Source organism: Rummeliibacillus sp. NPDC094406, from assembly GCF_044763875.1.
Classification (GTDB): domain Bacteria; phylum Bacillota; class Bacilli; order Bacillales_A; family Planococcaceae; genus Rummeliibacillus.
In genome coordinates, this window is record NZ_JBIWGZ010000002.1 from 1 (window position 1) to 230,686 (window position 230,686).

Sequence of the window (230,686 nt, forward strand, 5' to 3'; positions counted from 1 at the left end):
TATGGAGGAGGAAGAGGGATTCGAACCCCCGCGCGGTTTGACCCGCCTGTCGGTTTTCAAGACCGATCCCTTCAGCCAGACTTGGGTATTCCTCCAGGTAATATGGCGGCCGAGGGGATCGAACCCCCGACCTTACGGGTATGAACCGTACGCTCTAGCCAGCTGAGCTAGGCCGCCATGATAATATTAAATTTAAAATTGGTGGAGCCTAGCGGGATCGAACCGCTGACCTCCTGCGTGCAAGGCAGGCGCTCTCCCAGCTGAGCTAAGGCCCCTTATGTAATCTGAAATGGTCGGGAAGACAGGATTCGAACCTGCGACCCCTTGGTCCCAAACCAAGTGCTCTACCAAGCTGAGCTACTTCCCGATTTGGTGCGCCCAGCAGAAGTCGAATCCACAACCTTCTGATCCGTAGTCAGACGCTCTATCCAGTTGAGCTATGGGCGCATATATTAATCAAATCATTTCATTATATTTAAAAATAAAAGATGGTGCCGAGGACCGGAATCGAACCGGTACGGTAGTCACCTACCGCAGGATTTTAAGTCCTGTGCGTCTGCCAGTTCCGCCACCCCGGCATCTCTTAATGGAGCGGAAGACGGGGTTCGAACCCGCGACCCCCACCTTGGCAAGGTGATGTTCTACCACTGAACTACTTCCGCGTTAAGGACAAGATTTATTATATAGTATCTATTTTATAAATGCAATATTTTTTTATATAAAAATAATAATTGTTATACTTTCCGTTTAAATCTTTCTTAAGAAGTTTAACTAAACTCTTGTCTAAAAGCAAGAATATACTGTCCTAAAAAATTTATAACCAATATGATTGTCGGCCACTTCCTAAATAGGATACTCAAGAATTCTCTTAGTAAAAGTTTTATCCCATGAGTTAGATACCTTTTAAATAAACAAATATATTAATTTTCTGGCCATGGAAAATCATTTTCATAATACTCCTCTTTTAAACGATTTAAATCATAACTCCATTTTCCAATCGCATTAGCATACCTTTTTCTATCTTCTTCTCTTCCCATTTTTAGACGAATTCTTTTATGTAGCTCATTAGCAGTTGCTTGTAAACCATAACTTTCTATGAATTCCTGTAAAGCTAACCACCGCTGTTCATCCGTGCGACCTGTTATTTGGTATCCAAAATTCCGAAGTTCGCTATAACTGGGATGGCGATATCTATAAGTTTTAGGTGTAGTCTTTTTGATATTTTTTTCAACGTTATAATAGTTTTCAATTTCCACTTCTTTAAAAATACGTTTCAAAATATATTGAATCATTTCTACTTTTAATAAGTCTATACAATCGCCTTTTTCTTCTAGAACTTCAACAAATTCTATAAAATGTGCGCGATTCCTTTTGACGGAATAAAGAGAATAAAAGTTATAAACTTTATTGGAGAAATCATTTCCATTATCTTTATAAAACAATTGAAATCGGCTATCATTTTGATACGTTTTTATTTTTCTATAATAAATTATGTATAATAAGATGTTTAGAGCATCTTCATCTTTATATGAATATAATCTTCCTGACTGCACAAGTCCGTGTAATAAATGTTTTATCATATCAATCATTTTACTCGAATGATAAGCATATAGTACTAATCGTAATTTCTTTGCTGGCACTTTCAAAAATAATTGATGGTAGAATACATAGTTCTTTTTTAATTCCCTTTTAATAGATCTGCTTTGATAGTAATCAAAATTCATAATTGCTTCACTAATAATCTGCATAAATTCCTCTATGTATTCTTCAACATTTTCTTCTTTTATAGCGATTTTAAGCAAATATACTATTATTTTGACTTTCTCTTCATTTGTGAGATCGTCACAAAGTAAAGTTGTAATTCCCTCAGTAAAATCCATTTTTTTGTTTCTTTTACTGATTTCTTTTAATAAAACTTTTCTTTCATTCTTCAAGTTATAATTTACTTTGTTCAGAGTTTTAATTTTGCTTTGTAATTCTTCAATTTTATCTTTTAATTGTCGAATTTGCTGATCTCGATTTTCAATTTCTGTTTTTAGAGACTTTATTTGTTTTTTGTTTATACTTTCTATTTCTCCTAAGCCTTGGCCTAATTGCATTGTAATCGTTTCTAATAAAGTTTCTTTAGAAAACATCATTTCACCTCTTTATAAATTTTCTTATTAAGATAATAATTGTTCCCTTATTATTACATATTACCCTTTTATTATTTCCTATTATTCGACAACAAATATATGGTTCCTTTTATTACGTAAAATTATTTAATAGGAATTTTAAGTTAAAATAAAAAAATTCATAAAAAAGACATCTCCTTCAATGTTCAATAGAACAATGAAGAAGATGTCTTCTTATATTTAACGGACTACTACTGCATATTTTAATGCATTATATGCACGTTCAAATTCATATTCATTAACCCAATATACGCCTTTGTTGTTAGGATCAACCACTTTATAGCGTTTTGTTTTACTGCTATAGCCAGCTAGTGTCATAACGTGCAAATTATCCACCATTTTAACGCTTTTCCCCGCTGAGCCCATATTCCAATTTGTCCATTTTGGTTTTGAGAAGTCCAAGGTAACATAGACAACTATTGGATGGCCAGCTGCTAACTCAGTTCGCAATTCTTTTGTAGAAGCTCCTGTTATATCTTTAACAGTACTACTATATTTCTTTCCATAATTCGCTAATGGCTTTGGAAAGATTGATTGAAACACACCATCAATTGCATAAAAAGGTGATCCAGCAAACCCTTTATAAGGATTCTGTTTTGTTTTCGGCATATTGTCTAAGAATTTCTTATAGCTAGTTTTTTTAGCATATCCTTTAAACTGTAATGCTTGCTGTAAACTAGCCCCTTCACAACCAAATGGAGCAAATAATGGCTTCATCTGATTGATATAAGGAACATCTAGTGAAATTGCATCTTTATCTCCACTCGATTTATAAATATATTTTTTCGTCAAAAGCGTACCTGATATCCAACCATATTTAGAACCTACTTTAATTTTGTACCAATACGTTTTTTGGGTATCCTTTTTCCGAACAGTTGGTTTAATGGTTGTCCCTTTCTTTAGTGTTGTTACAACTTTATATTTCGTTCCAACGCCAGAGCGGACATTTCCCGCTGTTTTTAAAACATATTCATTTGACACTTTTTCTTCGGATGATGCAGCTTGCGCAGTTAATGGTTTTGTTATGAAGCCAGTAAAGCTAGCTGCTACTAATGCTGAACTTAATGCAGTAATGCTAAGTAATTTTGTATATTTTCTTGTTGTAGTTAAAAACACTGTAAGCCTACTTTCTATGAACTATTATGTAAGATACAGGGGAAATTCCCCTATTCTACTAAATAGTATCATAAATATACACTTTACTATATCTGCATTATTACCCCTTTTCTACTTCATATTTAGTAATCCAGTCACTATAGCTTCCTGTGTATAATTGTACGTTTTCATACTCCATTTCTTTAAGGACTGCATAAAGTGGTGATGCTGTTACACCACTTCCACAATAAACCGTAATTGGTTCATCCTTACTCACTACATCTAGTAAAGAATCATTTGGAGCTAAATATCCATTTTCTATTAATTGTTCCCAATCATAATTTAATGCACCAGGAATGTGCCCTGCTATTTTGTCTATTGCTTCTTCTTCACCTCTATAGCGAATGTTTGCTCTAGCATCTAGCAATGTGCGTTTTTCTTTACCATCAACAATAGCTTTTACTCCATCTCGATCTGTATAAAGTTGATCCTGCCAGTTCATCTCTAATTGAGTTGATGCAACAATCGTTTTTTCACTGGTAGTTTTAAAGCCTGCTTTCCGGAGAGCTTGATAACCTTCTTGAATAACTTTTACATTTTTGAAGCCACCATATTGCAACATCCACCATGCTCTCGTTGCGAATGGTGAACCTCCCTGGTCATAAATTAAAATGAATTGATCTTGCTGTAAACCACTTTGTTCAAACAATGTTTTTAGTTGTTCTTTATCTGGCATAGGATGTCTACCTGCATTCTTTTGCATATCCGATAAATGTTTTTCTAAATTCCAGTACACGGCATTTTTAATATGATCTTCTTCATATAAAGTGAGGCCTTCATTAGGATTTTGTAAGTTGAAACGAGCATCAATCCACTTATAATCATGTTGCTTTGCTAATTCTAAGTCTTTTACTGAAACAAAAACATTTCCCATTAATTTTTCACTCCATCCATTAATGATTCATAAATCACTTTCCATCCGTCTAGTTTACTGTTTTCGTGAAGCAATGATTTTTCAATATCAATTTGTTGAGTTGCCTGTCTACTAATATACAATCTTAGGTCTTCAGCTTCTTCAGCTATTACATTTTCTAGCCATTTTTTCATACGTTCAGATTGTGTATCAAGATAGACTTTTGCGTCCAGCTTTGTTAATTCTTCGAGAGCCTCCCGAAGTTTAATATTATCTCCTTTTTCAAAGAAGGACTTACTATTTTTAAAATAAGATTTTACGGATTCATAAGGTTTTTTATTTGTAAAAGGACCTGTAAATTCTAATATCCCTGGTTCTTCCACTTCAAAAGGCATAAATGAAAAGCTTGCATTGATGTCTTTTAATTGTTTTGTATCATAAGAATAGCGCTCTTGTACTTTTTTCAAAATGAATTTTACTAAGCGGAAGTTTGTAACACGCATTTCTTGTTCAAAGTCAAAACTCAAGCTAGATAGTACTTCTTTTAATGCAATATCTAATGCAACTGCTGAAGACTTCATTGCAAAAGTTGTAGGATTATAGCCTTCCTTGAAGAAATCTGGATAACGATAATACACACGTTGCAATACGAAATACAGAAGTTCATCTAGTTCTTGTAATGTGTCTTTTTCAATGGTTTGTGCAGCAGAATTCATATAATGTGTATGAATATATTGTTCTAATTTTGCAAGTTCCACTAATCGTTCATCTTTGCGTTTTATATTGTCTTCTGTTTGTTGGATTAACATTCTTAATCGCTCTTGGGCTTTTTCTGTTTCTTCTACTAATGCTTGTACGGCAAGTGCTGTTAACTCTTCAGATAAAAAGTGGTGGAAGTTTTCTTCGAATAAACCCATACCAGAATCAAGTGTTTTACTTTCAATTTTTTCTTGTAAAGCTAGCAGACTAGAAACGCCAAATAGTCGCGGTTTACGAATACCAAAACGTTGTAATTCTTGTCTAACATAGGTTTTGACATCATCAGCTTCCTCATCATTTGAAGCAAGATCAATTGCGTTTACAACAAAGAACATTTTATCTAATTCAAAGGCATCTTTTACACGACCTAATTGAATTAAAAATTCACGATCCGCTTTTGCAAATGCATGGTTGTAGTAAGTGATAAATAAAATAGCATCTGCGTTTCGAATGTATTCAAAAGCCACTCCTGTATGTCTCGCATTGATTGAGTCTGCTCCTGGAGTATCCACTAGCGTCACACCCATACGTGTTAATTCACAATCGTAATAGAAATCGATTGTATCAACAAAACAACTTCGGCTTTCTTGGGCAACAAACTTCTCAAATTCTTGGCGGTTAGTACGTACTGTGCTACCAAGTTTCTCCTTAAATTCGGGATAACCTTCCTTGAAAGCGCGAATAAATGATTTATGAACATGTAATCGTTCATCTTCTAGTTCTTTTGATAATGCTTCATCAATTTTACTGAATGCTTCCTCTAATGAGGTTACTCGAACACCTATTGCTCCAAAGCTTGCAATAATGTCCTCTTGCAATTGCACCGTAGTTTTTAAATGTACATCTGCTGTTTCATGTGGATGATCTGGTGTAACAGGACGTATCTTATTGATTGCAGCAGTGGTTGGGTTTGGTGATACCGGTAATACTTTTTGCCCCATTAGTGCATTTGAAAAAGAAGATTTACCTGCGCTAAACGCACCAAACAAAGCAATCGTGAAATCTTTTTGTTCTAAACGTTGTACTTTATTTTTCAAATAATTTGCGACTTCCGTGAAACCTTGAATTGGTGAAACAGCATTTGCCGTCTTCATCGCATTTTGAAGAGCTGTTGCTGAATGAATGGACACCCCATCATGGTTTTGTTCTTGATCTATTTCATCAATATCCAATTGTTCTTCTTTTACTAGCATGGAAGGATCAAATTGGCGTATTTTTTCGAATGCTGCCTCATGTTCTTTCGACCAATTGGATACATATTGATCTGCTTCTTTATTTACTGTTTCGATTGAAACTGATTTTTGCACTTCAAAATACTTTTCTTGCTGTTCGATGAATTCCACAGCTTCAATAATTTCAACTTTTCTTTGTAATGCTGCACCTTTTTTCTTTAATGGTGCAACTGTTGTGAATGAAAGTTCTTCAATATACGATGCTTTTTCAAATTTCCAATTATCTGTGCTTTGCTTATACCATCTCATTGTGGCATTTGCTACTCGAGTTGCGAAGTTTAATAGAGCATCTCCAGCAATACCAGAGTCTAATTTTACTTGCTCTTCAATCACTTCCATTGGTGGCTTCAAGGTGAAACCATCAATTTCATGAGACATCTCGTCCGTTAATGCATTCACTTCTTTAAGGGACTGCTTCATTAATACTCTTAAATGACCTGAAATTTGATTTGCCGTAATTGAACTATACAATTCATAAAGGGCCTCTTTACGAGATTGTTGTTCAGCTTGAGTTTTCTTCGCAGCAAAGAACATTCCCATCTTAAAATTAGGCTGAATACTTTCGAGATAAAGCATTAATTTCTCACGTAATTCAAATGGCATAATAGCAGCGTTTTCCAATAGCTCATCACGATTATTATCAAAACTTTTTTGCCAATTTGAAGCTGAATACAATTCTAATTGATGTATGACTGTTTGATAATCTGATGTAATTTCAACGCGATTTCCCCAGTCTTCTTTTGATAATATTTCTTCATTATTGGCTAATAGTTCTTGTTTATTTGATTTTAAATATTCGTCATGCTCTTTGTGAAGCTGTTGTAATGTCTTCTCAGCTACAGCAAGCAAATTATCCTGCCAGCCAATCATACTATTCATAACGATTTCTTTTACTTTTTTGAAATCATTATGTGGATTAGAAGCATCACGTAATGACGTAAAGAAAATGCCCTTTGGCTGTACACCCCAGTTTGCAAAAGATGTATAAACTGAATTTGAGAAATCTTCGAATGAAAGTTCATTTTCTTTATGCTTGTCAATTTGATTGACAATTAGATAGAGATTTGGATTATATTTCATCAAATTTTTGGTGAATTGGAAATTTAATTCAGATTGTACGTGGTTGTAATCCATCACATAAAAAACAATATCCGCTAAATGTAGAGCAGATTCAGTCGACATTCTATGTGCATCATCTGTTGAATCAACGCCTGGTGTGTCCATCACAGTGATTCCTTCTGGTAAAACCGAATATTGATGACCAATTTCTATTTGTGAAACAAGTGCACCATTTTTGGCAAATTCCTTCACCGTACGGATATCATAATTCCCATCAAAAATCACAGGATCTTGATCCGTTAAATATGCAATAGCATAATTCTGATCTGCTTTATGAACTTTAACTACATTTGCACTTGTTGGAATAGGGCTTGATGGTAAAAGTTCTTCTCCTGTTAAAGCATTAATCATACTAGATTTACCTGCAGAGAAATGTCCTGCAAATGCAATCATATATTCTTTATTTAAAAGCTTTTCAGCAAATAATTTTGTTTTTTGTAATCGTTCTTGGTCTTCATTTTGTTGATATATTAAATATTGAACTGCAGTTTGCTTTAAGAGTTTTTTTAATTGCTGCTCGAATTCTGTCATGACAATCTTGTACCCCTTTTGATAAGTAATAAGTTCATTCTACCATGACAAAGCAAAAAAAATCCTCCTATTTAATAGAAGGATTTAAAAAATTATTTTAAATGTGCGGTTGTCTGATTGAAAACATATTTTCCTATTGCTCCATAAATAATTAGTGTGGCACCTATAAATGCATATATCAATTTAACCGCTCCCTTTTAATTATTATTCTTATATAAGTTTCATCGTTGAACATGAAAATCATTCTCATTTGTTATCTCAATAATAATAAAAAATCTATAATTCGTCAAGGTTTGCTATTCAATTCTTTATCAGCGTGATAATATAATAAAAAGGTCACATTCAAAGGAGATAACAATGAGCACTTCGACGCAAGTTCAGACTATTTTAAATGGTACAATTCTTTCACTTAAAGCTGTTTTACCCAAAGAGGTTCATGTTTCATCTCCATCCATTACATCAGACCCTTATGAACAATCTGAAATCAGTGTGTTAATAGGTATGGTTGGAGATATGAAGGGACGTATTATCATAGATTCTACTCCAAGAACTTTTAGTGCCATTGGTGAAGCTATGTATGGAATGCAACTTGATGGTGCGATGTTAGAATCTTTTACAGGTGAATTCGGGAATATGGTTGCAGGGAATCTTTGCACGTATGTTGCTGAACAAAATTTAGAACTTGATATTACTCCACCAACTGTAATGGTTGGGCATACAAAACTCTTTGGCTTTAGACATGCATTTAAGTTACCTGTGAATGCTGAAGGAATTGGGGACTTAACTATTTTGTTGGCAATTGACCCTACCTAAATAGCATATGTATTTAAAAAAATGCCCATGACAAAAATGGACATTTTTTTTATTTAAATGTGGAAACGGCTCGGTATATGGGAAATCACAAAACTTTTTAAAACAAGAACATTAAATTTTGAGTCAGACCAGAAAAACTTTTGACTTTGGGTTTAACCATTTTACTAGTTATATATGAAAAAAGTAGTATTGATTTATTCCTCTAATCATCTAAATCTATTAGCTGTTTCATTCTCAAACGATAGATATAAACATTTGGAATAAGAAAACAAATTAATAGAATGACACCAATTAGAGTGCCTTGTGACAATCCTGAATTAGGTGTAATCGTAACAAGATAAGCAACTAATACTGAAATGCTTAAGATAATTAAAGTCGAAAAAATAAATGACTTTTTGGGATTACGAATTTTATTCTCGTGCTCAACACTAATACTCATTGATAAATAAGCAGCTACAATACCTGAAATCATAAATACAAGCCAAACAGGATTGTCATGCATTGCTTCAATACCATTTGTAAATAGTTCATATCCTAAAATGCATAGAATCCCAAATGTCTGCACAATATAAACAATTCTTGTATTTTGCAGATTTCTAAGTACTAATCGCTCGTCCGTAATCTTCTTCATTCAAAGTCCTCCTCCTCAATCCAAAATATTTCATCTAAGGTGCCATGTACTGCATAACAAATCTGTAGACACAACTTTAAAGATGGATTATATTTACCTTTTTCAATTAAACTAATTGTTTGCCGAGTGATTCCAACAGCATCAGCTAATTGTTGTTGTGTTAAATCCGCCTTCACTCTTGCAACTTTTACCGAATTTTCCATATAACCACCTCTGATAAATAAAATGTAACATATAAATTACATAATGTAAAATATATATTCCATATTGTAATTTATACTAGCTCCTTCTCATTTCTGTATTATCGAGAAAAATTCTCCTTTAGTTAAGATTCCAAACTATTCCTTTAGAGTTGGCTCTCAATTTTATACAACTATATTATCTTTTTATATGACATGATCAACGAGATCTTATAAATTGCATTGAATAAATTCCAACTCTTTGTAAACAAAAAGAAACCACCGATTTGCTGTTTTATACAGAAAATCAGTGGCTTCTTTTATTTTTGATTGTACCAATTGGAGTTCAATTCCTTAATGCTCTCTCTTTTTTACGCATGGAAGTTTGTACCATCTGTTGTGACTTTAATAATGCCCTTACGTACAACAAAGTTTCCAAAATGCTCGCCTTCTTCTCTTTCTTTTGCATATTGGAATAATAATGACTTAAGCTCGGCTAAAATTTCAGCTTCATCAATATTTTCACGGTACATTTTACTTAAGCGATCACCTGTAAAGGATGCACCTAAATACATATTGTATTTACCTGGCCCTTTACCGATAAAGCCGATTTCAGCAAGTGCTGCACGAGAGCAACCATTTGGGCAGCCTGACATACGAATGACGATTTCCTCATCATGTAATCCAGTCTCATCAATGATTTCATCAATTTTTGTAATTAGTGAAGGTAAGTAGCGCTCTGCCTCTGCCATCGCAAGTCCACATGTTGGAAGTGCTGTACATGCAATGGCATTTCGGCGAAGTGCTGAATAATGCTTACCATCCGTTAAATGATATTGATCGATTAGCGATTGAATTTTACTCTTTCTTTGTGACGACACTTTCGCAATGATAACATTTTGGTTTGGCGTCATTCGTAATTCGCCTGTATGCACCTTTGCAATTTCACGAAGACCCGTCATCAACGGATAGTCCTTTGTATCCTTAATTCGACCATTTTGAACGAACAACGTAAAATGCCATTCCCCATTGTTACCCTTAATCCAGCCATATTCATCGCCAGTTCGAGTAAAGTTAAACGCTCTTGTTTCCTCTAGTTCAAAGCCCGTGCGACGTACGAGCTCCTCTTTAAACCAATTAAGGCCAACACGATCAATTGTATATTTGAAGCGAGCATTCTTACGATTTGAGCGATTTCCGTAATCTCGTTGAATCGTTACAATTTTTTCAGCTGTTACTAATAACTTTTCCTTAGGCACAAAGCCGATTAAACGACCGAGCTGCGGATACGTAGATTCCTCGCCGTGCGTCATGCCCATACCGCCACCAACAGCAATGTTAAACCCTGTTAGTTGACCATTTTCCTCAATAGCAATAATTCCTATATCTTGAGAATACACATCCACATCATTACTTGGTGGAATAGCTAAACCAATTTTAAATTTACGCGGTAAGTAGTGCTCTCCGTAAATTGGCTCTACCTCCTCTGTTTGCGTTTCATCAAGCACTTTTTCACCGTCTAGCCAAATTTCGTGATAAGCCTTTGTATGTGGAAGTAGATGCTCACTTAGCTTGACTGACCATTCATACACTTCTTGATGAAAGGCTGATTGATGCGGATTCACATTACTCATTACATTTCTGTTCACGTCGCCACATGCAGCAAGAGAATCGAGTAAAACCGAATTCATCTTTTGCATATACGATTTGACATTCCACTTTAAGATGCCATGAATTTGGAATGTCTGGCGCGTTGTCACCTTTAATGTATTGTTTCCATACGTATTCGCCATTTCATCCATCATTAGCCATTGCTCAGGTGTTGCGACGCCCCCTGGCACACGAACACGAATCATAAATTGATAGGAAGGCTCAAGCTTTTTTCGCTGACGAGTTAAACGCTCGTCGCGGTCGTCCTGCATATAGCTACCATGGAATTTAATGAGTTGCTGGTCAGATTCTGGTATCTTCCCCGATAAAGGCTCTTTAAATGATTCAGCAATCGTGCCTCGTAAATAATTACTTTCCTCTTTGAATTTTTCATTCGCACTCGGTGTCCCCTTTGGTGCTTCAACTTTTCCGGTCATCGAATTGCCTCCTCTAGTAAACATCTCTTTGATATCGTTTTTCTCTTTGTAGTGCGACTAGTTTCTCTTCAGCTTCTTTACGTGACACCTTTCCTTGTTGTTCAATAATTTGAATAAGTGCTTCGTGTACATCCTTAGCCATCGTTTTTTCATCGCCACAAATATAAATGACAGCTCCGTTTTCAATCCATTCGTAAACCTCTTTTGCTTTTTCAAGAAGACGATGCTGTACGTAAATTTTTTCCTCTTGATCTCGTGAGAAGGCAACGTCCATTTTCGTTAATGTGCCCTCCTCTAAGTAGCGGAGCCATTCAACTTGATATAGGAAGTCTGTGACAAAATGCTGTTCTCCAAAGACTAACCAGGAATTCCCTGCCTCCTGTTCAGTTCGCTCCTCGATAAATGAACGGAATGGTGCAACGCCTGTACCTGCACCAATCATTAGTATCGGTGTTTTGGCATCCGGAAGCTTAAAATTCGGATTTTCTTGAACAAAGATTGAAACCGTATCCCCTATCTCTAGTTGTTCAGCAATTTCACCAGAAGCTACTCCAATTCGTTTTTGATCGTGTGCAGTATAGGAAACCTTCCCGATTAATAAAGACACCTCATCTGGATTTGCTGTATAACTTGATGCAATACTGTAAAGTCGTGCCGGTATTGGACGTAGCACATCTACTAGTTCCTGTGGTGAGCAAGTAAAATCATAGTCTTTAAATAGATCTGCTAGATATCGCCCTTCCTTATATTCCTTCCATTTTCCATCTAACAGTTCATTTGTTCCATTTATATAGGAAGCAAGTTTTTCAATAAGTGGTTTTGTAAGCACGGTAATTTCCACATAATTTTTTAACACATCTACTATTGGCAATGTCTCATTTTTGTATTGAACATGCTCATCACCTATAAAACCTGCTACCTCAATTAGTTCTTCAACGACTGACTGATGATTATGTGGATAAATTCCAATACTATCACCTGCTTGCCACTTAATGCCGGAATCTTCTAATGAAAGCTCTAGATGGTACGTTTCTTTGTTGGAGCCGTCCATATTCAAATTGATTTTTTCTACTAAATCCGCCTGATATGGATACTTCTTAGAATAAATAGAGGCTTTAGTATTCTCAATTTTTGGTTGTGAAGTATTAACGCTTGATGGTACAAGTGTTTTTGCCAATGCTTCAAACCACTGCTCTGCTGATTCCTCATAATCTACATCACAATCTACGCGCTCTATTAGTTGCTGTGCACCAAGTTCCTTTAGTCTCTTATCGAAGTCAGCACCTGTTTTACAGAACCATTCATAGGAGCTATCACCAAGAGCTAGAACGGCGTAATGTAAATGTGGAAGCTTAGGCGCACGATTACTATGTAAAAATTCATAAAAAGGCATTGCATTATCAGGTGCCTCGCCCTCACCATGAGTACTTGTAATAATTAATAAATTATCAAGCTTTTTTAATTTCTTTACTTTAAAATCAAGCATCGAAGAGATGTCAACGTCAACAAACTGTCCTTCTAGGAGGGTGCCAAGCTTCTCGGCAAGCTTTTGACTATTACCAGTTTGTGAGCCATAAATAATCGTTGCTGTAACTGTTTGTTGAGGAACCAAAATTTCTTGCACCTCTGTTGCTTTTGCAATAACCTGTAGTGGTGCACTTAAATAACCATTCAGCCAAAATTTCTGTTGCTCTGTTAAATTAGGTAAGAGCTCATTTAAAAGTTGAACTTGCTTTTCTGTAAATGGACTATTGCTAACTTGTAGCGTCATTTCTTCACCTCATCTATATTAGCTTGCATAGGATGTTCGTAATGCCTTTATTGCCTCTCTTGTGCGCTCTAGTAAAACATCAAGCACTCGATCACCATAGCCAAGGCTGTTACAAACTGTCACAAGCTGAAATCCTTCTAATTCTTTTTCTATATGCTTTCTAAGCCGTCCCTGAAATAACAAATAGGGAACAATATACCGTGGTCTATTTGGAGATTGCACTAATCTTTCAACAAAATTACTAAATTTCGGTCCATTTCCATATAGAAAAGCAATTTCTACATGACGAATACCGTATCTGAGCTTAAAGTGTGTCGCAATTTCCGCGAAATCTCGAACTACTGCTGGATCACTACTTCCCCGACCAATGAGCAATATTTCTGCATCAGGAGCTAGCTTAGGGGTCTTCTCTTCAATACGCTCATTTATTTGCTCAATTAGGTTAGGATGAATGCCGAAAGGTTTTCCATATGAAAAGACAATATGAGGATATTTTCTTTCTATTGGCTTAACAATTGCTGGAATATCCTTTTTCGCATGATTTGCTGTAAACAACAATATCGGAACGAGTGCAATTTCTGATGCACCTTTCTGAATGCAACGCTCAATTGTTTCCTGAATCGTTGGCTCCACTAATTCTAAAAAACAAATCTCCTGTAGTGCGATTGGAATGTATTTTTTAGCACGCTCTACAAATGCTCTTGCTTCATCAATCCCCTCCTGAACACGAGTGCCATGTGCAATATATATAACTGCCTGCATATAGTTACCTCCTAATAGCCTACTAGTCCAGTAGCTTTTTGTTTAAGATTTGATTGCTCTTGAAACCATTGGATTTTTTCACGTAGTTTGACAACCTCCCCTACGATAATCATCGAAGGGTTTGAAATATTCGATTCTGCTACAATAGATTCAATGTTTTCAAGTGTTCCGGTAACTGTTTCCTGCTTATCATAAGTACCCCAATGTACAAGGGCCACAGGCGATTCCTTTATCCGTCCAAACTTAAGAAGCTGTGACACGATATATGGTAGGTTTTTTACACCCATATAAATAGCGAGTGTTTCGATATGGACTAGTGATTCCCATTTTAGATCGTCATCTTTTCCAAACTGACGATGACCTGTCACAATTGCAAAGCTAGCGCTTAAGTCACGGTGCGTTACAGGAATGCCTGCATAGGCTGGAGCGGCAATACCTGACGTAATACCCGGTACTATCTCGAATGGAATTTTCTTATTGGCAAGTACCTCTGCCTCTTCTGCACCTCTACCGAAGACGAATGGATCGCCCCCCTTTAAACGAGTGACTATCTTCCCCTGCATGGCATAACGCACGAGTGATTCGTTTATACTTTCCTGAATCATCGCATGACGATTTGGTAGCTTACCACAGAAAATGAGCTCGGCGTCTGGTTTCGCATAGCTTAATAATTCCTTATTCAATAATCGATCGTATAAAATAACGTCTGCCTCTTTTATGCAGCGGAGTCCCTTTACCGTAATAAGCTCGATATCTCCTGGACCTGCACCTACAATATATACTTTACTCATTCAATCACCTCTAAGCAGTAGAATTTAGGTTTAAAAAAAGGCACCCAGCTATATAAATCTTCACAAAACATCTAGTGAAAGATTCATATAGCTGGATACCTCTAGTTGTCTAGTCGGCTAACCTTATCATTATTTACCTTTTGTATTTTTTTGAAATCGTTGCTTTTCAACCCGATTAATTTGAACGATAACACCATCCTGAATCGTAATTTGTACTTCTCCGAATTGGATACCCTCGATGGCTTTTTCAATAGCTTTTAATTTTTCTTGCTTAGTAATTGGCATTTGCATTCCCCTTACTTAAATACTTAGTAAACTAATAGGTTTTATATGCTTGACATTATTTTAGACTTGTTAGTATTTTTTGTCAATTGTTTTTTTATTAATTTTTCAATATGAAAGCCGCCTAGCCAAAAGCTAGGTGGCCCTTACCGAATTACTATATATTTAATTCATTTATTAGCTGCTGTACACATTCCTCTATAGAGTATTGCTCCGTATCTAATATGATTTCCGGATTAATCGGAGCCTCGTAAGGTGCTGAAACTCCTGTAAAGTTTGGTATTTCTCCAGCCTTAGCTTTTTTATATAACCCCTTAGGATCTCGCTTTTCACAAATCTCCAAAGATGCCTTTACATATACTTCAAGAAATTCTTCATCTTCTACTAATTGACGAACGACTTCCCGATCCTGACGATACGGCGAAATAAATGACGTGCAGACGATTTGACCAGCATCTACAAATAGTTTTGCGACCTCACCTATTCTACGTATATTTTCCTTTCGGCTTTCTTCATCAAAACCTAAATCCTTATTTAGACCGTGACGAATATTATCGCCATCAAGCACATATACACCCTTTCCACGGTTAAAAACCTCACGGGCAAAGGCATTTGCAATCGTTGACTTTCCAGAAGCTGATAATCCAGTAAACCAAAGAATTACACTTTTTTGCCCACTTTTCTCCTCACGCTCTTCCTTGGTAACAGACGCGTCATGCCATACAATATTTTCTGCCATAATTATTGACCCCCTATACTTTTGCCTTTTCTCTCATACCCTTGATAAGCACTTCGACAACTTCTTTACGGCTAAAAGTTGTTGGTGGTATCTCACCATTACGAAGCATTTCGCGAACCTTTGTACCAGATAAAATAATATGATGTTCATGGTCATGAGGGCATGTTTTAGTTGTAGCCATTCCCTCACACGCTGTGCAATAGAAGCTATGCTCAAATTTAAGAGGTTGAATTCCTAGTTCTTCAGCTGTAAATTGATCAAAGATTTTTTGTGCGTCATATGTTCCATAGTAATCACCCACACCTGCATGGTCACGACCAACGATAAAATGCGTGCATCCATAGTTTTTACGTACAAGCGCATGGAAGATTGCCTCTCTTGGACCTGCGTAACGCATCGCAGCTGGGAAAATACCTAGATGAACACGATTTTTGGGATAATAATTTTTAAGCAATACTTGATAACTTTCCATTCGTACTTCAGCAGATATATCATCGGATTTCGTTTCACCGACTAACGGATTTAAAAATAGACCATCAATTGTTTCTAAAGCTGCCTTTTGAATATATTCATGCGCACGATGAACCGGATTTCGAGTTTGGAAGCCTACAATTGTATCCCAGCCTTTTTCATCAAAAATGGCACGTGTTTCAGCTGGTGTAAACGTATATTCTTCAAATGCAGGTTCTTGTCTATGAATTAATGTAATGTTCCCGCCCACATATGTATTTGGTCGAGAGAAAAGCTTTGATACACCAGGATGTGCCTTGTCCTTCGTACCGTAAATATTTTCAGCTTCTTTTTGTTTATCTGGCGTATAAATAGAGGCAATCTCAATCACACCATATGTAACACCATCTTTTTCAAGCTTTACTGTATCCCCAATTTCAATAGTTGCTATTTCATCGTCTGAAATCGGTAAAGTAATAGGAATACTCCAAACAGTTCCATCGGCTAGTCGTAAACGTTCGACAACTGAAAGATAATCCTCTTCATTAAAAAAGCCTGTAATTGGACTATAACCACCAATACCGATTAGTTCTAAATCACTTAAAGCGATTGCGTCAAGTGTAATTGTTTTATTAATTAAAGAAATATTTAGTGATGGATTGTATCGAGATACTAACTTTCCACCATGAACAACGTTTGTCATATTCAATTCCTCCTCTAATTAGCCATGTAGGCCACATTCTGTTTTTCCTGAATTTCGCCAGCGACCTGAGCGTAAATCATCAACTGTCCAAGCAGGCTTCGTACATTTTTCACAGCCTATGCTTGGATAACCCTGATCGTGTAAAATGTTATACGGTAGATTATGATTTGAAACATAACGCCAAACATCTTTCCACGTCCAATAAATAAGTGGGCAGATTTTAATAGCCTCGAATTTTGAATCTTTGTTAAAATACTCTGTATTTGCTCGCGTTGGACTTTGCTCTCTTCGGAGTCCCGAAATCCAAGCAGTTGCACCGGACAACTCCTCATGTAGTGGCTCAATCTTTCGAATTCTGCAGCATTCATTTGGATTTGTTTCCCACAGCTTTTCACCATATTGGGACGCTTGCTCCACGAGTAAAAGCTTTGGCTGCTTCATTTCAATTTGAAGACTTGGATATTTTCCTTTTACCTTTTGAATAGTATCGTATGTTTCCTGAAAATGAAGATTTGTGTCTAAAAAAACAATCCTTGCATCCGGTTTTATTTTTGCGATTAGATCAATAAGTACGATCCCCTCAATACCAAAGCTACAGCCATAAACAAGCTGTTCTTTATACGTATCATAGCTCCACTTTAAGACTTCGAGCGCTCCCTTATAAAGAGGATCTTGTTCGATTGTAGGAATTTTCGCTTCTTCAAATGTTTCAAAAGTAAGCATTTTTTACCCTCCTCCCATTAAAAAAAGGCGCTCTAATGGCAAGAACCATTAAAAGCGCCTCCAGTTGTCTGGTTAGCTAATATAATATTGATTCACGAATAAGTGAATTGTTTCGAAGTATAAATCATATATAACCAACCTGTCAACTAGTATTCTAAAAAAACAGAAAACAATAAATATTTTTTAATTCTTAGTTGACTAATAGGAAATATGTGTTTTAATATTACATAAAGCAAAACGAGCTGATCAGACAAACTGAAGGCTACAGTTAATGACACTGAGAATGTGTGATTGACTGTAGTCTTTTTCGTTTTTTACTCTTTCAGCAGTACATTAATATTCTTTCGATGCTTTTTTGAAAACAACAACTAATAAGTTAAAGGAGTGTGAAAAGTATATGAAAACTACAAAAAAATTCGCTGCATTTTTCGCTGCAAGCTCACTGGCAATGGTGATTGGTGGGTGTTCTAGCTCTGATCAAAAGGGCTCAGCAAGCACTGATAAAACAATTAATTTACTAAATGTATCCTATGATCCAACACGAGAATTGTATGAAGAGATCAACAAATCCTTCACAAAAGAATGGAAAGAAAAAACAGGACAGACCGTTAAAATTCAACAATCTCATGGTGGCTCTGGAAAGCAAGGACGTGCTGTAATCGATGGCTTACAGGCGGATGTTGTAACGCTAGCGCTTGCTTATGATATCGATGAAATCGCTGCAAATCGTAATCTAATTAATAAGGACTGGCAAGAGGAATTACCCGATCATTCCTCTCCATACACTTCAACAATTGTGTTCCTCGTACGCAAAGGAAATCCAAAGCATATTCAAGACTGGGACGATCTTGTGAAGAAAAATGTCTCCGTCATTACACCAAACCCAAAAACTTCTGGGGGAGCACGTTGGAACTATTTAGCTGCATGGGGTTATGCAGATCGACAATTTCACGGTGATGAGACAAAAATTAAGGACTTTATGCAAAAGCTTTATAACAATGTAGAGGTCCTTGACTCAGGTGCTCGTGGTTCAACAACAACATTTACAGAACGACAAATTGGCGATGTTTTAATTGCATGGGAAAATGAAGCTTATCTATCATTAAAAGAACTTGGTAAGGACAAATTTGAAATAATTACACCATCATTAAGTATTTTAGCAGAGCCACCTGTAGCAGTTGTTGATAAAAATGCTAAAGCAAAGGGCTCTGAAAAAGTAGCAAATGCATACTTAAACTTTTTATATACAGATGAAGGTCAAGAAATTGCTGCTGACAATTATTATCGTCCACGTAACGAGAAAATTTTAAAGGAGCATAAAAAACAATTTCCAAACCTTAAATTAATTACAATTGATGATTTTGGAGGCTGGCAAAAGGCTCAGAAGGAGCACTTCAGCGATGGTGGTACGTTTGATTCCATTTATACTCCTAATAATCAGTAAGGAGGAGTTTGATGACAACCGCTTTATTTCGTAAGAAAAAATTAACCGTTCTTCCGGGATTTAAACTTTCACTCGGTTTTACATTACTTTACTTAAGTATTTTAGTACTGTTGCCTCTTTCCATGCTCTTCTGGAATACCATGCAGTTAAGTTGGCATGATTTTATTAAAACTATTACAGATGCTCGTGTTGTAGCATCGTATAAGCTAACATTTGGGACTTCGTTTGTTGCAGCGATTATTAATGTCGTTTTTGGCACCATCATTGCTTGGGTACTTATTCGCTATGATTTTGTTGGCAAAAAGCTTATGGATGGTCTTGTCGATCTTCCATTTGCTCTGCCTACTGCTGTTGCAGGGATTGCGCTAACTAACCTATATGCACCGAACGGATGGATTGGTAACCTTTTTCCTTTTAAAATAGCATTCACTCCAATTGGAATCATTATTGCTTTAACATTTATCGGATTACCATTTGTAGTTCGAACAGTACAACCGGTGCTACAAAACTTTTCATCGGAATCTGAGGAAGCATCTGCTAGTCTTGGAGCCAGTCGCTGGCAGACATTTACGAGAGTTATTTTCCCTGAGCTAATCCCTGCCATCTTAACTGGCTTTACACTTGCCTTTTCTCGTGCCCTTGGTGAATATGGATCTGTCGTTTTTATCGCTGGCAATATGCCGATGAAAACAGAAATAGCTCCTCTGCTTATAATGACGAAACTTGAGCAATATGATTATGCAGGTGCAACTGCGATAGCTATTGTCTTACTCATATCTTCATTCGTGATTTTACTAGTAATGAATATAATTCAATGGCTCTTTAATCGAAAATATAGTGCATAGGAGGAGTAAGCATGGAAAAACAACTGATAATCGCCCATACTGAGGTCACCTCTAAGCAGAAGGCTGGAAATGCAACCTTAAAAGAGCCATGGATTATTCGTTTTACACTTACGACCATTTCTCTATTATTCCTTCTAATTTTTTTAGTTCTTCCACTTCTAACGATTTTTATTACCGCCTTTAAAAAAGGAATGGAAGTTTATATTGCATCGGTTACCGAACCCGATGCACTTTCTGCTATTAAGTTAACATTGCTACTGGCCACTATTGTTGTCCCAATTAATACAATTTTTGGAGTAGCTGCTGCATGGACCATTACAAAGTTTGATTTTCGAGGAAAAAATTTATTAACGACATTAATCGATCTCCCATTTGCTGTATCCCCTGTAATCGCAGGTTTAGTATTTATTCTGCTGTTTGGTGCGCAAGGGCTATTAGGCGAGTGGCTATTAAATCAAAATGTTCAAATTGTATTTGCATTACCAGGCATTATTTTAGCTTCACTCTTTGTTACTGTTCCATTCGTTGCAAGAGAACTTATTCCATTAATGCAAACACAAGGAACGCAAGAGGAAGAGGCATCCATAAGTTTAGGAGCAGGTGCCTTTACGACTTTTATCAAGGTTACACTCCCTAATATCAAATGGGGTCTATTTTATGGGGTCATTTTATGTAATGCCCGTGTGATGGGTGAATTTGGTGCCGTTTCAGTCGTATCAGGACATGTTCGTGGTCTAACAAATACCATGCCTCTACATATCGAGGTTTTATACAATGAATATCAATTTTCGGCAGCTTTTGCGGTTGCATCATTGATGTCGATATTAGCACTAATTACAATCATTATTAAAAACATAATTGAATGGAAAACGAAGCAGCATTAGGAGGAATGTATATGAGTATTACGATTCAAAATGTAAAAAAGCAGTTTGGCAGTTTTCAAGCTTTAGACAATATTTCTTTGAACATTAAAACAGGCGAACTCATTGCACTTCTTGGTCCATCCGGATCCGGTAAAACGTCGTTACTTCGTATTATTGCGGGTCTTGAAGACCTTGATGAGGGTGTTATTTTATTTGATGGAGAAAATATTACCGAAATTAACGCAAAGGAACGTAACATTGGATTTGTTTTCCAACATTATGCCCTCTTTAAGCATATGACGGTATTTGACAATGTTGCTTATGGACTAAAGGTTCGTTCACGTAAGTCTCGTCCATCTAAAAAAGAAATTGCTAACAAGGTACATACACTTTTATCACTCGTGAAACTTGAACACTTTGCTGATCGCTTTCCTAACCAATTGTCTGGTGGTCAAAGGCAGCGTGTCGCACTTGCCCGAGCACTTGCTGTCGATCCAAAGGTGCTTCTGTTAGATGAACCATTTGGAGCACTTGATGCAAAGGTACGAAAAGATTTACGACGCTGGCTACGAAAAATGCATAATGAGTTTCACGTAACAAGTATTTTCGTAACACATGATCAGGAGGAAGCTCTAGACGTTGCTGACCGAATCGTTGTTATGAATAAAGGAAGGATTGAACAAGTTGGTACTCCAGAAGATGTATATGACCATCCAAATAGTCCTTTTGTTTATGACTTTCTTGGCAATGTCAACCTATTTAAAGGACGATTAAAAAACGGTCAGCTTGTTCATGGAAGCTATACAGGTCCAGTCGATGAAGAATTTACTCAGAACGATATTGAAGCTATCGGCTACGTTCGGCCACATGATATTCAAATTGAACGAACAGCCATTTCAGAAGATATGGTACCTGCTAAAATTATTTTTATTCATGCTATCGGTCCAATTGTGCAAATTGAGCTACATCGTCAGGATGTTGATGAATATTTGGAAGCTGAGTTATCAAAGGAACAGTTCCGTTCATTGAAATTACAACGTGGTGAGCAAGTTTATATTCGTCCAAAACAATTAAAGGTATTTATTCCAGAGGATTTTTCAATTTAATTTAATCGTAATAAAAAAAAGTTAGTGCTGTACAAAAATCTATTTTCAAAAATAAGAAAAGAGACACCGAAACAATTCGATTTCGTTGTCTCTTTTCTTTTTAAGGACTTATTAGCCACCAATGTAAATTGACCATCAAATTCCTTTAACTTTAAGCAGTTACATCACGTTTTACAAATGAGATAAAGCTTGCTAATAAGAAAAGTACTGCATAAATTGCTAAAATTGTTAGAGAAAACGGCATTGTTAAGCCTTCTACAATAGAATATCCAGTCTCAAATTGAGTTAAATCCGTGTTTGGAATCCACAAATATTTAACAAATTCATATTTACTTAAAAATACAACAATGCTAGATCCCATAAAGCTAATAAATAAAGTAAGCCCAATCGCTAATGAACTAGAACGGAAAATACTTCCAATCATGAAAGCAAAAACAATGGACATAAGAATGTCCCCAAATGTTAACAAATACATATACATTGAATGAGCAAGTAATGAAGATTCAACTACTTTATTCCCTTCAACAATTAAGTTTGTCCCTGAGGAGAAACCATATAAAACTGTGCCTACAATTAAGTTTAATATCCATGTTAGTATTGCCATTGATATTGCAAAAATAATGACTGTTAATAGTTTTGAAGTTAATATTTTGGCACGATTAACTGGACGTGTAAGAAGCATCTTAATTGTCCCTGTTGCAAATTCACTTGAAACAATGCCCGCAGCGATAATAGTCGCAAATAGACTGATTAGCGATAAAAGCATAGAGCTATCTTCAACATAAGATTGAGCACTTCCTGTATCAATAGGCTGTACATTGTTTTTTAAACGATATTCGGAAATTTGAATTGAATCTTCCGCATTTTGTAATTGTTTTTTCGATAGATCTCCACCTTTAATCATCGATTGTTGTTGTTTAATAGATTGTTGTTCAACCGTTTTCCAGTCGCCTTTATTTTCCATTTCATTGTTATTTGCCCATTTATGAATACCAGCCATTGTTAATATTGATAAGACTAATATAATGAGCATTACCCAGGTTCCTTTTTTATGCCATAATTTCATCCACTCATTTTGCAATAGTTTTAGCAATTTGGCCACCTCCTGTCATTTCTAAGAATTGATCTTCAAGTGATTCATGATGCTGTTGTACAGAATAAATATCAATTCCTTTGTTTGTTAAACTTGCAATTAGCTTTGGTACTTCTTTTCTTTCGATTACTACCAAATACCCTTTTGAATGTTTTTCATATTTATAATCTTGTTCCTTAAGAATTTCATCAAGAGGCTGTTCAACTTCAATATAATATGTAGATTGTTGTTCAACATCCATTTCGCGAATATCAATTAGTTCTCCACTTTTTATAACGGCAATACGATCACAGACTAACTCGATTTCCGCAAGTAAGTGACTCGATACAAAAATTGAAACGTTCTCTTGTTTAGCAATTGTTCGAAGATGTTCCCTAAATTCTCGAATTCCTGCAGGGTCTAGTCCATTCGTTGGTTCATCTAAAATTAAAAATTTCGGATGATGTAATAATGCTTGGGCTAAGCCTAGTCTTTGTCGCATACCTAATGAATAAGTCGATACTTTTTCATTTATACGATTTTCAAGTCCAACTAATCGTACAACTTCAGCAATTCTTTCTTTTGTAACATTGTCGTGCATTCTAGCAAAATGAAGTAAGTTTTTATATCCTGACATAAATTTATACATCTCAGGGTTTTCTACAATAACACCTACTTTGCTAATTGCCTTTTCAAAGTTTTGTGAAAGTGATATTCCATCGATAATAACTTCACCTTCTGTAGGATTCATTAATCCAGTCATCATTCGTATGGTAGTTGTTTTACCAGCGCCATTTGGACCTAGAAATCCTGTAATTTGTCCAGGATAAAGTTCAATATTCAAATCTTTGATAATTTCTTTTCCCTTAATTGTTTTTGATAAATGCTTCAATTCAACGATTGGTTTCATCAAATCATCCTTTTCTATATTGTTTTTTCATCCACTGTACAGCATCTTGCTGCCACTCTTCTCTAACATTCTCCAACGTTTCAAATGAATGAATCCTGCCATCTTTTAATAGTAGTAACGCATCTAATATTGGCTCAACATCATGGAGTTCGTGTGTTGATAATAAGATTGTTTGATCCCTCCCCTCTATAAATTTTATAAGTCCTTTTAACAAAGATTCTCTAACCATGGGATCCAATCCTGAAAAAGGTTCATCCATTAAATAATAGGATACGTTTCGACCAAGTGTCGCAGCCATTTTAATCCGTCCCCGCTGGCCTTTTGACATTTTCTTCATTTTTTTATCAGTCTCTACTTCCAAAAATGCTGCAATTTCTTCAGCCTTGGCAGTTGAAAAGTCTCCAAATTGTGATGCATAAAAAGTAAATATCTCTTCACCTGTTAAATGTGGATAAAACTCATCGATATCAGGTAAATACGCAATATTTTCAGCGCTTTGATGTGTAATAATCGCACCATCTATTTGAACACTCCCTTTTGTAGGAGTCTTAACACCAGCTAATAGTCGAAGTAAAGTTGATTTGCCACTACCATTTTCCCCTACTAAACCGATGATTTTACCAGGTGGCAGTTGAAAAGTAATATCTTCTAGAACAGTCTTTTTCCCATAGCCATAGGCTACGTGTTGTGCACAAATCACTACTAGTCACCCCCATGTTTTTGAAGTTGTTCTATGATTTCTTGTTTGGTAAAGCCAAATGCAGTTACGTTATGAAAGAACTGCTCTACAATTTTTTCTTTCGTCTGTTCTCGTAAAGTTGAAATCTCACTTTCATCACTTGTTATATACGTACCTTGTCCTCTTTTAGTTTCAGTTAATCTCATCTGCTCCAACTCCTTATATACACGTTGAACCGTATTAACGTTTACTCCCACTTCGACTGCATATTCTCGTACAGATGGCATTTTATCACCTAATTGACGATTCCCCCGTATAATATCTCCACAAATTTTTTCAACAAGCTGTGTGTAAATAGGTTTATCTCTTGAAAAATCAACTGTCATTCCTTAACCACCTTTTCACACCATTTAATACTAAAGATTATTATGAATAAAGTGACTAGCAAGCTTAATATATCTTCACGTAAATAGATATCATCCATAATAAAAACTGTGTTAAAAATTTTACTAATAGGTTGAATAGAATTAACTATCCATTCACTTGTCGTAGGGCCTTGTAAGAAAAATTTATCATAAAGATCAGAAGTTGATATTTTTACAAAAAGATATGAAATGAATGTTAGTAAAATAAATACCACAATTATCGCTAATCTTCCGAGTCTTTTTTTCAATTTTAAATAACATGTATATAACACTAATGCAAGGGGTAACACAAATACAATTGATATAAATGATATGTAATTTATGGCCAACATAAATTTAATATCTTGTAGAAATGTCAACTGACTTTTACTCATTACTGTTATTACCATGACTATTGTCATTACAAATACTAATATCAAATTCGAAAATATACTAAATAATAATTTAGCACCTATTAATTGATAGAAAGGTGCTGTGCTATGTAACCAGATATCTGTACGTCTCAACTCCTGATTTAGATTTTTTACAAATTGAATACAAACTATTAGAAATGTTAAAAACGATATTACGGATGCCATTGCGAAAATTGAATTTGCTTGATTTATAGTTGAATCTACATATTTATCGATTAAAAACGGAATGGCTACTGTTAGCAAAATACTTAAAATACATGTGGTAAAAAGCCATTTATATTGTACTTGCCATTCTTTTTTTAATAATCCTAAAAACCTTTTCATACTTCCACCCCTGTTGCTGTTATAGTGTACTAGTTGTATATTACACTATAACTCCCTCCATTACAACTTTAATTTTTTCAATATAGTGGAATTTTATTTATTAAACATTTCAATTAATTCCTATTTTTACAACTTCACCAGTTCATCATTTCTTTTTCACACTTCATTCACATTTCTCACCTAGAGGTGTGACTTTTATCACATCGTAAGTGTTTTATTTTTTATATCATGAGTTCGAGAAGTAAATGTAATACTGAAATTACAAAGGAGGGGTCAATATGGCTAATAAAAATGAACCCGAAGAAAACCTAAAAGGGACTTTCTATCTAGTATTAACTATAGGGGTAATTATCGTGGCTGTTTGGGCTGCATGCTTTGGTCTATTTCTTGATCGCTTTTAATTAGAAGGAAAGAAGGGAAAACGATGCATCTTCATAAATATGAAAAATATTGGCTTACATTTGGTGTTGGGTCCCTAATCGTATTTTTATTGATTACCGGTATTATGGCATTTCACAACGGGAGTCACCCACCAAGTGCAAAGAACACAATCAACCATGAAAAAGTTGATGAAATCGCACCATTTAACAACCCTGGGGTACATAAAGTATCTGGTAAGGACTGGGATTATGAAGTAGTTATAGTAGCTTCTGCTTTCTACTACAATCCACCTGAACTAAAAGTGCCAGTCGGTTCTAAAGTTAAATTTATCGCTACTTCAAAAGATGTTGTACACGGTTTTGAAATTTCAGGAACGAACGTCAACATGATGTTAGAACCAGGTTATATTTCTGAGTATACAACGACCGTGGATAAAGCTGGTGATTACTTAATCGTATGTAATGAATATTGTGGAGTAGGTCACGCTCAAATGCATTCTATGCTTAAGGTGGTGGATAAAAAATGAGTCAAACAGTAATCGATCAAGCTAAAGTAAACGAAAAAGAAACAACTATTTCAAGAAGAGTAGCTTATAAAACTACGGAACTATTAAAAGTAGATTCTAGAGATGCCAAACTCTCAATGGCTCATATTTATGTTGCATTTATCGCCCTATTCTTAGGTGGTGCTGCAGGTCTATTACAAGTTTTAGTACGTTCAGGTCATTTTGAATTACCATGGGGAATTGGCTATTATCAAGTATTAACGGTCCACGGTGTATTGCTTGGATTAATCTTAACAACATTCTTTATCTATGGTTTCCAAATTGCAGCAGTTAGTCGTACTTCAGGAACATTATCTCCTAAACAAAGATTGATTTGCTGGATTGGTTTCTGGACAATGACAATCGGTACTGCAATGGCAGCAACAATGGTGCTTTTAAATCAAGCTTCTGTACTTTATACATTCTACGCTCCACTACAAGCACACTGGATTTTCTATTTAGGTTTAACACTTGTTGTTGTTGGATCTTGGATTGGTGGCCTTGGTCAAGCACTTCGTTGGATGCAATGGCGTAAAGAAAATCCTAATCAAACATCGCCTTTGCTTTCTTTCATGGTAGTATGTAATAACTTAATGTGGTTTGTTGCAACCATTGGTGTTGCTATTGAAGTGTTATTCCAATTATTACCTTGGTCTCTTGGCCTTGTAGAACGTGTCGACATCTTATTATCTCGCACCTTATTCTGGTCATTTGGTCACGCACTCGTTTACTTCTGGTTATTACCAGCATACATGGTTTGGTATGTTGTTGTTCCAAAAGTAATTGGTGGTAAAATTTTCTCTGACGCTCTAGCTCGTTTATCATTTATTTTGTTCGTATTATTCTCAGTTCCAGTTGGTCTTCATCACCAATTAACTGAACCTGGTGTTGATGGATCTTGGAAATTCTTACAAGTTGTATTAACAATGATGGTTGTTATTCCATCACTATTAACTGCTTTCTCACTGTTTGCGACATTTGAAACTCGCGGCCGCGAGCTTGGCGGTAAAGGCATTTTTGGTTGGCTAAAAAAATTGCCTTGGGGTGATGTTCGTTTCTTCGCTCCATTCATGGGTATGTTAATCTTCATCCCTGGTGGTGCTGGCGGTATCGTTAATGCATCCCACCAAATGAACCAATTGATTCACAACACGATTTGGGTAACAGGTCACTTCCACTTAACAGTTGCTACTGCCGTTGTTTTAACATTCTTCGGTGCAGCTTATTGGTTAGTACCTCATCTTACAGGTCGTACATTAACAAAAGAATTAAATCGTCTTGGTATTATTCAAACAATAATTTGGGCTGTTGGTATGGCAATCATGTCTAGCTCAATGCATATTGAAGGTTTACTTGGTGCTCCTCGTCGTTCAGCATTCTCTGATTACGGTGGTGCTGAAATTGCAAAAACTTGGGCTTCTTATCAAATCGCTCAAGCCGTTGGTGGTACGCTATTATTCATTGGGATTATCATATTCCTAATTATCTTCGTAAAACTTTGCTGGTTTGCTCCAAAAGGTGAACAAGAATTCCCTATTGGAACAGTTGCACCAAATGCAGAAAAAACTCCAGCTATTTTTGAAAACTTTAAAGTTTGGATTGTTATTTTAGTAGCATTAATTTTAATCGCTTATACATTCCCAATCTATGATATTATTCAAAATGCTCCTCTTGGTTCTAAAGGTTACAAGATTTGGTAATTATTCTCATAAAAAATCCGCTTTCTCTATTGTGAGAGAGCGGATTTTTTGTTCACCTTACTATTCAATCATCTTTCAGTTGCAGGTACTGCAAAAATTGGTTCTATTTGTTTCTTGTACTGCGCTTCATCTTCATTTAATAGGATATGGATATCACCATGATCATTTGAAGTTCGGATAAGTCGCCCCATTCCTTGTTGTAACCGTAATAGCATGAATGGAAGTTCAACATCATGGAAAGGATCATCAGTAAAAGCACGTTTCGCATCAAATAACGGATCATATGGTGGGAATGGTAAGTCAAAAATAATAACACGAGTTAGCGCTTCTTCTGGTAGATCTAAACCTTCCCATAAGTGATAAGAACATAATACTTGTAATTTACCTTCTTGGAAATCTCGGACAATAGAAGAAAGTTCACGATCCCCTTCAAAACCAACCTTAGCTGCAATTCTTTCGTCAATTTGTGCTTTGAAACTTGCCATCGCTTGTTTAGATTTAAATAGTATTAATGTCTGATTACCTTCTTCTAATAATTCCTCGACTCTACGTATTTTTTCTGCTTGATTTAAATGATGCAATACAATTTGCATAACTTCTTCATAATCAAATGGTGAGGCTACTGAGAAGGATTGATAATCTTTAATACCTAAACTTCCTGCAATATAACTGAAATCTTTATTTATAGACAAAGTTGCTGATGAGAAGATGTAAGGTATTTTTTTAGAGAATACTTTTTCTTCTAATACCTCTGTAATTAGACGTGGCATAATAACGAGTGTTTCTTCCCCATCTGTTTCTTCTAACCAGTCAACAGCGTCCCCTTGTGCAATGAAGATTCTCATAGCTGCTTCATATTGTTCCAAAAACTCTTCTGCCATTCGTAATTCATATTCAGGAATAACATAAAGCTCTGATTCAAAAACAAATTCCTCTAACAATGTTTCAACAGTATCAATTACTTTTTTACCTAATTTCATAAGCAACGGAGATTTCTTTATTCTTTTACGATCCTCATCTGAACTAATGACATCATCACGTAATTGATCAAAGAATAATTCGTGACCATCTTGCAATTGTTCCATTGTATACAATGTTTTTTCACGTAATCCATCTACCATCAATCGGTCGATAAGTTGCACAATTGTATAATCTTGTACTTTATAAGTCATTGCTTTTTGAGCTGCATACTCCAATAAGTGCCCTTCATCTAATACAATCATTGATACTTCAGGTAATAACGCTAATTGACCTTCACGTTCACGAGATTCCTTAGTCGCAATATTTTCCATTAAAAAGTCTTGAGAACAAATAATAAGATCTGTTGATTCACGATAATGTGCACGATGCAAGGTTTGACCGCAACGATTTCGCAAATCACATACTGAGCATTGTTGAATTGAGTTGTAATTGACTAGATTCCATTCTTCATCGCTAATATTGGGATAATCACTATGTTGACCATACAAGCCTAGTTTTCCTTGTCCAAATACCCCGTCTGGAATTGTTTCTGCAATATCATCTAAATATTCGCCATCAGAAAATTTTTCTGCTTCCTCATAACGCTTTAAGCATAAATATTGGTCACGTGATTTCGCTAAACGAACATCGATTGTTAAATCTAAATATTGTTGCAATTTATAAATATCGCCGCCCTCTTTCACGAGCTGGTCGATTAATGTTTCATCTGCACACGCTATTAATGCTGGTTTTCCAGTATATCGAGCATATGCAATCGCAGGCAAAAGATATGCGATTGTTTTTCCTGTGCCTACTCCAGCTTCTGCGAAAAGAATAGACTTTTCGCGTAATACTTTCTCGATTTGATAGGCCATGAAAATTTGCTCATCACGACATTCTAGCCCTTTTTCAGGTAGTTCGTCGTATAAAATATCGCCAATCCAGTCTCCTAGTGAATCAAAGAAAGACTTTTCTTTGGATAAGGCAAATGGTATAGATTGTCTCATTCAAATTCCCCTCTCGTACAGACAACGAAACGGAAGGGGTCTCCCCCTCCCGTCAAATACATATTCATAAAATAAGTCTACAATATTATAGAAGCGTTCATGTAATAATAAAATATGATTTTGCAACATTAAATAGTAATTTATTTTTCATCTTTTATCATTAATCTTGTTTTGGTGTACGTTGACCCCAAAATTGATAGTAATCTGTTTTGATAAATCCATTAAATAGTTTACGTTTCTTTGTTGCTTTTTTTCCATATAACACTTCAAAGTTTTCCATTGATGATAACATATAAACTGACCATGATGGATAATTATTCATCATGATACCCATATCATGTATCATTTTCTCAACTAATTCTATATCACCGATACGTTCGCCATATGGTGGATTTCCAATCATAACCCCATCTGTAAGATGCGTTGTAAAATCTGTTACTTGCATTTGTTTCCAAGTAATTAAATCAGCAAACCCAGCTTCACGGGCATTTGTTTTAGCGATTTCCACCATTCGATGATCGATATCTGATCCGAAAATTTGAAGAGGTTGTTCATAATTTGCAACATCTTCAACTTCCATTCGAACTTCATCCCAAATTTTCTGCTTCATCCATGGCCATGCTTCACTAATAAATTCACGATTATAACCTGGAGCCATATTTTGTCCAATCATTGCAGCCTCTAAGGCAATTGTACCCGAACCACAGAAAGGATCTACGAATGGACGACTAGGATTCCATTTGGAAATATAAACAAGTGCAGCCGCCAATGTTTCTTTTAATGGCGCTTCCCCCTGATCTAATCGATAACCACGCTTATGCAAGCCTGCACCACTCGTATCAATCGTCAAAATTGCTTCATCTTTTAAAATAGAGACTTCAATCTTATATTTAGGACCAGTCTCTTCTAAGAAACCAAGTCGTTTATAATAATATTTCATACGCTCAACAATTGCTTTTTTCGTAATGGCTTGGCAATCAGGAACACTAAATAATTTGGATTTCACTGATTTACCTGAAACAGGAAATTCAGCATCTACAGGCAAATACTTTTCCCATTCGATTGCTTTAACACCTTCAAATAATTGTTCAAACGTTTTGGCAGGAAATTTCCCTGCTACGATTTTCACACGGTCTGCTACACGTAACCATAAATTTGTTTTTGCGATATCCTTTTCATCGCCTTCAAAATATACTTTGCCGTTCTCTGTAGTTGTTGTATATCCTAAAGTTTTTAGTTCATCAGCTACAATAGATTCTAAACCCATTGCCGCTGTGGCTACTAATTGAAATTTCGTCATACCTATTTCCCTTCTAACTCCAATTCCCAAAATTCTAGGAATTCCATCAGTTCATTTAATGGAAGCGGTTTTGAATAGTAATATCCTTGAATCATATCACAATCCATACTATCGAGCAATTTAACTTGTTCACTCTGTTCAACACCCTCTGCAATCACTTTCATATGCAAACGGTGTGCCATTTGAATAATTGCATCGACAACAGCTTGATTATCATTTAACGAGCAAATTTGTTGAATGAAACTCCGGTCAATTTTCAAAAAGTTTAATGGGAATTGTACCAAATAACTAAGTGACGAATATCCTGTACCAAAATCATCGATTGAAAGCTTAAATCCCATTTGTTTTAGTTTTACTAATTTCCGAATGGTTTCTCTTTCATTATTCATTATGGTACGTTCCGTTAGTTCTAATTCAAACTGGCGTGCTGGTAAATTATTTTTTATAAATATTTGTTCGATTGAATTTACAAAACCTTTTTGATGGAAATGAATACTTGATATATTGATTGCAATCGGTACATTCTTAAAACCTGATCTCGCTAGTATATGTGCGTCTTGGCATGCACGATCAATAATGCATTCACTAATAGGAATAATTAAACCAGTTTCTTCAGCATATGGAATAAATTCAGCTGGTGAAACATTGCCAAGTTTCTCGTTGTTCCATCTCACGAGTGCTTCAACACCAATGATTTGATGTTTTTTAATATCTACTTTCGGCTGGTAGTATAGTTCAAAACTTTTTTGCTCAATTGCTCTTCGTAACTCATTATCTAAAAGTAATGCTCGTTTGGCATCTGTTTGTAAATCATCAAAATAAAACGCAAATTGGTTTTTGCCATTTTCCTTTGCATAATACATCGCTTTATCAGCTTTATTTAATAACGTCTCAGTTTCTGCTCCATCATGCGGATATATGCTTATACCAATACTTGATGAGATATATAATTTTTGATCTTCGATGATGAAAGGTTCTTCTAATAGATGAATAATCTTCTCACTTAAATGGACAGCATCACGCGGATGATGGATATCTGTAAATGTAATAACAAACTCATCACCTCCGTAACGGGCCAATATATCTTTGTTTTTTAGCAATGTTTGTATTCGCTTTGTAACTTCAACAAGCAATTGATCTCCAACTGAATGGCCAAGTGTATCATTCACTTGTTTAAATCGATCTAAGTCCAAAAATAAAATTGCATGTTGATAATTATGGCCTTTTGATGAATCCAATAAAACATTCATACGTTCGTTATAGGCAAAACGATTTGAAACACCTGTAAGGGAATCAGTCATTGCACGTTTTTTTAGTTCACTCTCAATGTTTTTTTCGTCTGACAAATCAGAAAATACTCCGCAATACCCTAAAACGCTACCATCACTACTATCTACTTTCATAATTTTAAGCCATTCTGGGTATACGTCCCCTGTTTTTCGACGGTTCCATATTTCTCCTTGCCATTCACCTTTTTGACAGAGCTCATTCCACATTAGTTTATAGAACTCTTTTCCATGAATGCCAGACTGTAATACATCAGGCTTTTCTCCTATTACTTCTTCTTTTTTATATCCAGTAACAAATTCAAAAGCAGGATTCACATCCACAATCTTACTATTTACGTCAGTAATCATTACTCCTTCTGAAATTGCATCAATGATCTTAGGTGTTATGTATTTACAATTGTCGGAAACATTGGATTGGCTAATGGATAATTGAAAATCTTGTTTCATCATAGTTATTATCACCATATCCCTAAAAGAAAGGCTCTCCAGTTTCTGGAGAGCCTGACTATTCATGTTTAGCATCATTAAAAGACCATAAGCCATGTTTTGTGCCCAAGTACTATAACGGCTTACGCCTTGTACGACTGGGTAGTAATCATCTATCTACGAAAGTATAAATACTTCCGTCTCTCCATCCATTCATTTCCTTCAGGAGAACGCCCCTACCATAATTTGGGTTGCTCACTCGTGGGGTTTACCTCGTTCCACCTGTTACGTTTCCGCAACAGCTTCGTCACTGTGGCACTTTCAGAGAGTTTCAACCATATCCCAAAAGGACTTAGGTTTTCCTCCCGCCGTCAGCCTTTAGACTGCCTTAGCTTATTTATTCACTAAGCACGAACACTACGATCATCTCAGAGCCGTGCGAGCATGGACTTTCCTCAACAACGTCAAGCGTTGCAGCGATTACTTGTTCTTTTATGATGACTTGACTATTATATCTCTAATGTTTTTCTATTTCAAGCGTTTTATCATTGAATTATAATGTGAAAATATTGTGAAAAATATTTTAGTCATAAAGCTTGTCGCCGAATACATGCTTTTCTAAATTAGCAATACGTTTTAAAATATCAAAATTTGTATTGTTAGCATAAGCTGGAGATGGGACTTGACGTCTTACTTCAGATGATGATGTTGTTGTTTGTGATTGTGCTGTTTTTAACTCATTTTTCAATAATTCTATTTCTTCTTGTTTTTTTGCTAATACTTTTTCAAAAGATTCATAGTCTTGTATGATGATATCTAAAAATTGATCTACTTCATCTTGACTATATCCTCTAATACCTGTTTTAAAATCTTTATCTAAAATCGTTTTAGCTGATAATTTAATGTCCATATCCATCTTCCTTCCATATAAACGTAGGTCTTATAATTATAGCACATTTCCCCAAAGTTTATCGTAGTTGCTTCCAGTGTTCAGTAAAATTATTTACTATTTCCCAAGCAATAATTTTTTCTTTTCATTTCGTAGACATCTTTTTTCTATTTCTTTTAACTTTCTTTGTTTCTGATCTTTTTCCCATAATAAGCTGTCTTTTACCAGTTGATATGCTTGTTTCGAATAAAAAAGCGCCTGATCATAATTTTGATGACGATGTTCATCAATTTTAGCTAGTTCTATATAAGCAATAATTCGCTGACGTTCTTCGATATAAGGAATTGCTTGATTAAAAGAATAATATGCCTGCTCAAAATCGTGCTGCTTTTTTTGTTGAAACGCTAAATGAAAATATGCATAGCCTGTCTCATTGCTATCATATTGACGTGTTACTTTTTCTAATATTTCCCCACTTTTTGCAGTATCAGATAAATCCCCAAACCATTTTCCAATGTTCGTATACGTAGTTGCAGACTCTTCTTGTATACCTTCACATAATAATTTTGTTGCTTGAATGTATAAGGTGATTAAAGATAATAAATCATATTCATTGTGCTCAAGAACTTTCATCAATGTTCTAGGGTCGCCACTTTTTACTGCATCTAAATAGATAATAGGCGCAAGGTAACCTGGTATATCTCCCTTACGATGGAATCCAAGTTTTTCCTCTTCTACTTGTGACAGTTTCATTCGGGATAAGTCATTTTTCCATATTCGTTTTGAACCATGCAACAGGTCGATTTGCTTCTGCTCAGGTAACTTAGGTAAATCCTTTTTATGCAAAGTAAAGCGCGTTTGTAACTGAGGCCAATCGAAACTTTTACCATTATACGTAACGATAGTTTTATTTTCCTTCCAAAGTTTTGATTCCCATAAAAACGCGACTTCATGGCTAGGATCTGCTAATACATATTGCTTTAATACAAATCCATCTTGTTCGGCTTCTAATATACCGTTCAAAAAGATCTGCGTACCAACACCTTTTAAACCAGTAGTCTCTGTATCATAAAACATTAAATTGACATCATCCGTTAAGGCAATCGGATGATCATGATTCGTACTTTCCCATAGTTGAAATGCATCATACAGTTCACCTAAGTGAAAATCTCCATGCTGATATTCAGCTGAATAATGCTTTTCAAGTAAAAAAACTGTACCATAATCGTTGTCAATTCTCTTCAACCCTACTTCTTCCCATTGTTTTGCATATGCTGGCACTACGGGCTTTTTAAACACTTCTTTTTGCTCTTGTTCAGTTTTTGATACCTTTTTTAGCATCTTCTTCATTTGAAGAATTTTATTTTCATATGACATTTAATCATCCAACTCTGCTAATAAAATTGATTTCAAAAAAGTTAATACTTGTTTTTTTTCGTCACTATTTAAGTCTTGTGCACCTATACATGAGGGGCATCCTTTTTGACACGGGCAATTAACAATATGCTCATATACATGATGCAATAAATCTTCCCATAAATCATATACACGTTCGCTCAATCCAATACCCCCTGGATAGCGATCATATACAAAAAACGTGGGCTTTTCTGAATGTGTTGCTTTCACTTGTGGCACAACATGAACATCGCTGCGATCGCTTTGGATGAATAATGGTATAAAACTATTCATAGCATATGCAACGCCTGTCATTGCTCCTGTTAAATCGTCTTCCTTCCAATGTTCAGGTTGGTCGAATGATAGCCATGTTCCACTTGTATGAAGTTCTTCTGGTGGCAAATGGATTGGTCCACTCCCGATATTGTCATGTGTCCCAAATCGTATTTTCTTGAAAATGGTAGCTGTAGCGAGTGTCATGATATCTCCAAACGTCACCTCTCCATGTCCAATTGTTCTACTTTTATCTTCACTAATGACTTTTAATTCTACTGCTAAATTGGCATCAGTAAAATAATCAACGTCTACTTCTCGAACATATGCCTTTTTTTCTTCCCAATCTAATTTTTCCACTTGGAACTGAGTCCCTTGATGTAAATAAATAGCCTCTTCATGTAGTAATGTTAATGCACTATAGCGATCCATTTCACCAATGACTTTACTATGTGCTGGAATGGATTGATCAATGATTACAACATTTTCCTGAGAAGCTGATCTTAGACTAATGTCATGCGCTGGAAAACTATCACTCATCCAATGCCATTTATCTGAAGTCTTTAAAAGTACGCCTTCTTCTTGTAAATATTCTAAGAAATCTTGTACTTCAAATTCTGCATAACTATCATCTACCCGAAATGGTAATTCAAACGAGGCGCATTTTAAATGGTCCATAAGAATTAACATATTCTCTGGGTATACTCTTGCCTCTTCAGGTGAACTTTCAAATAGATACTGTGGATGTTTGATAATATATTGATCTAATGCAGTGGACTGTGCAACGTAAATAATCAACGCATCATCTTGTCTTCTACCTGCGCGCCCTGCTTGTTGCCATGCACTTGCTATATTACCTGGGTAACCCGTCATGATACATGCTTGCAATTGGCCAATATCAACTCCCAATTCTAACGCATTTGTTGAAATAACACATTGTATCGTGCCATCTCGTAAACCTTTCTCAATAACGCGACGCTCAGAAGGTAAATAGCCACCTCGATACCCACGGATTGTCTCATCCTGAATTTTCTTCGCAGTAAGTGATTTCATATAGGTGACGAGCATTTCAACACGTACTCTACTTTTTGCAAAAATAATTGATTGGATTTTAGAATGATATAGCTCTCTTGCTAAGTCACGTACTTCTAAAATAGCACTTCTTCTAATGCCAAAAGTTGGGTGGATTATTGGCGGATTATAAAATAGAAATGTTTTCTTTCCGGTTGGTGCACCGTTATTAGTGATTAATTGTTGTTTTGTATTTGTTAGGTTTTCTGCTAATTCTTTTGGATTTTTTATCGTAGCTGATGTACAGATAAAGACTGGGTGGCTACCATAAAAATGACAAATTCTCAGAAGGCGTCTAAGTACATGTGCCACATGTGAACCAAAGACTCCTTTATACGTATGCAGTTCATCTACGACAATATACTGTAAATTTTCAAATAATGAAACCCATTTTGTATGATGTGGCAGTATTCCTGAATGTAGCATATCTGGATTAGTCATCACTATATGACCTGCTTTACGAACTTTTTGCCGAATCCCAGGTGCAGTATCTCCATCATATGTATAGCTTAAAATTTCTTCTCCGCTATCCTCAATTAGCTTATTTAAATCGCTTTTTTGATCTTGTGCTAATGCCTTTGTAGGAAATAAATATATTGCTCTAGACGCACTATTTTCCATTATTGCTTGCAGAACGGGCAAATGATAACAAAGTGATTTACCAGAAGCAGTTGGTGTAACTGCCGTAAATGATTGACCATTTGTAGCATACTCAAACGCTTCTCTTTGGTGAGAGTACAGTTGATCAATGTCTCTTTTATGTAAAGCTTTAATTAGAGAAGGATGTAAATTAGTTGGAAAATCGACTAATTTAGGTGGCTGAGCCGGAATCGTATGTACGTATTCAACACGGTCTTGCATTTCAGGATTAGATTGCCAATCTTGCAGTAATTCATCAATAGATTTTCTTTTACTCATTAGTTGACTCATCCTTTTGTATAATACGTTGCAATGTTTCTAATGTATATGTAACCGATTGAATCGATTGAAATAATCGTTTTTTACTCGTTTTTTGATAAAATGATTGGACTATAAACTGATCCATTGCTTCTACAGCATTTTGGACTTGAATTTTATGCATATGCTTTGGCTTATTCGCATCTATCCAGGCTTCAACTTCGGTTTGCCAAGTTAAAAGCTTTGTGTGGTACAAATCAGCATGAGGCTTTACAGCATTAAAAAAATCAGGAGATGTGTCAGTTTCTCTCATTTCCAAAAATCGGTGCCAACATTCCTTACATTCTTCTAGTAATTCACCTGTTAAAATTTGTAGCATAACACACACCTCCATTTTCAAATTACTTCTTACGTATTAGTGTATCAAAAAAGATATCATTTCACTACTTTAAAGCGAACAAATATTCTTTTTGTTGTTCAATTAAATCAAGGCGGTTTGCTACATGTGTAATATTCTTTTCAAGTGTTTTGTTATACATTTCTTCTTCATGGTTTACTCTGTTTTGTAAAAGTTCGTCCACCATTTCAATTAAAGTAATTAGCTTGTTTATATTTCGCATAATGTATCGCCTCCTGCTATAACTTTTCAAGGTAGAAATAGTATTTCCTTTGTAGAGGACAAAACAAGTGCATATTCGACGATAATAGTTTTATTTTTCAGCTTATTTCTCATCAAATAACTCTATTGATTTATGGTATTATAGAATGCAGATGAGGTGTTATTATGACTATTCGATATCCCAATGGAAAAAAATACACGCCCACATCAAAACAAGAAACAAATCTTTTGAAAAAGAAAGATTTATCTTATAGTAATCGTGGGAAAACTCTAGAGGAAGAGATAGATGAAACGAATGAATTTTACCTACAGCGGAACATTGCAGTAATTCATAAGAAACCTGTTCCAATACAAATCGTCAAAGTGGAGTACCCATCAAGAAGTGCTGCCGTTATTCGTGAGGCATATTTCCGAACGCCATCTACAACCGACTACAATGGTGTATATAAAGGTTACTATATTGATTTCGATGCTAAAGAAACAGAAAATAAAACATCATTTCCTTTGAAAAATGTTCACCCTCACCAGGTCTCTCATATGGAGTCTTCGGCTAAACAGAAGGGAATCTGTTTTTTGTTAGTGCGATTTTCTTCCCTTGAACGCTATTTTGTAGTACCTTTAGAAATGCTGTTATCAGCATGGGATAGAATGTTAAATGGTGGAAGGAAGTCTATTCCGCTAAGTGAGTTTGAGGGACAGGCAATTGAGATTAAGCCTGCATATGTCCCAAGACTAGATTATTTAAAAGCAATCACACAATTGCTACCATAACTTGATCGTAGTTATGAGAAAGTGAGGAGAATGTTGTGGATCAACAAGTTAATTCTCGGCAACAACGAAAGCAACTAGAAGAACAACAAAGAAAACGACATACAAAGAAAAAAGGACCAAGAGAACCCAAAGGACCAAAACGTTCTTGGCTTAAAAAGATAATAATAGCCATTTTGGCTTTAGGTATTGCAATTTTTGCAATAGGTGCTACTGTTTTTGCAATTTATGCTGCACAAGCACCAAAATTAGATGAAGAATTATTAAAAGACCCAGTATCATCAAAATTCTATGATGCGAATGGGAAGGTATTCTATACAATGGGTGATCAACAACGGGAGCACGTGAATTATGAAGATATACCAAAAGGAATGGTAGATGCTATTATCGCAACAGAAGATTCTCGTTTCTTCGAACACCACGGGATAGACTTTATTCGCTTAGGCGGCTCAGTTTTAGCCAACTTCCGATATGGATTTGGAGCACAGGGTGGTAGTACATTAACCCAACAAGTAATTAAGAACTCATTTTTAAGTGGTGAGAAGACATTAAAACGTAAGGCACAAGAAGCTTATTTATCAGTTCAGCTTGAACGTGAATATTCAAAAGAAGAAATTTTTGAAATGTACTTTAACAAAGTCTTAATGTCTGGTCGTATTTATGGTTTCGGTACTGCAGCAAAATACTTCTATGGTAAAGATTTAAAAGACTTAACCTTAGATGAAGAAGCACTTTTAGCTGGTATGCCACAAGCACCAAACGCATACAATCCTTTTAAAAATCCTGAACGTGCAGAAAAACGCCGTAATATTGTTTTAGGTTTAATGTACCAACATAAAAAAATTACAAAAGAACAAATGGAAGCTGCACAAAAAGTGGATGTTAAAAAAGGACTTCTTCCTGAAAGCAAACGAAAAACCGCTTCTACATCCAAATATGATGCATATATCGATGTCGTATTAAAAGAATTAGCGGAGAATGGTGATGAGAAAGCATTAGAAGAAGGTGTTAATGTTTATACAACATTAGATCCTACTGCTCAAAAAATCGTCGAAAATACGATGAATAATGCTGCCAACTTCCCTACAAAAGATATACAAGCAGGTCTTTCTGTTATTGATACGCAAACTGGTGCAATTGCTGCAGTTGGTGGTGGACGTAATTACGGTCCAGAACGTGGATTTAACTATGCTGAAGCATTAACTAATCGACAACCTGGTTCTACCATGAAACCATTAATCGATTATGGCCCAGCAATTGAAAATCTAAAATGGTCTACAGGTAAAACAATTGTGGATGAACCAATGACCTATACAGGTACTGATCAACAAATTAATAACTTTGACCATCAATACAAAGGGACAATTACAATTCGACAAGCGTTATATAATTCTCGTAATATCCCTGCTATTAAAACGCTCAAAGAAGTCGGTCCGGATAAAGCGAAAGCATTTGTAAAAAATCTTGGTATTGATGCGAATAACATTACGGAATCTGATGCAATCGGTGGTGGTAAAATTACCCTATCTCCAATTGAAATGGCAGGTGCTTATGCTGCATTTGGTAATAATGGTATTTATACAAAACCACATGCTATTAAGAAAATTGTCTATCGTGATGGAAAAACAGCTAAATCCTACACACCAGACCCTGTACCTGCAATGAGCGATTATACAGCTTATATGGTGACAGATATGTTGCGCGATGTAGTAAGTTCTAAATACGGCGCTTCAGGTACGGCTGCAGGTATTCCTGGATTAGATGTAGCAGGTAAAACTGGTACTACTAACTATAGTACACAACAATTTAATGATTATGGACTGCCTGCATCAGCTGTTCCAGATTCATGGTTTGCTGGTTACACATCCAAATACTCGATTGCTGTTTGGAGTGGATATGCAGATTACAAAAATCCAATTACAACAAGTGCAGAACGTGTTCTTCCTCAACAATTATTTAGAACCGTTATGTCACAAATTTCAGCATATACGCAAACACCTAATTTCCAACAACCAAGTTCAGTTGTTCGCGTAGGAAATGAATTATATGTTAAAGGTCAACAACCAGTGTCATATACACCTAAAGTTGAGAAAAAGGATACACAAAAATTGAGTGCACCAACTGGTTTAAAAGCATCTTATGATGATCAATCTAAAGCTATTAATTTATCTTGGTCTCATGATGCTAGTGGAGATGTGTCGCCAAAATTCAAAGTTTCAGTTTCTGTTGATGGCGGAGGTTCTCAAGCTTTAACTGAAACATCTAATAATTCATTTACCTATAATGGGGCAGAAGATGGGAAGACTTATGTATTCTCAGTAGTAGCAGTTGCTGATGGCCAAACAAGTAGTGCTGCAACAACAACTATACAAATTCAAGCATCAACACCTAAACCTGATGTAACAAAACCGGATCCAGAGACTCCAACGTCTCCGGATCAAACACAAGATCCAAATACACCAACAGATGGCAACAATCAGGGGAATACTGACAATACTAACGGCGATACAAATACAGACCAAAATAACCCGAATGACCAACCAAATCAAGGTAACTCAAATGATAATGGTAATTCTAACAATAATAACGGGAACGGGAACGGAAATGGGAACGGAAATGGAAATGGAAATGGAAACGGAAACGGAAACGGAAACGGAAATAATAAAGCAGATTTGAATAGTGTGAACAGGAAAACTACACCTGATCAGCAGTTCCAAAATCAAACACAAACTCAATAAAAAAAACGCGGGAGAAAATTCTCTCGCGTTTTTTTATAGTATAAAGGATGCCATTTATTTATTGTAAAAAAATAGAAGTATATTTAAAGGTCCAGGTCGACTTTTACATACTTTCATTTTCTATCAAAAAATATCCGGCATCCTTTTAGTGTTTTAGTCGCAATCTTGCACATTTTTTTTTCGTTTCAATATACAATTCATCCAATTGGCGATAACATGCATATTGCCCTGGACGTGCTTTAATAAAAGATAATCTTTCCATTGCATTTATTGGCAATATCTCATATTGTTCATTTTCAACTAATGCATCTTGCTGGTTAGATGCTTTCAATACAAAAGATACATATAATTGAATAGCATTTAACATGATTTCTTTCGCTTTACCATCTCGAATAGTATGAGATTTGTGAATAGATTGTCGTAACAATTCCCATTCTTCCATCCACTCTTCTACTCTTTCCTTTGTAATAGTCTCTTTCTTGCATTCAATCATCTGTTTACAAGACCTTTCTTTGCTCTCTTTTGCCCTTCTCGACAGATATCAAATAATGGACATGCATTACAGTTTGGATTTTGTGCTTTACAGTGATAACGACCAAAGAAAATTAATTGATGATGCGTTTTAGACCAATTTTCCTTTGGTGTTTTGTTCATAACTGTTTGTTCTACTTCTAATACGCTATCCTTCCACTTGCATAAACCTAAACGCTTGGTAACACGTTCTACATGTGTATCAACTGCTAAAGCAGGCTGACCAAAAGCAACAGAAAGTACAACATTGGCTGTTTTTCGGCCTACTCCAGGCAATGTAACCAATTCTTCACGTGAATTAGGGATTACGCAATTATATTCATCTAGTAATCGTCGGCAAAGTTTTTGGATGTTTTTAGCCTTACTTCTATATAGACCAATTGACCGGATATCTTGTTCTAATTCCTCTAATGGAACTGCTAAATAGTCTTCAGGCTTTTTATATTTTTTAAATAATGTACCCGTTACTTTATTGACTAATACATCAGTGCATTGTGCTGATAGTAACGTAGCAATTGTCAATTCAAATGGATTGTCATGTATTAGTTCACAATGTGCATCCGGAAACATGTTTTCCATTTCCTCTAAACAGAATTCCCATTGTTTTTTCGTTAACATTTACAATCCTCCTTTTACTTATTACGATCTAACCAGTTGTAAAAAGGGACATTGCTCGCTGGTGGTATTTGTTCTGTTCCTTTTTTTTCAGGTTGAATTACATTTTTTTGTATTGTATTTTTACGAAAATTCTTTGATAGTTTATTTGCATCCTCAGGTGTTTTAACGTTATTTTTTTTCCATTCAAATAGAATTCGGTCTATATAACGTAAACTAAGCTTTTGTGATAATACCGCTTCCATCAATGCTTTACGAATGACTTCTGGAGAATGTCTATCTTGATCTAGCCACATCGAAATCATTTCACTTTCCATTGGTGATAAAAAACGACCGAATTCTTGTTCAAAAAGTTGAAATAATTGTCCTTCCTTTAATTTTGAAGTTTCTTTTTCATTATTTTCACTTTTCGCAAAAACACAATCGATAAGCCTACTCCATATTGGCATTAAGTTTATGACTTCATAAAGTACACCTTGGTCATCTAACTTTTGATGAATTTCCATAAAACCTTTCTGCATAAGACGTTGCATACTAGATGAAATCATATCTTCAGTCAAATTCATGCGCTGTGCAATATTAGCAGGCGTTGGGAATTCATTTCCTTCTTCATGAAAGGCATTCAAATGCATAATTAGCATGGCTTCAGTATCTGAAATTTGTAACTCCTTATAAAACTGAAAAAAAAGCTGAGAAATATTGACACTTCCCCGCTCAATCCAAGTTTGGAGCCGATCTGCATCATTCATCATCGTCGAACTCCCCTTTATTTTAAATTGAACAAGAAGAATCGCCTAAGCAATCCTTCTTGCGTTTTGTTGATGTTTTAAATATACTGTGTCTCGAATTTATACTTATGGATAAATTCTATTCAATAGACGTGGGAATGGAATTGTTTCGCGTACATGTTCTGCGCCTGTAATCCAAGCAACAGTACGTTCTAAACCTAAACCGAAGCCTGAGTGAGGTACTGAACCGTATTTACGTAGGTCAAGATACCATGCATATGCTTCTTCATCTAGTCCATATTGAGCAATACGTTGTTTCATTAACTCATAATCCCAAATACGTTCAGAACCACCAATAATTTCACCATATCCTTCTGGAGCGATTAAATCTGCGCATAGGACCACATCGTCGCGATCAGGATGTAGTTGCATGTAGAATGGTTTGATACCTACTGGATAACAAGTAATGAATACTGGTTTGTCGAAATGTTCAGCGATTGCTGTTTCATGTGGCGCTCCGAAGTCATCGCCCCATTTGATATCGTCAAATCCTTTTTCATGTAATAAATCAATCGCATCATCATAAGAAATTCGTGGGAATGGTGCTTGTACTTTTTCAAGTTTTGAAGTATCACGACCAAGTAATTCTAATTCTAGTTTGCAGTTTTTAAGAACAGATTGCACGATATATGAAACATATTGTTCTTGAATCTCAAGAGATTCATCATGTTCAACAAACGCCATTTCTGGTTCAATCATCCAGAACTCAATTAAATGACGACGAGTTTTTGATTTTTCAGCACGGAACGTTGGACCGAATGAGAATACTTTTCCCATTGCCATCGCTGCCGCTTCCATATAAAGTTGACCAGATTGAGAAAGATATGCATCTTGATCAAAATATTTTGTATGGAATAATTCAGAAGTTCCTTCAGGAGCTGAACCTGTAAGTATTGGTGGGTCCACCTTTTTAAATCCATTATCGTTAAAGAATTCATATGTTGCACGAATGATTTCGTTACGAACAGCCATATTAGCATGTTGTTTTTTAGAACGTAACCATAAATGACGATTATCCATTAAGAATTCTACACCATGTTCTTTAGGTGTAATTGGATAATCATGTGCTTCAGAAATAACTTCAATTTCTTTTACTTGCAGTTCATAACCAAATGATGAACGAGTATCTTCTGTCACTTCACCAATGATGTATAAAGAAGTTTCTTGATGAATTGATTTTGCAGTAGCAAAAGTTTCTTCCGATACATTTGCTTTTACTACTACGCCTTGTACAAAGCCTGATCCATCACGTAATTGTAAGAATGCAATTTTACCACTTGAGCGTTTATTTGCTAACCAAGCGCCAATTTTTACAGTTTCGCCGACATGTTTTGACATATCTTGAATTGTAATTTTTTTCATGTTACCCTCCAGCATTTTAAACATTTATTAGAAAGACTAATAATGTATATTCAAGTTATTTTTTACAATGAGATTTCAAAATTATTTTGTTGAATATAGAAATAGTAATTTCAATAGTTAATTTCTCATTGTCACAACGGTTCTTGGATACCGCAAAATTCTACAACTGCTGCGTACTTATGTAAAAAGTATCTGCAATTGAGAAGTATATAACACCATTATATACAAGTTTTCCATAAATTTCGTGTGAAATGATTTGAATTTCAGTTTCGTAGAAATTTTTATCAATTGCAGGTATTTATAATCCAGTTGTGATGCTTGTAAATATTATAAATTCGAAATACGTTTCCACCAGCGTCCATTATCGAACATGATGTATACATAATTGAGTTTATCTTGTTTGTTAAGGTAAGTAATTTCCCATACTACACCTGGCTTTTCTAGACCTAATTTTGTATGAAGTACTTTTTTTACATCACCATTTTTAGTTGCTTCGGAAAGAGCTTCTTTTTTAGAAATACCATCTTTCATCAAAACTTCCGTTGGCTTTTCTTTATGATCTTGTGGAACAAAAACAGCTTTATTTTTTCCATTACTATCTGTACCGATAACCGTTACATACGAATCTTTACCATGATACACATAAGTATCTGTAACTGTTTTTAATTGATGATCTTGTAAAACAGCTTCTTTTGCAGTCTTTTCCGCACTGTAAAATGGTGAATAAGATTTCCAACCTACTATAACGATCAGTGATAACGACAGGATGAGTAAAAAAATTGAAAAGAACTTTATCCAGTTTTTCATTATATCACCTTATGTTTCATTTATCACGTAGCTAAATATGCTAACGAGCCACTCCCGCTTTACTCTTGTCCAGCTTTACTTGCCCGAAGCCTCTCGAGGTCGGCTTTGGGTCATCCAGCGCATGTCGGAGCTTAACGGGCGCGTTCCGCTTTTAATCTTTATTATACCAATCTTCTAATTCGAAGACCATATGTTCAAGTGACACTTTTTTTACTGGAATGTCAGGTAAAGCCTCAATAAATTCTGATCCATATGATTTCGTTTCAATCCGTCGATCAAGGACAATAAATACACCTTTATCATGTGAAGAACGTATTAATCTACCGAAACCTTGCTTGAAACGTAAAATGGCTTCTGGTAAAGATAATTTATAAAACGAATTCAACCCTTGGCTTGTCATTCGCTCTGCCTTCGCCTTAAAAAATGACTCTTCTGGTGATGAAAATGGCAATCGCACAACAATGACTGCAGATAATGCATCTCCTGGTACATCTACACCTTCCCAGAAGCTATTTGTCCCAAATAGCACAGAGTGTTCAAAACGTTGGAACATTTTCAACAAGCGCATGCGACTGCCTGAAGACATTCCTTGAGCGAAAAGCATATAATCATCAAGTGTACCGGTTTCTTGAATAAGTTCAACCGTCTTTCGTAACATATCTTGAGCCGTAAATAATACAAAACAGCGGCCTTCAGTTGCTAGAACAGTTTGTACAATGGCCTCTGCTACTGATTCAATATAAGCTGTCTGTGTTACCTTCTTTATATCAGGCATATCATCCACTATATATACACTTGCACCGTCATAATACGATTTTGGAGCTTGAAATTGATACAAAGGTACATTTTCTGAAAGCCCTAGTTGATTAGCGATAAAACGCCTGTCATTAGGAACTGTCAATGTACCAGATGTCCAGACAATCCCAGTCTTTTGACGGAATGATTGCAAGACATTCGTAATTGAATCTTCTACTCGAACAGGTCTTTTAAATATATGAAGACTTCCCGGCATACTTCTCGTATCTATTTCTAACCAAGCTGTATCATTTTCTTGATGTCTTAAGAAAATAGCATCCCACTCTGCTAAACGTATTTTTAGTTCTCGAAGCTGATATTGCCAATCCGCTAGATTTGCTTGTTGCTTCATTGACAATTCATCAGGATATCTCAAATAGGTTGTTGTTATAGATTCTGCGAGATTTAGCCAGTGTGTTAATTTACGACTAAATTCCACACCAAAAGGTTGCGTCAATTCGATGTTTGTTAGTAAAAAACTTTGCTTATTTTGTCGATGCTTTCCCTTTTGCAATGGAAGTTGATGTAATAACTCATGAACTGCATGGTCAAATAGTTTTGTTATGTCTTGGAATTGTATTTCAAGAGCCAACAATTGGCGCAATGGAATTTTATCTTCTTCTTGCATACAAAGATAAAAAGCATGCTCAATTTTATGTGTTTCAGTTGAACCTATTTGCCCAATTAGATACTTCCATTGAGTATAAGAGAAAATTTTCTCATCTCTTAATGTTGCAGCTTGCAAGAATTGATGCCCTTCATCTAATATCCAGCCATTCAAATGCTCTAATATTGGCTCTTCCCTACCTAAATCCGCTAATACCATCGCATGATTTGTAACAACTAAATCTGCATCCTTGCAATTAGAAAGTGCTTGCAGATAAAAATCATATGCACTCTTATGATGCGTTTCAGAAGTTGTTTGAGTTCGGCGGATTTTATCGACAAAATATTGTCCACCTCCAGATAAGGTAATTTCCCCAAGATCACCTGTTTCTGTGCCTTGTAGCCAGACAACCATTTGCATCTTCGTAAAGTTTTCATCGTAAGAATCATCCTTTACTTGCAAAAGATCACACATTCGATCGATATCTACATAATGTTCCATTCCTTTAACAATAGCTGTAGAAACTTTGGTTTTTAAAACAGCTTCTGCCTTTGGTAACTCTTCTTGTAATAATTGATCAAGTAAATGAGATGTATACGTACTTATTCCCACTGTACAATGATTCTTTTTAGCAAAAATGATAGACGGGATTAGGTAAGCAAGTGTCTTTCCAATCCCTGTAGAAGCTTCTGTCATTATTTCTTGCTTTGTAACAAGAGCTTGCCATACTGCATCCATCATTTTAAATTGATCCGGGCGCACTTCAAATGTATTAAATGCTTCTTCAAATAATTTTTCTTTCTCTTGAAAAGATGAGGGATAGTATAGCTTCTCACTATCTGTTTTTTCAATTTTCATAGGTTGTTTTAATGCAATATCACGATAATATAAATGACTTCCACTATCATTTGGTTGTTTTCTTTTTATATGAATCGCATCTAAAAATAGCTGAGATAAATCTGATTTTAAGCGAAATGATCTCTGATGAAGTTGCTCTATTGTTACTAGCGGAAGAGACAGAAGCTCTTCCCAACAAGCTTTTAATAAGTAGGCTGTCGCAAGTGCATCATCATCAGCCCGATGAGCATGTGCTAACCTTATTCCTAATTCCATTGTAATATCTTGTAATTTAAAACTATATGCAGTTGGAAAAAGAATTTTCGATAATTCAACAGTATCCATATGTTTTCCGAACCATTTCGGTAAACCCGCTCGTTTAAACTCTGCTTGTAAGAATGGCAAGTCAAAATCCGTATTATGAGCAACAAAAACAGTATCTTGCAAAAGCTCATAGATTTGTTGTGCTTGCTTCTCAAAAGGAGGGGCATCATGTACTTCTTTATCTGTAATATGCGTTAAATCTTGAATGAAATAGGGTATTTTCTTACCAGGATTCACAAAGGAAGTGTATGTGGAAATTACTTTCCAATCTTTCATCAAGACGATGGCGATTTGAATAATTCGGTCTCCTTGTTGTGAGGAATGACCCGTTGTTTCTAAATCGACAATGGCGTAAGTTTGATTTTCCATTTATTCTTCACAACTTTCCGTTCTTGTTATATTCAAGATTTTATCATATTTCGAAAGGAATAGCTGATTTTGGCGATAGATCATTTAGGTTTTATTAAAAATAATTTTGTTTTAAGAAACAATTAGTTTGATTCATAGATTTGTTCGTATGTTTTATAAAAACGAACATTTTAATGTAAATATATATAGTATTCATATTTCACAATTCCGCTACAGACGTGGCGTTCTTAGGCTTTGTCCCTTAAAAGATGTGCTCCTGCATCGCTTCGCTAGCTTCGTCGCAAGAAATTCTTTTTAACAAAAGAATTTCTTCCTGCGGGGCTGTCAGCTCAAGCTTTTCCCGTAGTACTCTGAATGAACCTCACTGAATTAGCCTCCCACGAAGGAAATGCGAATGCATTTTCGAGGACTCATCGTCTTCCGCTCCACTAAAAGTAGGCAATATTAAATATTCGGGATTTTAATGTGAATTTTGCATTATGAAATCGACTCTATCGAAAAAAATAAATAAAACAAAAAAAGCTTAGTATCGAAGCGACACTAAGCTATATTTATACAATCAACTACATCATCACAGTTGCTTCAGGTTCATAATTAATCAATTGTTTTACTTTATTTTGTTCATCTAAAACTGCAACAGTTGGCTTATGCTTTGTAGCCTCTTCTAAAGTCATGTAACCATATCCAATAATAATTACAATATCTCCTGGCTGAACTAATCTTGCAGCAGCCCCATTTAGACAAATCACACCTGAGCCTCGTTCTCCTGCAATGGTATATGTTTCAAAACGTGCACCGTTGTTATTGTTAACAATTTGAACTTTTTCATTTGGTAAGATTCCAACTGTATCTAATAAATCGGCATCAACTGTAATACTACCAACGTAATTCAGGTCTGCTTGTGTTACCGTGGCACGATGGAGTTTAGAAGTCATCATCATTTTTAGCATTTTTTATATCTCCTCAATAGTAAAAAGAATATTATCAATTAATCTTACGTTTGAAAAATAAACAGCTGTTGCAAGCAAAAATTGATTTGTTTCAGGATGAATTTCTTGTAAATCTGGATAGCTCCGTAATTCTAAATAGTCAATATGACCAGGTGTTTTCGTTTCAATCATATCTATCGCATTTTGAATGGCAAGCTCTTTATCATGATGTTTTAGAAAATTATCTTTTGCTTGTTGTAATGCCTGTTGAATTATTGGTGCTTGCGTTCTCTCTTCAGCAGTTAAAAAGACATTCCGAGAACTTTTTGCCAGCCCATCATCTTCTCGAACAATTGGAACTCCACATATAGTTACTGGAAAATTGTAATCTCTAACTAACAGTTTAATTAATGCTAATTGTTGTGCATCCTTTTGACCAAAATAAGCATTAGTTGGTTGAACAATATGAAACAGCTTTGCAACGACTTGCAAAACTCCGTTAAAATGTCCTGGTCTCGATGCGCCACAAAGAATTTTAGATGCAGGACCTGCTTCAATTCGAATACCACCATCTGGTGGATACATTTCATCTACAGTTGGGACAAATAAGTAATCTACACCTGCTTCTGTAGCTATTTTTTCATCTCTAGCTAAATCTCTAGGATAGTTTTCATAATCTTCGTTTGGACCAAATTGAGTTGGATTGACAAAATCACTCATTACGACAAGATCATTATCTTGTCTTGCGGCTTTCGCTAGTGTCGAATGTCCTTCATGTAAGTAGCCCATTGTTGGAACTAAAGCTATCTTTTTATTCTCCAAATGATGCATTTCTAGCTCTTGTTGAAGCTCAACGATGGTTGTGATGATTTTCATCTCTTAATTCCTCCATATAATTGACCCAGCACTTCATCTGACATCGTAAATTGATGCTGTGGTGCTGGAAATGTACCTTTTTTTACCTCATCTCGATAAGATTCAATACCTTGTTCTATTTCCTTACCCACTTCTGCAAAAGTTTTTACGAATTTTGGTACATGATGGTTTCCATATGCTAGTGAATCATGGAATACTAATACTTGCCCATCAACTTCTTGACCTGCACCAATTCCGATTATTGGAACCTTCAGTTTCGCAGATACTACCCCTGCTAATTGATGAGGCACGCATTCTAATACAATAGCGCAAACACCTGCTTCTTCAAGTGCTATTGCATCCTCTATTAGCTGTTTCGCTGCTTCAACTGTTTTCCCTTGTACTTTATAGCCACCAAGTACTTCTGCAGACTGTGGCTGTAATCCCAGATGACCGATAATAGGAATACCCGCAGAAATCAGTGTTTTAATGGATTTTATTAGCGGACCTGCACCTTCTACTTTTAATGCATTTGCACCAGTTTGCTGAAATAATTGGACGGCATTTTTTAGTGTATCTGTAACATCACCATGGTAACTTCCAAATGGCATATCCACCACGATAAACGTATCTTTTGCTCCTCTTCTTGTAGCTTTCCCATGATGAATCATATCATCCAATGTTACTTTAACCGTTGAATCATAGCCTAAAACGACCATTCCAAGCGAATCGCCAACAAGAATCATATCTACGCCAGCATTTTCTGCTAGCATTGCTGATGGATAATCATAAGCTGTTAACATAACAATTTTTTCTTTACGTTCTTTCATCTTTAGAAATTCAGTTGTACTTTTCACTCAAGTTCCTCCTTTTTATGAGGAAGAAAACAAAAAAACCTTCTGTCAAAAATGGACAGAAGGGTAGTGTAATCATCACATTGAATCGTTTTCTTCCGTCCCTGTCTAAAAAGATCAAGGCAGATATTTTTGTTGTAGTAAAAAAGAATACAATTTGAGGTACGGTTCCCAAAGGATACTGTCCTGTGATAACACTATAACAATATTTAAAACGATAAACAATATTTAATTTTGAAGTTCAATATCAGCAGAATAGATGTTTTCAATCGTTCCATCGTCAAGTTGTAATTGTAAAATACCATCTTTTGTAATACCTAGCGCTTTTCCTACAAAAACATCACGAAGCGTTGTCGCTTTAATACGACTACCAATTGTACAGGAATACTTTTCCCATAAAGTTTTAATTTTCTCAAAGCCTTCTTCTACATATTGCTTACTATATTTTTCTAGATAATAAAGAAGCTTAGCTACAAGTTTAGCGCGGTCAACTTGTTTACCTGAAGCTATTTTTAATGATGTGGCAATATTTACAATGTCCTCATCAAAATCTTCAAGTTCATGATTCACATTAATACCAATTCCCATAATAATCGCATTTACTCGATCTGGATCGGCTTGCATTTCTGTTAATATTCCCGTACATTTCAAACCATTTATTAATAGATCATTAGGCCATTTAATATCTGGCCGTACTCCAGTCACATCTTCTATGGCACTTGTAATGGCAACAGCAGCTACTAAAGTAAACTGCGGTGCGTTATAAGGAGGAACATCGGGACGCATGATGACACTCATCCAAATTCCTTTTCCCATTTGAGATTTCCATTCTCTCATTAAGCGCCCTCTACCTTCAGTTTGTTCCTCACATATTATGACTGTTCCATCAGGCGCTCCATCTTGAGCAAGCTGATGTGCTACTGTTTGAGTTGATGTTAATAATTCTTCATAAATTATTTGATTTCCAAAGTGCTCCGTTTCAAGTGCAGCAGTGATCTTTGCAGGGTCTAGTGTATCTGGTGTTGAAAGCATGATGTAGCCCTTTTTTCGAATAGATCGAAATGTATAACCTTCTTCTTCTAATTGTTTCATATGTTTCCAAATAGCTGTTCTTGAAATATTTAAGTCATCTGCCAATTGTTGTCCTGAGATTGGTTGACCATTTGCGGCAGATAAACGTTTTAATAGTTCGTATTTAATGGGTACGTTCACTCAAAAACCATTCCTTTATATGTTGTTGGTCATTAGACAGACGATTCTCAAGAATTTCTGTTAATATTTTTTCAAGAGTTTCTTTTAACCACGATCCGCCTTTTTTACCACTCCATTTAATTAAATCATGCCCTGATATAACTAAATCCGTTTTCTTTTGAATAGCTAAATTCGCTTTATTCTGTTCAATTTCTTCTACAGATTTAGGTTGTGTTGGGACTTTTTCGAGATAGTCAGCAAATTCATAAGCTGTTTTCAAAACTTCCAAGTCAAATTCAAAATAATTTCTCATCGTCCATCCTTGAGAAATTAATGATTGGTATGCCTCAATTATATCTTTTACAATTTTTTTCTCGTTATTTGAGCATTTAAATATATGCATGATTTTTTCATCTTGTTGAGGTTGTAATAAACAGAAAAAAGCCCATCCTTTCCAAGATTCCAATCCTGCTTCAAAACTTCCCCAACGACCAATTTCGATATATTCACCTGGTAAAAATTGATTTAAACCAGATTGTTGAATATTTCGCATCGCTTTTTCAGGATGTTCACTTACAAAAATCTTGTCGAATTCAGCTTTTATACGTTCTTTTGCGATAAAATGTAGATCTTGAGCTTGTTTTGAAATACCCTCAAATGTAGAGTCTTCTATTTGAAAACCTAGTTGTGCACTAAAGCGAATAGCACGTAGCATTCGTAAGGCGTCCTCTTTAAATCGCTCTATTGGTTCTCCAACAGCTCTTATAACACCATTTTGTAAATCTTCTTTACCACCAAACAAATCAATAATTTCCTGATTTCCTGACATGGCCATTGCATTAATCGTAAAATCTCGTCGTTTTAAATCCTCTGCTAATGATGATACGAAATATACTTCATCTGGGCGGCGATGGTCTTGATAGGTTCCTTCTGTACGATATGTCGTTACCTCTACAGGACTTAATGGATGTATTACAAGAACTGTACCATGCGAAATACCGACATCTGCAGTTCTAGAAAAAACAGACTTCACTTCTACTGGTACTGCATTTGTCGCTACATCAACATCATTCGCTGTGTGACCTCGTAATGAATCACGAACAGCACCACCTACTATGAATGCCTCATAGCCATTTTCCTCAAGTGACGCAATTACGTCAAAAGCAGCCTTCCATGCCTTTTGCTCAATCATGTTTTCGTGCCACCTTTTCATAAAGCACCTCATATTGTTCCACAATATTCGATGAATGGAATCTATGATTTGCAGTATAAATAGCTGATTCTCTAAATTGCTGTAACTTTTTGTCATCCTGTAGCAATTCAATTGCATATTGCGCAGCCTTCTCATAATCGCCGAGTTCCACAATATAACCATTTTCACCATGCTCGATTACTTCAGGAATTCCACCAATATTCGTCCCAATCCCGGGTACTCCACAAGACATTGCTTCTAACAAAACTAGCCCGAATGCTTCTTTTTCAGACATTAATAGCTTTAAGTCACTCATTGCATAAAGTTCCGATAGATTTTCTTGCTTGCCTAGAAACAAAATATCTGAAGTAAATTCACACTTTTTCACTTCATGCATGATTTGATTTTTCTCAGGACCATCGCCAACTAATAATAATTTGGCAGGCATTATTTCACGTACTTTTATAAATGTTCGAATGATATCCGGTACGTGTTTTACTTTTCTAAAGTTTGAAACATGTATTAACACTTTTTCGTTTTCTAGTATGTCAAAATCCTTTTTTAGCTGAGTTCCATCTTTTGGTGTATATTCACGTTCATCTACAAAATTATAAATGGTTTCAATTGGTCTTGATGTTTCGATAAGATCATATGTCTGTTGTTTCAATGAGTCGGATACCGCTGTTACTATATCTGACTTTTCAATACCATATCGAATTGCACTTGTTAAGGCAGAGTCATATCCTAAAACTGTTATATCTGTTCCATGTAATGTAGTGACAATTCCAATATCTTGTCCAGACATATCACGTGCTAGTGCTGCACATACCGCGTGAGGTATCGCATAATGTACATGCAATACATCTAGCTCTTCACTTTGAATCACGTCTGCCATTTTACTCGCTAGTGCAATATCGTATGGTGGATATTGAAAAACGGAATAATTATTTACTTGAACTTCATGATAAAAAATATTTGGATAAATTTTATTTAAACGAAAAGGCATACTAGAAGTAATGAAATGAATTTCGTGACCTCTTTCCGCCAACATCTTACCTAGCTCTGTTGCCATAACCCCAGAGCCTCCGACGGTCGGATAACATGTGATACCGACTTTTAATTTTTTCATCCGACCACTCCCTTTCTATTTTCTGCGTTCTTGTATTAAACGCCAATCGATAAATCCTTCTTGTAATCCCTTTAATAACACTTCTGCAGTACCCATATTGGTAGCCAACGGAATTTGATAAACATCACTTAAACGTATCAAAGCAGAGACATCTGGTTCATGAGGTTGTGCAGTTAATGGATCACGGAAGAATATGACCATATCCATATCATTATTGGCAATCATACTCCCAATTTGTTGGTCCCCGCCTAATGGGCCTGAACGGAATCGTGTCACATCTAAGCCTGTTGCATCAATTACTCTTTGCCCAGTTGTACCTGTAGCAAATAACTCATGTTGTGATAGAATGTCACGATATGCTGTCACAAATTGCACTAAATCATCCTTTTTCTTGTCATGCGCAATTAATGCGATTTTCATATTACCTTCCCTACCTTTTATAATATGTTTTCTAAACCATAAACTAATTCTTTTAAATCCATTACCTTTTCAATGGATAATTTTACACCTGTCATGAAGGATTTACGATCAAATGAATCATGACGCACTGTTAATAGCTCTCCCGTCCCACCAAATAACACTTGTTGATGTGCAACCAATCCTGGTAAACGTACACTATGGATGCGCATTCCATCAATATCCGCGCCTCTTGCCCCAGGAATATTTTCATGTTCTTCTGGATGACCTTGTTTATGGGATAATCGATTTTCAACCATCAATTGAGCTGTTTTTACCGCTGTACCAGACGGCGCATCTAATTTTCTATCATGATGCATTTCAATGATTTCAATGTCAGGAAAATAGTTTGCAGCCATTTGGGCAAACTTCATCATTAAAACAGCACCAATCGCAAAGTTAGGTGCAATAATACAGCCTATTTCTGATGATTTCGCAAGATTGGTAAGTTCTTCTAACTGCCCTTCAGTAAAACCAGTTGTTCCAATTACAGGACGTACACCTGCAAAAAGTGCAGTCTTCGTATGTTCATATCCTGCTAAAGGTGTTGTTAAATCTAGAAAAACATCTGCTTCTACGGCATCAAATAATGTATGTAATTCTGTATAAACAGGTACGTCATATTGTTCAGGAAATTGTTCATATTGAGCTAAGTTTGCTGCTAAATCTTTATGATCTAACACTGCCACTAACTCCATATTGTCATCGTTCATTACTGTGTGAACTGCTTCTTGTCCCATTTTACCTCTTGGTCCAGCGATTACAACTCGAATTATCATTACTTCTCTTCCTTTCTATTCCAACGATCTTGATCTTGTGTTTTCCCTTATCCTAATCAACTAAAATGGTAGTTGTCAAAATCCATAAAATACATGATAATATATTCTTGTGTTTAGTTATTGAAATTGGAAAACCATGTAAAAATGAAGGGAACATTTGTAACTATTACTGTATCATCTATCCTAGATGATTTCGATAAATGCAAATATTTTTCTACACATTTATCGTTATTATACTCTACAACTTAAAAATGAGGTGAAAATGTATGTCAAATATTAAAATTAAAAATACTTTATTCATCATATTAGGTGCTGCTATTTTTAGTTTTGGTTTTGTAAACTTTAATATACAAAACCATTTAGGTGAAGGCGGATTCAATGGTATTACATTAATCTTATACAACGTATTCCATTTTGATCCTGCTATCATGAACTTAGTATTAAATATACCTATGTTTATCATTGGTTGGCGCGTGCTTGGTCGAAAAACCTTTATCTATACAGTTATTGGTACTGTATCTGTTTCTGTATTTATAAAGTTATTCCAAATTTATCAGTTCCCAATCGATTTGCACAATGATATGTTCCTTGTCTCTTTATTTGCCGGTGTATTTCTTGGGATTGGATTAGGTATAATCTTCCGTGTAGGAGGTACAACTGGTGGTGTCGATATTATTGCCCGTCTAGTCAATAAATTCTTCGGATGGTCAATGGGAAAAACGATGTTCATTTTCGATGCAGTTGTTATTATTTTATCATGGATAACTTTCTTAGATGCTCGTTCTGTTATGTATACATTAGTCTGTGTGTTTGTAACAGCACAAGTAATCGACTTTGTTCAAGAAGGTGCTTATTCAGCAAGAGGTGCCATCATTATCTCAAACAATAATAATGAGATTGCAGAACGTATTGCCAAACAAATGGATCGTGGCGTCACTTTTTTAAAAGGGTATGGTTATTACACTAAAGATGATCGTGAAGTAATCTATTGTGTAGTTGGGAAGAATGAAATGTTTAAATTAAAAAGTATTGTTCTATCAGTTGATCCACATGCTTTCATGTCTGTATCCGAAGTCCACGATGTTAGTGGAGAAGGTTTTACACTAGATGATCAAAAAAGACCCATCGAATAAATTTACATCTATGAATATTTTAATTGCAAAATGATAATAAGGGCACCTTCTTAAGTCCTCAATAAGACTTTGAAGAGTGCCCTTTAACATCAATTATGGTATTTCACATGCACATGTTGTTCATATTGTTTAAATAAATCTTTTAAAGATGATACCAATGCATTACCTGCTTTTCCCAAGTAATGTTCCTTAACAACCTTTATAGGGGTTTCAATACCGTCTTGTAAACTATAACCTCTTAATAAACTTTCAACAAATACTTGACTATGATGTGTTGCAAGTGTACAACTTGCTGCAACGATAACCCCATATTTCTTATCAATTTCTGCAGTAATTGTTAAAGTTTCATATATATTTTTTGCGGCCATCCCTGAAGGAAGTCTTGCATGACCTGCAATAAATATAGTATTCATAATCCCATCCCCCTCGGCAATCTTATGAAAATTCACCTACGTAAATATCATACTATACCGAGATAGAAATAGACAATACTTCAAAAAACCAACAATTATTCTAAGCTAATCGATACAAACTGCGATTCAATATATGGTTCTATTCCCTCGTGTCCACCTTCACGTCCAACACCACTTTCCTTCATTCCACCAAAAGGTGCTTGTGTTGTAGAAGGTACACCATCATTCCACCCAATAATCCCATACTCTAATTTTTCAATCAGTTTCATGCCTTTAGATACATTGTTAGTAAATACATATGCAGCTAAGCCATAAGGCGTGTCATTTGCTAAAGTAGCTGCTTCTTCAATGGAAGTAATTTTTTGAATTGGTGCTAAGGGCCCGAACGTTTCTTCATGCATAACAATCATAGAAGGATCTACATCGCAAAGTACAGTTGGCTTATAGAAATTCTCTCCCAGCTCTTGTAATCTTTCACCACCGTAAGCTACCTTGGCACCTTTTTGGATAGCATCTTCAACTTGTTCAATCACTTTATTTAAACTGCCCTTATTGATGAGCGGACCAATATCTGCCGTTTCTTCAATACTATTTGCTACATTTAGACCTTTTACAGCCTCAACAAATCTCTCGACAAATTGATCATGAATTCCTTCTTGTACATAAATACGATTCGCGCAGACACAGGTTTGACCAGTGTTCCGGAATGCTGAAGCAACTGCCTCTCGTACTGCTAGATCAATATTGGCATCATCTAGTACAATTACTGGAGCATGACCTCCAAGTTCTAATGATAAACGCTTTACTTGTGCTGCACTTTGTTCAATTAATTGCTTACCGACTTCTGTTGATCCTGTAAATGTAATTTTCCGGACTTTTTGATTTGCCATTAGTTCGTCGCCAATTTCTTGTGACGAGCCAGTTACCAAGTTGACAACACCTTTCGGGAATCCTGCTTGTTCACATAATTCTACAATTTTTATCGCAGTTAATGGACTTTCACTCGATGGCTTAATAACGATTGTACAACCTGCTGCAAGAGCTGGACCCATTTTTCGAGCTAGCATACCCGCTGGGAAATTCCATGGTGTGATAGCTCCTACGACTCCAACCGGTTTCTTCCAAACTTGCAAACGCTTATTGGAATTATGCGTTGGAATTGTTTCGCCATAAATCCGTTTCCCCTCTTCTGCATACCAATCTAAAAACGAAGCAACAGAATCAACTTCTCCACGAGATTCACGAATAGGTTTGCCCATTTCTAGAGTCATCGTTTTCGCTATCTCTTCCTTATTTTCAAGCACTAGTTCATGCAGCTTGCGAAGTAACTTGCCTCTATCATATGCTGTTGTTTGTGACCAAGTTGTAAATGCAATATGTGCTGCTTCGATCGCTTCTTTTGTTTCCTTTGTACCGCCATTTGGCACATGCCCAATGACTTCGTTTGTAACTGGATTGATTACATCACGCGTAGGTAAATCCTTTCCTACCCATTTCCCATTAATATAATTCCCATATGATTTTACGATTGTTTGCTGACTCATATTATCCCTCCAATGTCTCTATTTCCAATTTGGCACCATTCTTTGCTGTAACATATCACGATATTGCTCTGTCGATATAGGTAGTGCTTTTTTTGTAGCATGATCAAAAATAACTCCATGTTTACGTATTAAATCGTATTCATCTATATCACCTTTCAAATACTGTTCTTCTACTACAGCAATATCCTGTTGCAACCATACTTTGCGATTTTCGCGAATATAAGCACGTTCCTTTTCAGTCGCAATTCCATTAATTTCAAATAAATCAAGATCGCGATCAATTTCCACGATGATAACCCCATAATCCTTTTTCGCACGCTCGATTGATACGTACTCATCAATAACATCTTCTAATACAGCTTTTGGATCTCTTAAAAGTGGATCGCCTAATCCACCTCCACCCGCTGATGGACGTGTAAATGAATCGCCTTTTTTCACTTCAACATTAGAAAAAATAGCCCCTAAAAACTGTTCATTTTCTTTATTTGGATTCAACCAAGCACCATGTGGAGATGATGGAAGGCCGCCTGAAATTCCCCATGTAATAGAACGTGAACGGTCACAACAATAAGACATCACAGTGTCCTCAATTTCCGTTAGAATACCGCCTTTTTCTACACCACACCCACCTCTGTATTGGCCTGGACCACCTGAATCGATAACAATTTCATGCTTTGTTGTTACAACCGGAGATAACCTTTCTTGTCCTTCACACGGTTGTACACTTAGACCTACTCCAAATACTGGAGACATCGCATTTGCCCCATCTCTTTTATGGCGGCCACCATGTCCACCAGCCATCCAGTCATACCACATAAAGTAATTACGATCGTGTCTAGTATCCCAACCACCAATTAACAAATATTCAAGATTGAATGAACATGCTAGAGCACGCTCTGGCATAATACGCGACCATAAGTCAAAACAAGCATTTAGGATTTTCTCGTATGCGCCCGAGCAAAATCCTGTTACTGCAATAGGATACGGTGCATTAACGACTGAATTTTCAGGTAATTCAATATGAACTGCTCTATAAAAGCCTGAGTTTAACGGGATATCAGGGAAAAATGTCTTCGTTCCCGCATAAGCCGCTGACATGGATGCACCAAACCCTGCATTTAAGAAGCAGCCTATATATCGATGTGAACCGCTTAAATCATAGAAAACCTCATCATCTTGAATCGTCATTTTAATTTGAATTGGGATTAGACCATCCCCAAGCTGTGGATCCATATCAAGATAATCTGTCGTTTCCCATGTACCATTTGGTAATGCTCGAATATGCGATCGTGCAAGTCTCTCTACATAATCTTGTACTTCTGCAAATGCTGTCTCAATCGTATCAATACCGTATTTATCAATAAGAGCAAGCAACTGTGTTTCTCCTACTTTTGTTGCTTCTACTTGTGAACGCAAATCACCAAGCCGTTCTTCAGGAATACGCATATTTGATACGATTAAATTTGCCACATCCTTTAAAAACATACCTTTACTAATAATACGAGTCGGCGGAATACGCATCCCTTCGCCAAAGTGTTCTTTTGATTTAATATCAAATGATCCTGGCACAGAACCACCCATATCCGCCCAGTGACCATTAACTTGCATAAAGGATATTAAACGACCATCATAAAATACAGGGCGAATCAATCGAGTATCATTAAAGTGTGTCCCCCCACGGTATGGATCATTTATAATAAATACATCCCCAGGGTGAATGTCATCTTTGAAATCTTCTATTACTGCTTTTGCTGTTAAATGTAGGGTACCAACATGAACAGAAATATCTTGTGTTCCTTGCATAACTGTATTCCCATTTGCATCACAAATAGCTGAACTGAAATCACGGTTATAAATAACAAATGAATAGCAGGTTCTTAAAATTTGTTCTGACATTTGGTCAACTAAATTGACATATGCATTTTTTAAGACCTCAAATGTGACAGGATCTAATTTACTTTGGAATAATTCCGTTTTTGTTGTCATGGCCAGTCTCCTTTACAATTTAATATTGAACAAGTATATTGCGGTATTCATCAACCTTCGCAATAAATGTTGGTGGAATTAAAATTGTAGAATCTAGTTGGTTAATAATTGCCGGTCCTTGAATTTGAATATCTGTTGGCAATTTGTCACGATAAAAAACCGGAGTATTGACGAAACCATTTGATTCTTCAAAGTATACTGGTCTTTCTTCAACAAAAGCATCTTCTAATGTACCTTCTACAAGCACTTTTGGTAATTCAGGTTTCTCAACAATACCGATTGCAGCTACACGTAAGCCATAAACCTCTACTTCTTGAGAAGGATTAAAGAAAGCAAATTCACGCTCATGTTCTCTATGGAATTGTTCTAATACCTCCTCCATAGAGGTAAGTTTGCTGACTGTAATCGATAAAGATCGCCATTGGCCCGCGTATCGCATATCGACATAACGGATAAAGTTCATATCTTCCTCTGCAATACCTTCTTCTTTTAATAAAGCAAAAGCATCAGTTTCCATAGATGCAAATTCATGATCTAACTCATCTACTGTAATTTTCTTGACATTTGCCATAAATGTTTTCGTAATATCGTGCTGAACATCTACCATTAAGCAACCCATAGCTGCAGCAACACCAGCATACGGCGGGATAATCAACATTGGAATATCCATTTCCTTTGCTAAATAAGCACCATGCATACCACCAGCACCACCAAAAGTAACTAATGCAAAATCTCGTGGGTCATATCCACGTCGAACAGATATTAATCGTAATGCATCACACATATTTGCATTTGCGACTTTTAGAATAGAATCTGCAGCTTCTGCAACACCTAAATCAAATGTTTTTGCAATACTATCACGAATCACTTTTTCTGCCGCTTTTTTATCTAACGACATTTTGCCATCTAATAAGTTCATACCTAAACGGCCTAATACTACATTAGCATCAGTATTTGTTGGCTCTGTACCACCTCGACCATAACTAGCTGGGCCAGGCTCTGCTCCAGCACTCTGCGGACCATTACGAAGTGAACCACCTTCATCTGTCCAAGAAATACTACCACCGCCTGCGCCTATTGTTAGAATTTCTATACTTGGAAAGCCTATTGGATAACCATATTCAATATACCAATCCTTTGTAATACGCAATTCACCTTCATACATAAGTGAGATATCTGTGCTTGTCCCACCCATATCAAAACCTATTGCATTTTTATAACCACAAAGGTTAGCAATATATTTACTCGCAATTGCTCCAGCAGCAATACCTGAGCTAGCTAAACGTGCTGCGTAACGTGGGACTGTTTCAGATGTCATTACTCCACCACCAGAGTGTAAAACTAGAATATCTCCCTCATATTCAAGCTTCTTCATCTCATCTTCTAAACGATGAATATAGTTGCTAACTGTAGGACCAAGTACTGCATTAACAATCGTTGTACTCATCCGATCTGTTTCGAAAATTTCAGGTAAAATATCATTTGAATTACAAATGTAGACATCTTCACCTAATTCATCACGTAAAATCGCTTTTACTTTTGTCTCGTTTTCTCCGTTTACATAAGCATTTATAAAACAAATAGCAACTGATTCAACACCACGTTTTTTTAACTTTTTACCTAATTGACGAACTTCATCTTCATCAATATGCTCTAAAATATTTCCAGCATAGTCAGTGCGTTCTGACACTTCAAAGCGATCTCTACGTTTAATATATGGTGGTGCCACGTCATTATAAGCATCCCATAAATCAAGTCTTGTACCATCTCTTATCTCAATAACATCACGGAATCCCTTTGATGTTACAAGTGCGGTTTTCGGTAATTTTCTTTCTATTAATGCATTTGTCCCAACTGTTGTACCATGTGAAAATTGGATAATGTCTTTTCCAGATAACCCAGTTTGTCTCACCCCTTCAACAATGCCTATCTCTGGACTTTTTGGTGTAGAGGATACTTTCGTTACTGAAATTTTCTTTTCCGCTTCATCAAAAACAAAAACATCTGTGAAAGTGCCTCCGACATCAACTGCAAAACGATAATTCGACATACATTCATCCCCCTTGGCAACATGTTTTTGTGATACAACATTTATCAAATAACATCCTCAGTAAAAACCTTGACTTGCTTATTTTTCTTATCACCATTAACAATATCTTCTTCAGCTAAAATACGATTAATTTCTTTATCCATTATTTTATTTGCATTTTCTGCTCCATATTTTTTCATTGAATATTTATAAAGGATGGCTCCAAATGCAGCCCAAGCAATAATTATGACCCATTCGTATGGCCAAACGAGTGCTGATGGCATCCCTGGCATATAAAGTGCTAAAACCCCTACTGATAAAATAATTGCAATCCAGCCAACTAAAGTACCACCTGGTACTTTAAATGGACGTTTTAAATTTGGTTCCCTTTTACGTAAAGTAATAAACGCGCATGCCACAAGCACCCAAGCTACTACTAATGCCATACCACCAGCATCCACAAGCCAAACTAGCGCTGGTCTACCAAATAATGGCGCTAAAGTTGTTAATACCGCAATTAATAAAATCGCTTTATGCGGTGTCTTATATTTTGGATGAAGTTCTCCTAATGATTTCGGCAACATTCCAGCTTTTGCTAAAGCAAAAATTGCACGACTTCCTCCTACATAGAAACCAAGCCAACTCGTTAGTATGCCTCCTATACCACCTAGTACAAGAATATTCCCCATCATTTTACTGTTTCCAAAAGCTTTCGCCATAGCATCAGCTGTTACTAGATTTGATTTTGCGATTTCTGCTGGCGTCAGCATATATGAGACTCCAAAAATAATACCAACATACCAAATAATTGCTAATAATACGGAAATTATTAATAATTGCCCAATTCGTTTACGTGGTAAATTGATCTCTTCAGCCGTCTGTGGAATTACATCAAAACCAACAAACATAAATGGAGTCATAATAAGCACGACCATAATACCGCCCCAGCCATCTACAAATAATGGCTTCATATTTGAAACATCGCCTGCTATTGAGCTCCCTGTCACAAGTAGCACTCCTGAAATTAAAATAACAAGTGTTAAAATACTCATAACTACACTTGTTACTTTCATTCCTCGATAATTAATAAATGCCATAATAATGGAGCCAATTACTCCTACAGCTACCCAAGTGAAATTTACATCCCAACCTGAAATTGTATACATATAACCTTTACTATAACCTGGTACGACATATTCAAAAACTGTTGGTAACGCCACTGCCTCGAACGCTACAACTGATACATAGCCTAGCACCATTGCCCATGTTGCAATAAATGATAATTGCCTTCCAAGTGCTTTATAACTAAAGTACAGTTCGCCGCCCGAGAGAGGCATCGCCGAGGCAAGCTCGGCGTATGCAAGACCAATAAAAATAACTAAAATTCCTCCGAATAAAAAAGAAATAATCGCACCTAGCGAACCTGCTCCAGTGATCCACAATCCAGCTGTAACTACCCATCCCCAACCAATCATTGCGCCAAATGCTAATGCCATTACATCGCGATTACCAAGAATCTTCAAGAGTTTTTGATCTTCCACATAAATCCCCCCCTTTGTTGAAAGAACCTATTTCTTATTTTGTTGCTACTTCTTGAGTTAATTGTTGTTGAATTTCTAGTACAACTTCTTTAACAATAGCAATCATTTTATCTACTTCTTCACCAGTAATAATTAGCGGTGGAGAGAAGCATAAAATGTCTGTTTGTTCATAGGTTACTGCACGACAGATAACACCTTTTTCATGCAATGCTGCAACAATACGTGGAGCTACCCCTAACTCCTTTGCAAAACGTTCATTTGTTACTGGATCTTTGACAAATTCAATAGCTCCTAACAAGCCTTTTGCACGTACATCTCCAACAATTGAAGATGAAGCTTTAATTTCTTGGAATCCCTTTAGTAAACGTTCTCCCATTAATGCTGAATTTTCAACAAGTTCTTCTTGCTCCATAATTTCTATATTCTTAAGTGCTACTGCGGCGCCTGTAGGATGACCACTATAAGTAAACCCATGGAATAATGTGCCAACAGATTTTTCTTTTAATACTTCATGAACATTATCTTTTACAAGCACACCACCTAATGGGAAATATCCACTTGTTACGCCTTTTGCGAATGCAAGTAAATCAGGTTCAACCCCATAATGCTCTACTGCAAACATCGTACCTGTTCGGCCAAAACCTGTAATTACTTCATCGACATGCATTAAAATGCCATATTCATCACATAACTTACGTACTTCGATTAAGAAATCGTCTGGTGGAATTAAAACACCACCTGCCCCTTGAATTGGCTCGGTCATAAATGCTGCAATTGTTTCTGGACCTTCGTTTTCAATTGTTTCACGAATAGACTGGATAGATGCAGCTGTTCCAATTTCATACGGTGATTTGGCATGTACAAAACCATTCATTGTAACACCAGCCATATCCCAAAATTCAGGAATACCTGTTGCACTTGTTGCTCCAGCAGATACTCCATGATAGCCTCGATTCATCGCTACAATTTTATTTCTTTCCGGTTGTCCTAAAATTCTCCAATAATGACGAATTAGCTTAATCGCAGTATCATTTGATTCAGAGCCACCAGATGTTAGGAAAACTGCATTTAAGCTAGGTGGTGCAAGTTCTGCAATTTTCTTCGTTAATAATATTGCTGGTTCATTACTAAATGTAGAAAAACATGAACTGTATGCTAATTGTTCCATTTGTTCTTTTGCTGCTTCTCCAAGTTCTTTACGCCCATGACCAATATTGACATTCCATAATGATGACATAGCATCAATATATTCTTTACCTTCTGTAGAAGTTAAATAGATTCCTTGACCTTTTTCAAAAATAACTTTTGCACCTTTTGCTTGCTGTTCTTGAATTGATGTAGTTGGATGAATAAAATGTTGTTGATCCCATTTCACTAATTCTTTCGTATTCAAAATAATTCCCCCTTATGATTTGCTAATGACCAGATACTAAAATGATTTTCTGCATAATAAAAGCCAGCTCAAAAAAGCAGCATAAAGCTACACTTTTTGGAACTGGCTGATACCTGCGATTTAGATAGCCTGTAATGCATTCTAACAGGTTAGGCAGTATTATCATTTTTTATAGCATATCATATCCCAATCGAATTGTTAATAATTTTCTGAAATTTTTAATTATTTTCTACACTATGTACACTTTTCTTTTCTCGAAAAAAAACTAAAAAAACATTTATGATTAGAACAAACTAACCATAAATGCCTATAGATATTTCTATTCGTCTCTGTTATTCATACCTGTATAAATTAACAATAAACGTACCAATTCCATAATAGCTGTTGCTGCTGCTGCTACATATGTTAAAGCTGCTGCGCTTAATACTTTTCTAGCATGTGGTTCTTCTTCATTGCGAATGATACCTAAACTAACGACTTGGTTAAGAGCTCGTTTTGATGCATCAAATTCTACTGGTAACGTTACTATTTGGAAAAGCACACCTATTGCCAGTAGTATTATACCAATAAGCATTAATGATCGCATTGATGAACTAAGCATACCAATCATTATGAAAATCCAAGAAACATTCGAAGAAATGTTCGCTGCAGGTACTAGTTTTGAACGAAATGTTAAGAAAGCATAGGCTTCCTTATGTTGAATTGCGTGTCCACATTCATGTGCTGCAACCGCCGTACCAGCCACTGAAGCGTTGTGATAATTAGCTGAAGATAGTGCTACTGTTTTGCTGGTTGGATCATAATGATCGGATAAAACTCCTGAAGTTTCTACAACACGAACATTACTTAATCCATTATTGTCCAAAATGGTTCTAGCTACTTCTGCACCTGTCATACCAGACGTGGAACGAACTTCTGCATAACGTTGATACGTTTTCATCACTTTACGCTGAGCATATAGTGGTAACAACATTAATACAAGAAAATATACGATATACATTGCTATTGACAACTATATCATCCTCCTATTACTAGATAACTTTATTTTAAAGGTAATTATTTTTACTCGCAAACGAAAACCGTTTCTGTGAAACAAAATATGCTAGTGTTATACAAGCAATGGATAACCAAAATGTGAAATAACCAATTTCCGCCATATACTGTGCGAGCATACTATAAATAGGCATTTGACCAAAAACATAGTCAATCACATCATTATGCAACGTCCAAATTGCTGCAATACCTACATGAGTAATTTTAATATCATACATTGGAATATATAGTATTGCTTGTACAGCCATTGCGAAATGAGAAATGACAAGCATCCAGCCGAGATAACCAATTGAACCCATTTCTAATAATGCCAATATATTCATCACCACTGCCCAAAGACCATATTTAACCAATGTAATCAGTGCTAACGCTTCTATTAACCGCCAGTTTTTATCGAATATCCATCCTAACAGCGCAATAGAGAAAAACAAAGTTGCTGTTGGACTATCTGGTACAAAAATATAAAAGATTGGTTCTGTTATAGATAATTGCCCACCATACCAAATATATCCTCCAATTGTACCTAAAATGTTAACAATCAACAATATCCAAAGAAAAGCCTTATGTGATAATATGCTCCAAATAAACAAGAATAATTTATTCATCATTGACCCCTTCAAAAAAATTTATTAAATATGTTATAACCTTTTTTAGTATTGTACGTCTATGTATATGCATAGAAAAAAGAGTCAGTCTCCTGACTCTTCTTACTAACAATTATTCTGCTTTTAAACTTGAAATGAATTTTGCTAATTTTTGAAGATCTTCGTCTGATCCTTTGTATTGACCAGCAGGCATACCGCCTTTACCTTCATGAGCAATTTTAACGATTTCTTCTGGAGCCAAACCTGTATTCGTTAAATTAGGGCCTGCTCCACCTTGAAGTTTATCACCATGACAATTGATACAAGACTGCTTAGCATATACTTTGTATCCTGGATCTTCTTGGTTAATTTCAACTGCTTTAACAATTTGACCTTGTTTTTTAGCAGCAGCCCAGTCGTGATTTACTACTGATTCCCAAGTTAAGTAAACCATAGAAGCAAGTGCTAATAACATAAATGCTACTGGCAGCGGGCGTTTAAGTGGTTTACGTTCTGGGCCTCTATCTAAGAATGGCGCTAACATTAATGCACCAACTGCAATAGCTGGAACAACAATTGCACCAATCGTATTGTAAGGGCCTGAAGCATATTCATATTTAAGTAATTGATATAAGAATAAGAAATACCAGTCCGGCATTGGAATATAACCTGTGTTTGTTGGATCTGCTTGTCCCTCTAATGGAGATGGATGAGCAACTGTTAAAATTAAATAACCAACTAAGAAAACCGCACCAACCATCCATTCTTTTAATAAGAAGTCTGGCCAGAATGGTTCTGTTTTGCCAGGATATTCGGAATAATCTGGTGGATATACGTTTTTGTTGTCCTTTTTTGGAACACGCGTATCTCCTACGAATTTCATTCCTTTTCCTTTATGCATTTTGTCCCCTCCTTAAGGAAATATTAGTGGCGAAATTGTATGTTCTACAATGGGCCAGATATCCCTTGTCTACGAATCATGACAAAGTGTGCAGCAAGCAACGCAAGTAAGCAAGCTGGTAAGAAGAATACATGAATCGCAAAGAATCTCGTTAATGTTTCTGCACCAATGATATTAGCATCACCAGCTAATAATATTTTAATTGCCTCACCAATAAATGGAACTGATGCTGCGATTTGAATACCTACTTTTGTAGCAAATAATGCTTTCATATCCCAAGGAAGTAGGTAACCTGTAAAGCCAAGGCCTAACATCACACAGAAGATTAGAACCCCAACAATCCAGTTTAATTCACGAGGTTTTTTATAAGATCCTGTAAAGAATACACGTAATGTATGAAGGAACATCATAACAATTACGAGGGAAGCGCCCCAGTGGTGCATACCACGCACGATTTCACCGAATGCTACCTCATTTTGAAGGTAGTAAACAGATTTCCATGCATTTTGAATATCGGGCACATAGTACATTGTTAAGAACATACCAGATAAGATTTGAATAACAGTAACAAAGAACGTTAAACCCCCGAAACAATATACGAATGCAGAGAAATGATGTGCAGGGTTTACGTGCTCTGGAACTTCATGGTCGGCAATATCACGCCATATTGGTGTAATATCAAGACGCTCATCGACCCAATCATAGATTTTATTAAGCACTGATTTCGTACCCCCTTACAATTATACTAGAGTGTTTGCTCTTGCTTTTCCGATCATTAATAGACCGTCTTTTACTTTTACTTCAAACTCGTCTAACGGACCAAGAGGCGGTGTACCTGGAATATTCTTACCAGTTTTTTCGTAACGACCTCCGTGACATGGGCAATAGAATTGGTTTTTAAATTCTGGAGCACCATTCCAGTTAACTGTACAGCCTAAATGTTTACATACAGGTGAAAGTGCGATAATTTCGTCGCCGTTTTTATAAACCCACGCTGTGTTTGTAACATCTGATTTGTACCAAGCGTCAACTTGTTCAAATGTAAAATCTACTTTTACAGGAGTTTCAGAAAGTTCTGTAACTTTTTTATCTGTTAGTATAAAGTCGCCCCCTGGTTTCTTTTGTAGAATTGGGTCGACTGCAAAGCGAGCCATTGGCATTAACATACCAGCTGCCATGAAACCACCAACACCTGTTAATGTGTAGTTCAAAAATTGACGTCTTGAGACACGATTGTTACTCATCCTTTTCCCCCCTCTAACTTCAGGTAAGTCCAATGGACCAAACTCCAAACTTATACAAAATAGTAAAACTAGGACATATCTATGATATATCAACTAAAATGTTAGGTCAATAACGCATTTAACTGTTTTATGTTCATTTGTGAACATTTGTTGAAAGAAAAATGCTACTGTTCTGACCATTTCGAAGACAGCATTGGTATGACTTGTCTTAACTGATCACTTAGGACTGATTGTCTAATCTTTTGATCCATATCACCTAACGGAATAGACGGTAACCATATGATGTCGTAATTTGGCACAATTTGATTCCATTCATGGTCTGACGTTACAAAGAAAACATATTTAAAACCAGCAGCTATTAACTCATCATGGATAGCAATGATTATATCTTTTCTTGACATAGACTTGGTATATGTAATTGGGGATGTTAAAACAATGCGTCCTTTGAATTGTTGCTCAATGAAATTAGTTAATGACATTAAGAATTCTGCCCCAGAAGCACTCTGTTTTATACCTAAATCTGAACCTTCTAAAATAACTAATGGAACAATAGCCGTGTCAATAAACTCTTTTTGCTTTGAAAATGCATCAATATCTTTACTTGTCCAAAACATTTAAATTCCTCCTAAAAGTAAAACTTCATCCAATGATGGATGAAGTTTTTATTTTTCCACATTTTTTATAACATTTAATAATGCAGACAACTTATAAAACTTCTCTTTGTCATTTTGATCTAATGCTTCATCGATTTGTTTTAAAATGGCTTCTTCTTGAAATGTTTTCATACTATCTTTTAAAATTTCCTCTGCTAGTTGACGATCTGATTCGCTAATTTGTAAATAGTTTGGCATATAAGGATTTTCCTCTAATACCGTTAAGTACTCACGACTCGGTGGCACTTTTGGGAAATTTAATTGTATGAACATTTCCTCATCTGGGTGAAGCCTCAAATCATGGAAGGATTTTTCCGCATCTGCTGTCATAATGTTACCTCGATAGAAGCGAAATGGAATGCCCGATGAATCTGTTGTTGACATGACCATTGCTCGTGGGCAGTAATGTGCTTCTTCAACAAAATGAATATGTTCTAATAATTCATCATGACCAAGCAGATAATTTAAAATCCATACACACTCACGTCGTTTCATTTGGTACTTTTTTAAAAACCATCGGACAAATTCTTTTTTGTCCAAGACAGAAACGGATGCGGTCATTTTGTATGAGCCTCCTCTCATTCAAAAGTTTGTAAAAGGTCTTGCCAAGTCGGTTCATCTGGTTGCAATGCGATCAACTGATTAACTACTGCCTGTGCCTCTTCACGTTTACCATCTTCAATTAAGAAATAAGCATACTTTTCAAGGAACAATGGATCTTCCTTATGGTCATTATATGCTAATTGATAAAAATCGTATGCACGTTCATAATTTTCTAATCGATCATATGAGACGGCTGCAAAAGCTGATAAAGTAGACCAGTCAAAGCTTTCTTGTTCTAGTTGTTCGATCAACTCAATAATTTCCTCGTCTCTTTCTTCCTTAGATAAAATTGACACAAGCGTAATAATTGCCTCCATATACTCACTATCTAATGCAATTGCTTGGCGCAAATATTCTTCGGCTTCTTTAGGTAAACTATTTTTTAGAGCCATTTTCCCTGCGAATAAATACAATTCTTTATCATATTCATCACGAGTTAATCCCTCTCTAATTATTTCAAAAGACTTTTTATTATTTTCAAGCATTGCATAACTTTGAGCTAATAATAAATAAGCAGAGAAATAATCCGGGTCTAATGTTTTTAAATCTTCAGCATAGTGTATTGCAGTTTCATACATTTGTGACTGAAATGCAGAATATGCAGCGCCAAATAGTAAATCAGGAGATGTATTATCTTCAAGCGCTTTATTATAAAAGGTTAACGCTTCTTCAAAAGCTGCACCAGCACGATGTACTTCTGCTAAACGTTCAACTAAACGTACACCTGCGATCTCTGTTTGCGTTTCGTATAATTCATGATATTTGCGAGCAGCTTCCGTAAATCGTCCCATTTCCATTAATAATTCTGCTTTTGAGAAATGTAATAATGGTTCGTCTGGTAATAAATCTAATGCTTCATTAATACGTTGTTCAGATACTTCATATAACCCTTGCATTTGATAGTAGTCTGCTAAAGCTAATAGAACTTGTGGATATTCTGGTGCATCTGGGCGAATGGACATAAATAAATTTAATGCCTCATCCTCTTGCTCTCGCTCCATCAAAAGTGTTGCTCGATCAATTTTAAGTTGTGCTTCATCTGGAAATAAATATTGTAAGTGTTCTAATAATTCATCCGCTTCATCTAAAAAGCCAAAGTTCATAAAGAAACCTACTACTTCATATTGCATATCAGGGTCTACCTGTATTTTAAAATCTTCAAGAAGATTTTGAATGCCTTCTAAATCACCTTGTTGAATAGCATCAATCATTTTTTTCTGTATATCCATTTTGTCACCTGATTCTTCTATTTATACCGGATACTTGTACGTTCCGCTTTTTACTTATCTAGCTGTGGACTCCTGCCTCTCGGGGTTATATAACCTAAACCCTATCAGGCCAAAAAACGCCTCTTCCTGTTGAGATCGTTTACCTGTCAATGGCCTACAGGATGTGGGTCAGATAGAAGTTGCCAGTATGTGGCAAATTATGCACTCTCCTTTAAAGACGGCGTCCTTCGCTTTTAACATTATGCTACATGACCGAGGCTTTATACACAAGGAAAAACTCTCCTAATATAGGAGAGCTCCATGCAAATGAATCTATTAAATTATTCTTTTTATATCTTCAAAGAATGTTGGATACGATACTGCGATGCAATCTGCATCATCTAATTGAACGGCTCCATCTGTTAATAATGAAGCTATGGCACCCATCATACCAATACGATGATCTCCATATGTTTTGAGTGACGCACCGTGAAGTTCTTCTACTCCATGGATTATCATACCGTCTTCTGTTGCTTCTATATTCGCACCTAATTTTTTCAACTCTTCTACTACTGCAGTAATACGGTCAGTTTCTTTTACTTTTAATTCAGATGCATCTCGTATAATGGTTGTCCCTTTTGCCTTTGTAGCAAGTAAAGCAATAATTGGGATTTCATCGATTAATCGAGGGATTAGTTCTCCATCAATCGTTGTTCCCACTAATTCAGATGTTCGAATAATAATCGTACCAGTAGGTTCAGCAGCATTTTCATCATCCACTATTATATCCATATTAGCTCCCATTACGTTTAGGACATCAATAATGCCAGTACGTGTATGGTTGAGTCCAACGTTGTGTAAAGTAATTTCACTATTTTCTGCTGTTGCACCTGCTACTAAAAAGAATGCTGCAGAAGAAATATCGCCTGGTACATTTACATGTGTCGCATGTAATTTTTGACCACCTTTATAGGAAACGGTACCATTTTCTACGCTTATTTCTGCTCCAAATTGACGAAGCATTCTTTCTGTATGATCACGTGAAATATCTTTTTCGTGAATTACTGTTGTCCCAACTGCTTTTAAACCTGCAAGCAAAATAGCAGATTTAACTTGTGCACTAGCAACTGGCATAGTATATTCAATTGCTTTTAATGGACTACCTTTGATAGCTAAAGGTGTATATTGCCCATCCATTCTTCCTGTTATATTTGCCCCCATGTCTCGAAGGGGGGAAATAACGCGTTTCATTGGTCTTTTTCCAATAGAAGCATCGCCGTTTAAAATGGAATGAATAGTAGATCCTGCTAGTAGCCCTAACATTAGTCGAGTCGTTGTACCAGAATTACCCGTATACAAAATATCGACAGGTTCTTTCCAGTTTTCCATCCCTTTACTATTGATCACTATATCTGTTCCATTTAGCTCAATTTCAACACCTAATTTTTTAAAGCAATCAATCGTACTTAAACAATCATCACCTAGTAAAAAACCACTTACTGTTGTACGTCCTTCAGCAATACTGCCGAACATAATGGAACGGTGAGAAATAGATTTATCCCCTGGTACTGTAATTTCGCCTTTTAATGTAGGCTTATTATAAATTAAGTTCACCTCTGCCAAATTCAACGCACCTACCTTTATGAAATATATACCTCATATGGACTGCGTCTCTCGATACAAGCAGCCGCTTTTTCTCTGTCTTCCGTATTTTGAAAACTAACTACTAATATACCAAATACATCTTCTCGTGTTTCTACAATTCGGATATTCGTGATACTAATACGCTCATCTGCTAAATATGCTGTAATTTCAGCAATACTCCCAGGATAGTCAGGTACATCAATATACAAATCATATGTCGAATAAAGTGCACCTTGTTCTGTAACAGGAAGTTCGTCTCTGAAACTCTTTGCTTCCGCAAAAAAAGATTCAATTTGTACATCGTCCCCACTTTCCAAAAGTGTTTGAACTCTATACATTTCCTGTTGCCAGTTAGCAAGTTGATTTGTGATTTGCTTACGATTTTGAAGCGTAATATCTCGCCATAATATCGGATTTGATGAAGCCACTCTTGTTATATCCCTAAAACCGCCAGCTGCTAGCATCTTAGTTAAGGTATTACCATCACTTTCTTGAGCCAACTGATGAACTAAAGAAGCTGCAACAATATGTGGGAAATGACTCACTACAGACGTCATTTGATCATGTGTATCCGCTGAAACCGTCATAAGTTTTGCTCTCGTATATTGTAGTATCTCTTTTAACTGCTGAACTCTACTGTCATCCTCATCTTCATGTGGTGTCAACATATAATAAGCATTTTCAAAAAGGTATGGCTTTGCAGCAAGTACTCCACTTTTATGGGAGCCTGCCATTGGGTGTCCTCCAATAAATGTAATACCTAATTGTTTTAACTCTACTGCCTTTTGCATAATCAGTGATTTTGTACTTCCTGTATCGGTAACTATCAAATTCTCAGGAACATCCCAAGTTTTCATTTTCTCCATCCACTCAATCGTGGCATTAACAGGTGTCGCAAAGAGTAGGATGTCTATATTTTTTACTGCGACCTCTGGTTGTTTCGTCACATCCTGCACTACACCTAACACTTTAGCACTTTGAAGGGTATTATCATTTGCATCATAACCAATCACTCGAACATTCGGTGATTTTTGAAGAGCTAGTGCGATTGAACCGCCTATTAAGCCGAGCCCTACGACAAGGACTGTACGCTTCAAACAATGACGCCTTCTTCTTCTAAGATTGCTGTTAATTGTGTTAGTAAGCCTTCATTTTGTGCTTGTGTGCCAATTGTGATTCGAATATAGCCTGGTGTTCCAAGTGCATTACCACTTCTAATGATAAAACCACGTTGCATTAATTTTTTGAATACAACATCACTGTCAGCTTTTACTTCAATTAATATAAAATTCGTATCTGTTGGATAGTAGTGTAAGCCATGTTCATCGCAATAAATTTCAAATTGCTTTTTGCCTTTTGTATTTTCGACGCGACATTTTTCAATATATTCTTGATCTTGTAAAGCAACTTGAATAACAGCCTGGCTTAGTACTGTATTATTAAACGGTCCACGGACTGGATCCATTTTCGCAATTATATCTTTGTTTGCAACTCCATAACCGACACGGAATGCAGCTAATCCGTAAGCTTTAGAAAAAGTTCGTAAAATAATGATGTTTGAATAATCATGAATATATGAAATAGTGTCTTTATGATTATCATTTGTGACATATTCAAAATAAGCTTCATCTAATACTACTAATACATTTTTAGGAACTTGATCTAAAAATGCTTTTAATCTTAGATCTTCAATCACAACACCTGTTGGATTATTTGGACTACATACCCAAACTACTGCCGTATTTTCGTCAATTGCTTTGAGCATGGCATCTAAATTATGGTTACCATCGTTTAAAGGTACCTCACGAATTTCTGCACCTTCAATTCTCGCATTTAATGCATATTGAGAAAAGGTTGGATTCCCCATAACTGTATTTACACCTGGATGTAATAGAGCTCGCGAAATAATGCTAATTATTTCATCTGAGCCATTTCCGAAGATTAGTTCATCTCCTGAAACTCCAAGATGTTTTGCAACTGCTGCTCGCATATCAGTAGCATACCCATCTGGATAGAGGGCGAAGTTAATGGATTCTTTTGCGATAAACTCATGTACTTTTGGAGAACAACCAAATGGATTTTCATTTGAAGCTAATTTGACAATTTCATCTAAGCCGAACTCTTTTTTGACCTCATCAATTGATTTACCTGGTTGATAAGCTTGCATACCATTAATTTGGTCTTTCCATTTCATAAAACCATCTCCTCTTTCTCAACTCGGTTATTTTGTTAAGTCTGGTCGTAATTTAACAGCATCATTTAAATAAATATGTTGAATATCCTTTTGTGTAACTTCTGTATTTACATGTACTAATGCGCGAATACATAATGGTAATGCCCCAGGCACATTCATCTCATGCATGCACATAACAGGTACATAATTCCAATTAGGTAATGTACGAACTGCCTTTGCAGGAAATGCAGAGACAATATCTGGTGTTGTAGATATAACAACTGAAGCAACATCTTCTGGATTAATTTGATTTGCCGCAATAATACTTTGCATTAATTTGGTTGTATCTTGTAAAACAAGCTCCGCATCATCATGCTCAATTGTAATGGCACCTCTTACTCCTCTAATCATATGCTACCTCCTCTATCAACTCTCTTAAAAGAAGATCAATTTCACGACATTCATCTTGCGAAATTTTTTGCACGAATGGTTGACCAATCTTTTGTAATAGGACAAATTGTAATTCGCCATATTCTGCCTTTTTATCTTTCATCAAAAAAACTAGTAGTTCTTCGAAGTTAAATTTTGCTACTGCGTCAAATGGATAACCATTTCTCAGTGCAAATTGTAAAAATTGCTTTGTAAACTTACGTGTTACCTCACCATAGCGTTCGCTAAGTAATAAAGCATACACCATTCCAATCATCACAGCCTCACCGTGAGCTAATTTTCCGAAACCAGATGCTGCCTCCATCGCATGACCATATGTATGACCAAAATTCAAATATTTACGAACAGAATGCTCTTCCTCATCTTGTTCCACAATATTAGCCTTCACACGAATACCTTGTTCTAGATTTCCCTCTAATTGTTCTTTGGATAGACCAAGAATAGACGTGAAGCTCATTAATTGATGTAACCATTTCTCGTCTGAAATTAAAGCATGTTTTATAACTTCAGACATTCCAGATCGAACCTCACGCTCTGGTAAACTCTCAAGAAAATCAATATCGAAAATGACACTTTTCGGTTGATAAAAAGCTCCAATCATATTTTTTCCTAATGGATGGTTTATAGCTGTTTTACCACCTACCGCACTATCATGAGCAAGTATGGTCGTTGGTATTTGTATGAATGGTACACCTCTCATAAATGTTGCAGCCACGAATCCTGTTAAATCACCTACAGCTCCACCACCAAAAGCAAATAGGAATGATTTACGTGTACATTTTTGTTCTAGTAGAAAAGATTGAGCAGCAAAGTAATTGTCGAAAGTTTTACACGCTTCCCCACCTGGTAAAACAAAAACTTCAAATGGATATGGAAAATCATTTGTGAACTTTTCTTTATGAATTTGCCATACATGTTCATCCGTAAAAACAATTAGACAATCTGCTTTTGCAATTGTTTCTTCCAGTGATTGAATGGCTTTCGTTAAGTTACCACTGCCAATTTGTACTTCATAAGCATGTGATTGTGCTTTAACAGGAATATTCATTTTTAAAACTCCTTCGTATATTGCTTCATGGCTTCAATTTGTGCTTTTAGTTGTGATATTTGATCACTATGGAATTGTTCAACGATTGCTTTTGCAGTTTCAAATGCAATTACATGTTCGGCAACGACAGACGCTGCAGGAACAGCACAGCTATCTGAACGTTCTACACTTGCTTTGAACGGTTCTTTGGTATCAATATCTACACTTTGTAGTGGTTTATATAATGTAGGGATTGGTTTCATAACTCCACGTACAACAATTGGCATTCCTGTAGACATCCCACCTTCAAGTCCTCCAAGGCGATTGGTACGGCGTATATAGCCATTTTCTTCTGACCAAATTATTTCATCGTGAACTTCACTACCCTTTAAGTGTGCCATATCGAACCCTAGACCAAATTCAACGCCTTTAAAAGCATTAATACTTAACATGGCTGCTGCTAATTTGGCATCTAGTTTACGATCATACTGTACATATGATCCAATTCCAGCAGGTAAGCCTTCTACAATTACTTCTACAATACCACCAATTGAGTCCCCTGCTTTTTTCGTAGCGTCAATAGCCTCAACCATCTTCGCGGAAGCTTCAGGATCTGCACAATAACATGGATCCTCTTCGATAATTTCACGGATCTCATTTGCGGATTTACCAACAGTTGTTTGTCGATCTGCAATAACCCCACCAATTTCTGTTACGTGAGATACAATACGGATTCCAAGTTCACTTAATAATGCTTTTGCTACAGCTCCAACCGCCACACGGACAGTTGTTTCTCTTGCAGATGAACGTTCAAGTACATTTCTTAAATCACGATGTCCATATTTCATCCCACCTACTAAGTCTGCATGGCCTGGGCGTGGTCTTGTAATTTTTCTTTTTATATCATCTGGATTGACGCCCTCTGGAAGAGGTTCTGCTCCCATGATTTTTGTCCAATGGGTCCAATCATCATTTTTTACAACTAAAGTAACTGGAGAGCCAAGCGTTTTGCCATGACGAACACCAGAAGTAATTTCTACAGTATCTGTTTCAATTTGCATACGGCGTCCTCTTCCATGACCTCCTTGACGTCGTTTTAGTTCTTTATTAATCATCTCAGCAGTTAATGGTAACTGAGCTGGTAAACCTTCTATAATGGTTGTTAGTTGTGGTCCATGTGATTCTCCTGCTGTTAAATATCGCATAACACTTTCTCCCTTCAACTCGTTAAAGTATATGTTTTTCACTATAACACATTTTACTGTAAAAAAGCAGTATGTTTACTGGAAATTTAATAATAATCATTCAATTTATATTTTATATCTATTATCCTTCACCTTGTAATCACTTCAGATGATTGGACTATACAGGTATGTTCCCCTAAAAAAAACCGCTTTTCTCAAATAATATTCGAAAAGCGACTTTGAAGTTTTGCATGGAATATATGTAGTTTTTACATTTTCTTATAAAAGAATGTATCTTCTATATCAAATGAATATCTTGATGGATTAAAGATTTGCTCAGTACTTCCAACAAATAGCACTCCCCCTGAACGAAGAGATTTGCTAAAACTTTGGTAGATTTGATCTTTTGCCTCTTCTGTGAAATAGATCATCACATTTCTACACACAATTAAATCATAATGATGATCGTAGGGATCCTTTAATAGATTATGCTTCTTGAATGTCACTGTTCTCTTAATCTCATCTTTCACTTTATAAAATGAGCCTTCTTTATCAAAATACTTTGTTTTAATATTAGCTGGAACTTCTGTGATAGAGCGTTCTGGATAGACACCCGCTTTTGCTTTTGCAATAGCATTTTCATCTAAATCAGTTGCCAAAATGGAAATTTGAGATAAAGGCAGATAATTTGATAATACCATTGCTAAAGAATAAGGCTCCTCACCAGTTGAACATGCTGCGCTCCAGATTTTCAGTCTCTTATTACTTTGTAAAAGTCTAGGAAATATTTTATCTTGCAGTACTTCCCAACGCTTTCCATTCCGATAAAATTCTGATACATTAATCGTCATTCGATCTAAAAATTCATCGAGAAGTTCACGATTTTTTTCAATACCTTTGAAAAATCCACTAAAACTATTGAACCCTCTTTTTTCATAAAGAGAAGTCAATCGTCTTTTCATTTGCGCTTCTTTATATAAAGCTAAGTCGATGCCCGTCTTACGTTTAATATTTGTAATAAATTCTTCGTAATCAGTCATATGAGTCTCTTTCCTCTCTTTAGTCCTATATCTATTATACCGAATTGAGTATAATTCATAAATAGAATAAATTGAGAGATTATTGAAAAAATACAGTATAAAAAAAACTGTTCATCCAAAAGATGAACAGTTTTTTAGAAACTAGTGTAATTCTTCAGCTTTGAAGAATAAACCGATTTCGCGTTCTGCTGAAGCTAATGAGTCAGAACCGTGGATTACGTTTTCTGATACTGTTGTAGCGTAGTCACCACGAATTGTTCCTGGTTGAGATTCAGCTGGGTTAGTAGCGCCCATCATAAGACGTGCAGTAGCGATAACGTTTTCGCCTTCCCAAACCATTGCAAAAACTGGACCTGATGTGATGAATTCTACTAATTCACCGAAGAATGGACGCTCTGCGTGTTCAGCGTAGTGTTTTTCAGCAAGTTCTTGAGAGATTGTCATAAGTTTAGCACCTTTAAGTACGAAACCTTTACGTTCGAAACGATCTACGATGTCACCAACTAATTGACGTTTAACACCGTCTGGTTTTACCATTAAAAATGTTTTTTGAATAGCCATTGTAAAATTACAACTCCTTAAGATTATCTAGGGTTTAGACCCTACTTGAAAATATTATCATTGAAAGACATATAGTTCAAGATTTACTGTTAAAATTTACGTTTTCCCATGTATAAAGCAATATCTCTTAAAGATTTTTTAACAGAGTTATTAGGCAATGCATCTATTTCTTCCAAAGCTTTTTGCAAATAAAGATTACTAATACGATAAGATTCCTCGATAGCATCTGACTTTCGGATTTTTTTCAAAAATGCTTGTCTTTCGTCTTCATTCATCGTACCTGCTAATGCCTTATCAATCAATGGACGAATATCAGCATCGTCTTTTACTAATAAAACTGGAAGTGTGATATTGCCTTGCATAAGATCACTGCCTGCTGGTTTACCAAGTTGTTTATCTGTTGCCGTTAAATCAAGGATATCATCAATAATTTGAAACGACATTCCAACATAATACCCAAAGCGCTTTATATGATTTGCGACTTGCTCTTCTGCTCCAGCAGAAACTGCACCTAAATGGCAACTAGACGAAATTAATAATGCCGTTTTGCGCTTTATACGTCGGAAATAGTCTCTAATATTTTGCTCTAAGTGCATTTTATCTTCAATTTGAATAATTTCACCTAGACAAATTTCGACCATTGTATTTGATAGAATTTCATGTGCCTTTTGATTCTCTATTTTGGTCATATACTCTAAAGCTTTAGCAAATATAAAATCTCCTGTATACATAGCTACACGATTATTCCATTGTGATTTAACTGTCGGGCGACCTCTTCGAAGTTCTGAATCATCAATTACATCATCATGTACAAGAGAAGCCATGTGGATTAACTCTAGCGGTACCGCTACATTCTTCATTTGATGAATATCGTACTGACCAAATTTTGCACCTAGCAAAACAAAGACTGGACGAATACGTTTCCCTCCAGCTTTCAGCAAATGGAGAGAGGCATCTTTCAAATAGTGTGAAGATGAATCCAACGCTGTTTCTAATTCTTTTTCGATGATTCTTATGTCTGATTGTAAATCAGCATAAAGAAGTTTTAACTTCATCTTTTCCACGCGTATAAACCTTCTCCCACACTAGATTTCTTTTTTAAAGCCCATATGCATAGCAGCTGCTCCACCGCTATAAGATTTATAAGTTACATTTTGTAAACCAGCTTCTTCAAACATTTTCTTTAACTTTTTCATACCTGGAAAGTCATTAGCTGATTCTTGTAACCATGAGTATTCTTTATAACTTTTTGCAAAGAGTTTACCGAACAAGGGCATTATATAACGGAAATAGAAACGAAATAGTTGACGATAGCCCGGAATTTCTGATTGTGAAGTTTCAAGGCACACGACTATACCACCTGGTTTTACCACACGTTTCATTTCTCGAAGTACTTGCATGTAATCAGGAACATTTCGTAGTCCAAAGCCAATTGTTACATAGTCAAAAGTGCTATCAGGAAATGGTAATTCCATTGCATTTCCTTGTATCAACTCAATTTGTTTAATAGATTTTGTTTTTTCAATTCCAACATTCAACATATTTTGACTAAAGTCTAGGCCCGTTACATGGCCAGTTTCCCCTGTAGCTTCTGCAAGAGCAATAGTCCAATCTGCCGTTCCACAGCAAACATCAAGAGCCTTAGAACCTGGTTTAACCGCAATATGATTCATCGTATCTTTGCGCCAGTTTTTATGCATTTGGAAACTGATGACAGAGTTCATTTTGTCGTAACTATCGGAAATGTTTTCAAAAACTTCATGTACACGTTCTTCTTTCGATTGTGGTGACACTAATACTCAACCTTCTCTCATCGTTTGATGTTCTCGGACATCACTTTCAATATGCTTTAACATTATTGTTTTCACTTCATCTAGTAGAATCGGAGAAGATGTAATACTTCGAATTAATTTAGATGAAAGATCAGAAATTTGATGTTGAAGAATTTGCTCATAAGACATACTTACATACTCTTCATGTTGCTCCAAAATTTTCATAAAACGTGTCTTTTGATGCGTTTCTTGCCATTGCTTCATTTCCCGTTTAAATCTTGCTAAGACCAAACCAAGTTCTGCAATTTCAATATAGCAGTCAAAGTCATAGCGTTTCATAAATTGTTGGGTAGCCATTGCTTCAATCACTCGAATAGCTTCAAACCATTCTTCAAGGTTACGTTTTTCTGGTTCATAAACAGCAGTCTTACATTCACTAATTTTAACGACTGCTCCCGATAAAGAACGAATCAGCTGAATATCTGGGATTGCAGCAAGTGTTGTGTAATACATACCGCTATAATAGTCTCCTCCAAGCACTGTAAGCTGTTGACTTTTCGATGTGGCATCTTGTTCATCGATAAGTTCATGCCCATGTAAAGCAGCATAAATCATTGCTACTGCGCTCGCTGCAAAATCTAGTTGTTGTGACCATTGTTCACCATTTAATTTTGGTAACAATAAATATAACAGTTGATCATCTTCAATAACTGGCTGACCTGTAAATTGAAGGAGCGTTCTATGATGCAATTGCTTTAAAATATTATTTTTTAGTTGCGATACATGTTCTTCAATAATAGTTGCATTCATAAACTTTTCTCCATTCAGTTCGTTTCCTGTTGTCTATTTTGTTTTTAACTATTTATCTTTGATATTATTTTTTTGAATCACTTTCAACAACGCCGATAGTTGTTTGAATCTCTGCTTTACCACGAATTTTCATGGCAGATGTGTGCTCAGTAAATTGTGCAATCATAACTTCGCCATTATCTAACTTTTCAGAGTGGTGAAATTTTGTATCATTCCCTCGAGTTAAACCAATGACATGAACTCCATCTTCTTTTGCACGAATTACAACATAATCATTTTGAGCCATTTGAAGTTTCTCCTTTTTTCGACTTTTCTCCATCCATCATATCACAAAAAAGCGTGAGATTTAAGACATTTGAATGAACGATAGTATTTCCGAACGTTTTACTTCATCATTCTCGAAAATACCTTTCGCTACAGATGTTACAGTTTTAGCCCCTGGCTTTTTAATTCCACGCATTGTCATACACATATGTTCTGCTTCGACCACTATATAAACTCCTTGTGGGTTTAGCATTTCCATTAAGGTATCTGCAATTGTACCAGTTATACGTTCTTGTAATTGAGGACGATGCGAAATAGTTTCAACTGTACGCGCTAATTTACTAAGCCCTGCAACTACACCATTTTGTGGAATATACGCAATATGCGCTTTTCCATAAAATGGTACTAGATGATGTTCGCACATCGAAAAGAACGGAATGTCTTTTACTAGTACTACTTCATCGTGACCTTCATGAAATACAGTTTCGAAATATTGTCTTGGGTCCTCATGTAATCCTTGGAACATTTCTGCATACATTTTAGCTACTCGCTTTGGTGTATCTAAAAGACCTTCTCGAAATGGATTTTCTCCAACTGCCTCTAAGATCATTGTTACTGCATTCTCTATTTTTTCTAAATTTACATTCGTAGTTGAATGGTCAATTTTTCCTAAGTTTTTTTCAATCAACATAAATCCCCCATTATATCTATAAAGAGTCTCAAAATGAGAGTACCACACAAGCCTTGCATTCGCAAAATCTGAATGCGATTTTGGATATTTTCACACGATATATGATATTTTTTTATTCTCCATAATTTTTATGTATAAAATATGTATGTATTACTATTATTTTACTTTAATATACCTCGAGACGAGCCAAACTTAGTTATCTTCCCCAAAGCTTACTCGGTCGAAACTGAAAAGACAATAACAATTCTTTCAAATATCAGCAATCCCATATAACAAAGCAAAAATAAAAAAAGAGTAGCCAAATTGGCTACTCTATGTAAAACAGATGCTTGTATTATTTTACAGCATCTTTAAGCGCTTTACCCGGTTTGAAAGCAGGTACTTTGCTTGCAGCGATTTCAATTTCTTTACCTGTTTGTGGGTTACGACCTTTACGAGCCGCACGTTCACGTACTTCGAAGTTACCAAAACCGATCAATTGAACTTTATCACCCTTTGCAAGAGCTTCTTGGATAGTTTCAAATACTGCTTCAACTGCTTTAGAAGCGTCTTTTTTAGAAAGATCTGCAGTTTCTGCAACAGAGTTAACTAATTCTGTTTTATTCACACCATTCACCTCCTCTCAAAGGGTCTGGACTAAATCATGTAAAAAGATTATCACAACCCTTTTCGCTGTGCAACAATATTTATACTCCTTTTACCAACTTTAAGCAAATAAAAACTTTATCGCACAAAAAAAGGTCTATTTACCTATGGCAAATAGACCTTAAAATTAAATTTTCTTTTTATAAAATAAAGGTCACCATTCCGTGGTCTCCTTTATTCACCATTTTCTCAACTGTTTGTCGCATTCTTGCTTTTGCGTGTTTTGGTACTGCTTCAGTTTTATAAGCAATACTTTCCTTCATTACTTCGAATAAAGGTGTGCCAAATATTTGTGTTTCCCATAGTTTTTCACGATCATGCAAATATGCATAAGTTAAATCTTTTAATAATTGCTGACTATAAAACTCTGATCCAATAAGTGGAGCAAACTCTGCTTCCATATCAATACGCAAAATATGATAAGATGGAGCCTTAACTTCCATTTTAACCCCAAAGAAATTATTTTGTTTAATCATTTCAGGTCTAGTTGGTTCAAATTCTTGAAGTGTCGGCAATGTAACACCATATCCATCTTTATGTGCTTGCTCAATTGCCTCATGGAATCGTTGGTAAGATTTTCTCGCTTGTTGCGATTCTTTTATAAATAATAACCAATCTTTCTTACTTTGGATTGGTTCTTCTAACCACTCTTCACAGATAGATTTGAAAATTTCATTCTTTAATTGCAAGCTAATAACTGCATGGCCTAAGCCTGCATCAACACTTTTTACTTGTGCAGAAGCAATGAAATCTTCATGTAAAAGTTCTTTTGTTAAGCGCTCAATATCTCGAATTTTATTCACTGAAGACTTCCAATTATCAATAGATTGATTGATTAATTTGTTTAATTCGTGACTATCATCTAATACATCTAACCAATCTGGTTTATCCATTTCTAGTTTTGCAATTGGAAACTCATAGAGTGCTTCTTCAAGAATATGTCGTACTTCATTCAATGACATTTGATCAACTGAAGTTGAAATAACTGGTGCGTTGTATCGTTCGTGTAATTCGTTACATAGTTCTTTTGCATTACTATGCGCAGGCATTTTACTATTTACAACAATGACAAACGGCTTACCAATTTCCTGTAATTGCTCAATAATATCTTGTTCAGCTTGACTAACAGCGTCTCTAGGAATTCCATTTACTGTGCCATCCGTTGTCATTACTACACCAATATTTGCATGTTCTCTAATGATTTTATCTGTACCAATCTTCGCTGCTTCTTGAAATGGTATCGGTTCATTATGCCATGGGGTATGTACCAATTTTGGACCATTTTCATCCTCATAGCCCTTCACCCCATCAATAATATATCCAACACAATCTGCAAATCGAATTTTAAACGGCATATCTTGATCTCCGATTGAGATTTGTGCACCATTAGCTGGTACAAATTTAGGCTCTGTCGTCATAATAACCGGTCCCGGAGAACTTTGTGGAAGTTCATCTTGTGCTCTTTGGCGTTCCTTTTCATCCTGCATATTAGGTAAAACCATAATATCCATTACACGCTTTGTAAACGTTGATTTTCCGACTCTAACCGGCCCTACAACACCGATATAGATATCACCGTTCGTACGTGTCGCCATTTGCTCGTACACTTCTTGTGACATAATCCTTCCCCCTTCTTTTCAGCACTATATCCTATGCGCAAAAAAAGCGTTTCATGCACACGACATGAAACGCTTTTAAAGAATAAAGTGAAACTTTCCGCAATACTGGTATTTTTAATTCCCAGTTTTACTTACTGGCTGAACCAATCAGGCTTTTACAGGCATCTAATTCCAAACTTTTTGCTTTTCTTTTAGTTGATTATTAATCAGGTCTTATTACCTGTTGATGTAAGTTAAATTATTTCTTATCTGATTTCGATAAAAATTCCACTTCATTTTTATCATTCACAGTATATGGTAGTGAATAGGCTGGTAGAATCGGATATTTATCAGAAAGTAAGTAACGTATATCTTCACCTTGTTTTACTTTCACTTTTCCTTCATCAAGAATCCTCTGTAATTCAATTGAATAATCGATACATATTTCACCGGTACCTTTCACAACTAAAGGTAATTGCGTATTAGAATATGGACTTGGAACAGTTGGCGCTTGTTTGTACCCCATTTTTTTATAATCGATTTGATAGACATCATCTTTGATTTGTTTTGAAATAGGTACAAATCCATTAACGCCTTTTTTTATATTTAATTCTCGTATCATTTCAGCACCACGTAAATCCACTAATTTAACTTCTGGATTTTTACTTTCCGCTTTCCAGATTACGTATTGATAAATGCCACCTTTTTCAAAGGAATTACCTGGCGCTTTTGTAATATACCCTTGTGTTAGCTTTTCAAAGTTGATTGGATACTTAATATATTGATCTACATCTTGATCTCGGTTCTGGATTGGTAATAAACCATTTGTATCTTTTCTAAATTGGTCTACTGCCTTCTGAACAGTTAGTAGCTGTGCCTCATCTGGCACCTGATTTTCCACTTTTTCTTTATCTGGATACATACAACCCGATAGTAATATAGCAATAAGAGATATGAATAATAATAAATTAATTTTTTTCATCTACTACCCTCATTTATTTGATGATTTAAAAAGTCATTACTACAAACACCATCGTTAGGAATCCAATGATGAGGAAAACATAGGCTATTAAAGCCACAATTGTACTTATAAAGCTGTTCTTTATTTTTTGTCTACTTAAATAAATCAACCCTGATGCAATTAGCAAAAAACCGATGGAATAAAAGGATACCCACATCATATCCATTGGCGATATACCTGTGCCTGCTAGTAGCACTAATTCTTTCAACAGTACAACCACCTTTCATATGTATAGCGAGGACTTTTCTCATAGATGACAGTATAACATAAAAAAACAAGAGATGACTTGTGTACATCTCTTGTTTTCTATTAACAATAGAGCACTAGTATAGTAATTGGCTAATTCTAGGATACCCTTTTGATATTCGTACAATTTTGTGACAACTACTTTTTTTCGAAGTGAATCTTTATTCGTAAGTAGCATCCAATTCTTGTGTTTTTTCTCTTAGCATTAGTTCTTTTACAACTTTATGAGGATCTTTCCCTTCAAATAATACTCCATATAATGCTTCAGAAATTGGCATAGAGACATCATATTTTGCTGCTAGTTGATGAGCAGCTTGTGTTGTTCGAACACCTTCAACAACCATACCCATTTGGTCAAGAATTTCATCTAAAGATAAACCCTTACCTAACATGTTACCAGCTCTCCAGTTACGAGAATGGACACTTGTACAAGTAACGATTAAATCGCCCATACCAGCTAGTCCTGCAAATGTTAAAGGATTAGCACCTAATTTCACACCTAAACGTGAAATTTCAGCTAAGCCACGTGTAATTAGCGCGGCTTTAGCATTATCACCGAATCCTAGACCATCTACAGCACCTGCTGCTAGTGCAATAACGTTTTTCAATGCACCGCCTATTTCTACTCCGACTACATCTTCATTTGTATATACACGAAAATATTGGTTCATGAATAGATCCTGAATTCGTTCTGCAGAAGCTATATTTTCACATGCTGAAGCAACTGTAGTAGGATGGTGTTGAACTACATCTTCTGCATGGCTTGGGCCTGATAGAACGACAATATCTTCAATAAATTTTGCAGGAATTTCTTCGCGCATTATTTCTGAAATACGCATTAAAGAATCTGGTTCAATCCCTTTTGAAACATGAACAAAAAGTACTTTCTTGTTTAATGTTTGCAACATTTTTTGGCAAGTTTCACGAATACCTTTTGTTGGAACTGCCATAACAATGATTCCTGCATGTTCTACAACTTCAGCCATATCCGAAGTCGCGTTTAAACTATCCGGTAAAATAGTGCTTGGTAAATATTTTGCATTTGTATGTTGGAAATTTATTTCATTTGCTTGATCTTTACGATGTGACCAAATTAAAGTATCAAGGCCATTCTCTGCTAAGACAATGGCTAAAGATGTTCCCCAAGAACCTGCTCCTAGTACTGCTACGCGATTCATGTTGAAATCCCCTTTCGACTAAATATTCTTTTAATATTAATCTCGAGCTCGTGTGATCAATTTAATTGGTGTACCTTCAAAATCAAATGTATCACGAATGCGGTTTTCTAAGAAGCGTTCATACGAGAAATGCATCAATTCTGGATCATTTACGAACACCACAAATGTTGGTGGTTTTATAGCCACTTGTGTCACGTAGTAAATACGTAAGCGACGCCCCTTATCTGTTGGTGCAGGATTACGAGCAACTGCATCAGAGATTACTTCATTTAATATGCTAGATTGAATACGCATTGCGTGATTTTCACTTACACGATTAATAACTGGTAAAAGTGAATGTACACGTTTTTTCGTTTTCGCTGATACGAATACGATTGGTGCGTATTCTAAGAATTGGAATTGTTCTCTTATTTCTTTTGTTTTTTCATTCATTGTTTTTTCATCTTTTTCGACGACATCCCATTTGTTCATGACAATAATAACCGCTTTACCTGCTTGATGTGCATAACCAGCTATTTTCTTGTCTTGTTCTTGGATGCCTTCTTCGCCGTTTAAAACGACTAAAACGACGTCTGAGCGTTCAATTGCTCTTAGTGCACGTAGAACACTATACTTTTCTGTAGACTCGTATACTTTACCTTTTTTACGCATACCTGCTGTATCGATGATGACATATTCTTGTCCATCATATTCATAGTTAGAGTCAATTGCATCACGAGTCGTACCTGCTACATCACTTACAATAACGCGGTTATCACCTAAAAATGCATTTACAAGAGAAGACTTACCAACGTTTGGACGGCCGATTAATGAGAATTTAATAACATTTTCATCATATTGTTCTTCATCTTCTTTTGGAAAATGCTTTGCTACTTCATCGAGTAAATCCCCAAGTCCTAGACCGTGAGAACCTGAGATAGGGAATGGATCACCAAAGCCCAATGAATAAAAGTCATAAATCATATCACGCATATCAGGGTTATCAACCTTATTCACTGCTAAAACAACTGGTTTCTTTGTTTTATATAAAATTTTCGCTACATGCTCATCTGCTAACGTAACGCCTTCACGACCATTAGTCATTAAAATAATGACATCAGCTTCGTCCATTGCGATTTCTGCTTGATGACGAATTTGGTCTAAAAAAGGTTCGTCTCCGATATCGATACCACCTGTATCGATAATATTAAATTCATGTGTTAGCCAATCCGCAGAACTGTATATACGATCACGCGTTACACCTGGAATATCTTCCACGATTGATACACGTTCTCCTACGATTCTGTTGAATATAGTCGATTTACCGACATTTGGACGGCCGACAATTGCTACGATCGGTTTCGTCATAACTTTCTACATCCTTCCGACTTCTAATAAGTGTTATTATACAACAAAAAAGATGATGGTACCTGATTAGTTCACCATCACCTACAATTAAAGTCATTTTGTATACTTATTTTATCAAAATTTGACTGTAATGCAAGAAAAAACAGACGAAAGCATACTAGCCATCGCCTGCTCCTGATTATTCTATCCCGCAATAACGTACAGTAATACCCTTATTTCAAGACTCAAGTGAGAGATCAAGAGGTGAAAATAAAGAACATCCACTGCCCGTAAAAGCTCGTTTGGCTCAACTACCACTCATTGAAGGCTAAAGAGCCCCCACTGAGTGAAGTTTCACTCTATATTCATTATTTATTGAAGTTTTTAAGTTTATCACCAATTACATCGCCTAATGAGAAGCCCGTTGTTTCTTCAGGAAATTCAAACTCTTCCACTTCAGATTCATTCTCATTTTTTATTAAATCTTTGATGCTAAGAGATAAACGTTTTTCATCTTTGTTGACAGCAAGTACTTTGACTTGAACTTCTTGGCCTTCTTTTAACACTTCATGTGGTGTCGAAATATGATTATGTGAAATTTGAGAAATATGAACAAGTCCTTCTACACCAGGGAAAACTTCTACAAATGCTCCGAATGTAACAAGCCTTTTTACTGTACCCGTTAATATTGCACCTACAGGAGCAATTTCTTCTACACGTGACCATGGACCTTCTAGAGTTTCTCTAATAGATAAAGAGATACGTTCCTGTTCAGGATCAACTGAGATTACTTTTACTTTTACTTGTTGTCCTTCTGATAGAACCTTTGAAACATCTTCAATGTGTTCGTGTGAAACTTGAGAAATATGCACTAGGCCATCAACTCCACCAAGATCAACAAACGCGCCGAACGATGCTAAGCGTTGAACCGTACCTTCAATAATATCACCCACATGAATATTGTTGATGACTGTCCCTTTTTTCTCTGCCTTTTGTTCTTCTACTACAGCACGATGTGAAAGAATAAGGCGATTTTTCTCTTGATCCATTTCTACAATTTTATAAGTTAAAGTTTTTCCTTTATAATCATCGAACGATTCAACGAAATGATCTTCAACTAATGAAGCTGGTACAAAACCTCGAACGCCCAAGTCAACTACTAGGCCGCCTTTTACTACATCCTTTACTTCTGCTTCAATAACTTCACCATTTTGGAATTGTTCAGTTAATACCTTCCAAGCACGCTTTGCGTCTACTTGACGTTTTGAAAGTACGTATTGTCCTGGTTTTTTATCATCAGGTTGTTCAATTTTCGTTACTAATAATTCTAATTCATCATTTACGGAGACAGCGTCAGAAGCTTTATCCACATGTAAGCTTGAAAGCTCACTGATTGGTACTACGCCATCAAAAGGTGCACCAGCGATTGTTACTACAGCAACTTTATCTTCAACTTTTTCTACTTTACCTGTAACGATATCGCCTTCTCGGATTTCTTTTACTTCATTTAAGTTCATTTCTTCAGACATATGTAATCCTCCTTCACAATGTTCACTCTCTATTTTATTAGAATTTGCTAGTAAAAACAAAAATTAACCCTTTAAATACGATTATTTTTTATTTTCGGGATGATGTTCGTCCAATAAGTCTTGTATATGCGCCATTATAACTTCAGTTACCTCTTCCGCTTTAGCTCTATTTTCTCGGTAAGGTTCAATATCAATTGGCTCTCCAAATACAACTTTTAATTTTCGAAATGGTTTATATGGACCGATAATGGCACAAGGTACAACATTTGCATCTCCACGTAATGCAAAAAAACCTGCACCTGAGAACCCTTTACCAAGCTTGCCAGTTTTGTTACGTGTTCCTTCTGGGAAAAGACCAACGACCTGACCTTCTTTTAGCGTATTGATTGATATGCGAAGTGCTTGGCGATCGCTCAGCCCTCGTTTTACAGGAAATGCATGAACCTTAGGAAGAATACTTTTTAAAATTGGAACTTCAAAAAGTTCTTCTTTCGCCATAAAGTTAACAGGTCTCGGAGAGCAGATGCCAACGATTGGCGGATCAAGATTGTCTATATGATTAGAACAAAGTAGAATACCGCCTTCTTTCGGAAAATTTTCTAAACCTAAAACTTCAATACGATAAATTGGCTTCAACACAGTAAAAACAACAGACTTAGCAAATTGATAAAAGTCCATATTTATGCCATCCTTTCACTCGCTAATTTTAATATCGCATCAGCTGCTTGCGTGATTGTTAAATCAGTAGTATCTAAGAAAATAGCATCTGGGGCCTGTACAAGTGGAGATGCTTCGCGTTCACTATCTATTTTATCACGTAAAGCAATTTCTTCTTGTAATTTTTCAATTGATGAGTCAATGCCTCTTTGCTTGTTATCTTCAAAACGACGACGAGCACGTTCCGCTACTGTTGCTGACATATATACCTTTAATTCAGCGTTAGGTAATACAGCTGTAGCAATATCTCTTCCATCCATAACAACGCAACCAAGTTCTGCCATTGCACGTTGCAGTTCTACCATTATTTCACGCATTGTAGCATGGCAGGATACTCTTGAAACATTTCCAGTAACCTCATTTGAACGGATTTCTTTTGAAACATCTTGTCCATCAAGAAACACAAGTTGTCCGCGTTCTGATGGTTTTAGTTCAATAGTAGTTTTAGCTAATAAACTTGTAACACTTTCTGCATTCTCTAAATCTATATGTTCTTTCAATGCTTTTAATGTAAGAGCGCGATACATTGCACCAGTATCAATATAAGTGTAGCCAAGTTTCTCCGCTACAATTTTAGCAATAGTACTTTTACCAGCCCCTGCAGGACCATCAATTGCGATTTGAATATTCTTCTTCACGGTTTCAACCCCTTCTTTCCGTAATATTGTAACACAGAAAAGCGGAGGGTGCTCGTCCAGCATTATGAAAAGAAGTTCGGCAAAAGTTCCTCCGACAGAGGGGCGGTTTTTGCCCCGTCAGAGGAGAGTTATCTGACCCGAAAAGCTAGCACCCGTAGCTGGACAGTTAGAAAAGCGGAGGGCGCTCGTCCAGTCCACGCCTTGATTCTTAAGACATCGTCTCTAAAGAAAAAAAGCCCTCAAAATGAGGACTAAAAAGCTGTTTCTTTTTTACGAATATGCAACTGTCTTTCAAAGCAAAAGCGAATAATATTTTGCTTATCAATATCATCGGTATTTGTAAATTGGAGCGGCGCAATAATCGTGTTATCTCTTTCTATAAAACGTACTACTCGTGCCGTTGTTTGAACATACTTTATACCATCATTTGAATTAGTAAACGGCAGAACAATCGTCAATAGTAAATCATCATTCTCTTTAAAAGTTACAGGCTGATTGATAATAATCGCTAATCCTCCAGCACTAATATCTTCTGTTATAAATTGATAAAATTGATGATCAAATTCGACCGCAACATCGACTGGAGTAAGGACCCTTACAAATTCACGTCTTTGTATTTTAATAATCTCATCATCAGTAGGAAAGGAAAGCATAATCATTGGAACATTAGATTTGATTCTTCCTAATACTTGTGTTTTGAAAGCATGCGCTACTTTTGAATCATCTACAAAAGATGCTCGATATTGGCTACCTTCAAGGAGAAAAGACGTTTTATTTGTTTTTACGTTTATTGGATAGTCTATATAGATCGAATTGTTTTTTTGCTCTACAATTTTGCAACGAAAACGTTCTGACGTTTCTGAAGAAATTGATTCTAAAATAATGTTCGTACCTATTTTCAATTCCATTGCAATCTCCCTTTATGATTCTTAGGTTGTGTTTTTATTATGCCATGGAATAGCCATTTTAGCTATATAAAATCAAAATATAGGTAATGACGTTTATGAAAGTTTCTCTTTTTTTATAACTTCTCCGGTCTCGGTATCCACTAAAATTTTATAAGTATGCGGAACTTGAGATGTATCCATACGAACTGTTAATTCATAACATAGTCTTTCAGCATAATCTTTATTTTCGCTGTATGCCAAGTCTTCATTAACGACTTTCACATCCTTATTGAAAAATTCATCCCAATTTATTTTCTTCACTAACTGAGGCTTAAGTTTTTCTTTTTGAATATATTCGATTCCATTTAAACCTACTACTTCACCAGTATCTTTTGCAATTTTGACTTGTACTCCATCTGCGTAAACTTTTGCCTTTGTCTTTTCATCAATTCTTGCATAAGTTATATGCCAAACATTGCTATTTTCTCTTGCATCTGTTTCTTTAACATCTTTATAGCCTAATTCTTTTAATTGTCGATCTGCAGATTGTTTTAATTGATCTAAAGGCAGTGCTTTTTTATCAAATGGTCTTTCTACTAGATAAGACAGTAGATGTCCACCCTTTTGAGTTATATCCGCATAACCCGTTCGTTCTCCTTTATGAAAAATAATATGATAGAAAGGATAAGGTGCTCCCTTTTTACTTGGATTCACGGATAATGTGGCATTTTCAAGTTCTGGGAACATTACATAAAAACGGGCAATTGCTTCGTCTTTTGTAATTTGCTTATCATTAAGCTCTTTTAATTCTTTCTTTTTTTCATAGTCTGATTCACTTGCTGTTAAAGGAAAATCACTTTCTGTATAGGTTTTCACAGACTGTGATAACTTATTAAATCCTGATGTATCTTTTTCTGTTGTCTGTTCTTCTAACCATTGTTTATAATTATTGTCCGCTTGCAATATATGTGCAGTTGCAATTTGCCAATCAGATGTAAAATTAGTTAAATTATTCGATACTTGTTTTGCGTTATCATGCCATTTAGTAGCATTTTCTTGAGAGGTTAACGTCATTTTAGCATTATTACCTAATCTTCCTAAATAATTCATCCATTGTGTCGTAAAATCACGATCTAAAGGTAAATCTGCTATCGAATAGCGGATGTCAGAAGATAGTCTCCAGACATCTTGCAATGAATTTTGAAACGCAGTAGGATCTTTGAAAAGCAATGACTGTTGCACCGCTTGTTGTAATTCATTTAATTGTGCAGAAGCATCTGCCATCTTCCCAGTATATTGTCCATGTAATAAATACTTTAACTCTTTGTTTTCACGATTAGATGCAAAACTGAATATTAGACAAGCAACGATAGCATAACTTAATAAGAATATTGTTTTTTTCATTCTCTATCCTCCTTTAAATACAGAAAATGTGCTCACCTATTTGTGTAATTTGTTTTCTTGTCCAAATCCATTGACTAGTAGCTGTTTTTGGATTGAAATAATATAATGCATGTTGTGAAGGATCCCAACCATTCATAGCATCTATAACGGCTTCCATAGCTTGATTGTTTGGCGTTAACCAAATTTGTCCATCAGCAACAGCTGTAAAGGCTCTTGGTTGGAATATAATGCCCGATATTGTATTTGGAAAATCTGGACTATCCAGTCGATTTAAAATTACTGCTGCTACAGCTACTTGCCCTTCATATGGTTCTCCTCGAGCTTCTCCATAAACTGCATTCGCCATTAGTTTCAAGTCCTGTTCGGTAAAGTTGTTAGGCACTTGCATATTTGTTCCTGCGCCTGTTCCCGCAGAAGACTTCTGTTCTCCACCATAATAAGTGAATTTATTTCCCTTGTTAATTTGATCCATTACATAGGCTTTATCGTATTGTGAAACAGATGTTAGTTTAGTTTTCGTCGTTGCTCCTGCTACCCCATCTATTGGCAGCCCATATTGTTCTTGGAAATTCCTTAATGCCCAATAAGTTCCATAGCCGAATTTCCCATCAATTGTACCGTTGTAATAACCGATATATTGAAGCCTTGATTGTAATTCGATGACATCATCCCCAAACGCACCTCTTGAGATTATTTGATCTGAAAAAGCATCACTATTTTGCGGTACTATACTCGTCAGGAAAAAGCTAAGAATCAATACTAACGGAATTTTATAGCGTCTCATTTCATATCTCCTTTTTCCTTAGGATGGTTTTATAAGTTTTTTTTATACAAAAAAACTGAGAGTAAATTTTCACTCTCAGCTCAGACTATTTATATCTTTTTTTCTGCAAATAGCATTTGTACTAAATGTTGATGCGCTATTTTTACTTTGCGTAATGCAAACCACCATAAAAACAGCATAAAAGGAATCATTATATACGTCCATTTTCCTTCGATTGTAAAAATAAAATTATAAATAATATGCAAAATCAACGGTGCAAAAAGGGCAAGTATACGGCACTGTATCGATAAATCTTCTTTTGAAAATTTTGCTCTACCTAAATAATATCCCATAACTACACCAAATAAGGCATGACTTGAAACCGGCATTAATGCCCTCATAAATGCCGTATCGACGCCAAATGATAGCATGTATAAGATATTTTCAACAGTTGCAAATCCCAGCGAAATACTAACTCCGTAAAGGATGCCATCGTAAGGATCATCAAATTCTATATGATGATAAATAGCTATCATTAAAATAAACCATTTAAAAAATTCTTCCACCACTCCTGAAAAAAATACATCTTGAACAATTATATTAGGAAATATTTGTTCCTCTTTAATAACATATTGCAAAAACAAAATAGGAAACGTTAATATTGCACCATATAAAAATGTGTGGAACAATGTTCTTCTAGGCTCCGTCGCCATTTGATTTCTTAGATAGAAATAGCTAAAGAGAGCTAGAGCAGGAGCAATGGATACTGATAAGAGTACAAACATTTAGTAGCTCCTTTCATTCCATCTTCTTTTATTATACCATTCTATATGATTGATAAAGAAAATTAGGGAGGATTTGTTATGAAAAAAACGATTTTACTTGTGCATACTGGTGGTACTATTTCAATGCATGTCAGCAAAGAATCAGGAGCTGTTGTACCCGATTCGACAAATCCTTTAATGCAAGAAAGTAAAAAGCTAGAAAAAATTGCACATATCATAGAGCTTGAAGCATTTAATTTACCTTCACCTCATATGACACCTCAAAAAATGCTAGCATTGCGAGACTTGATCTTACAAACAATAGGCAATAATAATATTGATGGTGTTGTGATTACTCATGGTACTGACACTTTAGAGGAAACTGCTTATTTTCTAGAATTAACGACAAATTTAGAGATTCCTATTGTACTAACAGGTGCTATGCGTTCATCAAATGAGTTAGGTGCAGATGGAGTATATAATTTGGTAGAATCTGTTCGCGTGGCTTCTTCAGAAGATGCAAAAAACAAAGGGGTATTAGTTGTGATGAATGATGAACTTCATTCTTCAGTAAACGTAACAAAAACTTCCACAAGTTCAGTTGCAACATTTCAATCACCTCAATATGGACCACTTGGACTTGTCACGAAATCGATGATTCATTTTCATCAAGCACCGTTGAAAAGAGAGTATGTAGAAGTTTCAAATCTTGATAAAAAAGTAGCTTTATTTAAAGTATATGCTGGTATGGATGCTGATTTAATACGCTCAGCAATTGATTATCAATATGACGGGGTAGTCTTGGAAGGTCTTGGACAAGGAAATATTCCTCCTGCAGTCTTACCAACGATTGAAGAATTATTAAAACTTCAAATCCCCGTAGTCCTTGTATCTCGTTGTTTTAATGGTATTGCACAAGGTGTATATGGCTACGAAGGCGGAGGTAAAATGTTAGAAGATATGGGCGTCATTTTCGCAACAGGATTAAACGGACAAAAAGCACGCTTAAAATTATTAATCGGGCTCAACCAAGTTAATAAGCCGATTGATGTTAAGAAATTTTTTATCTAACACCCGATGCCAGCTACTGCGGTTACTCTTCGAAAAAAGATTGCCCCTCCCTTTCCGCCTAAATCACTATCGCTCTCTGCGAGTCTCGGCAACTGGTTCTATGGCAAATCTTATTATTTAGTATCATAAAAAAGCAAGGCCATTTCACTTTGAAATGCCTTGCTTTTTTGATATTTTTCACAAGAAAACTTTATTGTTTTGCTTGAATGTATTTAGCAATTAAATCACCATGGTATCGTCCATTTTCGATGAAGATTTCATTGGCATTATTTCCTGCTGCGATGACACCTGCAATAAACAGACCTGGTACATTTGTTTCCATTGTTTCAGGATCAAATGTTGGGCGTCCAGTTTCTTGATCTTCTGTAACCCCCATATTTTGAATAAACGAATGATCCGGATGATAGCCTGTCATAGCGAATACAAAATCGTTCTTCACAGTAATTTCTTGTCCTTCTTGGATAAGAATTACTTCATCTTCTTTAATTTCTTTAACGTTTGTATTGAACATCATATTAATTTTACCGTCTCGTGCAAGTACAGCAAAATCCGGTAATACCCAAGGTTTAATACTTTGAGAATATTCAGCCCCACGATAAACAACTGTAACACGTGCTCCTGCTTTATGAAGCGCTAGTCCTGCATCAATTGCTGAGTTTTTACCACCAATAATTAGAACATCTGTATCAAAGTAAGGATGTCCTTCTTTAAAATAGTGATTCACTTTAGCCAATTCTTCACCTGGAATATTCATATAATTGGGATGATCATAATAACCAGTTGCAATGATTACATACGGAGTTTCATAAACTTCCTTGTCTGTATTGACGATGAATTTACCATTTTGAGGGGTTACGGTTTCTACTTTTTCAAAACGATGAACTTGAATAGCTTTTCTTTTTACTACTTCACGATAATAGACAAGTGCTTGGTTACGTTTAGGTTTTTGTTGTTCTATAATAAATGGCACATCACCAATTGCTAATTTTTCACTTGAGCTAAAAAATGTTTGGTGTGTAGGGTAGTTAAAGATTGCATTAACGATATTTCCTTTTTCAATTACAATTGGGTTTAAGCCAATTTCTTGTAATGAGATAGCTGCTGCTAAGCCACAAGGGCCACCTCCGACAATAATTGCATCTTCTTGACGCATAAAAACCGTCACTCCTTATATAAATAAACAGCTCTAATTTTAAGAGATGTTGTCGAATTATCATAATTGTATATTATACGCTTACGAACAATAAAAAAACAGGCATGTGTTCTATTTCACATACCTGTTTATGCTTATAGTGCAGGAATCGCAATTGTTGAACCCGGAGGGATGCTATCTCCTGTAATGCCATTTGCTTCCTTAATAATGGCAATACCAGCATCACTACCATAGAAGTCAATTGCTATACTTTCAATTGTTTCACCTTGTTTGACATTATACAGACGTCCTTCAGCTTTCGCCTTGTTATAAATTTGTTGTTGCTTTTCCTTTGCCTGCGCTGCTTCTTTCTCAGCTTGTGCAGCTTTCTCTTGTGCTACTTTTTCTTTTGCAGCCTTCTTTTCGGCAGCTAGTTTCTCAGCCTTTTCTTTTTTTGCTTTTTCTTCAGCCGTTAATTTCTTTTCTTCGTTACTTGAAGTTTTTATAGCCTTTTTTGATAGGTTATCTTCGTTCGTTTCTATTTGAACTCCACCATGATCAATCTCCGTTTTATTGCTATTTTTTTGATTAGCAAAACAACCGAAGTATACAAGCATTGACACTGGAATTAAGATAAAAATAATAGCTAAAACCGTTAGTAATTTATTATTGCGATTTTTTTTCTGCTTTTTCTTATTCTGATTGCCATGATGCTGTCTTCTAGTCATTCTCGAAGGATTTGTCTCTTGTTCAGGCTCAATATTAATAGCTTGTCGATGTTCCTCAATTTTCTCACGATAATCTTCTTGAGACATCTATATTCCCCCATTTTGATATTACTCAACATTATTATGACGAATTACTAGTTAAATGTAAATATACGTTCAGTTGTAACTATGGAAGTATTGCATACAGTCTTTCTTCCCATTCGGGAAGTTCTTTATATTCACTTAAAGAACTTCGTTTATTAATAATTTCATCATAATTCACTCCACAATAATGACAGCAATTTGTCGGTTTTTGTTCCAACTTTTGATCAAAATACGCAACCAATCGCTCTCGCATACAATGCTCTCCTTTTACAAATGCCGCCACTTGAAAGATTTGCTCTATTTTTTGCTGTTTTAGATAATCTAATTTTTGAACTACTTCTTCTGCAGGTAACTGTTCCATCCAATAAGAAAGTACGCGATACCCCGTTTCATTTATCTGTTGTAAATCAATCATCTTTTTAGGGTTTTCTCCACGACTTACATATTCTTTAAATAGTTCAACATGAAATTCCTCCGGTAAATCTTCTGTTACTACATATTGCGTGTATTCTTCATCTCTTGGGGTATACACTAAAATCGCCAATGCAGTTTTGCCATCACGTCCAGCCCTTCCAACCTCTTGCATATAGTTAGCCATCGTAGCAGGTATATGATCGTGAAGTACTTGGCGTACATTTTCTTTATGTACACCCATACCAAAAGCAGTTGTGGCACAAATCCATTCTAATTCACCTGATAAAAACTGTTGCTGTATAAATTGACGATCTTCAGGTCCCATCCCAGCATGATATGCTGCAGCTCGAATATGATTACCCGTTAAAGCTTCTGCATAGGCTACTGTCTTTTTCCTTGATTGAGAATAAATAATTCCTGGACCTTCAGATTGCTTAATATGTTCGATAATCCATGAAAATTTTTCTTCAATCGATTGAGTTTTTACTACATCATAGTGGAGATTAGCTCTTTCCACAGAATGAATGTATTCAAATGGATTAAGCATATTTAAATATGCTTTTATATCATTAACAACCGTTTTTGTTGCTGTTGCACTTAACGCTAGTATAGGTGGTCGTTGTGATTTTGGAATCCATTCCATTATTTTTAAATAGTCTGGGCGGAAATCAAATCCCCATTGCGAAATACAATGTGCCTCGTCTACAACTATTAAAGAAAATTGGATATTTTGAAAAGTATTTTGAATCATCTGCGTTGCAAGCATTTCTGGTGATGTAAAGATGAATCGATAACTGTTAAGGTTTTGCAAAGCTAATCGCTTCTCATTACCTTGCAAAAAAGAATTCAATGCAATCACCCGTTTTTCTCCGAAGCCTTTTAGTTGTTCTACTTGGTCTTGCATGAGAGAAAGTAACGGAGAAATGATTAATACTGGACCATCTAAAATATAGCCAGGAAGTTGATAACAAAGTGATTTCCCCATTCCCGTTGGAAGAAGAGCGATAACATCTTCGCCTGCTATTACGGCTTCAATCACTTCTTTTTGGCCAGTTCGAAATGTTGTATAGCCAAAATGTTGCTGTAATAATTGCTCCAACTCTACCATTTTATTTTCCTCCCTTTGCAGCAATGACTAAACGAATTTGAAAATAAGATAATTGTGGAAGTTGTTCTCGTATTAACTTTAATCTTTTACTTCCCGTTTCATTGAGTACTTGCAATACTTTTTGAACATCCTCTTCATGTATAAATTGAACAAGAGGAAATTGTGAATTTGTCATTGCCATCTCAACAAAATGATCTTCAATGGTACTGATTTTTAAATGTCGCATATAAGAAATTTGCTCTAGTGAATATCCTTTTTCATATAGCTCTGCTGTTTTCTTAGTTGAATCTGTTAGTAAAACTTCAATTCGAATATTCTCAGTAAGCTGAAATAATAAAGGGAATTGTTCTCCATAAACTGAAAGATAATCAAGCCACGTATGTAAAAATTCAACAAACATCAATTGTACATCTAATTCTGAGCAATCAAATTCAAATGCAAGCTGCTGCCAAGTCCATCCTGTAAGCTGATATCCTGTTAGACGTAGCATCATTATTTGCTTTGATTGATCTCTTATTTCTAATTGATTCATAGAAGCTTCGATTTCATCTCTTAACCGCAAGTGAAATGTAGATTGTTTATAGGAATGACCTATTAAAAATCTTTTAACCCAAATTTGGATTTCTTCCTCTTTTTGTATGGGAATAAAACGCCAATCTTCCGCATGAATATGTGATAATGTTTGAACAATCAATGATAAGCGCTTAAAGAAGATATGTTCATTTCCTCTAAAAAACCAACCGTTAAAGTCATAACTAGATGATTTTTCTAAAATACCTTCTCCTCTTCGCGTGAGTTGAAGCATTTGTTTTTCATCATAAAAAACCCAGCCATTTTCAATTAATTGTTCAAACGCTTCATCAAAATTATTTTTCGAAAGTTTTGGGATAATACAAAAATATGGTTGCAGTCCAAATGTCCCTACATCTTGAATAGTTTGCCCTGAGCGCTTTCCACGTAATAAATAATATGCCGCTGATTCTGAACGCTGACCATTGAATTTTTGGAAAATATGTAACAATAATTGCTGTAAATACATCGATATTCCTCCGATAAAAAGTAATTTAGGTTGAAATGTGAGGAAAAGCGTTTTAGAATGAAAAAGAAGCTATTGGGATTGAAAGTAAAAGGAGAGAAGTAGAATGGCGAAATTTACCATTGTTGATAAAGATACTTGTATCGCTTGTGGCGCATGTGGGGCTGCAGCGCCAGATATTTATGACTATGACGATGAAGGCATTGCCTTCGTTATTTTAGATAATAACATGGGGACTGCTGAAGTTCCAGAAGATTTAATGGAAGACATGGAAGATGCATTTGAAGGCTGCCCAACTGACTCTATTAAAGTAGCAGATGAATCTTTCGAAGGCGATCCTCTAAAATACGAATAGTCATATTGTTAGCTAGACTAATCAAGAAGTGCATGGGTGAATGATTAATTTCCCTATGCGCTTTTTGTTTTGTAAAAATTGATTCTATTATATCTAATACCATTTTAAACAAATTTAAATCATTCCGTATTGATTTCTTGAATTAACTTTTAATGAATCAATTTAATGCTATGTCTAATGAGTAATTTCCTTATTGCAATCTCCCTCTGTATAAGGTACTATTTTAGTATCAGGTACTAATAGTAACTATTACAGGAGGCTATTATGGATAATTTATTACAATTAAAAGACAAAAATATCGTGGTAATGGGCGTTGCAAATGATCGTAGTATTGCTTGGGGTATTGCTAAAGCATTAATGACAGTTGGCGCTAACGTTATATTCACATATCGTAAAGAACGCTCTTTAATGAAATTAGAAAAACAACTTGCTAAGTATGAAGATATGCAACCACTTGTGGTGCAATGTGATGTAAATAGTGATGAAAGTATTCAACAAGCATTCCAAGAAATTGGTGAAAAAGTTGGTACAATTCATGGAATTGTTCACTCAGTTGCATTTGCACATGCAGAAGACTTAAAAAATCGTTTTATTGAAACATCTCGTGAAGGTTACGCATTTGCACAAGATACGAGTGCTTACTCATTAATTGCTGTTGCTAACGCTGCAAGACCTTATATGACAGAAGGCGGTTCAATCGTTACAATGTCTTACTTAGGTGCTGAACGAGTTCTTGAAGGTTATAATGTAATGGGTGTTGCAAAAGCAGCTCTAGAAGCTTCTGTAAGATACTTGGCTTCTGATGTTGGTGCTGATGGTATTCGTGTAAACGCCATCTCTGCAGGTGCAATTAAAACACTAGCAGCAAAAGGTGTGCCTTCTTTCAATCAGATTTTAAACAAAATGGAAGAAACTGCACCACTTAAACGTAATGTTACTAATGAAGAAGTTGCCAATATGACTGTTGTTATGCTAAGTCAATTATCTAGTGGAGTTACTGGAGAAGTGATTTATGTAGATGGCGGCTATAATATTATGGGTGTATAAGATTTCAAAACTGAAATTCATTTAAAAAGGAAAGGCAAAACGCATCATTTGCCTTTCCTTTTTTTCTATTTTATTTTGTTAAATGGTCAACAATTTCTTGTACAGACCCAGCTTCAACTAAATGTAAATTCCGTCCAGCCCACATTGCCATCAGGCTATAGATATCTAATTCCTGAGCTCTTCTACGAATACTCATAGTTAGATCATTCTGGTATGGGTAAGGAGCAATTTTATTGCCTTCCATGAAAATCATAAAATCATTTTCAATACCTCTTGCTAATTTACCTGAATATACTTTTGTTAAAGCTGTTATATCTTCTTCAGCTCTTAAAATTTGTTGTTTATGGATTTCAGGTGCTCCGCTTTCTTCACTTACCAGAAATGCTGTCCCAACCTGAACAGCCTCCGCACCTGCTTCTAATGCTGCTTGAATTTGGTCTTTCGTAGCAATCCCCCCTGCTGCAATCACAGGAATGGTTACTTTCCCTCTTACGCCTTCAAGTAAATCATGTAAAGAAACTAATTCTTCCGGGTCAATAAACGAACCACGATGACCACCTGCTTCTTCTCCCTGCATTACAACTGCATCTAAACCATGTTCTTGCACTAATATCGCTTCCCCAACAGTTGTCGCAGTTCCGATTGTATAGATTCCATGTTGTTGAAGTTTTTTTACTATAGCATCAGTAGGCAATCCAAAAGTGAATGAGCATACTTTTACATTTTCTTCAATTATGACATCTATTTGAGCATCAATATCAGATGTTGATAGAAGAGCACCTTCATCTGGAATCATTAATTTTTTTCGATAGGGTTTTAACACATTATAGGCTTCTTCTAGTTCTTCTTTTGTAGTATCCACTTCGTTTGGTACAAATAAATTTACAGCAAAAGGTTTTGTTGTTGCTTCTTTTACTTTTTTTATAAATGCTCTCGTAACTTCAGCGCTTAAATATCCTGCACCTATTGAACCTAATATCCCTGCATTTGCACTTTCTATAACCATTTCGGGAGTTGTAACGCCAGCCATTGGCGCTTGTATAATAGGATACTTCATTTTTAATTTTTTCAATAATGACATCTATTTTCCTCCTCTAATAACATTCATAAGTTATAATCACTTCTATTGATCATGTATAAGTTGCATTTATTCAACACTTTACCTTAATTAGGGAACAATCCAAACATCTTATATTACATTGTATTTTCCTATTTTCAAATTTCTATATTGTACAAAATATCCATTATTAGTTTAGCAATAACAACTGAGTTATGTCTATTTTGTGAACCATCATAAAATAACATTTTTTTGCATATGCCTTCCCAGGCTTGTCTTCAATCTCCTAAGCCACTACGTTCCTTCAAGCTTTTTCCGTAGTACTCTGCAGTGAATTAACAGAGCTTAAACACCATTCGTTTAAAGAAGAATGGAATGTTCATTGAAGTTACGTTTACAAAAAACTACTTCTCATTTTATATAATGATGCAAAAAGAAAAAGCCTTCGAAGAGAAGGCTTTTTACTATTAATATAAAGAAAGATTACTAGTTTACACCAGAAATTCGACCGTAGCCAACTAGGTATTTATTCCACCAGTCTAGTGATTCCACAACAACACCATTATTTTGTGCATCAAGCATTCTTCCGCCACCTAGGTAGATCCCAACATGCGCTACACCGGAGCCATAACTAAAGAACACTAAATCTCCAGCTTTTGCTTCACTTGCACTTACTTTTTGTGTTGCCAAATATTGTTGTGCTGCTGTACGAGGAAGTGATACACCAGCTTGTTTAAATGACCATTGAGTTAAACCAGAGCAGTCAAAGCCAGTTGATGGATTACTTCCTCCCCAAACATATGCGCGTCCTAGGTATTTGCTTGCTTCGGCAATTGCGCTTTTTGCAGAGCCTGATCCTGAAACACTAGGTGCTTGTTGATCACTATCCGTTACTTTAGCACCACTTGTACCATTACCAGCATTACCAGTATTACCTACACTATCAGTATGGATCGAATTACTAGTTTTACTTACAGAAGCTTTTTCCAACTTTTTGGCTTCTATAAACTGTTTTTCTTGTAAAGCTTTCAGACGTTTTGCTTCTGCTTCTCGTTTTTTACGTTCTTTTTCAAGCTTTTCTTGTTGTTTTTTTGTAGCAATTTGCTCTTTTAATTTTAAAGATTTTGCTTTATTTTCGACTTTTTTGGTTTCCAAACGATTTTCTTCATCTTGCATTTCTTGGAATTGTTTTTGTAGTTTTGCTTGTTTTTCTTGTAATGCTTGTTTTTCATCTGCTAATTTTGCTTTGTCTGCTTTGTCTTCATTTCTTAAATCTTGGTCTGCATCTAAAACGGTTTTAACAGCAATAACTCGACTTATTCCATCTGAAAAACTATCCGCACCTAAAACAGCTTCAAGATATGGATCTAATGTATTATCTTGACCTTGGTATGCTTTTAAACGATCATTAATGATTACTGAACGTTCTTTAATTTTCTTTTCAGTTTCGTTAATTTCTTTATTTGTTTTGTCAATTTCATTTACGGTTTTTTCATATTCTTGTTGCTTTTTGTCGAGCTGTTTTTGCAATTTTTTAATTTCTTTATTTAGTTTTTCTATCTTATTATCAATTTCAGCTTTTTTTTGGATCATCTGTGCTGATGTTTTAGCATCTACTTGTATTGGTTCAGCAGTATACATAAAGCCACAAGTTAGTGCTAGAGTAACAATTGCTGAACGACTCCATTTTGAACTCATTTTCAATCTAATTCAACTCATTTCTATTAATTTTTTCTATGTACGGTTTCTATATTCTATTTTATAATAGCATGAATCATATATTTGTATAGTCTTTTTCTCCTGTTTTAACAGAAGCGTAATTGCTGTTACATTTTTGTCATAATGTGTTATTATTATTTTTTGTTCTACATAATACTACATTTTCCTTCAGCCAAAATCTTTTCGAACAGTTTATTTTTGTGATAAACTCTTACATATATTTGGATGAAAGGACTGTTCTTATGCAATATGCACTACTCGGCGATCTCCATTCCAGCGTATCGGATACAAAAGCTGTACTAGCCGATATTAATGCAAATGCTGAAAATGCTGCAATAATTGGACTCGGCGATTTATATGAATGCAAAATTGGGAAAAAGAGAGCAAAAGAAATTGTTGGTATTACTTTAGATGAAGCAGCCGAACTTTCTGATGAATTCACGCGATTATTGCAATTTCCATCTGTTAGAGGAAACCAGGAAGAAAGAATTATGAATGTAACAGGTTTAGATACTTTTTTGACCTTACCAGAATCACTAGAAATTGAAGGTGCAGAAATTATTCATGGCCACCAATTTAAGTGGTCATCCGATTGGAAACCATTTTTAGAACAAATTGAAGCACCTATCGTTTTCTTCGGGCATAGTCACGATGCGGCGCTTTATAGAAAAGGGCATAAAAAGGAATTTCAATATGGACAACCAATTCATTTAAAGAAGAAAAAATATGGAGTCAATGTTGGTTCTGTCATTGAAAACCGCGAATGGTGTTTGTATGATTCAGATGAAAGAACAGTTACATTTATGAAAGTACAGTCATAAGCACTGGGGATCATCCCACAGTGTTTTTTTATTGACTTAAAGAAGTTTGTTCTTTATGATTGGAACCAAAATGATGCAAAAATGGCATGATTGAAGGAGAGAATTATTAATGGAATGGCAACAGCTAGAATACTTTCAAGTACTAGCGAGAATTCAACATATGACAAAAGCCGCTGAGCAATTGTCAATTTCCCAACCAGCACTTAGCCGCTCAATTGCACGTTTAGAAGACGAGTTAGGTGTCCCTCTATTCGAGAGACAAGGACGCTCTATTATTTTAAATCGTTATGGAGAAATATTCGTGAAACGTGTTCATAACATAATGCGTGAATATCAAGATGGTCTGCATGAAATCCAAGAGATTGTAGACCCAAACCACGGCGAAGTTTCTCTTGGCTTTTTACATACACTCGGAACAAATGTCGTACCAGATTTAATCATGCAATTTAGAAAACAACACCATGATATTCATTTTACTTTGAAGCAAAACCATACCCATCTTCAGCTTAAGCAACTGCAATCAGGCGAACTCGACTTATGCTTAATCGCTGAAATGGAAACAGAAAAGCCGATTCAATGGACAGAACTTTGGCGTGAAGAATTATTTGCTATCGTACCCATTTGGCATCCTTTAGCTACACATCGAACAATTACAATGAAAGAATTAGCAAATGAATCATTTATATTATTAAAAAAAGGGTATGCGTTAAGAGTTCAATTAGATGGCTTATTCAAAAAAGCACACTTTGCCCCAAAGATTACCTTCGAAGGAGATGAGGTAGCAACGGTTGCTGGTTTTGTAGCCGCCGGACTAGGCGTTTCTATTTTACCAGATGGCGAAGAACTCAATCCAAAAAGGATTGCCAAAATACACATAAGCGACTTAAAACTTGAGCGTGTAATCGGTATGGCTTGGTCTGAAGGTCGATTCCTCTCTCCAGCGACTAAGCAATTCCAACAATTCATTCTTGATTATTTCAAAGATAGTTAAAGAAAATCCTCTTCCAGCAAATTTCCGGAAGAGGATTTGTTCTATTTTATAGAAAATATTGTAACATCTTTATCAAACTTTATATTGGACTACTCAATGAAAATAGTCACCTGATTACCATCAAAATTAGATAACCATTCAATACAATCAAATTCTTCGATATCGAAGTCATTTGTAAATTTATCTCCACCATAACCATCTTTACCTTCAAAATAAAAAATTCCAGCAATTCCATTTACCTTTTTTTCAACATTAGGCAATTTAAAAGTTACTAACACTTGCTTTCCGTCATAAGGATTGAGTTTTTTTGCTAGTGGTTCATCATCTAAGAATAATAGGCTCGGGCCCTTCATTAATTGAAGGTGTAATTTACCTTGTATAATCATACTCTCTATCCCTTCTCAACCAGCTCATAAATAGTCATTAGAAAAGCGAACTAAGTCCCATTGCTTAGCTCGCCCTACTAATTACATTAGTCGATTGTTTCACCAATAGCTGCTAATCGATCTTTTACTTCTTTTTCAGATAAGTGATTGCGAGCAATATATCGATTACGTGGGTGCACTCTACATTCATGTGTACAACCACCTAAATATTTTTGTTCATTTTCCTCAGTACATAGGATTTGCTTATTACATTCCGGGTTTGCACAGTTAATATAACGTTCACATGGTTCCCCGTCAAAATGGTCATGGCCCACAATAACATGTTCAACCTGGTTAACGGGTACAGCGATTCGTTCATCAAAGACATAACATTGGCCGTCCCATAATTGTCCTTTTGCCACTTCATCTTTTCCGTATGTGACAATGCCACCATGGAGTTGGTTAACATTTTCGAATCCTTCTCGCTTCATCCAACCTGAGAATTTTTCACAACGGATACCCCCAGTACAATATGTTAGAATTTGTTTCCCTTCAAATTGTTCTTTGTTTTCGTGTATCCACTCTGGTAGTTCACGAAATGTTTGAATATCTGGTCTAATCGCTCCTCTAAAATGACCTAAATCATATTCATACGTATTTCGTGCATCGATAATAACTGTATTGTCTTCTTTCATTTTTTGATAAAATTCAGCAGGTTCTAAGTAAGTACCCGTCAATTCATGTGGATTTATATCTTCTTCTAATTCAAAGTTAACTAATTCTTTTTTAGGGCGTACATGCATTTTCTTGAAAGCATGACCTTCTACCTCGTCTATTTTAAAAACAATTCCTTCAAATAAAGGATCTACCTTCATATATTCCATATAACTATTCGTTTGCTCCACCGTACCTGAAATTGTTCCATTTATACCTTCAGATGCTATTAAAATACGACCTTTTAATTCTAATGATTTACAATAAGCTAAATGCTCTGTTGCAAATCTTTCGGGATCATCAATTTTTGTGTAAAAATAATAAAGTAAAACTCTATAATTCATATTTATCCACCTATCCTATAATATTTGCAAGATATTTGAGATAGACTCTAATTTCAGTTACTAAAATCGAAAATTATCATTGCAGATTTTATGCTTCAATACATAAAATATCTAACAAATTATATATGTAATCATAGTAATTTGCAAAAATCTTGCCTAGTAAATGAGGAAACAGTTCACATTCAAAAAATGGCTTTGATTAATAATGCTGTTGATATTTCATCAGTTGCGTTACAGGAGATCACTTTCCCGCAGGATTCAGCGCCTTTCATTCAATTAAAATGCTATAAAATCAACAATATCTTTTAACAAAGCCTAAAAAATAAATTCTTTGAATATAACATTAAACCATCCAAGGTAACTTATTTTATTTTTCGGAATTATTCTTTCCCGGGAAATAAATAAAAAATGTTTGATATAAAACACGAACATATATGAGCCTTATTATATGCCATATCTAGTAGAACATTGTCTTTGAAGCAGAAAATGGGGAGGCCTCGGAAATGCAATCGTATTTTTATACTAGAAAAACATTTATAACATTGACTTACTCATATATTTTAATAATCTACTGACAATCTTTTTGAAGAAATACATCCTAAAGGCTGGCAAGAACACTAATCAAAAAGGCTATCCTTAAAGGATAGCCTTTTAATCTAAATATTTTATTCATTTATAAATTGTTTACGTTGTTTCACAATCCATTTTTTTAAACTTGAGAATAGTAATAGCATAATTGCAGTAATTATAATTCCTTTTATTATATTGAAAGGTAAAATACCTGTAACAATTGAATTTCTAAGAGCTATACCTGTTTCAGTTGGTACATTTAAGAAATAATTATACATTGGCATAAAAAGGTAATAATTCAATACACTCATACCAACTGCCATTGTTAATGTACCAATAACTAGACCTGTTGTTAAACCTTTTGCACTTGATAAACGTTTATATATGAAGTATACAGGCATGATAAATAGAATACCTGTTGTAAAGTTTGCAATTTGTCCTACTGGAACACCTGTCGGACTACCTACATAGAACCAGTTTAATATGTTTTTAATAAATTCAACAACGATTCCTGCTACTGGACCCATCGTAATTGCAGCCATAATAGCTGGTACATCACTAAAATCGACTTCTAAAAAGCTGGGAAATGGAGGTAATGGGAAATTAAAAATCATTAATACAAATGATATACTACTTAACATCCCGATTGAGACCATCTTTTGTAATTTTGTGTTTTTCATTGTTTTCTCTCCTTTTGCCGATTCACTTCAAAAAGAGGAAAGGTCCGGAACCTATAATATGCAAAAAAACCCTCAAGCTTTAACAGCTTAAGGGAGAATTAGGCATAGTCAAATAAGCGTCCATCAGTACTATAAATAAAATATATAGTAAATAGACGACCGTACCTTCACCTTCTCCCATCCAGACTATACTGTCGGCCTTGGAATCTCACCAAGTCCTGCCTTACGGCTCGCGGGCTTAAGAGTAACGCATTAATCTCTAATACCGCCGATCGGGAATTTCACCCTGCCCCGAAGATGAATCAATATGATTTTTTTATACAATGTAACTATATAAAAAAAATAGCGCTTTGTAAAGGTTTTATACTTATTTTCTATAGAAAAATTTGGTATTTCTATAAATATAGAACACTTTTAAATTAAGTATAGATGAATTGAATACAAAGAGGATGCCAAAAAATCTTATAAAAGATTATTTGACATCCTACATCCCAACTTTAGACTTTTGATTTTTCTTGTTGTATTTCAAGGGGTAAATAAAAAATAAAGTTTGTCCCCTTATCTACTTCACTTTCAACTTTAATACGCCCTTTATGTGCCTCCACAATATTCTTGGCTATAGCAAGTCCCAAACCAGTACCACCTTTACCTCTTGTTCTTGCTTTATCTGCCTTATAGAAACGTTCAAATACATACTCTAAGTCTTCTTTTGGAATTCCTGCACCGTTATCTTTTACTTGAATTCGCGCATAAGTAACTTGTTGATCCACAATTACTTGTACACTTCCATTTTGCCCAGTATGACGAATAGCATTATCTATCAAGTTCGTTAATACTTGTTCAATTCGATCTTCATCTATACTAATTCGTATTGATTCATCGAAAGTAGATGAATAGGTCAACTCAATATTTTTTTCCTTTGCAGCCTGAACAAATTTTTGGGTAATTCGTTCAAATACAGGTGTGATAGGTACTAAATCTTTATATAAAGTGATATTACCAGATTCCATACGAGCAAGATCTAGTAAATCGGTTACAAGTCGTCCCATACGTTGAGACTCGTCATAAATAATACGTATCATTTCATTACGTTCATCTTCACTTGATACAACATCATCTATAATGGCTTCACTATAACCTTGTAACATTGCTATAGGGGTTCGTAATTCATGTGATACATTAGCGATAAAATCTGATCGAAGCTTGTCTAAGCGATGTTCTTCCGTTTTATCTCGTAATACGGCAACGGCTCCCCGTACAGAATCTCCGCTATAAAGTGGACTAATTGAAATCAAGAAATACGTGCCATCCAACTCAAGTTCTTCCCGTAATTCTTCTTCCAAGTCAATCACATGCTCTAACATATGAAAAATTTCTCGAGGAATTGGACGTTCACTATCAGAGCCTTTATTGATAAACCATTTTTGTAATAATAACTCTGCTGGTGGATTACTTAATATGACTGTACGATCACTGTTGAATGTTATCACAGCATCTGTCATAGATGTCAGAATGCTTGAAAGTTGTTCTTTTTCTTGATTTATAACTTCCATATGATGCTTTAATTGACGCCCCATTTGGTTAAATGCAGTGCCTAATTGACCAATTTCATCATTTTGTAATACAGGAACTTTTTTATCGAAGTTTCCTTTTGCTAACTCGAAAGCAGCCTCTCGCATTTTACGTAATGGAGATGTGATTCGAGTTGATAAAAAGAAAGCAAAGAAAGTTGTTAGTATAAACGCAATCGCTGCAGCTAAAAAGACAATTTTTGTTGTCTCATTTGTTGTACGATGTATTGCATCAGGACTTTGATAAATAAAAACAACACCATGATTCATTTTATGAGCATTTAATGGAAAGGCCATAACTATATAGGATTCTACATGATCCTTTTCAGTTGATGATGGTAGCATCATTTCTTTGACTACCGGTTTATTTGAAGTAAAAACTTGATTAAATGATTTTTCACCAATAATTTTATCCTTAATCTTATCTTGGTTTAGACCTTCTTGAAGTGAAAATGCTAATTTACCTGTTTTATCAACGATTACTGCATTAGTTTCATCACTCAAAATATCGCTGATAATCGATTTTGTGGATGCTATTGACTCATGATCATCTACAATCCTTGCAATTGTAGTCGCTTCTTGGCGAAGTAATGCCTCGGATTGTTGGGCATGGTATTTAGATAGAAATTCTAACATTAATACTGTAAAAACAAATAATACAAATGAAACGAGAAGCAAAATGGTTACCCATAGCTTCCCGACAACACTGTTCCATATTCTAGTCATTGACTACCTCAAATTTATAACCAACGCCCCATACTGTTACAATCATTTTTGCCGCATTTTCAGATACACGATTTAGTTTTTCTCGTAAACGTTTTACATGCGTATCAACAGTCCTTAAATCTCCGAAGAAGTCATAATGCCACACTTCTTTTAATAATTGCTCGCGATCAAATACTTTATCAGGTGCCTTTGCTAAGAAATATAGTAATTCATATTCTTTTGGTGTTAAATTTACTTCTACTCCATCAGCAGAAACACGATGTGCATCATGATCAATAGTTAAATGTGGGAATACCACTAAGTCTTTAGAAGATGATGAAACGGAAATCGGCGAAAATGCAGCAGAACGACGTAAAATAGCTTTCACGCGTAATACTACTTCTCTTGGGCTAAATGGTTTTACAATATAATCATCAGCGCCACTTTCAAATCCCTGTACTCTATTTGCCTCTTCACCCTTAGCAGTTAGTAATATAATAGGCGTTGTTTTTTGGTTACGAATCTCTTCACAAGCTTCTAAACCATCTTTCTCTGGCATCATGATATCTAGAAGAATACAATGATAATCATTAACCAGAGCCTTTTCTACTGCTTGTTCACCATTTTCTGCTTCTTCTACTTCATAGCCTTCTCGTTCTAAATACATTTTTAATAAACGACGAATACGATCTTCGTCATCTACCACTAAAATCGAAATTTGTTCAGTCACAATTATGCCTCCCAGTATTCTATATATTTATTGTACAATCAGTAATAAAAAATGAAAAGAAAAGAAAAGCCTTTCCCTCATATCAAGGAAAAGACTTTTATTCGTAATTCGTTATCCTGCATATGAGTGTAAACCTGCGATGATTAAGTTAACTGCTACAAGGTTGAACATAATAATGACAAAGCCAATTACAGCAAGCCATGCAGATTTTTCACCTTGCCAACCTTTTGATAAACGTAAGTGAAGAAAAGCTGCGTAAAATAACCAAGTAATTAAAGCCCATACTTCTTTTGGATCCCAGCCCCAGAATCGTGACCAAGCTTCTTGTGCCCAAATCATAGCAAAAATTAATGCCCCTAATGTGAATACTGGGAAACCAATTAATACTGAACGATAACCAATTTCGTCTAATAATTGTGCATTTGCTCGTTTTGCAAGTGGTTGTACCATACGTGAAATTGGTTTACGTAAGATTAATCGAATTAAACCATATAATATAGTACCAAAAATAATAGACCAAACTACAGTTGTTAATTTTTTTGCATTAACAACAGCAGGTACTTCTGCTAATGGTTCCATTTTACCTGGAGATTTTAGTTCATACTTGTGCATACCAAATAATGCTGGGTTGTTATAGGTGATTTCTTGTTGTGCACCGTTTTTATCAACATATGTAAAATCTGCTTTATATCCCATTAAGTTGAACGTTGATGAAACGATTACAAAACCAATAACTAAGACTGCTGCATACATTACTACTTCTAACCAAATACTACTTTTTGTACGCTTAGTTGTATCAACTTTTTTCAACAAATAAATTAAACCCGCAACTGCACTTATTGCTAAAATTGACTCACCAATCGCTGCAGTTATAACGTGGATATATAACCAATAACTTTTAAGCGCAGGAATTAATGGACTAACTTCACGTGGGAACATACTTGCATAAGCAATGATTAAAATAGCAATCGGCAATGCAAATAGCCCCAGAGCAGGTACTTTATAAATAAAGTAAATTAAGATAAATGCGCCGACAACAAACATACCAAATGCTGTTGTAAACTCGAACATATTACTTACTGGTGCATGTCCAGCATAAATCCAACGCGTAACGAAATAACCTAGATTAGCGATAAATCCAATGATCGTAATTGTAATCGCGATTTTACCCCATTTTTTATTGGATACAGATGCATCTTGTTGTGCACCTTTAACTGCTCCTCCAAAAAATAGCGTAGCAACTAAATACGCGATAAATGCGAAAAATAGTAAAGAGCTACTAATATCAATTAAACTCATAAAGTATAGTCACCTTCCTTTTCTTTCTCTTGATCTTCTTGATTATCCTGATCCTGTTGGTCAACCCAAACGGGTAGGTGAGCAAATTCAGTTACTATGTCTAAATCTTTTTTCATACTAAACCAGTTTTTGTTTGTATGTGCAGCCAATAAAAGGCGCCCATCTTTTGTTTTTTGAAGCCATAAACGACGATGACTCCAATAAGATCCCATAACTACACCTATCATAAAGATTATACCGCCAAGTGCCAGAACAGGAAGTGTCTTATCTTTCCGGATAGTTAACCCAGATACATTACGTGTTTCAACATTTGCGAATTTCATTTTATATTTTGTTGTACCAAGTGGTTCTAAAGTTTGTCTGATTGCAACGAAACTCGTTTCACCTTTTGGCGTTTCAGGTGTATACATTTTGAAGATAAATGCTGGATTGTTTGGTATTGGTGAATCAGATTGTGGCTCACCATTATCAAATCCAGAGAATGTTGGATAATAACCTTTTAGTTCTACCTTTGTTTTATTACCTAAATCATATACTTTTTTAGGATTTGCTAAATCTATATTCACTTCGCCTAGAGATTTCCCTGTTTTTTTATTGATTAAGTTAAAATTCATTGCTTTGAGCTCATTTAACCGGAAATCCATTTGGTAAAGTGCATAGCCATCATATTTCAGTGGGTCATTTACTTTAATTGAGTATTTTTCTAATTTTTTTAAATCTTTTGTATCTCCTGCAACACTTACGTCTTTTGCTTTGTATAAAACAACATCAGTTTGATAATTTTTCGCTACAGAGTTGACTGCAGCTTTGGATTGATTGAATTCTTTTTTTTGCTCATTTTTTTTGTATGTCTCGAAGGTGAATTTATTACTATGTAGGTAATAACCTTCCATACCTGGGATCGATTCAGTTTCACCTTCACGAATCCATAATGATTCATCGATATAAAAACCAGGCATCAAGCGCAACATAACACCGAAGAGGAATATGATTAATCCTATATGATTGATATATGGACCAGAACGAGCAAAGCGGCCTTTTTCTGCAAGAAGGACTCCATCTTCTCTGCGAACTTTGTATTTTAGTTCTTTCATTTTCTTTTCAGCTAAATTTAATGATTCATCTGCTTGTTCTGAAGTCATCTCTTGTTGACCAAAAATCCGTTGACGTTTCATGAAACTTTCATGACGTTTTACACGTTGGTTTTTTAACGATTTATAAAGTGGAATGCCACGGTCTATGCTTGCAACAATAATTGAAATAGCTAGTAATCCGATTAATGTTTGGAACCACCATGAACTATAAATATCGGTTAACCCTAAGTTATAATAGATTTTACCAAAGGTTCCATAGTTGTCGATGTATGCTTGTTTTACATCTTCACCTTGCATTACATTTACATAAACAACCTGAGGTAAAAATGTACCAATAGCTGCTGCTACCAAGGTGATTACAATTAACGAGACACCAATTTTAACACTTGAGAAGAAGTTCCAAATTTTATCGATAATTGTTTTGTTATACGTTTTCGAACGAATCGCTCTTCCTTCATATCGCATATCAACGATCTTTTGATTTTTTTCTTCTTCTGTAAGAGGTCGTCCACATTTTTCACATAGATGCGTTCCTTCGGGATTAACATGACCACATTCGCAAGTTATATTTTTCATCCTTTAGAACTCCTTCTTATGGTTTAATACTTGTAAGGTATTTTTTAATATCTGTTTCCGTCATTTCTCCAATGATAATTTTCGCTATTTTGCCGTCTTTGTCTATTAAAACTGTAGTTGGTAATGGATCTACGTTATAAGCCCTCATAACACTTTTTGTTTTGTCAAGTAAAATTGGAAACTCAACACCTAGCTTATTTGTATAGCTTGAAACTTCTAAATCAGATTCAGCGATATTAATACCTAATATTTGAACACCTTGGTCTTTAAATTGTTTGTACTGATCATTAATAGCTGGCATTTCCTTTTTACATGCTTTACACCATGTCCCCCAGAAATTCAATAAGACGCCTTGGCCCTTATAATCTGATAATTTATGTGTATTACCATTTAAATCTACTAATGAAAAATTGGGTGCATCGTCGCCTACTTTTAACAGTTGTACGTTATCTTTGTTTGCAGTTGTGTACACAGTGTAAACGATTGCTGCGACTAGAACGGCTAAAATGATTAATCGTAAATATAATCTTTTTTGTTTTTTCTCCATTGTTGAAGTAAAGCCCCCTTAATCACTACAGAAACAATCCACTCTATTATAACAAATTTTGGCTTATTTACTTAAATATATATGAATGGTTTGTGAATCTTTTGTAACATAAAGAGTAAAATCTAGCCGATTTTACCCGTTTCTGAAAGAACACGAAGTTGCTTTACTTCATGAGCTGTTAGCTCACGCGACTCACCTGCATTTAAACCATGTAGTCCTAAAAATGCAAATTGTTCACGTTTTAGCTTTTCTACTGGGCATCCAATCGCTTCAAACATTCTTCGAACCTGTCTATTACGTCCTTCGTGAATTGTAATTGCAATAATAGATTTTCCGTGTTCACGATTTGATGAAAGTACTTTTACCCGAGCAGGAGCCGTTTTACCATCTTCAAGCATGATTCCTCGTTCTAATTTTTTCAAATCTTCTCTTCTTGGTTCCCCTTTAACTTTAGCCACATACGTTTTATCAATGTTATAACGTGGATGCGTTAATAAGTTTGAAAAATCGCCATCATTCGTCAATAATAATACACCTGAAGTATCGTAATCCAATCGACCTACCGGGAAAATTCTTTGCTCTACATTTGGGAATAAATCTAATACTGTTTTACGACCACGATCATCTGAAACTGCTGATATTACGCCTCTTGGTTTATATAATAAATAGTAAACCTTTATTTCTTTTTCAATTTTAACTCCCTCTACTTCGATTGAGTCTGAAGCAGTAACTTTTGTACCAAGCTCTCGAACCACTTGTCCATTCACTTTTACTTTACCTTCTGTGATTAATTCTTCTGCTTTTCTTCTTGATGCGATTCCTGCGTGAGCAATCACTTTCTGTAGTCTTTCCATTTGGTCACCTCATTAAACTTTATGCTATTAGCCTTCAAAAATTATTGCATATTTTTTCTAATAATAAAAGTATTAGAAGCTGCACTATTACTTTTGGTTCTTAATAAATCCATATATTCACATATCACTTCTATTTCTGAACAAGCGCGCCACTTTAAATGTAAATGCTCTGTTAATTACTTCTGTTGATTTTTTATCCACAGTCAAGCATGCTAAATACTAAACCTTATGACCAATCGGATTGGCTCACATGATTCAATACTCAATTGCTACGCTTTCATTTTTAAGAAAAACTTTCTCGCGCTTTTATAAGGCGTGTTGGACAATTACTATTCCTTTCAAATCTCAACAATTCGATTTAACATCGCCAATATAGAAAAAGGGACTGTCCTAATAGTGAATGAATAACTCATATAACTCACTATTGAACAGCCTACTATTTTTTCTGCTAGGGACCCCGCTAAGCGCACAAACCGTATGAGCCAACTGAGTCTGTCTCATACGGTTCGTTCTCGCGCTTTATGCAAGTCGAGGTGCTAATTTAATTAATTTCTTCTACTATTTTAAGCAGTCCCCTCTTATTTCCAAATCATATGAACAGGCTCATCAATCAATGGCTGTCCATCAAGATAAAATGACCAAATTCCAATATCACCTTGTGCAATCCGCGGCATTCTTAGGATTGATTTCACTTTTTTCTCTTCTTCCTTAGAAATTAGAGCATAAATAGGGTGCTCCAATTCAACTTGTAGATCATCTCTTACTTGATATAATCCCTGTTTTGCCAATAATCTTTTATCATATTTTTGGAAAGCAGTTTCTGCAAATCCTGAATGAACTTGCCAGTCATTTGATTCATTCAATGTTACTACAATAACTCGCTTACCATCTTTTTCAAAATACGTTGCAAGTGTACGGCCAGCAACTTTTGTAAAACCTGTTTTTCCGGCAATTGCATATTTATTGTAGTGTAGAAGTTTGTGTTTATTTTTCCAAACCGTTGGATTTTGTAAATCATTTTTGTAATATTTTGTGGTAGCTATTTTACGGAAATTTTTTTCCTGCATTCCAATTCTCAACATTTGAGCTGTGTCATATGCAGAGGATAAATGCTTGTCATCATGCAAACCTGATGGATTTTCAAAATGCGTGTCCCATAATCCATACAGTAACGCATAGTCATTCATCAATTTGACAAATCCACCAACTGAACCGCCTACTTCTTCTGCAATTGCTGTTGCAGCATCATTTCCTGAGCGCAAAAGTAAACCATTAAGTAATGTTTTTAACGTAGTCTTTTCACCTTCAACAAGGTATATTGATGATCCCTCACTCAATGTTGCTTTTTTTGAAATTGTCGTTTCAGTGTTTAAATCCGATTCCTTAACTGCTACAAAAGCCGTCCACATCTTGGTAAGGCTTGCAATTGGTAGTTTTTCATGTTCGTTCATACCAATTAATAATCTTCCTGTATCTGCATCAATTACTGCGTAAGAACTTGTAGCTGCTTCTGCTGTTTTTTCAAATGGCATTAGAACGATAATACAACTCAATACTACAACAATCCATCGACGCAAAATGTCACTCCTTTAGCGATCAGTCTGTTTGTGGTTCTTGAAAAGCTTCTTGGAATTTAGACATAAACAAATCTGGTTGTTCGTCTAGATCAGCGGCACCTTCTTCTGGGAGCTCTGGTAATTCGTTAATATTCTTCATACCAAAATAATTCAAGAATTCTTTTGTTGTACCATATAATATGGCACGGCCAGTACCTTCAGCTCGCCCAACTTCATGTACTAAACCTCTTGCATTTAAAGTATGTAACGCTCTTTCACTTTTTACACCTCTTAAATCATCAATTTCGACACGAGTAATTGGTTGTTTATATGCAACTATTGCCAATACTTCAAGTGAGGCTTGAGATAATGATTGAGCTGGAGGATTTTCTACCAATTTTTGGATTAAATCTGCGTGCTCAGGTTTTGAAATGAGTTGAAATGTACCTGCCAATTCTTTTATAACGATGCCTCGTTCTTCTTGTTTCTCGTAACGTTCCATCATCTGTTTTATTGCTTCTGCAATTTCTTCTTCTTTTTTTTCAGTAATAATTGAAAGTTGTTGGATCGTTAATCCGTCTTCTCCGATGATGAAAAGAAGACTCTCAATTCTGCTCATCAATCGATTCAAGTTGTTCATCTGTTATTTCTTCCTTCCGTAAAATCACCGTTAAATCTTCAAAATTATTATCTTGTTCAACGGCTACTACTTGGCGTTTCATAAGTTCTAAAAGCGATAAAAACGTTACAACAAGTGTACCCTTATCTTCATAAGGAAATAAATCAAAGAAATTAGCACGTCCATTCGCTGATTTTAAAACATCAACAACTGCACGCATTTGGTCTTTAATCGAAATATCTTGCTTTGTCACTTTTGTTGTAAGCGGCGCTTTTAACCGTTTGCGGTTCAACATTTTTTGAAATGCTGCTACCATATCGTAGACATTCACAGAAGTATCAAACAAAACTAATTGTTCTTCAGGCATTAATGCGGATAAATCTGCTGGAGGTCTTGTAAAATATTTTGTACGGGTTGTTTCCATTTCTTTTAAATTAATAGCTGCATCTTTAAATTTACGATATTCTATTAATCTTGCTACAAGTTCTTCACGAGGGTCCGGTTCATCTACTTCAAATTCTTCATCATCAAGATCACCTTCGTGAATCGGCAATAACATTTTACTTTTAATCGCAAGCAATGTAGCTGCCATTACTAAATATTCACTTGCTTCATTAAGCTCTAACACTTGCATCGCTTGAATATGCTCCATATACTGTGCAGTAAGCTCTGCCATAGGGATATCATATATATCGATTTCCAAGCGATGGATTAAATGTAATAATAAATCGAGAGGGCCTTCAAAAGCCTCTAATTTTACTTCATACGACATAATTTACCACCTGACAATTTAACTTCAAAATTTAGTATAGAGGAAAGGTGAGCAAAATGCATCCAATGCATCACCCTTTATTTATCCAATTTCTTACTTATTTCAATGGCAATCAAGATTACTTTGAATGTCATGAAGTTTTAGAGGAGTATTGGAAAGAAGTAGCACCACGAGATAAAAAACATCCGCTTACAGGATGGATTCAACTAGCAACGGGCCTTTATCACTGGAGACGCGAGAATTTTAAAGGAGCTCATACCATATTAAACAAGGCAGAACGTACATTAAATGCTTCTATTTATGATTCGTTCTTAGAAGAAATTAATACATCCAACTTATTACATCAAATTCATCTAACTCAAGAAAAAGTGAATAATCATGAACCTTATATATGTTGGTATATTGATATTCAGTCGCCCGATTTAAAATTAAAAGTAGAGCACTCTATAGCTACATTGCCACCAAGTGATACTTATTTTCTTCAAAATAAACATATGCTTAGAGATCGTTCCAATATTCTTTTAGCACGTCAAGAAAAAAGAAGAAGCAGACATTAGTGCTTTTTGTCTGCTTCTTCTAACATCGTTAGACATTTTTGGATAAAGGATTCTGTTAAAGAATCCGGTGCGATTGAACCACATAAATCCATTTCTGAAAGCTGTCGAATCATTTCTACTCCAAGTCCTTCTCCACGATGAGATGGATCTACTGATATATGTCTAACAATCCATTGACTATCTTGTACCTCTACACCTACAAGACCAATCGTATCTTCTGCTTGTTTCCATAAAAACAGTTGCCAGTTTGGATCAGAATTATATTGACAAATCGCCTCTTGTAACTTTTTTACATCTTTATGTTCGGGCATAAAAGACAAGAGCCCCATTGCAATTTTTTCGTTTGCTTTCTTATAACGACATAACATATATTAGATCCCTCTTTTTTTGCCTTTAAATATCCTTGAATATCCTACACGAAAAGCAAAAAATACGCAAATCTTTTCCCATTATTTAGGAATTGAATTTGGTGCTATAAAAAACCAGTAAATAACACCCCATATACCTGACATAACGAGTAAGGATATTAACAAAATGATATTACTTTTTTTCAAAATGGGTTACCCCCTTCCAATTGATAGCGGAAGGTCTAACTTCACAAGGTCCTCATAACTTTCGCGTTTCACTACTAACTGATGTTCACCGTTTTCAACGAACACAACAGCTGGTCTAGGTATACGATTATAGTTACTTGCCATAGAATAACCATAAGCACCTGTACAAAATGTTGCAAGAATATCGTTTGGCTCGGCCTCTGGTAGATTTATGTTCTCAATCAGTTTATCACCAGACTCACATAGTTTTCCAGCAATCGTATAAGTTTCTGTAGCAGGATGTGACATTTTGTTGGCAATTGCTCCATCATACTTAGCATCATATAGAGCCGGTCGTATATTATCTGACATACCTCCATCTACAGCTAAGTACTTACGTGTATTAGGAACTTCTTTTTGTGAACCAATCGTATAAAGTGTTGTACCTGCATCACCAACTAATGAACGGCCCGGTTCGATCCAAATTTCTGGCATTGGTAATTTTAACTTTTCGGCTTCTTGTTTCACTGTTTTAATCATATCATCAACATATACTGCTGGTTGTAATGGCGCATCTTCCTCTGTATAACGAATACCAAATCCGCCACCTAAATTTAAGACAGTCGTATGGAATTGATAGTGTTCTTGCCATTCGCCCATTTTTTCTGTTAACTTTTTCGCTGCTAAACGAAATGCAGCTGTATCAAAAATTTGCGAACCAATATGACAATGCATTCCTTGTAATTCTAAATACGGATCATTAAATAGCGCTTTAAAAGCAGCATCTGCTTGACCATTACTTAAATCAAAACCAAATTTTGAATCAGACTGGCCGGTTGTAATAAAATCATGGGTATGCGCTTCTACACCAGGCGTTACGCGAATTAATACATCCATTTTTTGCTTTCTTTGTGCAGACAATTTTTTCAATACGTCAATTTCGTAAAAATTATCAATTACAATGCAGCCTATTTTAGATTCAAATGCAAATTCTAATTCATGTAAACTCTTATTATTTCCATGAAAATGAATTTTTTCGCATGGAAATCCTGCTTGTAAAGCAGTATATAATTCACCACCAGAAACTACATCAACAGACAACCCTTCTTGGGCAGCCACTTGATAAATAGCAACGCTTGAAAAGGCTTTACTAGCATAAGCAACTTGTGCTGAGACGGAAGCATTATTAAATGTATCGACAAAACCTCGCGCTCTCTTTCTAAATAAAGCAATGTCATAAACAAAAAGTGGTGTACCATATATTTTTGCTAATTCTACTGTATCGACACCACCGATAGATAAATGGTTATTTTCTGTAATAGTTTGAGTTCCATATAAATGCATCCAATCTCTCCTATCGTATCCATGATCATTTGTAAGAATACACGGAATTTTCTATAACATGAACTTTAACACGATAGAAGAGCAGATGCAATGGCTCATAACATTAAGAACGTTTTCGATCCTTAGCTCCAACAAAAAACGGTCTTGGTGCATCATTTGTCATTGGATAACGCAATAGTACATGTGCGAAAGCATTAGGGAAGAATGGAATAAGTGGCCATAAAAAAGGCACGTTCATTGGTTTTAATGATGCCATATACCATACTGTACCTAAAATACCGATAAAGAAACCATTTACTCCAAAGGCGGCTGTAAGCAATAATAATAAGACTCTGAAAATCTTAACGGATACACTCAGTTCGTATGATGGAATTGCAAAAGTGAAAATAGCAGTAACTGCTGTATAAAGAACAACTTCTCCAGAAAACAGTCCTACGTTTATTGCAATTTGGCCAATAACGATACCTGCTACAAGCCCCATTGCAGTTGATAAAGGCGTTGGCGTATGGATAGCTGCTAGTCTTAAATACTCTATACCAATATCTGCAACCAGAATTTGTATAAGGAGAGGAATAGAGGTTTTTTTATTGAGACCTATAAAGTCCATAAATGAAGGGACATATTCGGGATGCTTAACAAGCAGAAACCAAAGAGGCAGTAAGAAGAAGCTAAGAAAAGCTCCAAAAAAACGTAGAAATCGTACGACTGTTCCAATTGCAGGTGCCTGTCTATACTCTTCAGCATGTTGCAAATGATGAAAAAGAGTGATGGGCACTAATATAACTGAAGGAGATGTATCAACAACAATCGCAATATGTCCTTCTAATATATGTGCAGCCACAATATCAGGTCTTTCACTATATCGGACAAACGGTAATGGATGGAAGCGTTGTTTTATTAACCATTCTTCTAAGGATTTATCAGCCATTGTCAATCCATCATGTTGGATTTTCTCTAAGCGTTTTCTTATATAGTTTAGATGTTCTTCATTGACGATTTCTTTTAAATAGACAATAGCTAAATCCATTTGGCTTTTTTCAGTCACTTGGTGTAACTCAAGTCGTAATGATGTATCACGTATTCTTCTACGAATGAGAGCTGAATTTAGGATAATACTTTCTGTAAAACCATCCCTTGAACCTCGAATTACTTTCTCATTGTCTGGTTCCTCAGGATTTCTTCCTGGATAGCTTCTAAAATCTGCTGTAATCGCGATACCAGATGGTGTAATAAAAGCTATTTGCCCACTCATGATAGCCGTTAATAATTTTTCTTTTGAAGTTTGCAGCTCCCAAGCAAAGAAGGGAAAGCATTCAAAAAAATAATCTGCTTCTGCCTGAATGCTTTCTTCCTTTGATTGTTCTTGGCACTTTTCTAGCTTAGCTGTATCTGATTCGTCTTTGTCTGGTTTTGGCGATCCTTCAGCTTTCCCTGACATAAATTTATCTCTTTTATAAACAGCTGTTGGCTGGATTGCTGTTAATAACCGAGTGTAATTTTGACTATCAATTAAGCCATTAATATTAATAGTAAAAACTTCCATATTATGAACATGGATATATTTCATATTGATATCGAAGCTTTCACTTTTCCCAAATTGGGAAATCATGAAAGCTTCTGCTGCTTGGTTGCTTTGGAAAATTGCTTGTGTTTCACTATTGGTACTACTACTCATAATCTGCCACCTTTACCAATTGTTCATACTGCTGATCTGTTAGCCAAATTTTCAGCTGTGCTAAAATTCGCTTTTCTAAACGAGAGACTTGAACTTGTGAAATACCTAATCTTTCAGCAATATCACTTTGAGTACAGTCAAGATAATAACGTAAATAAATGACAGACTGTTCACGTTTACCTAGTCTTTCTAGCATATCTTTTAATGGAATATGTTCAAATGGCTTTTCTGATCTTTCGTCTTTCATTTGATCCATTAAACTAATTGGATCACCATCACTTTCAAAAATTTGCTCATGAAGTGATGCAGGATCTCGCAAGGCATCACTTGCCATAGCTATATCGTCAATTGACACATCTAGTATTGTCGCCAATTCTTGAATTGTTGGCGGTCTTTCATTGTCTTTTAGAAAATCGTCTGTTGCATGACGAATTTTATAATTTAATTCTCGTATTGAACGGCTGACTTTAACCATCCCATCATCACGAAGAAACCGCTGAATTTCCCCGATAATCATCGGTACAGCATATGTCGAAAATTTCACTGGATAAGATAAATCAAATTTATCAACAGATTTCATTAGTCCAATACACCCGATTTGGAATAGGTCTTCTAAATCGGCACCCCTTGAAGTAAAACGTTGAACAATTGACCATACAAGTCGGGTATTCCCCTCTACCATCTCTTTTCTAGCTGCTTCATCCCCTGCCTGCGCTAACTTAATCAGTTCTCTCATTCTTTCTTGTGTCAGTAATTCTTTTGACGCTTGCGGGTTTGATGTCATGTTCTCACCTTACATAAAGCGGCTCTTGTACTGGTTGAAATTGTTTCTTAAAGGTGACGGCCGTTCCTTTCCCAAGTTCTGATTGTACAGCTAGTTGATCTGTAAAGCTTTCCATTATGGTAAAGCCCATACCTGACCTTTCTAGCATTGGTTTTGTCGTATATAGTGGTTCCATAGCTTGTGTCACATTTTCTATTCCATTGCCTTGATCTAAAATCGTGATTGTTACTTCTCTTCCTTGGCGGGAAGCCTGAACTGTAACAATACCATTTGGATTTTCGTCATAGCCATGGATAATAGCGTTTGTTACAGCCTCAGAGACAACGGTTTTTATCTCTGATAATTCTTCTATCGTTGGGTCTAATACAGCTAGAAAACTTGTGATTGCAATTCTAGCAAGTCCCTCATTATCACTAATCGCCAAGAATGATAGCGTCATTTCGTTATCCATGAAGAATCCCTCCTAAACTTTGGATGGCTTCTTGCTCTGATTCATGCCAAATATATTTTCCTAATCCTGAAAACTGAAAAATTTTCTCCATTGTAGAAGAAGGTTTGATGATTAATGTTCGACCATTGTGTACCTGTAGGTCTCTCATTCTACCTAAGATTAGTCCTACCCCTGCACTGTCCATAAACTGTAACCCCTCTAAATTCCAAATAATATCTTGTACATAGCCACTATAGATGGCTTGCGAAATATCCTCTCGAATATGGCGCGCTGCATGATGATCCAGCTCTCCTTTTAATCTGATAATCGCAATTTTTTCTGATGTAATTTCAATATGGTGCTGCATTTACATACCTCCTTTTCAAAAACTAATTCTACGGAAGAATAGGAGAATCCTATGCCCTGACAATTTAACAATCAAAACGCTAAAGATAGAAAAAATACGACAACTACCATCCGTTAGTATGGAAATAAATCTATTCTTTTAATCACTTGAATTTAGTAAATCATAAAAAAATGCCACATTGGTCATATCAACCAATGTGGCATATCTAGAATATTCGACTAATCTGTAATAACATCTTCAATTAGTTTTGGTGCTTTTACTTCTGCAGAAGATATTACAATATTTGAGTAGATTTTGTCTACTACTTCTTTTACGTCTTCATGATTCGAGTAAATGGTTACAAGAGATTCTCCAACTTGTACTGCATCTCCTACTTTTTTGCGTAGCACTAAACCAACTGCAAGATCAATTTCAGATTCTTTTGTTGCACGGCCAGCTCCTAGTAACATGGCTGCCGTACCGATTTCATCCGCTACAATATGACTAATAAAGCCCGCTTCTTTTGCAGGTACTTCAAATGTATATTGTGCTTGAGGAAGCAATGATGGATCATCGATAACAGCTGGGTTACCCCCCTGACCCTTGACGAATTTTTTAAATATATCAAGAGCTGCACCGTTTGCGATTACTTCTTCAAGTTGGTTACGTGCTTCTTCGATTGTGTTTGCATGGCCACCTAGTACAACCATTTGAGAGCCTAATGTTAAGCAAAGTTCTGTTAAGTCTTTTGGACCTTTTCCACTCAATGTGTCGATTGCTTCTTTTACTTCTAATGCATTTCCAATAGCGTAACCTAATGGTTGGTTCATGTCAGAAATGATCGCCATTGTATTGCGACCTACATTCTTACCAATTTGCACCATTGCATGTGCTAGCATTTTAGAATCTTCAACTGTTTTCATAAATGCACCATCACCTGTTTTAACATCTAAAACGATGGCATCTGCACCAGCTGCAATTTTTTTACTCATAATGGAACTTGCGATTAAAGGAATACTTGGAACAGTACCTGTAACATCACGCAAAGCATATAATTTTTTGTCTGCCGGTGTTAAATTACCGCTTTGACCGATTACTGCTAATTTAATGTCATTTACTTGTTTCGTAAATTGCTCAGTAGTTAGTTCTACATGGAATCCTTCAATTGATTCTAATTTATCGATTGTACCGCCAGTATGACCTAATCCACGGCCACTCATCTTCGCAACAGGAACACCTACTGCAGCAACTAGAGGTCCAAGTACAAGTGTTGTTGTATCACCTACACCACCAGTTGAATGTTTATCTACTTTTACGCCAGCAATTCCTGAAAGATCGATCTGATCTCCTGATTCAACCATAGCCATTGTAAGATCCGCACGTTCACGGTCCGTCATATCTTGGAAATAAATTGCCATTGCTAAGCTACTTGCTTGATAATCCGGAATTGAGCCATTTGTATATCCTTCGACAAAGAAGCGAATTTCTTCACTTGTTAATTCGTGTCCATCGCGCTTTTTCTCAATAATATCAACCATTCTCATGGAATCATCCCTCGCTTATTTTAAAAGTTGTAAAAAACTATTTCCATATTCAGGTAGTTTTATACCGAAGTTATCCGCAACTGTTGCACCAAGAGATGCAAATGTATTTGTTTTTGGAATTGCTTTTCCTTCTTTGAATCGTGGTGAATAAGCAATCAATGGAACAAATTCACGTGTATGATCTGTTCCAGGGAATGTTGGGTCATTACCGTGGTCAGCAGTAATCATGAGTAAATCATCTTCGTCCATTAATTCTAAAACTTCTGTAAGACGACGGTCGAATTCTTCTAATGCTTTACCATAGCCAATTGGGTCACGACGATGACCATATGTTGCATCGAAATCAACAAGGTTGATGAAGGATAGACCATGGAATTCTTTTTTCACAACTTTCACCAATTGATCCATACCATCTGTGTTGTCTTTTGTACGGATTGCTTCTGTTACACCTTCACCATTGTAAATATCAGAAATTTTGCCTAATGCGATGACATCTAAACCAGCGTCTTTCATTTCATTCATGACTGTACGTCCAAATGGTTTTAAGGCATAGTCATGACGATTAGAAGTACGAGTGAAGTTTCCAGGTTCGCCAATGAATGGACGAGCAATAACACGTCCAACTAAGTATTCAGGTTTTAATGTAATTTCACGAGCGATTTCACAAATTTTATACAGTTCATCAAGCGGTACAACATCTTCATGCGCTGCAATTTGAAGTACAGGGTCAGCAGATGTATAAACGATAATGGCACCTGATTCCATATGTTCTTTACCGAAGTCTTCAATCACTTGTGTACCTGATGCTGGTTTGTTACAAAGTACTTTACGTCCAGTACGCTCTTCTAATTCTTCGATTAATGATTGTGGGAAACCTTCTGGATATACTTTGAATGGTTTATTAATATTTAGGCCCATGATTTCCCAGTGACCTGTCATCGTATCTTTACCAACAGAAGCTTCTTGCATATAACCGTAGAATGCTTCTGGTTTTTCAACTGATTTCATGCCTTCTAGATCTTCGAGACCAATTAATCCACGAATATTCGTATATCCGAGGCGTTGCATATTTGGCATTGATAGCCCTTTCATTTCATGTGCAATATGTCCAAGTGTATCAGCACCTACATCATTAAAATTAGCCGCATCTGGAGCCTCACCAATCCCAACTGAGTCCATAACGATTAAATGAATACGTTTAAATGGTTTTGTGTTCATCAAATTATCCTCCTTGTTCATACATTCATTCTATCAAATTTCGAAAAAAAATAAAGGTCAGACATCTGACGAAAAGATGAATATTATGCTCTAGGGTGGAATTGTTTATACACTTCAGATAATCTTGTCTTACTAATATGTGTATAAATTTGTGTTGTCGCAATATCTGCATGACCTAGCATTTCTTGTACGGCTCTCAAATCTGCTCCATTTTCGATCAAATGTGTCGCAAATGAATGTCGTAAAATATGCGGCGTTAATTCTTTTTCAATTCCAGCTTTTTCAGCATACCCCTTCATCAATTTCCAACAGCCTTGTCTAGTTAATCTTTTCCCTCTTTGATTAATAAATAACGCTTCCGTACGTAATTTTGCATTTTCTAATTGAAAACGAGCCTTATTTAAGTAGTTTGTACAAACTTCAATAGCAGAACCACCTAATGGAATAATACGTTCTTTCCCTCCTTTACCAAATACTCTTACAAACCCCATCGTTAAATGGATATCATCTAAATTAAGTTCAATACATTCACTTACACGCATTCCAGTTGCATACAGCAATTCCAGCATGGCACGATCGCGTACGCCCTGAGGTTTTGCAACATTAGGTGCTGCGATCAGTCGATCTATTTCTTCTATTGATAATACTTTTGGTAATTTTTGTTCAATTTTCGGCATTTCAATATGGACAGTTGGATCGTGATCACATCTCTTTTCTCTAAGCAAAAATTGATGAAAAGAGCGAATGGATGAGATATGTCTTGAGACAGTACGTGCAGATATCCCTTTGTTACGCAATGATTGTAAATACTGCAGAATATGGAATCGGTCAATATCATCGAAGGTTTCTAGCTGTTGAGTTTCAAATATATCTTTTGAATAGTCTTTAATATCGCGTTCGTATGATTGTAGTGTGTTTTCAGATAATTGACGTTCGACTCGTAGAAAATGTATATAATCTGCAATCGCATCTTTTATTTCTTGTTGCACAGCTAAATCCCTCCTAAATTCAAATTCTATCTGGCTTCAGCTGCTAGACTCTCGAGTCGCATCGCTCCCTCGGTCGAAAGCTAAAAGACACTTTCGATTCGGGCGCTTTTGCGCTTTTCGAGTCTGAACGAGCCACTTCAGCACTCAAATAAAAAAAGGACAGCACCACCGCCATCCTTTACTAATTCGCTATAAACTATTGTTCATTATTAAGTTCTATGTTTGTTTCTTCTTTAGCATGCTTTTCATTACAACGCCAGCAAATGCCATGGAATGTTAATCGGTGATCTTTAATTTGGAAATTCCAGCGTTTTTCAACGACTGCTTCCACATCTTCAAGTAAGTCCTCTTGAATTTCATCGACGGCGCCACATTCGATACATACGAGGTGATGATGAAAGTGAGCTGCTCCTTCTTGTCGTAAATCATAACGAGACACTCCATCGCCAAAATTAATCTTGTCGACAATTTTCAGTTCTGTTAGTAACTCTAATGTACGATATACAGTTGCTAGACCGATTTCAGGTGCTTTGTCCTTCACTAAAAGGTAAACATCTTCAGCACTTAAATGATCTTCCTCATTTTCTAAAAGTACTCTAACCGTCGCTTCTCGTTGCGGCGTCAGTTTATAGCTAGCACCATGTAATTGTTTTTTTATACGATCAATACGGCTCTCCATACGACGCCCCCCTAAACTTCTACCATTATACCAAATGTTTATTTCTCATTACAAGATTAAGCGACTAAATTCTTTATAATGATTATTTATTGATAATAATTATCAGTAAATAATTAAAACATGAAATGGATGATTAGAAGTTCGATGAAAAAGATTATTATAGTCAAAATACTGATAACAATGATTCTCTTCCAATGTATACCCTTTTTCCGACTATTATAAAATGGTTTTGGTACGAGGACAATAGAAAATAATAATAATAAACATGTGTACATAAACTGCACCGGGAACCACCAAAGTGCATAATTCCAAAAAGCATTTTGTGTTGCAATTAAATATGCTGAGCAAAAACCGAAGAAAGCACTTTTACTTACAACAACCAGTCTTGTAATATGTCTAAACCATTGGTGCGTAGCAAGTAACACTAAAAATACGTAGGGCATGATTATTGGCCATAACGATTGCCACAAATTTGGCTTACCATCTAACTGTAATCGGGGGTCCATAATAGAAATTAGCCATTCACTTTGAGCTGGTGTAGTCATTTTGAATGCGATAATTCCTCCGATAAAGCCAATTGAAATGATCAGAAAAAAATAAGTTATTTGCAATGAGCGATTCACTAGGTCACCTACTTTCTAATAGTACAACCTATGCTCGCCACTCTTAAAAATACCTTATTTTACTAGATTATTTTTTGCCCACATAATAGCTAATATTGTTTTAGCATCGAAAATACGTTGTTCTTTTACTAATTGCTCCGCTTCTTCAATGGAAACTTCCATTAATTCGACAAATTCATCTTCATCTAAACTCGCTGGTTGTGCGATTTCAAATAAGTTTCTCGCTACATATAAGTGAATCACTTCATCCGCAAAGCCTGGTGAAGTAGCAAACGACTGAATAAAATCAAGGTCCATTGCACCATACCCTGTTTCTTCTTCTAATTCTCTAATTGCCGTTAGTTCCGGTTTTTCTCCTGGTTCTAATTTCCCTGCAGGAATTTCTACAATACTGCGTTCAAGCGGCTTTCGGAATTGTTCCACCATTACAATTTTCCCTTCACTTGTAATCGGGATAATTGCTACAGCCCCAGGATGCTTGACTAATTCTCTTGTTGCAGTTTTACCATTAGGTAATGTTACTTCATCCACTTGTACTTTAATCACACGACCATCAAAGATTTGCTCTGTAGCAATCGTTTTTTCTTCAAATTTTCTCATGTAAAAAACCCTCTCTATTGTTCTTTTTCTATAAATCATTGTACCATTATCATAAAAGGAGGGGATATGTTTTGAAAAAACGTCAATTAGGTTCGAGTGATTTACATATTTCTGAAATTGGTTTTGGCTGTATGTCTTTACCAACTGATTTACAAGATGCTTCATATATTTTGGATGCAGCTCTTGACTATGGTATTAATTATTTTGATACAGCAGACCTTTATAACCAAGGCTTAAATGAAGAAATCATTGGTCAACTTCTAAAAGAAAAAAGACAAGATATTATTTTAGCAACAAAAGTAGGAAATGTTTGGGATTCATCAGGTGATTCTTGGCACTGGGATGCTTCTAAAACACATATAAAAGAAGGTGTTAAAGATAGTTTACACCGCTTGCAAACAGATTATATAGATTTGTATCAATTGCATGGGGGTACGATTGAAGATGATTGGGATGAAGTGATAGATGCATTTGAAGAATTAAAACAAGAAGGACTGATTCGTGAATATGGTATTTCTTCTATTAGACCAAATGTCTTGAAACGTTTTTTACCAACTAGCAATGCCGTTTCTGTTATGATGCAATATAGCTTGCTTGATCGTAGACCTGAAGAATGGTTGGATTTCATCGCTGATCAAGGCGCATCTGTTGTAACACGGGGTTCTGTTGCGAAAGGGTTGCTAACCAATGAATGGCAAAAACGTCTGACAAAAACAAATGGTTATTTGACTTATTCCAAGGAAGAACTTGAAAATACTTTAACAAAACTTGCCCATTCGACAACTTCCATTCATGCAGTTGCACTTCAATCAATTTTGCAGCATCAATCAATTGCATCTGCAGTTGTCGGCGCAAGCTCAAAAGAACAATTAGACACAACAATTAAAGCCTATGAAGAGATGAATACAATAAAAAATTTGGACGAACTTATTCGTCTTACAAAACAAGATACCTATTCATCTCATCGTAATTAAAAAATGCGTTAAGGAGTTTAAAAACTTCTTAACGCATTTTTTGTATTCCACTAAAATTTAGTGCCTTTATCTCCATACTCTTCAAGTAATTCAGCAAAAGATTTATTTTTTTCACGTTGTTTTCGTTCAAATGCTAGTTGTGCTTCTTTTTCTTCTTGCTGTTGCTGTTCTTTTGCTACTAGCTCTTTTTTTGCAAGTTTTAACTTAGCTAAAACTTCACCATTAAGTTGATCTTGTAGAGTTAGATTTTCTTCTTTCTCAACTGTCTTCGATTGAGATTGCGTTCTTTGTTGTCTTTTTTTCTTTGCCATTTGAATTTCCCCTTTTTGCTTTTTGTCGCTTTTTACGATCTTAATATCATTTTCATTCAATTTTATCTCTAGAGCATGTACTTTATCAACAGTAAATACGGATCCATCATATAATATAGTAAAGAAAAAATTACTTATGAAGATGGATTTTATACCCTTGGGAAAAGTTCCACTATATCCAATTTTGGCTTTAAGTGAACGAATCTTACCATAAAATTTGCCTTTAACATCTACCGTTATTTACAATAAATGTATTGAAGGATATACGTTATCCTAATTTCGCCGAAAAGTGCGCCGTATATGGAAGGAGGCACACGAGATGGTCTTCAAAAATACACTACATTTCATTCCAACAATTCAAAAATCCAATTTAATTAATTTTAAAATTTGAATAAAACAGGGAATTAATATTCAAAAGGATGCCAAGCTATTAATATTTTCAACCTTTTTCCGAGTAGATATTTAAAGAACGCCGTATAAGCTATATCAACAAAGATAGAAAGTGGTGTTGCGTATGAAAAAAAGAATTATTTGGATTTTTGGTTTAATAACCGGAATTGTAGGAGGTATTGTTACACTATTGGGTTATTTAGTAACGAGTCGGATTATTTATATAAAGAAAAAAGATGATGATTTCATTTTAGAACGTGAAAAAAAGGCGTTGCGTTATGACGAAAAATGGTACGAATCAGTTGACAAAGAGCACTTAAGTATTTCTTCACCTAACGGATATTTGATTAAAGGGATTTATTTTAAACCTTTACAAACGACAAATACAATGATTGTTTGCCATGGTGTGACAGAAAACAAAGTAAACTCTGTAAAATATGTTCGATTATTCGAAAGACTTGGTTTTAATACGGTAGTCTATGATCACAGAAGACATGGTGAGTCAGGTGGTAAGACAACAAGCTATGGTTATTATGAAAAATTTGATCTGCAGGCTGTACTTCATTCAATAACAGAAAGATTAAACGATGATGCAATTATTGGTGTGCACGGTGAGTCTATGGGAGCTGCAACGACATTATTATATGCTGGAACATTAGAAGACAAAGCGAACTTTTATATTGCTGACTGTCCGTATTCTGATTTCTCTGAAGAACTTTATCATTTACTCACAAAGCAAACACCATTTAAAAGTCCACTCGCTATTAAACTCGCGAATATATTTTTGCGATTACGTGATGGCTATTGGTTAAAAAGCATAGCTCCTCGTACAGCGGTTACCAATATTGAAAAACCCGTGCTTTTCATTCATAGCTTACCCGATGATTTTATATTACCTGGAATGACAATCGAATTATATCGATTAAAGAATGGTCCTAAAATGTTAAAACTATTTGAGCAAGGTGCACATGCCCAATCATTCAATACAAATCCTCAAGAATATGAAGACACTGTTCGAGAATTTATAAAAGAGTATGCGTTGAATAAGAACGATTCCTTAAAAGTCTAATTTTTAGGTCTTTTTTTCTATCTGATTTAGCTGTTTGACCCTATCTGATTCTATCGCTTAATAATTTCTCTCCAAAATATAATGAGCGTTACACTTTATAATCGCACACAAAATAAAAATGCCACCGAAAGAAATTTTCGATGGCATTTTTTTAATTGAATATTCCACTATTTAAAATTGAGTTTTATCAAAGGACTGTCCATAAAAGCAAGTATATCGCTAAATTTCGGACAAAACCGTTTTATTTACTCAATTTATTCATTTGGTTCATCATTTGTTTGATTTGTTTTTCAGATGGTTTACGTCCCATTTGAGTCATCATAACACGTAACATTTGTTCGTTAATAGGTGGGTTTTCTTTTAAGTATTTCATCATATATTGACGAGCGATAAAGAATCCGCCAACTAAACCTACGATTAATGCTACTACTATTAAAGTAATCGCTAATCCAGTACTCACTAATTTTCCTCCTCTAAAATTCGCATACGAGAAAAGTATCTCCAAAGAGGATTATACAATAAAAACTACTTCGATACTACTATTTATCTGATTTATCCCTTTGCAACAACTGAAAATTTAGGCGGTTTTAGCCAACCACATTCCATTTCATTTTTGTTAAATCCGATAAAACCCGAACTAATCTTTGATAATGTCGCAAATAGGTCTAATTCCAACATACGAGATCCAACGCAAGTGACAACCATATAATACGGTTGAATTTCAATATGTAAATCACCTTTAAATTCGTTTGTCAAAAAGATTTCATGGTTCTTCATATGAATTGCAGAGAAATTTTTATATAAATATTGTTCGATAAATGCTTCAATTTCTTTTACCGGCAATAATTCACATAAATAAGCTAATTCCTGCGAAGGATAAAAAGTATTATTTTCAGTTTTTAAGTTTTTAATTAATTCAAATAATAACCGTTCTCTCCCGTATACAAATGACTGATGCTTTTTTTTGACATGAAAGATTGAGTAAACACGCATCTATTGTCACTCCCTTCTTTCATGTAATTATACCTTCATTTTATCGAATATTTTGTCAATTCTAACTGTAAATAATACACTTTCTTTGTCAAAAAACAAAAAGTAGAGGCAAAATACCTCTACTTTTTAAAAGTTTTATTTTTCAAATAGTGCTTTTACTTTTGATACAACATTTTCAACTGTAAAGCCATATTCCTTCATAACGATTTCACCTGGAGCACTTGCACCGAAACCATCAATTGCTAGCACATCACCTTCGAAACCTGTATATTTATGCCAGCCAAATGATGATGCCATTTCGATTGCTAAACGTTTTGTTACTGCTTTTGGCAATACGCTTTCTTTATAGGCTGCATCTTGTTCTTCAAAGCGTGCAAAATCAGGCATAGAAACAACAGTTACATCAATACCTTCTTTTGCAAGTTCAGCTTTAGCAGCAACTGCTAGTTGGACTTCTGAACCAGTTGCAAGTACTAATGCATCTGCCACTTCTTTGCTTGCTTTTTCTACAATATAAGCACCTTTCGCAACGCCCTCGTATACTTTTTGTACTTCAACATTAAGAACTGGTAAGTCTTGACGAGATAATACTAAAGCTGTAGGGCGGTTTTTAGAAGATACTGCAAGTTTCCAAGCTGCTGCTGATTCATTAGCATCTGCTGGGCGAATAACAGAAAGATTTGGCATTGCACGTAATGCTGCTAAATGTTCGATTGGTTCATGAGTTGGACCATCTTCCCCTACTGCGATTGAATCATGAGTGAATACGTATGTTACAGGCAGTCCCATAAGTGCAGAAAGACGAACTGCTGGACGAACGTAATCAGAGAATACGAAGAATGTACCGCCAAAAACGTTTAAACCACCATGAAGTGCCATACCATTAAGAGCTGCACCCATTGCAAATTCACGAACACCGAACCAAATGTTACGACCCTCGCGATCAGTTGCTGAGAAGTCGCCTGCACCTTTAATCGTTGTTTTGTTTGAACCTGCAAGATCGGCACTACCACCGAAGAATGCTGGGATTTTTTTAGCTAATGCATTAATTACTTCACCTGAAGATGAACGCGTTGCAATCGATTTGCCAGCTTCGTAAGTTGGAATTTCAGCATCGAAATCTGTTGGAAGTTCACCTGAGATTGCTTGTTCTAATTGTGCACCTAGTTCAGGGAATGCTTCTTTGTATGCATCAAATTGTGCATTCCATGCTGTTTCAGCATCTTCACCTTGAACTTTAGAAGCTTGTTTAAATGTTTCGTATACTTCTTCTGGTACAAAGAAATCTTCATTATCCCATTCATATGCTTGTTTTGTAAGCATTACTTCATCTGTTCCAAGTGGTGAACCGTGGGAAGCAGATTTACCAGATTTGTTTGGTGAACCAAAACCAATTACAGTTTTCACTTCAATTAAAGTTGGTTGACCTTTGTGCGCTTTTGCTTGTTCAATTGCTTTATTAATAACTTCTATGTCATTGCCGTCTTCTACTAATAAGTAGTTCCAGCCATATGCTTTAAAACGTTCTGCTGTATTATCAGAGAATGATTTGTTTAAATCACCATCTAATGAGATGTCATTACTATCATAAAGAACAATCAGTTTTTCTAGTTGTAAATGACCTGCAAGTGAAGCAGCTTCTGCAGAAACACCTTCCATTAAGTCACCATCACCGCATAATGCAAATGTATAGTGATTAATAATGTCGTTTTCAGGCTTATTATAAACACCTGATAAATGTGCTTCAGCCATTGCCATACCGACAGCCATTGAAATCCCTTGTCCAAGTGGACCAGTTGTAGCTTCTACACCAGCTGTATGACCATATTCAGGGTGTCCTGGAGTTAATGAACCCCATTGACGGAAGTTTTTAATTTCTTCCATTGGAAGGTCATAACCACCTAAATGAAGTAAGCTATATAAAAGCATTGAACCATGCCCTGCTGATAAAACAAATCGGTCACGGTTAAACCATTTAGGATTTTTTGGATTGTGGTGTAATTGTTTTGTCCAAAGAGTATAAGCCATTGGAGCTGCACCCATTGGAAGCCCTGGATGACCAGAGTTTGCTTTTTCAATTGCGTCAATAGACAAAGTACGGATTGTATTAATTGCAAGCTGATCTGCTTGTTGAGTCATGAATAGACATCCTTTCTTAAAGCAAAATATTATTCTATTACAGTGTAGTCAACATTTCTACATAAAACAATGCTTTTTAGACAATTGTTCAGTTAATTTAATGGTTTGTTTCTTTGTTGTTTTGCACGTAATTTTGCTGGAGTTACTTCATCGCCATTTGGATCGAAAACACGTACATTTTCAATTGTACCTCGCATTGACTCACGGAAAGTATCTAAATATTCTTTTCGAAGCTTAGTTTGTTCTTTTGCTTCCTCAACAGTTAAACCTGCTTCTTTTGATTTTTTTGATAAATAGTTAATACGTTGAATTTTTTCTTTTGGTAACATGTTTAACACACCTTTCATTACTACATTAACATAAAGGTATGCAAAAAAAGCTCCAAGCGCAAGCTTAATGCTTCATTTTGTCGACAAAACCTATCATAATTTGCTATTTATCTTTCTCAAGCGATCATTCCCGACAAATGGCTGGAGATTAAAACAGACTTATGAGTAGATAAACAGCAGTCACCCAAATAAATGGATCAAGCGCGATTTCACAAGAGATTGTTACATATTGGCTTGCATCAGATTTATATGAGAATCATTTAATCGAACTACGAGATCATTTAAAGGTTCGTGCTAAATTTGTTGAAAATATTCTTACTGAACAATTCAGCTCGATCGCTACATGGGAAAGTCCTCAAGGGGGATTTTATATTTGGCTAAGATTTAATGAATCTATTGTGACAAAAGATTTTTTCTTAAAACTTCTAAAAAGAAATGTACTGATTAATCCTGGTTTCATCTATGATGCAGAAGATACAAATCACATTAGAATGTCCTACTCATATGCATCATTAGATAATTTAAAGGTAGGATTAGACATCTTATATGAAGAAAGTCTTTCGATGATAAAAAACAGTTGTACTCCATAGCATGGAATACAACTGCTTTTTCTTAAAGCTATGTTATTGGATATTGTCGAATTTTTCTCTAAAGCGCTAGCATTAAGTGCACAAAGCTTTCTTACGCTTTGTGTAATCTCTGGCACAATAACAATTCCTTTCGAATATCAATCAAATTTAAGAACGCCTTTTCTTAATGGTAGATATTAAACATTGTGAAATATTAAATGAACTGAAAACTTATTTATCCTGTTCTTCTTCATATTCTTTAAAACGTCTGTGAACAGTTGCTTTACTAATTTGAAAACCTAAGCCATTTAAAGTTGAAGTTATTTCTTCAAAGGTCATGCCTTTTTGTCTTAAGCTAATTATTTGTTCAATAGGCACATCTATCCGGTCTCTGCCTTCCGGATTACCTCGATCCTTCAAATTATTTTCGGGTCTGTATCCATTTTGAACAGCTCTTTTCATACCTCGGCGTATTTTCGCATTATGTAATTTTCGTTGATACTCCTCTACAAGAGCTAAAATTTCAAGCAACATAGTATCCATATCATTCAACTTAATATTGCCGGAATCACTTAAGGTAAATATATCAACATTCATCTTTTGCAATAAATGCAAAACGGCCATTCGTCCATTACCACGTCCTAAACGTGTCTCATCTTGAACAAATAAGGTGAAAATGTGATATTCCTTCATAAACTCTAGTAAATCTAATAAACCTTCACGATCAATATCATAACCACTATGTCTGTCCGTAAATACTTCTGCTACTTCATATCCTTCTGATTTTGCAAAGTCTCTTAGTTCAATCTCTTGTCTTTCTATTGATGTATCTTGTGTTTCCTTTTCTGTGCTTACACGACAATACAATACTGCCTTATTATTCATCATTTTCTGTCACTCGCCAATTCTATTCCTTCATCTTTTGAAATTGATTTTTTATAATCTGGAATAATTAAAGTATGACCAGCTATTATTTTATCGTCAAACATATTGTTTTCATTTTTCACTAAGCGTACCCACTCGTCATTTGATAAATCACCTTTGTATTGATCGGATAATGCCCATAGTGTATCTCCTTCTTGTATTTCAATATTAGTATATTTTGTCGTATCTCTATTTGATATAAAAAGAATGATCATACCAATTGTTACGAATATGATTAGTAATGCTGCATTTTGATTTCTATTAACCCAGTTCATATGAATCTTCCTTCCATCGAATGTTTGTTCGGAATGTATGTTCTCAATATAAACCGAACACTTGTTTTTTGTCAAACACTTTTTCGAACCTACGTTTGCATTTTTTGTTCGGTAATGCTATACTAAATTTAACAATTAGAAGAATACTAAGATAAGAGGTGAATGGATTGAAAAAAGTATCGAAAAGACAAGAAGATATACTTGAATTTATTAAAGAAGAAGTTCGTTCAAAAGGATACCCACCTTCCGTCCGAGAGATTGGCGAAGCTGTAGGATTAGCATCAAGTTCTACTGTCCACGGACATTTAAATAGACTTGAAAGCAAAGGACTTATTCGTCGCGATCCAACAAAACCTCGTGCAATAGAAATTTTGGATCAAGATAATATTTCAAAACAAGGTGTAATGCATGTTCCACTAGTTGGAAAAGTTACTGCTGGTCTGCCGATTACAGCTATTGAAAATATAGAAGAATATTTCCCTATTCCAAACTATTATGGAACTTCAGATGATCATATTTTCATGCTTGAAATCATGGGCGAATCTATGATCGAGGCCGGTATTTTAGACGGCGATTATGTCATAGTAAAACAACAAGCAACAGCCAATAATGGTGATGTTATTGTCGCTATGACAGAAGAAAATGAAGCTACTGTAAAACGCTTCTATAAAGAAGATGGTTTTTTCCGACTCCAACCAGAAAACTCTTCAATGGACCCGATTATTGTAGAAAGTGTCTCTGTTCTTGGGAAAGTGGTTGGTTTATATCGTAACGTTCACTAATCAATCATATGAAAAAGTATCCAAATCTATTCTAATAAGATAGATTTGAATGCTTTTTTATTTTGCGTTATTTGATTTTTACGTTTTAAGACTAAATAATTTTTTGATAAGCATTCAATATGAACAGCTTGAATGGTACCGCCAAAAGTATGATTGATCAAAATGCAATACGGTCGTTTTATACACTTTTCATGCTCTAAAATACGACCGATGATACGTGCTTCATAAATTGTTCCAATTCCCAATTCTGCAAGTATACGGCTATTTCCCTCACCTAAAACTCCCATTAATATTTTTCCTTGTATACCAGATGCATTAATCGTAAAATTCCCGTGGAAAAAGAAAAAGCGTTGAGGCTTAGAGCCCCAACGCTTTATATCTTAATACATTTTCATGTATTGGTCACGTTCCCATTGGTGTACTTGCGTACGGATTATAAACAAAGGTTATTTATAGATACTTATCATTGTTTAATGGCTGATTTTATAGATTTTGTAGCTATATCGATATTTAATAAATGGTGTCATTTTGGTCTGATTTTGGTCTGATTTATACAATATATAAATTATTTTGGTCCGAGAAATATTAAACCTTCCATTTCAAATTTTATTAAACACGGATAATCTACTTGTATTTAACATATCATAAATGCTTGTTTTATCGCAAATGTGTATTTATTGTTTTTTATCTTGTTTCATATTCGTGGTCATTTTGTGGCTTTTGTGGTCATTTTGTGGTCAATCCACTGAAAACTAATTTTAACAATTATAATAGAAGGAACTCCATTTTCAAAAAAATCTATCCATACCTTCTATTTGTTATTATACTATATATTGGAAAGGTGGTTATAATATTGGGCGCAAAAAATAAAGTAATTGCTGGTGATTATCAAGGTAAAAATGTTCTTCACACTTTAGGTATAGTTTCTATTGCTACTAGCCTCTTTAAAACACTTGATCTTACTAAAGAAAATGTAAAAGAATATGAGCTTATAACAGAAGAAACCCGAAAAAGTGCTACATCTGCCGTTGGACGAGCGTTTGTAGGTGGAGTAATTTTAGGACCAGTAGGTTGGTTAGCGGCTCTTAGTGCAAAATCTAAAGGCACACACACAATTGCCATTGAATTTAATGATGGTAAGAAAAGCTTACTTGAAGTTGATGATAAAACTTATAGTTCATTAATGAAGAAATTATTTTAAACTAAAAGCCCCTCTTCCGTATGGTTGAGGGGATAAATATTTTTAACAAGATTTAAATTTCTCTATAATCAATCGGTGAGATATCGACTACTTCTTCCAAATTAATTGGACCACGGATATTTAAGAACGGATCACTATAATAAAACTCTTTTGTTTGTTCGTTGATTCTTGTGATTACTCCTCGGTGATATTCAAACTTCCCATCGTTCCATATTTTATATTCAAGCTCTAATTTTATATTTAAAGCCATCATTAGATTCATCTGCATATCCTCTAATTCCCATTCAGTTAGCTCAGGCTTTCTAATATAATCTTCTTTTTCTCTCTCTTTTTTAAGTAAAGCAACATGCTCTGGCATCATCATAGCCATTGACCATTTAATGCTGCCACGATCTTTAATATTTAATGAATCAATAAAGTTTTGCGATTCTTCTTCATATTTCATATTGCGTAACTCTCCTTTTTATTAATTGGCAACATCGCAAGAACATTCTCGATAATAAAAGTACGCTTTTCATGTTTAGTGAAGCAAAATACTTGAAATTTATCGCCACTGATTTTCAGAATCTTCACTCGCCTTTTCGAGATTTCACCTGTTTTAGACATGTACATTAATTCGACTAACTGATGGTACTGCATAGCTTTTATTAATTGTTCTTTCATGATGTTACCTCCTCAAATAAGAACGTTTGTTTGTTTTTATCCATTATATAGAACGTTCGTTCTTATTTCAAGTATTAAAAAAACCAGAAGTACATTTGCTGTACTCTGGCCATTCTTATGTTTATCTATATCTTTCCTTTTTACTTAATAGTTCACCTTCAATTTCGCTATAGCTTTTATCTAACGATAGCAATGAAGCTATTACTCTTTCTACTTTTACAATTTTTTTTAAGTCTTCTGTTGAAAAGAAATCTCGTAACATTTCATTTTTACCAACATCATATAGTCCCTTTAATTGCGCTGCGTTTATTCCGAAAATTGTTTCATAAACTAGATTTGTAAAGATTGCATACTTATTCGTTTTACTTGTAACTGCATAAAATTCTTGAATAGCATCAGTCAATTGTCGTCTTTCTCGTTTGCCAATTTCTCTTTCTATTGCCCATTTACGTTGTTCTTCTGTAGAAATTTCTTCGATATTTAATAAGTAGTTTCTAACAGACTTAGCAACTTCTGATTCGGTGATTAGCATACCTAATCGTAACAAACCTCTACGATTCATAAGTTGTAGTGAATTGATACCATTTAACGATGGTTCACCCTGAACTAGCGTTTTAAAATCATTTAATGTTGGCCCTCTTAACAATCTAAGTTCTTCATACTCATTAAATTCTTTACGATGTCTTTTTACTATTGTTCTAATTGTTTCTACAGGTACTTCATAGTACTCAGCAGCCATTTGCAATGTTATTTCTAGTGTATTTGGTAAGGTCGGAATGACCTTAACCTTTTCTAAGATTTCATCTCTGTAAACATGCTGGTCTCGCATAGTTTTACTTTCAACTAAAATCATTGCGTTTTCTCCAGATACGCTAGCTTCTAGTTGGCTCCCTGTCTCTCTCTTTGCCATTTTCATCATCCTTTCTACCTAGGTAATTCGACATAATTATGTATAATCCTCTATAAAATATAAATATTCTTTTTTTCAAATAAAAAAATGCCCCATCATCACAGTGGACGACAGGGCATTTATTTATTTCAATTTAATTTTCTGACCAGCATAAATTAAGTTCGGATTTTTTATTCTGTTCAACGATTGAAGCTTTGCAACGGTTGAATTGTTCTTGAGAGCGATAGCGCCTAAAGTATCTCCTGATTTCACTGTATAGATGGTATTCTTTACTTTGTTATTTGATGTCTTATTGGTTGAAGATGTTTTTACAGGTTTACTTACTTGAGTGACTTTTTCCTCACCAGTAAACCATTTAAGTGATTTGCTACCTGTTAATCGATTCAAGTCCACGCCACCACTAATGCCCGCGATTGTTCCTTTATCCGTATATTGGTGCATATCACATTTGTATTTAGGTTCAATTATAGATTTACCATCTGAAGCATAACGTGGAATCCAAATAAAATCAGCTTTAGAATAGTCTAAGCTAAATGATTCGTATAGATGATGAGCCACGTAAATACCAATTTTTTCAGCTCCTAAACGGCGAAGTTCTGCAATAAATGCAATTGTACCAGCTCGCATATCCTTCATTGTAGATACTTCTACATCTGCAACAAAGAACTTTGGTTTATGACCACCTGCAGTGGCGCGATTATAAAAATCTCTCGCTTCTACTTTCGCATCTTCTACAGAGGTGAAACGAGTGAAAGCATATACACCAAATGGGATATTGTATTGATCGCATCCATTAGCATGTATTGGATAAACTAAATCTTTTGTTGTGGATCCGTCTTGAACTCGTAGAATTGCTAAATCACATTCAGTTGCTAAAGCTTTATACTCTACTTTCGGTTGCCACTTTGAGATGTCTACAATTTTTCTCATATTATTTTAACCCCTTTTCTTTTAATAATTCTTCTTGTCTTTTGGCTTTATCAGTAATAATGTAACTATTCTTATACACACCGTAAACAGCAACCACAAACGGTACTGCTGCTAATAATGCATTTACGAATGTATCAATTGTACCCTCATTAAAGTGTATTAACTGAACGCCTAAAGCTTGTAAAAAAAGAAGGATTGCCGATAACAATCCTCCAAATAAACCAATACATTCTTTTAATTTTTCTCCTGTCATGCTAATGACCTCCTACAAATTTGTTTTAATAACTAAACCGATTAGTGCGGCAATTACCATACCAATAATTGTTGTTGTTACCCACCAAATAATTTTGTCGATTTTATCTAGACGGTGATGTGCACTTTTTGTACTTTCCAATGCTTTGTCTGCAATATCTTGTGCTTTGTCTGCTTTTTCTTCAGCTCGACTAGCTGTTATTCTCACTTCATTAACTCCATTCAACTTAGCATCAATTCCACCAAGTCGCTCGTATATATCAAGCATTAATTTATTTTCTTCACCCATATAGCACCTACTTTTTATAAGCCGTAAAAGGGCTTATTTTGTTTTATTGCATAATAAAAACGCACCCTCATAGATGCGCTAAAAATTCATATAAAAAGCACACGTTATTGGATGCGCTAAAGCGATTATTGATAACTTGTTCTACTATTAGAAGATTTCTTTTCTGCCTCTAATTCTTTTACTCGTTTCTTTAGGCTATCAATTTCGGATTGTAATCTGTCGAAATCTTTTCCAACGATTTCAGTAACACTTTTTATTAATGCCTTTTTAACATCTTGTTGTGATACCATAATATCCCTCCTCTATATCTACTAAATTTCGACAAAGAGGAAGAAGTTCCTTTAATAAATTTAAGTCTTTTTTGACATAAAAATAACGCTAGTCAACAGACTGCGTTTTCTGTGCATCCATTTCTGTTAACAAGCATGTGTATTCTTCATCCTCAAGTTGATTATTTGCGTAAAAAACATTTACCTTCTTCAACATATCATCATAGCTATATCGTTGGCGATCAATTAAGAATTTACATAAGTCATAAACCTTCATTATAAAGTTCCTCCTTTTATACCCATTTCGTTCATGGCGATTAAATATTCTGTATTAATTAATGTTTGTGTTTGCATTTCTTCGATTGTTGGTGCTGGATTTGTTGGTTCAACAGGATTAGGTAATATAGGTTTCGTGAATTCCCCTGTACCAACGTTGTAATCCCAGCCTTCTTGTATTTCATCTTTTCCAGTTATATCAATTAATACGATATTAGGTGCGAATTCTGGTTTTTTATCAGCTTCAAATATCCAATGTGCTTTACCTTCATAAATTTGTGCGTATTTCATTTTATCACTCCCACCATTCCACTATCATTATTCCTTTACCTCCAGCGCCACCGCCGTAACCGTTACCGCCATTCCCTACAGTTATAGTATAAGTGGAGTTCTGGATAACACTTATAGGGTATTTTATCTTAAACTCTCCAGCGCCACCACCACCACCTGCGCTTTTATCATAAGTAGATGAGAACGCACCACCACCTCCTGCGCCTGTAGAAGCGTTTGCGCCGTTACCTGCATTTCCACCATAGATGCCAGCTCCACCTGTACCACCTGGCATTGGACCATCGTTTGTGGTAGCTCCGCGCGTACCGTTGCCACCAAAGCCACCGTTACCTCCACCAGTACCTCCTAATGAAGTATTAGCACCTCCACCGCCGATTAATGATAGTAAGTTACCAAAAGACGTAACACCACCTGAATTTGCTTTTGCTCCAGATGCTTCGGATGCGCCACCTCCACCTCCAGCACTAGCTGTTATATACACTTCTGTTACTTTGTCTGGTACTTTCCATGTGTAAGTACCTGGGGTGTCAAATACTACGCTTTTCATCACTTTTCCTGAATTTTTATTTTTAATTTGATTATCTATGTTATCCACCTTAACGCTTGTTGCATCAGTGGTCGTTTTAATAGTATCTACCACAGATTTAATCGCAGTTTGCATAGTTTTTGTCGCCATATCAATTATGTTCATCCTGTTACCTCCTCATAAATCATTTGTGGCTCGCCGTTAACCGTTCTGAATCCCCATCTATAAGTAATCCCATTATCAACAAAAGTGTGTGGCATGGGATTTGCTTGATGATTAACTATTGCATTATTTGTATTGATTACTTCATTTTTTATTTCGTTGATAGCACCCGCTAATCTTTTATCATCGGTATCTAAATCTGGTATTGATGTACTGCCATCTTGCAGTTCTTTTACCGCAGTATCCAACGTATCCATGTTTTCGTTGATATCACTAATATTCACATAATCCGTTAAATCTGGCTTCTTGAGTTGTAGTTTTTCTGTGTACTTCATTAGCTCACCTCATCCCATATTCGTAAATCATTCCAATTTTTATCCCTTACACCGCCCCAAGTTTTGTCTTTCCAGATATGCCAAGTGTTATAGATAAAGCTGAATTTCCAATCTAAATGAGCTGGCATAATTATTTCTAATGCGCTTTGTAGACCTACCATGTTATTTGGAATGCCTATCGTGCCGACAAATTTAATTTCGTATACACCAGGTATGTTTGTAGAATTAATTTCTACTTCACCGTTGCTATATGCAGCTGCAACTGACTTAATTGTTGCTTCTGTGGTTTGGTCAAAGCTTGCTCGGTTTCGAGATGCAATTTGTTCCCTGCGTTGGTCATAGCTTAATGACTTATTAAATTGAATTCCTAGATCTCGTTCAAATATTGATAACGATTCGATAGCAGTATCTAGGAATATATTTCTTTCTGCTACGTCTAATAGTTGCTCACAATTTCGTAATTCTCTATCGTATGCTGGTAGTACTTTGTTAGATATTATGGATTTGCGTTCGTATAAAGGTAAATGTTTCATCATATCTGTTTTGTAATCTCGTTTGGATACGACAATATCTACAATCATTTCTGCGACTGTTTGCATTACTGCAGGTGAATAATCGACCCGTACACCTTTTGCATTTAGTTCTGTTAATACTTCGTTTATAGAACCTGATTGTTCTAACAAGACAGGGTTTATCGTCATTTCTGACATAACTTCCATCAATGCCGATCTAAAACATTCCCATTGATGGGGTGTTAAATCGCCCCATGCAAAGACATTTACTTTTCCCCACTCTGATTCTTGGATTGCTTGCATTCAAATCACCTACTTTAATCGAACAATCAAATAATTTTTGGGTATCTTATATTGACTGGATATATCGATTGTTTTGATGAACTCTGCAGGTGACTTAAACAATAAATTTCCTGCCGCCGAACTATCAAAAATGCCAATATGAGTAATACTTCCCCATGATTCGCCTGCGATTGGAAATAATACATCTGCAGTGTTAGATGTTTGACCATCCACAGGGTCGATAAATGCTACCGGTTGCCGTTTATAACTTGATTGATTAATTTCATTTTCTCCGTTAAATAATGCAACATACACAGATTTTAGATTCTCTTTTAAAACTTTATTTTTCAAGAATATACTCATATGATTCATTCATTAACACCTCCCATAATAGCCACTTCGTCATCTTCGATTGGAATATTAGCAATACTGCCATTTACTAATAAATCCTGATAATCTAATAATCCTTCGCTGTCAATAACTTCGCTACCTGTTTTGGCATAGCTGACATACGATTCTTTAAAGGCAATTTTCTTCAAATACTCCACCATATTTGCCTTTATATTTTCTTTGGCCACTTGCTCTGTATAACCAGCTGCTAAACTAAGGGTAGCTGTAATATTTATATATACACCGACAGCAGAAATAACAACCAGTTCTTCTACACCAAATGGCATTTTTTCTAATATATGATCATAAACTTTTTTGACTAATTCACTATCGGCAGGCTGTTTATTACTATTGATAATAATAACTTTCATTGTCAAAGGTCCATTAAATTTAGGGACAACCCTTGCGTCACCTACTCCTGTTACTTCTTTAGCCCATTCTAGATAGTGATACTTATTCCCTGATTTACCTGGGCGTTGAAACTTATCATAATAGCGTTGTTTAAGTTCAGCATCAGTTTCAGCATCATAACCGTTTGTAACCTTCTCTGGATTGTAGACATTTACTAACCCACTAAGTGTGACCGGGAATTTATTAATCGCGTTTGCTGGTACATTACCAATCGTTCCAGATAACTCACATTCAACTAATACAGTCGCTTGTCCACTTTCACCGATAACCTTTTCTTCAACAAAAACAAAATTTAGAGTATCAGTGCCAACTAAATCACCAACCCTGATTTGAGAACCAATTGAACCAGAAACAATTACCCGTGTTGTTGCCTTTGTTGCTTTTTTTCTGATAATCCCTGTTCTTTGATATATAAATTTTTCAAGATCATCACCAGATAAATTTTCGATATCCAGTTTATTTTGGATTTCTATAATTTCTTTTTGTTTTGTCGAAAATTCAATTGCACCAGGCTTAGTTGCATCAAAGATAAAGGAACCCTTGCTTTTGTCGTATTCATCATCAATATTTGTAAGCATTCGATTATGAATGTCTTGTGCGCTCTCCATTAAAATGTCACCTCCATCTCAAACGCCCCATCAATTGTCACAACTGTAAACCATACTTTCATCCATTTCCCATCATGCTCGAAAGTCCAATCTTCTACACTTTCAATATAGCTGTGTAGTATTAAAGATGCCGTTACTTCTCTTTTTATTTCTGCTTCAACGAAAGATCTTGGGAAGGATGAACCGATTAAATCTTCCAGCGTTACACCATATTCAATATTTTCATAGATTCTAAAACGAAACCGTTCAGTTTTTAATACTTTTAAAATCCATTGTTTTAATACTTCAACTCCATGAATTTCAACCATTTTCCCGTCCTTTAAAACAAAATCACCTTTATCAAAATCATACAAAAAAGACTTGCCTAATTTCGGTAAGTCCTTTGGTTCGGTATCAGTATTAAATTCTAACTCTGCGATATCTGGTAACATTATTCAAACCTCACCGCCTTGTCTAACACAAAATACAATTGATCATCAGTTGTTGGCATTAAGATAACTTCATCACCTTCAACTATTGTATCCAAAGTGGTGGTATGAGCGTCTTCTGTGTCCACGTTTAACGTTTGTACGATATGAGAATGCATTGATACAACATTTGTTTGTCCGCAATTTTCGTCGTTAAAGATGGGGTGTAGATCTCTTTTATATCCTGCTAACATATGTGCCGAAAAAATCAAATTTTCTTTATTTAGTATTACAACATCATTAAGACGTATAGTAACTTCTGGTGGAGGTGTAATTACAGTACCAGTCGTTATAGATTTTGGTATATCATTTTCCCGTTCTTTAAGTAGTATCGCCAATTCTGTTAAACCGTCACTTTTAGCCATTACCTTACCTCCAATCCTAGAGTCATTGTGTGTATACCTTTTGCGATAGTGTGATTTACAATTTTAATTAAATAAGTACCACTAATACCAGTTATAGGTTCTTCAACTTTGAATAATCTTCCGGCACGTACACGATCATCACCAATCAGTTCGATACTTGTTTCTTCAACAATATTGGATAAATCATCTAACTCTTTTTGTGCAATTTGTTTGGCAGTTAGTTTTTCTTTTTCATCAAGCTTCACGACTTTTTGCAACTTGCCATACTTGCTGACCATTGCTGCATCATCTTTTGTTAAAAGCACTTTGTCCTTAGATGAAACCACTTGAATGGAATTAATCATGTCTGAAATACTTCTTTTTCGGCTTGGATTTGCTATAGCCGAAACAACATCATGCTTAGCACCATTTTTATAAAGCTGAAACTCACCTGTAATGACCATGTTCTTTTGCTTTTCGATGTATAGCTTGCCGTTTCGCATTTCCATTAGATATTTGGTGCCCGTATTTCGCTTGGTGATCTTAATAATTTCTTTTATAATATCGCTAACTTTTTTATCATTAAAAACCTTATCAATCTTCGTTGGCATAGAAGCAATACTGCCCACGGGTACACCAAAATCACTCAAAATCTTATTGATTGCCTGGTCTGCAGGTATCTTATTGAACTGATAAATGGCATTTGATTTGTTTAAATAAAAAGCAAAATCAAAGGCAGTGTAACTAATGGGATCTCTGCCTTTTCGGTCCTCATCCACAATAATCGCTCTAGTGATTTCCTTGTTATTGTTTTTTAATATCACTATATCTCCAATGTTACACGGGTTTTTAGGAAAATACTTATCATCATTAAAAGCAATATTAAATGATAATTCCTCGCCTAATTCATCTTTGTTGCTCCTTCTTTTTATAGATCCAATTAAAGGAGAGATATCAATCATTTTTGATTCCTTTACTAACCATAATTCATGCATATCTACACCCGCTTTGTCTTTAACTTGATTTCCGGGAACTCAGTCATTGAAATTGAATAGTAGACATCGCCCGTACCATCTTGTGGACCATATTCAAAGTCATCAATTAATACAAGCATATTAATCTTCGTATTTGTTATAACAAGGCGAATGGGGATTCTTTTATCCCGCCAAGTTTCCAAAAGTTCAGCATACTCCCACCCCTTATATTTATCAGTCCTTGCAAATTTGTATTTTTTCTTAGGAAAGAAGGATTCGAATGAGATAGATTTAAGTCCTCTTTGCCCAATTAATAAGATGTCTCCTTGATTAATTGTTGACCAGGTCTCATTGTTGAATGGGCTTTTTATTTTAAATTCAGAAGGGACAATAGGAAGTTGAAGCACTGTTTTTCGATTATTTACACTAAAAAATATATCCATACTATCAACCTCCTATATATTTGCTAGTCTCATTTTTAATGCTGGTACTAATTCATTTACTATCTCATTTGTTGACTTACCTACACCATTTATATTGATATTAATAACATTGCCTCCTGCGCTCTGAGCACCTTCAGCACGAGCCATTGCCACGCTCTTATCATGAGGATATACACGGGATCCACGCGGTAAGTCAATAATTTCCCCACCCTTTTCATGAACCTGTGCAATCCCTCCAGGTGCTGAATTTGTACCACTAGCAAAGCCAGGTATATATTTTTTTAATCCCCCTAAAGAAGGTAATGAAATTTTAGGCATTTTAAAGTTGGCAACTGCACTTTTAAACGAGTTCCACTTATCTATCAAACTCTGAAAGAATCCAACTACTGGGGAGATAAATGATTGTGCTGCTGACATAATTCCTGAAAAGGCTGTTTTTAAACCTGACCAAAGAGATGATGCTGCAGCCCTAACAGTGTCCCAGTTTTTCCAAAGTAAAACACCCACCGCTATTACTGCGCCAATCGCAATTGCCACCCATCCCAAAGGAGAAATAGCTAATGTTCCATTTAATAACGCTGTTGCAATTTGGACACCCGATGTTGCAATTTTCCAAGCATTTTGTACAGCTGTTACTGCTATAATCCCAATTTTAAACGCAGCCAATCCAGCTGCAGTACCAGCAAGAATAGGAGAAAGTGCAGAGATAACGCCTGAAATACTTGACCAATTACTGACAATAGTAGATACTCCACTAACTGCAGTAGATACTAGACTGCTAAATATAGGTATTAAACTCTCTGCTGAACTAGCTAATGAACTTAGTAATTCATTACCACCGTTTGAAGTAAATGAATCTGCAATAGTTGTTTTTAAAGTTCGCCACATACTTAGCATTCTATCTCCAAAGCCACTATGCATTGTTGCCTCTGCTTCCTTTGTGGCACCTTTAAATTGACCTACCGCATCTTTACCGTCTGCCATAGCTAAAACAACTTTAGAGCGAACGTCTTCCCATTGCGTTCCGAAAAGAGCAACACCTGCAGCATTTTGTTCTACTGGATTTTTCATGGTAGATAGTGCTGAAATGGTTGCCGCAAAAGCTGTATTTGCTGAATCTCCACCTGCAGCTATTTTTTGAGCCATGTCATCTGCATTCAAACCAATTGCTTTAAAACCTTCTGCAGTACCCTTTGAACCATCGATAGAACGAATGCTGAATTCTTTTACTGCATCTCCTACCTTGTCCATATTAAAAGCACCAGCTTCAGAGCCTTTAATTAGAATATTTGTGAAGTCTTTCGCACTCATACCCATAGCACTAAAATAGGGTGAATACTCATTGAATGTATCTAACAAGTCCCCAGAATAATCCCCTGTCTTTTGAAAGGCTGTCGTCATTAAGTCGAGTGCATCTGTTTGAGAAAGCCCTTTGAAATTGGCAGTCATTGTTTTTACCGATTTACCTACTTCTTCAGTACCAACATCATAGAGATCAGCAATTGTATTTGCGCCCATAGCAAGATTTTTAAAATCATTCTTTCCAAGGTCATTGAACATTCCTTTTAATTTACCGATATCATTTGCTACTTCTCCAACTGACTCTCCAAAGCCAGCATTAAAAACATCTTTTGCAGTCCCTTTTAAACCTTCTAATTCCTTTCCTGTTGCCCCAGTCTTAGCGCTAAGTCTGTTAAAAGCTGATTCTGTTTCAATAACAGATGAAGCTATGTCGCTGATACCTGCAATTCCAGCAAATGCACCTGTAAGAGCTGCTGCATTTAACGCAACATTTTTAAACGCACTTACAGCTGAGGAACCAAAATTACTAACTGTGTTTGAAGATTGCTTTATTTTTCTTTCAAAATCCGTTGTGCCACTTGCTGCTTTCTTTACGCCACTTGAAAAGTCTTTATCTTTAAGAGTTAAGACTGCAGATATGACACGCTTATTGCCCATATATATACCTCCAATCAAAAAAAGCTAAGACTGACCAAACATGGCCTCGTACTTAGCTTTTTCTTCTTCAAAACTCTTCTCCATAGACGCAAAAAGGAATAATTTTTCTACTGGACTAGCATTAATTATTGAGCTTATGCTATGCCCTCGTTGCAAATAGTGATGAATCATATAATAATCTCCATCACTATTGATTAGTTTTTTACTTGTTTCACTTTTTCAATATGTGCTCCGTAACCAGCTGATTTCAAAATTTCTTCTGCAATTTTCGGTATTTCTCCAGCTTCAAATATTTTACTTATAATATCAGTAGGCTCTGCACAATTAAATGCCTGTTGTAGTTCTGGATCTTTTAAGTTTGGCTCCACAATGGAATTGTAAATAAGATGTACGTCAGCTTCCCCTGCTTCGATATCTTTGTCACGAGTCATTTCAATCGATTCAAGTGCAAGCGTACGATCTGGCTTTTCAAACACGATTGTTGCATCTAACCGCTCAATATACAATTCTTCTTTTACTCCTTTTTTAACTTCATACTTATCTTTTTCTTTGATTAATTGCAGTAAAGTCAATTTGTTTTTCACTTGTTTATCCATTGGTTAGCCTCCTAAGCCGAGATTAAATCTAATAAATCATAATCCGCAAAATTGAATGGTAGTTCTTCTGTAGCTAGGGTTTTTTGTTCAAACGCTAATAATGTGAATTCGTTAAATGTGATTTCCTCAATTGAAACACGCTCCGCACCAAATGCATCGGGATCCGCCAATTTGCCGACTAATTTCACATCAGGCATTTCCCCTGTTTTAGTCGCTTCGCCCAACAGTTTGGCTCCACGAGAATAAACCTTTTTCACAGTAATAGTGCCTTCTCCAGACCACCCTGTGTACTTTTTATGTGTAGCCAAATCTTCAGCCATATTTACATCTTCAAAATTCAATGCCACTTTTGCTTCGAAACTTTCAATATCAAGCCATTTCTCGTTATTTACCCAAACGGCTCCGAATGTTCCGTTAATTTGGCGATTTGGTTTTAATTTTTTATCCATCTTCTCACCTTCCTATTAGATAAAGATGTTGAAATCTAAATCTTCCATTGTGTCAACAATTTTGATATTTGATGCAAGAAAGACATTTTTCTTAAATGATGTCTTTTTAACAACTTGGTCATCCCAGGTACTCGTATCAGTTCCAATAGCTTCCCAAGCCAACCGCTGAGCAGTAACGTTGATATCCGCCTTATTTGTATAGTTAGGATCTAAAATTTCATTCGGGAATGTTGCCAAACCTTTGAAATACGAGTTAATGGATGTAATAAATAAAACTTGATTATCATAGATATTATTTACTTTACCTGTATAGTGATCGTTGAATGTAATACGAATATCGTCTTGGATCATATCCATCACTTCCATGACGCGAATTGATTTGAAATCTTCTGTTTTCGTGGTGGTAGTAGTTACTAAACTATTTAACCCTCGGCCAATCTTAATGTTTTCACCATCAGTAATTAAAATGAGTTCACCATTATCAATGGCTGCATCTGGGTCTACCGGCTCGATAATTTCGTCTATTTCATCAAGCACATAATACGTTGATGAGCGAGTAAATGGCAAACCTGCAATGATACCTGCAATACGCGGGGTATATTCAGCTGTTTCGAAAATGTCTTCGCCGACTTTGATACCCTTTGCAGTAAAGTTGATGACTCCTTCCGAATCTGCCTTCGTATTCGGCAAAATTGCTTTGAACGTCTTTTTATTCTTTCGCTTTTCTTTAATCCATGTCACCACATCTTCTGTTTGCGCTCCCGTAATACTAGGAATCGCTAAATAATTAAATTTCTTAGAAGACAATCGTTTCAAACCTTCTGTAAAATCTGTTGAATCAGCTGCAATAACCTCAATAATAATCTTTGCCGGCACACCTTTTAGTGCTTGCTTAATGTACTTCAGATTGTCAGCCGTCCAATCCGTTGCGACCAATTCATCTATGCTTGTGATTTCTTGTGATTTCGCCTTAGTGGTATCGTCTTTTAAAATGAGCGCAACAATCCCTCGCTCACTTCGGGCAACTGCAGAAACTGCCTTTCCAAAAAACTCTATATTAATTTGTGGTAATCCCAAAACCGTCACTCCTTCAATATCATTTCTAATTCTTCCATTAGTTCAACTGGATATTTATCAAAATGGTCTTTGCCCGGACCTTTGCCTTCTGCATCAGGAAACTCTCGCTCTATCCAATTGCTATCTTCTTCAATATTCCTTGCATCATTAAATTCAAGAGAAAAAGACATATTTAAAACGCCATCAGTTATAACGGCGTTTGTTTCAGTGATATTAAGCCATCTATTCACTACTCTTAATTTCAAGTCAAATGCTGACTCTAAAATTTCTTGAGTATCCATTAATTCGATAGCATGATTATATTCATTTGATGGAAAATAATAAATTTGCACATCAATATCTTTGTCAACATGCTCCATTGTGCTACTTTTTCGACCATCTAACTGTACAAAAAAAGAAGGTCTACTAAAGCCCTCTTTTACATCATTGCTATTGATTTCGATATCCGAAAATTTATTATTTATCCTATCGTTGATTGCTTTTTTTAAATCTTTCGTGGTAATCACTATAAACCACCACTTTCTAGTAAATCATCTAGCCAATTTAATAACTCTTTTTCGAACACACCTGAATTATCAAATTCGGCCATTCCATTTCTTAATATATTTTTTCCTGGAACAAACCCAACATTACGACCATCTTTCGTAACTTGTTGATGACCATACTCAATTAAATGTGCATGTGGTTGTGAATTGATAACACGTACAACATATTTTCCCTCTGAATCTTTAAAAGCTTTACCACGCTTAAAACCCTTTTGATAATTACCTGTTTTCTTCTTTACCATGGTTCGTGCTTTTCTAGCTACTTTAGTACGTGCTTTGCTCCCAATTTTTCGCATTACTTTATACGATTCTTTAGGCAGTTTCTTTTTAGCCACATCTAGCAAATCGTTTTGAAATTCTGTGAGTCCTTCGATTTCCATGCTCATCGCACTAGCTCCTGCACAAAGATTTCAAGTTTTTCATTTACAAAATAAGGATTAAGAATGTACTTGATTTCAAAACGATGTCCTCGAAAGTGAATTTGCATATCTTTTGTGATATCTTTTCCTGATTCATAACGCATAACAATTTTATGTGTAACATTGGTTAATATTGTGTCGGCCTGTTGTTTTATCAACGAACCAGTTTGAGGTACAACCTCCGCATATGGAGATTTTAGTTTAGCAAATTTGTATACAGTTTCGTTCAATTCGTTTTTTTCTTTCCGATTGCCCCAAACTTCAATTTTATGCTTGTATCTATTCGTCTGATGTTTCGGCATCTGAATACACCTCCTGAACGAAAAAAGGAGTTAATGCATCTAATGCTTCGCCTAATTCCTTTTCAGCAACTCTGTATTCGTAAAAGATACCTGCCGTCATAATGACGAGCCACTCTGTTTTTTTACCAGTTGCATTTTGTACATAATTTTGCGCTTGTTGTAAGTATAAGGACAACATAGATGAATCCATATCTTCCTCAATGTGTAGATGATTACGCAGTTTTTCTAATAACTGTTCATCCATAAGCATTACGCTCCTTTAACTGCACCTACTTCATAACGATATACAGCTGGCTCGTAAGGAGAGTAGATAAGTTGGCCATCTAATAAGTTATAAATTTGGAAGCCGACTTTATTTGTCCCAGAGAATTTTTCAATCAGTTTTTGCATTTCAAGCGAGCCTACAACATCTTGAATATGGAAAGCTGTGAAATCACCAAAATAGAATACTGGTGTTGTATGATCGTCTTCTTTTTTATTTGCTGCATCCGTGAAATCTAATTTATGACCTAATAATGTGTAACCTACACCATCTTTTGCTTCGTGTAACAACGGGCGACCAGTTGTATCTGTCATAGCTTCTAAAACAGTTAATGCAGGACGATTTACAATCCACATAGATTTTTTTAGAATCGCAGTAACTGGTTGTCCTTTTAATTTAACTAGTTGTTGATATAGTTTCTGAGAATATCCTGCTGCGTTCACATCTACTGATTCTGATTCATAATAAGTTACTGCTTTCTTTTGAAGTGCTCCAGGATTTTCATTTCCAACGTCATCACCTCGGAACATGTAGTTTGTTTCTTTTTCTACATAAGCTTTTTTCAACTCTTCAACTACGATTTCTTCAACATTTACACCTGACATTTTTAATAACTTTTTTGTTACAGTTGCAAGTGCATCAAATTCAGCTGGATCTAATAAAATTTCATCAAATTCAATACCTGTTTCAACAATTTCTGATGTACGTTCTTTTTTGCTTACGTTAGCTACAGCCTTTTTGACTAAGATTGGATATTTTACATCTCCTGCAGTTTGATGAACAGACCCATATTTACGTAATAGGTTTTCTTGTTGTGCATAAGAAATAACTTCTCCAGCAATAACTTCTGGTACAGTTACTGAACCATTACCCACTTCGATTCCCAACGAGCGTGCCTCAGCTTCTGAAATATTACCTACAACAAAGTTTGCAAATGCAGAACGAATTTCTTTTTCACGTTGCTTTGTTGATTTTTCATTTCGAGTTGACAATGCAGAAGCAATTGAAGTCATTGCTGCCGAACGTTTTTCAGATGAAATAACGCCTTTTTTACGTTCTTCGTCAACTTTTTGGTCATCAGAAGTACCTTCTTCATCGTCTTTCTTATCTTCATTATCTGCACGTGTTTCATCTTCCTCATCTGTTGATGTATCATCACTTTCATCAAATTCTGCTAAGGCATCAGCAATTGCTTGTGCTTCTTCTGCCAACTCTTCAACCTCTGTTTGTAATGTTGTTAGATCTTCCTCACGCACCTCATTCTTTTCAATTTTTGTACGCAATTCTGTTAGACGTGCTTTATTTCGTTTTTGTAATGCTAGTAACATTTTTTTATTCATTTGGTTGCCTCCAATGTTTTATTAATTTTTTTTATTAATTTCATGCGTTGTTCTACTTGTAGATTCAACTCTTTACTTCTTAATACTGAGGCCTCTGTATCCTCATACGCCGGAATAGATACAACCGAGATTTCGAATAATTCAACCTCGAGAATCGTCCGTTTTGCTGGCTCTACGTTATAGTCCCATTTTTCTTCTGTTGGAATAAAACCAAAACTACATTGATTAATATCACCACGTAGCATGGATTCTTTTAAATCTCTTCCTAAACTTGTATTAGGGAGTGTTACTTCGAACTTTAATCCGCGATCATCTTCACTCAACTGCAATGTACCTGATTTAGTACGACCAAGTACGTTATTCCAATCGTGATTAAAAAGAGCACGTATATCACCATTTTCTGAAATGGCTCTTGAGAAAGCACCTTGTGCAATTTCCTCAATAAAATAGCCACCAATATCTGTTGGAGAATTGAATACTGCAGCATAACCACCTATTACCGATTCGCCTTCTTCACCATCACGAGTATTTAAATTCGTGATATCAAATGTCCGTGTTTCCTTCTTTAATGTCATCTTCCTCACCACCTTTCAGACTATCGTCAGTTGCCTTCTTCTCACTGATTTTTGATAAATCATTTGAGATATAAATAGCTTGTGTCTCTGGAGTATTTTGTTTAGGAAAACCAAGCATTTCAGCAACATTGTCAGGTGATGTGATACCAGTACGAACAATGTTATAACCGATATTCGTTTTAGTGCTATAAGTAACAAAATCTAAAATATTAATTTTGAATTTAAGTCTCTTGTCCGAATTTTTGCCGAAAAAAAGAAGACTCAAATGGTCCTCAAGATTACGCATGATAGGTTTAACTGCTTTGTTGTGCAAATACATCATAGCCTTCTCTAAATCACTCTTAATGAGCGCTTGATATGTATCTACATTGATATTTAAATACTTTCCTAAATCTTTCTTATAAACATTTAGATATGCGAGTATCTTTTCGTCATCTATTGGTGATTCCATAGTTTCGATTTCATAACCTTTACCTAGTGGTATCATCTTCACGCTTCTACTTTCATCGATATCTTCTAGTTGATTTAATATTGCATTTATCAATTTCGATTGTGCAGCGTTTTGAGGGTTAATATTCGCATCTAGCTTTAGCAGGAAGGCTAGTAATCCACCTTTCTTATATTTCTCTGTCAAAACCTTTTCTGCGCTCATAACGCCCTCTAAAGTATTTTTACCTAGGTCGAGTAAACCATGACCTCTAAGATGATTTACGCCTATATTTTTTATATGACGAATCATGAATGATGGAATTTCAGTACCGTTGATTTTAAAATGTTCAACCAGCCTATCATCCAATTCTGTATATACGTTTTTCGCAATGTGTAATTGATCACCATCAAGCACTGGAAATACTTCACCAGATAATAGATAGGTATTTGTTAGCAACTTCAAAAACTCCGATTGAGTAAGATAATTATTTGGCTGTTTTAAAATATTAATTGCTGAAGATTCAACTTCTTCACCGTTTTTATCTAGTACGGTTATTTCAGCAAGCATTATTTGATTGCTAATATCCTGCAATAACTCGTATACATCAGAAGATTCTAGAATGTTCTCGTCATTAACATAGCGCCCGCTATATCGGAGCACGCTAGAAAAGGAATCTTCAAACCAACCACGTTTTTCTACCTGCTTATACAAGAAATTAGAGATTTTATCTCGTAATCCCAAGTGTTTCACCTCCTATCGATAGATAGAATCTAGTAATTCATCAAATTCATCTGCATCAATATCTTCCATCTGGAACATCGTCTCTTTATGAGCAACTAAAAAAGCCACAAATCCATCAATCTTTTTCTTAGATTGACGTTTTGATGGCCCTTTCATTCCGTTAATATTCGTAATAACTACCATATTCAATGCACAGTATAAAAATAGTGGATTATCAGTAATTAATCGGTGCTCATAGATTAACAATTCCGAATCATCAATCATTGCATTCATGACATTTGGATACTGATTCACTACAATGCAATCTAAACCAAGATTTTCACACTTTTCAATCAGTTTTTGTGACATTGCAGGGTCATAATTGATTTGCTGAACATCATATAAATTCATACATTCAGTTATATATTCGAGTACCATGTCCTGATCTATCATCTTACCATCACAAAGAGTAACGAATCCTCTCTCTACTAAATTAGAGTAAGGTACATTATCCTCTTTCTCTCTGAAATCAAGATTATCAGACGGTATAAAGTACATCTGTTTTACTTTAAGTAATGCTTTCCCCCCGTCCGTAAATGTTGGAAAGTTTAAGCTAACACACGTTAAGTCATTGACCTTTGATAAATCTAGACCCAGATAACACATCTCGCCTTCCAGTTCCCCAAGATCTTCTACTAAAACATGTTCAATTTGTTCTCTTTCAAAATAGTTCTCGGCTCCATTAACAAATACATTCAAATGTTTTGATAAAAACTCTGCTTTAGAATGTGCTGACTGTTGAGCTTTCTTGAATTCAATTTCTAATTGTTCCATCGTTACTGAAATACCGATGTTTGGATTAACCATTGCCCAAACTTTACGGTCTGTCCAATCGTACCCTTTATTCGGTTCAGCTATATATACAAATAGAGAATCATCGTCATCTTCTTTAAGAACGTGCTTCGCATATTTATAAACACGCATTCCTACTGATGATGAGCCTTTACCAGCTGTACTGATATTCAGCATTATAGGTTGCTCACGAGAAATTTGTGCTGACTTTAAATTGTCGTACATATCCATATTCTCTTGAGCATGAAGCTCATCGTTCAAAACAAAGTAAGGGTTTTTACCTTCAAGTCCCTTTGTATTTTTCGTAAGTACCTTAAACTTATTTTGATAAGTGATATCATCAATTGAATAACGATACATGGCTCCCGAAACAGTACCATTAATCCCTTTATAAATTTGTGTACCTTTGCTTAATGGCTTCGAGTTTTCAATTGCTTGTGCAATCGGCTCAGCAGCGTTTTGTGCTTGTTCATAGTCTGTTGCTGCACAATAACAATCTGCACCTCGTTCGCCCTCACCATACATTGCGTAAAGTAGAGCACCTGCAGCAATGATGGTTTTACCATTTTTCTTTGGCACTTGCGCATATGTTTCTCGTATCACTCGAACGCAATTGCCCTTTTCGTTTTCATGGTACCAACCATACATATTTGCAAAAATAAATATTTCCCATTCTTCTAGTTCAATTAATTCGCCAGCTAATGGACCTTTAACGTGACGTACAAAGGATTGTACAAAATCTAACATCTCATTTGCTTTATCTACATCAAACCAAATATCCTTGCGCTTTTTCCATTTCTTATATCTTTCAACACTTTTGATGATTGATGTAGGATATTTCTTTTTATTCCGCATAACTCGGTTTGCATATAAATCAGCATAATTCTTTCCTGGTTCAATCTGAATCATTTAACTTTTCGCCATTTATTCCGATGTTCTGCCAATTCATCCACTTCACCATTTTTTGAAGTATTATTGGTTGATTTTTGTACACTTTTTCCTTTGTTTGTCATTCCAAGATAATCTAATAATTTATTCTTCTTATCGTTCCAAGTTTCAACCTGTTGCGATAAGGGATGTTTCATTTCGTTGATTGCACCAGCCTTATTCTGATGCGCCTTTGTGGCTGGAAATCCAGCATCTCTCCATTTTTCAAACATGGTTTTATAAATGATAAATGCATCTAAGTAATTTTCAATTAGAGGTGTGAGCGTTTTTTGATACAGCCCTTCCTCCTGAAGCAAATTTATGATGCGATTTTGTTCTTCAACCCTTGCCTCATCTAGCATTTCAAGCTTGCGCTTTTTGGAAATCCGAGCCATTGTCACACCCCCTTTGTTTTTTTAGACTGCACAACTATTTATTTAACGCCTGTAACCGGTCTTCAGCTATTTTCAAAAAAATCATTTTTGAGAGGGGGGCATAAAATAATTTGCGAAAACTTTTTTATTTTCTTCTGAATGTTCTTCAATCATATGACACTCAGGACAAAGTAATCTTAAATTACTTTCTTCAAGCTTGAGCGTTGGGTTGTTCTTCACCTTAACGATATGATGAACCTGTGCAAGCTTACCAAAGACAAATCGTCCACATCGCTGACAACAACCTCGTTCCCTCTCGTATACTTTTTTTCTTGTGGCTTTCCAAATGCCAGAATTATAGAAAGGCTTATTGCTGGTATCATACTTAATCTTGCTAGGTTGCTTCGGCTTGTCTCGCTTGTGCTCTTCACAATACCTACCTCTCTCTAGCTTGTTTCTACATCCATTGAAATCACAGTACTTCATTTATTTTTAAACAGCGTTACATTTTCAGTTAAGGTGTAAATAGTAATTCCTAAAAAACGTATTGTTGTTACAGTCATTCCTGGTTCACTATATTTAGTTTTCTTAATCATTCGATTCACCTGTGATTCTTTCAATCACTAGTTCTCTCTTAGTCATTGATTTAGGGATATCAATTCCATGTTGCTCAGCGAAGTCTTTAAGTTCCTTTACTTGCATTGAATCGAAATCAACACCTTCAAACTTATTAACTTTAATATTCGTTATTACTGTTTTATTTTCGCCTTTTGCAAGATCTACACCAATATTAACAATTTGTTTAGATTCCGTATCCCAATACTCAGTACCAGTAGAAGTCTTTCTGAATTCTTTTAGCATTATGATATGTCCCTCCTAAAATAAACTAAAAAACGCCTTGCTATTTAATAGCAAAGCATTTGTTAGTCTACTCTTTTTCATAATCATTTAATAAATCAACTAATCGTTGTTGTAAATCTAAAATTACTTTTTCTATAACATCCTGCATCTCTTCGAATATTCCTTCAATTTCCTCAATCTTTTCTATATTTTCGGGTACTATTTTTAATCGATATTTCCTGATTACCATATTAATAGAATCTGCTAAGAAGACATTGATTTTATTAAACTTATCAATATCTGTAAATATAAAACCGTATCGAACTAATTCACCACATTGGAAAGCTATTTCATTTATATTTTTTTTGCATTCTTTATAAAGTCTATTAGTATCATCTCTTTTTTTCTCAAGATTACTATCGCTTGCTTTAAACGCTTCTGAATCTGTTAAACCTAGCTTTATAATATTGACTTTTAATTTTTCTAGTTCTAAAAACTCTTTATAATAATTGATAAAATCCAGATGAGTACTTTTAATTTTCATTACGTTCATTCTCATGTTAGTAAGTAATTGTAAAAGAGATTGTAAATTATCAATTTCAATTTCTAATTTCATTTTGTGTTTTTCTTTATTAAATTGTAGATCTAATTGTTTAGTCATTTGTAATCTTGCAATTAAATAAGCTGCTGTTGCACCAGCAATTCCACCAAATAAGCTTAATATTCCACTGAAAATAGTGGCTTGGTTAACAGAATCTTTAAATAGAATTTTATAAATTGCTAATAGTATTAATGCAAATGCTAAAAAACCCACCAATACTCCTAAAATTACAATAAATATATTCTCTAATTTATTTTTCACGAAATTATCACCCTGTAACATATTATCAAATATCCCTTTAGATAACATCACAAATTTAGAAACCAAAGCTACAGACTGCCGTGTCTATGCCTGTAGCCCGATTTCAAGGAGGAGTTTTCATGAGTGTAAGATTTTACCCTTACACTTATAATGGGCAATCGAACGATGATGACCTCCGAGTGTAACATATCTAATATTCTGTTACGTTTAAAAAATCGCTATAAATGGCTCTATATCAATAACCTTAAAAAAATTTATATTTGAGTGTAACTAATACTTTTTTTAATAGCTACTCAATCACATGGAAAAAGCTATGAATATGCTCTGTTAAGCTATTTACGGCATAAAAAAAGAACCCCTTAATAGAGGTTCGACATATTCGCATCTAGTTGGTCCTGTACAATGCCTATGTAACGTAGTGTTGTAGCTTCTTCCGCATGATTGAATAACACCATTAGATCACCGACTGAATTAAATTTTTTATAATAATGATAACCGAAAGTTTTACGCATGCTATGGGTACCAATTTTTTCACGATAGCCAATTTCTTGTGCAGCTTTATTAATATTGGCCCATGCTGTCTTGCGGGAAATTGCTCGTTGCTTTCCTGTTTTTGTTCTTTGCCTTGATATAATTAAAAACTCTTTGTCTTTTTTACCCTTTATGAATTCTTCTAATTCTTTACGAAGTTTTGGCGGAATAATCACGCGCTTATATTTTTGTGTCTTTTGCTCAAATATTTTTAAATGCGTTTGCTTTCGCACGTCTTTAACTCGTAAATTTAATATATCTGAAATTCTAATCCCTATATGAATACCTATCATCCACATGATGTAGTCACGTTGATTATGATCTTTTAAATACTGCGTTAGCTCCTCTAGTTGCTCCTTATCTCGAATTGGTTCTACAAATCTCATACAATCACCCAACCTTCCGCGATGATTTTTGACTTACAGCGTTTTAAAATACTTTGTACTGTGCTTTTTGGTATAGACATGATTTCCGCAATTTGACGATGACTAAATTCATTTGCAGCAAGATTGAATACTTCTCTTTCTTTAGCATCTAACACTTTTGATATTTCTTTGGCCAACAATTCTTTTACTTCTTCTTCGTCTTCATTGACCTCATGTTCATATGGCATTTGTTGAAGTTTATCACTATTCATAGTCAACACCTCGTTACTCACAGGGATATCTCTTTCATAAGCTGCACGTCTATTTATCGACCGCCCTCTGAATCTTCCTGATGCCATAACTTCAATCGAATATGATAGGCTACTAATCATTTTTCTGATAGTAGCTAAATCTTCATTCACTTTTGCAATTTCTTCTTCATCAATCATCTCATCTTTTAACTCTAACAAAGCTTTATACATTTTTTTAGTATGTTTACGTGTAGCGATATACTCATTAATCAACTCTTTCATTTTGTTTCCTCCCGATAATCAAAATAAAAAGAGCGCTAAATAAGCACAGAAAGAGTTCTGCGATTATCTAGCGCTCCCGGTTGTTCCAGTAAGCACGAATATATTTGTTACACTTATAATACCACATTTAGATTTTTTTACTATATTTGTAGTCTACATGAGTAACTTTACCGTGTTGCCAACAAATCTCCTGTTTTCCATAACCAGCAGGTGGTTGTTCTACAGGAATTAATTTCCCACCGGATACTATGTACACCCCGTTCTCCATTAAACTTACTTCTGCTTTTAAATCTACTTGTTTATTCAAAATATGTTTCCTCCTATGCTATAATTAATTGACTAGATTAATTGGGCATTGGAGGAAACTCTGATGCTTTTTTATATGGCTTCAATCCCATTCGCCAAAAAACGTTCTATGCAATCTAATGCAGCCTTTATAGATGTGAACGGTTCCTCAAATTCTTTAGTTTTAACAGTGATAAACCGTCCCATATATTCCACTTCACAAGAAGATGTTCTTATTGTTTCACCTTCTGATAATTGATATATACTTCTTTTAATAAATTCAATATCATTCAACTCTCTAATCACGTTAAAAAGTGATATTTGTTCTACCTGTTCCATATACACATCCTCCTCTTTTACTGCAGAAAATCTACGTTATGCGTCATTACAAATTAGACATATCATCTTTTAGGAACTCGTTTTCTTCCCAAGTCGTTCCATCACCTTCTGCGTCTTCATAATCGGTTACAGTCCCTTTTGTTCCTTCTGGACACCATTTATCACAAGTACCATCACAATCTACCGTATTGTTATATTCACCAGTTACGAAACAACCGAAAGCATAATGACTGCATGTCCAACAAATTTTTTCATCCATTAAAAGTCCTCCTTCGTTTCATGAATCGGATTATGCTTTAACTTTTTTCAAACTGGATGTGTATTTTACCTCGTAGTCGATTTCAACAACAAATTCCGTATCACAGACATTACAAGTCATTTCATGTTCCCCATCTTCATACATATCATCGCTTGAACATTCTGAAGCACATACTGGACAGATAATTTTACTTTCACGGAAGCAATCCCATTCATTATGACCATTTTCCTCTGCTATCCGTAACGCTTCTTGTTTACGTTTTTCATGTTCTCTTTCATGACAAGGTTTGCATTGAAATCCGTCTGGATGTCCCCACGGTATTTCAGTAAGTTCTTTTCTATGAGTCCCACACGTAATGCAACGATCATGTTCATCACATACGATATATGACCAAGATTCACCGTTTTCTAAGCATTTATTACATCCACAAACCCAGTACCATCCATCATCGAATCTTTCAGCGTATAACCCCTTAGTAGGTGGATTTAATGATATTTCAGGTAATTCAGTATTCGTTGACCCCTCATTCCAGATGTTTCTATGACCAGAGCGAATTCGTTTCGTCCATTCTTTAGGTACCTCTGGAATATAAATCTTAGTGTTTTTTAAACTCATGTTTTTCTCTCCTTTATGTCACAATATCCTTCTTTTATTAATTAAAATTAATATCTCATTTTCCGTTAATCTCCTCTAAAGAAACACCTAAATATAAGACTGTTTCTATTAGTCCGTCGGTTTTACCGTCATAGTATCTTGCTTGAGCACTGTTAAACCCAAATTCATTACATGCTCCTCTAAACTTTTCTTTTAATACATTTCTTTCGTGTTTTAAAAATGCTAATTGTTCATCTGTTAAATGATGAGTTTTCATTTTCGTTTCCTCCTTCGCATTTTAGCCTCAGTTTTTCAGTTCGCTATTGTTGATCTTGTTACACCTATATTCTTCTTCCATATGTTGAGTTCACGTATTGGAATATCTGCTAAGTTACTAATTTCAATATCGTTATACCCACGATATACAAGATTTTTATAGATTGTGGGTGTAATTCCTTTATCTTTTGAAGATTGGACTACTGAATCTAATTCTTTTGAAATACTTTCAAGCTCTGTGCCTATTACTTGTAGCCGTTGTAACACTGGGCAATCTTTACAATTAGCAAAAACATTTTTTCCGTTATGCACACAACCTTGGCAATTATTTTCATGCAGTGCTGTCTGTTTAAAAATTAGCTGCGCACGTCTTTTTCTTGCCTTCTTTCTTGTTAACATGCAATTTCCCCCTTAATAGATTTATTTCGATTATCATTCATTTCATCCACTGCTTTTATTGCGTAATCTACAACGTCCGAGCGACTTAAACCTGTGATCTGCATTAAATGACCTAGATACATTTCAAAACGTTCTTCACGTTCCTTTGTGATACCTAGTGAGTTACATTGGCCAACTACTATAACTAGCTGATCAAGGACATATTTAAGATTCTTTGTTTCGCTCATTTTCAATTTCCTCCAATGTTTTTAAGACTTCTAACTTTAAGTTCTCTAAATCTTGCTTTACAGCTAATAAGTCATTCATTTTATGAACCCCTTCTTAAAGCGTAATTTAACTTAACTTTTATTGGCTCACCATACTTTTTAAACATTTCATCACGTTCAATTTGATGATGTATTCTGCAATGCACCCTAGATATAAATGTTCCTTTATGATCGCAATCAGGATGTGGACATTTAACAATTGCAATCCCATTTCCCGATGCAAATTGTGTCATTTGAGATGTCTGCATGGTTTATACCTCCTGGGTTAAATCGAATGCAACAATTCGTTTATCTCGAATATTATCGAATTTGATTACTGCAATATTTTTAAAACTCCTAGATATTAGCTTTTTATCATACATGTCTTCCATTTGCTTGCGTGATAAGTTTGATGTAATGATTGTTGATTTGTTTTGTCTGGCTTCAAATATTGCAGTAAGGACTTCTAAAGTGAAGTTTGTTGCGGTCTTTCTTGTATCGATTGCTCCAGTTTCAGCGCCTAAATCGTCAAGGCATAAGAAATCTACTCTGGATAACATGTCCACAAAATAGAGCTGAGTGTATTTGCTCTCTTTATTGTCAAATGAATCTCGAATTTTCGTCATCATCTCTCGAACACTAATGAAAACACACTCAACATCCATTTTTTCATTGAGGTTCCGTAATATGGACATTGCTAAATGAGATTTTCCAACCCCTGTATCTCCTTGCAAAAGTGTGGTAAATACTTTTGCACCCTTGTAATGTTTAAAGGCTTGTATCGCTAAATCTTTGTTCTTCACTTCTTCCTCAGATTCAGCAAAAAACTTTCCAAATGATGCATTACGAAGTGTTTCATCGGCAAATATACTTTTGTAATACAATGTATTTTTCTTTTTCTTAGATTCCTGAGCTAGAATCTGGTCGCTCATGGATTTCGCAAATGCGGCATTCTCTTTTGCTAATTCACATGCAGGGCAAATTTCTACTCCTTCGATAATCATCATTCCAACTGGTTTAGCATGATTCGAACAAATATTAGAAGTTAATGCCATCTCTATACTCTTTGGTAGAGCTTGACTGATTGCTTTCATATCCTCGCACCCTTTCATTTAAGTAGCCTTCGAATTTTGAAGCTTGGAATAGTGTTGAAGGTCGTAAATATTGATTAAAATGTGGATCTTGTAACCATGTGATTATTTTTTTATCAATGACAGTTTTAAAGTCTTCGGTTTTAAATCCTTCATCAAACCTTGCTTTAATCAAGGTCCGTGTTGCCTTTGATGAGCTTTTATAATTTGTTCCTGCCTTTTGATTTAGATAATCTATTATTTCATCGTAAGGAAGAGATGAACCAGCAGCCTTAGCTGCGCTTTTCTTTACTTCTTCTTTTTCTTCTTTTTCTTCTTTTTCTTCTTCTTTTTCTTTTTCTTTTTCTTGTACACTTGTCGTTAGCGTATCGTTATACGTATCGTGGTACGAATCGAATAATTTCTTTATACTATCGTTTGTCACTCCATTACCAACCCATGTAATTAATGAAGTATCCTTAACATGTTTTAATTCTGAAATAACACAATCCAAGACAGGTTTACCACCGCGAGTAAGGTTGTATCTTCCCCAGTTTTTTATTGCTATCTCACGTGTTTCAGTGCTGTATTTGATCAATTTATGATGTTCTATGAACCTTTGCATTAAAGCGTTTATTGACTCATTTGAATACCCCAAATCAAATGCCATTTGCTTTTTTGTAATCTGATATATTCCTATTTGAGATGTCTTTTCATTAGTTAATAAATAAAGAAAAAAGTATTTATCTTCTGGAGTTAATTCCTCCACTACTTTTGGGTCGTTCCAAAAACTTGTATGAATCAATCTAAATTTAGCCAATTTATTTCCTCCTCCGAAAAACTATTTTATTAATTCTGAGATGTATGTAAAAACCATTGTAGTTAAATCAAAGCTGCATATTTGTATTTTGCTTTCTTTGCTTTTCGTAAAGTACATAAGCTTTTAATTGAATCTGTCATTTCTTCGGTAGCAATTTGTGCGGCAGCTAAATTTCCACGATGTACATGCATATCGACTTCTTTTAATAAATCCTCGATAGTATCAACGAGTTTATTTGCACCTTCAATGTCTTCTGGCAAAAACTTTTCTTCCAACATGACTAGTCCTCCTTCAAAAAACCCTGTGAGATTAAATATCTATAATGGTCCATCCATAGACCTCGATAACTAATGCCGGTTTCCATACAAACTACTGCTATAAACTGTGAGATTGCAGTTTCAGCTTCTACAAGTTCTTCAAGTGCTTCATGCACCTCTTGCAACTCGAATGGTTGTAGATTACTTAATGGCTTTGATAAACCAGTTTCTTTAAGCCTAGAAAAAGCTTCTTCTAGTTCTTCTAGCGTTTTCTCTTTAATTGCACTTCTGTGTAGGTCTGCATTTGGTCCATCTAACCATACTGGGCCAGTGCCTGTATATTCGTTTTGTACAGTCATCGCAAAGCATGGATCATCGTATTTTTTACTATATTTATTTGCAACATCCACGTTCACTTTGTCCTTACCTGTTTCATAACGTGAGATTGTTTCTCTTGCGACATGCATTTCACCAGCCGTTTTTTGTTGTGTTTGGTTACCTCTTAAATCCTTCATCAAATCCCTCACATTTTTCATAAAACCCCTCCTATATGAATCACATTATTCAGTTTTATATACATGAACTCTACCAACGTAGTTAATTAATCTTGTTAAAATAAATAATAGAAGTTAATTAGTTGGTTGTTTTTTTAGCCAGTCCACAAGAAATTCTTGTGTTTCTTTGGCTGGAAACAACCATTTTTGACCAACCTTGTATTTAGGGAAAGCTTGATCATAAAAGAATTTTTCAAGTATGAATGATTTGCTCATACAAGTTTGATTTAGCAATTCTTTAAAGTCCCAAAATGTTTTAGCGTATGTGATTTCATTTATTGCTTTATTTAGTGCCACTTTATAGTCTTGTTCCAGTTGTTCTGAATCGATTTTTACATTTAACATTGCAGTACCCCCTACACAACTACCAATTGTTTTTTGGGTACGTAATGTTCGATGTATGAAATTGCAGACTGTAAATCCTTACGTCGCACATCTTTATAACTAGATACACCAAAACGGTCTTTTATTTCTCTGTAAAGCTCTTTAAAGAGCTTTGGGCGATATTGAGCATGGTTTTCTATTTCATATACTCGAGAAGCAACTGCTTTTTGTAAACTGCGTTGTTCGCCATGAGTTAAAGTAATCTGTTCGTCAATTTTTTCATTGATCAACTGAATTTGTTGTTTAATATTTTGAGTATCTAGTTCAAGTTGATTTGTAATCTGAATCACATTTTCTAAATTTTTAACTTGTTTAATGGTGTAATAATCATCGACAAGTAATGAATACGCCTGCCATGCCTTGATATTATTTAATGATTTTGCATGAAGCCATGCACCTTGTTCTGTCCAGAGATATAAAGTAGAGACGTATTTAAGGCTGTCGTCATTTTGACGTTCAGCTTTAAAAGCTTTTAATTCTTCTCCTGTTAAAGAAAAATAATGTTTTCCTTCCTGGTATCTATCGATATTGCGTTGGAAATTACGAAGCAATTGCTTCGCTTCAACTTCAAATGCTGCTGAAACTTGAGCAGTTGTTAAAGTTCGTTGACCCTTACGCTCAATAACTTGTAAATCCATAGGTAAGCCTCCATTTTGTTGTTTTTTATAGTTAACCACAACTTTTTGTTGTGTTTTCACTTAAAAAAATTTTATTTGGCATTACTTGAAAGAGTGAGCATATTGCTAAAGCAACTGTTAAAGATGGTGTTCTAGTGCCCTGTTCAATCATACCGTAATAACTTTCAGTGATAGTTAAATCGAAATCAGCTTCTAATTTTTTAACTACATCTTTCTGTAACCAGCTATTAGATTTTCTAAGATGCACTAACTCAGTTCTTCTGATGTGTTCCAATTTAACACCTCCCAACTTTTTGTTGCATTTAATATAACCCAACATAAAGTTGTTTGTCAACGGTTTTACTAGATTTTTTGTTGTTTTTATTAGTTTGTATACTAAAAACCCAACAAACAGTTGTATAATTAGATAAAATACAAGGTGAAGAGGTGAATTGAATGTCAATAATTGCAGGCAGATTGAAGGAATTAAGGAAAGAAGCTAAGTTGACACAAGCAGATGTTGCAAAAATACTCGACATATCAGAAAGTGCTTATGGTTATTATGAACAAGGAAGAAATGAAATTTCACTTTCGAACTTAAATAAATTATCTAAAAGATATAACGTTAGCGTTGCCTATATTTTAGGTGAAAGTAATCGCAAAGAAACAAATGCATCCAAAGATGAAAAAGACATTATTAAAAGAATGGCAGCTATTAAACGCGACTTAGAAAGTGCTGAAGGTCTAGCTTTTAATGGTGAACCAATGTCTGATGAAGCTAAAGAATCCCTCCTAGAAGCAATGGAGTATGCTGTTAGAACTACACAAAAAATAAATAAAAAATACGTTCCTAAAAAATATAGAGATAGAGATGAATAGTAACGAGGGGTTATTAAATGGGATGGATAAAACTACGTATAGAACAGCTACGAAAAAAACATAATACGGTTGATCCATATGAATTAGCTTCGTTGCTAAATATTATGGTAATACCATTCAACTTACACGAAGAAATAAATGGTTTCTATCAATATAATCGTCGCAATAAGTATATTTTTATAAATTCTAATATTGATGATGATTTAAAACGTGTTGTTTGTGCACACGAACTTGGTCATGCGCTACTGCATACACGATCGAACACTCATTTTTTACGCAATAATACATTTCTTTCAGTTGATAAAATTGAAATTGAGGCAAATACATTTGCTGCTGAATTACTATTAAGTGATGATGATTTAAGAGAGAATACTCATTTATCTTTACAACAAATAGCGTCTTTACACAATGTTCCAGTAGAATTGGTTAAACTGAAATGTAAAGACCTATTTTTATAGCATTTAATAGAACGTACATTCTATAAAGGAGTGGTTTTATGGCATCATTCAGAAAAAGAAATGGATTGTGGGAATATCGAATAAGTTTTAAAGATGAATTAGGCAAGTATAAAGTTAAATCTAAAGGAGGTTTTTCTACAAAAAAAGAAGCTGAGCTAGAAGCTCGAAAAAAAGAGTTGGAACAAGAATCCACCAATACAGTTAAAGAATCAAAAATAGCTGATTTCATGACAGAATGGTTTGAATTATATATAAAAGATAAAAGAAAGCCAAACACTCAGCGAACTTATTGGTTTTCAATTAAAAATCATCTAATCCCTAATATCGGGCAAATAAAAGTGTCAGAATTAAAGCCATTACCCTATCAACGCTTTATTGATTCACTTTTGGAAAATGGATTAAGTACAGAAAGTGCAAAAAGAGTTCATACACCGATTAGATTAGCTTATCAACAAGCAATTATAAATGGGTATATGGATCATAACCCTACTGCTTATGTAAAAATCAAAAAGAAAGAAATAAAAAAATTAAAATATTTAAACCCTTCTTACGTTCCTGAAGTTTTAGAATTCATTTATAAACGTAGTTATGATCAAGGAATTTATTTTGAGTGTTTATTTGAAAGTGGCATGAGAAAAGGAGAATGTAGTGCATTAGAATTTAATGATATTAATTGGAAGGAACGAACTTTGAAAATTGATGAAACATACGATTATCAAGCTACAAAAAATGAACAAAAAATAAATAGTGTAAAAACTGAAACATCTTCGAGAACTATTTTAATGCGTGAAGAATTTATGAAAAAGTTAAGAATTTATACAAAATATAAAATGGAGAAAAGATCTTTAATAGGCTCGTTGTATAATCACGATCAAAATTTTGTTTTTGGTAGAGATGATGGAACAGCCTTTCCAAAATCTACATTGTACAATACCTTTTCTAAGGCTTTAGAGTATATTGAACATGAACATCTACCAATTCATTCAACAAGACATACTCATGCAGTTATGATGTTAGAAGCTGGCGCAAGCATGAAAGAATTACAAGATAGATTAGGACATGCCTCGATGCAAGTAACTTCAGATACGTATTCACATGTAACTAAAAAAATGGAAACTAGAGCCGTGGAATTATTTGATTCATACATGAACAAGCGAAAATAATTTTGGTCTAATTTTGGTCTATTAAATATTACCGTTTTGGTCCGTCAAAAATAGCGCACAAAAAAACAACCCCAATTGCTTGGGGCTGTTGAGTTTATCGACTTAGTACATTTTCATGTATTGGTCACGTTCCCATTGGTGTACTTGTGTACGGAACATGTCAAATTCGATTTCTTTTGCTTCACGGAAGTTTGCATAGATATGTGAACCAAGTGCATCTTGGATTACTTTATCTTCTGCTAGAGCTGCAAGTGCATCATTTAGGTTAGCTGGTAAGTTACCGATTCCTGCTTCAGCACGTTCTTCAGCATTCATCACATAAATGTTACGATCTACTGCTGGAGGTGGTGTAAGTTGTTGTTCGATACCATTTAAACCAGATTCTAAGATAACTGCCATAGCTAAGTATGGGTTAGCAGCTGGGTCAACTGAGCGTACTTCGATACGAGTAGATAGACCACGAGAAGCTGGGATACGAATTAATGGTGAACGGTTTTGAGCTGACCATGCAATGTAGCAAGGTGCTTCATAACCTGGTACTAAACGTTTAAATGAGTTTACAGTTGGGTTAGTTACTGCAGTGAAACCTTTAACGTGTTTTAATACACCTGCCATGAATTGATAAGCAGTTTCGCTTAATTGTAAATCTGCTGATTCATCATAGAATGCATTTTCTTTACCTTTGAATAATGAAACGTTACAGTGCATACCTGAACCATTTACACCGAATAATGGTTTTGGCATGAATGTTGCGTGTAAACCATGTTTACGGGCAATCGTTTTTACAACCAATTTGAATGTTTGAATGTTATCACAAGCAGTAATTGCATCCGCATATTTGAAGTCAATTTCATGTTGACCTGGAGCTACTTCATGGTGAGATGCTTCAATTTCAAAGCCCATTTCTTCAAGTTCAAGCACGATATCACGACGGCAGTTTTCACCAAGATCTGTTGGAGCTAAATCAAAGTAACCACCGTGGTCATTTAACTCAAGAGTTGGTTCGCCTTTTTCATCTAATTTAAATAAGAAGAATTCAGGTTCAGGTCCTAAGTTGAAGCTTGTGTAGCCCATTTTTTTTGCACGGTCTAAGATGCGACGTAAATTGTTACGTGGGTCCCCTTCAAAAGGAGTTCCATCAGCTTTGTATACATCACAGATGAAACGGCATACAGTACCTTTGCCTGTTGTCCATGGGAATACAATAAAAGTATCTAAGTCTGGATATAAGTACATATCAGATTCTTCAATACGTACGAAACCTTCGATTGAAGAACCATCAAACATCATTTTATTATCAAGTGCTTTTTCTAATTGGCTTACTGGAATTTCAACGTTTTTGATGGTACCTAGGATATCTGTGAATTGTAAACGAATAAATTTAACTTCTTTTTCTTCTACAAGTTTACGAATATCGTCTTTTGTGTATTTTCCCACACTAATCACTCTCCTATAAATATGCAATAAAATTTTTATAATACTCGGCTCTTATGAAAAGAATCGAGATAAATCACCTTGACGAATTGAGGATTTCTGCATTCTCTGTGCTTGTTGCATTTCTTCTCTTAGAATACGTCTTAAATCATCATCTGTAATATCAGTTTTAGATTGCTTTGCCAATACTGGCTCATTCTTCATCGCGAAGACTTTCTTGATGCCTGCCATGTTAATGCCTTGATCTAGCAAATCTTTAATTTCTAGTAAAACATCGACATCATTCAATGAAAACATCCGGCGATTGCCTTCCGTTCTTGCAGGTGTGATTAGGTCATGTTCTTCGTAATAACGAATTTGGCGAGCGGTTAAATCAGTTAGCTGCATGACTATACTAATCGGTAGTAAAGGCATGGTCTTACGTATTTCCTTACTCATTTCCCTTCACCTTACCTTTCACAAGATTTATAATACATGATGTTATGTTTCTTGTCAATACGATGTTAGGATTTCTCACATTTATTTTTAACTATAATAAAAGCCCGTCAACATTGAGTTAACGAGCAAATTTAAATGCTGAAACGGCTCATCCAGACCTGAAATCGCAAATGCTTTCGAATCGATTTCTTTGACCGAGAAATATTTCAAATAAGATAGCCTACGATTGGCGACATCGTGTGGCAACGGCTATCAGGTACGCATCCTCGAGGGTCTAGCCGCTGAACGCACCCGACAAGAAAATGTTTTTCACGCGAAGAGGTGCTTTTTGCCTCACATCAGGAAGGGTATTTGACCTCGATGGCTAGTGAGTGAAGCCAGAGTATTCTAAATCAGCTTTGTAAATTTTGAACAGCATTTAATATGGCATACTTTACATGTTCATATGTTAAGCCACCTTGTACGTAAGCAGTGTAAGGTGGACGAATAGGGCCATCAGCAGATAGCTCAATACTTGCACCTTGTACAAATGTACCTGCAGCCATAATCACATCATCTTCGTAACCTGGCATTGGTGCCGGTTCTGGAGCAAAATGTGCATTGACTGGCGAGTTTGCTTGAATAGATTGACAGAACTGAATCATTTGTTCTGCTGTTTTAAATGATACAGCTTGGATCAAGTCTGTACGTTTCGCATCATAACGAGGGGAAGGCGTCATTCCAATTTCTTCTAGAATAGCTGCTGTGAAGATGGCACCTTTTAAAGCTTGTGCCACAACATGTGGCGATAAGAAAAATCCTTGATACATATCCGGAAGTGCATTTAAGGAAGGGCCTGCTTCTGCACCGATACCAGGAGATGTCATGCGATATGCACATTGCTCAACATATTTAGCTTTACCAGCTATATAGCCACCTACTTTTGCAAGGCCACCACCAGGATTCTTAATTAAAGATCCTGCCATTAAATCAGCACCAAGTTCTGTTGGTTCAACTGCATCTACGAATTCACCATAACAATTATCTACGAAAATAATTGCATCTTCTTTAATAGTACGGATTTTTTTGATCATGTGAGCGATTTGTTCTATTGTAAATGAAGGTCTTGTTGCATAACCTTTTGAACGTTGAATGGCAATTACTTTCGTTTTATTTGATACTACCTTTTTGACAGTTTCCCAGTCAATATCTTGGTCATCTATTAAGTCAACATGTCGATAACTAATGTTGAAGTCTTTTAATGAGCCTGTATCTTTGTCTCCTCCGTCTACGATAGATTGTAATGTATCGTAAGGTTTACCTGTCACATAGATTAGTTCATCTCCTGGGCGCAAAACACCGAAAAGACTAATCGTAATCGCATGTGTACCAGAAATAATTTGTGGACGTACTATTGCTGCTTCTGCACCAAATGTTTTGGCATATACACGTTCTAAATTATCACGACCTTCGTCATCATAGCCGTAACCAGTTGAAGGATAAAAGTGACTTTCACTAACATTATTATTGCGAAAAGCAGAAAGCACTTTTTGTTGGTTATAAAAAGCCATTTCATCAGCTTGATTCAAATAAGGTTTCACTTTTTCCTCTATTTTTTTTGATAAGGCCAAAGTTTCTTCTGTTAAATTGGACATATATGCCATCTATATCGACTCCATTTCTAAATTAAGTCCTATTTAATCTTATCAATTCTTTCTAATTCGTCAACTATTCGTCTCTATTCAACAATTTAAGTCCAGTCTTTTATTAAAATACAGATTTAATCTCTTCTATTCAGAATTACTATAGATTTCTTCAAAAATAGACCAAACAAAAAGACGATTCACTCGAATAGTGATCGTCATTTTGCATACCAGAATTAGAATTCTAATTCCCCTTCCCAAGAACTCATGCCGCCTTCCATGTTTGTTACATCGTAGCCTAGTCCATCTAAATAAGAGCATGCACTAAAACTACGACCTCCAGCATGGCATACGAATATATATGATGTGTTTTGATCTAATTCAGCCATTCGTTCAGGAATTTGACCTAAAGGAATGTGAATTGCACCAGGAATAATACCATTGGCTACTTCCTCATCTTCACGAACATCAACAATATGTAAATCTTCGTTTGCATCTAGTTTTTCTAATACTTCTTCAGGGGTAATTGTTTTCATTCATTAATCCTCCATTTTCAATCTATCTATAGTATATATGGGGATTTGCAATTGGGCTACTTTTTTAAATGAATCTCCTCCGTGTATAATAAAAAGCCATTCTATAACAAATTTAGTTACGAAACGGCTTCTCATGATCAAAAATCTATAATGCTTTTAAAAAAGATATAGCGAATTACTCAACTTCTTGTTGTAAATCTACAGACTTTGATGGAGAAAATGTTGATATCGCATGTTTGTAAATCAAATGTTGTTTGCCATCTACTTCAAGTAATACAGTAAAATTATCGTAGGAACGAATTGTTCCTTTTAACTGAAAGCCATTTAATAAGAAGACGGTAACGAAAATACCGTTTTTACGTAATTGGTTTAAATACGTATCTTGTAAATTCATTGATTTCATGAAGATCCCCCTTAACCTCTGTAATAGTATTGTATATTCGCCTTTTCTAGTGAATTTCCTTTATTTTTGTAAAATATTATCAATTATTTTTATTGTGCCCAATTGTACATCATACCAATCAATATCCATCTTATTTCTGAAATAAGTAAGTTGACGTTTGGCATAACGACGTGAATTTTGTTTTAATTGATCGATTGCTTCATCTAAAGATACTCGCCCATCCAAATATGCATAAATCTCTTTATAGCCGATTGCTTTAATTGATTGCACATCTCGAATCCCTCTATTGTAAAGACCTTTCACTTCCTCTAATAGTCCTTTTTCCATCATCATATCGACTCGCTGATTGATCCGACTGTATAACTGTTCTCTCTCCATATTTAGTCCGACTATTCGATGCTTATAGAGTGGGGTATTGCCTAGATGCTGTTCCACATCTGATCTTTGAATATCACTGTGTTCAGCCATTTCTAACGCGCGAATAACACGTCTTGTGTTATTTGGATGAATTTCTGCTGCTGTTTTTGGGTCAACTGCTGCTAGTTTTGCATGCATTGCTTCAGGACCGACTTCTGCTAATTCTTGGTAATATACTTGACGTACAGTATCATCAATTTTCTCTTCTGTAAAACGAAAATCAAATAGCACCGCTTGAATATAAAGTCCAGTTCCACCAATGATTATTGGAAATTTCCCTTTTGCTCGAATTTCGTCAATTTTGGCACGGACTAGTTTTTGATAATCTGCAACAGAAAAGGAATCAGTAGGTTCTTTTATATCTAGTAAGTGATGTGGAATTCCTTCCATTTCTTCAGGTGTTATTTTCGCAGTTCCGATATTTAACTCTTTATAAACTTGCATAGAATCCCCATTAATAATTTCACCATCGATCGCCTTTGCTAGCTCGATACTTAGCGCTGTTTTACCAACAGCTGTTGGACCAACTATTGCAATAACATCTAATTCTTGTTGTAACATTCTTTTTTCTCCAACCATTGTATTATCGTTTGAAACACTTGCTCTTTATTGGTTTCGTTTAAAATTTCATGTCGCATACCTTCAAAAAGTTGTACGGTAACATCATGTAAACCGCATTTTTGCATTTGCTTCGCTACACGCCATATCCCTTTTGTAAAACCACCTACTGGATCATCAGAGCCACTAATAAGTAGTATAGGTATATCATTCCGAATTCGTCGTACTTCATGTCGTTTTGACAATGTAATAATGCCTTGCAAAAAATCAACATAAAATTGATTTGAAGAGATAAAACCACAGTCTTCATCTGCTATATATTTTTCTACTTCTTTAGCATCTGTACATAACCAATCAAACTTCGTTTCCGGGTTTTGAATCGCATGATTGAAATTACCAAAAGAAAGCTTATCCATAACGCTACTTTCTTCAGCTTTCCCTCTAACTTTTGCTAAATATTTTGCGAGATTTACACCAGCATAATGCTCAATGCCGACAGCTCCTGATCCACAGTAAATCGCTTTATCCAGTTCCTCGCTAAATAATTCTGTGTATCTTCTCGCGATAAACGAGCCCATACTATGTCCAAATAAAATCATAGGTGGTAGATTCCGATTTTGTCGTACTGCATTTGTCACAGTCTTAACATCTTCAACTACTTTTTCAAAACCATTTTGTTCACTAAAGAATCCTTTTGTCGCTTGATTTAGTTTTGCAGTTCTACCATGACCACGATGATCATGCATTGAAACTAAATACCCTGCATTTGTTAAAATTTCAGCGAATGGAACATATCGTTCATGATGCTCAGCCATACCATGTAGAATGTGAATATGACCCTTCACTGGTGTTAATGGTTCATACACAGAAACCGCTAGATGATGATGATCCCTTGAAGTAACTGTCATTTGTTCTTTATTCATATAATTCCTCGCTAGCAAAATGGGATGCGTCATATAAAAACTCTTCTAGTTCTTTATGATATTGTTGCTCTTCGCCAGGTGAGTAATGTAAATATTTACTCATTATTCTAGTAACTGATTGTTTATATTTTTTCACACTACCTATATTAAAGAACATTCTAGAAGAACGACGAACAAAGAAATCTACTGGTGTATAAGCCATTTCATATTGAATTGAATAGATCAACTGTGCATGTAAATCTAGAGGTAATTGTTGTTCCCCTTCTTGCACATCTAAGGTGTGAATAATACGAAATAGATCATCAATATTTGTACCATAACAACGTACTAAGTGATAGGCTTCATCAAAAGTTAAACCATAACGCGTACCTTCTTGTGCTTTGTAATGTGTATATGCATCAAAGTTTTGGGAATTAATACCCTTGGCTCCGGATAGAGATAATTCGGCAGTAACACATGGTCCTGCTTTTTTAAATTGTTTGCGTGAAACAATTTTATCGACAATTTTTTCTGCCATTTTACGATAACCTGTTAACTTCCCGCCGGCAATCGTCAACAGACCTGTAGAAGATTCCCATACTTCATCTTTTCTAGAAATTTCAGATGGATCTTTTCCTTCTTCATAAATAAGAGGTCGTACACCTGCCCAACATGATTCTACGTCATTTAAAGAAACATCAATTTCTGGGAACATATAATGAATCGTTTCTAGTAAATAATCTATATCATCTTCTGTAGCTACAGGTTTAATGGGATTATCGTCAAAAAAAGTATCCGTTGTTCCTACATATATTTTCTGATCGCGAGGTATTGCGAATACCATTCGACCATCTGGAGTATCAAAATAAACCGATTGCTGTAACGGGAATCTTGATTGATCAATAACAATATGAACACCTTTTGTTAATCTCAGTTTCTTATTGTTGTCGATTTTATCTTTTTGACGCATAATATCAACCCACGGCCCCGTAGCATTGACAACGGTATTTGCTTGCAATGTCCATGTTTTTTGAGAAACTTGGTCATGTACTCTAGCACCAACTACTTTTTTACCATCATAAACAAAATCTTCTACCTTCGCATAATTTAAACATACAGCTCCTAGCTCAACCGCTTTTTTTAATATTTCGATTGTTAAACGAGCATCATCTGTACGATATTCAACATAATAGCCTCCACCTTTAAGGCCGTCTTGTTTTAATAATGGTTCTTTTGCTAACGTTTCTTTTGGTTTTAGCATGGAACGTCTTTCTGATTTTCTAACGGCCGCTAATCGATCGTACATTTTCAAACCAAGAGATGTTGTTAAAGGTCCAAATGTACCTCCTTTATAGAAAGGTAATAACATCCATTGAGGTGTTGTAATATGAACGCCGTTTTCATAAACAATTTCTCTTTCTTTACCCGTCTCCTTAACTACATCAACTTGCAATTGCTTTAAGTAACGTAAACCACCATGCACTAATTTTGTGGAACGACTTGAAGTTCCCGCAGCAAAGTCTTGCATTTCAACTAATGCTACAGACAATCCTCGAGATATAGCATCTAACGCAATACCAGCACCAGTTATACCTCCACCTACAACTAAAACATCGAATGAATAGTTGTTTAATACGTCAATAATTTGATCTCTTTTTGCAGCTGAAAACACGTAAGACTCCTCCTCTGACATCCATGCATTACATTACTCGTTTAAACATTTTCTCAATTTCATATGTTCTAAAGTGAACAATTACAGGTCTACCATGTGGACAAGTAAAGGGATTAACTCTTATTTTCAAATCTTGTAATAGTCTCTCCATTTGTGGTTTATCCAAATAGTGATTGGCTTTAATGGATCGTTTACAGCTCATCATAATAGCTGCCGCTTCGCGTAATTTCTTTATATCTGTTTTACGCTCTTTTAAAACTTGTTCGATTAATTCTTCAATAATTTCTGATTCAAAGTCTTTTGGGAACCAGGTTGGATGCTCTCGTACTACAAATGAGTTTTGACCAAATTCCTCAAGATAAACCCCTACTTCTTCTAAAGCTATCGCATTTTCACGTAATGTTAATGCTTCATCAGCTGAGTAATGGAAAGTTAGTGGTAATAATAGGGATTGGCGCTCATCTGAATTAACTTCTCCAACCTTATCTTTAAAATATTCATATTTAATACGTTCTTGCGCTGCATGTTGGTCGATTAAGTAAAAACCATCTGCACTTTGAGCGACAATATACGTCCCATGAATTTGCCCCACAATTTCAAGTTCCGGAAATGGATCTTTTGATGTTTCATCTGGAACAATTTCTTCTGGCTCTACTTCATCTTCTGACCACATATCCACTTGATTTGAGCCTAGATTATTTAATCCTTGTGACGCTTTAATCTCTTCCCAACTTTCTTCTACTGCGAAACCTTTAGCTGGCTCTGTATTAACTACACCTTCTTTAATAATCGGTGAAAAATCCAGGTCATTTATTTTTTCCTCTGTTTTCGGTTTCTCATTAAATTGCGGCATATTCGTTGTATTGTAATTAATTGTTTTCCAAAAGTTAATTTGTTCTGAAGATGCCTCTGGTTTTTTCTTTTTCTGAGCAATTTCCGGTACTTGCATCGAATTACGAATTGCTTTATGAAGAGATTCTTCAATTAGCTGCATCAAATCTGCTTCTTTACTTAATCGAATTTGCTGCTTTGCGGGATGCACATTGACATCTGTTAAATACGGATCTCCTTCTATATGGATCACCGATATAGGAAATCTACCGATTGGCAAAAATGTATGATAAGCATCAATGATCGCTTTTTGAATTGTATAATGCCGTACCCAACGACCATTCACAAAGATCGACATATAATTTTTAGAGGCTCGTGTGATTTCTGGAATTGTTGCGTAACCTGTTATTTTATAATCTTTCGATTCACCTTCAAAACGAACCATTTTCTTGGCATTCGCCACTCCATAAATTGCCGCTAATACTTGGCGCAAATCACCACGCCCATTTGTTTGCAATAATTCATGATCATGATGTGTTAACTTAAATGCAATATTGGGATAGCAGAGTGCTAAACGATTCATCAAATCAATCGTATGACCAAGTTCTGTTTGAATCGTTTTCATATATTTTAAACGTGCTGGAGTGTTGAAAAACAATTGAGAAACAGTGATATCTGTTCCTTTGCGAAGAGAGCCAGGCTTTTTATCGATGACATGACCACCTTCAAGATGCACTTCAACTCCTGCTTCACCATTAGAAGTTATTAAATCTACTTTCGAGACAGAAGCGATACTTGCTAATGCTTCCCCACGGAAACCCAGTGTTCGAATTCGAAATAAATCATGCTCATTATTAATTTTACTTGTAGCATGTCTTTGAAATGATATTAGCGCATCATCTTCATCCATCCCACACCCGTTATCAATTACTTGAATAGAAGTCATTCCAGCTTCTTCTAATACCACTTCAATTGAGGTACTGCCTGCATCAACGGCATTTTCAACTAATTCTTTGACTACAGAAGAAGGGCGTTCAACCACTTCACCTGCTGCAATTTTATTAGACAAAAATTCGTCCATTATATGAATATGCCCCATTTTAGGCACCCCCTATTTTTGTAATAATGATTGTTGCAATGTATAAACAAGTTGCAATGCATCCATTGGTGTTGTACCAGATACATTTAAACGTTTTAATTTTTCAAGTACATCTTTTTCAGCATCTGATAATTCAGGTACTGTTACTTCTTTGACAACAGTTTCTTCCTCTCCAAAGAGAGATAGTTGTGTTTCTGGTTCTTCATGGACGGTTGACATCTCTTGCTGTGGCACTTCTTCTACCGTTACAACTGCTGCAGCTACTTCTTTATGACGAAGTGTTGGTTCCACATCTGTTGCTTCAAACTCAGCAAGCAATACGCGCGCCCGTTCAATGATTGGTTTCGGTAATTCTGCTAACTCTGCTACATGAATACCGTAACTCTTATCAGCTGGGCCATTCTTTACTTTATGCAAGAACACAACTTTGCCATCTTGTTCCGTAGCTGATACATGAACATTTTGAAGACGCTCTAATTCGTTTTCTAATGTAGTAAGTTCGTGATAGTGTGTAGAGAATAGTGTGTTTGCCCCAATTCTATTATGGATATATTCCATCATGGATTGTGCCAACGCCATGCCATCATAGGTAGATGTTCCACGTCCAATTTCATCGAATAATAATAAGCTGTTAGCAGTAGCATTTGTAATGGCATGTTGAGATTCTAACATTTCTACCATAAAGGTACTTTGGCCTCCTGCTAAGTCATCTGCCGCTCCGATACGGGTGAAAATTTGATCAGTAATTGGTAGTTCAGCTTCATCGGCTGGTACGTAGCAACCCATTTGCGCCATCACTGTAATTAAGGCAACTTGACGCATATACGTACTTTTCCCTGACATGTTAGGTCCTGTAATGAGCATCATATTTTGGTCGGTATTTAAAATACAGTCATTTGGTACGTACAGTTGTTTATTCATCATTTTTTCAACAACTGGATGACGGCCATTGACAATTTTCAATGCACGTCCTTCATGGAATGTTGGTTTTACAAAATGATACTTATCTGTTACTACAGCAAAGCTTGTGAAGACATCTAGTTCACTAATATCAGATGCCAATGCTTGAAGACGTGGAATAAATTGTTTTAAGTACTCACGAATTTCTGTGAATAATTGATATTCAAGTACTAAACTTTCTTCTTCCGCATTTAAAATGATAGCTTCTTTTTCTTTTAATTCTTCTGTAATATATCTTTCAGCATTTGCTAATGTTTGTTTTCTTTCATAACGAGTAAGGTCTACAGATTGAATATTCGATTTCGTCACTTCGATATAGTAACCAAATACACGGTTATAGCCGATTTTTAAATTTTTAATACCAGTAACTTCACGTTCTTTTTTCTCTAATTGGGCAATCCAGTCTTTTCCGTTTCTAGATGCATAACGTAACTCATCTAGTTTTTCATTGAATTCTTCGCGTATTACATCCCCTTCTTTAATAGAAATCGGAGGATGGTCTGTAATGGCTTTGCTTAAATAGCTTTCAACATCCTCGCATAAATCAAGTGTTTGACCTAGAGGCACTAAATGTTCTTTGCCAGAATTGTTTAACTGATCTTTAATCGCAGGTACTTGTCTTAAAGATTCACGTAATTGTGCAAGATCACGACCACCTACACTGCCAAATGCCACACGGCCAGCTAATCGTTCTAGATCATAAACTTTTTTCAACAGCTCTTGTAATTCTGCACGGAGGAAATAATCTTCCAATAAATCAGTTACGATACTTAATCGTTTTTCGATTGCTTTTCGGCTCGCCAATGGTTGGTGAAGCCATTGTTTTAATTTACGACCACCCATGGCTGTCGCTGTTTCATCCAAAAGCCATAATAATGTGCCTTTTTGATCTCCTCCACGCAGTGACTGGATTAGCTCTAAATTACGTTTGGAATTTGTATCGATATTCAAATAATTTTTCACTTCATGGTAAGTAAATGGTTGAATATGTGATAACGAGCGCATTTGTGTACGTTCAAGATAACGTAATAATATGCGACTTGCTTCGTGTAATTCTTCTGGTGCTTGTTTCAAATATTGTAGGCTTGTTACTTCAGTCATACCTTCATTTTCAAGCGAAAGTACAATTGAATAGGTATCAGCTAATTCTTGTAACTCTGCAAATAACTCATCTTTCACCACTAATTCGCGAATATCAAATGCTTGTAGTTGTTGGATTAAATCTTTTTTATCGCCTTCCACATATGTAGTGGTGGATTCACCAGTCGATAGATCAAGATAGCTAAAAGCAAATTCATTATCTTTTAATTTTGTGCTTGCTGCGATAAAATGATTGGATTTTCCATCAATCGCTTTGCCTTCCATAATCGTTCCCGGTGTAATAAGTTGAATGACTTCACGTTTAACGACACCTTTTGCTAATTTTGGATCCTCAGTTTGTTCACATATCGCTACTTTATATCCTTTTTGAACAAGTGTCTCAATATAATTTTTTGCAGAATGATGCGGTATGCCACACATTGGAATGCGTTCTTTCATACCAGCATCTCTACTTGTTAATGTAATTTCTAAAATTTGTGACGCTTTCAATGCATCATCAAAGAACATTTCATAAAAATCTCCTAAACGGAAAAATAAAAAAGCATCTTGATAGTCTGCTTTTACTTGTAAATATTGTTGCATCATAGGTGTGTAAGCCATATTATTACCTCTCCTGTGTTCCTATATCTTATCTTTATTATAACAAATCAAAGTCGAAAAATCGTTTTTGACTTATAATAGAAAGTATTTCCACTAACCTATTTTGTTGTTTAATTGTATAAACAGTGCAAAATAAAAAAGACAAAAAATTTATAACTCATTTTTTCGATGTTATCCTTTTCTTAATTCTATAAGTCCAGTAAAATAGAACGCGAAGAAATATTTTTTCTGATATAATAATTCGAAAAGAAAAAAAATTTATTACATTAACTTATGATGTTTTTATATAAAGGAGAATCCATCGCAATGTCAAAAATATCTTATTATCTAGGCGTTGATATTGGTACTACTTGCACGAAAGCGGTTTTATTTGGCAACAATGGCCAAGTAATTAGTATGCATCATGCAGGGTATCCACTCTATAGTCCTACTCCGAATGTTGCTGAACAAAATCCAGATGAAATTCTACATGCTGTGAAAGAAGCTATTCGTATTGCGATTAAAAAAAGTAGTATCGACGTAAATGATTTAAAACTCGTTTCATTCAGTGCAGCTATGCATAGTGTGATTGCAATTGACAAATACGGCAAACCGTTAACAAACTGCATGACTTGGGCAGATACCCGTGCAACCGATTGGGCAGACAAAATAAAGAACGAAATGAATGGTCATGAAATTTATAGACGTACAGGTACACCCATTCATCCTATGTCCCCTCTTTGTAAAATTACTTGGTTATGCCATGAAAAACCAGAGATTTTCAGTCAAACATATAAATTTATTAGTATGAAAGAATATGTATTCCATAACTTTTTCGATCGCTATATTGTAGACCATTCGATTGCTTCCGCTACTGGTATGTTCAATCTCGAAAATCGTGATTGGGATGAAAACGCTTTAGAAGTTGCTGGTATTACAGCTGCTCAATTATCTGAGCTGGTACCAACCACTTATTATCTTGATGGTTTAAAAAAAGACATTGTAGAGGAAATTGGTATACCTTCTCATATCCCATTTGTCATCGGTGCCAATGATGGGGTACTTTCAAATCTTGGAGTCAACGCAATTGATCCAGGAGTTGTCGCTGTCACAATCGGTACGAGTGGTGCTATCCGTACTGTAACAGATCACCCTGTAACAGATCCAAAAGGTCGGATTTTCTGCTATGTGTTAACAGACAAGCATTGGGTTGTAGGTGGTCCGGTAAACAATGGCGGTATGACTTTTAGATGGGTACGTGATGAATTGGCAGCTTCTGAAGTAGAAACTGCTAAACGATTAGGAATCGACGCATACGATGTGTTAACGAAAATCGCCTCGAATGTAAATCCTGGTTCTGACGGATTATTATTCCATCCGTATTTAGCTGGCGAACGCGCTCCATTATGGAATGCGAATGCCCGTGGATCATTCTTTGGATTAGGATTACATCATAAAAAAGAGCATATGATCCGTGCCGTACTAGAGGGCGTTATTTTCAACTTATATACGGTCTTTATCGCATTACAAGAAGTAATTGGGATTCCAAAGAAAATCCAAGCAACTGGTGGTTTTGCACGTTCTGAATTATGGCGCCAAATGATGGCAGATATTTTCAATCAAGAAGTTTCAGTACCTGAAAGCTTTGAAAGCTCATGTCTTGGAGCAATTGTTCTTGGTATGTATGCATTAGGTGAAATTGAAGACTTCTCTATTGTTTCAGAATGGGTCGGCTCAACTCATGTTCATAAACCAATTCCAGAAAATGTAGACGTTTATGTGGAACTGATTCCCATCTATATACGTATTTCTCGATTACTTGAGCAAGAATATCATGATATAACTAAATTCCAGGAAAAACGGGTAAAATAAAAGTCATTTATGTTTCTTAAAAAACTAAGAGCAAAACTACTTTCATCAGTAGTGTTGCTCTTTTTTGGTGATTTTTTTATCTTAATGAGTCAATTTCATAAATCCATTTTCCGTTTTAAATACTATAATTTCAACATATTTACTTTTCCATATTCAGATTTGGATGTTACGCTACAGACGGCGCTTTCCACGGGCTTGGCTTCAATCTCCTCGTCACTACGTTCCTGCGGGGCTTTCAGCTCAACCTTTTCCCGTAGGAGTCGCCGTCTTTCGCTCCACAATGAACAAAATTGGACATCATTAAATGCTCGTATATTTTAAATGAAATTTCCATTATGAAATTGATTCTGATAAAATGATTATTTCAATATATATTCTATTACTAATGGAAAATAATTTGATAAAGTTTGATTAGTGTCAATTTTCAATATTTCTAAATTTTCAGGTTTTTCACCATTTTGAATCGTATATTCAAATGCTTCTTTGGAATGTATTTGAGGAATTTGACTTATGAGTCTCTCTCTTTTAGCTAGTCGATCATTGATTAAATTATAGTCATCTATGTAACACTCAATATATTTATATTTCACATTAAATCTTAATGCTAATTCTACTCCTTTCTCAACTTGCTCTTCATAAAGACATGGGCTATCTAAAATCACACTCCGCCCTTGAGATAAATAAAATTCAATTAACGCCCAATCAACTTCGTACGCAATTTGTCCTGTAATCTGAAAATCAATAGCTTTTTCTGCTATAGAATTTATTAATGCCGATTTTACAATATCATGATCTACAATAATCATATTTTCATTACTAGCAATTGCTTTTGCTAAAGTTGATTTTCCTGATCCAGGAAAACCTGACATTTGAATAAAGTACATTGAAACGCTCCCTTCCTCTTTCCAATAATAAAGACGTTTATTAGTTTTATATTTAATTCCACAAAGTCCTTAACTTTTTTTACGATATTTCACAAGTTTTAAATGTTCCCATTCCTTATTAAGTTGTTCTTTTGATAGAATTTTCCATGGATTAAAAATTGTTTGTCCATGCTTATTAAAAAATAAATCTTCGCCTAAATGATATGCTGCATGTTGAATAATGCTATTTTCATCTACCCAGACGATAAGATCTTCGGGTTGAAGCTCATCACTTAAACATTCCTTGTAATGATAGTGCGCTAATTTTCCAAGAAACGTTTCTTGATGAATCCATTCATTGATAAACCACGGTTGTTTCCCCTTAGTAAGGGCATACACAACAGCGGCTAAACAGTTTGCGCCTTGTACATGACCAAATGTATTTGCAAAAGGCTCTAAAAATTCAGGCAACCATTCGGGAGATGTAACAGCTTCACCTTTATCCCACCATTCATAAATCATGGTTGTAAGTATATCTTCTTTACAAGTTTGTGAAAGATTTTCCCACATAGTTCGCTGAATTACAATATGTTCATTGATAACAAAACTTGTTGGAATATTATCCAACTGATGAACAAATGAAATTGGAATCACAAGTCCTCTTTCTAACTGCACTTGAACTTTTAATATGAATTGTCTTTGCTCTTCAGATATTGTTTCAATCCATTCTTTTTGTGCTATGACAACATAATTTGCATTTTTGACATTCCAATATTCATAAGCATTCACATACTCTACTTGTCCATATGTACTGTGATTATAAAACTCATTTATAGGCATTAACAAAACATCTGTAAAGTCAAATCCTTTATTAAGTTGCTCAGTTGAAAAGAAATATAAATCTTTCTCTGGTACATAGCTGTCCATCCATGAAAGTAAGTTTCGTTTAGGCCTAATTTGCATAATGTATTCCTCCAAAGATTTTATATTTTATTGATGAATCAATTTCATAATTTAAAGATTTAATAAAAACAAGAACGTTAAATGTGCCATTGTTATATGCCATATCTATTAGAACATTGTTCTATGAAGCGGAAGATGGCGAGTCCTCGAAAATGCATTCGCATTTCCTTCGTGCGATGTTAATTCAGTGAAGTTTATTCAATGTCCTACGGGAAAGCGAGACAGGTGAGACCCCGCAGTGAAAATTCTTTTTGCCCCACAAAAAGAATTTTCTGCGACGAAGCTAGCGTAGCAATGCTGGAGCAATCTTTTAACTGCGACGAGTAACCGCAGGAGCAAAGGCTTCCGAGGAGGCTCAACGATCGCTTAGCACGAAAGCGCCATCTGGAGCGGCATACTGAGTAAATACTGAGTAAATACCGGAAAATTAATTATTATCCGAATTATAGGATGATACTTGGTCTTCCAAGATTGCTTCACGATAAGTTACCACTAGCTAAAACTGCTTTATTAATTCTCCTATATTAATTGCCATTATATCTATAAATGGAAAAATCCACTACATTTTCATGTAAATAAAGTGGCGGTGTATGCCCCGATACTTATGCCAAAAAACTGGATGCTGAGACCTCACAGAGAAATAATTTTTGTGTCGAGTGAAGGCACCGTAATGGATCATTAGATATTTTGATGGCATACCCTGCATTTAATATTAGACTATAAAATTATTCATGCATGTGTTGGGAGACAAAAGCTTTTGAATGTTTTTATTTTAGAAGCATTTATAAACTATCATTTTTACAAAACAAAAAGCCAGTTATCATACGAAATGATAACTGACCTATTCAATATTTAGAACTTATTTATTTCTTTTCAACAGCATGTCCGCCAAATTCATTGCGAAGTGCTGCGACTACTTTCCCTGTAAATGTATCTTCTTCTAAAGAACGATAACGCATCATTAGTGAAAGTGTTGTAACAGGAACTGGTGCTTTTAATTCAAGGGCAGTCTCAACTGTCCATTTACCTTCACCAGACGAATGCATAATGCCTCTAATTTCATCTAGTTTTGGATCTTTAGAAAATGCATTTTGTGTTAATTCCATTAACCAAGAACGAATAACAGAGCCGTGATTCCACATTTCTGCAACTTTTTCATAATCGTAATCATATGGGCTTTTTTCTAATACTTCGAAGCCTTCTGCAATAGCTTGCATCATACCATATTCAATGCCATTATGAATCATTTTCAAGAAATGCCCACTACCTGATTTTCCGGCATATAAATAACCTTTATCTACACAGATATCTTGGATAAATGGTTCGATCACTTTAAATGCTTGTTCTTCCCCACCAATCATCATACAAGCACCATTTAATGCACCTGATGTACCACCACTTGTACCGATATCCATGAAGAAAATTCCTTTTTGTTGCAAGTCTTCAGAAATTTGAATAGCTTCTTTATAATGTGAGTTACCGCCATCAATTAAGATATCACCTGCATCAAGAATACCTTTTAACTGATTTATAGTATTAATTGTAATATCACCAGCAGGTACCATCATCCAAATAACACGTGGTTTAGGAAGTGCATTAACCATTTCTTGTAATGAAGAAAAAGTTTTACCACCTTCAACTGTGAAATTTTTTGAAGCTTCCGTATTCACATCAAAAGCAAATACTGTATGTTTATGTTCCATTAAATTTAAACCAAGGTTATACCCCATTTTCCCTAAACCAATTAAACCGATATTCATCTATAGCGCTCCTTTTTCGTTATTATTCGATATTCGTGATTTCATTATACTAAAAATTATTTCTATATTAAATAAAAATAGAGAAAAAAATTTTCTTTTATCTGATTATGCTATACTACAGGTACTATTATTATTTGAAAGGAACTCGTTTATGACACAAAATACTATTAAGAAAATAAGTTCTCTTTATCCTCGTTTAAGCGAAAAGGAAAAGAAAATTGCAGACTATATTCAAGAAGATCCATCTCATATTATTAATAAAACCATTAACGAGGTTTCTGCTGATTTAAATATTGCGGATGCAACTGTTTTTCGTTTTTGTAAGCGCTTAGGTTTTAAAGGATATCAAGCGATGAAGATTGCATTAGCATCTGAAGTAATTACACCAATCCAGCAATTTCACGAAGAAATCTCAGAGAGTGATGATGAAAAAACGATCTTTCAAAAAATATTCAAATCAAATATTCGAACACTTGAAAATACAATGCATATTTTAGACGAAGGATCCATTAAAAGAGCAGTAATGCTCATGAATAAAGCGAAGCATATTTATTTTTATGGTACTGGTGGTTCTGCCGTAATTGCAATGGATGCCTATCATAAATTCGTACGAACAGGTGTTAAATGCTTCGCTTTTGTCGATTCCCATTTTCAACTGATGTCCGCTTCACAATTGTCAACAGATGATTTAGCTGTAGTCATCTCGCATTCAGGACGTAATCGAGATACTCTTCAAATTTCAAAGACTGCTAAAGAACATGGTGCTTCTATGATTGCCATAACCGGCTTCCCTAAATCACCAATTGGTCAATTAGCAGATGTCGCTCTTTATACAAGCTCTGAAGAAACCGAATATCGCTCTGAAGCTTTATCTTCAAGAATTGGGCAACTAAGTATAATCGATGCACTATACGTCAATACAATGGTAAAACATAAAGATGATGCAAATCATGCACTTGAAAAAATGCGTCATGCCATTTCACAAACTCGAATATGAGAAAATGGAGAAGACTTTGTGGTTCAAACAAAATCTTCTCCATCTCTTCCAAAAATCCTCATTAACTATTAAACAAATGCGTTAAGTATTAATGCACACGCAAACGCCACGAATGAAAGTATTGTTTCTAAAGCTGTCCACGTCTTAAAAGTTTCTTTAATAGATAAACCTAAATATTCTTTTACCATCCAGAAACCAGCATCATTAACATGTGAGAACATTAAGGATCCAGCACCTGTTACGATTACGAGAAGTTCTAAGTTAACACCAGGCATGTTCGCAATTATAGGTGATACAATGCCTGCAGCAGTTGTAAGTGCAACTGTTGCAGAACCTGTCGCAATTCGAATCAACCCTGCAATTACAAATGCTAATACTAAAGGTGATACAGAGAAGTTTTGCGCTAGGTGACCGATTGTGTCGCCAACACCACTGTCAATAAGAATTTGTTTAAATCCACCACCAGCACCAATAATCAAAACAATCGAACCAACAGGTACTAAGCAATCTTCTGTTAATTTCTTAATTGCTTTTTTGTTTTGTCCAAGTCTGAAACCAAGGAAATAATATGCTGAGAATACTGAAATAAGTAACGCAATTAACGGACTTCCGATAAATGCAAACGCACCTTCAAGCGTTTTTCCAACATGCATATAGGGAGCCATTGTACCAAGAACCATTAAAATAACAGGAAGTAAAATTGAGAAGAATGAAATAAATGTACCAGGCATTTGATTTTCTGCTTTATCTTCTACATGCACGAATTCAGGCTCAGCCTCAGGTATAACTCGTTTGCTAATATATTTTGCAAAAAGTGGTCCACCAATAATACCAGTAGGAATTGCAATAATTAATGAATAAAGAAGTACTTTACCTAAATTAGCATTGTAAATTCCAATTGCAGCAACTGCACCAGGATGCGGTGGAACTAAACCATGTACAATCGATAATCCTGCGATTGCTGGTAATGCAATCAATAAGATATTTTTCTTAGAAGCTTTTTGAATTGAAATCACAAGTGGAAGTAAAATTAATATCCCAACTTCGAAGAACACTGGAATCCCAATTACAAATCCAGAAAAGAACATTGCCCATGGTAATTTTTTTTCACCGAATACTTTGATAAAGAAATTGGCAATTCTTAAACCTGCACCAGATTCTGCAAGCATTTTCCCCAAAATTGCACCAAGTGCGATAATTCCAATTAAGTGTCCAAGTGTACCGCCAACACCTGTTTCGTACGCTTTCACAATTTCATCTAAGTTCATACCAGTGAAAATAGCAAGGAAAAGACTAGCAACTAGTAGACTGATAAATGCATGCCATTTAAAAACTGATACACCGACTATAACAATAACTATTGCTAATAATGTGATAATTAATAAGTATGCGTCCATATTCTATCCCCCATGTCCCAAATATTCGCTTCACATTAAATGTAAGCATTTTCATTAGCCTTATTATACGGAAAAAAATTTCTTAAATCAATAACACTTCAGAAAAAAAATTCATCCATTTATTACTGTTATTGAACAGTCTTACTTTTTAAGCCCTAAAAATATACAGACCATATAAAAAAAGTCGGTGTAATGAAGCTACCGACTTTTTTTGCTTACTTACGGAATGAGGATGACTCTAAATTACTTGATACATTTGATGCAGATGTTGAGCTGGAAGAGCTGGATCTATCTGATGATGAACTTGATGATGAGCTTTCATCTTCAAAATCCCATTCTTCTTCAAAATCTATAGGATGGATATTAATGCAGATCGTTGTTTCTCCTACAACTTCCGCTAATAATTCTCTTTCGATGGTGATAATAAAATGTTCACCATCTGGTCCAATAACCGCTTCAATACAATTTGGCTGCTGTAAAACGCGTATATGCACCTCTTCTTTACCTGTTGGTTCTTCATCACGATAATGTAGTTTGATCCGTTCACGATATGGAACTGATTCAGAAAATACTGCAGTTTTGGAATGATTGTTGTATGCGTACCATACATTAATATCATACTTACCTGTTACTTCTACGAACTTTCCATTTTTCTTTGCTTGATAAGTATGATTGATCACCCAACAACCTAAAATACTTGATGGACTATTTGGTGGACGTAAAGTTTCACTACACTCCGTTCTTTTTTTGCCCTTTGCAATCACTGCTTTTGTCACAATATGACGTAACTGTTTCAGCATGATTCCTCCTTTGCTTCCGTTCACCACATCATATGCGGCTTTTGCCTAGTGGGTGCCTAATTCTTTAATAAAAAATCTTATTCATAAGAATCAATTTTATAAATGCTTTTCTAGTATAAAAATACGAATTTTTTCTAAATAAACAATTCAATAATTCGGCATTTCTAGTATTTACTTAATATGACGCTTTCACAGAAAAAAACAGAACACACACGCACGTTTAGCCCAGAGAAACCGTGGAGGGCTCGAATCGAAATCATCCTTTCAGATATCAACCTAGAGTGCGTTTTTAGGAAGATACTTTAGAAAGCCAAGTCGTGTGACTGATGATTTTTTGCGATTAGTAATCGCAGGAAAAATAGTTTTCTAGTTCAAGTCTTATGAACAGAGAAGGGCTAGCGATTATAACAAAAATAAAAAAAGGGATGTCTAATAAGTGTAGAAAACCACTTATTAGACATCCTTTTTCTTTATATGTTTATGAACAGCTTCCTGGTTGTGAGTTACGAACTTTCGAACCTGTTTCGCCACGTAATACGTCGCCACCTGTAGATTCAACAATTTCATCTGTCACATTATTAGCAATTGCATTAGAAACAAGTTGTAATAAGTCATTAACATCGACTTGTGATTGCTTGAATTCTTCAACAATAGGTATTGCATCGATTTCTTCTTCGATTTTTGCAATTTTTTCTTCAATTAAATTCAAGGCTTTTTCTTTACCATAATATTGGAAGTTTACAGCTTGTTTTTGTAAGCTTTTTAAGCTTGCAATTTTTTCACGGACAAATTGATTTTCATTAATCTGTGCTTCAGCACGTTTAAAGAAATCGACTTCCTCTGTATTAGCAATCATGTGTGCGATTTCACGTGCTTTTGCGATAATATCGTCTTTAGTAAATAATTCTGTCATCCTGCATTCACCTCTTGACTCGATACCACTTCGATCAATTCACCTTGTAATGACCACGTTTTTGCTTCTGTCACTTTTACTTTTACAAGTTTTCCAATGACTTCTTTTGGTGCTACGAAGTTAACGAGTTTATTTTTTCTTGTATAACCAGCCAACACATTTGGATTTCTTTTACTTTCGCCTTCTACTAATACTTCGACAATTTGACCATCGTATTTCTTTAAAGCCTCGCCACAATATTCGTTTACAACCTCATTTAAACGTTGTAGTCGATCTTTTTTCACTTCTAATGGTACATTATCTTTCATTTTCGCTGCAGGTGTACCTTCGCGGGGAGAATAAACATAAGTATACGCCATTTCAAAACCTACTTCTTTATATAGGGAAATCGTTTCCTCAAATTGTTCTTCTGTTTCATTTGGGAATCCTACAATAATATCTGTAGTAAGTGCTACATCTGGTATAGCTGTACGAATTTTACGTACTAATTCTAAATAGCTTTCACGTGTATACTTACGTGCCATAATCTTCAACATATCACTAGAACCTGATTGTACTGGTAAGTGAATATGTTCTACTAGATTTCCTTTTTTCGCAAGTACTTCAATTAGATGATCATCAAAATCTCTAGGATGACTGGTCGTGAATCGAATACGAGGAATATCTATTTTACGTAATTCGTCCATTAAATCTCCTAATCGATAGTTTCGGTCATCAAAGTCTTTACCGTATGCATTGACGTTTTGACCAAGTAACGTGACCTCTTTATAGCCCTGTGCTGCTAAACTACGAACTTCTTGGATAATATCCTCTGGTAAACGGCTACGTTCTTTCCCACGTGTATATGGAACAATACAGTACGTGCAGAACTTATCACAACCATACATAATATTAACCCATGCTTTTGTATTTCCTTTTCGTACTTTAGGAAGGTTTTCAATGACATCGCCTTCCTTAGACCATACTTCAACAACCATTTCTTTTGATAGATATGCTTCATTTAAAACTTCTGGTAAACGATGAATATTATGTGTACCAAAAATCATATCTACTTGATCATACGTTTTTAATATTTTCTTTACAACTGCTTCTTCTTGTGACATACAGCCACAAACACCAATTAGTAAATCTGGATTTTTTTGTTTTAAGGGTTTTAAGTGACCAAGTTCACCAAATACGCGATTTTCTGCATTTTCACGAATAGCACATGTATTCATTAAAATTACATTAGCTTCCTCAACATCTTCTGTTGGCTCATATCCTAATTGGATGAAAATACCAGACATAACTTCTGTATCATGTTCGTTCATTTGGCAACCATATGTGCGTATTAAAAATTTGCGACCTGTTCCCATACCCATGAATTCTTCATCAATCTTAAAGTCATTGTGGTATTGTACGTCTTCTTTCCCACGTTTCTTCGCGTCTTTTAAAGATGGCGCTTTATAGTCAGATTGAAAATATTTGCTATAGTCTTTTTCTGTTTTTACAGTGGTAGATTTAGTAGTTTTTACTTGCTGACTAGCAAGTCGTTGTTCTTCATTCATCGGTATTCTCCTTTCGTTCGAGTACCCATTTACCTATTATACTGAATGATAGTCTATTCCTACAAGATATGAGTTTGAAATGTCTTTTATTAGACATAATAATTGATTTTATATTAGTGGAAAATGATAGTTAAAAAAATCGCCCATTCGTTTGGAATGAGCGATTTTACCTTTATAAAAAGTAAATTTAAAAGAACTTGAAATTATATAAACTCTTTCATCAGTTCATTTAATTCTTCTTCTTTGATCATTATGTCTGCTTTGTTAAGTGGTTCTTCATTGTAGCCAATAATTTTTTCTTGATATGAAGGTTCATCATCGTTTTGATAGATAATACCTGTTACTAGACCTTCATGTTCCATTACAGTTTTCATCGCTTCAGCACGATTAGTTGAATCGTACCCTTCTATACTTGATAGTTTTGTAATGTGTTCTTTGAACCAATCATATGTGTTAACTTTGTTATATGTCACACATGGGCTAAATACATTGATAAATGAAAAACCTTTATGTTTCATACCTGCTTCAATAATCGCTGTTAATTCTTTTAAGTCTGTTGAGAAACTTTGAGCAACAAAAGTAGCACCTGAAGATAGAGCGACTTCTAACGGTTTTAATGATGGTTCAATTGCGCCACCTGGTGTTGATTTTGTAACAAAACCAGCAGCAGAGCGTGGTGAAGTTTGACCTTTTGTTAAACCATAGATTTGGTTATCCATGACAACATAAGTGATATCAATATTACGACGGATTGAGTGGATTGTATGGCCCATACCTATTGCAAAACCATCTCCGTCACCACCTGTAGCGATGACATTTAAATCACGATTAGCCATTTTTAAACCTTGAGCAATTGGTAATGCACGTCCATGAATACCATGTAAGCCATATGAGTTAATATAACCTGATAAACGACCTGAACAACCAATACCTGAAACTACCGCAAGTTCATGTGGTTCGATTTCAAGGTTTGCTGCAGCACGTTGAATGGCAGCTTGCACTGAAAAGTCACCACATCCTGGGCACCAGTTAGGTTTTACAGTGTTACGAAAATCCTTAAATGTTACCATCTGTTAGCAACTCCTTTACACGGTCAAGTAATTCCATTGGTAAGAATGGTGTACCGTCATATTTTGTTAAGTTTACAATTTTATCATGGTAACCCATGTTTAATTTCATAATATTAGCTAATTGACCTGTCGCATTATTTTCGACAACAATCACTTTTTTCGCATGATCGATTAATGACTTCATTTCTTCAACTGGGAATGGGTGAATTAAACGAATATGCGCATGGTTTGTTTTAACGCCTTCTGCATCTAACATTGGACGGATTTCTTCTAATGCACCTTTTGTTGAACCAAAACCTACAAGCAATACATCGGCTTCTTCGTTAGGTGCATCCGTAAATACTGGTGTATCAAAATGTACATGTTGTAATTTACGGAAACGTTTGTCCATTTGAGTCTTACGGTTGCCTGCTGCTTCAGAAGGTTTTCCTTCTTCGTTATGTTCAACACCAGTTACATGGTGAATACCGTATTTTTGACCTGGGACCACTCGTGTAGAAATACCATCTTCTGTTACTGCATAACGTTTAAAGTATTGTTTATCTTCGATTTCTGGAAGTTCATCCATATTTAATTTACCACGGTTAATTGTAATCTTAGAGTAGTCAAATGGTTCAACAGTTTGTTTACCAAGTGATAATTGTAAATCTGACAGTACGATAACTGGTAATTGTAACTCATCTGCAATATTGAATGCTTGAATCATATCGTAGAATGCTTCTTCACCAGTTGATGGCGCAATGACTACTTTTGGAATTTCTCCATGAGTTCCGTAAAGCATAGCCATTAAATCTGATTGTTCTTGTTTTGTTGGAAGACCTGTAGATGGGCCACCACGTTGTGTATCAACGACAACAAAAGGTGTTTCTGTCATACCTGCAAGACCAAGTGCCTCCATCATAAGTGAAAGACCAGGACCTGCTGATGCTGTGAATGCACGTGCGCCACCGTAGCTTGCACCAATAGCCATTGTAGCAGCTGCAATTTCATCTTCTGTTTGAATAACAGTACCACCAAATTTAGGTAATTTTTTAATTAAGTATTCCATAATTTCTGATGCTGGTGTAATTGGGTACGCACTCATTATACGAGAACCTGCTGCAAGTGCGCCAAGTGCCATAGCTTCGTTACCAATCATGAATAAACGATGTTTGCCATCTCCAGGTTCAAGTTCGAATTTACCAACTTGATCTTTTAGCAATTCATCCATCATTTCATGACCTTTAGCGATTGCTTCCATATTCTTTTGTACAACAGCTTCACCTTTACGGCCGAAGATTTCATTGACAACACTTTGGAATACTTCATCATTAAGGTTCATAAGTGCAGCAGTTGCACCAATTGCAACCATGTTTTTCATAAGTGACGTACCAAGTTCAGTAGCAATTTCTGTAAATGGAACTACATATAATTCAGCTTGGCAATCTTCTGGTTTTTCAGGTTTAAATTTAGCATCCGCTAAAATTACTCCTTCAGTTGTTAATTCTTTATAGTTAACCTCGATTGTTTCTTGGTCAAATGCAACCAATATATCTAGATCATCTGGAATCGTATGTACAGTTGACGTACGTACGTTAATTTTATTATTCGTGTGGCCACCTTTAATACGGGAAGAGAAGTGGCGATATCCATATAAATGGTAGCCTAAGCGGTTCATCGCAGTTGAGAAAATTTCTCCGGTACTTTCAATACCTTCCCCCTGTTGCCCACCGACTTTCCATGAAAGCTGATGTAACATTTATCAACATCTCCTTAATATATATTAACGTCTAAGCTTTTTATACTTCATAATTTTATCATGAACATGCGTATGAAACTATTGTTATTAGACGATTTCACTGAAAATCAGACCTTTGACGGAAAAGATAATTCATAAAATTGTAGTGGTAAGCGTTCATTTAATGTTTATTTTCATTCAAAAACATAAAAAAATACCGGATATGTCCGGTATTTTTTTATCTATCTAGTTGTACACGCCAGCCACTCGATGGTATATATGCTATGAACCCTATAGTCGTCGCTATCTTCCACACATCGTGGCGTTCTTAGGCTATCTTTCTTACTTAAAGCTGAACGTGCGTCCTTCGCTTTTATATCTTATCCAGCTGCGGGCGCTAGCTTTTATTCTTATCTTCCTCGCTTTTCAACGAGTAATTTTAAAGCTGTTCGATCTTCACCAGCTATTAGTATATCTGTAAACGCTGGTGAACAAGTTAAATCTGTACCACTCGGCGCTACAAAACCTCTCGCAATCGCGATCGCTTTTACAGCTTGATTGAGTGCACCTGCCCCTACTGCTTGCATCTCTGCATATCCTTGCTCTCTAATCACTGCCACTAATGCACCTGCTACAGAATTTGGGTTGGAGCGAGACGATACTTTCAATGAATCCACAACTATTCCTCCCTTAGTTTGAAAAATCAGGGACATTTTGATTGTCCATGGAACATTGTATGCACGATATGCAAGAGATAGACTAAATTAAGGTACGAAAGGATAATCTGCATTTATATAAATTCTTTCAAAGTTTTTCGCTTTACCTGATTTGTCATCTAGCTCTACAAAAAAGCCACTAAATACTTCTCTACCTTGTTTTGGAACTTCAAAACGAGCTGGCATATTTGTTTTAAAACGATAAAGTACGCTTTCTTTTTTCATTCCAAGTACTTCATCATACGGACCAGTCATGCCTACATCTGATATAAATGCCGTACCTCCTGGGAAGATACGTGCATCTGCTGTTTGTACGTGTGTATGTGTCCCAACAACAGCCGATGCTTTGCCATCTAAATGCCATCCCAAAGCAATTTTTTCACTAGTCGTTTCTGCATGAAAATCTACAAACACAAGAGGAGATACTTTTTGTGCTTCTGCAACTAGTTCTGTTGCCTTTGCAAATGGATCACCATGTGGCGGTAAGAAGGTACGACCATGTAAATTTATTACAGAAATCGTTTGTCCCCCTTTTGTAACGGCAACCATTCCTTTGCCTGGTGCTTCATCTGAAAAGTTTGCTGGACGAATTAAGTATTCTGCATCATCGATAAAGTCAAAGATTTCTTTTTGATCCCATGTATGGTTTCCCATTGTAATCACATCAACACCCATCATGAGTAAATCTTGATAAATACGTTTTGTAATACCTCTACCAGCAGCTGCATTTTCTCCATTCGCAATGACGATATCAACATTATATTTTCTTTTTAATCGTGGTAAATAAGATTCAACTGCATCTAACCCTATGTCTCCTACGATATCTCCGATAAATAATACTTTCATTTTCTACACCCATTCCCATTAAAAAAGGCTTCTCAACCGAAGTTCTAAGAAGCCTTTTGTCAATTAAATTATTAAGAGGATTACTCCCTATATAATACATTTTAATAGATAAAAACTATTTTGCATATTCAACAGCACGAGTTTCACGAATTACGGTTACTTTAATATGTCCTGGATAATCAAGTTCATCCTCAATTTGTTTACGAATATCACGCGCTAAACGATGTGAAGCTAAATCATCAATTTGATCCGGACGTACAATTATACGAATTTCGCGACCTGCTTGAATTGCAAATGATTTTTCTACGCCTTCATATGACTCAGAAATTTCTTCCAGTTTTTCAAGACGGCGAATATAATTTTCTAAAGTTTCACTACGTGCACCTGGTCTTGCTGCAGATAAAGCATCAGCAGCTGCCACTAATACTGCAATTACAGATGTTGGTTCTGTATCGCCATGATGCGATGCAATACTGTTAATTACGACAGGATGCTCATTGTATTTAGTTGCTAGTTCTACACCAATCTCAACATGGCTTCCTTCTACTTCATGGTCAATTGCTTTACCGATATCATGAAGTAAGCCTGCTCGTTTTGCTAAAATAACGTCTTCTCCCAGCTCAGATGCAAGTAAGCCTGCCAAATGAGCTACCTCTACAGAGTGCTTTAAGACATTTTGACCGTAGCTAGTACGATATTTCATACGACCAAGAATTTTCATTAAATCTGGATGTAAATTATGAATTCCTACTTCAAATGTTGTTTGCTCACCCGTTTCACGAATTTGCTCATCCACTTCACGACGTGATTTTTCTACCATTTCTTCAATACGAGCTGGGTGAATACGGCCATCTTGCACTAGCTTTTCTAGTGCTAGACGAGCAGTTTCACGACGAATTGGATCAAAGCCAGATAAGATCACTGCTTCTGGAGTATCGTCGATAATTAAATCGATACCCGTTAATGTTTCAAGTGTTCGGATGTTGCGACCTTCACGTCCAATAATACGGCCTTTCATCTCATCGTTTGGTAAGTTAACGACAGATACAGTCGTTTCTGCAACGTGGTCTGCTGCAAAGCGTTGAATGGCAAGTGATAAAATTTCTCGTGCCTTTTTGTCAGCATCCTCTTTAGCACGTGTTTCAGCTTCTTTGGTCATAACTGCAATATCAGTTGATAATTCGTTTTCTACTTGTTTTAAGATGATTGCTTTTGCTTCTTCGCGGGTTAATGCTGAAATGCGTTCAATTTCGGATTGTTGTTTGGCAACAAGTTCTTCCACTTTGCTTTCCATCTGTACAATATGCTGTTGTCTCTCAGATAGAGCCTCTTCTTTACGCTCTAATCCTGATTCTCTCTTATTCAGAGCGTCATCCTTGCGATCAAGATTTTCTTCTCTTTGCAATAACCGGTTCTCTTGTTTCATAAGCTCAGACCGGCGTTCACGGATGTCATTTTCCGCTTCAGTTCGAAGTTTGTGAGTTTCATCTTTTGCTTCAAGTAGTGCTTCTTTCTTAAGAGCTTCCGCTTCTCTTTTACCTTCTTCAATAATAAGTTCTGCAGAATTCTTTGCACCTGTCACTTTTGAATCGTTCACTTTTTTCATGACGAAATAGATAACAACGGCACCGACGATGAGTCCAAGCACAGTGGAGATGATGATTTCCATCATTCGAACACCTCCTCTTGCTGTTTTCATATTCTGTTTCAGTCGGCTTTATATTGATTATTCAATATAGTGCCAAAATTTCATTTCAATTTAGAAATAATACAAGTTAATTGTATAGTTGATAAATAGACCTGTCAAGGATTCACAGTTTTTGGATATATATAATAGACCCCTTCAAAATTCCTTGAAGGGGCCTTTAGAACGAAACTATTCTTCTTCAAATAGTGTTGGATTTTCTTCACTTTCTTCTGGTACATCGTACTCATCTGCAGCAATGCCTGAAGCAACACGAATTTTTTGAGCAATTTCATCACTAATTTCAGGGTTTTCTTTTAGGAATTGTTTTGCATTTTCACGTCCTTGACCTAGGCGTTCATCTTCATAGGCATACCAAGAACCACTTTTTTGAACAATATCTTTTTCAACACCGATATCGATAATTTCTCCTTCTTTTGAAATCCCTTCACCATACATGATATCAACTTCTGCTGTTTTAAACGGCGGTGCTACTTTGTTTTTCACAACTTTGATTTTAGTACGGTTACCGACCATATCATTACCTTGTTTAATCGTTTCTGCTCGGCGTACTTCTAAACGGACTGATGAATAGAATTTAAGTGCACGTCCACCTGGTGTTGTTTCAGGATTACCGAACATAACGCCAATTTTTTCACGAATTTGGTTGATGAAGATTGCAATAGTATTAGACTTATTAATAATACCAGATAATTTACGTAATGCCTGTGACATTAAGCGTGCTTGAAGACCAACATGTGAGTCGCCCATTTCGCCTTCGATTTCAGCTTTTGGTACAAGAGCTGCTACAGAGTCTATAACAATAATATCAATTGCGCCACTTCGTACAAGTGCTTCTGCAATTTCTAAAGCTTGTTCACCAGTATCTGGTTGAGAAAGTAACAATTCGTCGATATTAACGCCAAGTTTAGAAGCATAGACAGGATCGAGAGCATGTTCAGCATCAATAAATGCTGCTTGACCTCCATTTGCTTGTACCTCTGCGATAGAATGTAGTGCTACAGTAGTTTTACCAGAACTTTCTGGTCCATATATTTCAATGACACGACCTCTAGGGTAACCACCAACTCCAAGTGCTGTATCAAGTGCTAAAGAGCCGCTTGAAGATGTAGAAATTTTGCGGTCTGCCTGTTCTCCTAATTTCATAACAGACCCTTTACCAAATTGCTTTTCAATTTGTTTAAGAGCCATATCTAATGCCGCTTTACGTTCGTCCAATCTAGTTCCTCCTTTAAAATGGTTCTCTTTTATTTCTGTCTCTACTATACTTCTTTTCTGAGAAAAACACAAGAAAAAAGCGAACGTTTATTCGTAAATATTATAAATAATATTAAATACCGATAGATTAATAGAATATGAAATCTATATTTTTGCTGCTTTTTTTAATCAAAATTAAATTTTATGTGTTCCAAAATTATATTTTAGAATACCCTTTTTCCGATAAAAGTTGGATTAAATAGTGAAAAGCAAATTTCACTGCACGAAGACGATTTGTATTACGCATGCCTGATAATTGTAAACGATACGTATAGGGTTTATCATCACCAATTGCAATGCCAATCCATACTGTACCAGCAGGCTTGTCACCATGCGCTTCTGGTCCAGCTGCCCCCGTTAATCCAACACCAATATCAGAATTAAATTTATTCTTAACAAGACGTGACATTGCTCCAGCACATTCAGCACTCACTACACCAAATTGTTCTAATATGTCGTTAGGCATACCTAGTTGCTCTTTTTTTACTTGTTCAGTGTAAGTTACCATACCACCAAGTAAAGATTGACTAATACCAGGGTTTGATGCCAGCTCCGATTGGAAAAGACCAGCTGTTAAGCTTTCTGCTACAGCAATCGTTAGATTATTAGTAATTAGCATTTCTGCTACTTTACTAGATAATGAATCATCGTCAACACCATACAAATACTCACCAACACGGGAGATAATTGCTTCTTTTGTTTGATTGATCAATATCCATGCTTGTTCATCATTTTCAGCGTTTGCTGTAATCCGTAATGTCACTTCACCATCTGAGGCGAGTGGTGCAATTGTTGGGTTTGATTGATGTTCTAGTAAATCTTGTATACGTACTTCAAGCTCTGCTTCTCCAATGCCATAAAACCGAAGCACATGTGAAACGATCTTAGTGCCTTCATGAAGACGAGCCGCGAGTTTTGGTTTTGCTTCAAATTGGAACATTGGCTCAATTTCTTTTGGCGGCCCAGGTAGTAGTATATAAATACGGTTATTATAATCGAAAATCATACCAGGAGCCATACCATGCTTATTCACTAACACATCACAATCTTTTAATATAAGTGCTTGTTTACGATTATTTTCAGTCATGTTACGATTTTGTTTTGCAAAAAATTCTTCAATTGACTTCATTGCAAACTCATCATATACAAGCTCTGTTTGTAAATATTTAGCGATTGTTTCTTTTGTTAAATCATCTTTTGTTGGTCCTAAACCCCCAGAAAAAATAATGAGATTTGCACGTGATTCTGCAATTTTAATTGCTTCTTCTAAACGACCTACGTTATCCCCAACAACTGTATGATAGTAAACATTTATACCAAGCTCCGATAATTGATTGGAAATAAAACGCGCATTGGTATTCGTGATTTGTCCTAGTAATAATTCAGATCCTACCGCAATAATTTCAGCATTCATCAATGTTATCCCCCTTATAATTAGAAAAAAAGACTCATTCATTTGAATAAATCAAATGCCACAAATGTGGTTGCCAAACGAAAATATTGTTTTTCGTCATGCAAAATGAGCCTAAAATATATAACATTATATTACTTTGATTCTAATAAAATCTTACGGTTTAACCAGAAGTAGTCTATTCCAGACCAAACTGTGAAGAATAATGCGATATAAAGCATGATTGTCCCAAATGGAATACCCCACATTTCAAAGAAAATGTTATGAAGTAATAATGAGGCAATCGCCACAATTTGTGTCCATGTTTTGATTTTGCCTAGTTGATTAGCAGCTACAACCTCGCCTTGTTCTGCACAAATTAATCGTAAGCCAGTTACTGCAAACTCACGGCTAATGATTATGATGACAACCCAAGCCGGTGCAGCTTCCATTGCTACTAATAAGATAAATGCAGATGATACAAGTAATTTATCTGCTAATGGGTCTAAAAATTTACCTAAATTTGTTACTAAGTTATATTTACGTGCATAGTGACCATCAATCCAGTCTGTCACAGATGCAATAATAAAAATCAAAGCACCAATAAAATGTTCAATTGGTAATGTTACACCCAATATGGACAAATCTCCCCATCCAAAATCTAATACCATCATAATAACGAAAATAGGAATTAGACAAATTCGAGAAACTGTGATTTTATTAGGAATATTCATTTGTTTCACCTTTCTTACCAAAGGAAAAAGTCATCTATATAAGATGACTACTTTACTTCCTCGAATTTAATAACGATATTTTGAGTATAACGTTCTGCAGGAGTTGCTGCAAATTTAATCTTCTCATCATTTACATATACACTACCATTTGCAGATGCTCCAAGTCTAACGCGAACACTTTTCTTACCAGTCGCATCTAGATCAAGTTCATCACCATTATTATACATTTGATCTGGCTTGTATATTTTTGATTCACTGGAAATTTCAGTGCCATTTTCATCTTGAATACCAACCCATGTACTACCTAAAACTTTAACTTTTATTTTAAAGTCTTTAGCGCCTGTTAATGTATACGTAGTAGTTACACTATCATTTTCTAATGTACCTTTAGAGATTTTTTGTTTTGATTTTTCTGTTGTATCTTTTGTTACTTGAACTTGTTTTGCTTTTGAATCAGCTACAGATTTCCCTTGTACTAATTTATCTTTATTACTATTTGTCTGAACGTTAGTTGATTCAACTTTGACGTCTTGTTGTTTTGGTTCATCCGCAACATCATTACTTGAATTATGTTGATTTAAAAACCAAATTGCTGCAATAATAATGATGATAAATAAGGCAACAATTACTTTAGGCATCCAATCGGAACTTCCTTTAGTCGCCTTTTTTGTAAGACTACGACGTTGATTAGGTTGTTGGATGTTCGCCGTTGCTGTAACATTTTCTACTGTTTTATTGGAAGGGATTTCTCCTTTGAAGGTTTCTAATAACTCATTAGAATCTAAACCTACTGCTTCCGCATACTGCTTTATAAATGCACGTACATAGAATGATCCAGGCATAACACTGTAATTGCCTTCTTCAATTGCAGAAAGATAACGTTTTTGAATTTTTGTAATTTCCTGTAAATCATCCAGACTATAACCTTTTGACATTCTCGCTTCCTTTAAACGAGCTCCTAGTTCCGTCAATTGTAAACACCTTCCTGTTAAAAATTAAATCCTCCAAAACCGCCGAAACCACCCGAATCTTGTAAAAAGCTATTATGACGCTCTAGCACTTCGTATGTAATTTCTTCATCTGGATGATGTCTTAATTCGATAATATAATCAAAGTCTTCAATTGTATATTCAGAATGTTGCACGAACATATCAGGATGTTCAATCACGATAATCGTTGGTAATTGCATAATCTCACGAACTAATTGTTGATGACGCTCATCAGAAGAACGTCTAGTAACGACTCCATCTAAGATGAACACATTATTACTGTTAAATTCATCACCAAGTAGCCGATTGCGTATAGTTTGTTTAATCATTGTAGAGGATAGAAATAACCATCGCTTGTTCGCACAAACACTAGCAGCAACGATTGACTCCGTTTTTCCTACTCGAGGCATACCACGTATTCCTATTAATTTACGACCTTCTTTTTTAAAAATTTCAGCCATAAAATCTACAAGTATTCCTAGTTCATCACGAACAAAGCGAAATGTTTTTTTCTCATCTGCTTCTCGTTGGATATAACGACCATGTCGAATAGCTAAACGATCTCGAGTAGTAGGTTGTCGAAATTTCGTGACTTTTATCATTTCCATTGTCGAAACAATATTTCTAAATCGTTCAATTTGTTCTTCTTTTTCAGCACGTAAAAGCATACCTCTTCGCACTTGATCGACACCATTAATCGTTACTATATTGACCCTAAGCATACCTAATAATGATGCAATATCACCTAATAATCCGGGGCGATTGATTTGTATTTCATATTCAAAATACCATTCTTTCACATACAACGATCCCTTCTATTATAAGACGCTTAAAACATTTCTATGTTCCATGATAGCTGATTTTTCTACATATGAAAAGAAAAAAAGGAAGGGGTTGTCTTAAAAGTGTAAAAAAACACTTTTAAGGCACCCCCAAGTACATTTTAAGTACTACAATAGCAGATTTCCCATGAGGTTACTCGTTGCAAAAGAGTTGTCCAAAAGAAGTTTTGAACAATTTACACTACTGTAGATTCTTATTTTGCACTAGTTTAATAACACAATTCGCTAATGCTTCTTTTTCGTTTTCTGAAGCAACGCCCCACAAATCAGAAAGTACTCTTTGTTGTTCATTCTTAGGGTCGATATTAGTTGCTAAATACTCTCCGATTTGTACCGCCGCTTCTTGAATCACTTTATTGGACATTCCAGCTTGTTCAGCCTTTGAAACATTTTGGCCTAAAAAGGATGTCCAATTTTGCCAATTTTCAATGATAGGCATATAATCCCTCCCTTTCATATCAAGTATGTGTAAAGTTCAAAATTATATGTACCAACCACCATTAATTCGCAGAATTTGTCCTGTAATATAATCTGCCTTTCCAGATTGTAAAAACGCTACTAAATAAGCTACTTCCTCAGGCTTTCCTGCACGTTCTAACGGAATTTCGGATACCAGTGAAGACATTTCTTCATCATTTAAATGCCCATTCATTTTCGTATCAATTAAACCAGGCGCAACTGCATTGACACGAATACCATTGTAAGACGCTTCTTGGGCATAAGCTTTTACAAATGAATGAATTGCACCTTTAACAGTGGAATAAAGTGTTTCTCCAGCTCCACCAGCTTCACCCCAAATCGATCCAATCATTGTAATATAGCTTACTTCATGCTGACGTAATTTTGGAGAGAGTAAGCTAATTAACTGAATTGGCGTTTGTACATGTACTTTCCAGAGTGCATTCATATCTTCACTTGTTGTATCTTCTACAAGTTTATATAATGCTTGACCACTGGCAACAACAATTGCTTCTAGTGAAAACACTGATTGTACAATTGTCTTTGCTGCAAATTCATCTGTTAAATCTGCATGTATCGTCATGAATTCTTGTTCTGGATAGGCATCTATCAATTCTTTGGCCAAACTTTGTATCATATCTGATGAATGATTGTATTGCAAATACAAGGACCAACCATTATGTGCCAGTTCACGGCAAATGGCACTTCCGATTGAACCGGAAGCGCCTAATACTAAAGCAAATTTTTTCATTTCAAATCTTGACCTTCTGATGCGAGTACTGTTTTGTCACCGTCAGAGAGAGGTAAGATTTTAAAGACTGTTTGCTGAGATTCGCCTTGTAAAGATTTAAAAGCTTCTTGAACATCTGCTACAGTTAATTCTTCAATAGCGGAAACTGAGTCAAATAAATTCATATCATTAAATTTATAACGTGTGAATTGATTTGCAATAAATTCAATTGAGTTAAGAGCTCTTAAGTTAAAGCCGATTCTACGACGTTTTACTCGCTCTAACTCTTCTTCACCAAATGGCCATTGTTCTTCTACTTTTTTTAATTGGTCTTTGATTGCTTGAATTAATTTATCTGGCTGATAAGTGTCAGAACCAATCATTGCAAAGCCAAATCCGTGTTCTAAAGAAAAGTCATATGAGTAAGATTCATCAATTAATCCCTCTTCATAAACTTTAGTATAGAAATCAGAAGAGCGTCCAAATAAAACATCTAACGTTAAGCTGATTGCCAATTCATGTTTTAACATGTCACGCCCAGCTAAATTGATTTCTTTTGCTTTTAAACCTACAGAGACTTTCGATTTAATAACATCCATACGTAAAGTACGTTCAGGAATTGCTACTTCCATTTGCTCATTTACTTCAATACGTTTAATTGGAGTTGGTTTTGCAAATTCTTTTTTCGCTTGATTTTCGCGAATTACTTCCATCATTTTTTCTGGTTCTAAAGCTCCAATTGCAAATAAAAGCATGTTTGATGGATGATAGAACGTATGATAACACGTGTATAAATGATCTGCTGTAATTTTGTCAATAGACTCTATAGTACCTGCAATATCAATTTTTACAGGATGTTCTTTAAACATATTTTCAATCGTACCGAAGTATAAACGCCAATCGGGTTGATCATCATACATCGTAATTTCTTGACCAATAATCCCTTTTTCTTTATTGACCGTTTTTTCAGTGAAATATGGTTCCTGTACAAAGTTAAGTAAGGTTTCTGTACTTTCGTTAAGATGATTTGTTGCAGAAAATAGATACGCTGTTCTGGTAAAAGAAGTGAAAGCATTTGCAGATGCACCATACTCACTAAATTTTTGGAACACATCTCCATCTTCTTTTTCGAACATTTTATGTTCTAAAAAGTGGGCAATTCCATCAGGTACTGTAATCGCATCTTCTTCACCAATTGGTACAAAAGAACGGTCAACTGATCCATATTTCGTGGTAAACGTCACGAATGTTTTAGAAAATCCTTTTTTCGGCAAAATATAGACATCTAAGCCATTATCTAGCTTTTCATAATAAAGTGTTTCATCTAATTGATCAAAACGAATCGTTTCCATTATTTCACATCCTCCATTCCACTTAAGAAATAGACGGTTTCTTTGTGCAATTGTTTAGCCATATCTACAACGTCTTGTTTTGTCACGGATTGCCATTTCGCTTGCCATGCTTCTACATTGAAATCTTCGTCTAAATCTTTATATTGATCGTAAATTTCAATTTGGCCACGTGCGGAATCTAGCGCTTCTTTCAATTGGTTTTGGAGCATTGCCTTTGTTTGTGTCATTTCCAAATCCGTTATTTCACCATTTTGCATAGCAGTTAATTGTTCATCAATTAATTGCAATGCTTTCTTTTCATTTTCTGCATCGATTCCCGACATTACATATACTAAGCCATATTGTGCAGAGTAGGAGCTTGAGCAATAATAAGCCATACTTTCTTTTTCACGCACATTCATGAATAGTTTGGAATGCGCATAGCCACCAAATATGCCGTTAAAGATTTGCATTTTCGGGAAATCTGCATCTTTAAAGAAAACAGGTGTGGTAAAACCGATATGCAGTTTACCTTGCTTCATTTCTTGCGTTTCCTTAACGTAAGAATCAGTCGGCTGAATTTTAGGTAAAACGGTATGTTCAAATGATGATTTACGATTACCAAATGGTAATGCCTTTTTTAATTCTTCAATCATTTTTGTTTCATCTATATCTCCAACTACATAGATATCAATCGCATCTTCTGCTAGCATACGTTGATATGTATCAGTTAACGATTGGGGTGTGATGGCTTCAACAGCTGGAATTGTACCATTTGCAGAAGTAGATGCTGGATGATTCGGTGCTAAAAGTTTTGTTAAACGATTTTGTGCATAGCGTGATTTATCATCAAAAATCGATTGAATACGTTCTTTGACCATTTCCTTTTCGCGAGCAACAATGTTTTCTTTAAAAACACCATTCTCAAAATTCGGGTCAAAAACTACGGTATGCATTAATTCTAAAACTTTTTCTAAAACATCACCATGTTGCAAATATTGATCATTGACAGTTTCAACGTTTAGTAAAACGGTATGTTCATTTCCTTTTTTAGTTGTATCTAAATACAATACTGTACCGTATAAATCATCTAGATACATACGCATACTAGCAGTAGATGGGAATTTGGCATTACTGTGTTGCAAAACATTTGATAAAACAGTTCTTTCTGCAGCCTCCTCTACCTTTAAAGGTCTTCTTAATTTCAGCGAAAAATTCACTGTTTTAAATTGATCAGTTACTCTTGTATGAATATGAACGTCTTTTGCTACTTCTATAGATTTAAACATTCAAACCCCTCCTATCTACTTAATATAACAAACCATTACTCCAACTATACATGTCAATTGAATAAAATTGCAACTAATGTAAAAGCAGGTTAAGTATTAGACTTTTTTACCATCTTTCGGTCACGTACTCTACCTTCCCTTCAAGTATTGACAATAAAAGTTGTTAGTAAAAATAAAAGACTGAGCAAGAAGCCCAGTCTCGATTAATTAACGTTTGCCTTTCACATATGGTGTACCAGATGCTTTCGGTGCTCTCGCTTTTCCGATAAACCCAGCTAAAGCTAAAATTGTTAATACATAAGGTAAGATTAATAAAATTACTTGAGGTACGTCCTTAATCACTGGAATTGAAGCTCCAGCAATACTCAAAGATTGTGCAAAACCAAAGAATAATGCTGCACCCATAGCACCTAGTGGATGCCATTTCCCAAAGATCATAGCTGCAATAGCCATGAAACCTTGGCCACTGATTGTACCTTGACTGAAGTTCCCTGCGATTGCTTGTGCATAAATTGCACCACCGATACCACCAAGTGCACCAGAAATCATCACTGCGATATAACGCATTTTTGTTACATTTATACCCATTGTATCTGCAGCCATTGGATGTTCCCCTACTGCACGTAAACGTAAACCAAATGGTGTTTTATAAATAACAAACCAAGCAATGAATGCGACAACTATCGCCAAAATAGATGTTCCATAAACGTCAGTAAAGAACATTTTACCTAAAATAGGAATATCCTTTAATCCTGGAATATCAAAACGCGAGAAACGTTCTGCAATTGAATCCGTTTGACCTTTGTCATATAACATTTTCACTGAGAATACAGCAACTGCTAATCCTAACATGTTAAGTGCAACCCCTGCTACCGTTTGGTCAGCACGGAATGAAACGGCTGCAACTGCTAAAATTAGTGAGAATACAATACCTACAACCATTGCAACAAGTAAACCAACCCACGGTGTCCATCCACCAAGAGAATTTGCAAATGTTAAGTTGAAAACAACACTACTGAAGGCTCCAATAATCATTACACCTTCAAGACCGATGTTAATAACACCTGATCGTTCAGTGAATACACCGCCAATTGCAGTTACTATTAATGGTGCTGCGTAGAAGATAGCAGAAGGAATAATGAAATATAACACTTCTAAAAAGCTCATGTTATTTTTCCTCCTTTTTTTTCTTACTTAAACGTTCAAGTGCTACTCGAATAATATAACCTGATGCCACGAAGAAAATAATCAATGCAATAACAATTGATACGATTTCCACAGGGATTCCAGCTTCGTTTGGCATGTTTAGACCGCCATTTTTCAATGAACCAAAGAGTATAGCTCCTAGTAATACACCAAATGGTTGGTTCGCACCTAGTAAGGCAACAGCGATACCATCAAATCCGATACCAGTAAATGCTGTCATCTTAGAAATGTTTCCGAATGTACCTAGTGCTTCCATTGCTCCACCAAGACCTGCGAAGACACCAGATATAACCATAGCAAGAACGATATTTTTACTTACATTCATACCTGCATAATCTGATGCATGTTTGTTAAAACCAACAGCTTTTAGTTCAAAACCACGTGTTGTTTTCTCTAATATGAACCACATCGCAATTACAGCAATAATGGCAACGACAAATCCCCAATGTAATCTTGAATAATCTGTAATAGATTCAAAGAATGGTGATCTAAGTGAAGCTGAATCATGAATCTTTTCAGTCTTTTCTCCACCATTCGATAACGCTGAAATTGTTGCATTCGCTACATGAAGTGCAATATAGTTCATCATGATTGTAACAATAACCTCATGCACTTGTAATTTTGCTTTTAATAACCCTGGAATAAGCGCCCATAATCCACCTGCAACTGCTGCAGCTAATAAAGCTAATGGAAGATGAATTATTTTAGGAAGGTCAAATGCATAACCTACATAAGCTGCTGCTAACCACCCTACAATTAATTGTCCCTCTACACCGATGTTAAATAACCCAGTTCTGAATGCAAAGGCTACAGCTAAACCAGCAAATACATATGGTGTAATTTGGCGAATTGTTTCACCCATGTTATAACTATTACCAAATACCCCATTCCACAATGCGATATAACCATCTACTGGGCTAAATCCACTGACAAGCATCACTATTGCACCTACGATTAGGCCTAATAAGATTGAAATGATAGGAACAAGAATATTTGTCGTACGTTTAGACACTATTCGTCACCTACCTTTTTTTGATCATTGTGAAGTGATTGGCCAGCCATTAATAAACCAAGTTCTTGTTCTGTTGTTCCATGAGGTGCCACTGTATCAATAATAGAACCATCATGAATTACAGCAATCGTATCAGATACATTCATTACTTCATCCAATTCAAATGAGATAAGTAATACTGCTTTCCCTTTATCACGTTGTTCAATTAAACGTTTGTGGATAAATTCGATTGCACCTACGTCTAAACCACGTGTCGGTAATGCTGCAATAAGTAATTCTGGATCACGATCAATTTCACGACCAATAATTGCTTTTTGTTGGTTACCACCTGATAATGCACGTGCAGGCGTCATCTCGTTCGGTGTACGCACATCAAACTCTTCAATGATTTTCTTGGCGAAATTATTTACATTTTTATAATCAATAATGCCTCCTTTAGAAACCGGTTTTTGGTAGTACGTTTGTAAAACGATATTGTGTCCTATAGGGAAGTCTAATACAAGACCGTGTTTGTGACGGTCTTGAGGAATATGCCCTATCCCTGATTCTGTAATTTTACGAGGTTTTAGCCCTGTGATATTCTTACCTTTTAAAGTGACCGTACCATGCTTCACCTTGCGAAGACCAGTTATTGCCTCGATTAGTTCAGATTGACCATTCCCATCAATCCCAGCAATCCCAACAATTTCCCCAGCTCGAACGGTAAGATTTAAATTCTTAACTTTATCAACACCGCGATTATCGGCAATAGTTAAGTTTTCAATATTTAATACAATATCAGTTGGATGCGCTTCCGTTTTTTCAGTCTTGAAGACAACTTGTCGTCCGACCATCATTTCGGCAAGTTGATTTGGATTAGTTTCAGCTGTAATAACTGTTCCAATTCCTTGACCTTTACGGATAATTGTTACACGATCTGAAACTTCCATAATTTCTTTTAATTTATGCGTAATTAAAATTATAGATTTACCTTCTTTAATTAGGCGCTTCATAATCTGCATCAATTCTGTAATTTCTTGAGGTGTAAGTGACGCTGTTGGTTCATCGAAGATTAGAATTTCAGCGCCGCGATATAATGTTTTTAAAATTTCAACACGTTGTTGCATCCCGACTGAAATGTCTTCAATTTTAGCATTTGCGTCTACATTTAGACCGTATTTTTCAGATAGTGCTTGTACTTTTTTCGCTGCATCGCGAATGTTGATCAAACCCATTTTAGTAGGTTCGCTACCTAAAATGATATTTTCAGTCACCGTGAAATTTTCAACTAACATAAAATGTTGGTGAACCATCCCAATTCCAAGATCATTAGCTTTGTTAGGATCTGTAATTTTGACTTCCTTGCCATGAACTCGGATTGTTCCCGCCTCTGGTTGATACAAACCAAAAAGAACGTTCATCAACGTCGATTTCCCCGCACCATTTTCTCCTAATAGTGCATGAATCTCGCCTTTTTTTAGCTGAAGGGTGATGTTATCATTTGCTACGAAATCGCCAAATTGTTTGCGAATTCCAAGCATCTCTATCACATATTCCAATGTGTTCACTCCCTTGGACACTATAAATTTATGAGTGTAATTAATAAACTAACAAGGTTAAAAAATTAACACAAGAAAGCATTTAAAGAGGAATTATTTTCAGAATATTAATATCTGTAATTTTACAAAAATAGATAAAAATCAGATTGTATTATTTAAAAAAATTCTCTTAAAATCTTAAAATCTTCAAATACCTTCATCTATTAATTTTTTAATAGATAAAAATATCATAAAGACCACCAGAATATGCTGGTCTTTATGATAATAATGGTTAAATACTATTTTCCTGGTTTTTCAGGAACTTTAATTTCACCACTAATAATTTTCGCTTTGTATTCGTCAATTTTCTTTTGTGTGTCAGCAGTAATTGCACCATGAGAATCAGCTAAATCAACACCATTGTCTTTTAAACCAAAAGTAATCAATTTACCACCAGGGAATTTACCATCTTTTGTTTGTTTAGACACGTCTTCTGCTGCAATATCAACACGTTTTAATACTGAAGTTAAAGTAACGTTCGTTTTGTCATCTACTTTACCTTCATCATATTGGTCACGGTCAACACCGATTACCCATACGTCAGCTTTTGGATCTTTTTTCTTACGTTCTTTTGCTTCAGTGAATAATCCATTACCTGTACCGCCCGCTGCATGGAAGATAATGTCTGAGCCAGAATCATACATACGTTTAGCGATTGTTTGACCTTTTGCAGCATCGCCAAATGTACCTGCATATTGTACATCAACTTTAACTTTTGGATTTGCAGCTTTAGCACCTGCTACGTAGCCTGCTTCGAATCCACCGATAATATCACCTTCCATACCACCGATGAAACCAATTTTACCAGTTTTAGATTGTAAAGCTGCAGCAGCACCTGCTAAATAAGAAGCTTCGTTTGCACGGAACATAATTGAAGCAACATTGTCTTGTCCTTCAACTACTGAATCGATAATAGCGATCTTAGCATCTTTTTGTTGTTTAGCTACTTCAACTACTGAATCATGTAGATTAAAACCTACAGCGTATACTAAATCAAAGTTACGACGGATTAAACTGTTAAGATTGGTATTGTAATCACTTTCAGCAGCAGATTGTAGATAATCATAACCACCATTACCTTTTGACAAGCCATTATCTTTACCGAATTTTTCAATACCTTCCCAAGTTGATTGGTTGAATGACTTATCATCAATACCACCAATGTCGGTTACCATTCCTACTGAGAATGAGTTTTTGTCGTCGCCTTTTTTTGTTTCTGTTTCATTATTAGAACCACACGCTGCTAATAATGTACCAGATGCTAAAAGTGCAGAAAGTGCTAAACCTATTTTACGTTTTTTCACTTGAAATCCCCCCAAAAAGTAAGTTAGTTTTATTTTCGATAGCAGGAATGAATACTTATTTTACACACGTTTTCGTACTACATGGAAACTGAATTTATCAGCTCTGAAATAATTACGTGAATAGAGCACCACACGATCGTTATCATCATAATGGAGCTGTTTTAAAACTAAGAGCGCTGTTTCACGCCCACATTGTAATATTGGAGAAACTTGACCATGATAGCCAACAGGATCTATAAATGTAACTGCATATGCTACATGAATTTCCCCGGATTCTTCTAAAGCAGAGAAAATGGATGAATTATGTCGAGACAAGAAATCTGCTGCTAAATATTTTGCAGGTACTTGGTCCACACAATACACGACCGGTTCACCGTCTGCTGTACGCACACGTTCAATCGTTATTAAAGATTCATCAGCATCACATTGAAAGCGTTTTATATCTTCTTCATTCGAAAGGTGCTCGGTAGAACTTATGTAGTTTGTACCAGGCTGCATTCCAGCATCCTCTATCATAGAGGAAATACTTGAGAGTTGTTCTATCCCCGATGTAAATAAAGGTTTTGGATTAACAAATGTACCTACACCATGTCTTCGAACAATAATATTTTCTTCTTCCAACAGTCTTAAAGCTTCACGAAGTGTTGCACGACTGACTCCAAGTGATTTCGATAATTCAAATTCAGAAGGTAGTTTTTCATTTTCTTTGTAAACACCTTGTTCAATATCTGCCTTTAAATGATCAATCACTTGAAGATAGAGATGACGATGATCAGACTTAATTGTCATATAAACCACCACCAAAAGAGATCAGAGATCAGACATCAGACGTAAAACATTCCTACTAATCAGACATTACTATACCATTTTTGTTTAGGTAAATAAATAACTTTCACAAAAAACTGTGTTAAAACAGACAAATTTTTATATTGCTATTCTAATATAGATGTTTTTTTTACATTCTTTGGTTAATATCAAAATAATTTATTAAAATTATTTTCCGATTAGGACCTCTCTTGGTTTGCTCTTTTCTGCTGGACCAACAATCCCTCTTTCCTCCATCTGATCCATAATACGCGCAGCTCTTGCATAGCCTATTTTAAGCTTTCTTTGAAGGAAAGATACGGATGCTGTATCTTGCGCAGCCACTAATTGAACAGCCTCTTCGAAAAGCTCATCTGTATCATCTAAATCTTGAACTTCTTCTTCTTCAGATGGAATCATTTCTTCTTGATACTGGGCTTTTTGCTGTGCTATAACAAAATCCACAATCTGTTCTACTTCATTATCTGAAACGAATGCACCTTGCACACGAACGGGTTTCGATTCACCAGCTGGTAAGAATAACATATCACCACGTCCTAGTAAACGTTCAGCACCACCCATATCAAGAATTGTACGAGAATCGATGGCAGATGATACTGCAAAAGCAATCCTAGATGGTATATTTGCTTTAATAATCCCCGTTATTACATCAACACTTGGTCTTTGAGTAGCAATGATTAAGTGAATTCCAGCAGCCCGAGCCATTTGTGCGAGACGAGTAATCGAATCTTCCACATCACTAGAAGCAACCATCATTAAATCTGCTAATTCATCCACAATGACTACAATAAATGGCATTTTCGGATGCTTTTCTCCGTTTTCGTTGTTAAATTTATCGATTTGTTCATTATACCCTTCGATATTGCGTGTACCAGTATGTGAAAATAGATCATAACGTCTTTCCATTTCAGAGACTACTTTTTTCAATGCTTGTGAAGCTTTGCGAGCATCTGTTACAACTGGTGCTAGTAAATGCGGAATACCATTATAAACGTTTAATTCAACCATTTTAGGGTCAATCATCATCATTTTGACTTCATGAGGCTTTGCTCTCATTAATATGCTAATGATGATGCCGTTAATACAAACAGATTTACCACTTCCGGTTGAACCAGCTACAAGTAAGTGTGGCATTTTGTTTAATTTTGCTAGTTTTGCTTCACCTGTAATATCTCTACCTAATCCAATTAATAGTTTTTCATCAGGCTTATTATTTTCTTTAGACTCTAACACTTCACGTAAACTTACAATCGCAACTTCTTTATTTGGTACTTCAATACCTACTGCAGATTTACCTGGAATTGGAGCTTCAATTCGGATATCTTTTGCCGCAAGTGCTAATGCTAAATCATCTTGTAGCCCAACAATTTTACTAACTTTTACTCCACGATCAGGTAGCACTTCATATTCAGTAACAGCTGGTCCTAGGTGAACTTGCGTAACAGTTGCTTTGACTCCAAAAGATTGGAAAGTCTGTTCCAATTTGCGCGCATTATCTTGAATTAATTCAAACTCTCCACTTTGGTCAGTATGTGGTGGCAGTTTCAAACTATTCATCGCTGGTAATTGATACGCTTCATTTTCAACCACATTAGAAGTATCAATCGCTGGGTGATCTACATCTTGATGTGAACTTTCTTCTCCTATTACAATCGTTTCAGGTTCAGGTTGTTCTAGTTGGACTCTTTGAGTAAAAGCAGAAATAATTGGTTCTCTGCGCTCTTCAACCACAGGCTCTACTTCTGTTGCTGCATGATGCTCTTCATCATGAATTGGCGAATCTGATTCCTCTTTTTTTCGATTTTTGCGAGAAATCCCCTTCTTTTCGGCAGCCTTTTTCTTTTTAGCTTCTTGACGGCGACTCACAGAATTCCCGGAATCTTCTTTCATTTGCAGGATTGATTTTTTTATGGATGGCCATTTACTAGCCAAATACGGAATAAGCGCTTTTCCAGTAATTAAAACAATTCCAATAAGTACCATTAGCCAACCGGCAATTTTAGCACCTGCAGAGTCAAATAATGCATAAAAACATGCAAATAACACTGCACCAATCATACCGCCGCCTAATGCGTGGCTATGATCTTGTATACCACCACTAGTAATTAATATTCGCCATGTCTCTTTTAAAACGGAATTACTTTGAATTGCATTCCCTTCAAATAGTTGTTCAAACAATGCAATATGACTAAATAATGTTAGTCCCCCTGTAACTAGCAAACTTCCTAATATTAAACGATTTTTTAAATTGGGGACCGTTCGTTTCAACATTAATAAAAGTGCACTAACGATAAATAAAAACGGAACAATAATTGCCCAGTTTCCAAATAAAAATAGTGCTATAAATTGAAACAATCTCCCTACAGGGCCATATTCAAAAAATATGATAATTGCAAAACCAATTAAAATGAGACCAATAATTTCATACATTAATGGATGCGATGGTGTATCTTTTTTTGCTTTTGATGATGTTGACGCTTTTTTTGACTTTGCTGGTCCCTTTTTCGCTGTTGCCATGCCTCCACCTGCTTTCTTTAATCATTCATTTATTGAAAGGAAAAAAGGATTTCCTACCATACCAGAGGTTAGGAAATCCTTTTTGTCCGCTTACGCATTAATATTCCATAATAATAGGGATAATCATTGGTCGGCGTTTCGTTTTTTGGAATAAATAAGAGTTTAGCGTGTCACGGATTTCTTGTTTTATACTTGTCCATTCATATGATCCTTTATTCACATATTTTTCGACAACTGTTTTCACTAATTCAGAAGATTCACTTAGTAACTCTTCAGATTCTCTTACATAAACAAATCCACGAGATAAAATTTCTGGACCTGAGGCAATTTTTTTCTGTTGACGATTAATTGTTACGACAACGATAAAAATACCATCTTGGCTAAGTAATTTACGGTCACGTAAGACGATATTGCCTACATCACCAACACCTATACCATCGATTAAAACATTACCAGCAGTTACTCGGCCACTCATACGCATTTTACCGCTCTTATATTCGACAATATCACCTTTATCAGCAATAAAAATTTGAGATTTTGATAAACCCGTTTGTTGAGCTAATTTAGAGTGTGCGATAAGCATACGATATTCCCCTTGAATCGGGATAAAGTATTTTGGTTTCATAAGATTTAACATCAACTTCAAATCTTCTTGTGCGCCATGTCCTGAAACATGGACTTTTTTATCAGCTGACAATACTTTAGCACCTGCTTTTGCAAGGCTATTCATTGTATCAGCAATTTGCACCTCCATACCTGGAGATGGTGTAAATGTAATAAGTACTGTATCTGTAGATTTAATACGGATATCGCGGTGGTGTTTGCGGATGATTTTTTCTAATCCTTCTAGTGGTTCACCTTGGTTACCAGTAATAATTGCTACAATTTCTTCATCAGGATAGTCATTAATTTTACTAATTGGAATAATTCGTTCTGGATCTACAGAAAGATAACCTAAACGCATACCAATTTCAAATACATGTTCTAAACTACGTCCAACAACTGCAATTTTGCGATCATCAGCTGTTGCTTGATCGAATACTTGTTGAATGCGAATAAAGTTTGATGCATAAAGCGCAACTAAAATTCTTCCTTCTGCATGGTGGAACGTTTTTGCTAGTTTTTCACGAATAACATTTTCTGGGATTGTATATCCTGGGCGTTCTGCTTCAGTTGAATCAGACATTAAGATGAATACTCCTTCTTCACCTAACGTAGCCATTTTCCCAATATCAGGTTTGTATTTACCTTGAGCTGACTGGTCAAATTTAAACTCTCCAGTATGCACAATCGCACCTTCTGAAGTATGGAAAGCAATACCTAATGAATCTGGGATGCTATGAGTCGTATGGAAAAATGTTACATAAGTTGATTGGAAATTCATACGACTCTTGCTAGTTACTTCAAAAAATTTGACAGGGTATGGAGCAGGTAAATCTTTTAAATGTTCTTTTGCCAATGCAATTGTCAATTTAGATCCATAGACAGGTGCACTAACTTTTTGTAAAAGATATGCTACTGAACCAATAGCATCTTCATGACCGTGTGTTAGGAAAATACCTTTCACACGAGATTTGTTTTCTTCTAAGTACGACATGTCAGGAATAACATAGTCTATTCCTAGCATTTCATCCTCAGGAAACATAAGTCCACTATCTACTACAAAAAGCTCTTCGTCGATTTCAACGACATACATAGCTTTTCCGATTTCACTAACGCCACCTAGTGGAATGACGCGAATAACTTCATTTTTTGTTTTTGCCACTTGATTTCCTCCTAAAATAATCCCGAACACAAACCACTTACTCCCATTATATCTATTGTTGGGAGTTTTCACAAACAAAAAAAGAATGGGCAAGGCTACCCATTCAAAAAATTATTTTCTAAAATTGTTTTTGCTTTTCCAAATATTCTTCCCACGCATGGTCAAAGGCTAATTTTTCTTTATCTGTCAGTCTTACAATCGGTAATCTAACATTTTCTGACCCTATTCCTATTTTGGCTAATGCGTATTTTACAGTTGAAGGACTTGGCGTAGAAAATAAAGCTCGAATTATTGGTAATAATGCTTGATGTATCGTTGCTGCTTCTTGATGACGACCTTCTTTAAATAATGCAACCATTTTTTGCATATCATTGCCCACTATATGTGATGCAACGGAAATAACACCTGAACCTCCAATAGCTAGTAGAGGTAATGTTAAGCCATCATCCCCTGAATATATTTTTAATCCTTCAGGTGCTCCAGCTATAATTTCTGTCATTTGATCTAAACTACCACTAGCCTCTTTGATGATCTGAATATTCGGAATTCCACTTAACTCTAAAATAGTTTTCGGTTGTATATTCACGATTGAACGTCCTGGAATATTGTACAACATTACTGGTAACGATGTGGATTTTGCAATTGTTGCAAAATGTGCATAGATGCCTCGTTCACTTGGTTTGTTGTAATAAGGACAAACTAACATAACTCCATCAACACCAACCGCTTCAGCCTCTTTGGTAAGTTCCAACGAAGCTTGTGTATTATAGCTCCCAGTCCCTGCAATAACAGGGATTCTTTTATCAACTTTTTTCACAACAAAATGAATTAAAGCAACTTTCTCGTCATGTGACAATGTTGGCGATTCACCTGTTGTGCCACAAACAACAATTGCATCGGTACCGTTTGCTATTAAATGCTCTATTACTTCTGAAACCTTCTCAAAATGAATTGAACCATCTTCACGGAACGGTGTAATCATAGCAGTAGCAACATTACCAATATTCACTTGTTATGCCCCCCCTTAGATTAATCCGTCTTCAATCATCTTCTCTGCGATTTGAATTGAATTTAATGCAGCACCTTTTAATAAGTTATCTGACACAATCCAAAGATGGAAAGCATTATCTTTTGTTAAGTCTTTTCGAATACGTCCAACAAATACTTCATCTTCGCCTTCAGTGTAAATTGGCATTGGATAGACTTGTGACGATATATCATCTTGCACAATTACACCTGGTGCTTCTTGCAATACTCTTTTAATACTTTCCACAGTTACGTCTGATTGATCAATTTCAATATAAACAGATTCAGAATGTCCAGCAACTACTGGTACACGGACACATGTTGCAGCAACTGGTAATTCTGGTGCATGCATAATTTTCTTTGTTTCATTAATCATTTTCATTTCTTCATATGTGAAACCATTGTCAGTGAATACATCAATTTGTGGAATGACATTTCCAGCAATCGGATAATGTTTTTTATCGCCTTTTACAGGTAAAACATGTGCTTCTACATTCTTTGCCTGGTCAAAATGTAAGCTTTGTTCTTTTAGTTCTTCAATCGCGCTTATTCCTGACCCTGAAACGGCTTGATATGTAGAAACAATTAAGTTTTTCAATCCAAATGCTTGGCGGATTGGTTCAATTGCTGCAACCATTTGTATAGTTGAACAGTTTGGATTTGCAATAATACCTTTGTGTGTTGCTAAATCTTGTGGATTTACTTCTGGTACAACTAATGGCACTTCTGGATCCATGCGAAATGCACTTGTATTGTCAATCACAACTGCTCCACGTTCTGCTGCAGCAGGTGCTAACGCTTTAGAAACGGAACCACCCGCGCTAAATAATGCAAAATCTACTCCTTCAAATGCTTCTGGAGTGGCCTCTTCTATTGTGTATGTTTGACCATTAAATGTAAGTTCTTTACCGGCAGAACGTTTTGATGCAAGTAACTTCAACTTTCCAATAGGAAACTTACGTTTTGCAAGCTGTTCCATCATTTTTGTTCCTACTGCCCCTGTAGCTCCAACAACTGCTACTGTATATTCTTTAGCCATCATACTATCTCTCCTCAACTCTTCATTAGATATTGGCGCTATTGTATCATAAGTCTTAAGGTTTTAATATAATAATTTAATTATTTAGTATATTGAATTATTAAAGGCTGTAATTGTCTCTTTTCTAAGGAAGCTACAACCGTAGGTAATAACTGCGTAAAATCAGAAATCAATGAATTCGGTTTACCAATCGGATTATCTTGACCAAAAGGAATGAAGAAGATATTTTTAGTATTTAACAATTTCATGATATTTACTCCATTCAATCCAAGTGCGTCATTTGTTGAAATTCCTAATACAACCGGGCTACCATTTCGTAAAGTAGCTTTAGCAGCCATCAATACTGGAGAATCCGTTGCTGCATTTGCAAATTTGCTAATAGAGTTTCCAGTCATCGGAGCAATAACCATACAATCGAGAGGATTGGAAGGTCCAAAAGGTTCTGCTTCTACGATGCTTTTAATGACTTCATGCCCGGCTAAAGCTTCTATTTTTTCAATCCACTCTGCACCGGTACCGAAGCGTGTCGCAGCTGTTAATACCGAATTTGTGATAATAGGCACAACAGTTGCACCTTGTTCAGTTAAAGTTGTAATTTTAGGTATTACATCTTCGTAAGTACAGTGTGACGCAGTTATGCCAAGGCCAATACGTTTTCCCTCTAACACTTTACCCCTCCTTTAGTTCATTATTTTTTCGTATGATTACTTGTGCTAATAGATTTGCTGCATCCTGTGGAAAATACTTTCCAGGAAGGCCAGGTAGTAAAATATAGTTTACACTCTGGGCATCTTCAACATTTAAGCATCCCGGAGCTGATGCTACATCAAAGATTTTAACTGAGTTATCAAATTGTTGATTAAATTCGTCTGTAAACCATTTATTTGGGATTGTATTGATTAAATAATATGGTTTTGTCATATTTTCAGGTATTAGCTGCGAAGCTACGTACCCATAGGCAATTGCTTCTTGGATTTGACTGTTTGACCTTGCTAAAATATGCACATTTGCTCCTAATTTGTGCAACATGTATGCAAGCATTTTTGCTACTCTACCAAATCCAGTAACATAAAATGATTTCCCATAAACCGATGCACTCTCAAGCTCATAAAATGCACAAAGCATTCCCTCTGATGTTAATCTTGCATTTAGCCATATATAGGATTCATCTTGTAAATAGTAAATCACTCGCTCTTCGTCTAGATATTGAAGTTCTTGCTGTAACGTTTGATTACTTTTACCTACAAATATGACTGTATCCTTTTGTAACGCCTCGAAAGCATATTTAGGTAGATCGACAGCATGAATTGGCAATACGATTCTTTGTGGCTTCTCTGTCGAAACAATCTGTTGTATTTCGTCATTCCAATTATCTGTATACTTATAAATTACTTGTTCAAAATCAAGAGAAAGCTGCACCGCTAACTCCTTAAACCGCAAATCCTTCCCCAATATTAGCCATTTCTCCATCGTCATTTTATATACCCCGATGAAAGAGGCTGTGTTTTTTTAAATAAAATGCGATCTTCTCCAATTAACGATATTTCTGTCCATGGAATAAATGATTGTACTTTATTTTCTTTTGCTTGAAAAGGTAAACGATAACCTTTTTGAACTAATTCAAAACCGTAGATCTGCCCAGTTTTAGCATTAAGTAAACACTCAGTTTCAGCGAGTAATCCACAACGTACACCATCTTTAATCTGAATCAACTCTTTTTCTGCAAGCTCCGATAAGAGCATTCAATCCCTCCTTTTCCCGTAATAACAGTGTATGTCGCCCAAGCTCTTCCCGTGCATAAAAAAGCTAAGGAGATACGCTTATATCCCCTTAGCTGGCTGAATCACAGATTTTGCATATGGTTTTGTTAACAAATTTCGAATAACTCGATTGACACTTTCTTCATCAACAGCATATAGTTCCTGCAAAGTTTGTTCAACTGATTTCGCTTCACCAAATACTAGTTCATTTTTGGCATTACGATTCATAAAATCATTCGATGTTTCAAGTCCTAGTATTAAATTACTTTCTAATTGTTCTTTGGCATACTGAATCTCAATTTCAGATGCTCCATCGTTTACCAATTGCTCTGTTATTTGAAGAATCGTTTCTTCCAATACAGTAAGTTTATCCGGGGAAGTACCACCATAAATCATAAAAGCTCCAGCATTCTCATATGCAGAATAATAGGAGAAAACTGAATACGCTAATGCCTTCTCCTCTCGCACTTTCTGGAATAGTCTTGAGGATGTCGCATCTCCTAAAATATTGTTGACTACTAGTAAACTTACTAAATCAGAGTCTTTTACTGTCAGCCCCTCATAACCTAAGGCAAGATGAGATTGTTCCGTATTACTTTCTTTATTTGTTTGCCCATGTACAAACTTTGGAATTGTTACAATTTTTTTCGTTTGATGAGTAGTGTTTGTAAATTGATCAAATAGTGTAATGATTTTATTTACTAGCTGGTCCGATACATTCCCAGCAACTGAAATGACGACTCTATCTGGTGTGTAATTTTCATCCATATAAGTTTCAATTTTATCTTTAGTAAAGGATGCTAACGTTTCTTCTGTTCCTAAAATAGGGGCCCCCATTGAATGATTGGGATACATCACGCTCCAAAGTCGTTCATCCACATCATCATCAGGTGTATCTTCTACCATCGCCATTTCTTCAAAGATGACATGCCGTTCTTTTTCTATGTCGGCTTCTGCAAATTTCGAATGAAAAAACATATCGGCTAATATGGTTATTGCCTCGATAGCATGATGATCTAGTGTTACAGCATAGTAGCATGTATTTTCCTTTGACGTAAAGGCGTTTAATTGTCCACCAATTCGGTCAAAAGACTCTGCAATTTCTTTAGCAGTTCTACTATATGTACCTTTAAATAGCATATGTTCGATAAAATGTGTGATACCATTCTCTTCGGGACGTTCGTTTCCAGAACCTACATTAACCCAAATCCCCATTGAAACAGATCGTACATAGGGCAATTTTTCAACTAATATTCGTACTCCATTTTGGCATATATGTTTTGTAACCAAACGGTTTCCTCCTTATGTAAAAAAGAGGTTGCCATTTTATACAAAACGGACAACCTCGTGATTTTTAAATTGTAAATACAAAACTAAGATGAAACATGAACGTGAGCTTTTCAGGGCTTAACGGGCGTGTTCCGCTTTTATTTTATCCAGCTGCTCACGCCAGCCCCTCGAGGTCGAATAACCTTTACCCTTTGAGGCAAAAAGCGCCTCTGCGGGTAAAGGACATTCGCTTGTCGGGGCTTAACAGGCGTGTTCCGCTTTTATTTTGATTCTTCGCGTTCTTTTTCTTCTTTGAGTACTACTTTGCGTGATAGGTTGACACGGCCTTGACGGTCGATTTCAATTACTTTCACCATTAATTCATCGTCTAATTTCAAGACATCTTCTACTGCTTTTGTACGTTCTTCTTGAATTTCGGAGATGTGTAGTAAACCATCTTTACCTGGGAAGATTTCAAGGAAAGCACCGAATTTTTCGATACGTTTTACTTTACCCATATAATATTCGCCCACTTGTGCTTCGCGAACAATATTTTCGATGATTTCTTTTGCACGGTTAATCATTGTTTCGTCAGAAGATGAGATGAAAATTGTTCCATCTTGTTCTGTATCAATTTTCACGCCAGTTTCTTCAATGATTTTGTTGATTTGTTTACCTCCAGGTCCGATAACATCGCGGATTTTATCTGGATTAATATGGATACGTTTGATTTTTGGCGCATATGTTGATAGATGTTCGTTTGGTCCAGCAAGAGTAGCAAGCATAGAGTCAAGAATAATCATACGACCGCGTTTTGCTTGAACTAAAGCTTCCTCAAGGATTTCACGAGAAAGTCCATCAATTTTAATATCCATTTGAAGTGCAGTAACACCTTTAGCTGTACCAGCAACTTTAAAGTCCATATCACCAAGGTGATCTTCCATACCTTGAATATCTGTTAAGATTGAGTAATAATCGCCTTTTTTAACAAGCCCCATTGCAATACCGGCAACTGGTGCTTTAATTGGCACACCTGCATCCATAAGTGCTAGACATGATCCACAAATACTAGCTTGTGAAGTTGAACCATTTGATTCCAATACTTCTGATACACAACGAATAGTGTATGGGAAGTCTTTTTCATCAGGAATGATTGCTGATAATGCACGCTCACCTAGAGCACCGTGACCAATTTCACGACGACCAGGGCCACGCATTGGACCAGTTTCACCAACAGAGAATTGTGGGAAATTATAGTGGTGCATGAAACGTTTAGATTCTTCCACTCCAAGACCATCAATAATTTGAACATCACTTAATGCACCTAATGTACAAATAGATAATGCTTGAGTTTGTCCACGAGTGAATAAGCCTGAACCATGTGCACGAGGTAGTAAACCTACTTCAGAAGATAATGGACGAATTTCATCTAATTTCCGACCATCTGGACGGATTTTTTCTTCAGTAATTAAACGGCGTACTTCTTCTTTAACCATTTTATCTAAAATTTGATTTACTTGTTTTAATGTTTCTTCGTCTGCTTCTTGATCTTCGTATTTCGCTAAAACTTCTGCTTTTACAGCTTCAATTGCTTCATCACGAGCATGCTTTTCATGAGTTTGGATTGCTGCATTCATCTTTTCTTCGTATTCAGAAGTGATTGCTTCAGTCAGCTCTGCATCTAATTCATGAAGAACAACTTCAATTTTTTCTTTACCAGCTTGAGCTGTTACTTCTTCTTGGAATGCAATTAATTTTTTAATTTCATCATGACCGAACATGATTGCTTC

242 protein-coding genes, 7 tRNA genes, 1 other RNA gene and 1 riboswitch (1 of these 251 cut by a window edge) are annotated in these 230,686 nt (G+C 35.5%); of the genes, 27 read left to right on the forward strand and 223 right to left on the reverse strand.

All coding sequences use genetic code 11. The features are described from left to right. Positions 1–2: 2 nt before the first annotated feature. The 11 genes from ACIQ4I_RS04695 to ACIQ4I_RS04745 form a co-directional block, all read right to left on the reverse strand. A tRNA-Ser gene (locus tag ACIQ4I_RS04695) sits at positions 3–95 on the reverse strand. 8 nt (positions 96–103) lie between these two features. Continuing rightward, positions 104–177: transfer RNA gene (locus ACIQ4I_RS04700), tRNA-Met, on the reverse strand. A 22-nt stretch (positions 178–199) separates the two neighbouring features. Continuing rightward, positions 200–275: transfer RNA gene (locus tag ACIQ4I_RS04705), tRNA-Ala, on the reverse strand. 15 nt (positions 276–290) lie between these two features. Then, positions 291–367, reverse strand: a tRNA-Pro gene (locus ACIQ4I_RS04710). Positions 368–370: 3 nt separating this feature from the next. Then, positions 371–447, reverse strand: a tRNA-Arg gene (locus tag ACIQ4I_RS04715). A 42-nt stretch (positions 448–489) separates the two neighbouring features. Next, positions 490–578, reverse strand: a tRNA-Leu gene (locus ACIQ4I_RS04720). Between the two features lie 9 nt (positions 579–587). Further along, positions 588–662 (reverse strand) — tRNA-Gly (locus ACIQ4I_RS04725). Positions 663–920: 258 nt separating this feature from the next. Further along, positions 921–2,135: a hypothetical protein gene (locus tag ACIQ4I_RS04730; RefSeq protein ID WP_403093406.1), complete on the reverse strand. Its 1,215-nt coding sequence runs from the start codon at positions 2,133–2,135 to the stop codon at positions 921–923. Positions 2,136–2,354: 219 nt separating this feature from the next. Then, complete coding sequence (locus tag ACIQ4I_RS04735; RefSeq protein WP_403093408.1) at positions 2,355–3,290, reverse strand: C39 family peptidase; 936 nt, start codon at positions 3,288–3,290, stop codon at positions 2,355–2,357. 100 nt (positions 3,291–3,390) lie between these two features. Then, positions 3,391–4,203, reverse strand: a complete 813-nt coding sequence (locus ACIQ4I_RS04740) for a sulfurtransferase (RefSeq protein ID WP_403093410.1) — start codon at positions 4,201–4,203, stop codon at positions 3,391–3,393. After that, positions 4,203–7,823, reverse strand: a complete 3,621-nt coding sequence (locus ACIQ4I_RS04745; protein ID WP_403093413.1) for a dynamin family protein — start codon at positions 7,821–7,823, stop codon at positions 4,203–4,205. The genes ACIQ4I_RS04740 and ACIQ4I_RS04745 overlap by 1 nt, the downstream gene beginning before the upstream one ends. A gap of 357 nt (positions 7,824–8,180) precedes the next feature. Here ACIQ4I_RS04745 and ACIQ4I_RS04750 point away from each other — a divergent pair, with 357 nt between their 5' ends. Continuing rightward, the gene (locus ACIQ4I_RS04750) at positions 8,181–8,636 is read left to right on the forward strand and encodes a chemotaxis protein CheX (RefSeq protein WP_403093415.1); all 456 of its coding nucleotides are present in this window, start codon (positions 8,181–8,183) and stop codon (positions 8,634–8,636) included. Between the two features lie 202 nt (positions 8,637–8,838). Here the strand turns inward: ACIQ4I_RS04750 and ACIQ4I_RS04755 are convergent, their stop codons facing one another. The 10 genes from ACIQ4I_RS04755 to ACIQ4I_RS04800 form a co-directional block, all read right to left on the reverse strand. Further along, positions 8,839–9,267: a hypothetical protein gene (locus ACIQ4I_RS04755; protein WP_403093417.1), complete on the reverse strand. Its 429-nt coding sequence runs from the start codon at positions 9,265–9,267 to the stop codon at positions 8,839–8,841. Continuing rightward, positions 9,264–9,470 (reverse strand): helix-turn-helix transcriptional regulator, encoded by a 207-nt coding sequence (locus tag ACIQ4I_RS04760; RefSeq protein ID WP_403093420.1) that lies wholly within the window; start codon positions 9,468–9,470, stop codon positions 9,264–9,266. The genes ACIQ4I_RS04755 and ACIQ4I_RS04760 overlap by 4 nt, the downstream gene beginning before the upstream one ends. 347 nt (positions 9,471–9,817) lie before the next feature. After that, entirely contained in the window at positions 9,818–11,533 is a 1,716-nt protein-coding gene (gene cysI / locus ACIQ4I_RS04765; RefSeq protein ID WP_403093423.1) for an assimilatory sulfite reductase (NADPH) hemoprotein subunit, read from the reverse strand. A gap of 13 nt (positions 11,534–11,546) precedes the next feature. Then, a complete protein-coding gene (locus tag ACIQ4I_RS04770) occupies positions 11,547–13,304 on the reverse strand; it encodes an assimilatory sulfite reductase (NADPH) flavoprotein subunit (RefSeq protein WP_403093426.1) in 1,758 nt (585 codons plus the stop codon). Between the two features lie 18 nt (positions 13,305–13,322). Then, positions 13,323–14,066 (reverse strand): sirohydrochlorin chelatase, encoded by a 744-nt coding sequence (locus tag ACIQ4I_RS04775; RefSeq protein ID WP_403093428.1) that lies wholly within the window; start codon positions 14,064–14,066, stop codon positions 13,323–13,325. An 11-nt stretch (positions 14,067–14,077) separates the two neighbouring features. After that, positions 14,078–14,857 (reverse strand): uroporphyrinogen-III C-methyltransferase, encoded by a 780-nt coding sequence (gene cobA / locus ACIQ4I_RS04780; RefSeq protein WP_403093431.1) that lies wholly within the window; start codon positions 14,855–14,857, stop codon positions 14,078–14,080. Positions 14,858–14,986: 129 nt separating this feature from the next. Further along, on the reverse strand, positions 14,987–15,142 hold the full coding sequence (locus ACIQ4I_RS04785) for a YezD family protein (protein WP_397537738.1): 156 nt from the start codon (positions 15,140–15,142) through the stop codon (positions 14,987–14,989). Between the two features lie 154 nt (positions 15,143–15,296). Then, on the reverse strand, positions 15,297–15,878 hold the full coding sequence (gene cysC / locus ACIQ4I_RS04790) for an adenylyl-sulfate kinase (protein ID WP_403093434.1): 582 nt from the start codon (positions 15,876–15,878) through the stop codon (positions 15,297–15,299). A 13-nt stretch (positions 15,879–15,891) separates the two neighbouring features. Next, positions 15,892–17,031 carry a sulfate adenylyltransferase gene (gene sat, locus ACIQ4I_RS04795; RefSeq protein ID WP_403093437.1) on the reverse strand — a complete coding sequence of 380 codons (1,140 nt, stop codon included), beginning with the start codon at positions 17,029–17,031 and terminating at the stop codon, positions 15,892–15,894. Positions 17,032–17,049: 18 nt separating this feature from the next. Further along, the gene (locus ACIQ4I_RS04800) at positions 17,050–17,754 is read right to left on the reverse strand and encodes a phosphoadenylyl-sulfate reductase (protein ID WP_403093440.1); all 705 of its coding nucleotides are present in this window, start codon (positions 17,752–17,754) and stop codon (positions 17,050–17,052) included. A gap of 397 nt (positions 17,755–18,151) precedes the next feature. On the opposite strand from ACIQ4I_RS04800, the gene ACIQ4I_RS04805 reads away from it, so the two are divergent. From ACIQ4I_RS04805 to ACIQ4I_RS04820, 4 genes are read left to right on the forward strand one after another with little or no spacing between them, the layout of a single operon-like run. Continuing rightward, positions 18,152–19,198, forward strand: coding sequence for a sulfate ABC transporter substrate-binding protein (locus tag ACIQ4I_RS04805; RefSeq protein WP_403093443.1), 1,047 nt, complete (start codon positions 18,152–18,154; stop codon positions 19,196–19,198). An 11-nt stretch (positions 19,199–19,209) separates the two neighbouring features. Beyond that, positions 19,210–20,043 (forward strand): sulfate ABC transporter permease subunit CysT, encoded by an 834-nt coding sequence (gene cysT / locus ACIQ4I_RS04810; protein WP_403093445.1) that lies wholly within the window; start codon positions 19,210–19,212, stop codon positions 20,041–20,043. 11 nt (positions 20,044–20,054) lie between these two features. Further along, positions 20,055–20,927 (forward strand): sulfate ABC transporter permease subunit CysW, encoded by an 873-nt coding sequence (gene cysW / locus ACIQ4I_RS04815; protein ID WP_403093447.1) that lies wholly within the window; start codon positions 20,055–20,057, stop codon positions 20,925–20,927. Between the two features lie 11 nt (positions 20,928–20,938). Next, positions 20,939–22,012 carry a sulfate/molybdate ABC transporter ATP-binding protein gene (locus tag ACIQ4I_RS04820; protein ID WP_403093449.1) on the forward strand — a complete coding sequence of 358 codons (1,074 nt, stop codon included), beginning with the start codon at positions 20,939–20,941 and terminating at the stop codon, positions 22,010–22,012. Positions 22,013–22,163: 151 nt separating this feature from the next. On the opposite strand, the gene ACIQ4I_RS04825 is transcribed toward ACIQ4I_RS04820, so the two are convergent. From ACIQ4I_RS04825 to ACIQ4I_RS04845, 5 genes are read right to left on the reverse strand one after another with little or no spacing between them, the layout of a single operon-like run. After that, positions 22,164–23,105 carry an ABC transporter permease gene (locus ACIQ4I_RS04825; protein WP_403093452.1) on the reverse strand — a complete coding sequence of 314 codons (942 nt, stop codon included), beginning with the start codon at positions 23,103–23,105 and terminating at the stop codon, positions 22,164–22,166. Continuing rightward, on the reverse strand, positions 23,083–23,997 hold the full coding sequence (locus tag ACIQ4I_RS04830) for an ABC transporter ATP-binding protein (protein ID WP_403093455.1): 915 nt from the start codon (positions 23,995–23,997) through the stop codon (positions 23,083–23,085). The genes ACIQ4I_RS04825 and ACIQ4I_RS04830 overlap by 23 nt, the downstream gene beginning before the upstream one ends. A gap of 1 nt (position 23,998) precedes the next feature. After that, the gene (locus ACIQ4I_RS04835) at positions 23,999–24,694 is read right to left on the reverse strand and encodes an ABC transporter ATP-binding protein (protein WP_403093457.1); all 696 of its coding nucleotides are present in this window, start codon (positions 24,692–24,694) and stop codon (positions 23,999–24,001) included. A gap of 2 nt (positions 24,695–24,696) precedes the next feature. After that, on the reverse strand, positions 24,697–25,059 hold the full coding sequence (locus ACIQ4I_RS04840; protein ID WP_403093459.1) for a GntR family transcriptional regulator: 363 nt from the start codon (positions 25,057–25,059) through the stop codon (positions 24,697–24,699). Next, the gene (locus ACIQ4I_RS04845) at positions 25,056–25,835 is read right to left on the reverse strand and encodes a hypothetical protein (protein ID WP_403093461.1); all 780 of its coding nucleotides are present in this window, start codon (positions 25,833–25,835) and stop codon (positions 25,056–25,058) included. Before ACIQ4I_RS04845 ends, ACIQ4I_RS04840 begins: the two co-directional genes overlap by 4 nt. Before the next feature lie 278 nt (positions 25,836–26,113). Here ACIQ4I_RS04845 and ACIQ4I_RS04850 point away from each other — a divergent pair, with 278 nt between their 5' ends. The 3 genes from ACIQ4I_RS04850 (at position 26,114) to ACIQ4I_RS04860 (ending at position 28,460) form a co-directional block, all read left to right on the forward strand. Next, positions 26,114–26,236: a hypothetical protein gene (locus tag ACIQ4I_RS04850; protein ID WP_403093464.1), complete on the forward strand. Its 123-nt coding sequence runs from the start codon at positions 26,114–26,116 to the stop codon at positions 26,234–26,236. Positions 26,237–26,259: 23 nt separating this feature from the next. After that, positions 26,260–26,742 carry a cytochrome c oxidase subunit II gene (locus ACIQ4I_RS04855; protein ID WP_403093467.1) on the forward strand — a complete coding sequence of 161 codons (483 nt, stop codon included), beginning with the start codon at positions 26,260–26,262 and terminating at the stop codon, positions 26,740–26,742. 116 nt (positions 26,743–26,858) lie between these two features. Beyond that, on the forward strand, positions 26,859–28,460 hold the full coding sequence (locus tag ACIQ4I_RS04860; RefSeq protein WP_403095060.1) for a b(o/a)3-type cytochrome-c oxidase subunit 1: 1,602 nt from the start codon (positions 26,859–26,861) through the stop codon (positions 28,458–28,460). Between the two features lie 68 nt (positions 28,461–28,528). On the opposite strand, the gene ACIQ4I_RS04865 is transcribed toward ACIQ4I_RS04860, so the two are convergent. The 9 genes from ACIQ4I_RS04865 to ACIQ4I_RS04905 all read right to left on the reverse strand — a co-directional run bounded on the left by ACIQ4I_RS04865 (position 28,529) and on the right by ACIQ4I_RS04905 (position 38,587). Then, positions 28,529–30,427 (reverse strand): ATP-dependent DNA helicase, encoded by a 1,899-nt coding sequence (locus ACIQ4I_RS04865; RefSeq protein ID WP_403093470.1) that lies wholly within the window; start codon positions 30,425–30,427, stop codon positions 28,529–28,531. A gap of 160 nt (positions 30,428–30,587) precedes the next feature. Next, positions 30,588–31,727 (reverse strand): THUMP domain-containing class I SAM-dependent RNA methyltransferase, encoded by a 1,140-nt coding sequence (locus ACIQ4I_RS04870; protein WP_403093473.1) that lies wholly within the window; start codon positions 31,725–31,727, stop codon positions 30,588–30,590. A 2-nt stretch (positions 31,728–31,729) separates the two neighbouring features. Beyond that, positions 31,730–33,466: a putative bifunctional diguanylate cyclase/phosphodiesterase gene (locus tag ACIQ4I_RS04875; RefSeq protein WP_403093476.1), complete on the reverse strand. Its 1,737-nt coding sequence runs from the start codon at positions 33,464–33,466 to the stop codon at positions 31,730–31,732. 80 nt (positions 33,467–33,546) lie between these two features. Beyond that, positions 33,547–33,934: RNase P RNA component class B (gene rnpB / locus ACIQ4I_RS04880), an RNA gene on the reverse strand. A gap of 91 nt (positions 33,935–34,025) precedes the next feature. Then, a complete protein-coding gene (gene gpsB, locus ACIQ4I_RS04885; RefSeq protein ID WP_403093479.1) occupies positions 34,026–34,358 on the reverse strand; it encodes a cell division regulator GpsB in 333 nt (110 codons plus the stop codon). A 90-nt stretch (positions 34,359–34,448) separates the two neighbouring features. Further along, entirely contained in the window at positions 34,449–35,708 is a 1,260-nt protein-coding gene (locus tag ACIQ4I_RS04890) for a ribonuclease H-like domain-containing protein (RefSeq protein WP_403093481.1), read from the reverse strand. Further along, on the reverse strand, positions 35,709–37,988 hold the full coding sequence (locus tag ACIQ4I_RS04895; protein ID WP_403093483.1) for a DEAD/DEAH box helicase: 2,280 nt from the start codon (positions 37,986–37,988) through the stop codon (positions 35,709–35,711). Further along, positions 37,981–38,346 (reverse strand): YppE family protein, encoded by a 366-nt coding sequence (locus tag ACIQ4I_RS04900; protein WP_403093486.1) that lies wholly within the window; start codon positions 38,344–38,346, stop codon positions 37,981–37,983. The genes ACIQ4I_RS04895 and ACIQ4I_RS04900 overlap by 8 nt, the downstream gene beginning before the upstream one ends. Before the next feature lie 64 nt (positions 38,347–38,410). After that, positions 38,411–38,587, reverse strand: a complete 177-nt coding sequence (locus ACIQ4I_RS04905) for a hypothetical protein (protein ID WP_403093489.1) — start codon at positions 38,585–38,587, stop codon at positions 38,411–38,413. Positions 38,588–38,751: 164 nt separating this feature from the next. Here ACIQ4I_RS04905 and recU point away from each other — a divergent pair, with 164 nt between their 5' ends. Both recU and ACIQ4I_RS04915 read left to right on the forward strand, forming a co-directional pair. Further along, a complete protein-coding gene (gene recU / locus ACIQ4I_RS04910; RefSeq protein ID WP_403093492.1) occupies positions 38,752–39,357 on the forward strand; it encodes a Holliday junction resolvase RecU in 606 nt (201 codons plus the stop codon). Positions 39,358–39,392: 35 nt separating this feature from the next. Beyond that, positions 39,393–42,092 (forward strand): PBP1A family penicillin-binding protein, encoded by a 2,700-nt coding sequence (locus tag ACIQ4I_RS04915; RefSeq protein ID WP_403093495.1) that lies wholly within the window; start codon positions 39,393–39,395, stop codon positions 42,090–42,092. 145 nt (positions 42,093–42,237) lie between these two features. Here ACIQ4I_RS04915 and ACIQ4I_RS04920 read toward each other — a convergent pair whose 3' ends face one another. The 14 genes from ACIQ4I_RS04920 to dapB all read right to left on the reverse strand — a co-directional run bounded on the left by ACIQ4I_RS04920 (position 42,238) and on the right by dapB (position 56,512). Then, the gene (locus tag ACIQ4I_RS04920) at positions 42,238–42,585 is read right to left on the reverse strand and encodes a YpoC family protein (protein WP_403093497.1); all 348 of its coding nucleotides are present in this window, start codon (positions 42,583–42,585) and stop codon (positions 42,238–42,240) included. After that, entirely contained in the window at positions 42,582–43,241 is a 660-nt protein-coding gene (gene nth / locus ACIQ4I_RS04925) for an endonuclease III (RefSeq protein WP_403093500.1), read from the reverse strand. The genes ACIQ4I_RS04920 and nth overlap by 4 nt, the downstream gene beginning before the upstream one ends. A 14-nt stretch (positions 43,242–43,255) precedes the next feature. After that, positions 43,256–43,990 (reverse strand): DnaD domain protein, encoded by a 735-nt coding sequence (locus tag ACIQ4I_RS04930; RefSeq protein WP_403093501.1) that lies wholly within the window; start codon positions 43,988–43,990, stop codon positions 43,256–43,258. A 102-nt stretch (positions 43,991–44,092) separates the two neighbouring features. Next, complete coding sequence (gene asnS, locus ACIQ4I_RS04935; RefSeq protein ID WP_403093504.1) at positions 44,093–45,388, reverse strand: asparagine--tRNA ligase; 1,296 nt, start codon at positions 45,386–45,388, stop codon at positions 44,093–44,095. A 327-nt stretch (positions 45,389–45,715) separates the two neighbouring features. Further along, the gene (locus ACIQ4I_RS04940) at positions 45,716–46,195 is read right to left on the reverse strand and encodes a cell wall elongation regulator TseB-like domain-containing protein (RefSeq protein WP_403093507.1); all 480 of its coding nucleotides are present in this window, start codon (positions 46,193–46,195) and stop codon (positions 45,716–45,718) included. Between the two features lie 151 nt (positions 46,196–46,346). Further along, positions 46,347–49,127: an ATP-dependent DNA helicase DinG gene (dinG, locus tag ACIQ4I_RS04945; protein ID WP_403093509.1), complete on the reverse strand. Its 2,781-nt coding sequence runs from the start codon at positions 49,125–49,127 to the stop codon at positions 46,347–46,349. A gap of 563 nt (positions 49,128–49,690) precedes the next feature. Further along, a complete protein-coding gene (gene panD, locus ACIQ4I_RS04950; protein WP_403093511.1) occupies positions 49,691–50,077 on the reverse strand; it encodes an aspartate 1-decarboxylase in 387 nt (128 codons plus the stop codon). A 3-nt stretch (positions 50,078–50,080) separates the two neighbouring features. Next, a complete protein-coding gene (gene panC / locus ACIQ4I_RS04955; RefSeq protein WP_403093514.1) occupies positions 50,081–50,932 on the reverse strand; it encodes a pantoate--beta-alanine ligase in 852 nt (283 codons plus the stop codon). Continuing rightward, positions 50,929–51,768, reverse strand: coding sequence for a 3-methyl-2-oxobutanoate hydroxymethyltransferase (gene panB / locus ACIQ4I_RS04960; RefSeq protein ID WP_403093517.1), 840 nt, complete (start codon positions 51,766–51,768; stop codon positions 50,929–50,931). The genes panC and panB overlap by 4 nt, the downstream gene beginning before the upstream one ends. Positions 51,769–51,993: 225 nt before the next feature. Further along, positions 51,994–52,977, reverse strand: coding sequence for a biotin--[acetyl-CoA-carboxylase] ligase (locus ACIQ4I_RS04965; protein WP_403093519.1), 984 nt, complete (start codon positions 52,975–52,977; stop codon positions 51,994–51,996). Further along, entirely contained in the window at positions 52,961–54,169 is a 1,209-nt protein-coding gene (locus ACIQ4I_RS04970; RefSeq protein ID WP_403093522.1) for a CCA tRNA nucleotidyltransferase, read from the reverse strand. Before ACIQ4I_RS04970 ends, ACIQ4I_RS04965 begins: the two co-directional genes overlap by 17 nt. Then, on the reverse strand, positions 54,141–55,277 hold the full coding sequence (gene bshA, locus ACIQ4I_RS04975) for an N-acetyl-alpha-D-glucosaminyl L-malate synthase BshA (RefSeq protein ID WP_403093524.1): 1,137 nt from the start codon (positions 55,275–55,277) through the stop codon (positions 54,141–54,143). Before bshA ends, ACIQ4I_RS04970 begins: the two co-directional genes overlap by 29 nt. Before the next feature lie 15 nt (positions 55,278–55,292). Beyond that, complete coding sequence (gene mgsA, locus ACIQ4I_RS04980; protein ID WP_397537690.1) at positions 55,293–55,697, reverse strand: methylglyoxal synthase; 405 nt, start codon at positions 55,695–55,697, stop codon at positions 55,293–55,295. 17 nt (positions 55,698–55,714) lie between these two features. Beyond that, positions 55,715–56,512 carry a 4-hydroxy-tetrahydrodipicolinate reductase gene (gene dapB / locus ACIQ4I_RS04985; protein WP_403093527.1) on the reverse strand — a complete coding sequence of 266 codons (798 nt, stop codon included), beginning with the start codon at positions 56,510–56,512 and terminating at the stop codon, positions 55,715–55,717. Positions 56,513–56,778: 266 nt separating this feature from the next. Between dapB and ACIQ4I_RS04990 the strand changes: the two genes are divergently transcribed. Then, positions 56,779–57,645, forward strand: a complete 867-nt coding sequence (locus ACIQ4I_RS04990) for a YitT family protein (protein WP_403093530.1) — start codon at positions 56,779–56,781, stop codon at positions 57,643–57,645. An 89-nt stretch (positions 57,646–57,734) separates the two neighbouring features. Here the strand turns inward: ACIQ4I_RS04990 and ACIQ4I_RS04995 are convergent, their stop codons facing one another. The 40 genes from ACIQ4I_RS04995 to prsW all read right to left on the reverse strand — a co-directional run bounded on the left by ACIQ4I_RS04995 (position 57,735) and on the right by prsW (position 97,150). Then, a complete protein-coding gene (locus ACIQ4I_RS04995) occupies positions 57,735–58,058 on the reverse strand; it encodes a DUF3870 domain-containing protein (protein WP_403093533.1) in 324 nt (107 codons plus the stop codon). A gap of 95 nt (positions 58,059–58,153) precedes the next feature. Then, a complete protein-coding gene (locus tag ACIQ4I_RS05000) occupies positions 58,154–59,602 on the reverse strand; it encodes an NAD-dependent succinate-semialdehyde dehydrogenase (RefSeq protein WP_403093535.1) in 1,449 nt (482 codons plus the stop codon). Between the two features lie 18 nt (positions 59,603–59,620). Further along, entirely contained in the window at positions 59,621–61,588 is a 1,968-nt protein-coding gene (locus ACIQ4I_RS05005; RefSeq protein ID WP_403093538.1) for a hydantoinase B/oxoprolinase family protein, read from the reverse strand. Between the two features lie 19 nt (positions 61,589–61,607). Next, positions 61,608–63,638 (reverse strand): hydantoinase/oxoprolinase family protein, encoded by a 2,031-nt coding sequence (locus tag ACIQ4I_RS05010; protein WP_403093541.1) that lies wholly within the window; start codon positions 63,636–63,638, stop codon positions 61,608–61,610. 44 nt (positions 63,639–63,682) lie between these two features. After that, complete coding sequence (locus ACIQ4I_RS05015) at positions 63,683–65,158, reverse strand: APC family permease (RefSeq protein ID WP_403093544.1); 1,476 nt, start codon at positions 65,156–65,158, stop codon at positions 63,683–63,685. A 34-nt stretch (positions 65,159–65,192) separates the two neighbouring features. Next, entirely contained in the window at positions 65,193–66,551 is a 1,359-nt protein-coding gene (locus ACIQ4I_RS05020) for an aminotransferase family protein (protein WP_403093547.1), read from the reverse strand. Positions 66,552–66,870: 319 nt separating this feature from the next. Continuing rightward, positions 66,871–67,551: a zinc metallopeptidase gene (locus ACIQ4I_RS05025; protein WP_483880686.1), complete on the reverse strand. Its 681-nt coding sequence runs from the start codon at positions 67,549–67,551 to the stop codon at positions 66,871–66,873. Positions 67,552–67,597: 46 nt separating this feature from the next. Continuing rightward, complete coding sequence (gene lhaT / locus ACIQ4I_RS05030; RefSeq protein WP_403093553.1) at positions 67,598–68,209, reverse strand: lipoprotein heptaprenylglyceryl N-acetyltransferase LhaT; 612 nt, start codon at positions 68,207–68,209, stop codon at positions 67,598–67,600. A gap of 112 nt (positions 68,210–68,321) precedes the next feature. Continuing rightward, positions 68,322–69,089 carry a menaquinol-cytochrome c reductase cytochrome b/c subunit gene (locus ACIQ4I_RS05035; protein ID WP_403093556.1) on the reverse strand — a complete coding sequence of 256 codons (768 nt, stop codon included), beginning with the start codon at positions 69,087–69,089 and terminating at the stop codon, positions 68,322–68,324. 44 nt (positions 69,090–69,133) lie between these two features. After that, positions 69,134–69,808 carry a menaquinol-cytochrome c reductase cytochrome b subunit gene (qcrB, locus tag ACIQ4I_RS05040; protein ID WP_397537678.1) on the reverse strand — a complete coding sequence of 225 codons (675 nt, stop codon included), beginning with the start codon at positions 69,806–69,808 and terminating at the stop codon, positions 69,134–69,136. Between the two features lie 21 nt (positions 69,809–69,829). Then, complete coding sequence (locus tag ACIQ4I_RS05045) at positions 69,830–70,333, reverse strand: Rieske (2Fe-2S) protein (RefSeq protein ID WP_403093559.1); 504 nt, start codon at positions 70,331–70,333, stop codon at positions 69,830–69,832. A 164-nt stretch (positions 70,334–70,497) separates the two neighbouring features. Further along, the gene (locus ACIQ4I_RS05050) at positions 70,498–70,947 is read right to left on the reverse strand and encodes a DUF2487 family protein (protein WP_403093561.1); all 450 of its coding nucleotides are present in this window, start codon (positions 70,945–70,947) and stop codon (positions 70,498–70,500) included. A 48-nt stretch (positions 70,948–70,995) separates the two neighbouring features. After that, positions 70,996–71,547: a ReoY family proteolytic degradation factor gene (locus ACIQ4I_RS05055; protein ID WP_397537675.1), complete on the reverse strand. Its 552-nt coding sequence runs from the start codon at positions 71,545–71,547 to the stop codon at positions 70,996–70,998. A gap of 17 nt (positions 71,548–71,564) precedes the next feature. Next, positions 71,565–72,818 (reverse strand): tetratricopeptide repeat protein, encoded by a 1,254-nt coding sequence (locus ACIQ4I_RS05060; RefSeq protein ID WP_403093563.1) that lies wholly within the window; start codon positions 72,816–72,818, stop codon positions 71,565–71,567. 315 nt (positions 72,819–73,133) lie between these two features. Then, a complete protein-coding gene (gene aroA, locus ACIQ4I_RS05065) occupies positions 73,134–74,420 on the reverse strand; it encodes a 3-phosphoshikimate 1-carboxyvinyltransferase (RefSeq protein ID WP_403093565.1) in 1,287 nt (428 codons plus the stop codon). A 17-nt stretch (positions 74,421–74,437) separates the two neighbouring features. After that, positions 74,438–75,538 (reverse strand): prephenate dehydrogenase, encoded by a 1,101-nt coding sequence (locus ACIQ4I_RS05070; protein ID WP_403093567.1) that lies wholly within the window; start codon positions 75,536–75,538, stop codon positions 74,438–74,440. Beyond that, on the reverse strand, positions 75,535–76,635 hold the full coding sequence (hisC, locus tag ACIQ4I_RS05075; protein ID WP_403093569.1) for a histidinol-phosphate transaminase: 1,101 nt from the start codon (positions 76,633–76,635) through the stop codon (positions 75,535–75,537). Before hisC ends, ACIQ4I_RS05070 begins: the two co-directional genes overlap by 4 nt. 27 nt (positions 76,636–76,662) lie before the next feature. After that, entirely contained in the window at positions 76,663–77,025 is a 363-nt protein-coding gene (gene aroH, locus ACIQ4I_RS05080) for a chorismate mutase (protein WP_403093572.1), read from the reverse strand. Beyond that, positions 77,018–78,112, reverse strand: a complete 1,095-nt coding sequence (gene aroB, locus ACIQ4I_RS05085; RefSeq protein WP_403093575.1) for a 3-dehydroquinate synthase — start codon at positions 78,110–78,112, stop codon at positions 77,018–77,020. Before aroB ends, aroH begins: the two co-directional genes overlap by 8 nt. A 2-nt stretch (positions 78,113–78,114) precedes the next feature. Beyond that, a complete protein-coding gene (gene aroC, locus ACIQ4I_RS05090; RefSeq protein ID WP_403093578.1) occupies positions 78,115–79,296 on the reverse strand; it encodes a chorismate synthase in 1,182 nt (393 codons plus the stop codon). 248 nt (positions 79,297–79,544) lie between these two features. Further along, entirely contained in the window at positions 79,545–80,315 is a 771-nt protein-coding gene (locus ACIQ4I_RS05095; protein WP_403093581.1) for a CheR family methyltransferase, read from the reverse strand. Positions 80,316–80,456: 141 nt separating this feature from the next. Continuing rightward, a complete protein-coding gene (gene ndk, locus ACIQ4I_RS05100; protein WP_403093584.1) occupies positions 80,457–80,876 on the reverse strand; it encodes a nucleoside-diphosphate kinase in 420 nt (139 codons plus the stop codon). A gap of 89 nt (positions 80,877–80,965) precedes the next feature. Further along, positions 80,966–81,940, reverse strand: coding sequence for a heptaprenyl diphosphate synthase component II (gene hepT / locus ACIQ4I_RS05105; RefSeq protein WP_403093587.1), 975 nt, complete (start codon positions 81,938–81,940; stop codon positions 80,966–80,968). A gap of 21 nt (positions 81,941–81,961) precedes the next feature. After that, on the reverse strand, positions 81,962–82,669 hold the full coding sequence (locus tag ACIQ4I_RS05110) for a demethylmenaquinone methyltransferase (protein ID WP_403093590.1): 708 nt from the start codon (positions 82,667–82,669) through the stop codon (positions 81,962–81,964). A 6-nt stretch (positions 82,670–82,675) separates the two neighbouring features. Beyond that, a complete protein-coding gene (locus ACIQ4I_RS05115) occupies positions 82,676–83,458 on the reverse strand; it encodes a heptaprenyl diphosphate synthase component 1 (protein ID WP_403093593.1) in 783 nt (260 codons plus the stop codon). Positions 83,459–83,522: 64 nt separating this feature from the next. Further along, the gene (mtrB, locus tag ACIQ4I_RS05120) at positions 83,523–83,744 is read right to left on the reverse strand and encodes a trp RNA-binding attenuation protein MtrB (RefSeq protein ID WP_397537662.1); all 222 of its coding nucleotides are present in this window, start codon (positions 83,742–83,744) and stop codon (positions 83,523–83,525) included. A 60-nt stretch (positions 83,745–83,804) separates the two neighbouring features. Beyond that, on the reverse strand, positions 83,805–84,407 hold the full coding sequence (folE, locus tag ACIQ4I_RS05125) for a GTP cyclohydrolase I FolE (RefSeq protein WP_403095062.1): 603 nt from the start codon (positions 84,405–84,407) through the stop codon (positions 83,805–83,807). A gap of 340 nt (positions 84,408–84,747) precedes the next feature. Next, the gene (locus ACIQ4I_RS05130; protein ID WP_397537661.1) at positions 84,748–85,020 is read right to left on the reverse strand and encodes an HU family DNA-binding protein; all 273 of its coding nucleotides are present in this window, start codon (positions 85,018–85,020) and stop codon (positions 84,748–84,750) included. 178 nt (positions 85,021–85,198) lie between these two features. Beyond that, entirely contained in the window at positions 85,199–86,677 is a 1,479-nt protein-coding gene (gene spoIVA, locus ACIQ4I_RS05135) for a stage IV sporulation protein A (RefSeq protein WP_403093596.1), read from the reverse strand. A 238-nt stretch (positions 86,678–86,915) separates the two neighbouring features. Next, complete coding sequence (locus ACIQ4I_RS05140) at positions 86,916–87,638, reverse strand: hypothetical protein (protein WP_403093597.1); 723 nt, start codon at positions 87,636–87,638, stop codon at positions 86,916–86,918. Between the two features lie 25 nt (positions 87,639–87,663). Continuing rightward, positions 87,664–87,885, reverse strand: a complete 222-nt coding sequence (locus ACIQ4I_RS05145; RefSeq protein ID WP_397537658.1) for a DUF2768 domain-containing protein — start codon at positions 87,883–87,885, stop codon at positions 87,664–87,666. Between the two features lie 199 nt (positions 87,886–88,084). Then, entirely contained in the window at positions 88,085–89,101 is a 1,017-nt protein-coding gene (locus ACIQ4I_RS05150; protein WP_403093599.1) for an NAD(P)H-dependent glycerol-3-phosphate dehydrogenase, read from the reverse strand. A gap of 36 nt (positions 89,102–89,137) precedes the next feature. After that, entirely contained in the window at positions 89,138–90,448 is a 1,311-nt protein-coding gene (der, locus tag ACIQ4I_RS05155; protein WP_403093602.1) for a ribosome biogenesis GTPase Der, read from the reverse strand. 347 nt (positions 90,449–90,795) lie between these two features. Then, entirely contained in the window at positions 90,796–91,956 is a 1,161-nt protein-coding gene (gene rpsA / locus ACIQ4I_RS05160; protein WP_403093605.1) for a 30S ribosomal protein S1, read from the reverse strand. An 81-nt stretch (positions 91,957–92,037) separates the two neighbouring features. Next, positions 92,038–92,634: a lysophospholipid acyltransferase family protein gene (locus ACIQ4I_RS05165; protein ID WP_403093608.1), complete on the reverse strand. Its 597-nt coding sequence runs from the start codon at positions 92,632–92,634 to the stop codon at positions 92,038–92,040. Between the two features lie 2 nt (positions 92,635–92,636). Further along, on the reverse strand, positions 92,637–93,311 hold the full coding sequence (gene cmk, locus ACIQ4I_RS05170) for a (d)CMP kinase (RefSeq protein ID WP_403093610.1): 675 nt from the start codon (positions 93,309–93,311) through the stop codon (positions 92,637–92,639). Positions 93,312–93,562: 251 nt separating this feature from the next. Then, the gene (locus ACIQ4I_RS05175) at positions 93,563–94,219 is read right to left on the reverse strand and encodes a flagellar brake protein (RefSeq protein ID WP_403093612.1); all 657 of its coding nucleotides are present in this window, start codon (positions 94,217–94,219) and stop codon (positions 93,563–93,565) included. A 93-nt stretch (positions 94,220–94,312) separates the two neighbouring features. Beyond that, the gene (locus ACIQ4I_RS05180) at positions 94,313–95,602 is read right to left on the reverse strand and encodes a PepSY1/2 domain-containing protein (RefSeq protein ID WP_403093615.1); all 1,290 of its coding nucleotides are present in this window, start codon (positions 95,600–95,602) and stop codon (positions 94,313–94,315) included. 13 nt (positions 95,603–95,615) lie between these two features. Next, positions 95,616–96,386, reverse strand: coding sequence for a spore cortex-lytic enzyme (sleB, locus tag ACIQ4I_RS05185; RefSeq protein WP_403093618.1), 771 nt, complete (start codon positions 96,384–96,386; stop codon positions 95,616–95,618). An 89-nt stretch (positions 96,387–96,475) separates the two neighbouring features. Then, complete coding sequence (prsW, locus tag ACIQ4I_RS05190; protein WP_403093620.1) at positions 96,476–97,150, reverse strand: glutamic-type intramembrane protease PrsW; 675 nt, start codon at positions 97,148–97,150, stop codon at positions 96,476–96,478. Between the two features lie 78 nt (positions 97,151–97,228). Between prsW and ACIQ4I_RS05195 the strand changes: the two genes are divergently transcribed. Further along, on the forward strand, positions 97,229–98,200 hold the full coding sequence (locus ACIQ4I_RS05195; RefSeq protein ID WP_403093622.1) for an asparaginase: 972 nt from the start codon (positions 97,229–97,231) through the stop codon (positions 98,198–98,200). Between the two features lie 190 nt (positions 98,201–98,390). On the opposite strand, the gene ACIQ4I_RS05200 is transcribed toward ACIQ4I_RS05195, so the two are convergent. The 4 genes from ACIQ4I_RS05200 to ACIQ4I_RS05215 all read right to left on the reverse strand — a co-directional run bounded on the left by ACIQ4I_RS05200 (position 98,391) and on the right by ACIQ4I_RS05215 (position 102,705). Next, positions 98,391–99,353, reverse strand: coding sequence for a YpdA family putative bacillithiol disulfide reductase (locus tag ACIQ4I_RS05200; protein ID WP_403093625.1), 963 nt, complete (start codon positions 99,351–99,353; stop codon positions 98,391–98,393). Between the two features lie 134 nt (positions 99,354–99,487). After that, on the reverse strand, positions 99,488–100,147 hold the full coding sequence (locus tag ACIQ4I_RS05205) for a LysM peptidoglycan-binding domain-containing protein (protein WP_403093627.1): 660 nt from the start codon (positions 100,145–100,147) through the stop codon (positions 99,488–99,490). A 79-nt stretch (positions 100,148–100,226) separates the two neighbouring features. Next, the gene (locus ACIQ4I_RS05210; RefSeq protein ID WP_403093629.1) at positions 100,227–101,666 is read right to left on the reverse strand and encodes a RecQ family ATP-dependent DNA helicase; all 1,440 of its coding nucleotides are present in this window, start codon (positions 101,664–101,666) and stop codon (positions 100,227–100,229) included. A 1-nt stretch (position 101,667) separates the two neighbouring features. Next, on the reverse strand, positions 101,668–102,705 hold the full coding sequence (locus tag ACIQ4I_RS05215; RefSeq protein ID WP_403093632.1) for a YpbB family protein: 1,038 nt from the start codon (positions 102,703–102,705) through the stop codon (positions 101,668–101,670). Positions 102,706–102,808: 103 nt separating this feature from the next. Here ACIQ4I_RS05215 and ACIQ4I_RS05220 point away from each other — a divergent pair, with 103 nt between their 5' ends. Together ACIQ4I_RS05220 and ACIQ4I_RS05225 are read left to right on the forward strand one after the other, a co-directional pair. After that, a complete protein-coding gene (locus tag ACIQ4I_RS05220) occupies positions 102,809–103,057 on the forward strand; it encodes a ferredoxin (protein WP_397537643.1) in 249 nt (82 codons plus the stop codon). Positions 103,058–103,321: 264 nt separating this feature from the next. Then, complete coding sequence (locus ACIQ4I_RS05225) at positions 103,322–104,104, forward strand: enoyl-ACP reductase FabI (RefSeq protein ID WP_403093635.1); 783 nt, start codon at positions 103,322–103,324, stop codon at positions 104,102–104,104. A gap of 70 nt (positions 104,105–104,174) precedes the next feature. Here ACIQ4I_RS05225 and ACIQ4I_RS05230 read toward each other — a convergent pair whose 3' ends face one another. Then, positions 104,175–105,185: an NAD(P)H-dependent flavin oxidoreductase gene (locus tag ACIQ4I_RS05230; RefSeq protein WP_403093638.1), complete on the reverse strand. Its 1,011-nt coding sequence runs from the start codon at positions 105,183–105,185 to the stop codon at positions 104,175–104,177. 462 nt (positions 105,186–105,647) lie between these two features. Continuing rightward, entirely contained in the window at positions 105,648–106,859 is a 1,212-nt protein-coding gene (locus ACIQ4I_RS05235; protein WP_403093641.1) for a C40 family peptidase, read from the reverse strand. A gap of 263 nt (positions 106,860–107,122) precedes the next feature. Between ACIQ4I_RS05235 and ACIQ4I_RS05240 the strand changes: the two genes are divergently transcribed. Continuing rightward, on the forward strand, positions 107,123–107,701 hold the full coding sequence (locus ACIQ4I_RS05240; RefSeq protein ID WP_403093644.1) for a metallophosphoesterase family protein: 579 nt from the start codon (positions 107,123–107,125) through the stop codon (positions 107,699–107,701). Positions 107,702–107,810: 109 nt separating this feature from the next. Then, complete coding sequence (locus ACIQ4I_RS05245) at positions 107,811–108,692, forward strand: LysR family transcriptional regulator (protein WP_403093646.1); 882 nt, start codon at positions 107,811–107,813, stop codon at positions 108,690–108,692. 89 nt (positions 108,693–108,781) lie between these two features. Here the strand turns inward: ACIQ4I_RS05245 and ACIQ4I_RS05250 are convergent, their stop codons facing one another. The 12 genes from ACIQ4I_RS05250 to ACIQ4I_RS05305 all read right to left on the reverse strand — a co-directional run bounded on the left by ACIQ4I_RS05250 (position 108,782) and on the right by ACIQ4I_RS05305 (position 121,688). After that, positions 108,782–109,078 carry a hypothetical protein gene (locus tag ACIQ4I_RS05250; protein ID WP_403093649.1) on the reverse strand — a complete coding sequence of 99 codons (297 nt, stop codon included), beginning with the start codon at positions 109,076–109,078 and terminating at the stop codon, positions 108,782–108,784. 86 nt (positions 109,079–109,164) lie between these two features. Further along, positions 109,165–110,115: an oxygen-dependent tRNA uridine(34) hydroxylase TrhO gene (trhO, locus tag ACIQ4I_RS05255; RefSeq protein WP_403093652.1), complete on the reverse strand. Its 951-nt coding sequence runs from the start codon at positions 110,113–110,115 to the stop codon at positions 109,165–109,167. 665 nt (positions 110,116–110,780) lie between these two features. Next, entirely contained in the window at positions 110,781–111,365 is a 585-nt protein-coding gene (locus ACIQ4I_RS05260) for an ECF transporter S component (protein WP_403093654.1), read from the reverse strand. Positions 111,366–111,530: 165 nt separating this feature from the next. Continuing rightward, a riboswitch (FMN riboswitch) is annotated at positions 111,531–111,668 on the reverse strand. Positions 111,669–111,862: 194 nt separating this feature from the next. Continuing rightward, positions 111,863–113,662 (reverse strand): ATP-binding protein, encoded by a 1,800-nt coding sequence (locus ACIQ4I_RS05265; protein WP_403093657.1) that lies wholly within the window; start codon positions 113,660–113,662, stop codon positions 111,863–111,865. Further along, positions 113,655–114,371, reverse strand: a complete 717-nt coding sequence (locus tag ACIQ4I_RS05270) for a response regulator transcription factor (RefSeq protein ID WP_403093659.1) — start codon at positions 114,369–114,371, stop codon at positions 113,655–113,657. The genes ACIQ4I_RS05265 and ACIQ4I_RS05270 overlap by 8 nt, the downstream gene beginning before the upstream one ends. 111 nt (positions 114,372–114,482) lie before the next feature. Further along, positions 114,483–115,670, reverse strand: a complete 1,188-nt coding sequence (ccsB, locus tag ACIQ4I_RS05275; RefSeq protein WP_403093662.1) for a c-type cytochrome biogenesis protein CcsB — start codon at positions 115,668–115,670, stop codon at positions 114,483–114,485. Further along, on the reverse strand, positions 115,667–117,340 hold the full coding sequence (gene resB / locus ACIQ4I_RS05280) for a cytochrome c biogenesis protein ResB (RefSeq protein ID WP_403093664.1): 1,674 nt from the start codon (positions 117,338–117,340) through the stop codon (positions 115,667–115,669). The genes ccsB and resB overlap by 4 nt, the downstream gene beginning before the upstream one ends. Before the next feature lie 16 nt (positions 117,341–117,356). After that, positions 117,357–117,887 (reverse strand): thiol-disulfide oxidoreductase ResA, encoded by a 531-nt coding sequence (resA, locus tag ACIQ4I_RS05285; protein ID WP_403093666.1) that lies wholly within the window; start codon positions 117,885–117,887, stop codon positions 117,357–117,359. 122 nt (positions 117,888–118,009) lie between these two features. Beyond that, positions 118,010–118,741, reverse strand: coding sequence for a pseudouridine synthase (locus tag ACIQ4I_RS05290; RefSeq protein WP_397537630.1), 732 nt, complete (start codon positions 118,739–118,741; stop codon positions 118,010–118,012). A gap of 578 nt (positions 118,742–119,319) precedes the next feature. Beyond that, positions 119,320–120,318, reverse strand: coding sequence for a D-alanyl-D-alanine carboxypeptidase family protein (locus tag ACIQ4I_RS05295; protein ID WP_403093669.1), 999 nt, complete (start codon positions 120,316–120,318; stop codon positions 119,320–119,322). Between the two features lie 19 nt (positions 120,319–120,337). Beyond that, positions 120,338–120,937 (reverse strand): SMC-Scp complex subunit ScpB, encoded by a 600-nt coding sequence (gene scpB, locus ACIQ4I_RS05300; protein WP_403093671.1) that lies wholly within the window; start codon positions 120,935–120,937, stop codon positions 120,338–120,340. Continuing rightward, positions 120,903–121,688, reverse strand: a complete 786-nt coding sequence (locus ACIQ4I_RS05305; RefSeq protein ID WP_403093674.1) for a segregation/condensation protein A — start codon at positions 121,686–121,688, stop codon at positions 120,903–120,905. Before ACIQ4I_RS05305 ends, scpB begins: the two co-directional genes overlap by 35 nt. Before the next feature lie 56 nt (positions 121,689–121,744). On the opposite strand from ACIQ4I_RS05305, the gene ACIQ4I_RS05310 reads away from it, so the two are divergent. Continuing rightward, entirely contained in the window at positions 121,745–122,245 is a 501-nt protein-coding gene (locus ACIQ4I_RS05310; protein WP_403093676.1) for a DUF309 domain-containing protein, read from the forward strand. On the opposite strand, the gene ACIQ4I_RS05315 is transcribed toward ACIQ4I_RS05310, so the two are convergent. The 12 genes from ACIQ4I_RS05315 to ACIQ4I_RS05370 form a co-directional block, all read right to left on the reverse strand. After that, complete coding sequence (locus ACIQ4I_RS05315; RefSeq protein WP_403093679.1) at positions 122,242–122,613, reverse strand: GNAT family N-acetyltransferase; 372 nt, start codon at positions 122,611–122,613, stop codon at positions 122,242–122,244. The two genes, ACIQ4I_RS05310 and ACIQ4I_RS05315, sit on opposite strands and share 4 nt — an antisense overlap. A 192-nt stretch (positions 122,614–122,805) precedes the next feature. Then, complete coding sequence (lysA, locus tag ACIQ4I_RS05320) at positions 122,806–124,122, reverse strand: diaminopimelate decarboxylase (RefSeq protein WP_403093681.1); 1,317 nt, start codon at positions 124,120–124,122, stop codon at positions 122,806–122,808. A 103-nt stretch (positions 124,123–124,225) separates the two neighbouring features. Then, positions 124,226–125,797, reverse strand: a complete 1,572-nt coding sequence (locus ACIQ4I_RS05325) for a spore germination protein (RefSeq protein WP_403093684.1) — start codon at positions 125,795–125,797, stop codon at positions 124,226–124,228. Then, positions 125,790–126,581, reverse strand: coding sequence for a SigF/SigG family RNA polymerase sporulation sigma factor (locus ACIQ4I_RS05330; protein ID WP_397537622.1), 792 nt, complete (start codon positions 126,579–126,581; stop codon positions 125,790–125,792). The genes ACIQ4I_RS05325 and ACIQ4I_RS05330 overlap by 8 nt, the downstream gene beginning before the upstream one ends. Positions 126,582–126,585: 4 nt before the next feature. Then, entirely contained in the window at positions 126,586–127,032 is a 447-nt protein-coding gene (spoIIAB, locus tag ACIQ4I_RS05335) for an anti-sigma F factor (RefSeq protein ID WP_403093687.1), read from the reverse strand. Then, a complete protein-coding gene (locus ACIQ4I_RS05340) occupies positions 127,025–127,378 on the reverse strand; it encodes an STAS domain-containing protein (protein ID WP_397537620.1) in 354 nt (117 codons plus the stop codon). Before ACIQ4I_RS05340 ends, spoIIAB begins: the two co-directional genes overlap by 8 nt. Positions 127,379–127,596: 218 nt before the next feature. Continuing rightward, positions 127,597–128,901: a pyrimidine-nucleoside phosphorylase gene (locus ACIQ4I_RS05345; protein ID WP_403093690.1), complete on the reverse strand. Its 1,305-nt coding sequence runs from the start codon at positions 128,899–128,901 to the stop codon at positions 127,597–127,599. A 15-nt stretch (positions 128,902–128,916) separates the two neighbouring features. Next, entirely contained in the window at positions 128,917–130,119 is a 1,203-nt protein-coding gene (gene deoB / locus ACIQ4I_RS05350) for a phosphopentomutase (RefSeq protein ID WP_403093693.1), read from the reverse strand. Positions 130,120–130,202: 83 nt separating this feature from the next. Then, positions 130,203–131,096 (reverse strand): site-specific tyrosine recombinase XerD, encoded by an 894-nt coding sequence (gene xerD / locus ACIQ4I_RS05355; protein ID WP_403095065.1) that lies wholly within the window; start codon positions 131,094–131,096, stop codon positions 130,203–130,205. A gap of 208 nt (positions 131,097–131,304) precedes the next feature. Further along, positions 131,305–131,787: a ferric iron uptake transcriptional regulator gene (fur, locus tag ACIQ4I_RS05360; protein WP_403093696.1), complete on the reverse strand. Its 483-nt coding sequence runs from the start codon at positions 131,785–131,787 to the stop codon at positions 131,305–131,307. 113 nt (positions 131,788–131,900) lie between these two features. Beyond that, on the reverse strand, positions 131,901–132,410 hold the full coding sequence (locus tag ACIQ4I_RS05365; RefSeq protein ID WP_397537616.1) for a hypothetical protein: 510 nt from the start codon (positions 132,408–132,410) through the stop codon (positions 131,901–131,903). 54 nt (positions 132,411–132,464) lie between these two features. Then, positions 132,465–133,010, reverse strand: a complete 546-nt coding sequence (locus ACIQ4I_RS05370) for an NUDIX domain-containing protein (RefSeq protein WP_403093699.1) — start codon at positions 133,008–133,010, stop codon at positions 132,465–132,467. Positions 133,011–133,081: 71 nt separating this feature from the next. On the opposite strand from ACIQ4I_RS05370, the gene ACIQ4I_RS05375 reads away from it, so the two are divergent. Next, a complete protein-coding gene (locus ACIQ4I_RS05375; RefSeq protein WP_403093702.1) occupies positions 133,082–133,984 on the forward strand; it encodes an aldo/keto reductase in 903 nt (300 codons plus the stop codon). A gap of 50 nt (positions 133,985–134,034) precedes the next feature. Here the strand turns inward: ACIQ4I_RS05375 and ACIQ4I_RS05380 are convergent, their stop codons facing one another. Beyond that, entirely contained in the window at positions 134,035–134,295 is a 261-nt protein-coding gene (locus ACIQ4I_RS05380; RefSeq protein WP_403093704.1) for a YqkE family protein, read from the reverse strand. 514 nt (positions 134,296–134,809) lie between these two features. On the opposite strand from ACIQ4I_RS05380, the gene ACIQ4I_RS05385 reads away from it, so the two are divergent. Next, positions 134,810–135,754, forward strand: a complete 945-nt coding sequence (locus tag ACIQ4I_RS05385; protein WP_403093706.1) for an alpha/beta hydrolase — start codon at positions 134,810–134,812, stop codon at positions 135,752–135,754. Positions 135,755–135,995: 241 nt separating this feature from the next. On the opposite strand, the gene ACIQ4I_RS05390 is transcribed toward ACIQ4I_RS05385, so the two are convergent. From ACIQ4I_RS05390 to ACIQ4I_RS05405, 4 genes are all read right to left on the reverse strand, one after another. Further along, a complete protein-coding gene (locus tag ACIQ4I_RS05390; protein ID WP_403093709.1) occupies positions 135,996–136,214 on the reverse strand; it encodes a YneF family protein in 219 nt (72 codons plus the stop codon). A gap of 92 nt (positions 136,215–136,306) precedes the next feature. After that, complete coding sequence (gene sirA, locus ACIQ4I_RS05395) at positions 136,307–136,747, reverse strand: sporulation inhibitor of replication protein SirA (protein ID WP_397537610.1); 441 nt, start codon at positions 136,745–136,747, stop codon at positions 136,307–136,309. 135 nt (positions 136,748–136,882) lie between these two features. Further along, a complete protein-coding gene (gene tkt, locus ACIQ4I_RS05400; protein WP_403093712.1) occupies positions 136,883–138,886 on the reverse strand; it encodes a transketolase in 2,004 nt (667 codons plus the stop codon). Positions 138,887–138,978: 92 nt separating this feature from the next. Next, positions 138,979–139,215 (reverse strand): DUF896 domain-containing protein, encoded by a 237-nt coding sequence (locus tag ACIQ4I_RS05405; RefSeq protein ID WP_403093715.1) that lies wholly within the window; start codon positions 139,213–139,215, stop codon positions 138,979–138,981. Positions 139,216–139,421: 206 nt separating this feature from the next. Here ACIQ4I_RS05405 and ACIQ4I_RS05410 point away from each other — a divergent pair, with 206 nt between their 5' ends. Beyond that, the gene (locus ACIQ4I_RS05410) at positions 139,422–139,805 is read left to right on the forward strand and encodes an aminotransferase-like domain-containing protein (RefSeq protein WP_403095068.1); all 384 of its coding nucleotides are present in this window, start codon (positions 139,422–139,424) and stop codon (positions 139,803–139,805) included. Positions 139,806–140,015: 210 nt separating this feature from the next. On the opposite strand, the gene ACIQ4I_RS05415 is transcribed toward ACIQ4I_RS05410, so the two are convergent. Both ACIQ4I_RS05415 and yneA read right to left on the reverse strand, forming a co-directional pair. Beyond that, entirely contained in the window at positions 140,016–140,672 is a 657-nt protein-coding gene (locus tag ACIQ4I_RS05415; protein ID WP_403093718.1) for a YneB family resolvase-like protein, read from the reverse strand. Beyond that, positions 140,669–140,983 (reverse strand): cell division suppressor protein YneA, encoded by a 315-nt coding sequence (yneA, locus tag ACIQ4I_RS05420; protein ID WP_403093721.1) that lies wholly within the window; start codon positions 140,981–140,983, stop codon positions 140,669–140,671. Before yneA ends, ACIQ4I_RS05415 begins: the two co-directional genes overlap by 4 nt. A gap of 167 nt (positions 140,984–141,150) precedes the next feature. On the opposite strand from yneA, the gene lexA reads away from it, so the two are divergent. Further along, the gene (gene lexA / locus ACIQ4I_RS05425; RefSeq protein WP_403093723.1) at positions 141,151–141,765 is read left to right on the forward strand and encodes a transcriptional repressor LexA; all 615 of its coding nucleotides are present in this window, start codon (positions 141,151–141,153) and stop codon (positions 141,763–141,765) included. Between the two features lie 26 nt (positions 141,766–141,791). Here the strand turns inward: lexA and ACIQ4I_RS05430 are convergent, their stop codons facing one another. Continuing rightward, positions 141,792–142,052: a hypothetical protein gene (locus ACIQ4I_RS05430; RefSeq protein WP_403093726.1), complete on the reverse strand. Its 261-nt coding sequence runs from the start codon at positions 142,050–142,052 to the stop codon at positions 141,792–141,794. 566 nt (positions 142,053–142,618) lie between these two features. On the opposite strand from ACIQ4I_RS05430, the gene ACIQ4I_RS05435 reads away from it, so the two are divergent. After that, positions 142,619–142,966, forward strand: a complete 348-nt coding sequence (locus tag ACIQ4I_RS05435) for a hypothetical protein (protein ID WP_403093729.1) — start codon at positions 142,619–142,621, stop codon at positions 142,964–142,966. 52 nt (positions 142,967–143,018) lie between these two features. On the opposite strand, the gene ACIQ4I_RS05440 is transcribed toward ACIQ4I_RS05435, so the two are convergent. The 51 genes from ACIQ4I_RS05440 to ACIQ4I_RS05690 all read right to left on the reverse strand — a co-directional run bounded on the left by ACIQ4I_RS05440 (position 143,019) and on the right by ACIQ4I_RS05690 (position 172,652). Continuing rightward, complete coding sequence (locus ACIQ4I_RS05440; RefSeq protein ID WP_403093731.1) at positions 143,019–143,411, reverse strand: YolD-like family protein; 393 nt, start codon at positions 143,409–143,411, stop codon at positions 143,019–143,021. Next, a complete protein-coding gene (locus ACIQ4I_RS05445) occupies positions 143,408–143,629 on the reverse strand; it encodes a transcriptional regulator (RefSeq protein ID WP_403093734.1) in 222 nt (73 codons plus the stop codon). Before ACIQ4I_RS05445 ends, ACIQ4I_RS05440 begins: the two co-directional genes overlap by 4 nt. Before the next feature lie 121 nt (positions 143,630–143,750). Further along, positions 143,751–144,539, reverse strand: coding sequence for a hypothetical protein (locus ACIQ4I_RS05450; RefSeq protein WP_403093736.1), 789 nt, complete (start codon positions 144,537–144,539; stop codon positions 143,751–143,753). 123 nt (positions 144,540–144,662) lie between these two features. Beyond that, the gene (locus ACIQ4I_RS05455) at positions 144,663–145,469 is read right to left on the reverse strand and encodes a GH25 family lysozyme (protein WP_403093739.1); all 807 of its coding nucleotides are present in this window, start codon (positions 145,467–145,469) and stop codon (positions 144,663–144,665) included. Between the two features lies 1 nt (position 145,470). Next, positions 145,471–145,722, reverse strand: coding sequence for a phage holin (locus ACIQ4I_RS05460; protein ID WP_403093742.1), 252 nt, complete (start codon positions 145,720–145,722; stop codon positions 145,471–145,473). Positions 145,723–145,734: 12 nt separating this feature from the next. Continuing rightward, on the reverse strand, positions 145,735–146,010 hold the full coding sequence (locus ACIQ4I_RS05465; protein ID WP_403093745.1) for a hemolysin XhlA family protein: 276 nt from the start codon (positions 146,008–146,010) through the stop codon (positions 145,735–145,737). Between the two features lie 125 nt (positions 146,011–146,135). Next, positions 146,136–146,300 carry a hypothetical protein gene (locus ACIQ4I_RS05470; protein ID WP_403093747.1) on the reverse strand — a complete coding sequence of 55 codons (165 nt, stop codon included), beginning with the start codon at positions 146,298–146,300 and terminating at the stop codon, positions 146,136–146,138. 88 nt (positions 146,301–146,388) lie between these two features. Beyond that, positions 146,389–146,556 carry a hypothetical protein gene (locus ACIQ4I_RS05475; protein ID WP_403093750.1) on the reverse strand — a complete coding sequence of 56 codons (168 nt, stop codon included), beginning with the start codon at positions 146,554–146,556 and terminating at the stop codon, positions 146,389–146,391. Next, complete coding sequence (locus ACIQ4I_RS05480; protein WP_403093752.1) at positions 146,556–146,846, reverse strand: hypothetical protein; 291 nt, start codon at positions 146,844–146,846, stop codon at positions 146,556–146,558. The genes ACIQ4I_RS05475 and ACIQ4I_RS05480 overlap by 1 nt, the downstream gene beginning before the upstream one ends. A 4-nt stretch (positions 146,847–146,850) precedes the next feature. Beyond that, the gene (locus tag ACIQ4I_RS05485) at positions 146,851–147,537 is read right to left on the reverse strand and encodes a hypothetical protein (RefSeq protein ID WP_403093755.1); all 687 of its coding nucleotides are present in this window, start codon (positions 147,535–147,537) and stop codon (positions 146,851–146,853) included. Further along, the gene (locus ACIQ4I_RS05490) at positions 147,534–147,869 is read right to left on the reverse strand and encodes a hypothetical protein (protein ID WP_403093757.1); all 336 of its coding nucleotides are present in this window, start codon (positions 147,867–147,869) and stop codon (positions 147,534–147,536) included. Before ACIQ4I_RS05490 ends, ACIQ4I_RS05485 begins: the two co-directional genes overlap by 4 nt. After that, positions 147,869–148,684, reverse strand: a complete 816-nt coding sequence (locus ACIQ4I_RS05495) for a putative phage tail protein (RefSeq protein ID WP_403093760.1) — start codon at positions 148,682–148,684, stop codon at positions 147,869–147,871. Before ACIQ4I_RS05495 ends, ACIQ4I_RS05490 begins: the two co-directional genes overlap by 1 nt. A 9-nt stretch (positions 148,685–148,693) precedes the next feature. Further along, the gene (locus ACIQ4I_RS05500) at positions 148,694–149,035 is read right to left on the reverse strand and encodes a phage tail fiber protein (protein WP_403093763.1); all 342 of its coding nucleotides are present in this window, start codon (positions 149,033–149,035) and stop codon (positions 148,694–148,696) included. Next, positions 149,032–150,072: a baseplate J/gp47 family protein gene (locus tag ACIQ4I_RS05505; protein WP_403093766.1), complete on the reverse strand. Its 1,041-nt coding sequence runs from the start codon at positions 150,070–150,072 to the stop codon at positions 149,032–149,034. The genes ACIQ4I_RS05500 and ACIQ4I_RS05505 overlap by 4 nt, the downstream gene beginning before the upstream one ends. Beyond that, the gene (locus ACIQ4I_RS05510) at positions 150,072–150,503 is read right to left on the reverse strand and encodes a DUF2634 domain-containing protein (protein ID WP_403093769.1); all 432 of its coding nucleotides are present in this window, start codon (positions 150,501–150,503) and stop codon (positions 150,072–150,074) included. The genes ACIQ4I_RS05505 and ACIQ4I_RS05510 overlap by 1 nt, the downstream gene beginning before the upstream one ends. Then, positions 150,503–150,904 carry a DUF2577 family protein gene (locus tag ACIQ4I_RS05515; RefSeq protein WP_403093771.1) on the reverse strand — a complete coding sequence of 134 codons (402 nt, stop codon included), beginning with the start codon at positions 150,902–150,904 and terminating at the stop codon, positions 150,503–150,505. The genes ACIQ4I_RS05510 and ACIQ4I_RS05515 overlap by 1 nt, the downstream gene beginning before the upstream one ends. Beyond that, entirely contained in the window at positions 150,904–151,878 is a 975-nt protein-coding gene (locus ACIQ4I_RS05520) for an XkdQ/YqbQ family protein (protein ID WP_403093774.1), read from the reverse strand. Before ACIQ4I_RS05520 ends, ACIQ4I_RS05515 begins: the two co-directional genes overlap by 1 nt. A 2-nt stretch (positions 151,879–151,880) precedes the next feature. Beyond that, the gene (locus ACIQ4I_RS05525) at positions 151,881–152,300 is read right to left on the reverse strand and encodes a hypothetical protein (RefSeq protein ID WP_403093777.1); all 420 of its coding nucleotides are present in this window, start codon (positions 152,298–152,300) and stop codon (positions 151,881–151,883) included. Between the two features lie 12 nt (positions 152,301–152,312). Next, the gene (locus ACIQ4I_RS05530; protein WP_403093780.1) at positions 152,313–154,259 is read right to left on the reverse strand and encodes a phage tail tape measure protein; all 1,947 of its coding nucleotides are present in this window, start codon (positions 154,257–154,259) and stop codon (positions 152,313–152,315) included. Between the two features lie 194 nt (positions 154,260–154,453). Continuing rightward, positions 154,454–154,855: a phage tail assembly chaperone gene (locus ACIQ4I_RS05535; RefSeq protein WP_403093783.1), complete on the reverse strand. Its 402-nt coding sequence runs from the start codon at positions 154,853–154,855 to the stop codon at positions 154,454–154,456. An 11-nt stretch (positions 154,856–154,866) separates the two neighbouring features. After that, positions 154,867–155,304 (reverse strand): phage tail tube protein, encoded by a 438-nt coding sequence (locus ACIQ4I_RS05540; RefSeq protein WP_403093785.1) that lies wholly within the window; start codon positions 155,302–155,304, stop codon positions 154,867–154,869. A gap of 15 nt (positions 155,305–155,319) precedes the next feature. Then, a complete protein-coding gene (locus ACIQ4I_RS05545) occupies positions 155,320–156,390 on the reverse strand; it encodes a phage tail sheath C-terminal domain-containing protein (RefSeq protein ID WP_403093788.1) in 1,071 nt (356 codons plus the stop codon). Next, a complete protein-coding gene (locus tag ACIQ4I_RS05550) occupies positions 156,387–156,887 on the reverse strand; it encodes a phage tail terminator family protein (RefSeq protein WP_403093791.1) in 501 nt (166 codons plus the stop codon). Before ACIQ4I_RS05550 ends, ACIQ4I_RS05545 begins: the two co-directional genes overlap by 4 nt. Beyond that, the gene (locus ACIQ4I_RS05555; protein WP_403093794.1) at positions 156,887–157,312 is read right to left on the reverse strand and encodes an HK97 gp10 family phage protein; all 426 of its coding nucleotides are present in this window, start codon (positions 157,310–157,312) and stop codon (positions 156,887–156,889) included. Before ACIQ4I_RS05555 ends, ACIQ4I_RS05550 begins: the two co-directional genes overlap by 1 nt. After that, positions 157,309–157,647, reverse strand: a complete 339-nt coding sequence (locus ACIQ4I_RS05560; RefSeq protein ID WP_403093796.1) for a phage head closure protein — start codon at positions 157,645–157,647, stop codon at positions 157,309–157,311. The genes ACIQ4I_RS05555 and ACIQ4I_RS05560 overlap by 4 nt, the downstream gene beginning before the upstream one ends. Next, complete coding sequence (locus ACIQ4I_RS05565; protein ID WP_403093798.1) at positions 157,625–157,891, reverse strand: head-tail connector protein; 267 nt, start codon at positions 157,889–157,891, stop codon at positions 157,625–157,627. Before ACIQ4I_RS05565 ends, ACIQ4I_RS05560 begins: the two co-directional genes overlap by 23 nt. A 5-nt stretch (positions 157,892–157,896) precedes the next feature. Next, entirely contained in the window at positions 157,897–159,249 is a 1,353-nt protein-coding gene (locus ACIQ4I_RS05570; protein WP_403093800.1) for a phage major capsid protein, read from the reverse strand. Further along, a complete protein-coding gene (locus ACIQ4I_RS05575; protein WP_403093803.1) occupies positions 159,246–159,824 on the reverse strand; it encodes an HK97 family phage prohead protease in 579 nt (192 codons plus the stop codon). Before ACIQ4I_RS05575 ends, ACIQ4I_RS05570 begins: the two co-directional genes overlap by 4 nt. Further along, positions 159,793–160,995, reverse strand: a complete 1,203-nt coding sequence (locus ACIQ4I_RS05580; protein WP_403093806.1) for a phage portal protein — start codon at positions 160,993–160,995, stop codon at positions 159,793–159,795. The genes ACIQ4I_RS05575 and ACIQ4I_RS05580 overlap by 32 nt, the downstream gene beginning before the upstream one ends. A 12-nt stretch (positions 160,996–161,007) precedes the next feature. Continuing rightward, complete coding sequence (locus tag ACIQ4I_RS05585; RefSeq protein ID WP_403095071.1) at positions 161,008–162,732, reverse strand: terminase large subunit; 1,725 nt, start codon at positions 162,730–162,732, stop codon at positions 161,008–161,010. Further along, complete coding sequence (locus ACIQ4I_RS05590) at positions 162,732–163,148, reverse strand: P27 family phage terminase small subunit (protein WP_403093809.1); 417 nt, start codon at positions 163,146–163,148, stop codon at positions 162,732–162,734. Before ACIQ4I_RS05590 ends, ACIQ4I_RS05585 begins: the two co-directional genes overlap by 1 nt. Before the next feature lie 81 nt (positions 163,149–163,229). Continuing rightward, on the reverse strand, positions 163,230–163,613 hold the full coding sequence (locus ACIQ4I_RS05595) for an HNH endonuclease (protein ID WP_403093812.1): 384 nt from the start codon (positions 163,611–163,613) through the stop codon (positions 163,230–163,232). 102 nt (positions 163,614–163,715) lie between these two features. Continuing rightward, a complete protein-coding gene (locus tag ACIQ4I_RS05600) occupies positions 163,716–163,988 on the reverse strand; it encodes a hypothetical protein (RefSeq protein WP_403093815.1) in 273 nt (90 codons plus the stop codon). A 67-nt stretch (positions 163,989–164,055) separates the two neighbouring features. Then, positions 164,056–164,829: a hypothetical protein gene (locus ACIQ4I_RS05605; protein ID WP_403093818.1), complete on the reverse strand. Its 774-nt coding sequence runs from the start codon at positions 164,827–164,829 to the stop codon at positions 164,056–164,058. 359 nt (positions 164,830–165,188) lie between these two features. After that, entirely contained in the window at positions 165,189–165,746 is a 558-nt protein-coding gene (locus tag ACIQ4I_RS05610; protein WP_403093821.1) for a tyrosine-type recombinase/integrase, read from the reverse strand. Beyond that, on the reverse strand, positions 165,743–166,258 hold the full coding sequence (locus ACIQ4I_RS05615; RefSeq protein ID WP_403093823.1) for a sigma factor-like helix-turn-helix DNA-binding protein: 516 nt from the start codon (positions 166,256–166,258) through the stop codon (positions 165,743–165,745). The genes ACIQ4I_RS05610 and ACIQ4I_RS05615 overlap by 4 nt, the downstream gene beginning before the upstream one ends. Before the next feature lie 127 nt (positions 166,259–166,385). Continuing rightward, on the reverse strand, positions 166,386–166,565 hold the full coding sequence (locus ACIQ4I_RS05620) for a DUF3954 domain-containing protein (RefSeq protein WP_403093826.1): 180 nt from the start codon (positions 166,563–166,565) through the stop codon (positions 166,386–166,388). A gap of 71 nt (positions 166,566–166,636) precedes the next feature. Then, entirely contained in the window at positions 166,637–166,882 is a 246-nt protein-coding gene (locus tag ACIQ4I_RS05625; RefSeq protein WP_403093829.1) for a hypothetical protein, read from the reverse strand. A gap of 46 nt (positions 166,883–166,928) precedes the next feature. Next, entirely contained in the window at positions 166,929–167,141 is a 213-nt protein-coding gene (locus tag ACIQ4I_RS05630; protein ID WP_403093832.1) for a hypothetical protein, read from the reverse strand. Between the two features lie 30 nt (positions 167,142–167,171). Then, entirely contained in the window at positions 167,172–167,756 is a 585-nt protein-coding gene (locus ACIQ4I_RS05635; RefSeq protein ID WP_403093834.1) for a hypothetical protein, read from the reverse strand. A 55-nt stretch (positions 167,757–167,811) separates the two neighbouring features. Further along, positions 167,812–168,012, reverse strand: a complete 201-nt coding sequence (locus tag ACIQ4I_RS05640) for a hypothetical protein (protein WP_403093836.1) — start codon at positions 168,010–168,012, stop codon at positions 167,812–167,814. Between the two features lie 35 nt (positions 168,013–168,047). Continuing rightward, positions 168,048–168,410 carry a hypothetical protein gene (locus ACIQ4I_RS05645; protein WP_403093839.1) on the reverse strand — a complete coding sequence of 121 codons (363 nt, stop codon included), beginning with the start codon at positions 168,408–168,410 and terminating at the stop codon, positions 168,048–168,050. After that, positions 168,404–168,637, reverse strand: coding sequence for a hypothetical protein (locus ACIQ4I_RS05650; RefSeq protein WP_403093841.1), 234 nt, complete (start codon positions 168,635–168,637; stop codon positions 168,404–168,406). The genes ACIQ4I_RS05645 and ACIQ4I_RS05650 overlap by 7 nt, the downstream gene beginning before the upstream one ends. Before the next feature lie 80 nt (positions 168,638–168,717). Further along, positions 168,718–168,924, reverse strand: a complete 207-nt coding sequence (locus ACIQ4I_RS05655) for a hypothetical protein (RefSeq protein ID WP_403093844.1) — start codon at positions 168,922–168,924, stop codon at positions 168,718–168,720. Between the two features lie 3 nt (positions 168,925–168,927). Then, a complete protein-coding gene (locus ACIQ4I_RS05660) occupies positions 168,928–169,749 on the reverse strand; it encodes an ATP-binding protein (RefSeq protein WP_403093846.1) in 822 nt (273 codons plus the stop codon). Next, a complete protein-coding gene (locus ACIQ4I_RS05665; RefSeq protein ID WP_403093849.1) occupies positions 169,694–170,545 on the reverse strand; it encodes a conserved phage C-terminal domain-containing protein in 852 nt (283 codons plus the stop codon). The genes ACIQ4I_RS05660 and ACIQ4I_RS05665 overlap by 56 nt, the downstream gene beginning before the upstream one ends. A gap of 62 nt (positions 170,546–170,607) precedes the next feature. After that, positions 170,608–170,823 (reverse strand): hypothetical protein, encoded by a 216-nt coding sequence (locus tag ACIQ4I_RS05670; protein ID WP_403093851.1) that lies wholly within the window; start codon positions 170,821–170,823, stop codon positions 170,608–170,610. A gap of 2 nt (positions 170,824–170,825) precedes the next feature. Next, positions 170,826–171,338, reverse strand: a complete 513-nt coding sequence (locus tag ACIQ4I_RS05675) for a helix-turn-helix domain-containing protein (RefSeq protein WP_403093853.1) — start codon at positions 171,336–171,338, stop codon at positions 170,826–170,828. A 93-nt stretch (positions 171,339–171,431) separates the two neighbouring features. Then, complete coding sequence (locus ACIQ4I_RS05680; protein WP_403093856.1) at positions 171,432–171,701, reverse strand: group-specific protein; 270 nt, start codon at positions 171,699–171,701, stop codon at positions 171,432–171,434. Between the two features lie 11 nt (positions 171,702–171,712). After that, the gene (locus tag ACIQ4I_RS05685; RefSeq protein WP_403093858.1) at positions 171,713–172,378 is read right to left on the reverse strand and encodes an ORF6N domain-containing protein; all 666 of its coding nucleotides are present in this window, start codon (positions 172,376–172,378) and stop codon (positions 171,713–171,715) included. 31 nt (positions 172,379–172,409) lie between these two features. Further along, positions 172,410–172,652, reverse strand: a complete 243-nt coding sequence (locus ACIQ4I_RS05690) for a helix-turn-helix transcriptional regulator (RefSeq protein ID WP_403093861.1) — start codon at positions 172,650–172,652, stop codon at positions 172,410–172,412. A 167-nt stretch (positions 172,653–172,819) separates the two neighbouring features. Here ACIQ4I_RS05690 and ACIQ4I_RS05695 point away from each other — a divergent pair, with 167 nt between their 5' ends. The 3 genes from ACIQ4I_RS05695 to ACIQ4I_RS05705 are packed head-to-tail and all read left to right on the forward strand — an operon-like array spanning position 172,820 to position 174,857. After that, positions 172,820–173,236: a helix-turn-helix domain-containing protein gene (locus ACIQ4I_RS05695; protein ID WP_403095074.1), complete on the forward strand. Its 417-nt coding sequence runs from the start codon at positions 172,820–172,822 to the stop codon at positions 173,234–173,236. Between the two features lie 17 nt (positions 173,237–173,253). Then, positions 173,254–173,694 carry an ImmA/IrrE family metallo-endopeptidase gene (locus ACIQ4I_RS05700; RefSeq protein ID WP_403093863.1) on the forward strand — a complete coding sequence of 147 codons (441 nt, stop codon included), beginning with the start codon at positions 173,254–173,256 and terminating at the stop codon, positions 173,692–173,694. A gap of 38 nt (positions 173,695–173,732) precedes the next feature. Next, a complete protein-coding gene (locus tag ACIQ4I_RS05705) occupies positions 173,733–174,857 on the forward strand; it encodes a tyrosine-type recombinase/integrase (RefSeq protein ID WP_403093866.1) in 1,125 nt (374 codons plus the stop codon). A 102-nt stretch (positions 174,858–174,959) separates the two neighbouring features. On the opposite strand, the gene glnA is transcribed toward ACIQ4I_RS05705, so the two are convergent. The 10 genes from glnA to mutS all read right to left on the reverse strand — a co-directional run bounded on the left by glnA (position 174,960) and on the right by mutS (position 187,430). Further along, a complete protein-coding gene (glnA, locus tag ACIQ4I_RS05710; protein WP_397537601.1) occupies positions 174,960–176,294 on the reverse strand; it encodes a type I glutamate--ammonia ligase in 1,335 nt (444 codons plus the stop codon). A 51-nt stretch (positions 176,295–176,345) separates the two neighbouring features. Continuing rightward, positions 176,346–176,729, reverse strand: coding sequence for a MerR family transcriptional regulator (locus ACIQ4I_RS05715; protein ID WP_403093869.1), 384 nt, complete (start codon positions 176,727–176,729; stop codon positions 176,346–176,348). Positions 176,730–177,121: 392 nt separating this feature from the next. Then, positions 177,122–178,372 (reverse strand): methionine gamma-lyase family protein, encoded by a 1,251-nt coding sequence (locus ACIQ4I_RS05720; protein ID WP_403093871.1) that lies wholly within the window; start codon positions 178,370–178,372, stop codon positions 177,122–177,124. 215 nt (positions 178,373–178,587) lie between these two features. Continuing rightward, positions 178,588–178,887 (reverse strand): rhodanese-like domain-containing protein, encoded by a 300-nt coding sequence (locus ACIQ4I_RS05725; protein WP_403093874.1) that lies wholly within the window; start codon positions 178,885–178,887, stop codon positions 178,588–178,590. A gap of 175 nt (positions 178,888–179,062) precedes the next feature. After that, positions 179,063–179,290, reverse strand: a complete 228-nt coding sequence (hfq, locus tag ACIQ4I_RS05730; RefSeq protein WP_397537597.1) for an RNA chaperone Hfq — start codon at positions 179,288–179,290, stop codon at positions 179,063–179,065. A 60-nt stretch (positions 179,291–179,350) separates the two neighbouring features. Beyond that, positions 179,351–180,268, reverse strand: a complete 918-nt coding sequence (gene miaA, locus ACIQ4I_RS05735; protein WP_403093876.1) for a tRNA (adenosine(37)-N6)-dimethylallyltransferase MiaA — start codon at positions 180,266–180,268, stop codon at positions 179,351–179,353. Then, entirely contained in the window at positions 180,250–181,188 is a 939-nt protein-coding gene (locus ACIQ4I_RS05740) for an alpha/beta fold hydrolase (protein WP_403093878.1), read from the reverse strand. The genes miaA and ACIQ4I_RS05740 overlap by 19 nt, the downstream gene beginning before the upstream one ends. Further along, positions 181,181–182,839: a glycerol-3-phosphate dehydrogenase/oxidase gene (locus tag ACIQ4I_RS05745; RefSeq protein WP_403093881.1), complete on the reverse strand. Its 1,659-nt coding sequence runs from the start codon at positions 182,837–182,839 to the stop codon at positions 181,181–181,183. The genes ACIQ4I_RS05740 and ACIQ4I_RS05745 overlap by 8 nt, the downstream gene beginning before the upstream one ends. Before the next feature lie 28 nt (positions 182,840–182,867). Beyond that, entirely contained in the window at positions 182,868–184,769 is a 1,902-nt protein-coding gene (gene mutL / locus ACIQ4I_RS05750; RefSeq protein WP_403093883.1) for a DNA mismatch repair endonuclease MutL, read from the reverse strand. Between the two features lie 12 nt (positions 184,770–184,781). Next, complete coding sequence (mutS, locus tag ACIQ4I_RS05755) at positions 184,782–187,430, reverse strand: DNA mismatch repair protein MutS (RefSeq protein ID WP_403093885.1); 2,649 nt, start codon at positions 187,428–187,430, stop codon at positions 184,782–184,784. A gap of 306 nt (positions 187,431–187,736) precedes the next feature. On the opposite strand from mutS, the gene gntK reads away from it, so the two are divergent. Then, positions 187,737–189,281, forward strand: coding sequence for a gluconokinase (gntK, locus tag ACIQ4I_RS05760; protein WP_403093887.1), 1,545 nt, complete (start codon positions 187,737–187,739; stop codon positions 189,279–189,281). Positions 189,282–189,640: 359 nt separating this feature from the next. Here the strand turns inward: gntK and ACIQ4I_RS05765 are convergent, their stop codons facing one another. From ACIQ4I_RS05765 to gnd, 3 genes are all read right to left on the reverse strand, one after another. Next, positions 189,641–190,165 carry a P-loop nucleotide/nucleoside kinase family protein gene (locus tag ACIQ4I_RS05765; protein ID WP_403093890.1) on the reverse strand — a complete coding sequence of 175 codons (525 nt, stop codon included), beginning with the start codon at positions 190,163–190,165 and terminating at the stop codon, positions 189,641–189,643. Positions 190,166–190,234: 69 nt separating this feature from the next. Further along, on the reverse strand, positions 190,235–191,107 hold the full coding sequence (locus ACIQ4I_RS05770) for a hypothetical protein (protein WP_403093892.1): 873 nt from the start codon (positions 191,105–191,107) through the stop codon (positions 190,235–190,237). Between the two features lie 863 nt (positions 191,108–191,970). Further along, the gene (gene gnd, locus ACIQ4I_RS05775) at positions 191,971–192,867 is read right to left on the reverse strand and encodes a phosphogluconate dehydrogenase (NAD(+)-dependent, decarboxylating) (RefSeq protein ID WP_403093895.1); all 897 of its coding nucleotides are present in this window, start codon (positions 192,865–192,867) and stop codon (positions 191,971–191,973) included. Positions 192,868–193,018: 151 nt separating this feature from the next. Here gnd and ACIQ4I_RS05780 point away from each other — a divergent pair, with 151 nt between their 5' ends. Beyond that, the gene (locus ACIQ4I_RS05780) at positions 193,019–193,864 is read left to right on the forward strand and encodes a MurR/RpiR family transcriptional regulator (RefSeq protein WP_403093897.1); all 846 of its coding nucleotides are present in this window, start codon (positions 193,019–193,021) and stop codon (positions 193,862–193,864) included. Positions 193,865–193,932: 68 nt separating this feature from the next. On the opposite strand, the gene ACIQ4I_RS05785 is transcribed toward ACIQ4I_RS05780, so the two are convergent. From ACIQ4I_RS05785 to pnp, 32 genes are all read right to left on the reverse strand, one after another. After that, entirely contained in the window at positions 193,933–195,261 is a 1,329-nt protein-coding gene (locus ACIQ4I_RS05785) for a GntT/GntP/DsdX family permease (RefSeq protein WP_403093900.1), read from the reverse strand. A gap of 215 nt (positions 195,262–195,476) precedes the next feature. Next, the gene (cotE, locus tag ACIQ4I_RS05790) at positions 195,477–196,058 is read right to left on the reverse strand and encodes an outer spore coat protein CotE (RefSeq protein ID WP_403095077.1); all 582 of its coding nucleotides are present in this window, start codon (positions 196,056–196,058) and stop codon (positions 195,477–195,479) included. A 481-nt stretch (positions 196,059–196,539) separates the two neighbouring features. Then, complete coding sequence (locus ACIQ4I_RS05795) at positions 196,540–196,974, reverse strand: YlbF/YmcA family competence regulator (protein WP_403093903.1); 435 nt, start codon at positions 196,972–196,974, stop codon at positions 196,540–196,542. Beyond that, entirely contained in the window at positions 196,971–198,521 is a 1,551-nt protein-coding gene (gene miaB, locus ACIQ4I_RS05800) for a tRNA (N6-isopentenyl adenosine(37)-C2)-methylthiotransferase MiaB (protein WP_403093905.1), read from the reverse strand. The genes ACIQ4I_RS05795 and miaB overlap by 4 nt, the downstream gene beginning before the upstream one ends. Positions 198,522–198,724: 203 nt before the next feature. Further along, the gene (locus tag ACIQ4I_RS05805; RefSeq protein WP_403093908.1) at positions 198,725–199,591 is read right to left on the reverse strand and encodes a 2-oxoacid:ferredoxin oxidoreductase subunit beta; all 867 of its coding nucleotides are present in this window, start codon (positions 199,589–199,591) and stop codon (positions 198,725–198,727) included. Continuing rightward, complete coding sequence (locus ACIQ4I_RS05810; RefSeq protein ID WP_403093911.1) at positions 199,578–201,329, reverse strand: 2-oxoacid:acceptor oxidoreductase subunit alpha; 1,752 nt, start codon at positions 201,327–201,329, stop codon at positions 199,578–199,580. The genes ACIQ4I_RS05805 and ACIQ4I_RS05810 overlap by 14 nt, the downstream gene beginning before the upstream one ends. Positions 201,330–201,718: 389 nt before the next feature. Then, on the reverse strand, positions 201,719–201,985 hold the full coding sequence (locus tag ACIQ4I_RS05815) for a stage V sporulation protein S (protein ID WP_102692595.1): 267 nt from the start codon (positions 201,983–201,985) through the stop codon (positions 201,719–201,721). A gap of 87 nt (positions 201,986–202,072) precedes the next feature. Next, positions 202,073–202,870, reverse strand: a complete 798-nt coding sequence (locus ACIQ4I_RS05820) for a TIGR00282 family metallophosphoesterase (protein ID WP_403093914.1) — start codon at positions 202,868–202,870, stop codon at positions 202,073–202,075. A 115-nt stretch (positions 202,871–202,985) separates the two neighbouring features. Then, positions 202,986–204,539 carry a ribonuclease Y gene (rny, locus tag ACIQ4I_RS05825; RefSeq protein ID WP_403095080.1) on the reverse strand — a complete coding sequence of 518 codons (1,554 nt, stop codon included), beginning with the start codon at positions 204,537–204,539 and terminating at the stop codon, positions 202,986–202,988. A 207-nt stretch (positions 204,540–204,746) separates the two neighbouring features. Then, entirely contained in the window at positions 204,747–205,793 is a 1,047-nt protein-coding gene (gene recA / locus ACIQ4I_RS05830) for a recombinase RecA (protein WP_403093917.1), read from the reverse strand. Positions 205,794–205,989: 196 nt separating this feature from the next. Next, the gene (locus ACIQ4I_RS05835) at positions 205,990–207,246 is read right to left on the reverse strand and encodes a competence/damage-inducible protein A (protein WP_403093919.1); all 1,257 of its coding nucleotides are present in this window, start codon (positions 207,244–207,246) and stop codon (positions 205,990–205,992) included. A 131-nt stretch (positions 207,247–207,377) separates the two neighbouring features. Next, positions 207,378–207,956, reverse strand: coding sequence for a CDP-diacylglycerol--glycerol-3-phosphate 3-phosphatidyltransferase (pgsA, locus tag ACIQ4I_RS05840; RefSeq protein WP_403093922.1), 579 nt, complete (start codon positions 207,954–207,956; stop codon positions 207,378–207,380). Between the two features lie 47 nt (positions 207,957–208,003). Further along, a complete protein-coding gene (locus ACIQ4I_RS05845) occupies positions 208,004–208,927 on the reverse strand; it encodes a helix-turn-helix domain-containing protein (protein WP_403093924.1) in 924 nt (307 codons plus the stop codon). A gap of 17 nt (positions 208,928–208,944) precedes the next feature. After that, a complete protein-coding gene (locus tag ACIQ4I_RS05850) occupies positions 208,945–209,745 on the reverse strand; it encodes a DUF3388 domain-containing protein (protein ID WP_397537576.1) in 801 nt (266 codons plus the stop codon). Between the two features lie 223 nt (positions 209,746–209,968). Continuing rightward, positions 209,969–210,226, reverse strand: coding sequence for a DUF3243 domain-containing protein (locus tag ACIQ4I_RS05855; protein ID WP_403093927.1), 258 nt, complete (start codon positions 210,224–210,226; stop codon positions 209,969–209,971). 42 nt (positions 210,227–210,268) lie between these two features. After that, on the reverse strand, positions 210,269–210,997 hold the full coding sequence (gene ymfI / locus ACIQ4I_RS05860) for an elongation factor P 5-aminopentanone reductase (protein ID WP_403093929.1): 729 nt from the start codon (positions 210,995–210,997) through the stop codon (positions 210,269–210,271). Next, entirely contained in the window at positions 210,994–212,328 is a 1,335-nt protein-coding gene (gene yfmH, locus ACIQ4I_RS05865) for an EF-P 5-aminopentanol modification-associated protein YfmH (protein ID WP_403093932.1), read from the reverse strand. Before yfmH ends, ymfI begins: the two co-directional genes overlap by 4 nt. Next, positions 212,328–213,596 carry an EF-P 5-aminopentanol modification-associated protein YfmF gene (gene yfmF, locus ACIQ4I_RS05870; protein WP_403093934.1) on the reverse strand — a complete coding sequence of 423 codons (1,269 nt, stop codon included), beginning with the start codon at positions 213,594–213,596 and terminating at the stop codon, positions 212,328–212,330. Before yfmF ends, yfmH begins: the two co-directional genes overlap by 1 nt. Positions 213,597–213,803: 207 nt before the next feature. Further along, positions 213,804–214,763 (reverse strand): ABC transporter permease, encoded by a 960-nt coding sequence (locus ACIQ4I_RS05875; RefSeq protein WP_403093936.1) that lies wholly within the window; start codon positions 214,761–214,763, stop codon positions 213,804–213,806. 1 nt (position 214,764) lies between these two features. Then, positions 214,765–215,814 carry an ABC transporter permease gene (locus ACIQ4I_RS05880; protein WP_403093938.1) on the reverse strand — a complete coding sequence of 350 codons (1,050 nt, stop codon included), beginning with the start codon at positions 215,812–215,814 and terminating at the stop codon, positions 214,765–214,767. Continuing rightward, positions 215,814–217,352, reverse strand: coding sequence for an ABC transporter ATP-binding protein (locus ACIQ4I_RS05885; protein ID WP_403093941.1), 1,539 nt, complete (start codon positions 217,350–217,352; stop codon positions 215,814–215,816). Before ACIQ4I_RS05885 ends, ACIQ4I_RS05880 begins: the two co-directional genes overlap by 1 nt. Before the next feature lie 278 nt (positions 217,353–217,630). Continuing rightward, complete coding sequence (locus ACIQ4I_RS05890) at positions 217,631–218,695, reverse strand: BMP family lipoprotein (protein WP_403093944.1); 1,065 nt, start codon at positions 218,693–218,695, stop codon at positions 217,631–217,633. A gap of 60 nt (positions 218,696–218,755) precedes the next feature. Further along, positions 218,756–219,484 (reverse strand): GntR family transcriptional regulator, encoded by a 729-nt coding sequence (locus tag ACIQ4I_RS05895; RefSeq protein WP_403093945.1) that lies wholly within the window; start codon positions 219,482–219,484, stop codon positions 218,756–218,758. Between the two features lie 204 nt (positions 219,485–219,688). After that, positions 219,689–222,037 carry an FtsK/SpoIIIE family DNA translocase gene (locus ACIQ4I_RS05900; protein WP_403093948.1) on the reverse strand — a complete coding sequence of 783 codons (2,349 nt, stop codon included), beginning with the start codon at positions 222,035–222,037 and terminating at the stop codon, positions 219,689–219,691. Between the two features lie 97 nt (positions 222,038–222,134). Next, positions 222,135–223,802 carry a ribonuclease J gene (locus ACIQ4I_RS05905; RefSeq protein ID WP_403093949.1) on the reverse strand — a complete coding sequence of 556 codons (1,668 nt, stop codon included), beginning with the start codon at positions 223,800–223,802 and terminating at the stop codon, positions 222,135–222,137. Between the two features lie 118 nt (positions 223,803–223,920). Beyond that, positions 223,921–224,811, reverse strand: a complete 891-nt coding sequence (gene dapA, locus ACIQ4I_RS05910; protein WP_403093952.1) for a 4-hydroxy-tetrahydrodipicolinate synthase — start codon at positions 224,809–224,811, stop codon at positions 223,921–223,923. Between the two features lie 15 nt (positions 224,812–224,826). Next, positions 224,827–225,867, reverse strand: coding sequence for an aspartate-semialdehyde dehydrogenase (locus ACIQ4I_RS05915; RefSeq protein ID WP_403093954.1), 1,041 nt, complete (start codon positions 225,865–225,867; stop codon positions 224,827–224,829). An 80-nt stretch (positions 225,868–225,947) separates the two neighbouring features. Then, on the reverse strand, positions 225,948–226,535 hold the full coding sequence (locus tag ACIQ4I_RS05920; RefSeq protein WP_403093957.1) for a dipicolinate synthase subunit B: 588 nt from the start codon (positions 226,533–226,535) through the stop codon (positions 225,948–225,950). Position 226,536: 1 nt separating this feature from the next. Beyond that, positions 226,537–227,343: a dipicolinate synthase gene (locus ACIQ4I_RS05925; RefSeq protein WP_403093959.1), complete on the reverse strand. Its 807-nt coding sequence runs from the start codon at positions 227,341–227,343 to the stop codon at positions 226,537–226,539. After that, entirely contained in the window at positions 227,340–227,609 is a 270-nt protein-coding gene (locus ACIQ4I_RS05930; protein ID WP_403093961.1) for a YlmC/YmxH family sporulation protein, read from the reverse strand. The genes ACIQ4I_RS05925 and ACIQ4I_RS05930 overlap by 4 nt, the downstream gene beginning before the upstream one ends. Positions 227,610–227,687: 78 nt before the next feature. Continuing rightward, positions 227,688–228,917, reverse strand: a complete 1,230-nt coding sequence (locus ACIQ4I_RS05935; protein WP_403093963.1) for a M16 family metallopeptidase — start codon at positions 228,915–228,917, stop codon at positions 227,688–227,690. Positions 228,918–229,177: 260 nt separating this feature from the next. After that, positions 229,178–230,686: the 3' portion of a polyribonucleotide nucleotidyltransferase gene (gene pnp, locus ACIQ4I_RS05940; protein WP_403093965.1), read on the reverse strand. Its footprint extends 603 nt past the window's final position; only the last 1,509 of its 2,112 coding nucleotides appear in the window; the start codon falls outside the window, past its right edge; its stop codon occupies positions 229,178–229,180.

Excerpts from the sequence above, each read along its gene's own strand:
- ACIQ4I_RS04730 (WP_403093406.1), bottom strand. The coding sequence starts at position 2,135 with ATGTTTTCTAAAGAAACTTTATTAGAAACGATTACAATGCAATTAGGC.
- ACIQ4I_RS04740 (WP_403093410.1), bottom strand. The coding sequence starts at position 4,203 with ATGGGAAATGTTTTTGTTTCAGTAAAAGACTTAGAATTAGCAAAGCAA.
- ACIQ4I_RS04745 (WP_403093413.1), bottom strand. The coding sequence starts at position 7,823 with ATGACAGAATTCGAGCAGCAATTAAAAAAACTCTTAAAGCAAACTGCA.
- ACIQ4I_RS04750 (WP_403093415.1), top strand. The coding sequence starts at position 8,181 with ATGAGCACTTCGACGCAAGTTCAGACTATTTTAAATGGTACAATTCTT.
- ACIQ4I_RS04755 (WP_403093417.1), bottom strand. The coding sequence starts at position 9,267 with ATGAAGAAGATTACGGACGAGCGATTAGTACTTAGAAATCTGCAAAAT.
- ACIQ4I_RS04760 (WP_403093420.1), bottom strand. The coding sequence starts at position 9,470 with ATGGAAAATTCGGTAAAAGTTGCAAGAGTGAAGGCGGATTTAACACAA.
- cysI (WP_403093423.1), bottom strand. The coding sequence starts at position 11,533 with ATGACCGGAAAAGTTGAAGCACCAAAGGGGACACCGAGTGCGAATGAA.
- ACIQ4I_RS04770 (WP_403093426.1), bottom strand. The coding sequence starts at position 13,304 with ATGACGCTACAAGTTAGCAATAGTCCATTTACAGAAAAGCAAGTTCAA.
- ACIQ4I_RS04775 (WP_403093428.1), bottom strand. The coding sequence starts at position 14,066 with ATGCAGGCAGTTATATATATTGCACATGGCACTCGTGTTCAGGAGGGG.
- cobA (WP_403093431.1), bottom strand. The coding sequence starts at position 14,857 with ATGAGTAAAGTATATATTGTAGGTGCAGGTCCAGGAGATATCGAGCTT.
- ACIQ4I_RS04785 (WP_397537738.1), bottom strand. The coding sequence starts at position 15,142 with ATGCCAATTACTAAGCAAGAAAAATTAAAAGCTATTGAAAAAGCCATC.
- cysC (WP_403093434.1), bottom strand. The coding sequence starts at position 15,878 with ATGGCAGAAAATATTGTATGGCATGACGCGTCTGTTACCAAGGAAGAG.
- sat (WP_403093437.1), bottom strand. The coding sequence starts at position 17,031 with ATGACAAACGTTGTTCATGGTGGAAAGTTAGTATCTCGATACAATCCA.
- ACIQ4I_RS04800 (WP_403093440.1), bottom strand. The coding sequence starts at position 17,754 with ATGCTTACTTTTGAAACATTTGAAGAAGCGAAAATTCCTACAATCGAA.
- ACIQ4I_RS04805 (WP_403093443.1), top strand. The coding sequence starts at position 18,152 with ATGAAAACTACAAAAAAATTCGCTGCATTTTTCGCTGCAAGCTCACTG.
- cysT (WP_403093445.1), top strand. The coding sequence starts at position 19,210 with ATGACAACCGCTTTATTTCGTAAGAAAAAATTAACCGTTCTTCCGGGA.
- cysW (WP_403093447.1), top strand. The coding sequence starts at position 20,055 with ATGGAAAAACAACTGATAATCGCCCATACTGAGGTCACCTCTAAGCAG.
- ACIQ4I_RS04820 (WP_403093449.1), top strand. The coding sequence starts at position 20,939 with ATGAGTATTACGATTCAAAATGTAAAAAAGCAGTTTGGCAGTTTTCAA.
- ACIQ4I_RS04840 (WP_403093459.1), bottom strand. The coding sequence starts at position 25,059 with ATGACAGTTGATTTTTCAAGAGATAAACCTATTTACACACAGCTTGTT.
- ACIQ4I_RS04845 (WP_403093461.1), bottom strand. The coding sequence starts at position 25,835 with ATGAAAAGGTTTTTAGGATTATTAAAAAAAGAATGGCAAGTACAATAT.
- ACIQ4I_RS04850 (WP_403093464.1), top strand. The coding sequence starts at position 26,114 with ATGGCTAATAAAAATGAACCCGAAGAAAACCTAAAAGGGACTTTCTAT.
- ACIQ4I_RS04855 (WP_403093467.1), top strand. The coding sequence starts at position 26,260 with ATGCATCTTCATAAATATGAAAAATATTGGCTTACATTTGGTGTTGGG.
- ACIQ4I_RS04860 (WP_403095060.1), top strand. The coding sequence starts at position 26,859 with ATGGCTCATATTTATGTTGCATTTATCGCCCTATTCTTAGGTGGTGCT.
- ACIQ4I_RS04865 (WP_403093470.1), bottom strand. The coding sequence starts at position 30,427 with ATGAGACAATCTATACCATTTGCCTTATCCAAAGAAAAGTCTTTCTTT.
- ACIQ4I_RS04870 (WP_403093473.1), bottom strand. The coding sequence starts at position 31,727 with ATGACGAAATTTCAATTAGTAGCCACAGCGGCAATGGGTTTAGAATCT.
- ACIQ4I_RS04875 (WP_403093476.1), bottom strand. The coding sequence starts at position 33,466 with ATGATGAAACAAGATTTTCAATTATCCATTAGCCAATCCAATGTTTCC.
- gpsB (WP_403093479.1), bottom strand. The coding sequence starts at position 34,358 with ATGGATATGGACATTAAATTATCAGCTAAAACGATTTTAGATAAAGAT.
- ACIQ4I_RS04890 (WP_403093481.1), bottom strand. The coding sequence starts at position 35,708 with ATGTCATATGAAAATAAAATTCTTCAAATGAAGAAGATGCTAAAAAAG.
- ACIQ4I_RS04895 (WP_403093483.1), bottom strand. The coding sequence starts at position 37,988 with ATGAGTAAAAGAAAATCTATTGATGAATTACTGCAAGATTGGCAATCT.
- ACIQ4I_RS04900 (WP_403093486.1), bottom strand. The coding sequence starts at position 38,346 with ATGCTACAAATTTTAACAGGTGAATTACTAGAAGAATGTAAGGAATGT.
- ACIQ4I_RS04905 (WP_403093489.1), bottom strand. The coding sequence starts at position 38,587 with ATGCGAAATATAAACAAGCTAATTACTTTAATTGAAATGGTGGACGAA.
- recU (WP_403093492.1), top strand. The coding sequence starts at position 38,752 with ATGACTATTCGATATCCCAATGGAAAAAAATACACGCCCACATCAAAA.
- ACIQ4I_RS04920 (WP_403093497.1), bottom strand. The coding sequence starts at position 42,585 with ATGATTGAATGCAAGAAAGAGACTATTACAAAGGAAAGAGTAGAAGAG.
- nth (WP_403093500.1), bottom strand. The coding sequence starts at position 43,241 with ATGTTAACGAAAAAACAATGGGAATTCTGTTTAGAGGAAATGGAAAAC.
- ACIQ4I_RS04930 (WP_403093501.1), bottom strand. The coding sequence starts at position 43,990 with ATGATGAATGATGCAGATCGGCTCCAAACTTGGATTGAGCGGGGAAGT.
- asnS (WP_403093504.1), bottom strand. The coding sequence starts at position 45,388 with ATGAAAAAAATTACAATTCAAGATATGTCAAAACATGTCGGCGAAACT.
- ACIQ4I_RS04940 (WP_403093507.1), bottom strand. The coding sequence starts at position 46,195 with ATGAAAAACTGGATAAAGTTCTTTTCAATTTTTTTACTCATCCTGTCG.
- dinG (WP_403093509.1), bottom strand. The coding sequence starts at position 49,127 with ATGGAAAATCAAACTTACGCCATTGTCGATTTAGAAACAACGGGTCAT.
- panD (WP_403093511.1), bottom strand. The coding sequence starts at position 50,077 with ATGCTAAAAATGATGATGACTTCTAAACTCCATCGTGCCACGGTAACA.
- panC (WP_403093514.1), bottom strand. The coding sequence starts at position 50,932 with ATGAAAATCATCACAACCATCGTTGAGCTTCAACAAGAGCTAGAAATG.
- ACIQ4I_RS04970 (WP_403093522.1), bottom strand. The coding sequence starts at position 54,169 with ATGAAAAGGTGGCACGAAAACATGATTGAGCAAAAGGCATGGAAGGCT.
- bshA (WP_403093524.1), bottom strand. The coding sequence starts at position 55,277 with ATGAAAAAATTAAAAGTCGGTATCACATGTTATCCGACCGTCGGAGGC.
- mgsA (WP_397537690.1), bottom strand. The coding sequence starts at position 55,697 with ATGAAAATCGCATTAATTGCGCATGACAAGAAAAAGGATGATTTAGTG.
- dapB (WP_403093527.1), bottom strand. The coding sequence starts at position 56,512 with ATGATAATTCGAGTTGTAATCGCTGGACCAAGAGGTAAAATGGGACAA.
- ACIQ4I_RS04990 (WP_403093530.1), top strand. The coding sequence starts at position 56,779 with ATGTCAAATATTAAAATTAAAAATACTTTATTCATCATATTAGGTGCT.
- ACIQ4I_RS04995 (WP_403093533.1), bottom strand. The coding sequence starts at position 58,058 with ATGAATACTATATTTATTGCAGGTCATGCAAGACTTCCTTCAGGGATG.
- ACIQ4I_RS05000 (WP_403093535.1), bottom strand. The coding sequence starts at position 59,602 with ATGAGTCAGCAAACAATCGTAAAATCATATGGGAATTATATTAATGGG.
- ACIQ4I_RS05005 (WP_403093538.1), bottom strand. The coding sequence starts at position 61,588 with ATGACAACAAAAACGGAATTATTCCAAAGTAAATTAGATCCTGTCACA.
- ACIQ4I_RS05010 (WP_403093541.1), bottom strand. The coding sequence starts at position 63,638 with ATGTCGAATTATCGTTTTGCAGTTGATGTCGGAGGCACTTTCACAGAT.
- ACIQ4I_RS05025 (WP_483880686.1), bottom strand. The coding sequence starts at position 67,551 with ATGTATATCGTATATTTTCTTGTATTAATGTTGTTACCACTATATGCT.
- lhaT (WP_403093553.1), bottom strand. The coding sequence starts at position 68,209 with ATGAATAAATTATTCTTGTTTATTTGGAGCATATTATCACATAAGGCT.
- ACIQ4I_RS05035 (WP_403093556.1), bottom strand. The coding sequence starts at position 69,089 with ATGCATAAAGGAAAAGGAATGAAATTCGTAGGAGATACGCGTGTTCCA.
- ACIQ4I_RS05045 (WP_403093559.1), bottom strand. The coding sequence starts at position 70,333 with ATGAGTAACAATCGTGTCTCAAGACGTCAATTTTTGAACTACACATTA.
- ACIQ4I_RS05050 (WP_403093561.1), bottom strand. The coding sequence starts at position 70,947 with ATGTTTTGGACAAGTAAAGATATTGATGCATTTTCAAAGCAAAAAGAG.
- ACIQ4I_RS05055 (WP_397537675.1), bottom strand. The coding sequence starts at position 71,547 with ATGACCGCATCCGTTTCTGTCTTGGACAAAAAAGAATTTGTCCGATGG.
- ACIQ4I_RS05060 (WP_403093563.1), bottom strand. The coding sequence starts at position 72,818 with ATGGATATACAGAAAAAAATGATTGATGCTATTCAACAAGGTGATTTA.
- hisC (WP_403093569.1), bottom strand. The coding sequence starts at position 76,635 with ATGAAATGGAAAGACCAAATTAATGGTATGCAAGCTTATCAACCAGGT.
- aroH (WP_403093572.1), bottom strand. The coding sequence starts at position 77,025 with ATGATTAGAGGAGTAAGAGGTGCCATTACAATTGAGCATGATGATGCG.
- aroB (WP_403093575.1), bottom strand. The coding sequence starts at position 78,112 with ATGAATATTCCTGTTAAAGCACAATCACATGCTTATGAAGTACAAATT.
- aroC (WP_403093578.1), bottom strand. The coding sequence starts at position 79,296 with ATGCGATATTTAACAGCAGGAGAATCACATGGACCACAACTAACAACC.
- ACIQ4I_RS05095 (WP_403093581.1), bottom strand. The coding sequence starts at position 80,315 with ATGACTGATTACGAAGAATTTATTACAAATATTAAACGTAAGACGGGC.
- ndk (WP_403093584.1), bottom strand. The coding sequence starts at position 80,876 with ATGGCTATTCAAAAAACATTTTTAATGGTAAAACCAGACGGTGTTAAA.
- ACIQ4I_RS05115 (WP_403093593.1), bottom strand. The coding sequence starts at position 83,458 with ATGAATGCAACTATTATTGAAGAACATGTATCGCAACTAAAAAATAAT.
- mtrB (WP_397537662.1), bottom strand. The coding sequence starts at position 83,744 with ATGGCTCAAAATGATTATGTTGTAATTCGTGCAAAAGAAGATGGAGTT.
- spoIVA (WP_403093596.1), bottom strand. The coding sequence starts at position 86,677 with ATGTCACAAGAAGTGTACGAGCAAATGGCGACACGTACGAACGGTGAT.
- ACIQ4I_RS05140 (WP_403093597.1), bottom strand. The coding sequence starts at position 87,638 with ATGAAAAAAATTAATTTATTATTATTCATATCTCTTATTGCTATATTA.
- ACIQ4I_RS05150 (WP_403093599.1), bottom strand. The coding sequence starts at position 89,101 with ATGAATCGCGTAGCAGTACTAGGAGCAGGTTCTTGGGGAACATCTTTA.
- der (WP_403093602.1), bottom strand. The coding sequence starts at position 90,448 with ATGACGAAACCGATCGTAGCAATTGTCGGCCGTCCAAATGTCGGTAAA.
- rpsA (WP_403093605.1), bottom strand. The coding sequence starts at position 91,956 with ATGTCTGAAGAAATGAACTTAAATGAAGTAAAAGAAATCCGAGAAGGC.
- ACIQ4I_RS05165 (WP_403093608.1), bottom strand. The coding sequence starts at position 92,634 with ATGGACTTTTATCAATTTGCTAAGTCTGTTGTTTTTACTGTGTTGAAG.
- ACIQ4I_RS05175 (WP_403093612.1), bottom strand. The coding sequence starts at position 94,219 with ATGGAATTGAAAATAGGTACGAACATTATTTTAGAATCAATTTCTTCA.
- ACIQ4I_RS05180 (WP_403093615.1), bottom strand. The coding sequence starts at position 95,602 with ATGAAAAAAACAATATTCTTATTAAGTTATGCTATCGTTGCTTGTCTA.
- sleB (WP_403093618.1), bottom strand. The coding sequence starts at position 96,386 with ATGAGACGCTATAAAATTCCGTTAGTATTGATTCTTAGCTTTTTCCTG.
- prsW (WP_403093620.1), bottom strand. The coding sequence starts at position 97,150 with ATGTTTGTACTCTTATCAGTATCCATTGCTCCTGCTCTAGCTCTCTTT.
- ACIQ4I_RS05195 (WP_403093622.1), top strand. The coding sequence starts at position 97,229 with ATGAAAAAAACGATTTTACTTGTGCATACTGGTGGTACTATTTCAATG.
- ACIQ4I_RS05200 (WP_403093625.1), bottom strand. The coding sequence starts at position 99,353 with ATGCGTCAAGAAGATGCAATTATTGTCGGAGGTGGCCCTTGTGGCTTA.
- ACIQ4I_RS05205 (WP_403093627.1), bottom strand. The coding sequence starts at position 100,147 with ATGTCTCAAGAAGATTATCGTGAGAAAATTGAGGAACATCGACAAGCT.
- ACIQ4I_RS05210 (WP_403093629.1), bottom strand. The coding sequence starts at position 101,666 with ATGGTAGAGTTGGAGCAATTATTACAGCAACATTTTGGCTATACAACA.
- ACIQ4I_RS05215 (WP_403093632.1), bottom strand. The coding sequence starts at position 102,705 with ATGTATTTACAGCAATTATTGTTACATATTTTCCAAAAATTCAATGGT.
- ACIQ4I_RS05220 (WP_397537643.1), top strand. The coding sequence starts at position 102,809 with ATGGCGAAATTTACCATTGTTGATAAAGATACTTGTATCGCTTGTGGC.
- ACIQ4I_RS05225 (WP_403093635.1), top strand. The coding sequence starts at position 103,322 with ATGGATAATTTATTACAATTAAAAGACAAAAATATCGTGGTAATGGGC.
- ACIQ4I_RS05230 (WP_403093638.1), bottom strand. The coding sequence starts at position 105,185 with ATGTCATTATTGAAAAAATTAAAAATGAAGTATCCTATTATACAAGCG.
- ACIQ4I_RS05235 (WP_403093641.1), bottom strand. The coding sequence starts at position 106,859 with ATGAGTTCAAAATGGAGTCGTTCAGCAATTGTTACTCTAGCACTAACT.
- ACIQ4I_RS05240 (WP_403093644.1), top strand. The coding sequence starts at position 107,123 with ATGCAATATGCACTACTCGGCGATCTCCATTCCAGCGTATCGGATACA.
- ACIQ4I_RS05245 (WP_403093646.1), top strand. The coding sequence starts at position 107,811 with ATGGAATGGCAACAGCTAGAATACTTTCAAGTACTAGCGAGAATTCAA.
- ACIQ4I_RS05250 (WP_403093649.1), bottom strand. The coding sequence starts at position 109,078 with ATGATTATACAAGGTAAATTACACCTTCAATTAATGAAGGGCCCGAGC.
- trhO (WP_403093652.1), bottom strand. The coding sequence starts at position 110,115 with ATGAATTATAGAGTTTTACTTTATTATTTTTACACAAAAATTGATGAT.
- ACIQ4I_RS05260 (WP_403093654.1), bottom strand. The coding sequence starts at position 111,365 with ATGAAAAACACAAAATTACAAAAGATGGTCTCAATCGGGATGTTAAGT.
- ACIQ4I_RS05265 (WP_403093657.1), bottom strand. The coding sequence starts at position 113,662 with ATGACTAGAATATGGAACAGTGTTGTCGGGAAGCTATGGGTAACCATT.
- ccsB (WP_403093662.1), bottom strand. The coding sequence starts at position 115,670 with ATGAGTTTAATTGATATTAGTAGCTCTTTACTATTTTTCGCATTTATC.
- resB (WP_403093664.1), bottom strand. The coding sequence starts at position 117,340 with ATGAAAAATATAACTTGCGAATGTGGTCATGTTAATCCCGAAGGAACG.
- resA (WP_403093666.1), bottom strand. The coding sequence starts at position 117,887 with ATGGAGAAAAAACAAAAAAGATTATATTTACGATTAATCATTTTAGCC.
- ACIQ4I_RS05290 (WP_397537630.1), bottom strand. The coding sequence starts at position 118,741 with ATGGAAAGACTACAGAAAGTGATTGCTCACGCAGGAATCGCATCAAGA.
- scpB (WP_403093671.1), bottom strand. The coding sequence starts at position 120,937 with ATGAACAACTTGAATCGATTGATGAGCAGAATTGAGAGTCTTCTTTTC.
- ACIQ4I_RS05305 (WP_403093674.1), bottom strand. The coding sequence starts at position 121,688 with ATGTCGTATGAAGTAAAATTAGAGGCTTTTGAAGGCCCTCTCGATTTA.
- ACIQ4I_RS05310 (WP_403093676.1), top strand. The coding sequence starts at position 121,745 with ATGCATCCAATGCATCACCCTTTATTTATCCAATTTCTTACTTATTTC.
- ACIQ4I_RS05315 (WP_403093679.1), bottom strand. The coding sequence starts at position 122,613 with ATGTTATGTCGTTATAAGAAAGCAAACGAAAAAATTGCAATGGGGCTC.
- lysA (WP_403093681.1), bottom strand. The coding sequence starts at position 124,122 with ATGCATTTATATGGAACTCAAACTATTACAGAAAATAACCATTTATCT.
- ACIQ4I_RS05325 (WP_403093684.1), bottom strand. The coding sequence starts at position 125,797 with ATGAGTAGTAGTACCAATAGTGAAACACAAGCAATTTTCCAAAGCAAC.
- ACIQ4I_RS05330 (WP_397537622.1), bottom strand. The coding sequence starts at position 126,581 with ATGACATCAAACCCGCAAGCGTCAAAAGAATTACTGACACAAGAAAGA.
- spoIIAB (WP_403093687.1), bottom strand. The coding sequence starts at position 127,032 with ATGGATAACGAAATGACGCTATCATTCTTGGCGATTAGTGATAATGAG.
- ACIQ4I_RS05340 (WP_397537620.1), bottom strand. The coding sequence starts at position 127,378 with ATGCAGCACCATATTGAAATTACATCAGAAAAAATTGCGATTATCAGA.
- ACIQ4I_RS05345 (WP_403093690.1), bottom strand. The coding sequence starts at position 128,901 with ATGAGAATGGTTGATATTATTGAGAAAAAGCGCGATGGACACGAATTA.
- deoB (WP_403093693.1), bottom strand. The coding sequence starts at position 130,119 with ATGAACACAAAACCATTTAAACGTATTCATTTAATCGTTATGGACTCA.
- fur (WP_403093696.1), bottom strand. The coding sequence starts at position 131,787 with ATGGAGAGCCGTATTGATCGTATAAAAAAACAATTACATGGTGCTAGC.
- ACIQ4I_RS05370 (WP_403093699.1), bottom strand. The coding sequence starts at position 133,010 with ATGAGAAAATTTGAAGAAAAAACGATTGCTACAGAGCAAATCTTTGAT.
- ACIQ4I_RS05380 (WP_403093704.1), bottom strand. The coding sequence starts at position 134,295 with ATGGCAAAGAAAAAAAGACAACAAAGAACGCAATCTCAATCGAAGACA.
- ACIQ4I_RS05385 (WP_403093706.1), top strand. The coding sequence starts at position 134,810 with ATGAAAAAAAGAATTATTTGGATTTTTGGTTTAATAACCGGAATTGTA.
- sirA (WP_397537610.1), bottom strand. The coding sequence starts at position 136,747 with ATGCGTGTTTACTCAATCTTTCATGTCAAAAAAAAGCATCAGTCATTT.
- tkt (WP_403093712.1), bottom strand. The coding sequence starts at position 138,886 with ATGACTCAACAAGCAGATCAGCTTGCAATTAATACAATCCGTACTTTG.
- ACIQ4I_RS05405 (WP_403093715.1), bottom strand. The coding sequence starts at position 139,215 with ATGTTACCAAAAGAAAAAATTCAACGTATTAACTATTTATCAAAAAAA.
- ACIQ4I_RS05415 (WP_403093718.1), bottom strand. The coding sequence starts at position 140,672 with ATGATGAATAATAAGGCAGTATTGTATTGTCGTGTAAGCACAGAAAAG.
- yneA (WP_403093721.1), bottom strand. The coding sequence starts at position 140,983 with ATGAACTGGGTTAATAGAAATCAAAATGCAGCATTACTAATCATATTC.
- ACIQ4I_RS05430 (WP_403093726.1), bottom strand. The coding sequence starts at position 142,052 with ATGGGAGTTTTAGGTGAGGGAAATAGCCGTATACTTGCAGAATTGGGA.
- ACIQ4I_RS05440 (WP_403093731.1), bottom strand. The coding sequence starts at position 143,411 with ATGAAATATGAAGAAGAATCGCAAAACTTTATTGATTCATTAAATATT.
- ACIQ4I_RS05445 (WP_403093734.1), bottom strand. The coding sequence starts at position 143,629 with ATGAAAGAACAATTAATAAAAGCTATGCAGTACCATCAGTTAGTCGAA.
- ACIQ4I_RS05450 (WP_403093736.1), bottom strand. The coding sequence starts at position 144,539 with ATGGCAAAGAGAGAGACAGGGAGCCAACTAGAAGCTAGCGTATCTGGA.
- ACIQ4I_RS05455 (WP_403093739.1), bottom strand. The coding sequence starts at position 145,469 with ATGAGAAAAATTGTAGACATCTCAAAGTGGCAACCGAAAGTAGAGTAT.
- ACIQ4I_RS05460 (WP_403093742.1), bottom strand. The coding sequence starts at position 145,722 with ATGACAGGAGAAAAATTAAAAGAATGTATTGGTTTATTTGGAGGATTG.
- ACIQ4I_RS05465 (WP_403093745.1), bottom strand. The coding sequence starts at position 146,010 with ATGGGTGAAGAAAATAAATTAATGCTTGATATATACGAGCGACTTGGT.
- ACIQ4I_RS05470 (WP_403093747.1), bottom strand. The coding sequence starts at position 146,300 with ATGGTATCACAACAAGATGTTAAAAAGGCATTAATAAAAAGTGTTACT.
- ACIQ4I_RS05475 (WP_403093750.1), bottom strand. The coding sequence starts at position 146,556 with ATGAAGGTTTATGACTTATGTAAATTCTTAATTGATCGCCAACGATAT.
- ACIQ4I_RS05480 (WP_403093752.1), bottom strand. The coding sequence starts at position 146,846 with ATGAAATACGCACAAATTTATGAAGGTAAAGCACATTGGATATTTGAA.
- ACIQ4I_RS05485 (WP_403093755.1), bottom strand. The coding sequence starts at position 147,537 with ATGAACATAATTGATATGGCGACAAAAACTATGCAAACTGCGATTAAA.
- ACIQ4I_RS05490 (WP_403093757.1), bottom strand. The coding sequence starts at position 147,869 with ATGAAGTACACAGAAAAACTACAACTCAAGAAGCCAGATTTAACGGAT.
- ACIQ4I_RS05495 (WP_403093760.1), bottom strand. The coding sequence starts at position 148,684 with ATGCAAGCAATCCAAGAATCAGAGTGGGGAAAAGTAAATGTCTTTGCA.
- ACIQ4I_RS05500 (WP_403093763.1), bottom strand. The coding sequence starts at position 149,035 with ATGAATCATATGAGTATATTCTTGAAAAATAAAGTTTTAAAAGAGAAT.
- ACIQ4I_RS05505 (WP_403093766.1), bottom strand. The coding sequence starts at position 150,072 with ATGGAGAGCGCACAAGACATTCATAATCGAATGCTTACAAATATTGAT.
- ACIQ4I_RS05510 (WP_403093769.1), bottom strand. The coding sequence starts at position 150,503 with ATGTTACCAGATATCGCAGAGTTAGAATTTAATACTGATACCGAACCA.
- ACIQ4I_RS05515 (WP_403093771.1), bottom strand. The coding sequence starts at position 150,904 with ATGGCTAAAAGTGACGGTTTAACAGAATTGGCGATACTACTTAAAGAA.
- ACIQ4I_RS05520 (WP_403093774.1), bottom strand. The coding sequence starts at position 151,878 with ATGCATGAATTATGGTTAGTAAAGGAATCAAAAATGATTGATATCTCT.
- ACIQ4I_RS05525 (WP_403093777.1), bottom strand. The coding sequence starts at position 152,300 with ATGGATATATTTTTTAGTGTAAATAATCGAAAAACAGTGCTTCAACTT.
- ACIQ4I_RS05530 (WP_403093780.1), bottom strand. The coding sequence starts at position 154,259 with ATGGGCAATAAGCGTGTCATATCTGCAGTCTTAACTCTTAAAGATAAA.
- ACIQ4I_RS05535 (WP_403093783.1), bottom strand. The coding sequence starts at position 154,855 with ATGGATAAACAAGTGAAAAACAAATTGACTTTACTGCAATTAATCAAA.
- ACIQ4I_RS05540 (WP_403093785.1), bottom strand. The coding sequence starts at position 155,304 with ATGGATAAAAAATTAAAACCAAATCGCCAAATTAACGGAACATTCGGA.
- ACIQ4I_RS05555 (WP_403093794.1), bottom strand. The coding sequence starts at position 157,312 with ATGAGCATGGAAATCGAAGGACTCACAGAATTTCAAAACGATTTGCTA.
- ACIQ4I_RS05560 (WP_403093796.1), bottom strand. The coding sequence starts at position 157,647 with ATGCCGAAACATCAGACGAATAGATACAAGCATAAAATTGAAGTTTGG.
- ACIQ4I_RS05565 (WP_403093798.1), bottom strand. The coding sequence starts at position 157,891 with ATGGATGAACAGTTATTAGAAAAACTGCGTAATCATCTACACATTGAG.
- ACIQ4I_RS05570 (WP_403093800.1), bottom strand. The coding sequence starts at position 159,249 with ATGAATAAAAAAATGTTACTAGCATTACAAAAACGAAATAAAGCACGT.
- ACIQ4I_RS05575 (WP_403093803.1), bottom strand. The coding sequence starts at position 159,824 with ATGACATTAAAGAAGGAAACACGGACATTTGATATCACGAATTTAAAT.
- ACIQ4I_RS05590 (WP_403093809.1), bottom strand. The coding sequence starts at position 163,148 with ATGGCTCGGATTTCCAAAAAGCGCAAGCTTGAAATGCTAGATGAGGCA.
- ACIQ4I_RS05595 (WP_403093812.1), bottom strand. The coding sequence starts at position 163,613 with ATGAAGTACTGTGATTTCAATGGATGTAGAAACAAGCTAGAGAGAGGT.
- ACIQ4I_RS05600 (WP_403093815.1), bottom strand. The coding sequence starts at position 163,988 with ATGCTAAAAGAATTCAGAAAGACTTCTACTGGTACTGAGTATTGGGAT.
- ACIQ4I_RS05610 (WP_403093821.1), bottom strand. The coding sequence starts at position 165,746 with ATGAGATTTGTAGAACCAATTCGAGATAAGGAGCAACTAGAGGAGCTA.
- ACIQ4I_RS05615 (WP_403093823.1), bottom strand. The coding sequence starts at position 166,258 with ATGAAAGAGTTGATTAATGAGTATATCGCTACACGTAAACATACTAAA.
- ACIQ4I_RS05625 (WP_403093829.1), bottom strand. The coding sequence starts at position 166,882 with ATGGAACAGGTAGAACAAATATCACTTTTTAACGTGATTAGAGAGTTG.
- ACIQ4I_RS05630 (WP_403093832.1), bottom strand. The coding sequence starts at position 167,141 with ATGGATGAAAAAATTTGTTGGACATGCAGTCATTATGCTTTCGGTTGT.
- ACIQ4I_RS05635 (WP_403093834.1), bottom strand. The coding sequence starts at position 167,756 with ATGAGTTTAAAAAACACTAAGATTTATATTCCAGAGGTACCTAAAGAA.
- ACIQ4I_RS05640 (WP_403093836.1), bottom strand. The coding sequence starts at position 168,012 with ATGAAAACTCATCATTTAACAGATGAACAATTAGCATTTTTAAAACAC.
- ACIQ4I_RS05645 (WP_403093839.1), bottom strand. The coding sequence starts at position 168,410 with ATGTTAACAAGAAAGAAGGCAAGAAAAAGACGTGCGCAGCTAATTTTT.
- ACIQ4I_RS05650 (WP_403093841.1), bottom strand. The coding sequence starts at position 168,637 with ATGAGCGAAACAAAGAATCTTAAATATGTCCTTGATCAGCTAGTTATA.
- ACIQ4I_RS05655 (WP_403093844.1), bottom strand. The coding sequence starts at position 168,924 with ATGCAGACATCTCAAATGACACAATTTGCATCGGGAAATGGGATTGCA.
- ACIQ4I_RS05660 (WP_403093846.1), bottom strand. The coding sequence starts at position 169,749 with ATGAAAGCAATCAGTCAAGCTCTACCAAAGAGTATAGAGATGGCATTA.
- ACIQ4I_RS05670 (WP_403093851.1), bottom strand. The coding sequence starts at position 170,823 with ATGTTGGAAGAAAAGTTTTTGCCAGAAGACATTGAAGGTGCAAATAAA.
- ACIQ4I_RS05675 (WP_403093853.1), bottom strand. The coding sequence starts at position 171,338 with ATGAAAAATGTGAGGGATTTGATGAAGGATTTAAGAGGTAACCAAACA.
- ACIQ4I_RS05680 (WP_403093856.1), bottom strand. The coding sequence starts at position 171,701 with ATGTTAAATGTAAAAATCGATTCAGAACAACTGGAACAAGACTATAAA.
- ACIQ4I_RS05685 (WP_403093858.1), bottom strand. The coding sequence starts at position 172,378 with ATGGATTTACAAGTTATTGAGCGTAAGGGTCAACGAACTTTAACAACT.
- ACIQ4I_RS05700 (WP_403093863.1), top strand. The coding sequence starts at position 173,254 with ATGGGATGGATAAAACTACGTATAGAACAGCTACGAAAAAAACATAAT.
- ACIQ4I_RS05705 (WP_403093866.1), top strand. The coding sequence starts at position 173,733 with ATGGCATCATTCAGAAAAAGAAATGGATTGTGGGAATATCGAATAAGT.
- ACIQ4I_RS05715 (WP_403093869.1), bottom strand. The coding sequence starts at position 176,729 with ATGAGTAAGGAAATACGTAAGACCATGCCTTTACTACCGATTAGTATA.
- ACIQ4I_RS05720 (WP_403093871.1), bottom strand. The coding sequence starts at position 178,372 with ATGGCATATATGTCCAATTTAACAGAAGAAACTTTGGCCTTATCAAAA.
- ACIQ4I_RS05725 (WP_403093874.1), bottom strand. The coding sequence starts at position 178,887 with ATGAAAACAATTACCCCTGAAGAAGTATTAGAAAAACTAGATGCAAAC.
- hfq (WP_397537597.1), bottom strand. The coding sequence starts at position 179,290 with ATGAAATCAATGAATTTACAAGATACGTATTTAAACCAATTACGTAAA.
- miaA (WP_403093876.1), bottom strand. The coding sequence starts at position 180,268 with ATGTTACAACAAGAATTAGATGTTATTGCAATAGTTGGTCCAACAGCT.
- ACIQ4I_RS05740 (WP_403093878.1), bottom strand. The coding sequence starts at position 181,188 with ATGAATAAAGAACAAATGACAGTTACTTCAAGGGATCATCATCATCTA.
- mutL (WP_403093883.1), bottom strand. The coding sequence starts at position 184,769 with ATGGGGCATATTCATATAATGGACGAATTTTTGTCTAATAAAATTGCA.
- mutS (WP_403093885.1), bottom strand. The coding sequence starts at position 187,430 with ATGGCTTACACACCTATGATGCAACAATATTTACAAGTAAAAGCAGAC.
- gntK (WP_403093887.1), top strand. The coding sequence starts at position 187,737 with ATGTCAAAAATATCTTATTATCTAGGCGTTGATATTGGTACTACTTGC.
- ACIQ4I_RS05765 (WP_403093890.1), bottom strand. The coding sequence starts at position 190,165 with ATGTACTTTATTCAAATGTCAGGTTTTCCTGGATCAGGAAAATCAACT.
- ACIQ4I_RS05770 (WP_403093892.1), bottom strand. The coding sequence starts at position 191,107 with ATGCAAATTAGGCCTAAACGAAACTTACTTTCATGGATGGACAGCTAT.
- gnd (WP_403093895.1), bottom strand. The coding sequence starts at position 192,867 with ATGAATATCGGTTTAATTGGTTTAGGGAAAATGGGGTATAACCTTGGT.
- ACIQ4I_RS05780 (WP_403093897.1), top strand. The coding sequence starts at position 193,019 with ATGACACAAAATACTATTAAGAAAATAAGTTCTCTTTATCCTCGTTTA.
- ACIQ4I_RS05785 (WP_403093900.1), bottom strand. The coding sequence starts at position 195,261 with ATGGACGCATACTTATTAATTATCACATTATTAGCAATAGTTATTGTT.
- ACIQ4I_RS05795 (WP_403093903.1), bottom strand. The coding sequence starts at position 196,974 with ATGACAGAATTATTTACTAAAGACGATATTATCGCAAAAGCACGTGAA.
- miaB (WP_403093905.1), bottom strand. The coding sequence starts at position 198,521 with ATGAATGAAGAACAACGACTTGCTAGTCAGCAAGTAAAAACTACTAAA.
- ACIQ4I_RS05805 (WP_403093908.1), bottom strand. The coding sequence starts at position 199,591 with ATGGTAACATTTAAGGATTTTCGTAACACTGTAAAACCTAACTGGTGC.
- ACIQ4I_RS05810 (WP_403093911.1), bottom strand. The coding sequence starts at position 201,329 with ATGTTACATCAGCTTTCATGGAAAGTCGGTGGGCAACAGGGGGAAGGT.
- ACIQ4I_RS05820 (WP_403093914.1), bottom strand. The coding sequence starts at position 202,870 with ATGAAAGTATTATTTATCGGAGATATCGTAGGAGACATAGGGTTAGAT.
- rny (WP_403095080.1), bottom strand. The coding sequence starts at position 204,539 with ATGGAAATCATCATCTCCACTGTGCTTGGACTCATCGTCGGTGCCGTT.
- ACIQ4I_RS05835 (WP_403093919.1), bottom strand. The coding sequence starts at position 207,246 with ATGAATGCTGAAATTATTGCGGTAGGATCTGAATTATTACTAGGACAA.
- pgsA (WP_403093922.1), bottom strand. The coding sequence starts at position 207,956 with ATGAATATTCCTAATAAAATCACAGTTTCTCGAATTTGTCTAATTCCT.
- ACIQ4I_RS05855 (WP_403093927.1), bottom strand. The coding sequence starts at position 210,226 with ATGCCTATCATTGAAAATTGGCAAAATTGGACATCCTTTTTAGGCCAA.
- ymfI (WP_403093929.1), bottom strand. The coding sequence starts at position 210,997 with ATGAAAAAATTTGCTTTAGTATTAGGCGCTTCCGGTTCAATCGGAAGT.
- yfmH (WP_403093932.1), bottom strand. The coding sequence starts at position 212,328 with ATGGAAACGATTCGTTTTGATCAATTAGATGAAACACTTTATTATGAA.
- yfmF (WP_403093934.1), bottom strand. The coding sequence starts at position 213,596 with ATGTTTAAATCTATAGAAGTAGCAAAAGACGTTCATATTCATACAAGA.
- ACIQ4I_RS05875 (WP_403093936.1), bottom strand. The coding sequence starts at position 214,763 with ATGAGCTTTTTAGAAGTGTTATATTTCATTATTCCTTCTGCTATCTTC.
- ACIQ4I_RS05895 (WP_403093945.1), bottom strand. The coding sequence starts at position 219,484 with ATGACAATTAAGTCTGATCATCGTCATCTCTATCTTCAAGTGATTGAT.
- ACIQ4I_RS05900 (WP_403093948.1), bottom strand. The coding sequence starts at position 222,037 with ATGGCAACAGCGAAAAAGGGACCAGCAAAGTCAAAAAAAGCGTCAACA.
- ACIQ4I_RS05915 (WP_403093954.1), bottom strand. The coding sequence starts at position 225,867 with ATGGCTAAAGAATATACAGTAGCAGTTGTTGGAGCTACAGGGGCAGTA.
- ACIQ4I_RS05925 (WP_403093959.1), bottom strand. The coding sequence starts at position 227,343 with ATGACGATGGAGAAATGGCTAATATTGGGGAAGGATTTGCGGTTTAAG.
- ACIQ4I_RS05930 (WP_403093961.1), bottom strand. The coding sequence starts at position 227,609 with ATGCTCTTATCGGAGCTTGCAGAAAAAGAGTTGATTCAGATTAAAGAT.